209 protein-coding genes, 1 tRNA gene and 3 pseudogenes (2 of these 213 running past the window's edge) are annotated in these 230,686 nt (G+C 69.7%); 81 read left to right on the top strand and 132 right to left on the bottom strand.

Annotated elements, in window-relative coordinates; genetic code table 11:
* Positions 1–825: the 3' portion of a DUF7847 domain-containing protein gene (locus tag OG609_RS31105; RefSeq protein WP_327275868.1), read on the top strand. It extends 279 nt beyond the left edge of the window; 825 of the gene's 1,104 nt are visible here — the last part of the coding sequence; its start codon lies beyond the left edge, outside the window; the stop codon is at positions 823–825.
* 6 nt (positions 826–831) lie between these two features.
* On the opposite strand, the gene OG609_RS31100 is transcribed toward OG609_RS31105, so the two are convergent.
* The 10 genes from OG609_RS31100 to OG609_RS31055 form a co-directional block, all read right to left on the bottom strand.
* Positions 832–1,197: a VOC family protein gene (locus OG609_RS31100; RefSeq protein ID WP_327275867.1), complete on the bottom strand. Its 366-nt coding sequence runs from the start codon at positions 1,195–1,197 to the stop codon at positions 832–834.
* Positions 1,198–1,261: 64 nt separating this feature from the next.
* Positions 1,262–2,656, bottom strand: coding sequence for a DUF3616 domain-containing protein (locus tag OG609_RS31095; RefSeq protein WP_327275866.1), 1,395 nt, complete (start codon positions 2,654–2,656; stop codon positions 1,262–1,264).
* Positions 2,657–2,797: 141 nt separating this feature from the next.
* Positions 2,798–3,151 (bottom strand): metal-sulfur cluster assembly factor, encoded by a 354-nt coding sequence (locus OG609_RS31090; protein ID WP_093899505.1) that lies wholly within the window; start codon positions 3,149–3,151, stop codon positions 2,798–2,800.
* Positions 3,148–3,603 (bottom strand): Fe-S cluster assembly sulfur transfer protein SufU, encoded by a 456-nt coding sequence (gene sufU / locus OG609_RS31085; protein WP_323135909.1) that lies wholly within the window; start codon positions 3,601–3,603, stop codon positions 3,148–3,150. Before sufU ends, OG609_RS31090 begins: the two co-directional genes overlap by 4 nt.
* Before the next feature lie 26 nt (positions 3,604–3,629).
* Positions 3,630–4,886 carry a cysteine desulfurase gene (locus OG609_RS31080; RefSeq protein WP_093539688.1) on the bottom strand — a complete coding sequence of 419 codons (1,257 nt, stop codon included), beginning with the start codon at positions 4,884–4,886 and terminating at the stop codon, positions 3,630–3,632.
* A complete protein-coding gene (gene sufC / locus OG609_RS31075) occupies positions 4,883–5,647 on the bottom strand; it encodes a Fe-S cluster assembly ATPase SufC (RefSeq protein ID WP_327275865.1) in 765 nt (254 codons plus the stop codon). Before sufC ends, OG609_RS31080 begins: the two co-directional genes overlap by 4 nt.
* Positions 5,648–5,654: 7 nt before the next feature.
* A complete protein-coding gene (locus tag OG609_RS31070) occupies positions 5,655–5,972 on the bottom strand; it encodes a bifunctional 3-phenylpropionate/cinnamic acid dioxygenase ferredoxin subunit (RefSeq protein WP_093899509.1) in 318 nt (105 codons plus the stop codon).
* Complete coding sequence (sufD, locus tag OG609_RS31065; RefSeq protein WP_327275864.1) at positions 5,972–7,153, bottom strand: Fe-S cluster assembly protein SufD; 1,182 nt, start codon at positions 7,151–7,153, stop codon at positions 5,972–5,974. Before sufD ends, OG609_RS31070 begins: the two co-directional genes overlap by 1 nt.
* Positions 7,154–7,212: 59 nt before the next feature.
* The gene (gene sufB, locus OG609_RS31060) at positions 7,213–8,634 is read right to left on the bottom strand and encodes a Fe-S cluster assembly protein SufB (RefSeq protein WP_093899511.1); all 1,422 of its coding nucleotides are present in this window, start codon (positions 8,632–8,634) and stop codon (positions 7,213–7,215) included.
* Positions 8,631–9,371: a helix-turn-helix transcriptional regulator gene (locus OG609_RS31055; protein ID WP_327275863.1), complete on the bottom strand. Its 741-nt coding sequence runs from the start codon at positions 9,369–9,371 to the stop codon at positions 8,631–8,633. The genes sufB and OG609_RS31055 overlap by 4 nt, the downstream gene beginning before the upstream one ends.
* 136 nt (positions 9,372–9,507) lie before the next feature.
* On the opposite strand from OG609_RS31055, the gene OG609_RS31050 reads away from it, so the two are divergent.
* The 3 genes from OG609_RS31050 to OG609_RS31040 all read left to right on the top strand — a co-directional run bounded on the left by OG609_RS31050 (position 9,508) and on the right by OG609_RS31040 (position 12,288).
* Positions 9,508–10,434 carry an ABC transporter ATP-binding protein gene (locus OG609_RS31050; RefSeq protein WP_327275862.1) on the top strand — a complete coding sequence of 309 codons (927 nt, stop codon included), beginning with the start codon at positions 9,508–9,510 and terminating at the stop codon, positions 10,432–10,434.
* Positions 10,431–11,198: an ABC transporter permease gene (locus OG609_RS31045; RefSeq protein WP_327275861.1), complete on the top strand. Its 768-nt coding sequence runs from the start codon at positions 10,431–10,433 to the stop codon at positions 11,196–11,198. The genes OG609_RS31050 and OG609_RS31045 overlap by 4 nt, the downstream gene beginning before the upstream one ends.
* Positions 11,199–11,274: 76 nt before the next feature.
* Positions 11,275–12,288 carry a COX15/CtaA family protein gene (locus OG609_RS31040; RefSeq protein WP_327275860.1) on the top strand — a complete coding sequence of 338 codons (1,014 nt, stop codon included), beginning with the start codon at positions 11,275–11,277 and terminating at the stop codon, positions 12,286–12,288.
* 106 nt (positions 12,289–12,394) lie between these two features.
* Here the strand turns inward: OG609_RS31040 and OG609_RS31035 are convergent, their stop codons facing one another.
* Together OG609_RS31035 and OG609_RS31030 are read right to left on the bottom strand one after the other, a co-directional pair.
* Positions 12,395–12,751: a hypothetical protein gene (locus OG609_RS31035; RefSeq protein ID WP_327275859.1), complete on the bottom strand. Its 357-nt coding sequence runs from the start codon at positions 12,749–12,751 to the stop codon at positions 12,395–12,397.
* A gap of 98 nt (positions 12,752–12,849) precedes the next feature.
* On the bottom strand, positions 12,850–13,803 hold the full coding sequence (locus OG609_RS31030; protein WP_327275858.1) for a heme o synthase: 954 nt from the start codon (positions 13,801–13,803) through the stop codon (positions 12,850–12,852).
* A gap of 445 nt (positions 13,804–14,248) precedes the next feature.
* Here OG609_RS31030 and tkt point away from each other — a divergent pair, with 445 nt between their 5' ends.
* The 6 genes from tkt (at position 14,249) to OG609_RS31000 (ending at position 21,269) form a co-directional block, all read left to right on the top strand.
* On the top strand, positions 14,249–16,351 hold the full coding sequence (gene tkt, locus OG609_RS31025) for a transketolase (RefSeq protein WP_327275857.1): 2,103 nt from the start codon (positions 14,249–14,251) through the stop codon (positions 16,349–16,351).
* A gap of 34 nt (positions 16,352–16,385) precedes the next feature.
* The gene (gene tal, locus OG609_RS31020; RefSeq protein WP_189277150.1) at positions 16,386–17,504 is read left to right on the top strand and encodes a transaldolase; all 1,119 of its coding nucleotides are present in this window, start codon (positions 16,386–16,388) and stop codon (positions 17,502–17,504) included.
* 5 nt (positions 17,505–17,509) lie between these two features.
* Positions 17,510–19,042: a glucose-6-phosphate dehydrogenase gene (zwf, locus tag OG609_RS31015; RefSeq protein WP_327275856.1), complete on the top strand. Its 1,533-nt coding sequence runs from the start codon at positions 17,510–17,512 to the stop codon at positions 19,040–19,042.
* Positions 19,039–20,052 (top strand): glucose-6-phosphate dehydrogenase assembly protein OpcA, encoded by a 1,014-nt coding sequence (opcA, locus tag OG609_RS31010; protein WP_327275855.1) that lies wholly within the window; start codon positions 19,039–19,041, stop codon positions 20,050–20,052. Before zwf ends, opcA begins: the two co-directional genes overlap by 4 nt.
* Positions 20,049–20,831, top strand: coding sequence for a 6-phosphogluconolactonase (gene pgl, locus OG609_RS31005; protein ID WP_327275854.1), 783 nt, complete (start codon positions 20,049–20,051; stop codon positions 20,829–20,831). The genes opcA and pgl overlap by 4 nt, the downstream gene beginning before the upstream one ends.
* Positions 20,832–20,909: 78 nt before the next feature.
* Positions 20,910–21,269: a VOC family protein gene (locus tag OG609_RS31000; RefSeq protein WP_327275853.1), complete on the top strand. Its 360-nt coding sequence runs from the start codon at positions 20,910–20,912 to the stop codon at positions 21,267–21,269.
* Here the strand turns inward: OG609_RS31000 and OG609_RS30995 are convergent.
* The 14 genes from OG609_RS30995 to OG609_RS30930 form a co-directional block, all read right to left on the bottom strand.
* Complete coding sequence (locus OG609_RS30995) at positions 21,247–22,851, bottom strand: PH domain-containing protein (RefSeq protein WP_327275852.1); 1,605 nt, start codon at positions 22,849–22,851, stop codon at positions 21,247–21,249. The genes OG609_RS31000 and OG609_RS30995 overlap by 23 nt on opposite strands.
* On the bottom strand, positions 22,848–23,351 hold the full coding sequence (locus tag OG609_RS30990; RefSeq protein WP_327275851.1) for a PH domain-containing protein: 504 nt from the start codon (positions 23,349–23,351) through the stop codon (positions 22,848–22,850). Before OG609_RS30990 ends, OG609_RS30995 begins: the two co-directional genes overlap by 4 nt.
* A 4-nt stretch (positions 23,352–23,355) precedes the next feature.
* Complete coding sequence (gene pgi, locus OG609_RS30985) at positions 23,356–25,032, bottom strand: glucose-6-phosphate isomerase (protein ID WP_327275850.1); 1,677 nt, start codon at positions 25,030–25,032, stop codon at positions 23,356–23,358.
* A 155-nt stretch (positions 25,033–25,187) separates the two neighbouring features.
* Positions 25,188–25,523 carry an RNA polymerase-binding protein RbpA gene (locus OG609_RS30980; RefSeq protein WP_072483070.1) on the bottom strand — a complete coding sequence of 112 codons (336 nt, stop codon included), beginning with the start codon at positions 25,521–25,523 and terminating at the stop codon, positions 25,188–25,190.
* 108 nt (positions 25,524–25,631) lie between these two features.
* Positions 25,632–25,868, bottom strand: a complete 237-nt coding sequence (gene secG, locus OG609_RS30975) for a preprotein translocase subunit SecG (protein WP_093899524.1) — start codon at positions 25,866–25,868, stop codon at positions 25,632–25,634.
* 114 nt (positions 25,869–25,982) lie between these two features.
* A complete protein-coding gene (gene tpiA, locus OG609_RS30970) occupies positions 25,983–26,759 on the bottom strand; it encodes a triose-phosphate isomerase (RefSeq protein WP_327275849.1) in 777 nt (258 codons plus the stop codon).
* A 6-nt stretch (positions 26,760–26,765) separates the two neighbouring features.
* Positions 26,766–27,977, bottom strand: coding sequence for a phosphoglycerate kinase (locus OG609_RS30965; protein WP_327275848.1), 1,212 nt, complete (start codon positions 27,975–27,977; stop codon positions 26,766–26,768).
* A gap of 109 nt (positions 27,978–28,086) precedes the next feature.
* Positions 28,087–29,094 carry a type I glyceraldehyde-3-phosphate dehydrogenase gene (gap, locus tag OG609_RS30960; RefSeq protein WP_327275847.1) on the bottom strand — a complete coding sequence of 336 codons (1,008 nt, stop codon included), beginning with the start codon at positions 29,092–29,094 and terminating at the stop codon, positions 28,087–28,089.
* 261 nt (positions 29,095–29,355) lie between these two features.
* The gene (gene whiA / locus OG609_RS30955; protein WP_030919772.1) at positions 29,356–30,345 is read right to left on the bottom strand and encodes a DNA-binding protein WhiA; all 990 of its coding nucleotides are present in this window, start codon (positions 30,343–30,345) and stop codon (positions 29,356–29,358) included.
* The gene (locus OG609_RS30950; protein WP_327275846.1) at positions 30,336–31,370 is read right to left on the bottom strand and encodes a gluconeogenesis factor YvcK family protein; all 1,035 of its coding nucleotides are present in this window, start codon (positions 31,368–31,370) and stop codon (positions 30,336–30,338) included. The genes whiA and OG609_RS30950 overlap by 10 nt, the downstream gene beginning before the upstream one ends.
* Entirely contained in the window at positions 31,367–32,338 is a 972-nt protein-coding gene (gene rapZ / locus OG609_RS30945) for an RNase adapter RapZ (protein WP_093899529.1), read from the bottom strand. Before rapZ ends, OG609_RS30950 begins: the two co-directional genes overlap by 4 nt.
* Entirely contained in the window at positions 32,335–34,446 is a 2,112-nt protein-coding gene (gene uvrC / locus OG609_RS30940) for an excinuclease ABC subunit UvrC (protein WP_327275845.1), read from the bottom strand. Before uvrC ends, rapZ begins: the two co-directional genes overlap by 4 nt.
* A 119-nt stretch (positions 34,447–34,565) precedes the next feature.
* Positions 34,566–35,453, bottom strand: coding sequence for a hypothetical protein (locus OG609_RS30935; RefSeq protein WP_442818017.1), 888 nt, complete (start codon positions 35,451–35,453; stop codon positions 34,566–34,568).
* Positions 35,454–35,457: 4 nt separating this feature from the next.
* Positions 35,458–36,096 (bottom strand): papain-like cysteine protease family protein, encoded by a 639-nt coding sequence (locus OG609_RS30930; protein WP_327275844.1) that lies wholly within the window; start codon positions 36,094–36,096, stop codon positions 35,458–35,460.
* A 229-nt stretch (positions 36,097–36,325) separates the two neighbouring features.
* Between OG609_RS30930 and OG609_RS30925 the strand changes: the two genes are divergently transcribed.
* Positions 36,326–37,252, top strand: a complete 927-nt coding sequence (locus tag OG609_RS30925) for a hypothetical protein (protein ID WP_327278243.1) — start codon at positions 36,326–36,328, stop codon at positions 37,250–37,252.
* 19 nt (positions 37,253–37,271) lie between these two features.
* On the opposite strand, the gene OG609_RS30920 is transcribed toward OG609_RS30925, so the two are convergent.
* On the bottom strand, positions 37,272–37,700 hold the full coding sequence (locus tag OG609_RS30920; protein ID WP_327275843.1) for a Rieske (2Fe-2S) protein: 429 nt from the start codon (positions 37,698–37,700) through the stop codon (positions 37,272–37,274).
* Positions 37,701–38,118: 418 nt separating this feature from the next.
* Positions 38,119–41,178, bottom strand: a complete 3,060-nt coding sequence (gene uvrA / locus OG609_RS30915; RefSeq protein WP_327275842.1) for an excinuclease ABC subunit UvrA — start codon at positions 41,176–41,178, stop codon at positions 38,119–38,121.
* 176 nt (positions 41,179–41,354) lie between these two features.
* Between uvrA and OG609_RS30910 the strand changes: the two genes are divergently transcribed.
* Together OG609_RS30910 and OG609_RS30905 are read left to right on the top strand one after the other, a co-directional pair.
* Positions 41,355–42,044, top strand: a complete 690-nt coding sequence (locus OG609_RS30910) for a maleylpyruvate isomerase family mycothiol-dependent enzyme (RefSeq protein ID WP_327275841.1) — start codon at positions 41,355–41,357, stop codon at positions 42,042–42,044.
* Positions 42,045–42,054: 10 nt separating this feature from the next.
* Positions 42,055–42,711, top strand: coding sequence for an MBL fold metallo-hydrolase (locus OG609_RS30905; protein WP_327275840.1), 657 nt, complete (start codon positions 42,055–42,057; stop codon positions 42,709–42,711).
* 123 nt (positions 42,712–42,834) lie between these two features.
* Here the strand turns inward: OG609_RS30905 and OG609_RS30900 are convergent, their stop codons facing one another.
* From OG609_RS30900 to OG609_RS30880, 5 genes are all read right to left on the bottom strand, one after another.
* Positions 42,835–43,839 (bottom strand): TerC family protein, encoded by a 1,005-nt coding sequence (locus tag OG609_RS30900; RefSeq protein WP_327275839.1) that lies wholly within the window; start codon positions 43,837–43,839, stop codon positions 42,835–42,837.
* Between the two features lie 264 nt (positions 43,840–44,103).
* A complete protein-coding gene (locus OG609_RS30895) occupies positions 44,104–46,056 on the bottom strand; it encodes a TerD family protein (RefSeq protein WP_327275838.1) in 1,953 nt (650 codons plus the stop codon).
* A 133-nt stretch (positions 46,057–46,189) separates the two neighbouring features.
* Positions 46,190–46,768, bottom strand: a complete 579-nt coding sequence (locus OG609_RS30890) for a TerD family protein (RefSeq protein WP_327275837.1) — start codon at positions 46,766–46,768, stop codon at positions 46,190–46,192.
* Between the two features lie 131 nt (positions 46,769–46,899).
* Positions 46,900–49,020, bottom strand: coding sequence for an excinuclease ABC subunit UvrB (uvrB, locus tag OG609_RS30885; RefSeq protein ID WP_327275836.1), 2,121 nt, complete (start codon positions 49,018–49,020; stop codon positions 46,900–46,902).
* Between the two features lie 62 nt (positions 49,021–49,082).
* Positions 49,083–49,970, bottom strand: coding sequence for an MHYT domain-containing protein (locus OG609_RS30880; protein ID WP_327275835.1), 888 nt, complete (start codon positions 49,968–49,970; stop codon positions 49,083–49,085).
* A 215-nt stretch (positions 49,971–50,185) separates the two neighbouring features.
* On the opposite strand from OG609_RS30880, the gene OG609_RS30875 reads away from it, so the two are divergent.
* From OG609_RS30875 to OG609_RS30865, 3 genes are all read left to right on the top strand, one after another.
* A complete protein-coding gene (locus tag OG609_RS30875; RefSeq protein ID WP_327275834.1) occupies positions 50,186–51,136 on the top strand; it encodes a glycerophosphodiester phosphodiesterase in 951 nt (316 codons plus the stop codon).
* Between the two features lie 60 nt (positions 51,137–51,196).
* Positions 51,197–51,739, top strand: coding sequence for a methylated-DNA--[protein]-cysteine S-methyltransferase (locus OG609_RS30870; protein ID WP_327275833.1), 543 nt, complete (start codon positions 51,197–51,199; stop codon positions 51,737–51,739).
* A gap of 108 nt (positions 51,740–51,847) precedes the next feature.
* Positions 51,848–53,203, top strand: coding sequence for an MFS transporter (locus OG609_RS30865; RefSeq protein WP_327275832.1), 1,356 nt, complete (start codon positions 51,848–51,850; stop codon positions 53,201–53,203).
* Positions 53,204–53,207: 4 nt separating this feature from the next.
* Here the strand turns inward: OG609_RS30865 and OG609_RS30860 are convergent, their stop codons facing one another.
* Complete coding sequence (locus OG609_RS30860) at positions 53,208–53,570, bottom strand: cupin domain-containing protein (RefSeq protein WP_327275831.1); 363 nt, start codon at positions 53,568–53,570, stop codon at positions 53,208–53,210.
* Positions 53,571–53,703: 133 nt separating this feature from the next.
* Here OG609_RS30860 and OG609_RS30855 point away from each other — a divergent pair, with 133 nt between their 5' ends.
* Together OG609_RS30855 and OG609_RS30850 are read left to right on the top strand one after the other, a co-directional pair.
* Positions 53,704–54,765 carry a pseudouridine-5'-phosphate glycosidase gene (locus OG609_RS30855; protein WP_327275830.1) on the top strand — a complete coding sequence of 354 codons (1,062 nt, stop codon included), beginning with the start codon at positions 53,704–53,706 and terminating at the stop codon, positions 54,763–54,765.
* The gene (locus OG609_RS30850) at positions 54,762–55,658 is read left to right on the top strand and encodes a carbohydrate kinase family protein (RefSeq protein ID WP_327275829.1); all 897 of its coding nucleotides are present in this window, start codon (positions 54,762–54,764) and stop codon (positions 55,656–55,658) included. Before OG609_RS30855 ends, OG609_RS30850 begins: the two co-directional genes overlap by 4 nt.
* Before the next feature lie 18 nt (positions 55,659–55,676).
* Here OG609_RS30850 and OG609_RS30845 read toward each other — a convergent pair whose 3' ends face one another.
* From OG609_RS30845 to OG609_RS30835, 3 genes are all read right to left on the bottom strand, one after another.
* Entirely contained in the window at positions 55,677–56,336 is a 660-nt protein-coding gene (locus tag OG609_RS30845; RefSeq protein WP_327275828.1) for a uridine kinase, read from the bottom strand.
* A 144-nt stretch (positions 56,337–56,480) separates the two neighbouring features.
* The gene (locus tag OG609_RS30840; protein WP_385650514.1) at positions 56,481–56,921 is read right to left on the bottom strand and encodes a cupin domain-containing protein; all 441 of its coding nucleotides are present in this window, start codon (positions 56,919–56,921) and stop codon (positions 56,481–56,483) included.
* A 177-nt stretch (positions 56,922–57,098) separates the two neighbouring features.
* The gene (locus OG609_RS30835) at positions 57,099–57,767 is read right to left on the bottom strand and encodes a winged helix-turn-helix transcriptional regulator (protein ID WP_327275826.1); all 669 of its coding nucleotides are present in this window, start codon (positions 57,765–57,767) and stop codon (positions 57,099–57,101) included.
* An 86-nt stretch (positions 57,768–57,853) separates the two neighbouring features.
* On the opposite strand from OG609_RS30835, the gene OG609_RS30830 reads away from it, so the two are divergent.
* Complete coding sequence (locus tag OG609_RS30830) at positions 57,854–59,065, top strand: pyridoxal phosphate-dependent aminotransferase (RefSeq protein WP_327275825.1); 1,212 nt, start codon at positions 57,854–57,856, stop codon at positions 59,063–59,065.
* A gap of 13 nt (positions 59,066–59,078) precedes the next feature.
* The gene (locus OG609_RS30825) at positions 59,079–59,696 is read left to right on the top strand and encodes a peptidase (RefSeq protein WP_327278242.1); all 618 of its coding nucleotides are present in this window, start codon (positions 59,079–59,081) and stop codon (positions 59,694–59,696) included.
* 318 nt (positions 59,697–60,014) lie between these two features.
* Here OG609_RS30825 and OG609_RS30820 read toward each other — a convergent pair.
* The 3 genes and pseudogenes from OG609_RS30820 to OG609_RS30810 form a co-directional block, all read right to left on the bottom strand.
* Positions 60,015–60,100, bottom strand: a pseudogene (locus OG609_RS30820).
* 32 nt (positions 60,101–60,132) lie between these two features.
* Entirely contained in the window at positions 60,133–60,864 is a 732-nt protein-coding gene (locus tag OG609_RS30815; RefSeq protein WP_327275824.1) for a DUF7873 family protein, read from the bottom strand.
* Between the two features lie 69 nt (positions 60,865–60,933).
* The gene (locus OG609_RS30810; RefSeq protein WP_385650474.1) at positions 60,934–61,452 is read right to left on the bottom strand and encodes a Rid family hydrolase; all 519 of its coding nucleotides are present in this window, start codon (positions 61,450–61,452) and stop codon (positions 60,934–60,936) included.
* A gap of 108 nt (positions 61,453–61,560) precedes the next feature.
* On the opposite strand from OG609_RS30810, the gene OG609_RS30805 reads away from it, so the two are divergent.
* A complete protein-coding gene (locus OG609_RS30805) occupies positions 61,561–62,076 on the top strand; it encodes a DUF3574 domain-containing protein (protein WP_382898669.1) in 516 nt (171 codons plus the stop codon).
* A gap of 34 nt (positions 62,077–62,110) precedes the next feature.
* Here the strand turns inward: OG609_RS30805 and OG609_RS30800 are convergent, their stop codons facing one another.
* Positions 62,111–62,632, bottom strand: coding sequence for an HXXEE domain-containing protein (locus tag OG609_RS30800; RefSeq protein WP_385650512.1), 522 nt, complete (start codon positions 62,630–62,632; stop codon positions 62,111–62,113).
* Positions 62,633–62,740: 108 nt separating this feature from the next.
* Here OG609_RS30800 and OG609_RS30795 point away from each other — a divergent pair, with 108 nt between their 5' ends.
* Entirely contained in the window at positions 62,741–63,319 is a 579-nt protein-coding gene (locus tag OG609_RS30795; RefSeq protein ID WP_327275822.1) for a TetR/AcrR family transcriptional regulator, read from the top strand.
* 81 nt (positions 63,320–63,400) lie between these two features.
* Entirely contained in the window at positions 63,401–63,709 is a 309-nt protein-coding gene (locus OG609_RS30790; RefSeq protein ID WP_327275821.1) for a hypothetical protein, read from the top strand.
* A gap of 34 nt (positions 63,710–63,743) precedes the next feature.
* Here the strand turns inward: OG609_RS30790 and OG609_RS30785 are convergent, their stop codons facing one another.
* The 3 genes from OG609_RS30785 to OG609_RS30775 form a co-directional block, all read right to left on the bottom strand.
* Positions 63,744–65,060, bottom strand: a complete 1,317-nt coding sequence (locus OG609_RS30785; RefSeq protein WP_327275820.1) for an SWIM zinc finger family protein — start codon at positions 65,058–65,060, stop codon at positions 63,744–63,746.
* Positions 65,057–68,005 (bottom strand): DEAD/DEAH box helicase, encoded by a 2,949-nt coding sequence (locus tag OG609_RS30780; RefSeq protein ID WP_327275819.1) that lies wholly within the window; start codon positions 68,003–68,005, stop codon positions 65,057–65,059. Before OG609_RS30780 ends, OG609_RS30785 begins: the two co-directional genes overlap by 4 nt.
* A 190-nt stretch (positions 68,006–68,195) precedes the next feature.
* Complete coding sequence (locus OG609_RS30775; RefSeq protein ID WP_327275818.1) at positions 68,196–69,131, bottom strand: slipin family protein; 936 nt, start codon at positions 69,129–69,131, stop codon at positions 68,196–68,198.
* Positions 69,132–69,393: 262 nt separating this feature from the next.
* On the opposite strand from OG609_RS30775, the gene OG609_RS30770 reads away from it, so the two are divergent.
* A complete protein-coding gene (locus OG609_RS30770) occupies positions 69,394–69,741 on the top strand; it encodes a hypothetical protein (protein ID WP_327275817.1) in 348 nt (115 codons plus the stop codon).
* Here OG609_RS30770 and OG609_RS30765 read toward each other — a convergent pair.
* From OG609_RS30765 to OG609_RS30750, 4 genes are all read right to left on the bottom strand, one after another.
* Positions 69,725–69,949: a hypothetical protein gene (locus tag OG609_RS30765; RefSeq protein ID WP_327275816.1), complete on the bottom strand. Its 225-nt coding sequence runs from the start codon at positions 69,947–69,949 to the stop codon at positions 69,725–69,727. The two genes, OG609_RS30770 and OG609_RS30765, sit on opposite strands and share 17 nt — an antisense overlap.
* A gap of 5 nt (positions 69,950–69,954) precedes the next feature.
* Positions 69,955–70,410, bottom strand: a complete 456-nt coding sequence (locus tag OG609_RS30760; protein WP_327275815.1) for a DoxX family protein — start codon at positions 70,408–70,410, stop codon at positions 69,955–69,957.
* A gap of 110 nt (positions 70,411–70,520) precedes the next feature.
* Complete coding sequence (locus tag OG609_RS30755) at positions 70,521–71,216, bottom strand: class I SAM-dependent methyltransferase (RefSeq protein ID WP_327275814.1); 696 nt, start codon at positions 71,214–71,216, stop codon at positions 70,521–70,523.
* Between the two features lie 129 nt (positions 71,217–71,345).
* The gene (locus OG609_RS30750) at positions 71,346–72,464 is read right to left on the bottom strand and encodes an ADP-ribosylglycohydrolase family protein (RefSeq protein WP_327275813.1); all 1,119 of its coding nucleotides are present in this window, start codon (positions 72,462–72,464) and stop codon (positions 71,346–71,348) included.
* A 103-nt stretch (positions 72,465–72,567) separates the two neighbouring features.
* Here OG609_RS30750 and OG609_RS30745 point away from each other — a divergent pair, with 103 nt between their 5' ends.
* Positions 72,568–72,825: a DUF6343 family protein gene (locus OG609_RS30745; protein ID WP_382898645.1), complete on the top strand. Its 258-nt coding sequence runs from the start codon at positions 72,568–72,570 to the stop codon at positions 72,823–72,825.
* 99 nt (positions 72,826–72,924) lie between these two features.
* Here the strand turns inward: OG609_RS30745 and OG609_RS30740 are convergent, their stop codons facing one another.
* The 4 genes and pseudogenes from OG609_RS30740 to OG609_RS30725 all read right to left on the bottom strand — a co-directional run.
* Positions 72,925–73,293 (bottom strand): tetratricopeptide repeat protein, encoded by a 369-nt coding sequence (locus OG609_RS30740; RefSeq protein ID WP_327275811.1) that lies wholly within the window; start codon positions 73,291–73,293, stop codon positions 72,925–72,927.
* Between the two features lie 68 nt (positions 73,294–73,361).
* Positions 73,362–73,964: a dephospho-CoA kinase gene (coaE, locus tag OG609_RS30735; protein ID WP_327275810.1), complete on the bottom strand. Its 603-nt coding sequence runs from the start codon at positions 73,962–73,964 to the stop codon at positions 73,362–73,364.
* 39 nt (positions 73,965–74,003) lie between these two features.
* Positions 74,004–74,942, bottom strand: coding sequence for a PAC2 family protein (locus OG609_RS30730; RefSeq protein ID WP_327275809.1), 939 nt, complete (start codon positions 74,940–74,942; stop codon positions 74,004–74,006).
* Positions 74,943–75,252: 310 nt separating this feature from the next.
* Positions 75,253–75,849, bottom strand: a pseudogene (locus OG609_RS30725) (flavin monoamine oxidase family protein); the annotation flags it as partial.
* Between the two features lie 243 nt (positions 75,850–76,092).
* On the opposite strand from OG609_RS30725, the gene OG609_RS30720 reads away from it, so the two are divergent.
* Positions 76,093–77,061 carry a right-handed parallel beta-helix repeat-containing protein gene (locus OG609_RS30720; RefSeq protein ID WP_327275808.1) on the top strand — a complete coding sequence of 323 codons (969 nt, stop codon included), beginning with the start codon at positions 76,093–76,095 and terminating at the stop codon, positions 77,059–77,061.
* A gap of 93 nt (positions 77,062–77,154) precedes the next feature.
* Here the strand turns inward: OG609_RS30720 and rpsA are convergent, their stop codons facing one another.
* On the bottom strand, positions 77,155–78,666 hold the full coding sequence (gene rpsA, locus OG609_RS30715; RefSeq protein ID WP_114243973.1) for a 30S ribosomal protein S1: 1,512 nt from the start codon (positions 78,664–78,666) through the stop codon (positions 77,155–77,157).
* Between the two features lie 398 nt (positions 78,667–79,064).
* Between rpsA and OG609_RS30710 the strand changes: the two genes are divergently transcribed.
* Complete coding sequence (locus OG609_RS30710; RefSeq protein WP_327275807.1) at positions 79,065–79,889, top strand: class I SAM-dependent methyltransferase; 825 nt, start codon at positions 79,065–79,067, stop codon at positions 79,887–79,889.
* A 73-nt stretch (positions 79,890–79,962) separates the two neighbouring features.
* Entirely contained in the window at positions 79,963–82,461 is a 2,499-nt protein-coding gene (hrpB, locus tag OG609_RS30705) for an ATP-dependent helicase HrpB (RefSeq protein ID WP_327275806.1), read from the top strand.
* On the opposite strand, the gene OG609_RS30700 is transcribed toward hrpB, so the two are convergent.
* From OG609_RS30700 to OG609_RS30685, 4 genes and pseudogenes are all read right to left on the bottom strand, one after another.
* The gene (locus tag OG609_RS30700; RefSeq protein WP_327275805.1) at positions 82,448–83,458 is read right to left on the bottom strand and encodes a DUF3068 domain-containing protein; all 1,011 of its coding nucleotides are present in this window, start codon (positions 83,456–83,458) and stop codon (positions 82,448–82,450) included. The two genes, hrpB and OG609_RS30700, sit on opposite strands and share 14 nt — an antisense overlap.
* A gap of 34 nt (positions 83,459–83,492) precedes the next feature.
* Positions 83,493–83,630: an SPW_0924 family protein gene (locus OG609_RS30695; protein ID WP_107451335.1), complete on the bottom strand. Its 138-nt coding sequence runs from the start codon at positions 83,628–83,630 to the stop codon at positions 83,493–83,495.
* A gap of 119 nt (positions 83,631–83,749) precedes the next feature.
* Positions 83,750–84,690: pseudogene (locus OG609_RS30690) on the bottom strand (RNA-guided endonuclease InsQ/TnpB family protein); the annotation flags it as partial.
* Between the two features lie 105 nt (positions 84,691–84,795).
* Complete coding sequence (locus OG609_RS30685; protein WP_327275804.1) at positions 84,796–86,460, bottom strand: lytic transglycosylase domain-containing protein; 1,665 nt, start codon at positions 86,458–86,460, stop codon at positions 84,796–84,798.
* A 186-nt stretch (positions 86,461–86,646) separates the two neighbouring features.
* Between OG609_RS30685 and OG609_RS30680 the strand changes: the two genes are divergently transcribed.
* A complete protein-coding gene (locus OG609_RS30680; protein ID WP_327275803.1) occupies positions 86,647–87,486 on the top strand; it encodes a DUF4184 family protein in 840 nt (279 codons plus the stop codon).
* A 53-nt stretch (positions 87,487–87,539) separates the two neighbouring features.
* On the opposite strand, the gene polA is transcribed toward OG609_RS30680, so the two are convergent.
* Entirely contained in the window at positions 87,540–90,251 is a 2,712-nt protein-coding gene (gene polA / locus OG609_RS30675; protein ID WP_327275802.1) for a DNA polymerase I, read from the bottom strand.
* 158 nt (positions 90,252–90,409) lie between these two features.
* Here polA and OG609_RS30670 point away from each other — a divergent pair, with 158 nt between their 5' ends.
* From OG609_RS30670 to OG609_RS30640, 7 genes are all read left to right on the top strand, one after another.
* The gene (locus OG609_RS30670) at positions 90,410–92,701 is read left to right on the top strand and encodes an FdhF/YdeP family oxidoreductase (RefSeq protein ID WP_327275801.1); all 2,292 of its coding nucleotides are present in this window, start codon (positions 90,410–90,412) and stop codon (positions 92,699–92,701) included.
* 101 nt (positions 92,702–92,802) lie between these two features.
* Positions 92,803–93,273, top strand: a complete 471-nt coding sequence (locus tag OG609_RS30665; RefSeq protein WP_327275800.1) for a PaaI family thioesterase — start codon at positions 92,803–92,805, stop codon at positions 93,271–93,273.
* A gap of 669 nt (positions 93,274–93,942) precedes the next feature.
* Positions 93,943–95,151, top strand: a complete 1,209-nt coding sequence (locus OG609_RS30660) for a branched-chain amino acid ABC transporter substrate-binding protein (RefSeq protein ID WP_327278239.1) — start codon at positions 93,943–93,945, stop codon at positions 95,149–95,151.
* 110 nt (positions 95,152–95,261) lie between these two features.
* Positions 95,262–96,191, top strand: coding sequence for a branched-chain amino acid ABC transporter permease (locus OG609_RS30655; RefSeq protein WP_037699258.1), 930 nt, complete (start codon positions 95,262–95,264; stop codon positions 96,189–96,191).
* 5 nt (positions 96,192–96,196) lie between these two features.
* On the top strand, positions 96,197–97,993 hold the full coding sequence (locus tag OG609_RS30650; protein ID WP_327275799.1) for a branched-chain amino acid ABC transporter permease: 1,797 nt from the start codon (positions 96,197–96,199) through the stop codon (positions 97,991–97,993).
* A 5-nt stretch (positions 97,994–97,998) separates the two neighbouring features.
* Positions 97,999–98,922 carry an ABC transporter ATP-binding protein gene (locus tag OG609_RS30645; protein ID WP_327278238.1) on the top strand — a complete coding sequence of 308 codons (924 nt, stop codon included), beginning with the start codon at positions 97,999–98,001 and terminating at the stop codon, positions 98,920–98,922.
* Positions 98,919–99,635 carry an ABC transporter ATP-binding protein gene (locus OG609_RS30640; protein WP_327275798.1) on the top strand — a complete coding sequence of 239 codons (717 nt, stop codon included), beginning with the start codon at positions 98,919–98,921 and terminating at the stop codon, positions 99,633–99,635. Before OG609_RS30645 ends, OG609_RS30640 begins: the two co-directional genes overlap by 4 nt.
* A 74-nt stretch (positions 99,636–99,709) precedes the next feature.
* Here OG609_RS30640 and OG609_RS30635 read toward each other — a convergent pair whose 3' ends face one another.
* The gene (locus OG609_RS30635; protein ID WP_093896073.1) at positions 99,710–100,372 is read right to left on the bottom strand and encodes an ANTAR domain-containing response regulator; all 663 of its coding nucleotides are present in this window, start codon (positions 100,370–100,372) and stop codon (positions 99,710–99,712) included.
* Positions 100,373–100,474: 102 nt separating this feature from the next.
* Between OG609_RS30635 and OG609_RS30630 the strand changes: the two genes are divergently transcribed.
* Positions 100,475–100,547 (top strand) — tRNA-Leu (locus OG609_RS30630).
* Between the two features lie 111 nt (positions 100,548–100,658).
* A complete protein-coding gene (locus OG609_RS30625; RefSeq protein WP_327278237.1) occupies positions 100,659–101,438 on the top strand; it encodes a helix-turn-helix domain-containing protein in 780 nt (259 codons plus the stop codon).
* A gap of 8 nt (positions 101,439–101,446) precedes the next feature.
* On the opposite strand, the gene pyk is transcribed toward OG609_RS30625, so the two are convergent.
* Both pyk and OG609_RS30615 read right to left on the bottom strand, forming a co-directional pair.
* Positions 101,447–102,880 carry a pyruvate kinase gene (pyk, locus tag OG609_RS30620; protein ID WP_327275797.1) on the bottom strand — a complete coding sequence of 478 codons (1,434 nt, stop codon included), beginning with the start codon at positions 102,878–102,880 and terminating at the stop codon, positions 101,447–101,449.
* Between the two features lie 125 nt (positions 102,881–103,005).
* A complete protein-coding gene (locus OG609_RS30615) occupies positions 103,006–103,710 on the bottom strand; it encodes an SIMPL domain-containing protein (RefSeq protein ID WP_327275796.1) in 705 nt (234 codons plus the stop codon).
* A gap of 167 nt (positions 103,711–103,877) precedes the next feature.
* Between OG609_RS30615 and OG609_RS30610 the strand changes: the two genes are divergently transcribed.
* A complete protein-coding gene (locus OG609_RS30610; RefSeq protein ID WP_327275795.1) occupies positions 103,878–105,689 on the top strand; it encodes a bifunctional metallophosphatase/5'-nucleotidase in 1,812 nt (603 codons plus the stop codon).
* A gap of 98 nt (positions 105,690–105,787) precedes the next feature.
* Here the strand turns inward: OG609_RS30610 and OG609_RS30605 are convergent, their stop codons facing one another.
* The 3 genes from OG609_RS30605 to pepN all read right to left on the bottom strand — a co-directional run bounded on the left by OG609_RS30605 (position 105,788) and on the right by pepN (position 111,334).
* Positions 105,788–107,206 (bottom strand): lysine N(6)-hydroxylase/L-ornithine N(5)-oxygenase family protein, encoded by a 1,419-nt coding sequence (locus OG609_RS30605; RefSeq protein ID WP_327275794.1) that lies wholly within the window; start codon positions 107,204–107,206, stop codon positions 105,788–105,790.
* Positions 107,203–108,600, bottom strand: a complete 1,398-nt coding sequence (locus OG609_RS30600) for a pyridoxal phosphate-dependent decarboxylase family protein (RefSeq protein ID WP_327275793.1) — start codon at positions 108,598–108,600, stop codon at positions 107,203–107,205. Before OG609_RS30600 ends, OG609_RS30605 begins: the two co-directional genes overlap by 4 nt.
* A 229-nt stretch (positions 108,601–108,829) precedes the next feature.
* On the bottom strand, positions 108,830–111,334 hold the full coding sequence (gene pepN / locus OG609_RS30595; protein ID WP_327275792.1) for an aminopeptidase N: 2,505 nt from the start codon (positions 111,332–111,334) through the stop codon (positions 108,830–108,832).
* 152 nt (positions 111,335–111,486) lie between these two features.
* On the opposite strand from pepN, the gene OG609_RS30590 reads away from it, so the two are divergent.
* Positions 111,487–112,023: a MarR family winged helix-turn-helix transcriptional regulator gene (locus OG609_RS30590; protein WP_266362137.1), complete on the top strand. Its 537-nt coding sequence runs from the start codon at positions 111,487–111,489 to the stop codon at positions 112,021–112,023.
* Between the two features lie 350 nt (positions 112,024–112,373).
* Complete coding sequence (locus OG609_RS30585) at positions 112,374–112,796, top strand: hypothetical protein (RefSeq protein WP_327275791.1); 423 nt, start codon at positions 112,374–112,376, stop codon at positions 112,794–112,796.
* 126 nt (positions 112,797–112,922) lie between these two features.
* Here the strand turns inward: OG609_RS30585 and OG609_RS30580 are convergent, their stop codons facing one another.
* Positions 112,923–113,450 (bottom strand): hypothetical protein, encoded by a 528-nt coding sequence (locus OG609_RS30580; protein WP_327275790.1) that lies wholly within the window; start codon positions 113,448–113,450, stop codon positions 112,923–112,925.
* 296 nt (positions 113,451–113,746) lie between these two features.
* Between OG609_RS30580 and OG609_RS30575 the strand changes: the two genes are divergently transcribed.
* From OG609_RS30575 to OG609_RS30565, 3 genes are all read left to right on the top strand, one after another.
* On the top strand, positions 113,747–114,583 hold the full coding sequence (locus tag OG609_RS30575; RefSeq protein WP_327275789.1) for an alpha/beta fold hydrolase: 837 nt from the start codon (positions 113,747–113,749) through the stop codon (positions 114,581–114,583).
* On the top strand, positions 114,576–115,130 hold the full coding sequence (locus OG609_RS30570; RefSeq protein ID WP_327275788.1) for a TetR/AcrR family transcriptional regulator: 555 nt from the start codon (positions 114,576–114,578) through the stop codon (positions 115,128–115,130). The genes OG609_RS30575 and OG609_RS30570 overlap by 8 nt, the downstream gene beginning before the upstream one ends.
* Positions 115,131–115,226: 96 nt before the next feature.
* Positions 115,227–116,045, top strand: coding sequence for a hypothetical protein (locus tag OG609_RS30565; RefSeq protein ID WP_327275787.1), 819 nt, complete (start codon positions 115,227–115,229; stop codon positions 116,043–116,045).
* Here the strand turns inward: OG609_RS30565 and OG609_RS30560 are convergent.
* From OG609_RS30560 to OG609_RS30550, 3 genes are all read right to left on the bottom strand, one after another.
* Positions 116,039–116,317, bottom strand: a complete 279-nt coding sequence (locus tag OG609_RS30560) for a hypothetical protein (RefSeq protein WP_327275786.1) — start codon at positions 116,315–116,317, stop codon at positions 116,039–116,041. The genes OG609_RS30565 and OG609_RS30560 overlap by 7 nt on opposite strands.
* An 85-nt stretch (positions 116,318–116,402) precedes the next feature.
* Positions 116,403–116,741 carry a chorismate mutase gene (locus tag OG609_RS30555; protein ID WP_327275785.1) on the bottom strand — a complete coding sequence of 113 codons (339 nt, stop codon included), beginning with the start codon at positions 116,739–116,741 and terminating at the stop codon, positions 116,403–116,405.
* Between the two features lie 123 nt (positions 116,742–116,864).
* The gene (locus OG609_RS30550; protein ID WP_327275784.1) at positions 116,865–117,758 is read right to left on the bottom strand and encodes a helix-turn-helix domain-containing protein; all 894 of its coding nucleotides are present in this window, start codon (positions 117,756–117,758) and stop codon (positions 116,865–116,867) included.
* Between the two features lie 226 nt (positions 117,759–117,984).
* On the opposite strand from OG609_RS30550, the gene OG609_RS30545 reads away from it, so the two are divergent.
* Complete coding sequence (locus OG609_RS30545; RefSeq protein WP_327275783.1) at positions 117,985–119,799, top strand: glycoside hydrolase family 35 protein; 1,815 nt, start codon at positions 117,985–117,987, stop codon at positions 119,797–119,799.
* Between the two features lie 31 nt (positions 119,800–119,830).
* On the opposite strand, the gene OG609_RS30540 is transcribed toward OG609_RS30545, so the two are convergent.
* A complete protein-coding gene (locus OG609_RS30540; protein WP_327275782.1) occupies positions 119,831–120,607 on the bottom strand; it encodes a S1 family peptidase in 777 nt (258 codons plus the stop codon).
* A gap of 224 nt (positions 120,608–120,831) precedes the next feature.
* Between OG609_RS30540 and OG609_RS30535 the strand changes: the two genes are divergently transcribed.
* A complete protein-coding gene (locus tag OG609_RS30535; protein WP_327275781.1) occupies positions 120,832–121,758 on the top strand; it encodes a hypothetical protein in 927 nt (308 codons plus the stop codon).
* Between the two features lie 96 nt (positions 121,759–121,854).
* Here the strand turns inward: OG609_RS30535 and OG609_RS30530 are convergent, their stop codons facing one another.
* A complete protein-coding gene (locus OG609_RS30530) occupies positions 121,855–122,844 on the bottom strand; it encodes an SDR family oxidoreductase (RefSeq protein ID WP_327275780.1) in 990 nt (329 codons plus the stop codon).
* An 86-nt stretch (positions 122,845–122,930) separates the two neighbouring features.
* On the opposite strand from OG609_RS30530, the gene OG609_RS30525 reads away from it, so the two are divergent.
* From OG609_RS30525 to OG609_RS30510, 4 genes are read left to right on the top strand one after another with little or no spacing between them, the layout of a single operon-like run.
* A complete protein-coding gene (locus OG609_RS30525; protein WP_327275779.1) occupies positions 122,931–123,674 on the top strand; it encodes an enoyl-CoA hydratase family protein in 744 nt (247 codons plus the stop codon).
* A 3-nt stretch (positions 123,675–123,677) separates the two neighbouring features.
* Complete coding sequence (locus OG609_RS30520; RefSeq protein WP_327275778.1) at positions 123,678–124,592, top strand: CoA transferase subunit A; 915 nt, start codon at positions 123,678–123,680, stop codon at positions 124,590–124,592.
* The gene (locus OG609_RS30515; RefSeq protein WP_327275777.1) at positions 124,589–125,329 is read left to right on the top strand and encodes a CoA-transferase subunit beta; all 741 of its coding nucleotides are present in this window, start codon (positions 124,589–124,591) and stop codon (positions 125,327–125,329) included. The genes OG609_RS30520 and OG609_RS30515 overlap by 4 nt, the downstream gene beginning before the upstream one ends.
* The gene (locus OG609_RS30510; protein WP_327275776.1) at positions 125,329–126,393 is read left to right on the top strand and encodes an NAD(P)H-dependent flavin oxidoreductase; all 1,065 of its coding nucleotides are present in this window, start codon (positions 125,329–125,331) and stop codon (positions 126,391–126,393) included. The genes OG609_RS30515 and OG609_RS30510 overlap by 1 nt, the downstream gene beginning before the upstream one ends.
* A gap of 50 nt (positions 126,394–126,443) precedes the next feature.
* On the opposite strand, the gene OG609_RS30505 is transcribed toward OG609_RS30510, so the two are convergent.
* The 5 genes from OG609_RS30505 to OG609_RS30485 form a co-directional block, all read right to left on the bottom strand.
* A complete protein-coding gene (locus OG609_RS30505) occupies positions 126,444–128,120 on the bottom strand; it encodes a DEAD/DEAH box helicase (RefSeq protein ID WP_327275775.1) in 1,677 nt (558 codons plus the stop codon).
* Between the two features lie 177 nt (positions 128,121–128,297).
* Positions 128,298–128,501: a cold-shock protein gene (locus OG609_RS30500; RefSeq protein ID WP_003969786.1), complete on the bottom strand. Its 204-nt coding sequence runs from the start codon at positions 128,499–128,501 to the stop codon at positions 128,298–128,300.
* A gap of 319 nt (positions 128,502–128,820) precedes the next feature.
* Complete coding sequence (locus OG609_RS30495) at positions 128,821–129,978, bottom strand: acetyl-CoA C-acetyltransferase (RefSeq protein WP_327275774.1); 1,158 nt, start codon at positions 129,976–129,978, stop codon at positions 128,821–128,823.
* Between the two features lie 31 nt (positions 129,979–130,009).
* The gene (locus tag OG609_RS30490) at positions 130,010–130,621 is read right to left on the bottom strand and encodes a TetR/AcrR family transcriptional regulator (protein WP_327275773.1); all 612 of its coding nucleotides are present in this window, start codon (positions 130,619–130,621) and stop codon (positions 130,010–130,012) included.
* 30 nt (positions 130,622–130,651) lie between these two features.
* On the bottom strand, positions 130,652–131,434 hold the full coding sequence (locus OG609_RS30485) for an SDR family oxidoreductase (protein WP_327275772.1): 783 nt from the start codon (positions 131,432–131,434) through the stop codon (positions 130,652–130,654).
* A 93-nt stretch (positions 131,435–131,527) separates the two neighbouring features.
* Between OG609_RS30485 and OG609_RS30480 the strand changes: the two genes are divergently transcribed.
* From OG609_RS30480 to OG609_RS30470, 3 genes are read left to right on the top strand one after another with little or no spacing between them, the layout of a single operon-like run.
* Positions 131,528–132,409: an enoyl-CoA hydratase gene (locus tag OG609_RS30480; RefSeq protein ID WP_327275771.1), complete on the top strand. Its 882-nt coding sequence runs from the start codon at positions 131,528–131,530 to the stop codon at positions 132,407–132,409.
* Positions 132,409–133,554 (top strand): acyl-CoA dehydrogenase family protein, encoded by a 1,146-nt coding sequence (locus OG609_RS30475; RefSeq protein WP_327275770.1) that lies wholly within the window; start codon positions 132,409–132,411, stop codon positions 133,552–133,554. Before OG609_RS30480 ends, OG609_RS30475 begins: the two co-directional genes overlap by 1 nt.
* Positions 133,554–134,591 (top strand): acyl-CoA dehydrogenase family protein, encoded by a 1,038-nt coding sequence (locus OG609_RS30470; protein ID WP_327275769.1) that lies wholly within the window; start codon positions 133,554–133,556, stop codon positions 134,589–134,591. The genes OG609_RS30475 and OG609_RS30470 overlap by 1 nt, the downstream gene beginning before the upstream one ends.
* Here the strand turns inward: OG609_RS30470 and OG609_RS30465 are convergent.
* The 3 genes from OG609_RS30465 to OG609_RS30455 form a co-directional block, all read right to left on the bottom strand.
* Positions 134,571–135,077: a pyridoxamine 5'-phosphate oxidase family protein gene (locus tag OG609_RS30465; RefSeq protein WP_327275768.1), complete on the bottom strand. Its 507-nt coding sequence runs from the start codon at positions 135,075–135,077 to the stop codon at positions 134,571–134,573. The two genes, OG609_RS30470 and OG609_RS30465, sit on opposite strands and share 21 nt — an antisense overlap.
* Before the next feature lie 144 nt (positions 135,078–135,221).
* Positions 135,222–135,812: a HutD/Ves family protein gene (locus OG609_RS30460; protein WP_327275767.1), complete on the bottom strand. Its 591-nt coding sequence runs from the start codon at positions 135,810–135,812 to the stop codon at positions 135,222–135,224.
* Positions 135,809–136,552, bottom strand: coding sequence for a vWA domain-containing protein (locus OG609_RS30455; protein ID WP_327275766.1), 744 nt, complete (start codon positions 136,550–136,552; stop codon positions 135,809–135,811). Before OG609_RS30455 ends, OG609_RS30460 begins: the two co-directional genes overlap by 4 nt.
* 138 nt (positions 136,553–136,690) lie before the next feature.
* Between OG609_RS30455 and OG609_RS30450 the strand changes: the two genes are divergently transcribed.
* On the top strand, positions 136,691–137,614 hold the full coding sequence (locus OG609_RS30450) for a rhomboid family intramembrane serine protease (RefSeq protein ID WP_327275765.1): 924 nt from the start codon (positions 136,691–136,693) through the stop codon (positions 137,612–137,614).
* A 117-nt stretch (positions 137,615–137,731) separates the two neighbouring features.
* Here OG609_RS30450 and OG609_RS30445 read toward each other — a convergent pair whose 3' ends face one another.
* From OG609_RS30445 to OG609_RS30435, 3 genes are all read right to left on the bottom strand, one after another.
* A complete protein-coding gene (locus OG609_RS30445) occupies positions 137,732–139,192 on the bottom strand; it encodes a glutamate synthase subunit beta (RefSeq protein WP_327275764.1) in 1,461 nt (486 codons plus the stop codon).
* The gene (gene gltB / locus OG609_RS30440) at positions 139,185–143,753 is read right to left on the bottom strand and encodes a glutamate synthase large subunit (protein WP_327275763.1); all 4,569 of its coding nucleotides are present in this window, start codon (positions 143,751–143,753) and stop codon (positions 139,185–139,187) included. The genes OG609_RS30445 and gltB overlap by 8 nt, the downstream gene beginning before the upstream one ends.
* A gap of 631 nt (positions 143,754–144,384) precedes the next feature.
* Positions 144,385–145,119 (bottom strand): VIT1/CCC1 transporter family protein, encoded by a 735-nt coding sequence (locus tag OG609_RS30435; protein ID WP_327275762.1) that lies wholly within the window; start codon positions 145,117–145,119, stop codon positions 144,385–144,387.
* Positions 145,120–145,383: 264 nt separating this feature from the next.
* Between OG609_RS30435 and OG609_RS30430 the strand changes: the two genes are divergently transcribed.
* The 7 genes from OG609_RS30430 to OG609_RS30400 are packed head-to-tail and all read left to right on the top strand — an operon-like array spanning position 145,384 to position 153,269.
* A complete protein-coding gene (locus OG609_RS30430; RefSeq protein WP_327275761.1) occupies positions 145,384–146,586 on the top strand; it encodes an ADP-ribosylglycohydrolase family protein in 1,203 nt (400 codons plus the stop codon).
* Positions 146,586–147,875, top strand: a complete 1,290-nt coding sequence (locus OG609_RS30425; RefSeq protein WP_327275760.1) for an ADP-ribosylglycohydrolase family protein — start codon at positions 146,586–146,588, stop codon at positions 147,873–147,875. The genes OG609_RS30430 and OG609_RS30425 overlap by 1 nt, the downstream gene beginning before the upstream one ends.
* Positions 147,820–149,007, top strand: coding sequence for an ADP-ribosylglycohydrolase family protein (locus tag OG609_RS30420; RefSeq protein WP_327275759.1), 1,188 nt, complete (start codon positions 147,820–147,822; stop codon positions 149,005–149,007). Before OG609_RS30425 ends, OG609_RS30420 begins: the two co-directional genes overlap by 56 nt.
* On the top strand, positions 149,004–150,377 hold the full coding sequence (locus OG609_RS30415; RefSeq protein WP_327275758.1) for an ADP-ribosylglycohydrolase family protein: 1,374 nt from the start codon (positions 149,004–149,006) through the stop codon (positions 150,375–150,377). The genes OG609_RS30420 and OG609_RS30415 overlap by 4 nt, the downstream gene beginning before the upstream one ends.
* Positions 150,374–151,258, top strand: a complete 885-nt coding sequence (gene rbsK, locus OG609_RS30410; RefSeq protein WP_327275757.1) for a ribokinase — start codon at positions 150,374–150,376, stop codon at positions 151,256–151,258. The genes OG609_RS30415 and rbsK overlap by 4 nt, the downstream gene beginning before the upstream one ends.
* Positions 151,255–152,454 carry a CaiB/BaiF CoA transferase family protein gene (locus OG609_RS30405; protein WP_327275756.1) on the top strand — a complete coding sequence of 400 codons (1,200 nt, stop codon included), beginning with the start codon at positions 151,255–151,257 and terminating at the stop codon, positions 152,452–152,454. Before rbsK ends, OG609_RS30405 begins: the two co-directional genes overlap by 4 nt.
* Positions 152,451–153,269: an HpcH/HpaI aldolase/citrate lyase family protein gene (locus OG609_RS30400; protein WP_327275755.1), complete on the top strand. Its 819-nt coding sequence runs from the start codon at positions 152,451–152,453 to the stop codon at positions 153,267–153,269. Before OG609_RS30405 ends, OG609_RS30400 begins: the two co-directional genes overlap by 4 nt.
* 296 nt (positions 153,270–153,565) lie before the next feature.
* On the opposite strand, the gene lgt is transcribed toward OG609_RS30400, so the two are convergent.
* The 11 genes from lgt to hisI form a co-directional block, all read right to left on the bottom strand.
* The gene (gene lgt / locus OG609_RS30395) at positions 153,566–154,537 is read right to left on the bottom strand and encodes a prolipoprotein diacylglyceryl transferase (protein WP_327275754.1); all 972 of its coding nucleotides are present in this window, start codon (positions 154,535–154,537) and stop codon (positions 153,566–153,568) included.
* A gap of 99 nt (positions 154,538–154,636) precedes the next feature.
* Complete coding sequence (locus tag OG609_RS30390; protein WP_327275753.1) at positions 154,637–155,473, bottom strand: DsbA family protein; 837 nt, start codon at positions 155,471–155,473, stop codon at positions 154,637–154,639.
* 75 nt (positions 155,474–155,548) lie between these two features.
* Positions 155,549–156,361, bottom strand: a complete 813-nt coding sequence (trpA, locus tag OG609_RS30385) for a tryptophan synthase subunit alpha (RefSeq protein ID WP_093895626.1) — start codon at positions 156,359–156,361, stop codon at positions 155,549–155,551.
* Positions 156,358–157,638, bottom strand: coding sequence for a tryptophan synthase subunit beta (gene trpB / locus OG609_RS30380; protein WP_327275752.1), 1,281 nt, complete (start codon positions 157,636–157,638; stop codon positions 156,358–156,360). Before trpB ends, trpA begins: the two co-directional genes overlap by 4 nt.
* A gap of 136 nt (positions 157,639–157,774) precedes the next feature.
* Positions 157,775–157,990: a tryptophan biosynthesis modulator TrpM gene (trpM, locus tag OG609_RS30375; RefSeq protein ID WP_327275751.1), complete on the bottom strand. Its 216-nt coding sequence runs from the start codon at positions 157,988–157,990 to the stop codon at positions 157,775–157,777.
* An 8-nt stretch (positions 157,991–157,998) separates the two neighbouring features.
* On the bottom strand, positions 157,999–158,808 hold the full coding sequence (gene trpC, locus OG609_RS30370) for an indole-3-glycerol phosphate synthase TrpC (RefSeq protein ID WP_093894906.1): 810 nt from the start codon (positions 158,806–158,808) through the stop codon (positions 157,999–158,001).
* Between the two features lie 115 nt (positions 158,809–158,923).
* A complete protein-coding gene (locus OG609_RS30365) occupies positions 158,924–159,391 on the bottom strand; it encodes a DUF2752 domain-containing protein (RefSeq protein WP_327275750.1) in 468 nt (155 codons plus the stop codon).
* Between the two features lie 151 nt (positions 159,392–159,542).
* Positions 159,543–159,791 carry an HGxxPAAW family protein gene (locus OG609_RS30360; RefSeq protein WP_327275749.1) on the bottom strand — a complete coding sequence of 83 codons (249 nt, stop codon included), beginning with the start codon at positions 159,789–159,791 and terminating at the stop codon, positions 159,543–159,545.
* A gap of 128 nt (positions 159,792–159,919) precedes the next feature.
* Positions 159,920–160,579: a TIGR02234 family membrane protein gene (locus OG609_RS30355; protein ID WP_327275748.1), complete on the bottom strand. Its 660-nt coding sequence runs from the start codon at positions 160,577–160,579 to the stop codon at positions 159,920–159,922.
* Positions 160,580–160,593: 14 nt separating this feature from the next.
* On the bottom strand, positions 160,594–162,087 hold the full coding sequence (locus OG609_RS30350) for an anthranilate synthase component I (RefSeq protein ID WP_327275747.1): 1,494 nt from the start codon (positions 162,085–162,087) through the stop codon (positions 160,594–160,596).
* An 11-nt stretch (positions 162,088–162,098) separates the two neighbouring features.
* On the bottom strand, positions 162,099–162,482 hold the full coding sequence (gene hisI, locus OG609_RS30345) for a phosphoribosyl-AMP cyclohydrolase (protein ID WP_093894911.1): 384 nt from the start codon (positions 162,480–162,482) through the stop codon (positions 162,099–162,101).
* Positions 162,483–162,566: 84 nt separating this feature from the next.
* Between hisI and OG609_RS30340 the strand changes: the two genes are divergently transcribed.
* A complete protein-coding gene (locus OG609_RS30340; protein WP_327275746.1) occupies positions 162,567–163,199 on the top strand; it encodes a TIGR03085 family metal-binding protein in 633 nt (210 codons plus the stop codon).
* A gap of 16 nt (positions 163,200–163,215) precedes the next feature.
* Here OG609_RS30340 and OG609_RS30335 read toward each other — a convergent pair whose 3' ends face one another.
* From OG609_RS30335 to hisD, 10 genes are all read right to left on the bottom strand, one after another.
* A complete protein-coding gene (locus OG609_RS30335; RefSeq protein WP_327275745.1) occupies positions 163,216–164,460 on the bottom strand; it encodes an MFS transporter in 1,245 nt (414 codons plus the stop codon).
* Between the two features lie 27 nt (positions 164,461–164,487).
* Positions 164,488–165,075 carry a helix-turn-helix domain-containing protein gene (locus OG609_RS30330; protein WP_327275744.1) on the bottom strand — a complete coding sequence of 196 codons (588 nt, stop codon included), beginning with the start codon at positions 165,073–165,075 and terminating at the stop codon, positions 164,488–164,490.
* Between the two features lie 172 nt (positions 165,076–165,247).
* Complete coding sequence (hisF, locus tag OG609_RS30325) at positions 165,248–166,003, bottom strand: imidazole glycerol phosphate synthase subunit HisF (protein WP_327275743.1); 756 nt, start codon at positions 166,001–166,003, stop codon at positions 165,248–165,250.
* Positions 166,000–166,398 carry a RidA family protein gene (locus tag OG609_RS30320; protein WP_327275742.1) on the bottom strand — a complete coding sequence of 133 codons (399 nt, stop codon included), beginning with the start codon at positions 166,396–166,398 and terminating at the stop codon, positions 166,000–166,002. Before OG609_RS30320 ends, hisF begins: the two co-directional genes overlap by 4 nt.
* On the bottom strand, positions 166,395–167,120 hold the full coding sequence (gene priA / locus OG609_RS30315) for a bifunctional 1-(5-phosphoribosyl)-5-((5-phosphoribosylamino)methylideneamino)imidazole-4-carboxamide isomerase/phosphoribosylanthranilate isomerase PriA (RefSeq protein ID WP_093894916.1): 726 nt from the start codon (positions 167,118–167,120) through the stop codon (positions 166,395–166,397). Before priA ends, OG609_RS30320 begins: the two co-directional genes overlap by 4 nt.
* Positions 167,120–167,776: an imidazole glycerol phosphate synthase subunit HisH gene (gene hisH / locus OG609_RS30310; protein WP_327275741.1), complete on the bottom strand. Its 657-nt coding sequence runs from the start codon at positions 167,774–167,776 to the stop codon at positions 167,120–167,122. The genes priA and hisH overlap by 1 nt, the downstream gene beginning before the upstream one ends.
* A 10-nt stretch (positions 167,777–167,786) precedes the next feature.
* Positions 167,787–167,954: a hypothetical protein gene (locus OG609_RS30305; protein ID WP_176740053.1), complete on the bottom strand. Its 168-nt coding sequence runs from the start codon at positions 167,952–167,954 to the stop codon at positions 167,787–167,789.
* A complete protein-coding gene (hisB, locus tag OG609_RS30300; protein ID WP_093894918.1) occupies positions 167,951–168,553 on the bottom strand; it encodes an imidazoleglycerol-phosphate dehydratase HisB in 603 nt (200 codons plus the stop codon). The genes OG609_RS30305 and hisB overlap by 4 nt, the downstream gene beginning before the upstream one ends.
* Entirely contained in the window at positions 168,550–169,671 is a 1,122-nt protein-coding gene (locus OG609_RS30295; protein ID WP_327275740.1) for a histidinol-phosphate transaminase, read from the bottom strand. Before OG609_RS30295 ends, hisB begins: the two co-directional genes overlap by 4 nt.
* Positions 169,668–170,990 carry a histidinol dehydrogenase gene (hisD, locus tag OG609_RS30290; protein WP_327275739.1) on the bottom strand — a complete coding sequence of 441 codons (1,323 nt, stop codon included), beginning with the start codon at positions 170,988–170,990 and terminating at the stop codon, positions 169,668–169,670. Before hisD ends, OG609_RS30295 begins: the two co-directional genes overlap by 4 nt.
* A gap of 139 nt (positions 170,991–171,129) precedes the next feature.
* Here hisD and OG609_RS30285 point away from each other — a divergent pair, with 139 nt between their 5' ends.
* The 4 genes from OG609_RS30285 (at position 171,130) to ybaK (ending at position 175,315) form a co-directional block, all read left to right on the top strand.
* Entirely contained in the window at positions 171,130–172,731 is a 1,602-nt protein-coding gene (locus OG609_RS30285) for an oxidoreductase (protein WP_327275738.1), read from the top strand.
* A gap of 268 nt (positions 172,732–172,999) precedes the next feature.
* Positions 173,000–174,037: a hypothetical protein gene (locus OG609_RS30280; RefSeq protein ID WP_327275737.1), complete on the top strand. Its 1,038-nt coding sequence runs from the start codon at positions 173,000–173,002 to the stop codon at positions 174,035–174,037.
* A gap of 5 nt (positions 174,038–174,042) precedes the next feature.
* Positions 174,043–174,786 carry an LON peptidase substrate-binding domain-containing protein gene (locus OG609_RS30275; protein ID WP_327275736.1) on the top strand — a complete coding sequence of 248 codons (744 nt, stop codon included), beginning with the start codon at positions 174,043–174,045 and terminating at the stop codon, positions 174,784–174,786.
* Positions 174,787–174,814: 28 nt separating this feature from the next.
* Positions 174,815–175,315: a Cys-tRNA(Pro) deacylase gene (gene ybaK, locus OG609_RS30270; protein WP_327275735.1), complete on the top strand. Its 501-nt coding sequence runs from the start codon at positions 174,815–174,817 to the stop codon at positions 175,313–175,315.
* Between the two features lie 163 nt (positions 175,316–175,478).
* On the opposite strand, the gene OG609_RS30265 is transcribed toward ybaK, so the two are convergent.
* The 4 genes from OG609_RS30265 to OG609_RS30250 all read right to left on the bottom strand — a co-directional run bounded on the left by OG609_RS30265 (position 175,479) and on the right by OG609_RS30250 (position 179,588).
* Complete coding sequence (locus OG609_RS30265) at positions 175,479–176,225, bottom strand: ABC transporter permease (RefSeq protein ID WP_327275734.1); 747 nt, start codon at positions 176,223–176,225, stop codon at positions 175,479–175,481.
* 34 nt (positions 176,226–176,259) lie between these two features.
* Entirely contained in the window at positions 176,260–177,147 is an 888-nt protein-coding gene (locus OG609_RS30260; RefSeq protein WP_327275733.1) for an ABC transporter permease, read from the bottom strand.
* Positions 177,148–177,175: 28 nt separating this feature from the next.
* Entirely contained in the window at positions 177,176–178,150 is a 975-nt protein-coding gene (locus OG609_RS30255) for an ABC transporter ATP-binding protein (RefSeq protein ID WP_327278236.1), read from the bottom strand.
* Between the two features lie 154 nt (positions 178,151–178,304).
* Positions 178,305–179,588, bottom strand: a complete 1,284-nt coding sequence (locus OG609_RS30250) for an NYN domain-containing protein (RefSeq protein WP_327275732.1) — start codon at positions 179,586–179,588, stop codon at positions 178,305–178,307.
* A gap of 224 nt (positions 179,589–179,812) precedes the next feature.
* Here OG609_RS30250 and OG609_RS30245 point away from each other — a divergent pair, with 224 nt between their 5' ends.
* Positions 179,813–180,007: a hypothetical protein gene (locus OG609_RS30245; protein ID WP_327275731.1), complete on the top strand. Its 195-nt coding sequence runs from the start codon at positions 179,813–179,815 to the stop codon at positions 180,005–180,007.
* A 101-nt stretch (positions 180,008–180,108) separates the two neighbouring features.
* Here the strand turns inward: OG609_RS30245 and dnaE are convergent, their stop codons facing one another.
* Positions 180,109–183,651 carry a DNA polymerase III subunit alpha gene (dnaE, locus tag OG609_RS30240; protein WP_327275730.1) on the bottom strand — a complete coding sequence of 1,181 codons (3,543 nt, stop codon included), beginning with the start codon at positions 183,649–183,651 and terminating at the stop codon, positions 180,109–180,111.
* Between the two features lie 496 nt (positions 183,652–184,147).
* Here dnaE and OG609_RS30235 point away from each other — a divergent pair, with 496 nt between their 5' ends.
* The 5 genes from OG609_RS30235 (at position 184,148) to OG609_RS30215 (ending at position 190,190) form a co-directional block, all read left to right on the top strand.
* A complete protein-coding gene (locus OG609_RS30235; protein ID WP_327275729.1) occupies positions 184,148–185,476 on the top strand; it encodes a DUF2252 domain-containing protein in 1,329 nt (442 codons plus the stop codon).
* A gap of 65 nt (positions 185,477–185,541) precedes the next feature.
* Positions 185,542–186,264 carry a hypothetical protein gene (locus OG609_RS30230; protein WP_327275728.1) on the top strand — a complete coding sequence of 241 codons (723 nt, stop codon included), beginning with the start codon at positions 185,542–185,544 and terminating at the stop codon, positions 186,262–186,264.
* Positions 186,265–186,312: 48 nt separating this feature from the next.
* The gene (locus tag OG609_RS30225; protein ID WP_327275727.1) at positions 186,313–187,128 is read left to right on the top strand and encodes a DsbA family protein; all 816 of its coding nucleotides are present in this window, start codon (positions 186,313–186,315) and stop codon (positions 187,126–187,128) included.
* 92 nt (positions 187,129–187,220) lie between these two features.
* Positions 187,221–188,882, top strand: a complete 1,662-nt coding sequence (locus OG609_RS30220) for an alkaline phosphatase D family protein (protein WP_327275726.1) — start codon at positions 187,221–187,223, stop codon at positions 188,880–188,882.
* Between the two features lie 285 nt (positions 188,883–189,167).
* Positions 189,168–190,190 carry a zinc metalloprotease gene (locus OG609_RS30215; protein WP_327275725.1) on the top strand — a complete coding sequence of 341 codons (1,023 nt, stop codon included), beginning with the start codon at positions 189,168–189,170 and terminating at the stop codon, positions 190,188–190,190.
* Between the two features lie 46 nt (positions 190,191–190,236).
* On the opposite strand, the gene OG609_RS30210 is transcribed toward OG609_RS30215, so the two are convergent.
* Positions 190,237–190,815 (bottom strand): dienelactone hydrolase family protein, encoded by a 579-nt coding sequence (locus OG609_RS30210; RefSeq protein WP_327278235.1) that lies wholly within the window; start codon positions 190,813–190,815, stop codon positions 190,237–190,239.
* Between the two features lie 37 nt (positions 190,816–190,852).
* Between OG609_RS30210 and OG609_RS30205 the strand changes: the two genes are divergently transcribed.
* Positions 190,853–191,977: a mechanosensitive ion channel family protein gene (locus OG609_RS30205; RefSeq protein ID WP_327278234.1), complete on the top strand. Its 1,125-nt coding sequence runs from the start codon at positions 190,853–190,855 to the stop codon at positions 191,975–191,977.
* An 18-nt stretch (positions 191,978–191,995) separates the two neighbouring features.
* Here OG609_RS30205 and OG609_RS30200 read toward each other — a convergent pair whose 3' ends face one another.
* Positions 191,996–193,582, bottom strand: a complete 1,587-nt coding sequence (locus OG609_RS30200) for a Na+/H+ antiporter (protein WP_327275724.1) — start codon at positions 193,580–193,582, stop codon at positions 191,996–191,998.
* A 241-nt stretch (positions 193,583–193,823) separates the two neighbouring features.
* On the opposite strand from OG609_RS30200, the gene OG609_RS46330 reads away from it, so the two are divergent.
* Positions 193,824–196,292, top strand: a complete 2,469-nt coding sequence (locus OG609_RS46330) for a glycosyl hydrolase family 95 catalytic domain-containing protein (protein ID WP_442818016.1) — start codon at positions 193,824–193,826, stop codon at positions 196,290–196,292.
* On the opposite strand, the gene OG609_RS30190 is transcribed toward OG609_RS46330, so the two are convergent.
* From OG609_RS30190 to OG609_RS30175, 4 genes are read right to left on the bottom strand one after another with little or no spacing between them, the layout of a single operon-like run.
* The gene (locus tag OG609_RS30190) at positions 196,208–196,687 is read right to left on the bottom strand and encodes a GNAT family N-acetyltransferase (protein ID WP_327275723.1); all 480 of its coding nucleotides are present in this window, start codon (positions 196,685–196,687) and stop codon (positions 196,208–196,210) included. The two genes, OG609_RS46330 and OG609_RS30190, sit on opposite strands and share 85 nt — an antisense overlap.
* The gene (locus OG609_RS30185; protein ID WP_327275722.1) at positions 196,684–197,625 is read right to left on the bottom strand and encodes an RluA family pseudouridine synthase; all 942 of its coding nucleotides are present in this window, start codon (positions 197,623–197,625) and stop codon (positions 196,684–196,686) included. Before OG609_RS30185 ends, OG609_RS30190 begins: the two co-directional genes overlap by 4 nt.
* Before the next feature lie 23 nt (positions 197,626–197,648).
* Entirely contained in the window at positions 197,649–198,239 is a 591-nt protein-coding gene (gene lspA, locus OG609_RS30180) for a signal peptidase II (RefSeq protein WP_327275721.1), read from the bottom strand.
* A gap of 58 nt (positions 198,240–198,297) precedes the next feature.
* On the bottom strand, positions 198,298–199,113 hold the full coding sequence (locus tag OG609_RS30175; protein ID WP_327275720.1) for a TraR/DksA family transcriptional regulator: 816 nt from the start codon (positions 199,111–199,113) through the stop codon (positions 198,298–198,300).
* Positions 199,114–199,654: 541 nt separating this feature from the next.
* Here OG609_RS30175 and ileS point away from each other — a divergent pair.
* Positions 199,655–202,804 (top strand): isoleucine--tRNA ligase, encoded by a 3,150-nt coding sequence (gene ileS / locus OG609_RS30170; protein WP_327275719.1) that lies wholly within the window; start codon positions 199,655–199,657, stop codon positions 202,802–202,804.
* 337 nt (positions 202,805–203,141) lie between these two features.
* Here the strand turns inward: ileS and OG609_RS30165 are convergent, their stop codons facing one another.
* The 16 genes from OG609_RS30165 to rsmH all read right to left on the bottom strand — a co-directional run bounded on the left by OG609_RS30165 (position 203,142) and on the right by rsmH (position 221,142).
* Complete coding sequence (locus OG609_RS30165; RefSeq protein ID WP_266361984.1) at positions 203,142–204,284, bottom strand: DivIVA domain-containing protein; 1,143 nt, start codon at positions 204,282–204,284, stop codon at positions 203,142–203,144.
* Positions 204,285–204,333: 49 nt separating this feature from the next.
* The gene (locus OG609_RS30160; protein ID WP_072483208.1) at positions 204,334–204,618 is read right to left on the bottom strand and encodes a YggT family protein; all 285 of its coding nucleotides are present in this window, start codon (positions 204,616–204,618) and stop codon (positions 204,334–204,336) included.
* 70 nt (positions 204,619–204,688) lie between these two features.
* Positions 204,689–205,306, bottom strand: a complete 618-nt coding sequence (locus tag OG609_RS30155) for a cell division protein SepF (RefSeq protein ID WP_327278232.1) — start codon at positions 205,304–205,306, stop codon at positions 204,689–204,691.
* 126 nt (positions 205,307–205,432) lie between these two features.
* Complete coding sequence (locus OG609_RS30150; protein ID WP_327275718.1) at positions 205,433–206,152, bottom strand: YggS family pyridoxal phosphate-dependent enzyme; 720 nt, start codon at positions 206,150–206,152, stop codon at positions 205,433–205,435.
* A gap of 6 nt (positions 206,153–206,158) precedes the next feature.
* Positions 206,159–206,917, bottom strand: a complete 759-nt coding sequence (pgeF, locus tag OG609_RS30145) for a peptidoglycan editing factor PgeF (RefSeq protein WP_385656151.1) — start codon at positions 206,915–206,917, stop codon at positions 206,159–206,161.
* Positions 206,914–208,128: a cell division protein FtsZ gene (ftsZ, locus tag OG609_RS30140; protein ID WP_327275716.1), complete on the bottom strand. Its 1,215-nt coding sequence runs from the start codon at positions 208,126–208,128 to the stop codon at positions 206,914–206,916. Before ftsZ ends, pgeF begins: the two co-directional genes overlap by 4 nt.
* Positions 208,129–208,405: 277 nt before the next feature.
* Positions 208,406–209,200, bottom strand: a complete 795-nt coding sequence (locus OG609_RS30135) for a cell division protein FtsQ/DivIB (RefSeq protein WP_327275715.1) — start codon at positions 209,198–209,200, stop codon at positions 208,406–208,408.
* A gap of 51 nt (positions 209,201–209,251) precedes the next feature.
* Positions 209,252–210,346 (bottom strand): undecaprenyldiphospho-muramoylpentapeptide beta-N-acetylglucosaminyltransferase, encoded by a 1,095-nt coding sequence (gene murG / locus OG609_RS30130; RefSeq protein ID WP_326765088.1) that lies wholly within the window; start codon positions 210,344–210,346, stop codon positions 209,252–209,254.
* A gap of 6 nt (positions 210,347–210,352) precedes the next feature.
* On the bottom strand, positions 210,353–211,795 hold the full coding sequence (gene ftsW, locus OG609_RS30125) for a putative lipid II flippase FtsW (RefSeq protein ID WP_327275714.1): 1,443 nt from the start codon (positions 211,793–211,795) through the stop codon (positions 210,353–210,355).
* A 112-nt stretch (positions 211,796–211,907) separates the two neighbouring features.
* The gene (murD, locus tag OG609_RS30120) at positions 211,908–213,335 is read right to left on the bottom strand and encodes a UDP-N-acetylmuramoyl-L-alanine--D-glutamate ligase (RefSeq protein WP_327278231.1); all 1,428 of its coding nucleotides are present in this window, start codon (positions 213,333–213,335) and stop codon (positions 211,908–211,910) included.
* A complete protein-coding gene (gene mraY / locus OG609_RS30115) occupies positions 213,332–214,402 on the bottom strand; it encodes a phospho-N-acetylmuramoyl-pentapeptide-transferase (protein WP_327275713.1) in 1,071 nt (356 codons plus the stop codon). Before mraY ends, murD begins: the two co-directional genes overlap by 4 nt.
* The gene (locus tag OG609_RS30110) at positions 214,399–215,805 is read right to left on the bottom strand and encodes a UDP-N-acetylmuramoyl-tripeptide--D-alanyl-D-alanine ligase (protein WP_327275712.1); all 1,407 of its coding nucleotides are present in this window, start codon (positions 215,803–215,805) and stop codon (positions 214,399–214,401) included. Before OG609_RS30110 ends, mraY begins: the two co-directional genes overlap by 4 nt.
* A gap of 4 nt (positions 215,806–215,809) precedes the next feature.
* Positions 215,810–217,537, bottom strand: a complete 1,728-nt coding sequence (locus tag OG609_RS30105; protein WP_327275711.1) for a UDP-N-acetylmuramoyl-L-alanyl-D-glutamate--2,6-diaminopimelate ligase — start codon at positions 217,535–217,537, stop codon at positions 215,810–215,812.
* 18 nt (positions 217,538–217,555) lie between these two features.
* Entirely contained in the window at positions 217,556–219,538 is a 1,983-nt protein-coding gene (locus OG609_RS30100) for a peptidoglycan D,D-transpeptidase FtsI family protein (protein ID WP_327275710.1), read from the bottom strand.
* Positions 219,539–219,542: 4 nt separating this feature from the next.
* On the bottom strand, positions 219,543–220,127 hold the full coding sequence (locus OG609_RS30095) for an FtsB family cell division protein (RefSeq protein WP_327275709.1): 585 nt from the start codon (positions 220,125–220,127) through the stop codon (positions 219,543–219,545).
* Between the two features lie 49 nt (positions 220,128–220,176).
* On the bottom strand, positions 220,177–221,142 hold the full coding sequence (gene rsmH, locus OG609_RS30090) for a 16S rRNA (cytosine(1402)-N(4))-methyltransferase RsmH (RefSeq protein ID WP_327275708.1): 966 nt from the start codon (positions 221,140–221,142) through the stop codon (positions 220,177–220,179).
* Between the two features lie 381 nt (positions 221,143–221,523).
* Between rsmH and OG609_RS30085 the strand changes: the two genes are divergently transcribed.
* The 4 genes from OG609_RS30085 (at position 221,524) to OG609_RS30070 (ending at position 227,192) form a co-directional block, all read left to right on the top strand.
* Entirely contained in the window at positions 221,524–222,087 is a 564-nt protein-coding gene (locus OG609_RS30085; RefSeq protein ID WP_327275707.1) for a beta-class carbonic anhydrase, read from the top strand.
* 244 nt (positions 222,088–222,331) lie between these two features.
* Entirely contained in the window at positions 222,332–223,381 is a 1,050-nt protein-coding gene (locus OG609_RS30080; RefSeq protein ID WP_327275706.1) for an AAA family ATPase, read from the top strand.
* A complete protein-coding gene (locus OG609_RS30075) occupies positions 223,381–224,772 on the top strand; it encodes a DUF58 domain-containing protein (RefSeq protein WP_327275705.1) in 1,392 nt (463 codons plus the stop codon). The genes OG609_RS30080 and OG609_RS30075 overlap by 1 nt, the downstream gene beginning before the upstream one ends.
* Complete coding sequence (locus tag OG609_RS30070; RefSeq protein ID WP_327275704.1) at positions 224,769–227,192, top strand: transglutaminase TgpA family protein; 2,424 nt, start codon at positions 224,769–224,771, stop codon at positions 227,190–227,192. Before OG609_RS30075 ends, OG609_RS30070 begins: the two co-directional genes overlap by 4 nt.
* A gap of 371 nt (positions 227,193–227,563) precedes the next feature.
* On the opposite strand, the gene OG609_RS30065 is transcribed toward OG609_RS30070, so the two are convergent.
* The 3 genes from OG609_RS30065 to OG609_RS30055 all read right to left on the bottom strand — a co-directional run bounded on the left by OG609_RS30065 (position 227,564) and on the right by OG609_RS30055 (position 229,640).
* Positions 227,564–227,956 carry a DUF3040 domain-containing protein gene (locus OG609_RS30065; protein WP_327275703.1) on the bottom strand — a complete coding sequence of 131 codons (393 nt, stop codon included), beginning with the start codon at positions 227,954–227,956 and terminating at the stop codon, positions 227,564–227,566.
* Between the two features lie 295 nt (positions 227,957–228,251).
* Positions 228,252–229,010: a class I SAM-dependent methyltransferase gene (locus tag OG609_RS30060; RefSeq protein ID WP_327275702.1), complete on the bottom strand. Its 759-nt coding sequence runs from the start codon at positions 229,008–229,010 to the stop codon at positions 228,252–228,254.
* Positions 229,011–229,112: 102 nt separating this feature from the next.
* The gene (locus OG609_RS30055) at positions 229,113–229,640 is read right to left on the bottom strand and encodes an SAV_6107 family HEPN domain-containing protein (protein ID WP_327275701.1); all 528 of its coding nucleotides are present in this window, start codon (positions 229,638–229,640) and stop codon (positions 229,113–229,115) included.
* Positions 229,641–229,805: 165 nt separating this feature from the next.
* Here OG609_RS30055 and OG609_RS30050 point away from each other — a divergent pair, with 165 nt between their 5' ends.
* Positions 229,806–230,594 (top strand): ATP-binding cassette domain-containing protein, encoded by a 789-nt coding sequence (locus OG609_RS30050; protein ID WP_327275700.1) that lies wholly within the window; start codon positions 229,806–229,808, stop codon positions 230,592–230,594.
* A protein-coding gene (locus tag OG609_RS30045) for a YhgE/Pip domain-containing protein (RefSeq protein ID WP_327275699.1) crosses the window boundary here: on the top strand, positions 230,566–230,686 show its beginning. Its footprint extends 1,967 nt past the window's final position; the window shows 121 of its 2,088 coding nt (coding positions 1–121); it begins with the start codon at positions 230,566–230,568; its stop codon lies beyond the right edge, outside the window. The genes OG609_RS30050 and OG609_RS30045 overlap by 29 nt, the downstream gene beginning before the upstream one ends.

Here is a 230,686-nt window from a genome sequence, read left to right as displayed (position 1 = left end):
GTCATCTCGCTCAGCGCCGAACAGGAGCCGTCGTCGAAGGACCTCACACCGGTACTGATCGCCCTCGGCGCCTTCTGGCTGGTCGCCATGGTCGCACTCACGATCAGCACAGCCATGATGTACGCGGCCGTTCCCGCGGTCCTGCAGGAGGCCGTACTGGGCAGGCCGACGACCTTCTCCGTCATCTGGCGCCGGGCCTGGGCCCGCATCCCGGCGTTGATCGGAACGGTGATCCTGACGGCCCTGATCGTGGTGATCCCGGTGGTGCTGGCGATGATCGGCTTCCTCGCCCTCATGATCGGCGCGATCGCACTGACGGACGGGCCCGGCGCCGCGGTGTGGGCCTCGCTCGGCTTCCTGGGCGCCCTGGCCACCGCACCTCTGGCAGCCTGGCTCTGGGTGAAATTCAGCCTGGCCCCCTCGGCCGTGGTCTTCGAGGGGCAGCGCCCTGTGGCCGCACTGCGCCGCTCGTCGCAGCTGGTGCGCGGCGACTGGTGGCGGATCTGCGGGATCAGCCTGCTGGCCTTCGCCATGGCGGCGGCGGCGAACTACATCATCCAGATCCCGTTCTCGTTCCTCGGCATGTTCTCCGGGATGATCGGGGGCGCGACCCTGGACGACGACCCGAACCCCGCGTCGATCGTCTTCGCGATGAGCGGCTATGTGGTGATCCTCTTGCTGGGACAGCTGATCGGTCAGCTCGTCTCGGCGACGTTCCCGCAGCTGGTGACCGGACTCCTCTACGTCGACCGGCGCATGCGTACGGAGAACCTGGGCCCGGTCCTCGCCGAGGCGGCAGCCGTACCGCCGCAGTACGGCCCCTAGGGCCCCTCAGTCGATGAGCGAGTTCTTCGGGGTGAGCACACAGAACTCGTTCCCCTCGGGATCCGCCAGCAGCACCCAGCTCACATCCGCGCCCTGCCCGATCTCGACCCGCCGCGCCCCGAGCCCGATGATGCGCTCGACCTCGACGGCCTGGTCATCGGGGGCGAGGTCGATGTGCAGCCGGTTCTTGACCGTCTTCTTCTCCGGCACGGGGACGAAGGTGATACCGGGAACCGCGGACTTGTCGGCGCCGATGACGATTTCGTCGTCGGCCTCGAAGAGCACCTTCCAGTCGAGCACTTGGCACCAGAAGCGGGCGAGCGACGGAAGATCGTGGGTGTCGACGACGATGCTGTAAAAGGAAACGGCCATGTCCGCCAGTCTGCCTGGCGGGCATGGCCGTTCGCCACATCAATGCGCGAAGCCACCCGTTGCGTCAGCCGCCGACGGTGAACCAGACGGCCCGGGACTTCTTCCACTCGGCGTGGTCGAGGTCCTTCGCCTCCGTGCCGTCCCCGTACAGATCGGCCGATCCCGCGTCCGTGATCAGCTGCGCCCGGGCGCCCGGAACCGTCAGGTCCGGAACGTCGACGACGGCCTCCCAGCCGCCCGGGTCGGCGGTCGGCAGATCGGCCCGCTTGACCGGCGCGTGTGCGGCGACACCGTCCCATGTGTAGAGGGCGTACGGGTCGGAGTTGTCGTCGGCCGCCCAGGAACCTGCCACGATCAGATACTGATCGGCGTCGTTCTTGCGGATGTCCCGGATGCTGAGCCCGCCGAGGTCCAGCTCGATCGGCGTACCGATGACCGCCTTCGCCCCGCTGCCGGCCACCTTGTCGAAGTTGGTGACAGGCACGATCAGGGCCTTGCCCCCTTCCTTCGGCGGCACGAGAGGTGCCCGGAAGCCGAGGTACGCGGTGGTCGTCGAGCCGGGCGCGAACTCCAGGCCCTCGATGTTGAACCCGTCGATCTGCTTGGGCGCTTCACCGTCCGCCGTACCCGCGGCGAAGCCGTACCGGTTGCCGTTCGCCCTGTCCCAGGCGACGAGGTCGTTCCGGAGCTTCCTGTACGAGCCGCCGACCGTCAGCCGGGTGGCGGCGCCCGACCCGGTCACCGTCGTGGTGAAGACGGTGTTGCGGTCGGACTTGTACTCGCCGTCCTTGTTGTTGCCGAGCGAACCGGTCCAGTAAATGGTGTTCCCGACCCGGGCCGCGCCCTCGATGTCGATCTCCTTGTCCGTCCCGAGCGCCGAGCCGACGTCCCAGCTCCGCACGGGCGCACCGGATGCCGAACGGCTGTACAGCCGCAGCGTGTTGGACTCGTCGTCGGCCACGACCGCGTACCCGCCGCCGACATCGACGGCGGCCGAGGCGTCCGAGGACCCGGTGAGGTAGCGCGTATCCGCGGAGTTCTGCACGGCGGCGGACGCTGCGTAGTGCAGCGTCTTGGTGGCGGTCTTGCCGCCGAGCCCGGTGACCTTGATCGTGAGGTCCGTGTAGCCGCGCGCGTGCGCGGCGACCGTGAGCTGCCGGGTGGCGCCGGTCCCCGTCACGGTCACATCACCGGTTCCGGCGACGGACGGCTTGGAGCTGGCGGACGCCACCACACCGAGCGCGGTGACATCGGCGCCGCTCTGCGCGACGCTGACGGTGACCACGGGATCACCGGTCGCACCGACCGCTCCGGAGAGGTAGGAGACCGAGAGCCCGATCGTCGGCGTTCCGTAACTCGCAGCGTGAGCGCGGGTGTTGACCCCCAAAGCGGCCAGCACGAGAACACCGCCCGCGGCGGCGGCCGCCCGGCGGTTCTGGAGCGAAAGCTGATGCAGCACAGCGTGCCTCTCGTCGGCGTGATGTCGAGGAGAAGGTTGCGGTTCCCGCGCCAACGGCGGAGACACATCATGCGTACAGCAGACGAACAACGCCGAACGACCCCCGACAGAAGCCGGGGGCCGTTCGGCGGTGCGGATGGCTCAGACGTTGAAGCCGAGCGCGCGCAGCTGCTCGCGCCCGTCGTCCGTGATCTTGTCCGGGCCCCACGGCGGCATCCAGACCCAGTTGATCCGCAGCTCGCTGACGATGCCGTCGGTCGCGGACTTCGCCTGGTCCTCGATGACATCGGTCAGCGGGCAGGCCGCGGACGTCAGGGTCATGTCGAGGGTGGCGATGTTGGCGTCATCGATGTGGATGCCGTAGATCAGGCCCAGGTTGACGACGTCGATGCCCAGCTCGGGGTCGACGACGTCGTAGAGGGCCTCGCGGACCTCCTCCTCGGAGGCCGGCTTGGTCGTCAGGCCCTCGTCGGGTGTCACCGTGTTCTCGCTCATGCCGTCTTCCCTTCGGACAGCGCTTTCGCCGTCGCGTCCTTCCACGCCATCCAGCTCAGTAGCGCGCACTTGACCCGGGCCGGGTACTTCGAGACACCGGCGAACGCGACCGCGTCCTCCAGTACCTCCTCCATCGCGTCGTCCGGCTCCAGCTGGCCCTTCGACTGCATCAGTTCCAGGAAGGTCTCCTGGATCTTCTGCGCCTCGCCCAGCTCCTTGCCGACCAACAGCTCGTTCAGCACGGATGCGCTGGCCTGGCTGATGGAGCAGCCCTGGCCCTCGTACGACACATCGGCGATGGTCTCGCCGTCGTACTTCACCCGGAGAGTGATCTCGTCGCCGCACGTCGGGTTGACGTGGTGCACCTCGGCGTCGCCGTCCCGCAGGCCGCGCCCGTGGGGGTGCTTGTAGTGGTCCAGGATCACTTCCTGGTACATGGAATCAAGCTTCACCAGTCAACCCTCAGCCGCTGTGCCTATTAACCGAAAAAGTTCCGTACGTGTTCCAGACCGTCCACCAGGGCGTCGACCTCGGCGGGCGTGGAGTACAGATAGAACGACGCTCGCGTCGTCGCAGGAATTCCGTACCGCAGGCAGACCGGCCGTGCGCAGTGGTGTCCGACCCGGACCGCGATGCCCTGCTCGTCGAGTACCTGGCCCACGTCGTGGGGGTGGATGTCGCCGAGCGTGAAGGAGATCGTGGCGCCGCGGTCCTCGGCCGTAGCAGGACCGATGATCCTGAGGTCCGGGACCTCCAGGAGCCGCTTCACCGCGTACTCGGTGATCGCGTGCTCGTGCCGGTAGATCTTCTCCATGCCGATCGCCGAGAGGTAGTCCACGGCCGCGCCGAGGCCGACGGCCTGGGCGATCGGGGGCGTACCGGCCTCGAACTTGTGCGGCGCGGGGGCGTACGTCGACGAGTGCATCGACACGGTCTCGATCATCTCGCCGCCACCGAGGAACGGCGGCAGGTCCTCCAGGAGCTCCTGCCGTCCCCAGAGCACGCCGATGCCGGTCGGGCCGACCATCTTGTGACCGGTGAAGGCCACGAAGTCCGCCTGCAGCGCCTGCACGTCGAGCACCATGTGCGGGGCGGCCTGCGAGGCGTCGATGCAGACCAGCGCGCCGACCTGCTGGGCACGGCGGATGATCTTCTCGACCGGGTTGATCGTGCCCATGATGTTCGAGACCAGGGTGAAGGAGACGATCTTCGTCTTCTCCGTGATGATCTCGTCGATGTTGGACAGGTCGAGGCGGCCGTCGTCGGTGATGCCGAACCACTTCAGCTTCGCGCCGGTGCGCTGCGAGAGCAGCTGCCACGGCACGATGTTGGAGTGGTGCTCCATCTCCGTGGTGACGATCTCGGTGTCGTGGTCCACCCGGTAGGGCTCATCGGCCCAGCCGAGCATGTTGGCCACGAGGTTGAGCGACTCGGAGGCGTTCTTGGTGAAGATCACCTCGTTGCGGCTGGGCGCGTTGATGAACGCGGCGACCTTGTCACGGGCGCCTTCGTACAGCGCCGTGGCCTCCTCCGCGATCGTGTACACACCGCGGTGCACATTGGCGTTGTGCCGCTCGTAGTACTCGTTGAGGGCGTCGAGCACCTGGCGCGGCTTCTGCGAGGTCGCCGCACTGTCCAGGTAAACGATCTTCTTCCCGTCGTGGACCGTACGATCCAGCAGGGGGAAGTCCTTGCGGATCGCCTCGGTGTCGAGGAGGCCCGGCAGCTGTGTCACGCGGAAGCGCCACCCTTCACATATGCCTCGTAGCCCTCGTTCTCCAGCTTGTCGGCGAGCTCGGCGCCGCCGGACTCGGCAATGCGGCCGTTGGCGAAGACGTGCACGAAGTCGGGCTTGATGTAGCGGAGGATCCGCGTGTAGTGCGTGATCAGCAGGGTGCCGACCTCGCCGGTCTCGCGGACCCGGTTGACACCCTCGGAGACGATGCGCAGGGCGTCGACGTCCAGACCGGAGTCGGTCTCGTCGAGGATCGCGACCTTCGGCTTGAGGAGCTCCAGCTGAAGGATCTCGTGGCGCTTCTTCTCACCGCCGGAGAAGCCCTCGTTGACGTTGCGCTCGGCGAACGCCGGGTCCATCTGGAGCTGGGACATCGTCTCCTTGACCTCCTTCACCCAGGTACGCAGCTTGGGCGCCTCGCCGCGGACGGCGGTGGCGGAGGTACGCAGGAAGTTGGAGACCGAGACACCGGGGATCTCGACCGGGTACTGCATCGCGAGGAACAGACCGGCGCGGGCGCGCTCGTCGACGGTCATCTCCAGGACGTCCTCGCCGTCCAGGGTCACCGAACCACTGGTGATCGTGTACTTGGGGTGACCTGCGAGGGAGTACGCGAGGGTGGACTTGCCGGACCCGTTGGGGCCCATGATGGCGTGCGTCTCGCCCTGCTTCACGATCAGGTCGACGCCCTTGAGGATCTCCTTCGTGGCGTTGTCGGCCTCGACGGAGACGTGCAGGTCGCGGATTTCAAGCGTTGCCATGGGTGACTCAGGACTCCTGGGTGACGGAGACGAGCACATCGTCCCCTTCGATCTTGACGGGGTATACGGGGACGGGGCGCGTCGCGGGAAGGCCGGACGGCTTGCCGGTGCGGAGGTCGAAGCTGGAGCCGTGCAGCCAGCACTCGATCATGCAGTCCTCGACCTCTCCCTCGGACAGTGAGACGTTCGCGTGCGAGCAGATGTCGTTGATCGCGAACACCTCGCCCTCGGTGCGCACGACGGACACCGGGATGCCGTCGAGCTCCACCCGCTTCGGGGTGTCGTCCTCCAGCTCACTCAGCGCACAGGCTTTGACGAAGGCCATCAGACGGAAGCCTTCAGCTCGGTCTCGATCTTGTCGAGCAGCCGCGCCTCGACGTCCGGCAGACCGATCTGCTGGACGAGCTCGGCGAAGAAGCCGCGCACGACGAGCCGACGGGCCTCCTCGGCCGGGATGCCGCGGGACATCAGGTAGAAGAGCTGCTCGTCGTCGAAACGGCCGGTCGCGGAGGCGTGACCGGCGCCGACGATCTCGCCGGTCTCGATCTCCAGGTTCGGCACCGAGTCGACCCGCGCGCCGTCCGTGAGGACGAGGTTGCGGTTCATCTCGTAGGTGTCGGTGCCCTCGGCCCTGGCCTGGATGAGTACGTCACCGATCCACACCGCGTGTGCGCCGTCGCCCTGGAGCGCGCCCTTGTAGGCGGCGTTGGACTTGCAGTGCGGGGTGTTGTGGTCGACCAGGAGGCGGTGCTCCTGGTGCTGGCCCTTGTCGGTGAAGTACAGACCGAAGAGCTCGGCCTCACCGCCGGTGCCCGCGTAGCTGACGCGCGGGTGGAGACGGACGAGGTCACCGCCGAAGGTGACGACGATCGACTTGAACGAGGCGTCCCGGCCGACCAGCGCATTGTGCTGGCCGACGTGGACAGCGGTCTCGTCCCAGTCCTGCACGGAGACGACGGTGAGCTTCGCGCCGTCACCGAGGACGTAGTCCACGTTGGCGGCGAGCACCGCGTCACCGGTGTGGTCGATGACGACGACGGCCTCGGCGAAGGCACCCAGCTCGATGACCTGGTGGCCGTAGGCCACGCCGCCCTCGCCGTGCACCGCGATGCGGATCGGCTCGGTGAGCACGGCCTCCTTGGCGACCGTGACGACGGACGCCTGCTCGAAGGACGTGTACGCCTGGGCGGCGACACGGTCCACCGGGGTGCCGGCCTTCCCGAGCCGGGAATCGTCGCGGCCGACGGTCTCGATCGTGACGCCCTCGGGAGCCTCGATCGCGACCTTCACACCGCCACCGGTGGCGATGGCCGTGCCGTCGTGCAGCCCGCGCAGCCGCTCCAGCGGCGTGAACCGCCACTCCTCCTCACGGCCGTGCGGCACCGGGAAGTCCGCGACGTCGAAGGACGGGGGCGCGCTCATGCGCGTGGCGACGGTCGACTCGGCGGCCACCGCGATGGACCCGGTGGTGGTGGACCCCGCCGGAATGTTCTGAGCCTCAGCCATGGCTGTCGTAGTGCTCGCTTTCTCTGTCAAAAGTCGGGGGATTCGGTCGTCAGGCTGCGCTAGCCGACCGAACCCTCCATCTGCAGCTCGATCAGCCGGTTGAGCTCGAGGGCGTACTCCATCGGCAGCTCCTTCGCGATCGGCTCGACGAAGCCGCGCACGATCATCGCCATCGCCTCGAACTCCGTCAGACCACGGCTCATCAGGTAGAAGAGCTGGTCCTCGGAGACCTTGGAGACGGTCGCCTCGTGCCCCATCGACACGTCGTCCTCGCGGACGTCGACGTACGGATAGGTGTCGGAGCGCGAGATCGTGTCGACCAGCAGCGCGTCACAGAGGACGTTGGACTTCGCGCCCGGCGCGCCCTCGCCGATCTCGATCAGGCCGCGGTAGGAGGTACGGCCGCCGCCTCGCGCCACCGACTTGGAGACGATGTTGGAGGAGGTGTTCGGCGCCATGTGGACCATCTTGGCGCCGGCGTCCTGGTGCTGGCCCTCGCCCGCGAAGGCAATGGACAGGGTCTCGCCCTTGGCGTGCTCGCCCATCAGGTACACGGCCGGGTACTTCATGGTGACCTTGGAGCCGATGTTGCCGTCGACCCACTCCATGGTCGCGCCCTCGTACGCCACGGCGCGCTTGGTGACCAGGTTGTAGACGTTGTTCGACCAGTTCTGGATCGTCGTGTAGCGGCAGCGGCCGCCCTTCTTCACGATGATCTCGACGACCGCGGAGTGCAGCGAGTCCGAGGAGTAGATCGGCGCGGTGCAGCCCTCGACGTAGTGGACGTAGGCGTCCTCGTCGACGATGATCAGCGTCCGCTCGAACTGGCCCATGTTCTCCGTGTTGATACGGAAGTAGGCCTGCAGCGGGATGTCGACGCGGACACCCTTGGGCACGTAGATGAACGAGCCACCGGACCACACGGCCGAGTTCAGCGAGGCGAACTTGTTGTCGCCGACCGGGATGACGGTGCCGAAGTACTCCTTGAAGAGCTCCGGGTGCTCCTTCAGCGCGGTGTCGGTGTCGAGGAAGATGACGCCCTGCTCCTCCAGGTCCTCACGGATCTGGTGGTAGACGACCTCGGACTCGTACTGCGCGGCGACGCCGGCGACCAGGCGCTGCTTCTCCGCCTCCGGGATGCCGAGCTTGTCGTAGGTGTTCTTGATGTCCTCGGGCAGGTCCTCCCAGGACTCCGCCTGCTTCTCCGTGGACCGCACGAAGTACTTGATGTTGTCGAAGTCGATGCCCGACAGGTCGGAGCCCCAGTTCGGCATCGGCTTCTTGTCGAACAGCCTCAGGCCCTTGAGGCGCAGCTTCAGCATCCACTCGGGCTCGTTCTTCTTCGCCGAGATGTCGCGGACGACATCCTCGGAGAGCCCGCGCTTGGCTGCGGCGCCTGCCGCGTCGGAGTCGGCCCAGCCGAATTCGTACGTACCCAGACCCTCGAGCTCAGGGTGGGCAGTCTCTGTAGGGAGCGTCATGCGGGGTTCCTCCCGGCCGTGCTTGCAGATGCTGAATTGGTGGTCTGTGGTGCTGAGTGGCCGCTGCGCGGAATGTACGTCGTACACACACCGTCACCGTGGGCGATGGTGGCCAGACGCTGCACATGCGTCCCGAGGAGGCTGGAGAAGAACTCCGTCTCCGCCTCGCACAGCTGCGGATACTGCTCGGCGACATGAGCGACCGGGCAGTGGTGCTGGCACAGCTGCTCGCCCCGCTGCGGGCCGGGCGCGCTACGCGCCGTAGCAGCGTACCCGTCGGCGGACAAGGCCTTGGCCAGCGCCTCGGTGCGCGCCTCGGGGTCCGCGGCCTCGACCGCCGTGCGGTACGCCTCGGACTGGGCAGCGATCCTGGCCCGGGCGAAAGCGACGACCGCTTCATCGCCCGAGGTCTCGGCGATCCAGCGCAGCGCGTCCGCGGCAAGCTTGTCGTAGGACTGGTCGAAGGCGTCCCGCCCGCAGTCGGTGAGGGCGAACACCTTGGCCGGGCGGCCACGGGTCCGCGCCCCGTACACCCGCTGTTCGCGGGCTTCGACGACGCCGTCGGAGACGAGGGCGTCGAGATGGCGGCGGACGGCGGCCTGGGTGAGCCCGACGCGCTTCGCCAGCTCGGCGACGGTGGACGGGCCGTGGTCCAGGATGGAGCGCGCGACCCGGTTGCGCGTCGAGCGCTCCCCGGTCGCGAGTTCCTCCTGCGGAGCCTCGCCAACGTATTTCACAACGCCATTGTTGCGTAATTCATCGAGCCCTGACAACCACGGTCCGAAACGATCTACGGTGCCGTTCATCACTTAGGGTTACCTAATTCGGCCCCGGGACACGGCGCACTTCCGCCCCTGCCTAGACTTACCGGCCATGAAGAGCGAGTCCGCCGTGCAGGTCCGTGGCCTGGTAAAGCGGTACGGCACCAAGACCGCGGTGGACGGCCTCGACCTGTGTGTACGCACCGGCGCGGTCACCGCCGTCCTCGGCCCCAACGGCGCCGGCAAGACCACCACCATAGAAACTTGCGAGGGCTACCGCCGCCCGGATGACGGGACGGTACGGGTCCTCGGCCTCGACCCGGTCACCGACGCCGCGAAGCTCCGCCCCCGGATCGGCGTGATGCTCCAGTCGGGCGGCGTCTACTCCGGTGCACGCGCCGACGAGATGCTCCGCCACATGGCGAAACTCCACGCCGATCCGCTGAATGTCGACGCCCTGATCGAGCGCCTCGGCCTCGGCAGCTGCGGCCGCACGACCTACCGCCGGCTCTCCGGCGGCCAGCAGCAGCGGCTCGCCCTCGCAATGGCCGTCGTCGGCCGCCCCGAACTGGTCTTCCTGGACGAGCCGACCGCCGGCCTCGACCCGCAGGCCCGCCGCTCCACCTGGGATCTCGTACGGGAATTGCGGGCCGACGGCGTGTCGGTCGTCCTCACCACGCACTTCATGGACGAGGCCGAGGAGCTCGCCGACGACGTCGCCGTCATCGACGCGGGCCAGGTCATCGCCCAGGGCAGCCCCGAGGCGCTCTGCCGCGGCGGCGCCGAGAACACCCTGCGCTTCACCGGCCGCCCCGGTCTCGACCTCGGCTCCCTCCTGAAGGCACTGCCCGACGGCACGGAAGCGGCCGAGCTCACTTCCGGCACGTACCGCATCACCGGCGACGTCGGCCCGCAGTTGCTGGCCACCGTCACCTCCTGGTGCGCGCAGCACGGAGTGATGCCGTCCGGCATCTCCGTGGAGCGCCGCACGCTGGAGGACGTCTTCCTGGAACTGACCGGCAAGGAGCTGCGCGCATGAGCGCCGGTACGTACACCCCGCAGGCGGGCGCCGCCCCGCTGTCCCGCATGATCACCGCGCAGACCGCGCTGGAGACGCGGATGCTGCTGCGCAACGGCGAGCAGCTGCTGCTGACCGTGATCATCCCGACGCTGCTGCTGGTGCTGTTCAGCGCGGTCGACATCGTGGACACGGGGGCGGGCAAGGCCGTCGACTTCCTGACGCCGGGCATTCTCGCGCTCGCCGTGATGTCCACGGCCTTCACGGGCCAGGCCATCGCCACCGGTTTCGAGCGGCGGTACGGGGTGCTCAAGCGGCTCGGTGCCTCGCCGCTGCCCCGCTGGGCGCTGATGACCGCCAAGACGCTTGCGGTACTGGTCACCGAGGTGCTGCAGGTGGTCCTGCTCACGGTGATCGCGTTCGCGCTCGGCTGGTCGCCGCACGGCAACCCCTTCGCCGTCCTGATGCTCCTCGTACTCGGCACCGCGGCCTTCTCCGGACTCGGGCTGCTGATGGCCGGGACGCTGAAGGCGGAGGCGACGCTCGCCGCGGCCAATCTGGTCTTTCTGCTGCTGTTGGTCGGCGGCGGGGTGATCGTGCCGCTGGACAAGTTCCCGGACGCGGTGCAGTCGGTGCTGGGGCTGCTGCCGATCGCGGCGCTGTCGGACGGACTGCGGGATGTGCTCCAGCACGGCGCGTCGATGCCGTGGAGCGACCTCGGCATCCTCATGGTGTGGGCAGTGCTCGGGCTGGGCGCGGCGGCGAAGTTCTTCCGCTGGGAGTGAGCCGGCGGACGCGCTCCGTCGACGTTTCGGGGTAACTCGTCCCCCTCGTGAAAGTTTGCACAAGCCGCCGCCTACGATGGTGCGCGTGCCCAAGCTGACCCGAGCCGAAGTCGCTCAAGCCGCGCGGAACCCGCTCCTCTACATCGCCGAGCGATGGACTCCGCCCCCCCGCACGGTCCGCCGTGCGGCCATGTCGGCCGTCGTCATGGCCGTGATCATCGTCGTGACCGGCGGCGCCGTACGACTGACGGGCTCCGGCCTCGGCTGCCCGACCTGGCCCAAGTGCACCGACGAGAGCCTCACGGCGACGAGCGCGATGGGCTTCCACGGCGCCATCGAGTTCGGCAACCGGATGCTGACGTACGTCCTGTGCGCGGCCGTCGGGTGGGCGATCATCGCCGCCCGGTCCGCGAAGCCCTGGCGGCACAGCCTCACCCGGCTCGGCTGGGTGCAGTTCTGGGTGGTCATGGGCAACGCGGTGCTCGGCGGCATCGTGGTGCTGGTCGGCCTCAACCCGTACACCGTCGCCGCGCACTTCCTGCTCTCCACGGCGCTGCTCACCGTCGCGATGGTGACCTGGCAGCGGGTCCGTGAGGGCGACACGGCGCCCCGGCCGCTGGTGGGCAAGGCGGTGTCCCAGCTGACCTGGCTGCTCGCGGTCGTGGCGGGGCTGCTGATCGCGGTCGGCACGGTCGTCACGGGCGCCGGACGGCACGCGGGTGACTCCAGCGACGTCCACCGCATTCCGATCGACTGGAAGATGATCACGCAGCTGCACGCCGATCTGGCCTGGGCCGTGGTGGCGCTGACCGTCGCTCTCTGGTTCGTACTGAAGGCCGTGGACGCGCCGATCGGCCCGCTGCACCGCACCCGCGATCTCTTCCTGGTGCTGCTGGGGCAGGGCGTGATCGGTTACGTCCAGTACTTCACGGACACCCCGGAGATCCTCGTCGGCCTGCACATGTTCGGCTCGTGCCTGGTGTGGATCGCGGTCGTGCGGGTGCTGCTGTCGCTGCGTGAGCGGCCGGTGGCCGTCGCCACGGTGCCCGGCCTCGCTGCCGAGCAGCCGGAGCCCGCCGCGGCGGGCTGAGCGCGGGAGAGCCCCGGGCGCCCGATGGCCGCCCTCATACGTCGATCGCCGGACTGGCCCGCATTCACAGGCCAGTCCGGCGATCGACGTATGAGGGTCCGTTCGGTCAGGCCTTGTTGGAGGGGCCGCCCAGCTGAATGCCGGCCATCCGCGTCCACTCGTACGGGCCGGTGTGGACCTTCGCGGCGAACTCCCCGTCGAAGGACTCGTGCATCGTGATCCCGGCCTTCCGAGTGGCGCTCTCGGCGATCGCGTACGACGGGGCGACCAGATCGCCCCAGCCGCCGTCCTCGCCCACGAGAACGATGCGGGCGCCCATCTGCCCGATGTAGGCGAGCTGTCCCTCCGCACCGCCGTGTGCCTTGGAGAAGGCGCCGATCTGCTTGGCGAGCTTCGCCGCCCTGCGCTCCGCGCGGGCCGCCTGCTTGCCGCTCTCCACCTGGGTCTCTGCCGTCTCTGCCATGCTCAAGATGCTACCGACGGGTAGATCAACGTGCGACGGGCGGGGCACGTGGCATGGACCACGTACCCCGCCCGTCGGCAGGAATCGATGAAGCGGGACTACCTCAGGAAGGGGTCGACCGCCACGGCTACGAAGAGCAGCGAGACATAGGTGATCGACCAGTGGAACAGCCGCATCTCCTTGAGCTTGGCCCCGGACACCCCGGCCTTCGCCCGGTTCTGCAGACCGTGCGCCTCCCAGAGCCAGAACCCGCCGGTCAGCAGCGCCACCGCCGTGTAGAACCAGCCGGTGTAGCCGAGCGGGGTGAGCAGCAGCGAGACCGCCACCATCACCCAGCTGTAGATGACGATCTGGCGGGCCACCACCCGGTTGGAGGCGATGACCGGGAGCATCGGGACGCCGACCCGGGCGTAGTCGTCCTTCACCTTCATCGACAGCGGCCAGTAGTGCGGCGGCGTCCAGAAGAAGATGACGGCGAAGAGGATGACCGCGGCCCAGGACATCGAGTCGGTCACGGCGGACCAGCCGATGAGGACCGGCATGCAGCCCGCGATGCCACCCCAGACGATGTTCTGCGAGGTGCGGCGCTTCAGCAGCATCGTGTAGACCACGACGTAGAACAGCAGCGCACCGAGTGCGAGCGCGGCCGACAGCCAGTTGACGAGCAGTCCGAACCAGACCGTGGAGATCACCGCGAGGGCGATACCGAAGGCCAGGCACTCACGCGGGCTCACCATTCCGGTGACCAGCGGACGCTGCGACGTACGGTCCATCAACGCGTCGATGTCGCGGTCGATGTACATGTTCAGTGCATTGGCACCGCCCGCGGAGAGATATCCCCCGATGGTGGTGGTGAGAACGAGCCACAGATCGGGTACACCCTGAGCGGCCAGGAACATCACCGGAACAGTGGTGATCAGCAACAGCTCGATGATCCGGGGCTTGGTCAACGCCACGAATGCCTTGACACGGGCCCCGAACGGGCGATGGCCCCCTGGGCTGGGAGTCAAGGCGACCCCTGCGGGTCGGGACTCGACGGCCGTCACGCACACCCCTGACAGAGAAATCCCAGCAAGCTCCGGGCGTGAAGGCCCAGTAAAGACTTGCGCGAACCAGACCACTGTAGACGTTGGGGACAGGCCGCCCTTCGCGGGGGTGGCTCGTGTTGAAGTGGCGCAGAAGTAAGGGGACACGCTCATCGGAGTGGCCTATAAGGGGTCTCGCTCATCGGGGCGGCTCAGAGGCGGAGAGAAACGCTCATCGGAGGGCCCGGACGCAGCCGAACGCGCTCATCAAAGGGGCCCAGAAGTAGGGGCACGCGCTCATCGGAGTAGCGCATAAGTGAGCCGTTGCGCTCATACGGGAGGCGAACTCCGCGGGCCGCCTGCACCCTGGAAAGCAGCCGGAAAATGCTCGTTCCGACGGGGGTAGGCTCGACAACGCCCGGTGCGGTCACAGTCACCGGTTTACAACAGTGGAGAGGAGCCCTGACTCAGGGTGAGCACCAAGCCGACCACCACAGACCTCCAGTGGACCGAATTGGACCAGCGGGCCGTGGACACTGTCCGCGTCCTTGCCGCCGACGCCGTACAGAAGGTCGGAAACGGCCACCCGGGCACGGCGATGAGCCTGGCTCCCGCCGCGTACACCCTCTTCCAGAAGGTGATGCGGCACGACCCCGCCGACGCGGAGTGGACCGGTCGCGACCGGTTCGTGCTCTCCGCGGGTCACAGCAGCCTGACCCTCTACATCCAGCTCTACCTGGCCGGCTACGGCCTGGAGCTCGATGACCTCAAGGCTTTCCGTACCTGGGGCTCGAAGACCCCCGGTCACCCGGAGTACGGCCACACCACCGGCGTCGAGACGACCACGGGCCCGCTGGGCCAGGGCGTCGCCAACGCGGTGGGCATGGCCATGGCCGCCCGCTACGAGCGCGGCCTGTTCGACCCGGAGGCGGCCCCCGGCACCTCCCCGTTCGACCACATGGTCTGGGTCGTCGCCGGCGACGGCTGCCTCCAGGAGGGCATCTCCGCGGAGGCGTCCTCGCTGGCCGGGCACCAGAAGCTCGGCAACCTGGTCCTGCTGTGGGACGACAACCACATCTCCATCGAGGGCGACACGGAGACCGCGGTCTCCGAGGACACCCTGAAGCGGTACGAGGCGTACGGCTGGCACGTCCAGCGCGTCGACCAGCTGCCCAGCGGCGACCTGGACCCGGCGGGTCTGTACAAGGCGCTGCAGGCCGCCAAGGCCGAGACCGAGCGCCCGTCGTTCATCGCGGCCCGCTCGATCATCGCCTGGCCCGCCCCGAACGCGCAGAACACCGAGGCCTCGCACGGATCTGCGCTCGGTGACGAAGAGGTCGCCGCGACGAAGAAGGTCCTCGGCTTCGACCCGGAGAAGTCCTTCGAGGTCTCCGACGAGGTCATCTCCCACACCCGTGAGGCGCTGGACCGCGGCCGCGAGGCCAAGGCCGAGTGGGAGAAGGCGCTCGCCGCCTGGCGCACCGCCAACCCGGAGCGCGCCGCCGAGTTCGACCGGATCTCCGCGGGCGAGCTGCCCACGGGCTGGGAGGACAGGCTTCCGGTCTTCGAGCCGGGCAAGAGCGTCGCCACCCGCGCCGCCTCCGGCAAGGTGCTCCAGCAGCTCGGCGAGGTCATCCCCGAGCTCTGGGGCGGCTCCGCCGACCTCGCGGGCTCGAACAACACCACGATCGACAAGACGTCGTCGTTCCTCCCGACGGGCAACCCGCTGCCCGGCGCGGACCCGTACGGCCGCACGATCCACTTCGGTATCCGCGAGCACGCCATGGCCGCGGCCATGAACGGCATCGCGCTGCACGGCAACACCCGCATCTACGGCGGCACCTTCCTGGTCTTCTCCGACTACATGCGCAACGCCGTGCGCCTGTCCGCGCTGATGCACCTGCCGGTGACCTACGTGTGGACGCACGACTCGATCGGTCTCGGCGAGGACGGCCCGACCCACCAGCCGGTGGAGCACCTGGCCTCGCTGCGCGCCATCCCGGGCCTGAACATCGTCCGCCCGGCCGACGCCAACGAGACCTCCATCGCCTGGCGCGAGATCCTGCGCCGCTACACCAAGGTGTTCGGCAAGGGAGCCCCGCACGGTCTGGCGCTGACCCGCCAGGGCGTGCCGACGTACGAGGCGAACGAGGACGCGGCCAAGGGCGGCTACGTGCTCTTCGAGGCCGAAGGGCCCGAAGGGCAGAACGCGGCGCCTCAGGTCCTTCTGATCGGTACGGGCTCCGAGGTGCACCTCGCCGTCGAGGCGCGCGAGGAGCTGCAGGCCGCCGGCATCCCGACCCGGGTGGTCTCGATGCCGTCGGTCGAGTGGTTCGAGGAGCAGGACCAGGCTTACAAGGACAGTGTTCTGCCGCCGTCCGTGAAGGCCCGGGTCGCGGTCGAGGCCGGTATCGGTCTGACCTGGCACCGGTACGTCGGAGACGCCGGCCGGATCGTCTCGCTGGAGCACTTCGGCGCCTCGGCCGACGCCAAGGTCCTCTTCCGCGAGTTCGGTTTCACGGGCGAGCACGTCGCCGCCGCCGCGCGGGAATCTCTCGCCGCCGCCGCACGCTGACGCCGTTATACGACTAGTAGGAGATGCAATTCTCATGACAGACGCACTCAAGCGCCTCTCCGACGAGGGCGTGGCGATCTGGCTCGATGACCTGTCGCGCAAGCGGATCACCTCGGGCAACCTTGCCGAGCTGATCGACCAGCAGCACATCGTGGGCGTCACCACCAACCCGTCGATCTTCCAGAAGGCGATCTCGCACGGCGACGGTTACGAGCAGCAGCTCACCGACCTCGCCACCCGCAAGGTCACCGTCGACGAGGCCATCCGCATGATCACGACGGCCGATGTACGGGACGCTGCGGACATCCTGCGTCCTGTCTTCGACGCCACGGACGGCCAGGACGGCCGTGTCTCCATCGAGGTCGACCCGCGCCTGGCCCACCACACCGATGCCACCGTCGCCGAGGCCAAGCAGCTGGCCTGGCTGGTGGACCGGCCCAACACGCTCATCAAGATCCCGGCGACGAAGGCCGGTCTCCCGGCGATCACCGAGGTCATCGGCAAGGGCATCAGCGTCAATGTCACGCTGATCTTCTCGCTGGAGCGCTACCGCGAGGTCATGGACGCCTACCTGGCGGGCCTGGAGAAAGCGAAGGCCGCGGGCCTGGACCTCTCCAAGATCTACTCGGTGGCTTCGTTCTTCGTGTCCCGCGTGGACTCCGAGATCGACAAGCGGCTCGACGCGGTCGGCACCCCGGAGGCCAAGGCGCTCAAGGGCAAGGCAGCTCTCGCCAACGCCCGGCTCGCCTACCAGGCGTTCGAGGAGGTCTTCTCGTCGGACCGCTGGGCGGCCCTGGACAAGGCGCAGGCCAACAAGCAGCGTCCGCTGTGGGCCTCGACCGGTGTCAAGGACCCCGCGTACAAGGACACCCTGTACGTCGACGACCTGGTCGCCCCCGGCACGGTGAACACCATGCCCGAGGCCACCCTGGACGCCACGGCGGACCACGGGCAGATCACGGGCAACACCATCGCCGGCACCTACGAGCAGGCCCGTGCCGAGCTCGACGCCGTCGCGAAGCTCGGGATCTCCTACGACGACGTCGTCCAGCTCCTTGAGGACGAGGGCGTCGAGAAGTTCGAGGCGTCCTGGATCGACCTGCTCAACTCGACCGAGGCGGAGCTCAAGCGCCTCGCCCCTTCGGAGGGCTGACCACCTTGTCTGGTGTTCCCGGAGCCAACCCGCTTCGTGACCCCCAGGACCGACGGCTCCCGCGCATCGCGGGACCGTCGGGCCTGGTGATCTTTGGCGTCACGGGCGATTTGTCCCGTAAAAAGCTGATGCCCGCCGTCTACGACCTGGCCAACCGCGGCCTGTTGCCGCCGGGCTTCTCCCTCATCGGTTTCGCGCGCCGCGAGTGGCACGACGAGGACTTCGCACAAGAGGTCCACGACGCCGTCAAGCAGCACGCCCGTACGCCGTTCCGCGAAGAGGTCTGGCAGCAGCTCATCCAGGGGATGCGCTTCGTCCAGGGCAACTTCGACGACGACGAGGCCTTCGAGACACTGAAGGCCACGATCCAGGAGCTCGACAAGGAACAGGGCACGGGAGGCAACTTCGCCTTCTACCTGTCCGTGCCGCCGAAGTTCTTCCCCAAGGTCGTCCAGCAGCTCAAGAAGCACGGGCTCGCCGACCAGAAGGAGGGCTCCTGGCGGCGTGCCGTCATCGAGAAGCCCTTCGGCCACGACCTGAAGAGCGCGCAGGAGCTCAACCAGATCGTGCACGACGTCTTCCCGCCCAACGAGGTCTTCCGGATCGACCACTACCTGGGTAAGGAGACGGTCCAGAACATCCTGGCGCTGCGGTTCGCCAACACGATGTTCGAGCCGATCTGGAACCGGAGTTACGTCGACCACGTCCAGATCACGATGGCCGAGGACATCGGCATCGGCGGCCGGGCCGGCTACTACGACGGCATCGGCGCCGCTCGTGACGTCATCCAGAACCACCTGCTCCAGCTGCTGGCGCTGACCGCGATGGAGGAGCCCGGCTCCTTCCACCCGAAGGCCCTGGTCGCCGAGAAGCTCAAGGTGCTCACGGCGGTGGAGCTGCCGGAGGACCTCGGCAAGCACACCGTGCGCGGTCAGTACGCACACGCCTGGCAGGGCGGCGAGGAAGTCCCCGGCTACCTCGAAGAGGACGGCATCGACCCCAAGTCGAAGACCGACACCTACGCCGCGATCAAGCTGACGATCAACAACCGCCGCTGGGCGGGCGTGCCGTTCTACCTCCGTACCGGCAAGCGGCTCGGCCGCCGGGTCACGGAGATCGCGGTCGTGTTCAAGCGCGCCCCATATCTCCCCTTCGAGTCCGGCGCCACCAAGGAGCTGGGCGGCAACGCCCTGGTCATCCGGGTCCAGCCGGACGAGGGCGTGACCGTGCGGTTCGGCTCCAAGGTGCCGGGCACCTCGATGGAGGTCCGGGACGTCACGATGGACTTCGCGTACGGCGAGTCCTTCACGGAGTCCAGCCCGGAGGCGTACGAGCGGCTCATCCTCGATGTGCTGCTCGGCGACGCCAACCTCTTCCCGCGGCACCAGGAGGTCGAACTCTCCTGGAACATCCTCGACCCGATCGAGGAGTACTGGGACAAGCACGGCAAGCCCGCGCAGTACCCGGCGGGCACCTGGGGCCCGGCCGAGGCGGACGAGATGCTTGCACGAGACGGACGGAGCTGGCGCCGGCCATGAAGATCGATCTCACGGAAACCACTTCCAGCAAGATCAACCAGGCGCTGGTGTCGGCCCGCCGTGCCATCGGCACCCCGGCCATCGGCATGGTGCTGACCCTGGTCATCGTCACCGACGAGGAGAACGCGTACGACGCCCTCAAGTCGGCCGGCGACGCCTCGCGTGAACACCCCTCGCGGATCATCGCGGTGATCAAGCGGGTCAGCCGCTCGCCGCGCAGCCGCCGGGACGCCCGGCTCGACGCCGAGGTGCGGGTCGGCTCCGACGCGGGAACCGGCGAGACCGTCGTCCTGCGTCTCCACGGCGAGCTGGCCAACCACGCCCAGTCGGTGGTCCTGCCGCTGTTGCTGCCGGATGCCCCGGTCGTGGTCTGGTGGCCCGAGGACGCCCCCGACGATCCGGCGAAGGACCCGCTGGGCGCACTCGCCCAGCGCCGGATCACGGATGCGTACTCGGCGGAGAACCCGGGTGCCGAACTCGCGGTGCGCGCCCGGTCGTACACCCCGGGCGATACCGATCTGTCCTGGACCCGCATCACGCCGTGGCGCTCGATGCTGGCGGCCGCGCTCGACCAGCAGCAGGTCGAAGTCGTCTCGGCGACGGTCGAGGGCGAGTCGGAGAACCCGAGCTGCGAGCTGCTCGCCATGTGGCTCGCGGACCGGCTCAAGGTTCCGGTGGAGCGCACCCTGTCCGACGGCCCCGGTCTGACGGCCGTGCGGATGCAGACCAAGAACGGCGTCATCGTCCTGGACCGGCCGGACGGTTCGCTGGCCACGCTCTCGATGCAGGGCCAGCCGGACCGTGCGGTGGCGCTCAAGCGGCGGGACACCGCCGAGCTCCTCGCCGAGGAGTTGCGGCGCCTGGACCCGGACAACACCTACGAGACGACGGTGAAGTTCGGCGTGGAGAAGCTCGGCGGACCGGCGGAGCCGAAGCCGGCCGAGCCCGCCCCCGCTGCCGCCCCTGCCGCCGCGAAGAAGACAGCGGCCAAGAAGGCGGCGGCGAAGTGAGTGCCCCTCAGCTTGTCGTGCACCGCGACAAGGAGCTGATGGCCCAGGCCGCCGCGGCCCGGCTGATCACGAAGATCGTCGACGCCCAGGCCGCGCGCGGTCACGCCTCGGTGGTGCTCACCGGCGGGCGCAACGGCAACGGCCTGCTGGCCGCACTTGCCGACGCGCCCGCCAGGGACGCGATCGACTGGTCGCGGCTCGACCTGTGGTGGGGCGACGAACGCTTCCTGCCGGAGGGCGATCCGGAGCGCAATATCACGCAGGCCCGCGAGGCCCTGCTGGCCTCGGTGCCGCTGACCCCGTCCCGGGTGCACGCAATGCCCGCTTCGGACGGCCCCTGCGGCAACGACGCCGACGCGGCAGCGGCCGCGTACGCCGGTGAACTGGCCGCGGCGGCCGGTCCGGAGGACCACGGTCCGGTGCCGACGTTCGATGTGCTGATGCTGGGCGTCGGCCCGGACACGCATGTCGCGTCGCTCTTCCCGGAGCTGCCCGCGGTACGGGAGACCGAGCGCACCGTCGTCGGCGTGCACGGCGCTCCCAAGCCGCCGCCCATCCGCATCTCGCTCACGCTGCCCGCGATCCGGGCGGCGCGCGAGGTGTGGCTGCTCGCCGCGGGCGAGGACAAGGCGGAGGCCGCGGAGATCGCGCTCTCGGGTGCCGGGGAGATCCAGGCCCCGGCAGCCGGTGCGTACGGACGCAGCCGCACTCTGTGGCTGCTGGACGCGGCGGCGGCCTCGCGGCTGCCGCGCGCGCTGTATCCGCCGGCCTCTCCCTGAATGGTCGTCAGTACCGTTGCATGCAGGCCCGGTTGGCTCTTCGGAGCGGCCGGGCCTGTGGCGTGAAAGGCTCGGCCCATGGTGCGTATCGGAACCGTGGTGATGGGTGCGTCGGACGTACGGCGCGCGGCGGCCTTCTGGAAGGCGGCGCTCGGCTATGTGGAGCGCGAGCCCTTGCAGGACGACTGGGTGGTGCTGGTCCCGGCCGATGGACACGGTGTCGGGCTGTGCCTGGGGCGGAGCGGTACACCGGTGCAGGAGGTCCCCCGGGTCCATCTCGACCTGTACACCGAGGAGCAGGACGCCGAGGTGGACCGGCTGGTCGCACTCGGCGCGGCGCGGACCGACTGGGAACTGTACCCGGACGACCCGGATTTCGTGGTGCTCGCCGACACCGAGGGCAACAGGTTCTGCGTCATCGACACGACGCACGGCTGACCGTCGCAGTCACCGGGCCGGCGGGGGTGCGCTCCAGGAAGGGCTCCAGCAGGCCGGGGACGGCCTCGGACGCGAAGTCGAGGCCCTCGCTCGCATCCGCGTCGTACGCCGTGTACGCGCCCGCTCCGGCGGCCGTCGTCGCGGTGAGGCTCAGCACCCCGGACCGCCGCTGGAAGTACGTCTGCTTGACCGTCCAGCCGATGACACCGGCCCGTTCCAGCGCGGCGGTCGAGCGCCGGACCGTGCCGGACCGGACCACCAGGTAGTCGCCGCTGATGGCGTGTCCCAGGCCGCGGTACGCGTCCCGGGCAAGGAACACCCCGACGGGCAGTCCCACGACGGCGCAGACGAACGCGATCCAGAGCAGGACGGGTGTCAGCAGCACACCCAGGAGGGCCAGGACGAGTCCGGGGGCGGCGGTGGCCCAGAACGCCCGGCGCAGCCGGCGGCCGCGGGCCGCGAGGGGGTGCTTGGTCAGCGGGGCGCCGGTCGGGGACGTGCTCTCGCGCAGGACGTCGGCGGCGACCGTGTCGGCGACGGGCCGGGGCGCGGCGGGCAGCAGGGTGTTGTGGTCGCCGTGCTGCTCCTCGTCGTCCTTGGCCAGTCCGGTGGTGATCGCGTCGACCCGGGCTGCGCCGAACAGCCGGATGCCGAGCGGTTCGACGAGGTCGACGCCGCGCAGCCGCCGCTCCTCGATGGAGACGGACCGGGAGGTCAGCAGGCCGCGCCGGATGCGCAGCGTGCCGCCGGGTTCGCGCTCCAGCCGGTAGCTCCACCACATCTCGACCCACAGGCCGAGCGCGCCGACGACACCGGCGGCCACCGCGGCGACGGCGAGGATCACGATCATGGCGAGCAATGAGGTGTCCCGGAACCGGTCGCCGATCCAGTCGATCACCTGTCCCTGGGCCCCGAACCAGTCGCTGACCTGCATCACCGCGCCGGCCGCCGCACCGCCGAGCGCGGGGGCGACGAAGGAGGCCGGTGCGTAGCGGATCCAGCGCGGGTCGAGGGCGGCGAGCTCGCCCTCGCGATGGGTGCCCGGGGTGCCGGTGGCTGCACGTTCCAGCAGCTCGAGGCGGAGCCGTTCGCCCTCGGACCTGGGGACCGGGTCGAGCTCCAGGGTGGATTCGTTGCCGGAGTGCTCTCCGGTGCCGATGCGGACGGTGACCAGGCCGAGGACCCGTTGCAGCAGATGGGCGGTGAGGTCGACGCTGCGGATGCGTGTCCGGGCCAGTGAGCGCTTCTTGACCAGCAGCAGCCCGGTGTGGAGCTCGACCCGTTCGGCACCGATGCGGTAGCGGGTGCGGCGCCACCGTACGTAGTCGCCGGCCGCGGCGCAGCCGATCAGCACGATCGCACCGGCCAGCACCCAGGCAACCGCGGGCCCGACCCCGAACCGTCCGGAGAGGCCGAGCGTGGTGGGCACGGCCGCACCTGCCACCACCCCGGTCGTGACGAGTGCGCTGACGAGGACCGTACGCCGGTCCAGCCGCCGCCAGTCGGCACCGGTGGCCGCCTCGGGACCGGTGACGCCGCCCTCGCCCTCGGCGTCCGGGGCGACGGCCGCCTCGGAGCTCATGTGGCGTCCCCGGGGGTTTCCTGGGTGATCCGGGTCAGCCGCTCGGCCAGCTCGGCCGCCAGTTCGTGGCCCAGTCCCTCGATCCGCAGAGCGCCCTTGGACGATGCCGTGGTCACAGTGACCGTGGCGAGCCGGTAGAGCTGTTCGAGCGGGCCGCGCACGGTGTCCACGGTCTGGATCCGGGACATCGGGGCGATCCGCCACTCCTGCCTCAGAACGCCGGTTCTGACGTACACCGCCTCGTCGGTGACCTCCCAGCGATGGGTACGGAACCACCAGAGGGGGAAGAGGACGGCGCAGCCGATGCCGAGGACCGCGAGGATCGCGGCGGGCAGCAGCAGCCAGAACCGGGCTGGCTCGATGAACGCTCCCAGCACGGCCAGCACGACCACCGGCGCCGCGGTCAGCAGCAGCCACTGGGCCCGCCACCAGCCGACGGCCCTCGGGTCCAGTGTGTTGTTCGGCGGCCTCAGCCGCACCGTCCGCTCCCCCGTGGTCATCGGCTCAGCGCCCCCTGCGGGCGCGGTACGCCTGGACGAGCGCGGCGGTCGAGCTGTCCAGCTGCTCGTCCCCCTCCGCCGCGGCGGCGGCCGATGTCGACGTCCCGGTCAGCACCGGCTCGATCTTCTTGGCGAGGACCTTGCCGAGTTCGACGCCCCACTGGTCGAAGGAGTCGATGTTCCAGATGGCCCCCTGGACGAAGACCTTGTGCTCGTACAGCGCGATCAGCTGGCCGAGGACGGACGGCGTCAGCCTGTCGGCCAGGATCGTCGTCGTCGGGTGGTTGCCCCGGAAGGTCTTGTGCGGCACCAACTCCTCGGCGACGCCCTCGGCGCGGACCTCGTCCGGCGTCTTGCCGAAGGCAAGCGCCTGGGTCTGGGCGAAGAAGTTGGCCATCAGCAGATCGTGCTGGGCGACCAGACCGGGCAGCAGGTCGGCGACCGGCTCGGCGAAGCCGATGAAGTCGGCCGGGATGACCTTGGTGCCCTGGTGGATCAGCTGGTAATAGGCGTGCTGCCCATTGGTACCGGGGGTGCCCCAGACGACCGGTCCGGTCTGCCAGTCGACCGGATTGCCGTCCCGGTCCACGGACTTGCCGTTGGACTCCATGTCCAGCTGCTGCAAGTACGCGGTGAACTTGGACAGATAGTGGCTGTAGGGCAGTACGGCATGCGACTGTGCGTCGAAGAAGGCGCCGTACCAGACGCCCAACATGCCCAGCAGCAGCGGGACGTTGTCCTCGGCGGGGGCGGTGCGGAAGTGCTCGTCGACGAGGTGGAAGCCGTCGAGCATCTCACGGAACCGGTCCGGGCCGATGGCGATCATCAGCGAGAGTCCGATGGCGGAGTCGTACGAGTAGCGGCCGCCGACCCAGTCCCAGAACTCGAACATGTTGGCGGTGTCGATGCCGAAGTCCGCGACCTTCTCGGCGTTCGTGGACAGCGCCACGAAGTGCTTGGCGACGGCGTCCTGATCGGCCTTCAGCCCGGTCAGCAGCCAGTTTCGGGCAGAGGTGGCGTTGGTGATGGTCTCGATCGTGGTGAAGGTCTTCGACGCGATGACGAAGAGCGTCTCGGCCGGGTCGAGATCGCGCACGGCCTCGTGGAGGTCGGCGCCGTCGACGTTCGACACGAAGCGCACGGTGAGCGAGCGGTCCGTGAAGGAGCGCAGCACCTCGTACGCCATGGCGGGGCCGAGGTCGGAGCCGCCGATGCCGATGTTGACGATGTTTTTGATGCGCTTGCCGGTGTGACCGGTCCACTCCCCCGACCTGATGCGGTCGGAGAAGGCCGCCATCTTGTCGAGTACGGCGTGCACGGCGGGCACCACGTTCTCGCCGTCGACCTCGATCACCGCATCGCGCGGGGCACGCAGCGCGGTGTGCAGGACGGCGCGGCCCTCGGTGGTGTTGATCTTCTCGCCGCGGAACATCGCGTCCCGCAGCTCAGCCACGCCGGTGGCCACGGCGAGCTCGCGGAGCAGTCGGAGCGTCTCGTCGGTGACCAGGTGCTTGGAGTAGTCGACATACAGATCGCCGACCCGGAGGGTGTATCCGGTGCCGCGCTCCGGGTCGTCCGCAAAGAGCTGCCGCAGATGTGTCGCCCCGAGCTGCTCGCGGTGCTTGCCCAGAGCGGTCCACTCGGGCGTCTGGTTGAGCCTGGTTCGGCTTGGAGTATTCATCCCGGATATCAGCCCACTTCTTCTCGTGCCTGCAGATGCCCCGCTGCCCTTCCAACTTAATTGATCAGAGGGGTTGACGAGGCAATGGCGAGCTGCGGCACGGCGAAAGCAGTCCGGCCGGACACCCCGTGAGGTGTCCGGCCGGTGAACAACAACTAGATCTCACCCCGGAGTTTTGCCAGGGCCTCGGCGAGGATGGCCTCGCCGTCCGCATCGCTGCGCCGCTCACGTACGTACGCGAGGTGCGTCTTGTACGGTTCGGTGCGCGGCGGGTCAGGCGGGCTGTCCCGGTCCTGGCCGGCCGGGAAACCACAGCGCGGGCAGTCCCAAGTCTCCGGTACCTGCGCGTCACTGGCGAAGCTCGGCTGCGTCTCGTGCCCGTTCGAGCACCAGAAGGAGATGCGGAGGCGCGGCGCGGACTCGCCCCGCTCGGCCTCCCCCATCGGCCCCGCTCCGACCCGGCTTCCCCGGATCGCGTTGCCACTTGCCACGGTCGTAACTCCCTGCGTGATGGTGCTCGAAGATGCCCCAGTCTACGTAAGGCCCAACGCGCGTCCAGTGAAAGGAGTTACACCCTCACCGGAATCGCGTACGACGGGTCAGCTGTCCAGCTTGATCAGCAGACCAAGCACGACAATGCACGCGAACCAGGCCAGACCGATGAACACGGTGATCCGGTCGAGGTTCCGCTCGGCGACCGAGGAGCCGCCCACGGACGACTGCATACCGCCACCGAACATGTCGGAGAGGCCGCCGCCCTTGCCCTTGTGCATCAGCACCAGCAGCATCAGCAGCAGGCTGAAGACGATCAGGGCGATCTCGAACGCCAAAATCACGGCTGGTCCCTACTTTCCGGAATTCTCTGGACTGCATGTGCGAACAGCGGGGGCCGGGAGGCTACACCCTCCTCGGCCCCCGCAAGGGTACGACGGATCCGCGCTACCGCATACTCACTGGTCGCGGAAGCGGACGATCTTGACGAACTCGTCGGCGTCCAGTGCGGCCCCGCCGATCAGCGCGCCGTCCACATCGGGCTTCGACATGATCTCGGCGACGTTCCCGGACTTCACCGAGCCTCCGTACTGAATACGGACCGTGTCGGCCAGTTCCTGCGAGTACAGCTCGGCGAGGCGGCTGCGGATCGCCCCGCAGACCTCCTGGGCGTCGCCGGCGCCGCAGACCTTGCCGGTCCCGATCGCCCAGACCGGCTCGTACGCGATCACGATCGACTCGGCCAGCTCGGCGGGGACGTCCTTGAGACCACCGTCGACCTGCGCGAGCGTGTGTGCGACGTGATTGCCCGCCTCACGGACCTCCAGTTCCTCGCCGACGCAGAGGATCGGGGTCAGGCCGTGCTTGAAAGCGGCCTTCACCTTGGTGTTGCAGATCTCGTCGGTCTCGCCGTGGTACTGGCGGCGCTCGCTGTGGCCGACGGTGACATAGGTGCACTTCAGCTTGGCGAGCATCGGGCCGGAGATCTCACCGGTGTACGCGCCGGAGTCGTGCGCCGAGATGTCCTGGGCGCCGTACTTGATCTTCAGCTTGTCGCCGTCCACCAGGGTCTGCACGGAGCGCAGGTCGGTGAAGGGCGGCAGGACGGCGACCTCGACGGCGTCGTAGTCCTTGTCGGCCAGGGCGAAGGCGAGCTTCTGGACGTGTGCGATGGCCTCGAGGTGGTTGAGGTTCATCTTCCAGTTGCCCGCCATCAGCGGGGTACGGGTGTTCATGAAAAGTCAGTCCTCCAGTGCGGCGAGGCCGGGAAGCGTCTTGCCCTCGAGGTATTCGAGGCTGGCACCGCCACCGGTCGAGATGTGTCCGAATGCGTTCTCGTCGAAGCCCAGGATGCGGACGGCCGCGGCGGAGTCGCCACCGCCGACGACACTGAAGCCCTCGGAGTCGACGAGGGCCTGGGCGACGGCCCGGGTGCCCTCGGCGTAATCGGGGTGCTCGAAGACGCCCATCGGGCCGTTCCAGAAGACGGTGACGGCGTCGGCGAGCTTCGAGGCATACAGCTTGTTGGTCTCGGGGCCGTTGTCCAGGCCCATGAAACCGGCCGGGATGGCGTCCGCGGGCACGGTGCGGTGCTCGGTCGGAGCCTTGGTCCTGAGGTCCGGGAACTGCTCGGAGACCACGACGTCGACGGGGAGCACGAACTCCACGCCCTTGTCCTCGGCGCGCTTGAGGTACTCCAGCACCGCCGGGATCTGGTCCTCCTGGAGGAGGGAGCTGCCGACCTCGTGGCCCTGGGCCTTGAGGAAGGTGTACGCCATACCGCCGCCGATGAGGATGCGGTCGGCTCGCTCCAGCAGGTGGTCGATGACGCCGAGCTTGTCGGAGACCTTGGAGCCGCCGAGCACGACGGCGTACGGGCGCTCGACGTTCTCGGTGAGCTTCTTCAGGACGCCGACCTCGGTGGCGATCAGGTCGCCGGCGGCGTGCGGCAGCCGGGCCGGGAGGTCGAAGACCGAGGCGTGCTTGCGGTGGACGGCCCCGAAGCCGTCGCCCACGTACACATCGGCGAGCTCGGCGAGCTGGTCGGCGAACGCGCCGCGCTCGGCGTCGTCCTTCGACGTCTCACCGGGGTTGAAGCGGAGGTTCTCGATGACGGCGACCCGGCCGTCGGTGAGCGCGGCGACCGTGGCGCGGGCGGACTCGCCGACCGTGTCGGTCGCGAAGGCCACATCGGCGCCGAGGAGCTCACCGAGACGGGCCGCGGCGGGCGCCAGGGAGAAGGCGGGGTCCGGGGCGCCCTTGGGGCGGCCCAGATGCGAGGCGACGATGACCCGCGCACCGGCCGCGGCCAGCTTCTCCACGGTCGGCTGGACGGCACGGATACGGCCGTCGTCGGTGATGGTGGTGCCGCTCAACGGCACGTTGAGGTCGGCGCGGACGAATACGCGCTTGCCGGTGACCCCTTCGGCGAGAAGTTCGTCGATCGTCTTCATCTTGCTGGACTCCTTGGGATGACGAGAGAGCATGCAACGGGGCTCGAACGGCGCTGCGTTGCGCTGTTCGAGCCCCGTGCTCACATCGAGGTGCCTGCCGATTCGGCGGTCAGAGCTGGCTGCCGACGAAGACGGTCAGGTCGACGAGGCGGTTGGAGTAGCCCCACTCGTTGTCGTACCAGCCGATGACCTTGACCTGCGTGCCCTCTGCCATGGTCAGCAGGGAGTCGAAGGTGCAGGAGGCCGGGTCCGAGACGATGTCCGAGGACACGATCGGGTCCTGCGTGTAGGCCAGCTTGCCCTTGAGCGGGCCTTCCTCGGCGGCCTTCTGGAACGCGGCGTTGACCTCGTCGCGGGTCACCTCTCGCTCCAGCGTGATGACCAGGTCGGTGACCGAACCGGTCGGGACCGGGACGCGCATCGCCATGCCGTCGAGCTTGCCCTTGAGCTGCGGGAGCACCAGAGCGGTGGCCTTGGCGGCACCGGTCGTGGTCGGGATGATGTTCTCCGCGGCGGCGCGGGCGCGACGCAGGTCGGAGTGCGGGAAGTCCAGGATGCGCTGGTCGTTCGTGTACGCGTGGACCGTCGTCATGAGGCCCTTGACGATGCCGAAGTTCTCGTCCAGAACCTTGGCCATCGGCGCGACACAGTTGGTGGTGCAGGAGGCGTTGGAGATGACGTGGTGGTTGGCCGCGTCGTACTTCTCCTCGTTGACACCCATCACGATGGTGATGTCCTCGTTCTTGGCCGGGGCCGAGATGAGGACCTTCTTGGCGCCACCCGCGATGTGCTTCTCGGCGTCGGCCTTCTTGGTGAAGATGCCGGTCGACTCGATGACGATGTCGACGCCCAGCTCACCCCAGGGGATGTCGGCCGGATTGCGCTCGGAGAGCACCTTGATGGTGTGGCCATCGACGGTGATGCTGTCGGCGGTGTGGCTGACCTCGGCCTTGAGACGGCCCAGGATCGTGTCGTACTTCAGAAGGTGCGCCGTGGTCGCGGTGTCACCCAGGTCGTTGACAGCCACGATCTCGATGTCCGCACCCTGCTCCAGCAGCGCGCGGAAGTAGTTACGACCGATGCGGCCAAAGCCGTTGATGCCTACGCGGATCGTCACGAACCGATCTCCTCGTTAGGTACGCGGGGTTTCCACCCCGGCGAGTTGTATGAGATGTCCCCGACCGCCTCCGACCCTACCTCTCCGACGGCCCCGGGGTGACATCGAGCAGGGCCGTAGGAACCGCCGAGGCCCGTACTCCTCGGGCAGGAGTACGGGCCTTCGGATACTCGGCCGTACCGGCAGCCATGATTACGGAGCGTCAACGTTCCTGGGAATGCCGCGCGTTCTGTATCCGGCCGACTTCATGGCCGTCGCGGGTCAGCCCACCAGGCCGTCGGCGAGCTCCTCGCTGAGGGTGGATTCCGTGCCCGGGATACCCAGATCCTGGGCCCGCTTGTCGGCCATCGCCAGCAGCCGTCGGATCCGGCCGGCGACCGCGTCCTTGGTCAGCGGCGGGTCGGCGAGCGCGCCCAACTCCTCCAAGGAGGCCTGCTTGTGCTCCATGCGCAGCCGTCCGGCCGCCGCGAGGTGCTCGGGCACCTCCTCGCCCAGGATCTCCAGCGCGCGCCCCACCCGGGCGCCCGCGGCGACCGCGGCCCGCGCGGAACGGCGCAGGTTGGCGTCGTCGAAGTTGGCGAGCCGGTTCGCGGTGGCGCGGACCTCGCGGCGCATCCGCCGCTCCTCCCAGGCCAGCACCGACTCATGGGCGCCGAGCCGGGTGAGCAGGGCGCCGATCGCGTCGCCGTCACGGACGACGACCCGGTCCACCCCGCGCACCTCGCGGGCCTTCGCCGCGATGGAGAGCCTGCGGGCCGCGCCGACCAGCGCGAGCGCCGCCTCCGGGCCCGGGCAGGTCACCTCCAGCGAGGAGGAGCGGCCCGGCTCGGTGAGCGAGCCATGTGCCAGGAAGGCCCCGCGCCAGGCGGCCTCGGCATCGCAGGTGGCCCCCGAGACCACCTGCGGGGGCAGGCCGCGGATGGGACGGCCGCGGCCGTCCACCAGGCCGGTCTGGCGGGCCAGCTGATCGCCGCCCGCCACCACCCGTACGACATAGCGGGAGCCACGCCGCAGCCCGCCGGGAGCCATCACGATCAGTTCCGAGCTGTGCCCGAAGATCTCAAGAATGTCCCGCTTCAGCCGGCGCGCCGCCATTGCGGTGTCCAGCTCCGCCTCGATCACAATCCGGCCGCTCACCAGGTGCAGCCCACCTGCGAACCGAAGAATCGCCGAGACTTCTGCCTTCCTGCAGCAGGTCCGGGTCACGGGAAGCCGAGAGATTTCGTCCTTCACCGCCGGCGTCATCGCCATGGGCCGATCCTTCCATGCATCCGAAAAATACGGTCGTACGCGGCGGCCAACAGCTCCGGATCATGAATCGGAACGCCGTCGGGTGAGGCCACCGGCGCCAGCTCGACCGCGGCGCCGAGCCACTTGGCGGCGTCGGCGAGGGACTCGCGATCGGGCACGGCGGCTTCGTCGGCCAGCACCACGTCCATGGCGAGTTTAGGGGCGTGTCGTCCCAAAACCTCCAAATGACGCTGCGGAGAGAAGCCATCAGTTTCGCCGGGTTGCGGTGCGAGGTTGAGCGAGAGGACCTTGCGGGCCTTGGTCTCGATCAGCGCGTCGAGCAGTTCCGGGACGAGCAGATGCGGGATCACGGAGGAGAACCAGGACCCCGGGCCGAGCACCACCCAGTCCGCGTCGAGGACCGCCGCGACAGCCTCGGGAACGGCCGGCGGGTCGTTCGGAACGAGGTGGACGGACTGCACCTCGCCCGGGGTGAGCGCCACGGTGGCCTGGCCCCGCACCGTGTCCACGTCATCCGGGCGGGCCGGGTCGTGTCCCCGTACGAGCGCCTGGAGCTCCAGCGGCACGGCGGACATGGGCAGCACCCGGCCGTGCGCCCCGAGGAGCTTGCCGACCAGGTCCAGGGCCTGGACGTGGTCGCCGAGCTGCTCCCACAGAGCGACGATCAGCAGATTGCCGACCGCGTGCTCGTGCAGATCGCCCTTGGACTGGAAGCGGTGCTGGATGACCTGGGCCCAGGTCTGGCCCCAGTCGTCGTCACCGCACAGGGCCGCGAGCGCCTTGCGCAGGTCGCCGGGGGGCAGGACGCCGAGCTCCTCGCGGAGCCGGCCGCTGGAGCCGCCGTCGTCGGCGACGGTGACCACGGCCGTGAGATCGCCGGTGATCCGGCGGAGCGCCGCGAGCGACGCGGACAGGCCCATGCCCCCGCCGAGGGCGACGACCTTGGGCTGCGCGCTGCGCTTGCGGCCGGAGATCGCAGAGGTGGCTCTGCGCAGCCGGCGCAGGCGCAGATTACGGCTGGTCACTCGCGCCCCATGTCCCGGTGGACGAGGACGGTCTCGATGCCTTCGGTCGCGAGCCTGGCCGCGAGCTTCTCGGACATGGCGACCGAGCGGTGCTTGCCGCCCGTGCAGCCGACGGCGATCGTCACATAGCGCTTGCCCTCGCGGCGGTACCCGGCGGCGATGAGCTGGAGCAGCTCCGTGTACTGGTTGAGGAATTCCTTGGCGCCGGGTTGGTCGAAGACGTAGGCGGAGACCTCTTCGTTGAGTCCGGTGAACGGGCGCAGCTCGGGGACCCAGTGCGGGTTGGGCAGGAAGCGGCAGTCGACCACCAGGTCGGCGTCGACCGGCAGGCCGTACTTGAAGCCGAACGACATCACCGTGGCGCGCAGCTCCGGCTCCTCGTCGCCGGCGAACTGGGCGTCCATCTTGGCGCGCAGTTCGTGCACATTGAGGCTGGAGGTGTCGATCACCAGGTCGGCGTCGCCGCGCAGCTCGCGCAGCAGGTCGCGCTCGGCGGCGATGCCGTCGACGATCCGGCCGTCGCCCTGGAGGGGGTGCGGGCGGCGGACCGACTCGAAGCGCCGGACCAGCGCGTCGTCGGAGGACTCCAGGAAGACGATGCGCCGGGTGACGTGCTTTGCCTCCAGGTCCGCGAGGGACTCGCGGAGGTTGTCGAAGAAGCGGCGGCCCCGCACGTCGACGACGACGGCGATCCGGGCCACGTTGCCCTGAGAGCGGGCGCCGAGCTCGACCATGGTGGGGATCAGGGCGGGCGGCAGGTTGTCGACGACGAACCAGCCGAGGTCCTCCAGACACTTGGCCGCGGTGCTGCGCCCGGCGCCCGACATCCCCGAGATGATCACCAGCTCGGGAATGGCCGCGTTCCCGTCACCCGTCTCGATCGTGGTGCCCGTACTCACGTGTCCTGCTCCGTCTGCTCGGTCGGTGCTGTTGTGCTCGACTTCATGTTCGTGTTCGTGCTCAGTCATGTCGTGCTGCCCCCGTCGTCATCTTCAATGATCTCTCCTGTCGCCGTGTTCACGGCGGGCGTGGCCGGGGCAGCCGAGGCCAGGGCGACAGCCACCGATTCCGCAGTCCTGCGGCCTATCCCCGGAACCTCGCAGATCTCGTCGATTGTCGCCTGCTTCAGCTTCTTCACGGAGCCGAAATGCTTGATCAGCGCCTGTTTCCGGGTCTCGCCGAGGCCGGCGACGGCATCCAGGGGGCTGGAACGGATGCGCTTGGCCCGCTTGGCGCGCTGATACGTGATCGCGAAGCGGTGGGCCTCGTCACGGACACGCTGGAGGAGATAGAGGCCCTCACTGGAGCGGGGCAGGACGACGGGGTCGTCGTCCTCGGGCAGCCAGACCTCTTCGAGGCGCTTGGCAAGGCCGCAGACGGCGATGTCGTCGATCCCGAGCTCGTCGAGGGCGCGCTTGGCGGCGGCGACCTGCGGCTGGCCGCCGTCGACCACGACGAGCTGCGGCGGATAGGCGAACCGCTTGGGACGGCCGTCGTCCTCACGGGGCTCGGCGTCCGGATCGGGGGTGGTGTCCGGGACGGAGGTGGTGCCTGCGCCGGGGACGGTGTCCACGCCGACGACCGGGGCGGCCGGGCCGGTCAGGGCCGCCGGGGCGGTTTGCGGGGCCGGGACGGGGCCGGTCGGCGCGGGGGTCTCCTCCCACTCCCCCGTCCGCTCCTTCTCCTGGAGATACCGCTTGAAGCGGCGGCCGATCACCTCATGCATCGACCGGACGTCGTCCTGGCCCTCGAAGCCCTTGATCTGGAAGCGGCGGTACTCGCTCTTTCGGGCAAGACCGTCCTCGAAGACGACCATGGAGGCGACCACGTCGTCGCCCTGGAGATGCGAGATGTCGAAGCACTCGATGCGCAGCGGAGCCGTGTCGAGGCCGAGCGCCTCGGCGATCTCCTCCAGGGCGCGGGAGCGGGTCGTCAGGTCGGAGGCGCGCTTGGTCTTGTGCAGCCCCAGTGCCTGCTGGGCGTTGCGCTGAACCGTCGCCATCAGGTCCTTCTTGTCGCCGCGCTGCGGGATCCGCAGGCTGACGTGGGATCCCCTGCGGTCGGCGAGCCACTGGGAGACCGCGTCGGGGTCCTCGGGGAGGGCCGGGACGAGGACCTCCTTGGGAACGGAGTCGCCCGTCTCCTCGCCGTACAGCTGCTGCAGGGCGTGCTCGACCAGGCCCGAGGTGTCTACGTTCTCGACCTTGTCGGTGACCCAGCCGCGCTGACCGCGCACCCGGCCGCCGCGCACATGGAAGATCTGGACGGCGGCTTCGAGCTCGTCCTCGGCGACCGCGATCAGGTCGGCGTCGGTGGCGTCGGCGAGGACGACGGCGCTCTTCTCCATGGCCCGTTTGAGGGCCTCCACGTCGTCGCGGAGCCGGGCCGCCCGCTCGTACTCCATCTCTTCGGCCGCCGCCATCATGTCCTTCTCCAGGCGGCGGATGTACGTGCCGGTGCGGCCGGCCATGAAGTCGCAGAAGTCGCCCGCCAGTTCGCGGTGTTCCTCGGGGGTGACCCGGCCGACGCAGGGGGCCGAGCACTTGCCGATGTAGCCGAGGAGGCACGGGCGGCCGGTCCTGGCGGCGTTCTTGAAGACTCCGGCGGAACACGTACGCACCGGAAAGACCCGGAGCATCAGGTCGACCGTCTCGCGGATCGCCCAGGCGTGCCCGTACGGACCGAAGTAGCGCACGCCCTTCTTCTTGGCTCCGCGCATGACCTGGACGCGCGGGAATTCCTCGTTGAGCGTGACCGCGAGATACGGATAGCTCTTGTCGTCGCGGTACTTGACGTTGAACCGGGGGTCGAACTCCTTGATCCAGGAGTACTCCAGCTGGAGCGCCTCGACCTCCGTGGAGACGACGGTCCACTCCACCGAGGCTGCCGTAGTGACCATCGTGCGCGTACGCGGGTGGAGCGCGGCCAGGTCCTGGAAGTAATTGGCCAGGCGCTGGCGCAGGTTCTTGGCCTTTCCGACGTAGATCACCCGGCGGTGTTCGTCGCGGAATTTGTAGACCCCCGGAGAGTCGGGGATCTGTCCCGGCTTGGGGCGGTAGCTGGAGGGGTCTGCCATGTGTCCCACCCTACTTGCGGGCAGTGACAGTGCGGCCTGCTCGGCAGTGGTGCCGTGCCCCGGGGCGCGGGTTGAGGGAGCGCGCCCCGGAGCACGGGGTCAGCGGGTGCCGTTGCCGGTCACGGGGTTTCCCGGTGGCGGCGGCGGTTGCGCAGTGCCGTGATGCCGCCGAGGGCGAGCACGGCGAGGGCACCCGCTCCGGCGGCGGCCGACGTGGCGGTCAGGGCCGTGTCGGAAGCCGTGCTCGCGGCAGCCACCCGGTGGGTTCCGCCGGCGCCTTCCCGGGGGCCGGAAGCAGTTGCGGACGGTGCGTATCCCCCCGCCTTGCCGGAGCGGCCGTAACCGGAGCCGGGGAGCTTGTCGCCGTAGGCCTCCCGTACCCGGGCGCGGTAGGCGGCCAGTGTGGTGCCGCGGGCGCCGACCGCACGGACCGCGTCCTGGTCCAGCGGGAGCACCTCGGCCCCCTTCTGGACGTACCAGGCGTCGATCTGCGGCTCGCGGAAGACCGTCCCGCCGGGGAGCTTGTGGGCGCCCGCGGCGGCGTACCGTGTCTCGTCGTCGCCGGTGGCGATGTTCACCACCTGCCAGCCGCCGTCCTTCCCTTCCTTCCCTTCCTTCGGAAGGGTCCACAGGGACGCCTTCTGGCCGTCCGAGGAGACGGCCGTGGTGGCGAGGTAGTCCAGCCTGGCGACGGGCGCTCCCGGTTTCCCCGCGACGAAGTCCGGGTCGAGGGTGCGTACGGGGACGGCGGCGCCCTCGATACGCGGCGCGGCCGCCGACCTTGTGATCTTGCCTTCGCGGGCGAAGAACCGGGACAGGGTGTCCAGGGTCGCGGGATCGGTGGCTACTCGACGGGCGGCGGTCAGGGCGGCCGGATCGGCTGCGGGGCCGGTGGCGGCGGCCGCCTGCGGGGCCGTGACAGTGAGCAGGGCGGCGCCTGTCAGAACGCCCGTGGCGGCCAGGGCGGCAGCTGCGGACCGTGCGGTGCGTGCGGTCTTGGAGATCACGCCGTCACGCTCCGATCCGGTACAGCGAGTGGGTCCAGGAGAACTCGTTGTTGCTCACGTACCAGGCATGCGAGGCCCAGTTGTAACGGTTGCTGGAGGGCCATGGATCGCCCCAGTAGACCCAGCTGTTCGCGTCGTCGTACCCGTACAGGACATGCATGTGGCCACCGCCGGCCGACCACTGGATGCGGGTCTCGACGGGGCGTCCTGCGACGATCTCGGCCTGGACGGTGGGGTAGCGGAGCCAGCCGGTGACGTACGAACCGGGGTTGATGCCGGCCCAGTCGAGACCGTCCTGGACGTTGCCGAGCGAGGCCTGCGAGTTGGGGCACTCGTAGCCCTGGGAGCGGCCGAAGGCGGCGTTGCAGAACTGGTTCTGCGAGTAGGTGCGGCCGAACCAGGTGGCGATGGTGTTGCCGGCTGCCGCCCAGCACCAGTTGGTCTTCTGCTGGGCCTGCATGGTGATGTTCAGGCGCTGGGTGGCGGCGATGCTGCTGTCGGCGGCAGCGGTGCCTTGTACCGCCGAGGCACTCGTGGTGGGGATCTGCGCTGCTGAGGCGGTCGCCGTCGGTAAGACGAGCAGTACGGCGGCTAGGACGGCCGTGATCGGGAGTCGTCCCGGTCGGATACTTCGGTTGCGCATTGCGTTCCTCCCAATGCAGGGGGTGTGTGATCGCAGGAGCGCGTCCGGACGCTGTTCGAGGAGCATCAACCGTTGTCGGGGACGGGTCAACACGCTTCAATGCGGGGGAACATCGCGGTGTGAACGGCGTGGCGAATACGTGAACGGATCTCCCCCGGCCACCTGCGGCACCGCCCCCGCCGACGCGGTCTCCCCATCCCGCGTCGTGAACGTTCACCTGGAGGACCTCATGCAGCACACCGAGGCCGAGCTGGCGCAGGTGCTGCACACCGGCCCGTTCCATCTGGCGCTGCGCACCGCACTCGCGGTGCGGGGGCTGCCGCTCCAGCGGGTGCAGCACCATCTCGCACACCGCGGGATCAAGGTCGGTGTGACCAGCCTGAGTTACTGGCAGCAGGGGGCCAGGCGCCCGCAGCGCACCGAGTCGTTGCGGGCGGTGAGAGCGCTGGAGGAGGTGCTGCAACTGCCGGGGAACTCGCTGCTCCGCCTTTTGGAGACCGGGAACGGCCGTGTGGACGCCGACCGTCCGGCCGCACGCTCGTACCGTTCCCTGATGGAGGCGTCCGGCGCGGTGGAGCGGTTGCTCGCCACGATGGGGTCACCGATGGACGGCGGGCTGCACACCGTGGGGCATCACGAGCGGATACGGATCGGGCCCGGCCGGGAACTGCGGCAACGGGAATCGCAGCATGTGGTGCGCGCGCACCGGGACGACATCGACCGCTATCTCGCCGTCTACCGGGGCGATCCGGGCTGCGATCCGGCGCGGGTGGAGGTGGCGGCCCGGGAGAACTGCCGGACGGGGCGGGTCCGCTGGGACCGGGAGACGGGAGTGCTCGTCGCGGAGCTGCTCTTCGACACCCGGCTGAGGGCGGGTGACACATACCTCTTCGGCTACGGCTTCGACGATGCCACGGGAGGGCCGTGCGGCGAGTACGTGCGCGGCTTCAGTTTCGGCGGCGGACAGTACGTGCTGCAGGTGGGCTTCGACGAGGCCGCGCTGCCGGTCCGGTGCCGGAGCTTCTCCCAGGTCTCGGCGGGGGCGCCGCGCGGCGCCCGTGCGGATCTCACGCTCGCCGGCCGGCACCGGACCGTTCACCTGGTGGAGCAGGGGGTACGGCCCGGCCTGGTCGGCATCGACTGGGACTGGGAGTGACTCCGTCCCCGGCAGGGCGTCAGGCCTCGGGGCCCGCGACGAGCTTTCCGCCCTCGATCCTGACCGGGACCGAGGGCAGCGGCGCAGTCGCCGGGCCGTGCATGGCCTTGCCGGTCGTCGTATCGAAGCGGCTGCCGTGGCAGGGGCAGTTCCCCACGTTGTCCTCGACCTTGTCCAGCAGGCAGCCCGCGTGGGTGCACTGGGCGCTGAACGCCTTGTACTGGCCCTTGGCCGGGCACGTGACGATGACCCGCTGGTCGCGGTAGAGCTTGGATCCGCCGACCGGAATCTCTTCCGCCGCGCCGAGCTGGACGGGGGCGGTCGGCGTCGGCGTCTCGGCATGGCCGAGCTTCGATTCGGTCGAGCAGGCGGCCACTCCCAGCCCGGCAGCGCCGGCGAGAGCGGCACCCTTCAGCACGGTACGGCGGGCGGCGGGCTGGCCGGGCATGCGGTCTCCACTGGTCAGGGGTCAGGGTGCAGAGGGGGTTACCGGGGGCAGCTGAGGCCCCGGAAACACCAGGGGTACCCGGGGGGCATCAGAGCCATCGGTGACAGAACCGACGATACCGGCGGAGATCGGGGGGTCGGTGGCCGGGCCACCCAAGTCCGGTTGTCCCTGGTCAAGAGGCCAGTGCCGGTTGGACAGGAGGAACGTGGGCGTAGGGGCAGGGGCGCGCGGGCGGACCGGGCCGCTCCAGGGACGAGTGGGCGGACCGGGGTACCTGGGAACGTGCGGGCGCGGGGTGGGGGCGGCGCAGGCCTCAGCGGCTCCGATGGGCGCGCAGCCGTACCGGAGCCTGCGGCGAGGGCGCGCCGTACCGACAGAAGCGGCGGCCTCCGCTTTCCGGGGGCCGCCGCTTCGGCGCTCAGACCTTGCGCGCGCGGGTCGCCTTCTTCGCCGCAGGCTTCTTCGCCTCAGCAGGCTTGGCGGTCTCGGCCGTGGCGGACTTGGCGGCCCGGCCCGCACTCGTCCTGGCCGTGGCCGTCGTCCTGACCGGGGCCGACTTCGCGGCGACCGCCTTCTTCGTGGCCACCTTCCGCACGGGCTTACGTGCCGCGGGCACCGAGGCTTCGCTCACCCGATCCGGGTCCAGGATGCCCTGGAGGAACTTGCCGGTGTGGCTGGCCGGAACCCCGGCGACCTGCTCCGGGGTTCCCTCGGCGATGACCAGACCGCCCCCGTTGCCCCCTTCGGGGCCCATGTCGATGACCCAGTCCGCGGTCTTGACCACATCGAGGTTGTGCTCGATGACGATCACCGAGTTGCCCTTGTCGACCAGCCCGGAGAGCACCTTGATGAGTTTGCTGATGTCCTCGAAGTGCAGACCCGTGGTCGGCTCGTCCAGGACGTAGACCGTGCGGCCGGTGGAGCGCTTCTGCAGCTCGCTCGCGAGCTTCACACGCTGTGCCTCGCCGCCGGAGAGCGTGGGCGCGGACTGGCCGAGCCTGACGTATCCGAGGCCTACCTCATGGAGCGTGCGGAGGTGACGGGCGATCGTCGGGACGGCCTCGAAGAACTCCAGGCCCTCCTCGATCGGCATGTCCAGCACCTCGGCGATGGACTTTCCCTTGTAGTGGACCTCCAGGGTCTCCCGGTTGTAGCGCGCTCCGTGGCAGACCTCGCACGGGACGTACACATCCGGCAGGAAGTTCATCTCGATCTTGATCGTGCCGTCGCCGGAGCAGTTCTCGCAGCGGCCGCCCTTGACGTTGAAGGAGAAGCGGCCCGGCAGATAGCCGCGCACCTTCGCCTCCATCGTCTCCGCGAACAGCTTGCGGACATGGTCGAAGACGCCGGTGTACGTGGCCGGGTTGGACCGGGGCGTACGGCCGATGGGTGACTGGTCGACGTGCACCACCTTGTCGACCTGGTCGTCCCCGTCGACCCGGGTGTGGCGGCCGGGCACCGACTTGGCGCCGTTCAGCTCGCGTGCCAGGTGGGTGTAGAGGATGTCATTGACCAGTGTCGACTTTCCGGAGCCCGAGACACCCGTGACGGCCGTGAGCACACCGAGCGGGAAGGAGACGTCGATGTCCTGGAGGTTGTTCTCCCGGGCACCGTGCACCGTGAGCCTGCGTGACGGGTCGACGGGGCGTCGGATGTCGGGCATCGCGATCGACTTCTTGCCGGTCAGATACTGGCCGGTGATCGACTCACCGTTGCCCAGCAGCTCCTTGAGCGATCCGGAGTGGACCACCTTGCCGCCGTGCTCACCGGCGCCGGGGCCGATGTCGACGACCCAGTCGGCGACCTTGATGGTGTCCTCGTCGTGCTCGACCACGATCAGCGTGTTGCCCATGTCGCGGAGCCGGACCAGGGTCTCGATCAGCCGGTGGTTGTCCCGCTGGTGCAGACCGATGGACGGCTCGTCCAGCACGTACAGCACGCCGACCAGGCCGGAGCCGATCTGTGTGGCGAGCCGGATGCGCTGGGCCTCGCCGCCGGACAGAGTGCCTGCCGCGCGGTTCAGCGAGAGGTAGTCGAGGCCGACGTCGACCAGGAACCTCAGCCGCTCGTTGACCTCCTTCAGTACCCGTTCGGCGATCTTCTTGTCGCGGGCGTTCAGCTTCATCCGGCCGAGGAATTCGGCGCACTCGCTGATCGACATCGCGGAGACCTCGGCAATGGACTTCTCCATCACCGTGACCGCGAGGACGATCGGCTTGAGTCTGGTGCCCTCACAGGTCGGGCAGGGCACCTCTCGCATATAGCCCTCGAAGCGCTCCCGGCTGGAGTCGCTCTCGGCCTCGGAGTGCCGCCGCTTGACGAACTGGACCGCGCCCTCGAAGGCGGGGGTGGTGTAGGCGCGCTCGCGGCCGTAGCGGTTGCGGTAGCGGACCTCGGTCTGGATCTTGTGGCCGTGGAGCAGGGCCTTCTTGGCGCGCTGCGGCAGCCCGGCCCACGGGATGTCCGTACGGAATCCGAGGGCTGCGGCGAGCGCGCCGATCAGCCGCCCGAAGTACTCCTTGGTGTGGCCGTGCGACCAGGGGTGGATCGCGCCCTCGTCGAGCGACCTCTCCTCGTCGGGGACGATCAGCTCGGGGTCGACCTCCATCCGCGTACCGATACCCGTGCAGTCGGGGCAGGCGCCGAAGGGCGAGTTGAAGGAGAAGGAGCGCGGCTCCAGCTCCTCGAAAGAGAGGTCGTCGTACGGGCAGTAGAGGTGCTCGGAGTACATCCGCTCACGCTCGGGGTCGTCCTCGGGGAGGTCGACGAAGTCGAGCACGACCATGCCGCCGGAGAGCCCGAGCGCGGTCTCGACCGAGTCGGTCAGCCTGCGCTTGGCGCTGTCCTTCACCGTGAGGCGGTCGATGACCACCTCGATGGTGTGCTTCTCCTGCTTCTTCAGCTTGGGCGGCTCGGAGAGCTGGATGGTCTCGCCGTCGACCCGGGCCCTGCTGTAGCCCTTGGTCTGCAGATCGGCGAAGAGGTCGACGAACTCGCCCTTGCGCTCACGCACCAGCGGCGAGAGCACCTGGAAACGGCTGCCCTCGGGAAGACCGAGCACCTTGTCGACGATGGCCTGCGGCGACTGGCGCGAGATGGGACGGCCGCACTCGGGGCAGTGCGGCTTGCCGATCCGGGCGAAGAGCAGCCGGAGGTAGTCGTAGACCTCCGTGATGGTGCCGACCGTCGAGCGCGGGTTGCGCGAGGTCGACTTCTGGTCGATGGAGACGGCGGGCGAGAGGCCCTCGATGAAGTCGACGTCCGGCTTGTCCATCTGGCCGAGGAACTGGCGGGCGTACGAGGAGAGCGACTCCACGTAGCGTCGCTGTCCCTCGGCGAAAATCGTGTCGAACGCGAGAGACGACTTGCCCGACCCGGAAAGCCCGGTGAAGACGATGAGGGAGTCGCGGGGGAGGTCGAGCGAGACGTTCTTGAGGTTGTGCTCGCGAGCGCCACGGACGATGAGACGGTCGGCCACGCCGGTCCGCACCTTTCTAGAGAGAAGTGGGGGAACTGAGCCCCTGTCCCAGGGTATGGGGGGGCGCCACAGCGATGTACGAAGCTTTCGACTCCGAGCGTATAGCACGCGCATTCGATTTACGGACGGCCGCAGACTCCTTCACCCGAATGAGTGGCGGGGCTAGGCTCAGCCTCATGATTGATCATGCGCACGACCTGGACGCCGTACGTGAAGCGACCGATCGGCTGCTCAGCGCCACCAGGAAATTGGACGACTCCGCACTCGCCGAGCCGTCGCGATTGCCGGGCTGGAGCCGCGGCCATGTCGTTGCGCACCTCTCTCGTAACGCCGACGCGCTCGTAAATGTTCTCCAGGGCCGGCCGATGTACGCAGACAGCGAAACCCGCGACCGCGACATCGAGCGCGACGCAACCCGGCCAAAGGCCGAGCAGCTGGCCGACCTGGTCGAGAGCGCGGCCCGTTTCGTGGCCGCCGCATCGGCCCCGGCCGACTGGTCCCGCACGGTCACGATGCGCAACGGCGTGACCGACTCGGCCTCCAGGATCCCCTTCCGCCGCCGCATCGAGGTCGAGCTGCACCATGTCGACCTGGGCATCGGCTACGAGCTGGAGGATCTCCCGGACGAGTTCGTCACACGGGAGATCGACTTCCTCGCCGAGCGGTTCGACGGGCACCCCGATGTCATGTCCACGGATGCGGCCGACGACAAGGGCCGGACCTGGACGACGGGCGGCGGCGCGGAAGGCGGTCCTGTCACGGTCCGCGGTACGGCCCCCGAGCTGCTCGGCTGGCTCTGCGGACGCCGTGACGGCTCGGCACTGACCGTCGAAGGCGGCCCCCTTCCCGCGCTGCCCCCGCTATAGGCTGAGACGTATGACGTACAGCGGAACGGTCAAGGTCGGCGGGCGTGCGGATGTACACGAGTTGACGGATCTGATGATCTCCAAGGTCGCCGTCGGCCCGATGAACAACAACGCCTATCTGCTGCGCTGCCGGGCCACCGGCGAGCAGCTCCTGATCGACGCGGCCAACGAGGCCGGGACCCTGCTGCAGCTGATCGGCGACGACGGCATCACCTCCGTCGTCACCACCCATCGGCACGGCGACCACTGGCAGGCGCTCGGCGAGGTGGTGGCGGCCACCGGCGCGCGTACGTACGCCGGGCGGTACGACGCCGAGGGCATCCCGGTCCCGACCGATGTCCTGGTCGACGACAACGGCACGATCCAGGTGGGCCGGGTCGCCCTGACCGCCCGTCACCTCGTCGGTCACACCCCGGGCTCCATCGCGCTGATCTACGACGACCCGCACGGCGCCCCGCACCTGTTCACCGGGGACTGCCTCTTCCCGGGCGGGGTCGGCAATACGCACAAGGATCCCGAGGCCTTCGCGAGCCTGCTCCACGATGTGAAGACCAAGCTCTTCGACCAGTTGCCCGACGAGACCTGGGTCTATCCGGGCCACGGTCACGACACCACCCTCGGCGACGAGCGTCCGCAGCTGCCGCAGTGGCGCGCCCGCGGCTGGTGACGGCAGCCGCAGGGGCGCTCTCCACCCGTACAAACACCGGCCGGGGCGGGCAACGGACAGTTGCTCGCCCCGGCCGGTGCCGGTTCCTGCCCGGCCGGACGGCCGCCGGGCCGTCCGCCGCGGTCAGGCGTCGATGCTGGAACCCTTGTCCGCGGCCTTGTCCGCTTCCGCGGCCGCCTCGGCCCGCTCCTGCTTCTTATTGGCGATGAGACTGGTGATCGTGGTGATCACCAGCACGCCGCAGATGACGCCGAGCGAGACCGGGATGGAGATCTCGGGGACGTGCACTCCGGACTCGTGCAGTGCGTGCAGCACCAGCTTCACGCCGATGAAGCCGAGGATGACCGAGAGGCCGTAGCTGAGGTGGACCAGCTTCTTCAGCAGCCCGCCGATCAGGAAGTACAGCTGCCGCAGCCCCATCAGGGCGAAGGCGTTGGCGGTGAAGACGATGTACGGATCCTGGGTCAGGCCGAAGATCGCGGGGATGGAATCCAGGGCGAACAGCACATCGGTGGTGCCGATGGCGAGCATGACGACCATCAGCGGCGTCAGGACGCGCTTGCCGTTGTTACGGATGAAGAGCTTGGTGCCGTGGTACCGGTCGGCGACCCCGAAGCGGCGCTCGATCGTCTTGAGGAGTCGGTTCTCCTCGAACTCCTCCTCTTCCTCGCCGGCCCGCGCCTCCTGGATGAGCTTCCAGGCGGTGTAGATCAGGAACGCGCCGAAGATGTAGAAGACCCACGAGAAGTTGGCGATGACGGCGGCACCGGCAGCGATGAAGATCGCTCGCAGCACCAGCGCGATCAGCACACCGACGAGCAGCACCCGTTGCTGGAGGTGGGAGGGGACCGAGAACTTCGCCATGATCAGGACGAAGACGAAGAGGTTGTCGACACTGAGCGACTTCTCGGTGATGAAGCCGGCGAAGAACTCGCCCGACGCCTGGCTCTCACCGAAGACCAGCAGGCCGAGTCCGAAGAGCGCGGCCAGCGCGATCCAGATGATCGTCCAGATTCCGGCTTCCTTGGTCGTCACGTCATGGGGTTTGCGCCCGATGAAGAAGTCGACGGCAATAAGGGCTGACAGACCAAGAATGGTCAGCACCCAGAGGGTCCATGAAACGTCCACTGCGCCTCCGGCAGTTCGCTACGGCTACTGATCAGCGTCGTCGCTGCCGGAGGTCTCTTCCACCCGGGCGCACGGGCTGCGCACCACGGGCCGGCGCCCCGGGACCGGTCACAGTCCGTACTGACGGGCACGCCGCGTATGGGAGTACTCCCCTCCGCCCAAAGAACAGTACAGGGAACACCAAGGAAAGGTAAAGAGGAGGGTAAAGATCTTCCAAAAGGGCAGGTCAGGGGCGTTGATACGTAGTCGCCTCCGCTCCAGGGCTCAGGGGCGCCGGGGGTGGCGGGCCGCGGCCACCCTGGCGAGCACCTGCTCAAGGACCCGACTGCCAGGCGGCATCCTCAGCGGCTCGTACGTCCAGGCGTGGCCCACCCAGGGATCGGCCAGGTGGTCGTCGGCGACCGGGGTGATCCTGAGCAGCGAGCGCCACAGCGGGTCGAGCACCGGCCCGTACGCGCCGGCGTCCTCGCGGTCCGCGACCATCAGCAGATGGACGCCGACCGAGGGCCCCTCGTCTGCGAGGTAGCGCAGCTGGGTGACGGCCCGGTCGTCGAAGCCGTGCGGGAAGTCGTTGACGATCAGCAGCTGTTCGCCTGTGTCGAGGTCCGGCGGAAGCGAATCGGCGGCGCCGGCCCGGATCGCCATCTGCACCAGGTCGACACGCCGGGTGAGTTGTGCGAGGACCGAGGCCACTCCCCCGGCTCCGGCGGCGGACGGCCCCGCGAGGGCCCCGGAATCGACCAGAGGGGCGAGCGCTCCGGCCGCCGAGCCCGCGGGGTCGATGACATGGACGGAGAACTCGTCGGCCGGATAGACGGCCAGCAGCCGGGCCGCGTGCGCGACCGCGTTCTCCATGGCCAGGCGGCGCAGTTGGGCGGTGTCCATCAGGGCTGCGGCCTCGGAGGCCGTACGGCCGCTGTCGACCCAGATCCCGCGCTCCAGAGGGAGCCGGACCAGTAGCGGGATTCGCAGGTCGGGGCTCTCGGGCAGATGGAGGTCGCCGATGCGCAGCGCCATCGGGATCTCCATCGGGACGCGGTAGGCGTGCCAGACGGGGTTGTCCCATCCCGCGTACGCGGCGGGGAGCGCGGGTTCCACGACGGCGGACTCGGCGGCGAGCTGGGCGAGGTCGCGATCGAGGACCTCGCGGGCCCGGGCGGTCAGCTCGTCGCGCTTGGTACGGGCCTGTTCGCGGGCCCGGTCGCCGGCGCCGCCGATCCGGTTTCGCGGGTCGGACAGGGTCCGGTCGAGCTCCTGGTCCATGCGGGACTCTGCGAAGTCGACGGCGCTGCGGTACGCGGCGGTGGTGCGGGCCAGGTCCTCGAACATGCCCCATATCTGGTTGTAGAGGCGCTCCTCCATGGACCAGCCGGTCGCGTCCCCGGCGACGGGCCGGGCGGCGTGGCCCGGCTCGGCGGGCGGGGCGGTGGGAGGGGGTGGCGGGGGTGCGGATGCCTGGCGGCGCGGGTGGGCGTAGTTGATGGGGCCGCCCGTCGTGGCCGCGGACGGCGGGGTGGTGGGCTCGGCAAGCGGCTCGGGGGGCTGGGTGGCCGTCGGCGGTGCGACGGGAGGTCGGCGGCCGTCCGAGGGCGGTACGGGGCCCGTGCCGTGACCGACCCGGTCACCGTCCGGGGTGCGCGGCGGGGGCGGTGCGACCGAGCGGGCCATCGCGCGGGCGACGGCGTCCTGGATCGAGTGGGCCAGCTCGGCCGCCTGCGTCAGGCCCTGGTCGGCGAGCATGGCGGCGAGGCCGCCCGCGTAACCCTGACCGACGGCGCGGACCTTCCAGGCACCCTGGCGGCGGTAGAGCTCCAGGGCTGCGACGGCGGACTCGCTGTCCAGGCCGGTGAGGGTGAAGGTGGCGATCTCGCTGCCTTCGAGCCCGGTGACGGCGACGAACGGTGAGGCGACCGCGCCGAACCGGACCGGTCCGCCGACGCCTGTGGGCAGGGCCAGCAGCACGGTGACCCGGTGCACCGAAGCCGGCAGGGCGTCGAGGTCCACGGCGAGCCGGTGTTCGGCGGCGGCCTGTCCGGACACCTCGAGCCCGGGCAGCTGTGGCGATCCCGGGTGGGCGACCCACTCGGTGCCGTGCACGGTGCCGTCCTCGTCGCCGAGCGTGGCACCGGCCACGACGGGTGTGCCGGCCGATACCCGGATCTCCAGACGGGTCTGGGGCAAGGTGTGGTTCTGCCCCCGGACCAGCTCGGCCGTCATTGCCCTGTCCCCTCGATGAGTTGCCGCTGCGTGGTGCGGTGTCGTGCGGTGCGGCGCGATGTGGTGCAGCTCCCGGCGGCCGATGCCTCCGGGAGCTGCGCGTACCGATGTCGACCGGCTGGTCCGGCCGTGCCTACAGGTGCGGCAGGATCGCCGGCATCAGGTCCTGGAAGGTGCGGCCGTTGGCCGGGTTGCCGAGGGCGGTCATCTGCCACCCGTTCCCCGAACGGTGCACCTTCGCCATGATCTGGGCCGTGTACTGCCCGCCGCCGTCCAGCGTGTAGCGGGCGAGCTCCTGGCCGTTGGTCTCGTCGACGATGCGGCAGAAGGCGTTCTGCACCTCCTGGAACGTCTGGCCGGTGAAGGAGTTCACCGTGAAGACGATCTGGTCGATGTGGACCGGCACCCGCTGCAGATCGACGAGGATCGCCTCGTCGTCGCCGCCCGAACCGGCGCCGCCGACCAGGTTGTCCCCAGTGTGCTGGACCGAGCCGTCGTCACTGACGAGGTGACGGAAGAAGACCACGTCGACCGGCTGCTTGTCGGCGAACAGCACCGCCGAAGCATCGAGGTCGATCTCCCTCGTACGTGAACCGAACAGACCGCGGCGCGGCGCCGCCTGCCAGCCGAGCCCCATCCGCACCGCGGTCAGGGTCCCCCCGTCGCTCTTCTGCAGGCTGATGGCCTGACCCTTGGTCATATTGACCGTCACGCGCTGTCCCCTCTCCGCTTGCCCCGCCACCGTCCGTGCGCGGTTTTCCAGCACCCTACGCAGTCACACCGAGCGTGTGGCCGCTTGGGGCGTTTTTGTGTCGGTCCTGCAACACACCAGGCGCGACGGGGTCAGGCGAGGCCCGCCTCCCGCATCTGACGCAACTCCTTCTTCAACTCACCGACCTCGTCACGCAGTCGGGCCGCCACCTCGAACTGCAGGTCAGCGGCGGCTGCCCGCATCCGGTCGGTCATCTCCTCGATGATTCCGGCCAGTTCGGTGGCGGGCCGGTCGGTGACCACCGCGCCGTTGCCCCCGGCCTTCTTGGAGCCTGCCGTCTTGACGCCCAGCGTGGGAACGGGAGCCTTGGCACCCTTCGTCTGGCGGTAGCCGGTGCCGAGCAGCTGCTCGGTGTCGACCTCCTCGCGGGCGATCGTCGCAACGATGTCGTTGATCTTCTTGCGCAGCGGCTGCGGGTCGAGGCCGCGCTCGGTGTTGTAGGCGATCTGCTTCTCGCGACGCCGATTGGTCTCGTCGATGGCCTGCGCCATCGCCGGGGTGATCTTGTCCGCGTACATATGGACCTGCCCCGACACGTTACGGGCGGCGCGCCCGATGGTCTGGATCAGGGACGTCCCCGAGCGCAGAAAGCCCTGCTTGTCCGCGTCGAGGATGGCGACCAGCGACACCTCGGGCAGGTCGAGGCCCTCGCGCAGGAGGTTGATGCCGACCAGTACGTCGTACTCACCGGAGCGCAGCTCACGCAGCAGCTCGATGCGGCGCAGGGTGTCGACGTCGCTGTGCAGATAGCGGACCTGGATGCCGAGCTCCAGGAAGTAGTCGGTGAGGTCCTCGGCCATCTTCTTGGTGAGGGTGGTGACCAGGACCCGCTCGTCCTTCTCGGCGCGCGTGCGGATCTCGTGCACCAGGTCGTCGATCTGGCCCTCGGTGGGCTTGACGACGACCTCCGGGTCGACGAGGCCGGTGGGGCGGATGATCTGCTCCACGAAGCCGTCGCCCCTGGAGAGCTCGTACTTCCCGGGTGTGGCGGAGAGATAGACGGTCTGGTTGATCCGGTTCAGGAACTCCTCCCACTTCAGCGGGCGGTTGTCGAGCGCGGAGGGGAGCCGGAATCCGTGGTCGACGAGGGTTCGCTTGCGGGAGGCGTCGCCCTCGTACATGGCGCCGATCTGCGGCACGGTGACATGCGACTCGTCGAGGACGAGGAGGAAGTCCTCGGGAAAGTAGTCGAGGAGGGTGTTGGGGGCGGTGCCGGGTGAGCGGCCGTCGAAGTGCATCGAGTAGTTCTCGACGCCGGAGCAGGTGCCGATCTGCCGGAGCATCTCGATGTCGTACGTGGTGCGCATCCGCAGCCGCTGGGCCTCCAGCATCTTGCCCTGCTTCTCCAGCTCGGCGAGGCGCTGTTCCAGCTCCTGCTCGATGCCGTTGACCGCCTTCTCCATGCGCTCGGGGCCTGCGACGTAGTGGCTGGCCGGGAAGACGTGGAGGGACTGGTCCTCGCTGATGACCTCGCCGGTGAGCGGGTGAAGGGTGGAGAGCGCCTCGATCTCGTCGCCGAACATCTCGATTCGGACGGCGAGCTCCTCGTAGACCGGGAAGATCTCGATGGTGTCGCCGCGGACGCGGAAGGTGCCGCGGGTGAACGCCAGGTCGTTGCGGCTGTACTGGATCTCGACGAAGCGGCGCAGCAGCTGGTCGCGGTCGATCTCGTCGCCGACCTTGAGCTGGACCATCCGGTCCACGTACTCCTGGGGCGTACCGAGGCCGTAGATGCAGGAGACGGAGGCGACCACGACGACATCGCGCCGGGTGAGCAGCGAATTCGTCGCGGAGTGGCGCAGCCGCTCGACCTCCTCGTTGATCGAGGAGTCCTTCTCGATGTAGGTGTCCGACTGCGGGACGTACGCCTCGGGCTGGTAGTAGTCGTAGTAGGAGACGAAGTACTCGACGGCGTTGTTGGGCAGCAGCTCGCGGAACTCGTTCGCCAGCTGGGCCGCGAGGGTTTTGTTCGGCGCCATCACGAGGGTGGGGCGCTGCAGTTTCTCGATCATCCAGGCGGTGGTCGCCGACTTGCCGGTGCCGGTCGCGCCGAGCAGGACGACATCCTTCTCATCCGCACGGATGCGCCGCTCCAGCTCGGCGATGGCCGCGGGCTGGTCGCCGCTGGGCTGGAAGGGACTGACGACCTCGAAAGGCGCCACCGAACGTTCGATCTTCGAAACGGGCCGCATGCAACCACCGTACGACCCACCACTGACAACCGGGCCGGGTCAGCCGCAGTGCCGGGCCGAGGTCACCATTCTCCCGGCGGCGCGGGATCGTGCGGCCGCGAGTGGAACGACGCCGGGTCGGCATGTGTTCCGAACCGCGGGACCTGCCGCTGGGCCGGGATTCCAAGGGGCCGTCCGGCCCCGTTCATGGCCCTGGGGTCGTCCCAGTCCGGGGTGCCCATCACCATCAGGGGGTCGAACATCACGACCACCGCGGCAAGGAGCAGGAAGCAGCCCGGGCCGATCAGCAGTGGCAGGAGAGGGGCGGTCCGCCCGTCGGCCGAGGCCGGGTCGGCGAGGGCGCCGGGGTGCAGATGGACGTTCAGCGCGGCCATGCCCGTGTAGTGCATGCCGCTCACCGCGACGCCCATCACGACGCTGGCGCCGAGGCTGGGCAGGAAACCATGGATGGAGACGGCCGCCCAGAGTGCGGTCGTGGCGGCCACCACGGCTATGACGACGGAGAGGGCCACGGTGATCGTTTCGTACTCGAACTGTCCCTCAAGACGCATTCCGGCCATGCCCAAGTAGTGCATGGTGGCCACACCCAGCCCGGTGATGGTGCCGCCCGTCACCATTGCCATACGGGTGGCGCCCCGGTACCCGACGATGAAGATGCCGATGGCGACCATGCCGATCGCGACGGCGAGGCTGGCGAAGGTGATCGGCTTGTCGTAGCTGATGGTCACCCCTTCGACGGAGAAGCCGATCATCGCGATGAAGTGCATCGTCCAGATGCCGGAACCTATGGAGGTCGCGCCGAGGGCCAGCCAGCCGGCTTTGAAGGAACGCTCGGTGCGCAGCGAACGGGTCGTGCAGCGCAGCCCGAGGGCCGCACCGAGGCAGGCCATGAGGAAGGCCGCGACTGGCGTCACCGCTCCGTAGCTGAAACCGTCGATCGTGCCCTGCATGCTCGTACGCCCTTCGCGGAAGCCCGGGTTCGGGGGTGACCCTAAGACGCGAGGCCCGGCAGACAAACAGAAGAGCAGCATTTTATCGACATGGAAATCGGCCCGTGACCCGGTCTCAAGAGCGGCGTTCACGTTGTGGCCATCCTTCGCCTGTCCCTCGTTGGGGGGCGGCTGCCACTCTCGGCCCGTCCGTAACTCTGACGCAAGGAGTACACGTGTACGCACGCACCGCAACCGCCGCCGTCGCTGCCGCCGCCCTCGTGGGTGCCGGCGCGTTGCTGATGTCGACCGCCGATACGCAGACCACGGGCAGGGGCACGGCCGCGACCGGGCACACGAGCACAAGCACGAGCATCCGGACCGTGAGCGCCCGGACCGCTGACGCGAAGCCGGGCGCCCCCCTCGTCATCGCCCACCGGGGCGCTTCGGCCTATGCGCCGGAGAACACCCTGGCCGCCGTCGACAAGGCCGACGCACTCGGCTTCGACTGGGTGGAGAACGACGTCCAGTTCACCAAGGACGGTGTGCTGGTGGTCGTGCACGACACCGACCTGAAGCGGACCACCGACGTCGAGGAGGTCTTCCCGGACCGTGCCCCGTGGGCGGTCAAGGACTTCACGGCCGCCGAGATCGCCCGGCTGGACGCGGGCAGCTGGTTCGGTCCGCAGTTCGCCGGAACCCGGGTGCCCACCCTCAAGCAGTACCTGGACCGGATCGAGCGAAACCACCAGAAGCTGCTGCTGGAGATCAAGAGCCCGGAGATCTACCCGGGCATCGAGAAGGAGACCCTGCGGGTACTGAGCCGGAAGGGGTGGCTCGACCGCAACCACGTCAAGAACAGGCTCGTCATCCAGAGCTTCGGCGCGGACAGTGTGAAGAAGGTGCACCAGCAGCGTCCGGACGTCACGACCGGCTTCCTCGGCACCCCCGCAGTGGCCGATCTGCCCTCGTACGCAGCGTTCACCGACCAGATCAACCCCTCGTACACGTCGATCTCCGCCGACTACGTGACGGCGGTGCATGCGCTGAAGGGCGCACACGGCAAGAAGCTCCGGGTCAACACCTGGACGGTCAACGACGCGGCGACCGCGGCGAAGACGGCGGGCTTCGGCGTCGACGGGATCATCACCAACACCCCCGATGTGGTGCGCAAGGCCACAAGCTGACAGCTCGGCCGCCCCCGTATTCGCGGCCCGTTGTCAGTGGCCGGTCGTACGGTGGTTCCCATGAACAGCAACGGGGTTGTCGAGTGGGCCGTCGTCGAGAGCGACATCGGCCCGCTGCTGCTTGCCGCGACCGACGCGGGACTGGTGAGCGTGGTCTTCCACGCCGGTCCCGAGGTGCGGGAGAAGGCGGTCGGGCAGTTGCGGTCGCGACTCGGTGCGGAGCCGGTGGAGAATCCCGGCTCCGCACGGCTCGCCGAGCCGATACGTCAGCTCGCGGCGTATTTCGCGGGCTCGTTGAGGGAGTTCTCGCTCGACCTGGACTGGTCGCTGACCTCCGGCTTCAACCGCCAGGTGCTCCGCGAGCTGGCGGCCGGGGTGCCGTACGGGGCGGTCGTCGGATACGGGGACCTCGCCGAGTGTGTGGGGCAGCCGGGGGCGGCTCAGGCGGTCGGGGCTGCCATGGGGGCCAATCCGCTGCCGGTGGTGGTGCCATGCCATCGGGTGGTGGAGAGCGACGGCGGACTCGGCGGGTTCGGCGGTGGCCTCGAAACCAAGCGGAAGCTGCTGGCTCTGGAGGGCGTGCTGCCCCAGCCGCTGTTCTGAGTCGGTCGCGGAGACCGACTCCCCGCGCCGGGGCACCGGGTCCGTGCGCGGTCCGTGTCCGGACGGAACCCGGTTTCGTACCTGGGAACGGGCTGGCACACTGCGCCAGTGACCAACACCCCCGATGCACCTGACACCCTCACCGGGCCCGGCCACCCCGCCGGCCGGGTGACCGCGGCCGAGCTGCCCGGATTGCGGCGCAGAACGTCCGCGGTGCTCATAGCCAGCCAGATACTCGGCGGCCTCGGCGTCCCCATCGGTATCGCCCTGGCCCCAGTCCTGGCCACGGAGGTGAGCGGCTCCGAGGCGCTGTCCGGTCTGGCCCCGACCGCGTCGGTGACGGGTACCGCGCTGCTCTCGCTGCCGCTGGCCGCGCTGATGACCTCGCGCGGCCGACGCCCCGGTCTCGTCCTGGCGTATCTGATCGGCGCGCTCGGCGCGGGGCTCGTGGTGCTGGCCACCGTCGTGGAGAGCTTCCCGCTGCTGCTGCTCGGCATGGCCGGGTTCGGTGCCGGTTCCTCGGCCAACCTGCAGGCCCGGTTCGCCGCCGCGGACCTGGTCGAGCCCGACCGGCGCGGCCGGGCGATCTCCACTGTCATCTGGGCCACGACGATTGGTTCGGTTCTGGGGCCGAACATCGCGGCCCCGGTGGGGCATGTCTTCCGCGGCACCGCGATATCGGAGAAGGCGGGCCCATTCTTCTTCGCGGCCGGGATCTTCCTGCTGGCCGCCGTGGTGGTCGGGGTGCTGCTGCGACCGGACCCGCTGCTCACCGCGCGGGCGCTGGCGCCGCAGGACAACGAGTCCCCCGCAGGCCGTTCGCTGCGTGCCGGTGTCGCAGCGGTCCGGGCGTCCGCGATGGCCCGACTGGCGCTGGTGACGGTGGCCGTCTCGCACACCGCGATGGTCTCGATCATGGTGATGACCCCGGTCGATCTGGGCCATCACGGCGCCGGACTCCAGCTGATCGGCCTGGTCATCAGCGGGCACATCGCGGGTATGTACGCGTTCTCCCCGGTGATGGGCTGGCTGTCGGACCGGTTCGGCCGACTCGCCGTGATCGGTCTGGCGGTCGGGCTGCTCTCCTGCGCCGCACTACTGGCCGGCACCGCGGGCTCCAGCCACGGTCAGACGGCGGCAGGCCTGTTCATGCTCGGGCTCGGCTGGTCGGCCGGGCTGGTCGCCGGTTCGGCGCTGCTCACCGACTCCGTACCGCAGCCCGCCCGCGCCGCCGTGCAGGGTCTGTCGGACCTGACCATGAACACGGCGGCGGGCATCGGCGGTGCGATCGCCGGAGTGATCGTCGCCCGGGCGAGCTACGGCTGGCTGAACGCGGTCGGAGCATGTCTGCTGCTGCCGATGGCGGCACTGGCACTGCGCCGGGCGCTCGCCCGGCCGGCCGCGCCCGTTGCGCCCGACGCAGCCGGCACACCTGCACCCGCGACACCCACTTCCGACCTCTGAGGTTTCAGAGGCTGATGTGGTAGGCCTTGCGCAATGTCTCGTGCACGGTCCACGTCGTTCGGTCGCCCTCGCGCAGCACGCAGGCGTCACCCGGCCCGACCTCCAGCGTCGCCCCGCCCTCGACCACCACGGTCGCGCGCCCGCTGACGACCACGAACAGTTCGTTGGCCTCCGTGTCGGTGACCACGCCCGGCGTGATCTGCCAGATCCCGCGCAGCTGCTTGCCGTCGGGCGACTCCCAGAGCACCTTGCCGGTCACCGCGGGCTCGCCCGAGACGATCTGTGCGGGGTCGAGCGGTTCCGGTTCGAGCTCGGCGTCCGGAATGTGTACGGCGAACGAGGCAGGAGTTTGATCAAGTGTGGTCATGGCCGGTCACCCTAGCGACCGCTTCGGGGCGACTCGACACCAGGACCGGGAGAACATGCGGAGGGGACGGGTGATTCGGTCGGCGTCCCGGCCGCACGTTTGAGGTCGACGCGCTCGCGACAGGGATGTGGACATGTCACTGAATGCGTCGCACAGCGCACACTCCTACACCCCCGTCTTCTCCACCGAGGTAGAGGCGGCCCTCGCCACGCATCACCCCGTCGTGGCTCTGGAGTCGACGATCATCGCCCACGGTCTGCCACGCCCCCGCAATCTGCAGGTCGCCGAGGAACTCGAAGGGCTCGTACGTTCCGCGGGCGCCGTTCCCGCCACGATCGCCGTACTGGACGGACAGGCCCACATCGGTCTGGACAAGGCCCAGTTGGAGCGGGTCGCCGCGGACCCGGCGATACGGAAGCTGGGGCACCGGGACCTCGCACCGGCCCTGGCGACGGGCGCGAGCGGGGCGACGACCGTGTCCGCGACGGCGTCCCTGGCCGCACACGCGGGCCTGCGCGTCTTCGCGACCGGCGGCCTCGGCGGCGTACACAGGGAGTGGACCCGGACCCAGGACGAGTCCGCGGACCTCCGGCTCCTCGCGCGGACCGGCATCACCGTGGTGTGCGCGGGGGTGAAGTCGATCCTGGACGTCCCCGCCACGCTGCAGCGCCTGGAGACGCTCGGCGTCGGAGTGCTCGGTTACGGCACCGACCGCTTCCCCGGCTTCTACCTGAACAGCTCGGGCGAACCGGTCGACTGGACGGTGCGGACGCCCGAGGAGGTCGCGGAGGTGATGCGGGCCCAGGACGCGCTCGGCGGCCCCGGTTCCGCGCTGATCGTCGCCAACCCCGTATCCGTGGAAGACCAGTTGGATCCCGCACTCCACGACCGCGTGCTGGCCGAGGCCCTTTCCGCATGCCGGGAGCGCGGCATCGTGGGCCAGGCCGTCACTCCGTTCCTGCTGGACCGGCTGGTGCGGAAGACCGGAGGCGCTTCACTGGAGGCCAATCTGGCGGCCGTACGCGGAAACGTATCGCTTGCCGCGCGGATCTCCGGCGCCTGGGCCGCCGCACAGGACACCGGAGCGCACCAGAACACGCAGGACACCGGAGCGCACCGGAGCACACCGGACACAGCAGCGCACCCGAATGCGCAGGACACGACATCGCACCGGAACCCGGCGGCCGGCCGATGACCGACGGCGGCCTTCTCGTCGTCGGTGACGTGGTCACGGATGTCGTGGCCCGGCACGGAACGGCGCTGATCCACGGCACGGACACCTCGGCCCGGATCCGCACCGTCCCCGGCGGCGCGGGGGCCAACGTCGCCTGCTGGGCGACACGTTCGGGCTGTCGCGACGTACGGCTGCTGGCCCGGGTCGGCGCCGACAGTGCGGCCTGGCACCGGGAGGCGCTGCAGCGGGCAGGGGTACGTTGCCTGCTGGCCGTGGACGACGACGTACCGACCGCCACTGTCGTCGCCCTCGTCGATTCCGCCGCCGAGCGCACCTTCCTCACCGACAGCGGTGCCGCGCTCCGTCTCTCCCCCGACGACTGGTCACCATCGATGCTCGACGGCATCGCCCATCTCCATCTCTCCGGGTACCTTCTCTTCGCCGCGACGAGCCGGGCGACGGCCCTGCTCGCTCTGCGGGAGGCCCGGCGACGGCAGATCCCGGTGAGCGTCGACCCGGCTTCGGCCGGCTTTCTCGCCGCGCTGGGCGTCGACCGGTTCCTGACAGCCGTGGAGGGCGCGGATCTGCTGCTGCCCAATGCGGACGAGGCCCGGCTGCTCACTGGACTCCCCGAACCAGCGGACGCCGCAGCCAAGTTGAGCCTTCAGGTACCTCGGGTGGTCGTCACGCTCGGCGAGGGCGGAGCTCTGCTGGCCGTCGCGGGCGCGGTGACCCGGCGCATCCCGGCGGTCCAGGTGCGGGGCGCCGTGGACTCGACCGGCGCAGGCGATGCGTTCACCGGCGGCTTTCTCGCGGCACACCTGTCGGGAGCGGACGACGCCTCGGCCGTGGAAGCAGGCTGCCGGTCGGCGGCGGAAGCGGTCACCGCCGTGGGGGGCCGCCCCGGTCCATGACACACCCGGCCCCGTGAATCAGCCCGGCCTGCTACCCGCCTTGCCCCACCCGGTCCAGGCGGGGTGCAGCGGATCGTCGGCCCGTACGACCGCATCCGCGCGGTCGCCGGGCGCCACCTCGTCCTCGTACCGCGCGAAAGCAGGCAGGGTCCAACGCTCGCTCCCCTCGGTACGTCGCCGCAGTGCGCCCGGCGACAACCGCAGATGGACACTCAGGTCGAACGGGAACCAGTGCCCCAGCAACAACGGGCCGTGCACCACCAGCACACCGCCCTCGGGAAGGAGTTGATACGGACTTCGAGTGGCCCGGTCCGTCTCCGGATCCCAGAGATCGGGCAGCACCCGCCCGCTCCCGCCCGCCTCCAGCGGCCCGAACACCTCGCGCCACAGCGCGCCCGTATCGAACCAGCTGTCGTAGTACGAGTCGGGGTCCTCCTTGCCGTACTCGTACCGAAGACTCGCCGGCCGAAGGAACCCCTGGGTGGACACGATGAGCACCGCACGCCCCCGGACCCGCAGCGCCTGTGCGACTCGCCCGGCCAACTCCCCGGTACGGGCCGCCGGCGCACCGTCGACGGCGACCTTCAGCCAGGGGCCGGCGCCAACCGGCTTCAGACCGTCGGCGTGCACGGCGACGGCCTCGGCCAGCCGCTCCCAGGTGATCGCTTCAAATCGCACGCATCCATCATCGCCCCGGCCTCGCGCGTCGACGTCGGCCGTCCCGCCGGCGAGGTTCTTCCTCGTCGGTCCCCGCCAGGTGGTTCTCGGCCAGGCGCACCACGCGGTCGGCGAGCGGACGCGGCGGTGGGCGGGCGTCGTTCGCTACTTCTTCGCGTCGCAGTCCACCGCGTCGGCGTCGTCGGAGAGCGCACTGCCCTCCGGCAGCAGATAGGTCACCCAGAGCACGACGGGCTCGGTCCCCAGGTTGCGTCCGATGTGGCGGTGAGCGGATCCGGACGGCTCGATGAAGGACGAGCCCGCGGGCGTCACCTCGACCGAGCAGTCGTCCAGAGTGCGCGTCAGCGTCCCGGACTTGACGACGGCGATCAGCTGACCGCCATGGGTGTGCCAGCCGGTGGAGCCGCCCGGCTCGACGGTGATGGTCCGGAAGGTCACATCGGTGCGGCCGTTCGGGGTCTTCACCTTCAGCTTTCCCGCCGATGTGCCCTTCGCGACCACCGTGCCGCTCACACCGCTGCCGGGTGTGGCGACGGCCGCCGACGGCACGAAGCCGAGCGCGGCCACGCAGCCGCATATGACCAGGGCCTTGGCGAGTCGCCCCTGCCGTACCCGCCCCCGGCTCCCCTGCTGTCTACCGACCTTCACGCGTGACTCCTCTGCCTCAGCATCCCGGAAGCGTCCTGGACATCCCGAACCGGACATCCCAAATGCCCCCACGCTACCCGCGAGTTGAGCTGCGGAACCCTCTCGGCCCGGCGGTCACTCGCCGCGAAGTTCGGCGGCGAGCGGCCCGTCGCCCGACACCTCGATACGTCCGTCCTTGACGGCCTCGGCGAACGTCAGCTCACCCTGCCCGAGCGCCAGGCAGACCTCGACGTCGAGCGCGATACGGGCATCGGCCTGGGCCGCAGGACCGTCCCCGTACACAGCCGCACCGGCCATCGCAGCACCGGCGCGCAGATGGAACTCACCCTCTTTCAGATGGACTTCGACGACTCCGGCATGTGTCAGCCCGTCCAGCGAGCGCAACAGCGGAAGTGCGAACCAGTGCGCCCGTACCGCATCGGTGGGCCGCCGCTCGGTGAGCGCGGGCGCACCCCACTCGGCGAGCGCGGCAAGTACGGGCAGCAGCCCGTGGCCTCGCTCCGTCAGTTCGTACACCGAGGCCGCGGCGGGTGGCGGAAGACGGCGGCGGGTGACCAGGCCGCCCTGTTCCATGTCCTTGAGCCGGGAGGCGAGGACATCCGTACTGACGCCCGGCAGGTCGGCGTGGAGGTCGGTGTAGCGGCGGGGGCCCGCAAGCAGTTCACGGACGATCAGCAGGGTCCACCGGTCTCCCACGGAATCGAGGGAGCGTGCGGTGGCGCAGAACTGGTCGTAACTCCGGCGGCGAGCCGAGCGTGTTGCGGACTGTTGCTGACGTGGCATGCGACGCAGTCTAGACATGTTGTTGGACTTTCCAAGCCCAAGCTTGGTAAAACCAAGTATCGCAATCAGGTCGGGGAGGCCACCGCATGGAATTCCGGCAGTCCAGCAAGCTCGACGAGGTCTGTTACGAGATCCGGGGCCCGGTCATCGAGCACGCCAACGCACTGGAGGAGGCGGGTCACAGCGTGCTCCGCCTCAACACCGGCAATCCCGCGCTCTTCGGTTTCGAGGCGCCGGAGGAGATCGTCCAGGACATGATCCGGATGCTTCCGCAGGCCCACGGCTACAGCGATTCGCGCGGCATCCTGTCCGCCCGCCGGGCGGTGGCGCAGCGCTACCAGGCCATGGGTCTGACGGATGTCGGGGTCGACGACATCTTCCTCGGCAACGGCGTCTCCGAGCTGATCTCCATGGCCGTCCAGGCACTGCTGGAGGACGGTGACGAGGTGCTGATCCCGTCCCCCGACTATCCGCTGTGGACCGCGGTGGTGACCCTCGCGGGCGGCAAGGCCGTGCACTACACCTGCGACGAGGCCTCGGACTGGAACCCGGACCTCGCGGACATGGCGTCGAAGATCACCGACCGGACCAAGGCCGTCGTGATCATCAACCCGAACAACCCGACCGGCGCCGTCTATCCGCGCGAGGTCCTCGAAGGCATCCTCGATCTGGCGCGCAGGCACGGCCTGATGGTCCTCGCCGACGAGATCTACGACCAGATCCTCTACGACGACGCCGAGCACCACAGCGTGGCGGTCCTCGCCCCCGATCTGGTCTGCCTCACCTTCAGCGGTCTGTCGAAGACGTACCGGGTGGCGGGGTTCCGCTCCGGCTGGATGGTGGTATCCGGCCCGCAGCAGCACGCCCGCAACTATCTGGATGGGCTGACCACTCTTGCCTCGATGCGCCTGTGCCCCAACGCACCCGCGCAGTACGCCATCCAGGCGGCGCTCGGTGGCCGGCAGTCCATCCGGGAACTGGTCGCGCCCGGCGGCAGACTGTACGAGCAGCGCAACCGGGCCTGGGAGAAGCTGAACGAGATTCCCGGCGTGTCGTGCGTGAAGCCGAAGGGCGCGCTGTACGCGTTCCCCCGCATCGATCCGAAGGTGCATCCGATCGTCGACGACGAGAAGTTCGTTCTGGATCTGCTGCTGCGGGAGAAGATCCAGGTCGTGCAGGGCACCGGCTTCAACTGGCCGCGGCCCGACCACTTCCGGATCCTGACACTCCCGTACGCTGACGATCTCGACGCGGCGATCAGCCGCATCGGCCGCTTCCTGACCGGATACCGCCAGTGATCGGATGCCCCTGGTGACCTGCCCTGCCTGCCGCGTTCCCGTCCTCACCCAGTTCGCCTCGTTCGAGCTTGTCGGCCCGATCGTGGAGAGCGGACTCGATCCGGCCACCGACCCGGCCTGGGCGGAGTCGGGCGCGGCATCACCGGCCGAGTATGCGCGCTGGGCAGGTCATCTGTGCGGTATGACCTGCCTGCGCATGGCGCTCGGCACCGGGGCCCCGTCCCTGTTCGCGCTGCGCGACGGGGCGCTCAAGTACGGCGCGTACACGGAGGATGCGGAGGGCGTGATCCGGGGCCTGATCTACGCCCCGTTCGCAGAGTACGTACGCGAGGTGCACGGCGTGGACGCCACGGTCCACCGCCATCTCTCGCCGCAGGAGATCCTCGGTCTGCTGGACGACGGCCGGACGGTCATGGCCTCGGTGCACTACGGCATCCGCCATCCGCGACGGCCCGCTCCGGGGCGGGGCGGGCATCTGGTGCTGCTGACGTCTCGTACGGCCGACGGCACCGGCGTCCACTTCCACAACCCGTCCGGCACGACGGCCGGCACGCGTGCCGCGGAGCTACCGCTCCCCGACTTCGAGCGCTTCTTCGCGGGACGCGGGGTGTCACTGCCCGCGGGCATGTGACAGGACGTCCCCGGAAGCGGGAGCGGGCCCGGGGGCGTAGCCGGCCCCCGAGCCCTGAAGATGCCACCCATTCGGCACGCCGACACTTTTAAGGACCCGTGTCAGGTTTATGTCGTCGCGTCCTGCCTTTAGACGACCGCAGATCGAAGCTCTGCGGGCCGGAGTCGAACCGGCATCTCGACGCCCATGGGCATGGGCCCGATTGATTCGGCGATCGGTGGCGAATGCTGAGTCTGGAGCAAGAGTCTGAGATTGATCGCGGTCTGCCTCTGCCATTTGGGCTACCCCGGCCCGTCCGTGTGCGCAGAACGCACAGAATGCCGGGAGGAGGACTCGAACCTCCACTGGAACCGCGTCGTCACGACAAGCTTCAGTTTCAGCTTGCGCTCCTCGCGCACCCCGGCCGAAGTGCTCCGGCCGGGGAATCCATGGTCGGTTACCCGAAGAGGTAACCGAATACCGCATCACCCACCCGCTGGTCGGTGACGTCCACGCCGTTGGCCTCCTCGCGGGCGAACTTCACGGCCTGCTGGAGCTTCTCGACCCGGTCCAGCAGTTCGTTGACCCGCCGTGCGGGGAGAGCTCCGGAGAACTTCACCGTCGTCCAGTACCCGATCGGAATGTCCTCGTAGTACACCTCGACCTGCGCCGGGTGCTTATCAGTGGCCTCCGCCTTCACATGGTTGCGGGGCACCTTCTTCGTACGAAGAGTCCTCACCGGCTCGGTCTTCCAGGAGTCCGTCGACGGGTCCTGTGTCCATGCCTCGGAGGCGTCGAGCACCGGAAGCTTGCGAACAAAGGTGTTGATGTCCGTCAGCTGCTTCTCCAGGAAGAGCAGATACGACACCGGCACCTCGCTCACGAGTACCCGTCCGTCGACCTTCACATCCGCGCGGGCCGAACAGTTCGCCCAGTCCTTCGTGGCGGTCACATCGAAGAGCCGGGTCAGGGTCGTCGCGGTCTCCCGCAGCACGTCCTCGGCCTTGATCTGCACCAGGGTCGACTCGGGCGGCAGCTGCTCGCCCTCCTCGTCCTTCGGCTGATACGTCCGCGAGATCCCGGCCAGCAGACCGGTCTTCTGAAGGCCGTGGTGCGCCGCCGTCAGGTCCTGGTGAGCCTTGGACTTGACGCCCTTCTCCACTGCGATGATCTGATTGAGTTTCGCCACGTCGGGGAAGCTAGCAGCGCCGAGCAGCGCGGAGCCAGAGGTTTTCGCGGTGCCGGCCGTCCCAACCGGTCACCGGGGTCCGGGCGCGTGGGTCGCACGCTCAGCCGGCAGTGCCGCGGCGAGGTCGACCTCGATCAACTGTCCGGGGAAGCCGAGCCGCGTGCTCGCGGTGGTGAACGCGGGCCCGATGACCGAGCCGGTGAGCCGGCGCCAGGCGGCTCCCAGTTCCGTGACGTCGTCGCTGACCACGTAGACGACCGACCGGACGACCCGGGAGGGCTCGGCGCCCACGGCCGCCAGGGCGAGTAGGGCATTGGCCGCCATCTGATCGATCTGGGCATCGAAGTCGCCCGGACCCACCAGCACGCCGCGGCGGTCGAGCGGACACTGCCCGGCCAGGAACGCGGTCCGGCCCGCCTCCACCACAGTGATGTGGTGATAGCCGGGCGGGGGGTGCAGCTGGTCCGGATTGATCCGGCTGATCGCCTCAGTCGTGCGGATGAGCCTGACAGCCCGGGCCACGGGGCGCAGCGGGGTTTCGCGGACCCGCGGGCCGACCCGTACGGGTGGTTTCCGGCGGATGCCCATGTCCTGCCGCCGTCCGGCGGGGGCCGCTTGCCACAGTGAGCCGCGCGCATCCGCGCCGCAGGCCCACGCAGACTCCGCCCTCACAGGCTCCGAACGAAGGTCCTCGCCGTGCCTCGCTTCCCCCATCTCACCAGCACGAAGGGTCTTACCGGCCCGAAGCAGCACACCGCACTCACCGCGACCGCCGCCGCCCTGGCCGTACTGGCCGTGGGCACGCCCGTCGCGTACGCCACACTCGGCGACGATGCCCCCTCCGCCTCACAGTCGGCGACATCGGCCGGCGCCGCGCGCGGGAAGGCCTACATCGAGACCCGGTTGTTCTTCGGCACCGAACGTCCCGACGGCAGGCCGGATGTGACCGATCACCAGTTCTTGGCGTTCATCGACGAGGAGGTCACGCCCCGCTTCCCGAACGGGCTGACCATCCAGGACGGCCGGGGGCAGTGGCGGGATTCCCACGGGGTGATCGAGCGGGAGCGCAGTTACGAACTGACCCTGCTCTACCCGGCGTCCGAGGCACGCGTACGCGACGTCCAGATCGAGCGGATCCGGAACGCCTACGAGAAGGCGTACGCCCAGGACTCGGTGGCCCGGATCGAGGAGCGCACGACCGCCGACTTCTGACACCGCCCGTCACCCTGGCGCGCCGCTCCCCCGATCACGTTGCCGTGCGGGCCCCGCGCCCTTGCGGCCGATTGAGCCGGCGCGCCAGCCCGTGCACTCCCGCGATGGCCACCGGGAGGAGCGCCAGCGTCGCTGCCGCTGTGCCGGCGCCGCCGCTCCCGATACCGGCCGCCTTCAGCCGCCGCACGGCCCAGAGCGAGTACGGGATGACAACGGCCGGCGCCGTGGCGACCCCCGGCGTGTAGCCGCGGTACGCCAGCGACTGCGCCATGTGGACGGCGCCGTGCAGCCCGAATCCAACCAGTACGGTCCGGAAGAACGGGCTGCGGCCACCCGTGCGCGCCCCGTCCGCCGACGCTGCCGCCACGACCCCGCCCATAAGGCCGATGGCGACATTGACATCCCGCTGCGAGAGTTCCATCCGCGCCCATACCTGCTCGGGCACCTTCGGGAATCGCTCCTGGAGCCGCGGTCGGGCGGACCGCGCCCAGCCGGCCATGGTGGCCAGCTCCTCCAGATCGTTGGCCACCCAGGCGGCGAGCAGCCCCCAGGTCACCGCCTTGGAAACCGTTGCCTCCGCCACTCCTGGCCCCCATACGTAGCAGTACGATGACCACACGATACAGAACAACGCAACGTTGCGTTGCTTTTCCCTGGAGTGTTCATGCCCGATCCGACCGTGAATCGCCGCCCGGGCAAGGGCCCTCGTGCCGCCGAAGCGATCTTCGACACCACGCTGCGCCATCTCGCGGAACGCGGCTACACCCGTCTCACCATCGAGGCCGTCGCCCAGGACTCCGGGGTCAACAAGACGACGATCTACCGCTGGTGGCCCTCGAAACCGGCGCTGTTGCGGGCGGCCATGCTCCATGCCCAGGTCCTCGACATCGACATCCCCGATACGGGCAGCCTCCGCGGTGATCTGATCGCACTCGCCGAACAGATCACCGGCCTGCTCACCGACGGGCGTACGGAACCGGTCGCACGCGCCATGACCTCTGGTACCGGCCTGCCGGACGACGAACTCGCCGCCCTCACCCGCGACTTCTTCGCCGATCGATTCTCCCGCGAGCAGCCGGTCTTCGCCCGCGCCACCGCCCGTGGTGAACTTCCCGAGAACGCCGACCCGATGCTGCTGCTGGACCTGATCGCGGGGGCGGTCTGGATGCGGGTGCTGCTCCGCCGCGAACCGGTGCCGCCGGACTTCGCCCGCGATGTCGTCGATGCCGTGTTGCCTCGCTGAGGGCGGCCCCGGGGCGGTCGGGTACTGTGCCGCGGCCGGGTACCGAGACCAGCCACATGCGCGGAACAGGGAGCGATCCGCATGGGTGCGCCGATACGCCACTACACAGCCATGACGCCGGATGGCGAGGTGTTCACGGTCAATGTGGAGCGGGATTTCCGGTACGACCCGTACCGTGACTTCCTGGTCTGTGCGCACTGCGGCTGGTCGCCGTCGCTCCTGACCATGGAGAAGATCATCGACATGGCCGGGGAACACCTGGCGTCGGCGCACGGCGCCGACCGGGGACTGTCCCAGCGGGAGAACGAGTCGCTCCGGAAAGCGCGGCTGATCGTGCTGCCGATCGTTGTCGTGCTGCTGATCGGTCTCTTCGTCTATCTGCGGAGTTGAGAGGCTGAGGGCCGGTCCGGGGCCGGCCGGGGGGTCAGCCGCCGCTGAGTTCCATGAGTGTGCCCACCGGGTCGGAGTCCGGGGTGGCGCGGGGCCACCAGTCGTCCTCGCCCGGCTCGGATTCGTAGCCGTACCAACGGCCGTCGTGGCCGAAGCGGAGCTGAAGTGTGCCGCTGGGGTGCGTGAGGTGGTTGCGCCAGGGGTGGAAGCGGGGGAAGTCGGCGGCTGCGAGCGCGGGGCGGGCGCGGTCGAAGGGGCCGGCCGGAGGATCCCAGGGTGTTTCGAGGACGGCCAGTCCTTCGGCGCCGCCCTGGCGCCAGGCCGCGACGGCTCGGGCCAGGTCGGTGGGGGTGCGGCCGGTGGCGTACGCCAGCTCGCGGTAGAGGGCGCGGGTGGTTGCCGTGAGTCCGGCGGTGGGACGGGACGCGGCCAGCCGTACCGCGTCCTGCCAGGAGGTGAGGCCGGCGAGCGGGTCCAGGCCGGTGGTGAGGAGCGTGTGTGCACGGGCCACCGCATCCGTGGCGAGATGGTCGAGGGCGAGCGGGTCGCGGGCGCCGGGCAGGCTCGGGTACGAGGGCGGCTGCCCGGGATGCGGCAGGACCGGGAGCGGGGCAGGGAGGGGCGGGAGGTAGCGGTCGGCGAGGGCTTCGCGGGCCGGTACGGACGGGGTGTCAGGGGCCGTGGGGCGTTCCCGGGCGGAGTGTGCGGCGTTGCGACGGCCCAGCTCTTCGAGGAGTTCGCGCTCGCCCCTGCCGCGCAGCAGCAGAAGGACGAACGGGTCGGCATCCAGGAGACGGGCCATCTGATAGCAGAGGGCGGCCACATGTTTGCAGGGCCAGCCGTGGTCGGGACAGGAGCAGCCGGGGTCGAGATCGCCCGCGGCGGGCAGCAGTCCGACACCGGCCTCGGCCGCCGTGTCGACCAGCGAGTGCGGCATCTCCTTGGCGAGCAGCGCGGCAAGGTGACCGGGGCGGGCGGCGACCGCGTCCAGGAACACGTCCCAGTCGGCGTCGGTGAGCGACCGCAGACGCAGCTCGGCGCGGTAGGGGCGGGGGCGGCTGCCGTGAACGTAGGCGACGACCCGTCCGGGGGTGACGGTGATGGCTGCGACCTTGCCGCTGTCGGCGTACGTACGGCCGCGGGAGAGCCGTCCCTCGTCCATCGACAGGGACTCCAGGGCGGCCACCCAGGCGCGGCCCCACCAACTGTCCGCGAAGGGTTCGTCGCCGTCGGACGGGCGGGGCGGCACGGCCTCGAAGGTACGCCGCAGATCGTCGGGGCCGGGGCGCGAGCGTGCGACGGGACGGGGCTCGGGGCGGGCGTACGAGTGGGGCCGGGGACGGGGGCTCATGACAGCCTCCGGAGCGAGACAAGATCGGCCAGGTCACGATCGCTGAGCTCGGTCAGCGCTGTCTCACCGGCGCCGAGGACCGCGTCGGCCAGGACCCGCTTGGCCCGCAGCAGCTCGTCGATCCGGTCCTCGACCGTGCCTTCCGCGATCAGCCGGTGGACCTGCACGGGTTGCGTCTGGCCGATGCGGTACGCCCGGTCCGTGGCCTGTTCCTCGACGGCCGGGTTCCACCAGCGGTCGTAGTGGATGACGTGGGCGGCCCTGGTGAGATTCAGTCCGGTGCCCGCTGCCTTGAGGGAGAGCAGGAAGACCGGGACCTCGCCGGACTGGAAGCGGTCCACCATCCGTTCCCGCTCGGCCACCGGCGTACCGCCGTGCAGGAGTTGAGAGGGGATGGCGCGCGAGGCGAGGTGGGCGGAGAGGAGCCGGGCCATCGTCACGTACTGGGTGAAGATGAGGACGGAGCCGTCCTCGGCGAGGATCGTGTCGAGGAGCTCGTCGAGCAGGGCGAGCTTTCCCGAACGGCCGACGAGGCGGGTCGGTTCTTCCTTCAGATACTGCGCGGGGTGGTTGCAGATCTGCTTGAGCGAGGCCAGCAGCTTCATGATCAGACCGCGGCGGGCGATGCCTTCCGAGGCTTCGATGAACGCCATCGTCTCGCGGACCGTCGCCTCGTAGAGCGTGGCCTGCTCGCGGGTGAGGAAGACGGGGTGGTCGGTCTCCGTCTTGGGCGGCAGCTCGGGGGCGATGCCCGGGTCCGACTTCTTCCGGCGCAGGAGAAAGGGCCGGACCAGCCGGGAAAGCCGCTCGACCGCTTCGTCGTTGGCGAGCCCGGCAGCCGTCCCGGTGTTCTCGACGATACGGGCGTGCCGGGCCCGGAACGCCTTGAGGGGGCCCAGCAGTCCGGGGGTGGTCCAGTCGAGCAGGGCCCACAGCTCGGAGAGGTTGTTCTCCACGGGGGTGCCGGTGAGGGCGACTCTGGCCGGGGCCGGGATGGTGCGCAGCGCCTTCGCCGTGGAGGAGTGCGGGTTCTTCACGTGCTGGGCCTCGTCGGCGACGATCAGTCCCCAGCTGTGGCCGGCGAGTTGCGCCGCGCTCGAACGCATCGTGCCGTAGGTGGTCAGGACGAAGCCGCCGTCGGGTTCGGCCAGTGTGCGGTCGGTGCCGTGGAAGCGGCGGACGGGCATGCCGGGGGCGAAGCGGTTGATCTCCCGGTGCCAGTTGCCCAGGAGGGAGGCGGGGCAGATCACCAGGGTGGGCGCGGGGTGGGCGCGGTGCAGGTGGAGGGCGATGAGGGTGATCGTCTTGCCCAGGCCCATGTCGTCGGCGAGGCAGCCGCCGAGGCCGAGTGAGGTCATCCGGTCCAGCCAGGCGAGGCCGCGCAGTTGGTAGTCGCGGAGCGTGGCGTCCAGGCCGGGCGGCGGGGCGATAGCGGTGTCGTCGGCGGTGATGCGGGTACGGAGTGCGGCCAGCGCTCCGACGGGCACCGCTTCGACCTGTTCGCCGTCGACCTCGGCGCTACCGGTCAGAGCGACGGCAAGGGCGTCGACCGGATCGAGCAGGCCGAGCTCCCGCTTGCGCGCCTTGCGTACGAGCACCGGGTCGACGACAACCCACTGGTCCCGCAGGCGCACCACCGGCCGGTGCGCTTCCGCGAGAACGTCCATCTCCGCCTCGGTGAGCTGCTCGTCGCCCAGCGACAACTGCCAGTTGAAGGCGAAGAGCTGCTCGGCGTCGAAGAACGAGGTGCCGTCGGTGGCCGAGCCGGGGGCGGGTCGGACGACGGCGGCGGCGGTGAGGGAACGGACGAGCTCCCTGGGCCAGTGGACGCTCACCCCGGCCGCCGCCAGCCGGGCTCCGGCGTCGCTCAGCAGCTCGTACAGCTCGTCCTCTTCGAGTGCGAGCACGTCGGGCACGGGCTGGTCCAGCAACCGCTCCAGCGGTGCCCAGACGCGGGCGGCGCGGCGCAGTGCGAGCACGGCGTCGATCCTGGCCCGCGGGCCGAACGGCTCCCCCACCCCGCCGTGCCACAGTGCGGCGACGTCGACCACATAGGTCGGGTCGGCCAGGCTGTGCACCTGGGTGATGGCCGCGGCGGCGTGCCGCGCGGCGCCGGGGCGGCCATCCGCGGCCGTACCGGAGGTCCCGTTGTCGTCGGAGGCGTCGCTGTCGTCGGGGCTGTCGTACGTATCAGCGATGTCGAAGAGTTCGTATGCCGACAGATCGAGACGCAGCGACACCCGTACACCCGCATCGAGACCGGCCGCGACCTCGACGGCCCAGTCACGGGCTCCTGGCAGATGCTGGGCCTCACGGGCTGCAAAGGCCGCGCCCATCGCGTACGCCGCAGCGGGTGTACGGGGCAATGCATCGGCAACCGCATCGAGGAACGCCCCGAGCAGCCACTCCGGGTCGGGGACTTGAAGTGGTGTGCGGTCCGGGAGCGGCACCGCGTGCCCCTCGACCGGCATGGCGGCTGCGATCGCCCGGAGATGGGCGATGTCCTCGGCGTCGCGAGGTCCGGCCCGCCAGGCGTCGTGGTCGTCGCCCGTCAGGCCGGGGAGCAGCCTGCCTCGCGCCACCAGGTTGAGCGCCTGGAGTGCGGCGGCACCCCAGCAGCGGGTGGCGGGGTGGGCGGACTGCTGGTGCCGGGCGCGGGCCAGCAGCGGCAGGGCATCGGTCACGGGCATCAGGACGGCGGGCACCGTACGCCGACGGACGCCGTCCTGTTGTCCATGCCGACGGACGACGGTGATCTCTGCGGCAATCGGACCGGGTGCCCGATCTTCGGAGTCCGCGGAGCCACCCGGCTCCGGGAGGGGGCCGCCATCAGGATCCCAGAAGGCGACGCGCCCGTCCCTCGGCAACGATGCGGGCAGGAAGACAGCGGCACAGCTCAGGAGGCGGGCAGCGGACGCGTCCAGCTGATGTTGTGCCGTGCTCATCGGTCCCCTCCCGTCCCGCCCTGATCCTCTTGATCGTCTTGATCCTTATGACTCCTGCGAGTCTAGGCGGGGGGTCTGACAACCGGTCGCGCACCTGCATTCCAGCAGGTCAGATGGATGCAGGTCTTGATACGGCCTTACCGGCAGGCCCACCCGACCGGCCCGGGGGCGGGGAACGGTGCGGTTCGGCTCAGTGCCTGGCGAGCGGCTTCGGACGAGGGGGCCGCGCGGGCGCCGTGGCCGCAGAAACAGCGGGAGCGGAAGCCGGAGGAGGCGCGGGCGCCACCGACGGCTGCGGCTGCGCCTGTGCGGGCTGCTGCGGCGGCCTCACGGCCTGCTGCGGCTGCATCATCTGCTGCTGCGCCGGCTGCTGCGCCCGCTCCAGGAAGCGGAGCAGCTCCACCGGGAACGGGAGCACCAGCGTGGAGTTCTTCTCCGCCGCGACCGCAACCACCGTCTGCAGCAGGCGCAGCTGGAGCGCGGCCGGCTGGGAGGACATCTCCTTCGCCGCCTCGGCAAGTTTCTTCGAGGCCTGAAGCTCGGCGTCCGCGTTGATGACGCGGGCTCGCCGCTCACGGTCGGCCTCGGCCTGACGGGCCATGGAGCGTTTCATCGTCTCCGGCAGCGAAACGTCCTTGATCTCCACCCGGTCGATCTGCACACCCCACCCGACCGCTGGGCTGTCGATCATCAGCTCAAGGCCCTGATTCAGCTTCTCGCGGTTGGACAGCAGATCATCCAGATCACTCTTGCCGATGATCGACCGCAGTGAGGTCTGTGCCATCTGCGACACCGCGAACCGGTAGTCCTCCACCTGGATCACGGCACTCGCCGCATCGACCACCTTGAAGTAGATGACCGCGTCCACCCGGACCGTGACGTTGTCCCGGGTGATTCCGTCCTGCGCGGGCACCGGCATCGTCACGATCTGCATATTGACCTTGCGCAGCCGCTCGATGCCGGGAAGCACCATGGTGAATCCGGGCCCACGCACATCGTTACGAAGCCTGCCGAGCCTCAGTACGACGCCCCGCTCGTACTGCTTGACGACCTTGGCCGCCGCCGCCATGTACAGCGCACCCGCCGAGGCCGCCCCGACTATTGCGATTACGAGCTCCTGGACCATGACGGCCCCCTGAACGCCGGAAACATCTGAAACACAGAAATCGATCGATCGCTATTACCACGATATGCCCAATATCAACCGATATGAACATAGATCGAGGCTCACCCCATACCACTGTCGCCCAGCCGGCCGCGCACCGGATGCCGGGCCACCGGGAAGCGGGCAAGGTGACCAGCGTCAGCACGCTCTCCGTGGCGCATGCGGTGCTGTGGCGTACGCCGTGCTGACGGATGAGCCGGACGAGACAGACGAGGACCCGCCCATGCCCGAGATCGATCACCGACGCCGCCGTCTCGGCATCGCAGCCGGGACCGTGCTCCTGACCCTCACCGTCGCAGGCTGCTCCGGCCTCGGCCGGACCGCGGTCGGACCGATCAGCTACACGACCGAGCGGGACGCCGTGATCATGGTGAACAGCCCTTCGGTGAAAGGCTGCCACCCGCTTGCTCCCGCTGGCGCCAAGGAAGTGAGCAATGGCACCCTGATCGACATCATTCTGTACCGCACGCCCAACTGCACCGGTCCGGGTACGACGTACCTCGCGACCACGCTCAGCGACGTCAACGGGGCCGGCGCCCTGCCGTGGCGCAGTTTCAGCACGGTCCACTGACGGGCCGCACACAGGGCGTAAAGCCGCTGAAGGGTGTCCGCCGGCGCTCGGTGCCGAAGTTGATGGGGCCGATCTCGGCGGCCTGGATCACCGGGCCACCGATGCCGGGTATCCCGCTGATCGTGTTGTGCACATCGCCCGCGCGCCCGCCATCGCCCGCGGGTGCCGCTCGGTGCAGGGCTGCCGACGTGGACGAGAACCGCTCCATGGCCGCTATGCACGCCTGCGGACGAGCGCGACCAGATCCGCCGTACGGCCCCGCCGCTCCCGGGCAATCAGGACGAGCAGCACGATGAGCAGCGCCGGCATGATCGCGTTCACCCGGTCGAGCAGCGTCAGTTGGACGATGGAGGCGCCGGCCATCAGTCCGCAGAAGGCCATGGCCGCCACTCCTGCCAGGACCGGGATCAACAGGGCAATGGCCCCCGCCATCTCCAGCCCTCCGATGGCGTACATCGCGGCGTGGTTCCAGCCCATCCGGTCGAAGGACTCGATCGCCGTCTCATGGGCGATCAGCTTGGCGAACGCACTGAACCCGAAGAACAGGGCAAGAACGACGCGTGCGGCGGTCAGTGCAACGGCCCCGCGGCTGCGACCGCCGGCTCGGGTGTCGCAAGAGGTGGCAAGGGCGGCAGCGGGGGTGGTCCGGACCGGCGTGTACTCGGACATCTGGGTCTCCTCGGGAAAGCTTCGCACGGTGTTGCCTACGAAGAGGTAGACCGCTCCGCGGTCCGGAACTCATCGCTTCCCGGACCGCGGATCTCCTTCGCTCCGAGGAGCTACTTCGGCAGGGCTCGCACCCAGATGCCGTCATCCGTGAGATACCGGTCGACGGTCAGACCCGCCGCCTCCAGGTAACCCTCGAACTGCTCCTTCGACAGCTCCCGCGACAAGAACATCTGGGTCCATCTCGCATCGTCGAAGAGGTACTCGGCATGCACCGAGTCCACCCCGTCCCCCACCGGCTCGGCCGAGACGATCCGTACGGTGCAGCCGCCCGGATCGACCCGTTCCCGCGGCAGGTTGGTGTGGTAGTCGGCGCCCTCGCGCTGGATGATTACGACCCCACCGTCCTTGACGTGGCTCCGGCAGGCACGCAGCATCCCGTCACGCACCCGGTGCTCGCTCGTGTGCACCAGGAACGACGCCAGCATCACCACGTCGAACGTCTCGTCACCGAGGTCCAGCGACTCGATGGGGCTCTGTACGGTGCGGGCGCCGCGGATGTGCTCCAGCATCTGTGCCGACTCGTCCACGGCGGTGACGTCGAAGCCCCGCTCGATCAGCGGATGGGTCACCCGGCCCGCCCCGCAGCCCAGTTCCAGAATGCTTGCCCCGGCGGGTACGGCCGCCGCGACCACCTCCGGTTCATCGCCGACGGACAGCCGTCTGTACAGTTCGACCGCACAGCCGTCCGGCGTGATCGCGCCGGGGCCCGTCCCTGAATATCCCTCACGCACCAGTCGTCCGCTCATGTACAGCCGAACGAACCGCCACTGATGGTCGTTCCTGCCACGCAGTCCTCCCGGCACACCGGGCGACAGGCAACCAGGACGGCGGTGACGCGCTGACAGGTCGTCGGCGCGCAATGTACGGGCCGGCCGTCAGTACACCGGGTAGCGGTCGGCCGGCCACACGACCGCGTGCTCGAACTCCACGCACAGATCGTCGGCCACCTCGGTGATCGCCGCTCGCCCTTCGGTCGCCACCAGCCAGGACGGCGGAAGGTGTACGTCCCCGTGGCGCGCGCCGAGCAGATTGCCGCAGACCGCACCGGTGGAGTCGCTGTCGCCCGAGTGGTTGACCGAGAGCAGCAGCGACTGGGCCACCTGATCGGCGCCCGGCAGCACGAGGGCGCAGTACACGGCGATGGCAAGGGCCTCCTCGGCGACCCATCCCGCGCCGAGCTTCTCCACCTTCTCGGCGCTCGGCTCGCCCTCGGCTGCCAGGTCGACGGCCGCGCGCAGCGCCGCCGTCGTCTCCTCGTGCCCCGGGTGGCGGCCCAGCAGTTCCATGGCCTGCAGCACCGCACCGGCCATCGAGTCGCCCTCCAGAAGATGGGCGACGATCGCGGCGAATGCCCCGGCCGCGTACGCACCGGTCGGGTGGCCGTGGGTGATCTGCGCGCACCAGTAGGCAAGCCGGAAGCCCACCTGGGCGTCCTCCCCCACCAGCCCGAAGGGGGCGGACCGCATCACCGTGCCGCACCCCTTGGACCCGGTGTTGACGGGACCGGGCTCACCGAGCCGCCCCGTCGGCTCGGGGACATGGCCGGTCGCGAGCCCCGTCAGACAGGCGTTCCCGGGGGCCCGGCGCGCGTACAGCCAGGGCTGCTGCCTGAGCCAGCCGGTCCGTACCGGGTTGTCGCCGCCGCGGGCCGGCGGAGCGGGGTGGTTCTGGGTGTCCAGCCAGCGCAGATAGGCGTTCCGCACGATCCCGATCTCGGCGCCGCCGATGCCCTTCGACCTCGCCCGGGAATGGGCCCTGATCAGCCCTTCTGCTGTGAACAGGGTCATCTGCGTATCGTCCGTGACACGTCCGACGGCCCCCTCCTCGTCCGCGAGAAGTCCTTGCACACCGTGTTCACCGTGCGCGCGGCGGATACCGGCGAGCGAAAGGAACTCCACCGGATTCCCCAGGGCGTCCCCGATCGCCCCGCCCAGCAGACAGCCCCGGGCCCTCGCCCTGCGACCGGTACGGTCCCCCCACGATGTGCCGTTCACGCACGATCCCCTCAATCCGATCCGACGTCGCCATGTCCCAAAGCACCGTCGCGGGTCCATCCTGGTAGGAGAGGCGATCGCCATGCGTACCGGTAATGAACCGATGACTGCACGCAGTCCTCTGCGACTGCGGCTCTGCCTGAGTCTATGGGGGCTGGCCTGGGCCGTCTTCGGCCTGGCTGCGTTCACGCTGACCGACCGCCCGGGCTGGGCCGCGGCCTGTGGTCTGCTGCTCCTGCTGGTCCTCGTGGACATCGCGGTGATCGTCCACCACATCCACCAGGGCCCGCACTATCAGCCGGGCCGCAATATCCCGCCGTACGAACCCGACCACGGCGGACGCGGCAGGTACGGGCACTGACCGGACGCGCCGGGGCCGGGACGAGCCGCGGCGCACGCCCGGACCCGGCGGTGGGCGTCAGCCCTCCGTACGGAGCGATCAGTCCTCGGTGCGGAGCGGTCAGCCCTCCGTACGGAAGCGGGCCGCCTTCAGATACTCCGGGTTCGGGTCGAGTGCGGCGGCCAGCCGGAAGTGGCGTGTGGCCCGGTCGGAGCGGCCGGAGCGCTCGAAGGTGCGGGCGAGCGCGAAGTGCGCGAAGGCGTTGTCCGGTTCGCGCTCCAGGACGAGTTCGAATTCGAGCTCGGCAGGGCGCAGTTGGGCGGCGGCAAAGAAGGCGCGGGCCCGCAGCAGCCGGGCGGCGGTGCTCTCCGGATGGGACGCGATCACCGAGTCCAGGAGCTTGACCGCGCCCCGGGGGTCGTGCGCCGCCAACAGGTGTTCGGCCGCGCGAAAGTCGATGACGTTGGTTTCCGGAGTCCTCTCGGGCACGATCGCATCCTTCCCTTCGCTACCGCGTTCTCAACGTCCGGCCACTGTCCGGTATTCCGTTACGGAAATCAGCCGGCCACGGCACGCTGGGTCAGCTCCGACCAGACCTTGCGGACCTGCGGTTCCAGTTCCTCCAGCGGTCCGTCGTTGTCGACGATCAGATCGGCCACGGCACGCCGCTGTTCCCGGGTCGCCTGCGCGGCCATGCGGGCGCGGGCCTCGGACTCGGTCATGCCGCGCAGCCGTACGAGCCGGTCGAGCTGGGTCTCGGGACTGGCGTCCACGACGACGACCAGGTCGTAGAGCGGGACGAGGCCGTTCTCCGTGAGGAGGGGGACGTCATGGACGACGACCGAGTCGGGGCCCGCTGCCCGCTCCAGCTCGGCGGAGCGGGCGCCTACCAGCGGGTGGACGATCGCGTTGAGGGTGGCGAGCCGGTCGGCGTCGGAGAAGACGATCGAGCCGAGCTTCGGGCGGTCCAGGGTGCCTTCGGCGGTGAGGATGCCGGCACCGAACGCGTCGACGACGGCCGCGAGACCGGGGGTCCCCGGCTCCACGACCTCCCGGGCGATCCGGTCCGCGTCGATCAGCACGGCTCCGTATCCGACGAGCAGCCGTGACACTTCGCTCTTGCCGGCGCCGATCCCACCGGTCAGGCCCACTTTCAGCATGCCGGGCAGCCTAGTACGAGGGGTGACGTGCGCGGCCGGTCAGGCGTCCCCCTCGCGCTCCGCGAGGAATCGCTCGAATTCGAGACCGATCTCGTCGGCGGACGGCAGGTCGACCGGCTCGGCGACCAGGTTGCCCCGGGTCTCGGAGCCCGCGACCGCGTCGTACTGGTGCTCAAGGCCCTGCACGAGCGAGACGAGTTCCTCGTCGCCCTGGTCGATCTGCCGGTCGATCTCCGTCTGGGTGCGGTGAGCCTCCGTGCGCAGTGCATGGGCGACGGTCGGCAGGACCAGGCCGGTCGCGGCCGTGATCGACTCCAGGGCGGTGAGCGCCGCGTCCGGGTAGGCGGAGCGGGCGACGTAGTGCGGCACATGGGCGGCGACACCGAGGACGTCGTGTCCGGCCTCCATCAACCGGTACTCCACCAGTGCCTCGGCGGAGCCGGGCACCTGCGCCTCGTCGAACGGGCTGCGGTGGCCGGGCATGAGGTCCGTGCGGTTGCCGTGCGGGGTGATGCCGACGGGGCGGGTGTGCGGTACGCCCATCGGGATGCCGTGGAAGTTCACCGCGAGGCGGACACCGAGGCGTTCGACGATCTGCTCGACGGCGGCGGCGAAGCGCTCCCATTCCACGTCCGGCTCGGGCCCGGAAAGCAGCAGGAAGGGTGCTCCGGTGGCGTCCTGGACGACCCGCACGTCAAGCGTCGGGGTCTCGTAGGCCGCCCAGCGGTCTCGCCGGAAGGTCAGCAGCGGGCGCCGTGCGCGGTAGTCGACGAGCCTGTCGTGGTCGAAGCTGGCAACGACCTGGTGCGGCAGCGTTTCGAGCAGACCGTCGACGATCTGCTCACCGGTCTCACCCGCGTCGATGTACCCGTCGAAGTGATAGAGCATGACCAGGCCGGCCGACTCCTGGGCGAGCGCCATGTCGACGACGGCCAGTCCCTTCGGCTCCCATTCGTACAAACTCTGCGGATCAGGCACGGTTACCGCTCCTCCTCGTGTTCTTGGAGAAGAACGCCCGGCGGAGCACGGGCATTCCCGGACCGTGCCCCTTCACCCGGCGTTTCATGCCAGAACTCGGACCGACCGGCAAATGGGGGGTGGGAGAAGGAACGGGGCTGGGTGCGTGCGGCTGCAAGGCGGAGGATGGAGGCGACGCGGAGCGTTGTTGACTGACGACAACGCCGCAGGTGTGCGTGGACAGCCCCGCGGCGCCACCCCCCATTTGCCGGTCGGTCTTATGCGAGAACGCGGGTGTGCGGCGCCGTCACCGCCTTCCGCGCGGACGTGACTCCTCACCGGGGGTGCCGGCGGCCACGGGGTCGATGCGGTAGCCGCGCCGGGGACTGCCGGTGTGAGCGAGGGAGCCACCGATGTCACCGAAGTCCTTGAGGAACTCCAGGAGTCGCTCCTGGTCCTCCGCGGTGATCCGACGGTCGAGCGCCCCCATGTCATGGGCCTTGGAAAGGAGTTCGGCAACAGAGCCGTACACGTCGGCCTTGGCGGTGCGGTAGCGCACCGGGGCCTTCATGCCGGCCTTCTCGTTGAAGGTATGGGCATTGACGTTCACGTTGGTGAACACCTCGATGGGGACGCCGAGTTCGCGACAGTGGTCGAGGGTGACCACCCACTGTGGGATCAGGGCGGGTCCCGCGTTCATGTACTGCCTGTCACTGAAGTGCGCGGTCTGCTGGTTGCCGTAGGTGTCGGTGGTGGAATCGCCGCCGCGCACGGTGAAGTTGCGGCCGCCCGTACGGCTCCGGGCCTCCAGGACCGTACAGTCGTAGCCCGCCTTGCCCAGTTCGTACGCGGTGGTGAGTCCGACGATTCCACCGGTGCGGCAGCTCGCGCCCGCCACCACAGGCGAGTTGCGCGAAGTGCGCGTCATGTCCCGGCTCCCCTTCGGATCTCGAGTTGCCGGGATCCTGGCAAGGGCGCGTTACGGGCCGTCAGTTACTCGTGCATCCCGCACGTTTCTCTCCGTTCACCCCACTCGACACCGCCACGGACAATGGTCCAGACCTTGACATGGCCACACCTCACCCTTACCGTCACTGGGCAGCACGTTCAGGGACTCGCCCCACATTCATGTACGAGAACTCTTGAACTTCTTCGACGGGAAGGCACCCCCATGCGTACCCGCACGCTGCTCCCCGCCCTGCTGGCCACCGCGCTCGCCACCGGCGGCCTCGCCCTCACCTCCACCACCACCGCGCACGCGCACGCGGCGACGGTCATTGATGTGAGCACCGCCGCCCAGCTCAAGTCCGCCCTCACCGCCGCGGTCCCCGGCGACACGATCCACCTTGCCGACGGCACCTACACCGGCAACTTCAAGGCGGCCGTCCCCGGCACCGCCTCCACGCGGATCACCCTCACCGGCTCCGCCAAGGCAGTCCTCACGGCCGGCGGCGGTTACGGACTCCACCTCAACGGCGCCTCCTACTGGACCGTCCAGGGCATCACCGTCACCGGCGGCCAGAAGGGCATCATGGCCGACACCGCCACCGGGGTCGTGATCGATTCGGTGACCGTGCACGATCTGGACATGGAGGGCGTCCACTTCCGCAGGTCCAGCAAGAACGGCGTCATCAAGAACTCACGGATCTACGACACCGGGCACGACGGCCGCGGCATGGGCGAGGGCGTCTACGTCGGCACGGCGGGCGATCTCACCGACAGGAGCGACCAGGTCCGGATCCTGAACAACACGATCGGACCGGGGGTCGGCGGCGAGAACGTCGACATCAAGGAGGGCACCACCGGGGCGCAGATCACCGGCAACACCTTCGACGGCAGCGGGCTGACCGGCGCCAACTACGACGACTCCTGGGTCGACGTGAAGGGCAACGACGTCCTGGTCGAGGGCAACAAGGGCTCTCGTACGACCAACAACGGCTACGAGACCCACACCCAGCAGAGCGGCTGGGGCTGCGGCACCGTTTTCCGCAACAACACCTCGGACCTGACCGGCTCCACGGGCGACAAGCAGATCGCGTTCAACGTGGCCAACTACAGCGCGAGCTGCCCGACCACCGTCTACAGCAGCAACACGGTGACCGGCGGCAAGGGCCTGACCAACATCACTGTCACTCCATAACCGCGCCGCGGATACGAGTGAGGCCCGCTCCCCGAAGGGAGCGGGCCTCACTTTCAGCTACTGCAGCCGATCACCGGCCGGAGGGGCAGAGCGTCAGCTCTGGCCGCCCGCCAGCTTCTCGCGCAGGGCAGCCAGGGCCTCGTCCGACGCCAGGGCGCCGGAGTTGTCCGCGGACTCCGAGGAGTACGAGCCGCCACCGCTGCCGCCGGAGGCAGCCGGGGCGCCACCGGCCGGGGCAGCAGCGCCCTCGGCAGCAGCGGCCTCGTCGGCCTCGCGGGACTTGATGACCTGGGCCTGGTGCTGCTCGAAGCGCGCCTGCGCCTCGGCGTACTGCGTCTCCCACACCTCGCGCTGAGCCTCGAAGCCCTCGAGCCAGTCGTTGGTCTCGGGGTCGAAGCCCTCGGGGTAGATGTAGTTGCCCTGGTCGTCGTAGGACGCGGCCATGCCGTACAGGGTCGGGTCGAACTCGACCGAAGCCGGGTCGGCACCGAAGGCCTCGTTGGCCTGCTTCAGCGAGAGGCTGATGCGACGACGCTCGAGGTCGATGTCGATGACCTTGACGAAGATCTCGTCGTTGACCTGGACGACCTGCTCCGGGATCTCCACGTGGCGCTCGGCCAGCTCGGAGATGTGGACCAGACCCTCGATGCCCTCGTCGACACGCACGAACGCACCGAACGGAACGAGCTTGGTGACCTTACCGGGAACGACCTGCCCGATCTGGTGTGTACGGGCGAACTGCTGCCACGGGTCTTCCTGCGTCGCCTTGAGAGACAGCGAGACGCGCTCGCGGTCCATGTCGACGTCGAGGACCTCGACGGTGACTTCCTGGCCGACCTCGACAACCTCGGAGGGGTGGTCGATGTGCTTCCAGGAGAGCTCGGAGACGTGCACGAGACCGTCGACGCCACCGAGGTCCACGAACGCACCGAAGTTGACGATCGAGGAGACGACGCCGGAGCGGACCTGGCCCTTCTGCAGGGTCGTGAGGAAGGTCTGACGGACCTCGCTCTGGGTCTGCTCCAGCCAGGCACGGCGGGACAGGACCACGTTGTTGCGGTTCTTGTCCAGCTCGATGATCTTCGCCTCGAGCTCCTTGCCCACGTAGGGCTGAAGGTCGCGGACACGACGCATCTCGACGAGCGAGGCCGGCAGGAAGCCGCGGAGGCCGATGTCGAGGATGAGACCACCCTTGACGACCTCGATGACGGTACCGGTGACGATGCCGTCTTCTTCCTTGATCTTCTCGATGGTGCCCCAGGCACGCTCGTACTGAGCGCGCTTCTTCGAGAGGATCAGGCGGCCTTCCTTGTCCTCCTTCTGGAGAACCAGGGCCTCGATCTCGTCACCGACCTTGACGACCTCGTTCGGGTCGACGTCGTGCTTGATCGAGAGCTCGCGGCTCGGGATGACGCCTTCGGTCTTGTAACCGATGTCGAGGAGAACCTCGTCCCGGTCAACCTTGACGATGACACCGTCAACGATGTCGCCGTCGTTGAAGTACTTGATCGTCTCGTCGATCGCCGCGAGGAACGCGTCCGCGTCGCCGATGTCGTTGACCGCAACCTGCGGAGTGGTGGCGGTGGTCTCGGTGCTGCTCGTCATGTGGGAAAGGGCTCCGGTACGGACAGTGAGTCGTAGGTACTGCTACGCCGGGAGCCCGTATCACCTCTGCAGAAGCCGGACAGCTCGGGAAGCACCGGACCCGCCGAACGGGAAGCGCCTCGTGAACCGAGGGGACATGCAACAGATGCGAGCGCGGCCTGCTAGGTCTGAGGCGCGCAGGCTCGCAGCGCAACTTGTAGCATACGGGGGCAGCCGGGCACGGTCAATGCGCGAAGGCGCACACCGGGGGCACAACGCCCCATATCCGGCACAATTCGTGTTCTCCGAGGCCACATCGGCCCCGGGAGATAATCGTGGGTACGGAGCCGTGCTCACGGGTGCCCCTGGGTGCGTACCGCGTGCGGCGGGGGTGAAGGCAAACTACAACGACGGACACGATGAGCCAAGAGATCTACGCGGCCGAACCCGAAGCGACTCGCCGCAGCGCGTCGGAGGCCGAGAGCAGCCGGGCAAGTCGCGGCTGGTGGGACCGGAACGCCGACGAGTACCAGAGCGACCACGGCGCCTTCCTCGGCGACGACCGTTTCGTCTGGGGTCCGGAGGGGCTCGACGAGGCCGAGGCCGGTCTGCTCGGCCCCGCCGAGTCGCTGGAGGGCCTCGACATCCTGGAGATCGGTGCGGGCGCGGCGCAATGCTCGCGCTGGCTGGCCTCCAAGGGCGCCCGCCCGGTGGCCCTGGACCTCTCGCACCGGCAGCTGCAGCACGCGCTGCGGATCGGCGGCAGCGATGTGCCGGCGGTCCGGCTGGTGGAGGCGGATGCCGGGGTGCTGCCGTTCCGGGACGGCTCCTTCGACCTGGCGTGCTCCGCCTACGGCGCGGTGCCGTTCGTCGCCGATCCCGTGCAGGTGTTCCGCGAGGTGCACCGGGTGCTGCGCCCCGGGGGCCGCTGGGTCTTCTCTGTGACGCATCCGGTCCGCTGGGCGTTCCCGGACGAGCCGGGTCCCGAGGGGCTCTCCGTCGCGTCCTCGTACTTCGACCGCACTCCCTATGTCGAGCAGGACGAGCAGGGCAATGCCGTGTACGTCGAGCACCACCGGACGCTGGGCGACCGGGTGCGGGACGTGGTGGCCGGCGGATTCCGGCTGACCGATCTCGTCGAACCGGAGTGGCCCGCCTGGAACAAGCAGGAGTGGGGCGGCTGGTCCCCGTTGCGTGGCAGTCTGATCCCGGGGACGGCGATCTTCGTCTGCGTACGGGACTGACGGGACTGATACGGAGGTCCTGGGACCGGTCTCGGGGTACGGGAGCCCCGGTGTCTCGTACGAGACTGGGAGCGTGATCCGTACCGACGCCCTGGACCAGTTGCCCGTACGCACCGCTGTGCCCGCCCTGGAGCGGGCCCTCGACGACCGCGGTGTCGCGGTGCTGTGCGCACCGCCCGGCACCGGCAAGACGACCCTCGTACCGCTGGTCCTGGCCGGTCTGACCGGGGGTGGCCCGGTGCGCAGGGTGGTGGTCGCCGAGCCGCGGCGCATCGCGGCGCGAGCGGCGGCGCGCCGGATGGCGTGGCTCGTCGGTGAGCAGGCCGGCGGGCGGGTGGGCTTCACGGTCCGCGGGGAGCGGGTGGTGGGGCCCCACACCGTGGTGGAGGTGGTGACCACCGGGGTGCTGCTCCAGCGGCTGCAGCGCGACCAGGAGCTGGCCGGGGTCGATGCGGTGATCATCGACGAGTGTCATGAGCGGCATCTGGACGCGGACACGGTCGCCGCGTTCCTTCTCGATGTGCGGGAGGCGATCCGGCCCGATCTGCGGCTGGTCGCCGCGTCCGCGACGACGGACGCGGAGGGCTGGGCACAGCTGCTGGGCGACGCTCCGGTGGTGGAGGCGCAGGGTGTTTCGCATCCGGTGGAGGTGGTCTGGGCCCCGCCCGCCGGGCCGGTGCGGCCGCCGCACGGGATGCGGGTCGATCCGGCGCTGCTGACGCATGTCGCCTCGACGGTGCGCCGGGCGCTCGCCGAACGGGAGGGCGATGTGCTTTGTTTCCTGCCCGGTGTCGGCGAGATCGGGCGGGTGGCGGGGCAGCTGGCGGGGGTGGCCGCCGAGGTGCTCCAGGTACACGGGCGGGCTCCGGCGGCGGTGCAGGACGCTGTGCTGGCCGGGGCGTCCGACAGTCGGCGGGTGGTGCTGGCGACCTCGGTGGCGGAGTCGTCCCTGACGGTGCCCGGGGTGCGGGTCGTGGTCGACTCGGGGCTGGCCAGGGAGCCGCGTACCGATCACGCGCGGGGGCTGAGCGCGCTGACGACGGTACGGGCGTCGCAGGCGGCGGGGCGGCAGCGGGCGGGCCGGGCCGGGCGTGAGGCGCCGGGAGCGGTGTACCGGTGCTGGGAGCAGGCGGAGGACGGGCGGCTGGCGCGGTTCCCGTCCCCCGAGATCAAGGTCGCGGATCTGGCGGCGTTCGCGTTGCAGGCAGCGTGCTGGGGCGATCCGGACGCGTCGGGGCTGGCGCTGCTCGATCCGCCGCCCGCGGGTGCGATGGGCGCGGCACGCGAGGTGCTGACGGCAGTCGGCGCGGTGGACGCCGACGGGCGGGTGACCGACCGGGGCGTACGGATGTCGCGGCTCGGCCTGCATCCGCGGCTGGCGCGGGCCCTGCTGGACGGCGCTGCCGAGGTGGGCGGCCGCCGGGCGGCCGAGGTGGTGGCGCTGCTGAGCGAGGAGCCGCCGCGCGAATACGGGGATGATCTGGCGGCGGCGCTGCGTACCGCCCGGCGGGGCGGGGACGGCTATGCGGCGCGTTGGCGGCAGGAGGTCCGGCGGCTGTCCTCGTCGGTCAAGGACGTGGGTGGGGGTTCCGGTCCGGACGATGGAACCGTCGGTCTGGTGGCCGCGCTGGCGTTCCCGGAGCGGGTGGCGCGGGCCCGGGGCGAGGGGGCGTTCCTGATGGTGTCGGGTACGGGTGCGGAGCTGCGGGACGGGTCGGGGCTGCGCAGCGCGCCGTGGCTGGCGGTCGCGGTCGCCGACCGGCCCGCGCACTCCGCGTCCGCGCAGGTGCGGATCGCCGCCGTCGTCGACGAGGACACGGCGCGGAGGGCCGCCGGACATCTGCGCTTCGCGGGCGAGGAGGTCCGCTGGGCCGGCGGCGATGTGGTGGCCCGCAGGGTGGAGCGGCTGGGTGCCGTCGAGCTGTCGGTGCGCCCGCTGAAGAATCCGGCGCCCGAGCTGGTGCGCGAGGCGCTGATCGAGGGTCTGCGGCGCGAAGGGCTCGGGCTGCTGCGCTGGACGCGTGAGACCGAGCAGTTGCGGGAGCGGCTCGCCTTTCTGCACCGGACGTTGGGCGCGCCCTGGCCGGACGTGTCGGACGGTGCGCTGCTGGACCGTACCGAGGAGTGGCTGGAGCCCGAGTTGTCACGCGCGCGGCGGCGCTCCGGTCTCGCGCAGGTCGACGCGGGGCAGGCGTTGCGGCGGCTGCTGCCGTGGGCGACCGGTGAGGCGGCCCGGCTGGACGAGCTGGCACCGGAGCGGATCGAGGTGCCGAGCGGCTCCCGTATCAGGGTGGAGTACGGCGGGGCGCAGCCCGTGCTCGCGGTGAAGCTCCAGGAGCTGTTCGGCCTGCAGGAGACCCCGAGGGTGGCCGGGGTGCCGGTGCTCGTCCATCTGCTCTCCCCCGCCGGCCGCCCCGCGGCCGTCACCGCGGATCTGGCGTCGTTCTGGCGGGACGGCTACCGGGCCGTGCGGGCGGAGCTGCGCGGCCGCTATCCGAAGCATCCGTGGCCACAGGACCCCACGACGGTGGAGGCGACCCGGTTCACGAAGGCGCGGCTCAGGCGGGAGTAGGTTCCGGGTCCGGGTCGGGTGCCGGTGCCCCGTCGGGCAGTTCGCCGTCCGGACGCCGGGAGCGCGCCTCCAGCCACAGGGCGAGCGCGAGCAGGCCTGCGCCGAGGACGACGAAGCCCCAGGGCAGGTACGAGGTGAGCAGCAGGACCAGCACGCGCTGGGACTTGACCAGGGCAACGATCGAATCCACGTAGTCCTCGCGCATCTTCACATGCCCGGCGAACGCGGTGACGGTGTCCTGGGACATGCCCATCGCCTTGGCGTTGCGCAGCTCCTCCTTGTGGATCTCCTCGCCGTTGACGGGCGCTCCGGTGACCGGGTCGACCCAGAACATCCGCTTGGTGGTGTACCAGCGGGTCATGCCCGTCTTGGCGACCTGCTCCGCGGTGACGCCCTTGATGGGCATCTTCTTCGGCATCGGGACCTTGGTCCAGGGGATGGTCTGCTCGAAGTAGTAGACGTCCATGCCGTGGAAGGTGCGGGTGCCCCTGTAGTGGATGGGCGAGCTCGTGCGGGTCTGGGCGTCGAAGTACTCGTAGTCGCGCTTCTGGGTGAGGAAGGGCCACTTGAACTCGATGCCCTCGCGCCTGACCGGGTCGCCGTCGACCATTTCGCCGGTGGCGTGGACGGGGGCCTGGCTGTGGGCGTCGAAGATGTAGCGCTCGGGGATCTCGGAGACCATCTTGCCGTTCGGGTCGGCGACGTAGCTGAGGGAGTCCCAGACGACGACGTCGCGGCCTGCGCTGCGCTCGATCTTCTCGGACTCCTCCACATTGCCCTTGAGGGTCTGCACGATGGTGACCTTGGGGACCTGCTTGACCTTCATGTTGTCGTTGTAGTCGAGGAGGGTGGCGGGCTTCGCCTCCAGCACCGTCTCCTGGTACTGGCTGGGCGGGATCTTCGCCAGCCTCGGGAAGGCGTACCAGCGCAGCAGTGGCGACATGGCGGCGAAGAAGACGGCGAAGGCCAGGAGTACGAGGCTGGCTCTGCGGCGCATGGTGGTGCCCTCCCTCAGCTACTTCTTCCGGTGGCTAGTTCTTGGGGCCCGGGACGGTGGTCAGCAGGGGTTTGGGCGAGGTCTCTCCGGGCGGGGCGCCGATCGTGGTGATGGTGAAGACGAGCGCGAGGGCTGCGGCCAGCCCGATGGCGGCGGCGACGAGGGCACGCATGCCGGTCCTCCCGAAGAGTACGGATCTGATGGATCGTCAGGGTTGGGGCACCGTAGCAATGCGGGCGCGAGATGAGAACACTTGAAGTGCTCTCCCGGCTGAGGCCGGGAGATTCCTGCTTACCTTGCGGCAGCGGGCTTGACGCGCTTCGCACGCCTGACGACTGTCCTCCCGGCAGCCGGGATGAGCGCGAGGTCCATCCGGTACAGGTGCAAGACGTTCCGGGCTGCGTTGTGGTCGGCGTTGCCCGACCAGCCGCAGTCGGGGTTCTTGCACACGAACACGGCCTGGCTCTCCCGGTTGCCGGGCGTGGTGTAGCCGCACGCCGAGCAGCGTTGGGAGGTGCCGGGGGCGGGGACCTTGTGCAGGGTGCCGCCGAGCCGGGCGGTCTTGTACGTCAGCATGGTGACCGTGCGACCCCATGCCTCTTTGCTGATGGAGCGGTTCAGCCCGGACTTCTGGGCAACGTTCTTCCCTGGCTCCTCGATGGTTCCCCTGGCCGACTTGACCATGTTCGTGATGGTGAGTGCTTCGACCACGACGGTGCCGTATGTGCGGGCGATGGCGGTGGTCGTCTGGTGCTGCCGGTCCAGGGCCCCGCGCTTGGGTTTCGCGCGGAGTCCTGCGATCTGGTCGTAGGTGCGGTGCAGCCGGCGGCTGGTGCGCTCGCCGGGCTTGCGGTGCTGCTTGCGCTGCGCGGCGCGCCGCTCCAGGTGCAGAAGCCTGGCCTTCTCCTTCTTTGGCAGCCATTCGCCGTGCTCGTACGTCTCGCCGTCCGAGAGGGTGATGGGCACGGTGACGCCCACGTCGATGCCGGCTTCCGGCCCCTGGTGGGGCTCGGGCTTGACCTCAACGCTCTGGACACGGAAGGCGATGTGCCAGCCGAGCGCGCGTCCTTGACCAGCCGTGCCCCGGTGATCCGGTTCTCCGCGCCTGCGTGCTTGCCCACGGGCAGGTCCTTGGTCCACCGGAACCGGAGCCGGCCCACCTTGGGAATGTTGGCCATGCCCCAGCGGCGGTGCACGCGCACGATGTTCTGGTCCCGGCCCTGAGGGACGTCACCCCTGCCCTGGAGGGCGGAGCACTGGCCAAGATCAGAGGCAGAACAGCCCCTCTGCCGGGTGGTGGCGGAGGGGCTGTCGTGAGTGACGTGCGGCCGGGCGGGTCAGGCTGCGGGGGCCTGCGGAGCCTCGACCTTGAGCTCGATGACGACCGTGGCGCCGCCCTCGGTGGTGAGGCGCAGCTTGTACGTGCCCGCGGTGCCGTCGGCGTAGATCTTCGGGAGCTTCAGGATGCCGTCGGCGTCGGTCTTGAGGTCCGTGAGGGTACGGACCGTCTTGCCGTCCGCGTCCTTGAAGTACGGGCCCTTGTCGTTCTCCACCGGCTCCGCGGCTTCGGTGATCATGGTTGCGGTGACGGCGACACCGGCGGCGACCGCGCCCTTGTAGGTGGCCTTGACCTCGACGGCGTCGGCGAACTCGGCGCCGGGCGCGGCGGTCAGTGCCTTCTCGTCGGTCCTGGCGACCGCGTCGGCCTGCCGGGCGGTGACGGTCGCGGTGTAGCTGACGGCGGGCAGCGAGCGGCCGGTGGCGACGGCCCGCACCGTGAACTGCCCCGTCTTCTCGCCCGCCTGCAGCACCGGGGCGGTGACCGTGCCGTCGGCTCCGGTGAGGAGCGTGACCGCTTTCTTCCCGCCGGCGAAGGTGGCGTCCGTGTCACCGGCGATGGTGAACGTCACGGACGCCTTGGCGAGCGAACCGCCGAGCTTGTTCGTGGCCCGCACCTTGATCCGCTCGGCGAACGCGTCGCCCGCAGTCGCGGTGAGCGTGCCGGTGCCGGCGTTCTCCACACGTGCGACGGTCTGGGACGGCGAGGGCGTGGGTGGGGTGGGCTTCGGACTGGTCGGAGTGGAGCCGCCCGGCTTCGGCGGCTTCGGCTTCGAGCTCGGAGGCGGGGTCGGGGACGGCGAGGCGCCGGGGGTGCCGGGGTTCGGGCTCGGGTCAGTTCCGCCGCCGAGGTCGGGCGGGACCGTGCCGGTGCCGTCGGGGATCTCGTGGGTGCCGCGCTTGTAGTAGTCGAACCAGGAGCGGACCGTACGGAGATAGGCGTCCGAGTGGTTGTAGCTCAGCACCGCCCGGTCGAGATCCGCGGCTATGGACAGATCGCGGGAGCCGGCGCAGAGATAGCGTCCGGCGGCGAGCGCCGCGTCGTAGATGTTGTTGGGGTCCTTGCGGCCGTCTCCGTTGCCGTCCTGGCCCCAGGTCGCCCAGGTGGACGGGATGAACTGCATCGGGCCGACGGCACGGTCGTGCGTCGAATCCCCGTCGTACGCCCCGTTGTCGGTGTCCTTGATCATGGCGAAGCCCCGGCCGTCGAGGACCGGGCCGAGGATCGGGGAGAACGTGGTTCCGTTCGCATCGACCCTGCCGCCGCGGGCCTGGCCGGACTCGACCTTGCCGATCGCAGCGAGCAGCTGCCACGGCAGCCGACAGGCGGCGTCGCTGCCGGCGACGGTCTCTTCGGCCTTCTTGTACGCGGCCAGGATCGAAGCCGGTATGCCGGATTCCGCACTGCCGGTGATGGGCAGATCAGTGGCGGTTCCCGGCTTGTTGGGCGTTTTCAGCGGCGGCAGGTCCGTGTAGTACGGCGAGTTGCCGGTGGCCGCGGTGTCGTCGGGCGAAGGTGTCGTTCCGGCGGACTGCTGATCGCCACTCCCTGTGGCCAGCGTTGCGCCAGGGGCCCCTGAGGCGGAGAGCGCCGCCACGGCGACTGCGGCCACAGCGGTCGTGGTCGCCCCCTTGCGAAGTCGGCGACCGAATTGCGCTGCCATACGTCTGGCCCCTCCCCTTCGACGGCTGTCCGCGCTCCCCAGCGCCAGGACTCAGGCGACCCTACGGCAACTTGTGCCGCCGGAACACCGTGCACTGACCGGTTCTTACCTGTTTTTCACGTTCCGGACAGCAAGTTGTACGGCGGTCGTCGGGCAGGTGACGGCGGCTCACGCATACTTGCCGCCATGCCGTTCACACTCAGTCATGCCGCGGCCGTGCTACCGGGGATGCGGCGGGACGGAACGGCGCGCGGGCCGCTCCTCGCCTCTGCCCTCGTCGCGGGTTCGTTCGCCCCCGACATGACGTACTACGCGGACACCGCGATCCCGGGCGCCATGGAATTCGGGCGGATCACCCACTCGGTGTGGGGCGTGTTCACGGTCGATGTGCTGATCACCGCGGCCGTGGTGGCGCTGTGGCTACTGCTGCGCGAACCGTCGGTGGCACTGCTGCCGAGGGCCTGGCAGGGACGGGTGCATGCGTTCGTGCGAGGGCAGCGGCGCGGATCCGGCCCAGGGGCGTGGGGTGTCCGGGACGGTGCGTGGTTCGTGCTGTCGGCGGTCATCGGGTCCGCCACTCATGTCGTCTGGGACGCCTTCACCCATCACGACCGGTGGGGTGTGCGGTTGATGCCGGTGCTCGACGGGAGCGTCGGCGGGTTCCCCGTGTTCCAGATGGTGCAGTACGGCAGTTCGGCGGTGGCACTGGCCGTGCTCGCCTGGTTCACGGCTTCGGGGCTGCGGCGGACCGGGGCGCGCCCGGTCCCGCCGTCCGTGCCGGTGCTGGGCCGTCGGGGGCGGTGGTCGGCGGGGGCGTTGCTGAGCGTCTGCGTCCTGCTCGGCGTCGTGCACCGGTGCGCCCGCTGGTATGCCTACTTCGGGCACATCGACACCCCGCTGGACATCATCCCGACCGCCTGCTTCGGCGCCGGGGCGGGACTGGCGGTGGGTCTGGTGCTGTACGGGGCGTGGATACGGCTGCGGCGCTCGCACGCTTGCGTACCCTCGGTCGCCGGACGGGCCTAATTCCTCCGGGGGGTGTCTGAACAAACCCCCGGGGCCCGTCCGGCGCCGCCACGTCAGTGCGCTGCGGACTCCCAGTCCGTACCGACACCCACCGATACATCCAGCGGGGCGCGCAACTGCACGGCCGTGGACATCTCGTGGCGGAGGATCTCCTCCACCTGTGCCCGCTCGCCCTCGGCGATCTCCAGGACGATTTCGTCGTGGACCTGGAGCAGCATCCGGGACTTCAGCTTCGCCTCGGTCAGCGCCCGGTCGACCTGCAGCATGGCGACCTTGACGATGTCCGCGGCCGTGCCCTGAATCGGTGCGTTGAGCGCCATGCGCTCGGCCATCTCGCGGCGCTGGCGGTTGTCGCTGTTGAGGTCGGGGAGGTAGCGGCGACGACCGAAGACCGTCTCCGTGTAGCCGGTGGCCCTGGCCTCCTCCACCACGCGGTGCAGATAGTCACGCACTCCGCCGAACCGCTCGAAGTAGGTGTCCATCAGGCCGCGCGCCTCGCCCGCCTCGATGTTCAGCTGCTGGGATAGGCCGAACGCGGAGAGCCCGTACGCGAGTCCGTAACTCATGGCCTTGATCTTGCGGCGCATCTCCGGGTCGACGGCCGACTTGCCGACGCCGAAGACCTGCGAGGCGACCGTCGTGTGCAGGTCCTCGCCGGAGGTGAACGCCTCGATCAGACCCGCGTCCTCGGAGAGGTGGGCCATCACGCGCAGTTCGATCTGGCTGTAGTCGGCCGTCATCAGCGTTTCGAAGCCCTCGCCGACGACGAAGCCCCGGCGGATGGCCCGGCCCTCGTCCGTACGGACCGGGATGTTCTGCAGGTTCGGGTCGGTGGAGGAAAGCCGGCCGGTCGCCGCCACCGTCTGGTTGAACGTGGTGTGGATACGGCCGTCCGCCGCGATCGTCTTGATCAGGCCCTCGACGGTGACCCGCAGCTTCGCCTGCTCGCGGTGGCGCAGCATGATGACCGGCAGCTCGTGCTCGGTCTGTGCGGCGAGCCAGGCCAGGGCGTCGGCGTCCGTCGTGTACCCGGTCTTCGTCTTCTTCGTCTTGGGCAGGCCCAGCTCGCCGAAGAGGACTTCCTGGAGCTGCTTGGGCGAACCGAGGTTGAACTCGCGGCCGACCGCGGCGTGCGCCTCCTTCACCGCCTGCTGCACCGCACCGGCGAACTGCTGCTCCATGCCTTCCAGATGGGCCCGGTCGGCGGCGATGCCGTGCCGCTCCAGACGGGCAAGCAGGGCGGACGTCGGCAGCTCCATGCCGTGCAGCAGATCGGTCGCGCCGACCTCTGCCAGCCGGGTGGTGAACGCATCGCCCAGATCCAGGACCGCGCGGGCCTGCGTCATCAGGGCGTCGGCCTCGGCCCGGTCGTCCGCGCCGAAGGCCAGCTGGCCGTCGGACGCCGCCGCGGGGGCCAGCTCCCTGCCCAGATATTCCACCGCCAGCGCGTCCAGCGCGAAGGAGCGGCGGCCGGGCTTGACCAGATAGGCGGCCAGCGCGGTGTCCATCGTGACGCCGTCGACCTGCCAGCCGTGCTCGGGGAAGACCCGCATGGCGCTCTTCGCGTTGTGCATGACCTTCGGCCGCCGCGCGTCGGCGATCCAGGCGGCGAACGCCTGCTCGTCGCCCTCGTCGAGCTCCGCGGGATCGAACCAGGCCGCCGCCCCGTCGGCCGCGGCGAGCGCGATCTCGGTGACCGTGCCGCTGCCCACCGCCCAGGTGTCGACGGTGGCGACGCCGAGCGGCTGCCCACCGTGCTCGGCGAGCCAGGGCGCCAGCTCGCCCGCGCCCAGCACCGCACCGTCCAGCTCGATGCCCGCGGCGGGCGCCGGGGTCTCGTCCTCGGCCGCGCCCGGGTCGACGGCCAGCAGCCGCTCACGCAGGCTCGGGTTACGGATCTCCAGGACGTCCAGCACGCCCGTCACCGCGGTGCGGTCGTACGGTGCGCGCGCCAGGTCCTGCGGGGCCTTCGGCAGCTCCACGTCGCGGACCATCTCGGTCAGTCTGCGATTGAGCCGCACCGCGTCCAGGTGGTCCCGGAAATTCTGCCCGGCCTTGCCCTTGACCTCCTCGGCGCGCTCCACCAGCTCGTCGAACGAACCGAACTGGTTGATCCACTTCGCCGCGGTCTTCTCACCCACACCGGGGATGCCCGGAAGGTTGTCCGACGGGTCACCGCGCAGCGCCGCGAAGTCCGGGTACTGCTGCGGCGTGAGCCCGTACTTCTCCTCGACCTTGGCCGGGGTGAAGCGCGTCAGCTCCGAGACGCCCTTCGTCGGGTACAGCACGGTGACGTTGTCCGTGATCAGCTGGAACGAATCCCGGTCACCCGTGACGATCAGCACCTCGAAGCCGGCCGCCTCGGCCTGCGTGGCCAGTGTGGCGATGACGTCGTCCGCCTCGAAGCCGTCGACCGCGAAACGGTCGGCGTGCATCGCGTCGAGCAGCTCACCGATCAGCTCGACCTGGCCCCTGAACTCGTCCGGGGTCTTCGAGCGGTTCGCCTTGTACTCGGGAAACTCCTCCGAGCGCCAGGTCTTGCGGGAGACGTCGAACGCCACCGCGAAATGCGTCGGCGCCTCGTCACGCAGCGTGTTCGCCAGCATGGACGCGAAGCCGTACACCGCGTTCGTCGGCTGCCCCGACCCTGTCGTGAAATTCTCCGCAGGCAGCGCAAAGAACGCCCGGTACGCCAGGGAGTGCCCGTCCATCAGGAGCAGGCGCGGTCGGTTGTCTGCCGTCTTCTTCGATGCCGTCTCAGCCACGCCCCCGATCCTGCCACGGACCACTGACAATCCCGACCGGGCATGGCTCGCCGGACGCTCTGTCGGTGCCTCGTGACAGGATCGAAGGCGGAACACGTACCGCATCACTGCGTACAGCGCACAGCGCAGGTTCGCAGTTGCTCAAAGGGGAGCACGAAATGGCCACGAAGCCGCCCACCGGTGACCCGGTCCAGGATGCGCCACGGGTCGAGCCGGCGCAGCGCGCCGCCGCCGGACTGCCGGCCGTCGCGCACAGCCTGCTCATCGCCCAGCAGCAGATGGGCGTGCGGCGCACCGCGCAGACCCTCCTCAAGGTCAACCAGAAGAACGGCTTCGACTGCCCCGGCTGCGCCTGGCCCGAGAGCGACAAGCGACACACGGCGGAGTTCTGCGAGAACGGCGCCAAGGCCGTCGCCGAGGAGGCCACGCTGCGCCGTGTCACCCCCGAGTTCTTCGCCGCGCACCCGGTCGCCGATCTCGCCTCGCGCAGCGGGTACTGGCTGGGCCAGCAGGGGCGGATCACCCAGCCGATGTACCTCCCCGAGGGCGCCGAGCGGTACGAGGCGGTGACCTGGGAGCGCGCCTTCGGCATCATCGCCGAGGAGTTGGGCGCGCTCGCCTCCCCCGACGAGGCGCTCTTCTACACCTCGGGGCGTACCAGCAACGAGGCGGCGTTCCTGCTCCAGCTGCTCGCCCGCGAGTTCGGCACGAACAACCTCCCCGACTGCTCCAACATGTGCCACGAGTCCTCCGGCTCGGCGCTGACGGAGACCATCGGCATCGGCAAGGGCAGCGTCTCGCTGGAGGACCTCCACCAGGCGGACCTGATCATCGTCGCCGGGCAGAATCCAGGCACGAACCATCCCCGGATGCTCTCCGCCCTGGAGAAGGCCAAGTCCGCGGGCGCGAAGATCATTTCGGTGAACCCGCTGCCCGAGGCCGGCCTGGCGCGGTTCAAGAACCCGCAGACCCCGCTGGGCATGATCAAGGGCGCCGCGCTCAACGATCTCTTCCTGCAGATCCGTATCGGCGGCGACCAGGCCCTCTTCCGGCTCCTCAACAAGATGATCCTTCAGACCGAGGGCGCCGTCGACGAAGCCTTCGTACGGGACCACACCCATGGTTACGAGGAGTTCGTGGCCGCGGCCCGCCGAGCCGACTGGGAACAGACCCTCGCCGCCACCGGCCTCGACCGCGGCGCCATCGAAGAGGCCCTCGCGATGGTCCTCGCCTCGAAGCGCACCATCGTCTGCTGGGCCATGGGCCTCACCCAGCACAAGCACTCCGTACCGACCATCCGCGAAGTCGTCAACTTCCTTCTGTTGCGCGGCAACATCGGCCGCCCCGGCGCCGGAGTCTGTCCCGTCCGCGGCCACTCCAACGTCCAGGGCGACCGCACCATGGGCATCTTCGAACGGCCGGCACCCGAATTCCTCGACGCGCTCGACAAGGAATTCTCGATCACCTCACCGCGCCACCACGGCTACGACGTCGTCCGCTCCATCCAGGCCCTGCGCGACGGCGATGCCAAGGTCTTCTTCGCCATGGGCGGCAACTTCGTCGCGGCCACTCCCGACACGGAGGTCACCGAGGCGGCGATGCGCCGCGCCCGCCTCACCGTCCACGTCTCCACCAAGCTCAACCGCTCGCACGCCGTGACCGGCACCCGCGCGCTGATCCTGCCGACGCTGGGCCGTACCGACAAGGACGTCCAGGCGAGCGGCAAGCAGTTCGTCACGGTCGAGGACTCCATGAGCATGGTCCACGCCTCGCGCGGCAACCTCACCCCGGCGAGCCCGCATCTGCTCTCCGAGCCCGCCATCGTCGCCCGCCTCGCCCGCGCCGTCCTCGGCCCCGGATCGGCCACCCCCTGGGAGGAGTTCGAGAAGGACTACGCGACGATCCGCGACCGCATCTCCCGCGTCGTCCCCGGCTTCGAGAACTTCAACGCCCGCGTCGCACACCCCGGCGGTTTCACCCTCCCGCACGCCCCACGCGACGAGCGTCGTTTCCCCACCGCGACCGGCAGGGCCAACTTCACCGCCGCACCCGTCGAGTACCCCGAGCTCCCCGAAGGCAGGCTGCTGCTGCAGACCCTGCGCTCGCACGACCAGTACAACACCACGGTCTACGGCCTCGACGACCGCTACCGCGGTATCAAGGGCGGCCGCCGCGTCGTCCTGGTCAACCCCGACGACGCCCGCACCCTCGGCCTGGCCGACGGTGCGTACACCGACCTCGTCAGCGAATGGAAGGACGGGGTGGAGCGCCGCGCCCCCGGCTTCCGCATCGTGCACTACCCGACTGCCCGGGGCTGCGCCGCCGCCTACTACCCGGAGACCAATGTGCTGGTCCCCCTCGGCTCCACCGCCGACACCAGCAACACCCCCGCAAGCAAGTCCGTCGTCGTGCGTTTCGAGAACATCCAGGAGCGGACCGTCCCGAGGTAGCCCGTACCCACAACCCACTAAGCGTTCGCTCAGTCGTCTGATAAGAACGATGCACACAGCAATAAAGCTATGAACCACGCAGACGATCGGAGCCGGACCCCATGGGCGAGCACACCGCACCCAAGTTCCCCCAGGAGATCATCGACGAGTACGCCGCACTCGGCGTCGACCTGCCCGCACTCTTCTCCGCCGGCCACCTCGGCGAGCGGATGGGCGTCACGATCGTCGAAGCCTCCGCGGACCGCGTCGTCGGCACCATGCCCGTCGAGGGCAACACCCAGCCGTACGGACTGCTCCACGGCGGCGCCTCCGCCGTCCTCGCCGAAACCCTCGGCTCGGTCGGCTCCATGCTCCACGGCGGCGTCACCAAGCTCGCTGTCGGTGTCGACCTGAACTGCACCCATCACCGAGGGGTACGGAGCGGACTCGTCACGGGCGTCGCCACCCCCGTACACCGCGGCCGCTCCACCGCCACGTACGAGATCGTCATCACCGATGAGCACGACAAGCGGGTCTGCACCGCCCGCCTCACCTGCATGCTCCGCAACGCACCGCAGAACGACGCCGCCTGACCGACCGAAACGCACCGCACGACACCCCCGACACCACTGCCCGGCCGGACCGCATTCCGGCCGGGCAGCGCCATTCCCACCCACAACCACCCATACTCAAGGCATCATTGAGCAACCGAACCGGCCAACACCCTTGACCGCAAAGCTGGTTGTATGACCAACTCAGCACCCCAGCCACACCCGACACGCACCCCGCGCACACCACACCGCGTCGACCACATCGACCTCGATGTAACACTGCGTAACAAGTACGCAATGCGCAACGTCTCCGCGCAGCACTCGGAACCCGGCCCCACAGACGCCGGGCGACTCGTCATGCCCTCATAACGTCCACTTCACCCCTCGACACGCGACAGCAGCAAGATCAGCTCAAGCCCCTTAGCAGAGCTGCGCGTTCTCACGATGCGGTCATTTCACCGACCGGCAAAAAGCCGTACATGTCCGCACAGCCACCTCAAGCCTTGCTCAAGGGCATAACAAGACAGTCACATCCTGCGGCGGACCCATCCCGGACCCCCACACCTGCGCCTAGAGTCACCGCCAGTCACCGCGCCGCCGGGCGCGTCTGCAGCACGGCCCTGTACCAACCAGTACGGCCCGGCGAACGACACGGCACCTCAAGCAGAGGAGGCCGCGCCAGGGAAAGGACCTTTCGTGCGACACCGTTCTTTGCTCATCCTCACCACAGTGCTCACCACAGGAGCACTGACACTCACCGCCTGCGGGTCGCGCGACGACAGCAAGAAGAGCAGCAGCGGCGACACCCAGACCGTCGTCATCGGCGTCGACGCGCCCATCACCGGCGACCTGTCCGCCCTCGGCCTCGGCATCAAGAACTCCGCGGACCTCGCCGCCAAGACGGCGAACAAGGAAAAGACCGTCCCCGGCATCAAGTTCGAGGTCAAGCCGCTCGACGACCAGGCACAGCCCTCCGTCGGCCAGCAGAACGCCCAGAAGTTCATCGACGACGACACCGTCGTCGGCGTCGTCGGCCCGCTGAACTCCGGCGTCTCCCAGTCGATGCAGAAGCCGCTCAACGACGCCAGCCTCACCCAGGTCTCCCCCGCCAACACGGGCACCGAACTCACCCAGGGCGAGAACTGGAAGACCGGCGACAAGAAGCGCCCCTACAAGACCTACTTCCGCACCGCCACCACGGACCAGATCCAGGGCGCCTTCGCAGCGAAGTACCTCTTCAACGACGCGAAGATCAAGCAGGTCTACCTCATCGACGACCAGAAGCCGTACGGCGCCGGTCTCGCCGCCTCCTTCAAGGCGACCTTCACCACCCTCGGCGGCAAGATCGTCGGCTCCGACCACGTCAACCCCGACGACCGCGACTTCAACGCCGTCGTCACCAAGGTCAAGAAGTCCGGCGCCAAGGCCGTCTACTACGGCGGCGAGTACCCCGCCGGCGCACCCCTGAGCCAGCAGCTCAAGGACAGCGTCCAGATCCCCCTCATGGGCGGCGACGGCATGTACAGCGCCGACTTCATCAAGCTCAACAAGAAGGCCCAGGGCGACATCGCCACCTCCGTCGGCAAGCCCGTCGAGGAACTCGACTCCGCCAAGAAGTTCATCGCGGACTACAAGACGGCCGGATACAAGGACGCCTACGAGGCCTACGGCGGCGGCACCTACGACGCCACCTGGGCAATCATCGAGGCCGTCAAGCTCGCCGTCTCCGAGAACAACGGCAAGCTCCCCGACAACGCCCGCGTCAAGGTCCTCGACGCCATGAGCAAGGTCAAGTTCGACGGCGTCACCGGCCCCGTCTCCTTCGACGAGTACGGCGACACCACCAACACCATGATGACCGCCTACCAGGTCGACGGCGGCAAGTGGACCTCCAAGCTCAGCGAGGCCTACAAGCCCTGACCCCCAGCCGTGCCCTCCCGGACACGCACTGACTGACACCAGACCGCGCGGGAGCGCTACCAGCGCTCCCGCGCGGTGCCATATCCGAACCACTCCACGGAGGCCCTGCGGTGAACGAACTGCCGCAACAGCTGGCCAATGGACTCATCCTCGGCGCGATGTACGGTCTCATCGCGATCGGCTACACGATGGTCTACGGAATCATCCAGCTCATCAACTTCGCCCACGGCGAGATCTTCATGATCGGAGGCTTCGGAGCTCTCACCGTGTACCTCTGGATGCCGGCCGGCGTCTCCCTCCTCGCAATCATCCCACTCATGATCATCGGCGGCGTCATATGCTCCGTCGCCGTCAGCACAGCCGCCGAACGCTTCGCCTACCGGCCCCTGCGGGGCGCCCCCCGACTGGCCCCGCTGATCACCGCGATCGGACTCTCCCTCGCACTCCAGCAGGCCATCTGGAAGTGGTACCCCGACGCCAAGAAAGATCGCTCCTTCCCCCAGTTCAAGGGCGAAGCGATCGACATCTTCGGCGCCCACATCCAACGCGGTGACCTCTTCGTCCTCATCACGGCACCCATCTGCATGCTCGCCCTCGGGCTCTTCGTCTCCAAGACCCGCTCCGGCCGCGGCATGCAGGCCACCAGCCAGGACCCCGACACCGCAAAACTCATGGGCATCAACACCGACCGCATCATCGTCATGGCCTTCGCCATCGGTGCCGCGTTCGCCGCCGTCGCCGCCGTCGCCTACGGGCTCAAAAACGGCCAGATCGGCTTCAAAATGGGCTTCATCATGGGCCTCAAGGCCTTCACCGCAGCCGTACTCGGCGGCATCGGCAACATCTACGGCGCCATGCTCGGCGGCGTCGTACTCGGCATCGCCGAATCCCTCGCCACCGGCTACATGAGCAACGTCCCCGGCATGGAACTCTTCGGCGGCGGCGCCTGGAAGGACGTATGGGCCTTCGTCCTCCTCATCATCGTCCTGCTGCTCCGCCCCCAGGGCCTGCTCGGCGAACGCGTCGCGGATCGGGCGTGATACCGATGACCACCAACCACACCACCGCACCCGGGGCCGCCCCCTTCCTCGCGATCCCCGCAGCCGCGGCCCGCATCGCCACCCTCGCAGGCGCCGCCGTCGCACTCGCCGGCACCTTCCTCGCCTGGACCTGGACCAGCGAATTCCCCGGCGACCTCACCGTCACCGGCTACCCCGGCGGCCTCCAGGTCCTCACCCTCATCAGCGCCGCACTCACCCTGCTCTTCGCGCTGTCCGGATACGGCATCCGAGGCCTCGGCTGGCTCACCCCCGGCGGCACCAACAGCCCCGTCCGCCTCCTGGCGCTCGGCACCTTCGGCACCACCGGCTACACCATCGGCGCCATCGCGTACGACCTCGGCGGCGTCGTCAACCTGGAACCCGGCGCCTGGGTCAGCGGCATCGGCGCACTCATCGCCGCCGTCGCCGCACTCGGACTCCCCGGCGACCAGCAGCTCCCCAGCACCACAGCGGCCGGCGCCTGGCAACGCTTCCGCAACAGCCTCAGCGCCCCGCCGGCCCGCCGCGCCAAGACCCTCCCCGCCTGGGCCGAAATCCTCACCATCGCCGTAGCCTTCGGCATCGGCCTCCAGGTCTTCGCCTACGGCATCGACACCGACTACGCCGAACTCTTCATCGGCTTCCTCATCACCGTCGGCTTCGCCTTCACCGCACTCCACCGCGCCGGACTCGTCTCCCGCCTCACCACACTGACCACGAAGCACCGCAACATCACCCTCGCCGCCGCCCTCGTCGCAGCCGTCTGCTTCCCGTTCACACAGCAGAAGGAGGAATACGCGCTCATCGGCGCCAACATCCTCATCTTCGCGACCGTGGCACTCGGCCTCAACGTCGTCGTCGGCCTCGCCGGCCTCCTCGACCTCGGATACGTCGCCTTCCTCGGCGTCGGCGCCTACGCCGCCGCCCTGGTCTCCGGCTCCACCATGTCGGCCATCGGCGTCGAATTCCCCTTCTGGGCCGCCGTCCTCACCGGCGCCGCCGCCTCGCTCGTCTTCGGCGTCCTCATCGGCGCCCCCACCCTGCGACTACGCGGCGACTACCTGGCCATCGTCACCCTCGGCTTCGGTGAAATCTTCCGCCTCACCGTGAACAACCTCAACGGAAACAGCGGACCCGACCTCACCAACGGCTCCCAGGGCATCCCGAGCATCCCCGACCTCAACTTCTTCGGATTCGACTTCGGGCTCAAGCACGACATCCTCGGCTTCAACCTCGGCAGGTCCGCCAACTACTACCTGCTGATGCTCGTCTTCACCGCCGTCGTCGTCCTCGTCTTCCGCCGCTCCGGAGAATCCCGCATCGGCCGCGCCTGGGTCGCCATCCGCGAGGACGAGACCGCAGCCACCGCCATGGGCATCAACGCCTTCCGGCTCAAACTGCTGGCCTTCGCCCTCGGCGCCACCCTCGCCGGCCTCGCCGGAACCGTCCAGGCACACGTCAACTACACCGTGACACCCGAGCAGTACCAGTTCGCCGGCTCCGTACCGCCCAACTCCGCATTCCTCCTCGCCGCCGTCATCCTCGGCGGCATGGGAACCCTCAGCGGCCCCCTCGTCGGCGCCGCACTGCTCTACCTCATCCCGGCCAAGCTGCAGTTCATGCAGGACTACCAGCTCTTCCTCTTCGGCGTCGCGCTCATCCTCCTGATGCGCCTGCGCCCCGAAGGCCTGGTCGCCGACCGCAGGAAGCAGCTCGAATTCCACGAGACCGACCAGCTCGACGTACCGGAGCCACGGCAGTCCGAAGAGACCGGCGCCGGCATCGCCAAGGCGGGGGCGTGACCACCATGACCACCACCACGAAAACCGCCACCACCGTCCTCGACGCAAGCGGCGTCACCATGCGCTTCGGCGGCCTCACCGCCGTACGCAACGTCGACCTCACCGTCAACGCGGGCGAGATCGTCGGCCTCATCGGCCCCAACGGCGCCGGTAAGACCACCTTCTTCAACTGCCTCACCGGCCTGTACGTCCCCACCGAGGGCAAGGTCAGCTACAAGGGCACCGTCCTGCCGCCCAAGCCCCACCTCGTCACCCAGGCAGGCATCGCCCGCACCTTCCAGAACATCCGGCTCTTCGCCAACATGACCGTCCTGGAAAACGTCCTCGTCGGACGCCACACCAGAACCAAGGAAGGCCTCTGGTCCGCCCTCCTGCGGCTCCCCGGCTTCACCAAGGCCGAACACGCCAGCCGCGAACGAGCAATGCAGCTCCTGGAGTTCATCGGCCTCCAGGACAAGGCCGACCACCTCGCGCGCAACCTCCCCTACGGAGACCAGCGCAAGCTGGAAATCGCCCGCGCACTGGCCAGCGACCCCGGACTCCTGCTCCTCGACGAGCCCACCGCCGGCATGAACCCGCAGGAAACCCGCGTCACCGAAGAACTCATCTTCGCCATCCGCGACCAGGGCATCGCCGTCCTCGTCATCGAGCACGACATGCGGTTCATCTTCAACCTCTGCGACCGCGTCGCCGTCCTCGTCCAGGGCGAGAAACTCGTCGAAGGCACCTCCGACGTCGTCCAGAGCGACGAACGCGTCGTCGCCGCCTACCTCGGCACCCCCTTCGAAGGCGCCCCCGGCGCCGAAGAAGTCGCCGAAGTCGAAGCCGCCGAAGCAGGCGCCACCAAGACGGCCGACAGCACCGCCGACACCACCGGCACCGCTGACGCCACCGACACCACCAGCACCGAGGAGGAGGACACCCGATGACCGCACTGCTAGAGGTCGAGGACCTCCGCGTCGCCTACGGCAAGATCGAAGCCGTCAAGGGCATCTCCTTCACCGTCGAAGCCGGCCAGGTCGTCACCCTCATCGGCACCAACGGTGCGGGCAAGACCACCACCCTGCGCACCCTCTCCGGGCTCCTCAAGCCCGTCGGCGGCAGCATCCTCTTCGACGGCAAACCGCTCAACAACATCCCGGCCCACAAGATCGTCTCCCTCGGCCTCGCCCACTCCCCCGAGGGACGACACATCTTCCCCCGGCTGACGATCACCGAGAACCTCCAGCTCGGCGCCTACCTCCGCAACGACAAGGCAGGCATCGAAAAGGACATCCAGCGCGCCTACGACCTCTTCCCCATCCTCGGGGAACGCCGCAAGCAGGCCGCCGGAACCCTCTCGGGCGGCGAACAGCAGATGCTCGCCATGGGCAGGGCCCTGATGTGCCAGCCCAAGCTCCTGATGCTCGACGAACCCTCCATGGGCCTCTCCCCGATCATGATGCAGAAGATCGTGGAGACCATCGTCGAACTCAAGGCACAGGGCACCACCATCCTGCTCGTCGAGCAGAACGCCCAGGCCGCGCTCTCCCTCGCCGACCACGGCCACGTCATGGAGGTCGGCAAGATCGTCCTCTCCGGCACCGGCGCGGACCTCCTCCACGACGAGTCCGTCCGCAAGGCCTACCTCGGCGAGGACTGAACCCCGCCCGACCGAACGAGTAAGGCCCGCACCCCGATCGATCCGGGGTACGGGCCTCTCTCAAGTACGCGTACCTACTGGTCGCCGTCCTTCGCCGCCCTCTTCTTCTCCTCGGCATCCTCGATCAACGCCTCGGCAAGCTGCTGCATCGACAGCCGCCGGTCCATCGACGTCTTCTGGATCCACCGGAACGCGGCCGGCTCCGACAGACCGTAATCCGTCTGCAGAATGCTCTTCGCCCGATCCACCAACTTCCGCGTCTCCAGCCGCTGCGCGAGGTCGGCGACCTCACCCTCCAACGCCTTCAGCTCCGCGAACCGCGACACCGCCATCTCAATGGCCGGCACCACATCGCTCTTGCTGAACGGCTTCACGAGATACGCCATCGCCCCGGCGTCCCGCGCCCGCTCGACGAGATCGCGCTGCGAGAACGCGGTGAGCATCAGGACCGGCGCGATGGACTCCTCGGCGATCTTCTCCGCGGCGGAGATCCCGTCCAGGATCGGCATCTTCACATCGAGGATGACCAGGTCCGGCCGGTGCTCCCGGGCGAGCTCGACGGCCTTCTGCCCGTCCCCGGCCTCACCGACGACCGCGTAGCCCTCTTCCTCCAGCATCTCTTTGAGGTCGAGACGGATGAGCGCCTCGTCCTCGGCGATGACGACGCGGGTCGTCAGCGGCGGAACGTGCGACTTGTCGTCGTCGGCGACGGGCTGGGGCGACTCGGGGGCGGTCACTGGAGGCTCCTTGTTCAAGACAGGGGTACTGCTGCCAAGAGCCTACCTAGTTACGGTATGTTTGAGGCACGGAGGTCCTTCGGGTTCCTTCGTTTCGAAGGGGCCCCGGTAGCCCAGCGGTAGAGGCCATGGATTCAAAACCCATACAGCGTCGGTTCGAATCCGACTCGGGGCACTCCCCCTTCGATTCCAAGGTTAAGACGCCTGTTTGCGATCTTCATCCTTGTCGGTGAACGCGCCTTCGATTCCGGCGCACGCCAGCGAAGGTCGCACAAGACTCCACTCCATGGAACAGCACAATCCATCGATACGTGACGAAGCGCTCACCCTCTTGCGGAGTGGCTCCACCAATCGAGCGGTTGCAGAACTCCTCAACGTTCCTCGTGGAACAATCGGCTGGTGGCTGCACCAAGACCGCAAGAGCCGCGGCGTGCAATATGAGCAGCCCACCGACTGCCCTGCATGTACGGGTCGGAGCATCGATCGCGCTGCGTACGCGTATCTACTGGGGCTCTACCTCGGCGACGGCCACATCGTCTCCAAGCCCAAGCAGCACCACCTGTCGATCTTCTGCGGCGACACATGGCCCGGCCTGATCGAAGAAGCAGAATCGGCAATGCGCAGGGTGATGCCCATGCCACGCACCGGACGCCGCCAGAGAAACGGCTGCGTCGAGGTCAAGTCCTATACAAAGCACTGGACATGCGTATTCCCACAACACGGCCCCGGCAGGAAGCACGAGCGCCCCATCATCCTCGAACCCTGGCAGCAGGAAATCGTCGACGCCCACCCCTGGGACTTCATCCGCGGACTCATCCACTCCGACGGCTGCCGGAACATGAACTGGACGACTCGGATGGTCGGTGGCGTGCGGAAGCGGTACGAGTATCCGCGGTACTGGTTCACGAACGTCTCGGACGACATCCGGCAGCTCTACACCGACACCCTCGACAAGCTCGGCATCGAGTGGACGCACTGCACCCGTGCAGGCAAGGGGTACAACATCTCCGTCGCCCGACGGGCGTCCGTCGCTCTCATGGACGCCCACGTCGGGCCGAAGTACTGACGACCGATCTACTTCGGACTGTCGTCCTCACCGATGTGGTGCACCCGGACCAGGTTCGTCGAGCCCGGGACTCCCGGCGGGGAGCCGGCCGTGATGACCACGATGTCGCCCTTCTCGCAGCGGCCGATCTTCAGCAGTTCCTCGTCGACCTGGGCCACCATCGCATCCGTCGATTCCACGTGCGGGCCGAGGAAGGTCTCGACGCCCCAGGTCAGGTTCAGCTGGGAGCGGGTGGCCGGGTCCGGGGTGAAGGCCAGGAGCGGGATGGGTGAGCGGTAGCGGGAGAGGCGCCTGACCGTGTCGCCGCTCTGGGTGAAGGCGACCAGGAACTTGGCTCCGAGGAAGTCGCCCATCTCGGCCGCCGCGCGGGCCACCGCGCCGCCCTGGGTGCGGGGCTTGTTGCGGTCGTTCAGGGGCGGGAGGCCCTTGGCGAGGATGTCCTCCTCGGCGGCTTCGACGATGCGGGACATCGTGCGGACCGTCTCGATGGGGTACTTGCCCACGCTGGTCTCGCCGGAGAGCATCACCGCGTCCGTGCCGTCGATGACCGCGTTGGCGACGTCGGAGGCTTCGGCGCGGGTGGGGCGGGAGTTGTCGATCATCGAGTCGAGCATCTGGGTGGCGACGATGACCGGCTTTGCGTTGCGTTTGGCGAGTTTGATCGCGCGCTTCTGGACGATCGGCACCTGTTCCAGCGGCATTTCGACGCCGAGGTCGCCGCGGGCGACCATGATGCCGTCGAAGGCGGCGACGATGCCGTCGATGTTCTCGACGGCCTGGGGCTTCTCCACCTTGGCGATGACGGGGAGGCGGCGGCCCTCCTCGTCCATGATGCGGTGGACGTCCTCGATGTCGCGGCCGCTGCGTACGAAGGAGAGAGCGATGATGTCGGCGCCGGTGCGCAGGGCCCAGCGGAGGTCTTCGATGTCCTTTTCGGAGAGTGCGGGGACGGAGACGGCGACGCCGGGGAGGTTGAGGCCTTTGTGGTCGGAGACCATGCCGCCCTCGATGACGGTGGTGTGTACGCGGGGGCCGTCCACTTCGGTGACTTCGAGGGTGACGCGGCCGTCGTCGACGAGGATGTGTTCGCCGGTGGTGACGTCGGTGGCGAGGCCGTCGTAGGTGGTGCCGCAGGTGTGGCGGTCGCCTTCCATGGGTTCGACGGTGATGGTGAAGCTGTCGCCGCGTTCAAGGAGTACGGGGCCTTCGCGGAAGCGTCCGAGGCGGATCTTCGGGCCTTGAAGGTCGGCGAGGATCCCGACGCTGTGTCCGCTCTCGTCGGAGGCCTTGCGTACACGGTGGTATCGCTCTTCGTGTTCGGTGTAGGTGCCGTGGCTGAGGTTGAGGCGGGCGATGTCCATTCCCGCTTCGACCAGTGCCTTGATCTGGTCGTATGTGTCGGTGGCGGGGCCCAGGGTACAGACGATTTTTGCTCGGCGCATGGTTTGAGCCTAGACCTTACCTACGGGTAGTTAATTGGCCCCGCATGACGACCCAACAACCTTTGGGTGAAGGGTTATTGACAAGTGTTGAATTGTGCGCCGGGGTGCTCGGATGAGCGTTCTCTTTATAGTTTTGGCGGTGACATGGTGAAGCGGGCGTTCACCTGGGCGTAGACCGTCTGGCGTTGTGGTTCCAGGTCGAGGGCCGGGGCGGGTTCGGCGGCTGCCCCGCCGTATGCCGCGCGTCCCCGGATGCCTCCGGGTGCGACGGGCATGGCCATGGCCGGGGCGGCGTTCTCCGCGCCGAGGTCGGCGAGTTCGACCAGGGCGGTGAGGTGGGCGCCGAGGGCGTCGGCGTATTCGCGGGCGCGTTGGACGGCTTCGCGTACGGCCTGGCGGCGGGCGTTCGCGTGGGCGGGTGAGTCGGGGCGCAGGGCCCACCAGGGGCCGTTGACGCGTGTCATGTCGAGGTCGGCGACGCGGGTGGTGAATTCGCCCAGTGCGGTGAAGTCGTTGAGGACGGCGCTGACGTGGACGCGGCCGTGGTAGGCGCGGATTTTTTCGTCGCGGCCGCGTTGGGTGAGTTCGGGGGTGATGGAGAATGCGCCGGTTTCGAGTTTTTCGACTGCTTGTCCGTAGGACCGTGCGAGTTCGAGGACGTGGTTGTTGCGTCGGGTGAGGTCTTCGAGGGCTGCGCGGCGGTCTTTTCCGCGGGCGCTGACGGTGATGCCGATGTGGGCGGTCTCGGGGTCGACTTCGAGGCGGGCTTCGCCTCGGACGGCGACGCGGGGGTGGTCGGGGGTGCCGTAGGGCGGTGGGGTGTCGGTCATGGGTCCACTCTCGCATCCGGGTACGACAGCGGGTGGTCATCAGATCGAAACCCGCAAGGGGTGTTGCCGGGTGTGGCTCGTGGGTCATTATCTACGCGCGTTGTGCACTGCGAGAACTGAGCTGTACGAGAACTGAGCTGTATGAGAACTGAGATGTGGGAGACGAAATGCCGCTGAACCGTAGGACGTTCCTGGGCACATCGGCGGCCGCCGGTGCCGGTGTGGCGATCGCTGGTGGTTCCGCCGTTCCCGCCGCGGCCCACGGTCATGGCGAGGGGCACGGCCACGGGCGTCCGCCGAAGCGGTACTCGTTCACCGTGATGGGCACCACCGATCTGCACGGGAACGTCTTCAACTGGGACTACTTCACCGACAAGGAGTTCGACGACAAGGCCCACAACGACGTCGGTCTGGCGAAGATCTCGACGCTGGTGGACCAGGTGCGCCGGGAGAAGGGCCGCCACAACACCCTGATGATCGATGCGGGTGACACGATCCAGGGCACCCAGTTGTCGTACTACTACGCCAAGATCGATCCGATCACGGCGAAGCGCGGCCCGGTGCACCCGATGGCGCAGGCGATGAACGCGATCGGCTATGACGCCGCGGCGCTCGGCAATCACGAGTTCAACTACGGCATCCCGGTGCTGCGGAAGTTCGAGGAGCAGTGCGACTTCCCGCTGCTGGGTGCGAACGCGCTGGACGCGAAGACGTTGCGGCCGGCGTTCGCCCCGTACGTGATCAAGAAGATGCGTACTCCGCACGGTCCGGATGTGAAGGTCGCGATCCTGGGTCTGACCAACCCGGGTATCGCCATCTGGGACAAGGCGAATGTCGGCGGGAAGATGGTGTTCCCCGGCCTGGAGGAGCAGGCGGCGAAGTTCGTGCCGCGGCTGCGTTCCATGGGTGCGGATGTCGTGATCGTTTCGGCGCACTCGGGCACCAGTGGTACGTCGTCGTACGGTGATCAGGTCCCGTATGTCGAGAATGCGGCGGGTCTGGTGGCCGAGCAGGTTCCGGGTATCGACGCGATCCTGGTCGGGCATGCGCATCTGGAGATTCCCGAGTATTTCGTGGAGAACAAGCAGACCGGCAAGAAGGTGGTGCTCTCGGAGCCGTTGAAGTGGGGGCAGCGGCTGACGCTGTTCGACTTCGATCTGGTGTGGGAGAAGGGCCGCTGGGTGGTGGAGAAGGCGGGTTCGCAGGTGTTGAACTCCAACACCGTGGCCGAGGATCCGGAGATCACGAAGCTGCTCATGGACGAGCACGAGAAGGTTGTGGCGTACGTCAATCAGGTCATCGGTACGTCCACGGCGGCGATGACGACGGCGGAGGCAGCGTGGAAGGACGAGCCGATCATTGATCTGATCAATGTCGTCCAGGCGGAGACGGTGAAGGCGGCGCTGGCGGGTGGTGAGTACGCGGCGCTTCCCGTCCTCTCGCAGGCGTCCTGTTTCTCGCGTACGGCGCAGATCCCGGCGGGGAATGTGACGATCAAGGACGCGGCGGGTCTGTACCCGTTCGAGAACACCCTTGAGGCGCGGCTGCTGACCGGTGCGCAGATCAGGGATTATCTGGAGTTCTCGGCCCGGTACTACGTGCAGACGGCGGCCGGTGCTCCGGTGGACACGGCGAAGCTGACGAACGCGGACAACACTCCGGACTACAACTACGACGCGGTGTCGGGTCTGACGTACGAGATCGATATTGCGAAGCCGAATGGTTCGCGGATCGTGAATCTGTCGTTCGAGGGCAAGCCGATCGATCCGGCGGCTCGGTTCGTGCTGGCGGTGAACAACTATCGGGCGAGCGGTGGTGGCAATTTCCCGCATGTGCCGGGTGCCAAGCAGTTGTGGGCGAACTCGGAGGAGATCCGTAACACGATCATCGCGTGGGTGCAGGCGAAGGGTTCGGTGGATGGTGCGCGGTTCGCTTCGGTGGACTGGCGTCTGACGCGGGACGGTACGCCGGTGTTCTAGGCGGTCGCCCCTGGGGGTGTACTGGTGTGGGTCGGCGGCCGTCTTCTCCTTGTGGAGGGGGCGGCCGCCTTCTGTCTGTGTGTGTGGGGGGGCGGGTGTCAGTTGCCTTGGACGAGGGGGATGAGGTCGGGGTTCTGGGTGGGGACGGGTGGGGTCTGGGGGGTGAGGCCGAAGGTGGTGAAGGCGGTGCGTTCCGGGAGGGGGTAGGCGTTGGTGTCGGTGAGGTTGTTGAGGATGGTGGCGCTGCGCCAGGCGGCGAGTCCGAGGTCGGGGGCGCCGACGCCGTGGGTGTGGCGTTCGGCGTTCTGTACGTAGACGTTGCCGGTGACGGTGGGGTCGAGGACGAGGCGGAACCGGTCGTCGATGCGGGGGCGTGCGGAGGTGTCGCGGCGCATGTAGGGGTCGAGGCCGGTGAGGATGCGGTCGAGGGAGCGTTCGCGGTAGCCGGTGGCGAGGATGACGGCGTCGGTGGTGAGGCGGGATCGGGTGTTCTGCTGGGTGTGTTCGAGGTGGAGTTCGATGCGGGTGTTGGCGACGCGTCCTGCGGTGCGTACGGAGACTCCGGGGGTGAGGGTGGCGTCGGGCCAGCCGCCGTGGAGGGTTCGGCGGTAGAGCTCGTCGTGGATGGCGGCGATGGTGTCGGCGTCGATGCCTTTGTGGAGCTGCCATTGGTGGGGGACGAGTTCGTCGCGTACGGATTCGGGCAGGGCGTGGAAGTAGCGGCTGTAGTCGGGGGTGAAGTGTTCCAGGCCGAGTTTGGAGTACTCCATGGGTGCGAAGGCCTGGGTGCGGGCGAGCCAGTGGAGTTTTTCGTGGCCTGTGGGGCGGGCGCGCAGGAGGTCGAGGAAGATTTCGGCGCCGGACTGTCCGGATCCGATGACGGTGATGTGTTCGGCGTTCAGGAGTGTTTCGCGGTGGTGGAGGTAGTCGGCGGAGTGGATGACGGGGAGGGATTCGGCTTCGGTGAGGGGTTTGAGGGGGTCGGGGATGTAGGGCTCGGTGCCGATTCCGAGGGCGATGTGGCGGGTGTGTGTGCGGCCGAGTGCTTCGGCTTCGCCGTCGGTGTCGAGTTGGGTGAAGTCGACTTCGAAGAGGCTGCGTTCGTTGTTCCAGCGGACGGCGTCGACCTGGTGGCTGAAGTGGAGGCCGAGGAGTTGGTCGCTGACCCAGCGGCAGTAGGCGTCGTATTCGGCGCGTTGGATGTGGAAGCGCTCGGCGAAGTAGAAGGGGAAGAGCCGGTCGCGGTTGCGCAGGTAGTTGAGGAAGGTCCAGGGGCTTGCGGGGTCGGCGAGGGTGACGAGGTCGGCGAGGAAGGGGACTTGGAGGCTGGCTCCGTCGATGAGGAGGCCGGGGTGCCAGTGGAAGGCGGGGCGTTGTTCGTAGAAGGCGGTGGTGAGGGGGTGGGGGTTGCCGGGGATGCCGTGGGCGAGTGCGGCGAGGGAGAGGTTGAAGGGGCCGATGCCGATGCCGACGAGGTCGTGTGGCTGGTCGGTCTCGGGGGTGGGCAGGTCGGTCATCGGGGGGTGTTGCCTTCCGCGAGGTCGTTGGCGAGGTGGTTGACGAGGTCGAGGAGTGTGCGGAGGTCGTCGGGGGTGGTGTGGGGGTTGAGGAGGGTGGCTTTGAGCCAGAGGCGGTTGTCTGTGTGGGCGCGGCCGAGTACGGCGTGGCCTCGGGTGAGGAGGGTGCGGCGGATGGTGGCGACGGTGTTGTCGTCGGCGTCGGTGGGGCGGAAGAGGACGGTGCTGATGGTGGGGCGGTCGTAGAGGTCGAGGGTGGGGGTTTTGGCGATGAGGTCGGCGAGGTGGTGGGCGGCGGCGATGGTGTGGTCGATGAGGTCGGCGAGTCCGGTGCGGCCGAGGGCTTTGAGGGTGACGGCGATCTTGAGGGCGTCGGGGCGGCGTGTGGTGCGCAGGGAGCGGCCGAGGAGGTCGGGGAGGCCGGCTTCGGTGTCGTCGTCGGCGTTGAGGTAGGAGGCGCGGTGGTGGAGTACGTCGAGGTGGGTGCGGTCGGGGGTGGCGAGGATTCCTGCGGGTGCGGGTTGCCAGCCGAGTTTGTGCAGGTCGAGGGTGACGCTGTGGGCGCGGTCGAGGCCGTGGACCTTGCCTCGGTGGGTGGGGCTGAAGAGGAGGGGTCCGCCGTAGGCGGCGTCGATGTGGAGTTCGGCGCCGTGGGTGGTGCAGAGGTCGGCGATGTCGGCGAGTGGGTCGATCTGGCCGGTGTCGGTGGTGCCTGCGGTGGCGGTGACGAGCAGGGGGCGGTGGAGTTCGGTGAGGGCTTCGTCGAGTGCGGCGAGGTCCATGACGCCTGTGGGGGCGGGGATGACGACGGGTGCGGGGAGGCCGAGGAGCCAGGCGGCGCGGGTGATGCTGTGGTGGGCGTTTGTGGCGCAGATGGTCTGTACGGGGCCGTTGCGTTCGCGGGCGAGGAGCAGGGCGAGTTGGTTGGCTTCGGTGCCGCCGGTGGTGATGAGTGCGTCGGGTGAGGGTTGGTGGGGGTAGATCTCGGTGGCGAGTGCGGCGGTGATGTCGGCTTCGAGGGCGGAGGCTGCGGGGGCCTGGTCCCAGGAGTCCATGGAGGGGTTGAGGGCGGAGGCGGCGAGGTCTGCGGCGGCGGCGAGGGCGAGGGGTGGGGTGTGGAGGTGGGCGGCGCAGAGTGGGTCTGCGGGGTCTGCGGCGCCTTCGGCGAGGGCGCTGATGAGGGTGTGCAGTGCGTCGTGGGGGCCGGTGCCGTGGTCGGGGATGACGGGGTGGGTGGCGGTGCGCATCCGGGGGGTGACGGCGTCGGGTCCGCCTGTGGGGAGGGGGCCGTCGCGGCGGTGGGCGCCGTCGTGCAGTGCGGTGAGGACGGTGTCGATGAGGGGGCGCAGGGCGGCGGGGCCGGTGGTCGAGCCGGCGAGGGGTGGGGTGGGCATGGTTGCGGGGCCCTTCGGGTGCGCATGGGTGGACATGCCAGCTTGTCCGGGTTTTCGGGGGCGCGGCCGCTGAGCTCGGTGATCTGAACTCGAAAGGGGGATGTGGGTTGGGTGGAGGGGTGTTGTCGGGGGTTTCGGTGATATGGGTGTGGCGTCGGATATGGGTGTGCCCGGCGCCTCCCTGTGTGGTGGGGGTGGCGCCGGGCACGGGTGGTGCCGACCGTTTGGGTCAGTGGGTGTCGCGTACGGCGAGGGCGCGGCGCAGGTCGTCGATCTGGTCGATGAGCTTGCGGCGCAGGGCCGGGATGAGGTCCTTGTCGTTCAGGGCCTGTTCGCCGAGGTGGAGGCTGTCGGCGTCGACGGCGTAGGCGGGGAAGGCGTAGCGGCCGGCGGCTTCGGCGATGGCGGGGCCGCGGCGGGCGGCGAGCCGGGTCGCCTCGGGGTAGTAGCGGGGCACGTAGTCCCGTACGAGGTCGGCTTGTTCGGGCTGCCAGAAGCCTTGGGCGGTGGCGGTGAAGAGGTAGTTGGAGAGGCTGTCGTCGTTGAACAGGGTGTGCCAGGCGGCGGCCTTGGCCTCGGGGGTGGGGAGGGCTGCCCGGCAGCGGGCGGCGCCTTCCTGTCCGGTGGCGCTGGGGTCCTGTTCGAGTTCGGCGGCGATGGCGGTTTCGTCGGCGGCGCCGAGGACGGCGAGGCGGGTGAGGATGCGCCAGCGCAGTTCGGGGTCGAGTTCGGGTCCGCCGGGGACGGTGCCGTTGGTGAGCCAGTCCTGGATGGTGTCGGGCTGGGTGGCGGCGTCGATGAGGTGGCGTACGGCGACGAGGCGCAGGCCGGGGTTGTGGCCGTCCTCGGTGCGGCGGATGAGGTCGCGGCAGAGGGAGGTGAGGGTGGCGAGGGCGGCGGGGCGGTTCTCGGGGGCGAGGTAGCGGCCGGCGATCTGGGTGTCGGCGAAGGCGAGTACGCCTTGGGCGAGGGCGAGGTCGGTCTCGTGCGGGAGGTGTGCGCGGGCCGCTTCGAGGTAGGTGGTGGGGGCGAGTTCGCCGTCGCGGACCAGGTCGCGGGCGGTGTTCCAGACGACGGCGCGGGTCAGTGCGTCGGGGATGCCGGACAGGTCGCGTACGACGGTGTCCCAGGACTTGGTGTCGAGGCGGACCTTGGCGTAGCTGAGGTCGCTGTCGTTGAGGACGACGAGGGCGGGGCGTCGGCCGGGCAGCGCCTTGACCGTGTCGTTCTGGGGGACGTCCATCTCGAACCGGTCGCGCAGGACGAGGCGGTCGGGGCCGGGGTGGGCGTCCGGGGCGTGGTCGTATGCGCCGACGGCGATGCGGTGGGGGCGGCTGCCGTCGTGGTCGACGGTGAGGGACCACATGCCGTCGGACTCCTCGACCCGGGGGGTGAGGGTGTCGACTCCGGTGGTGCGCAGCCAGGCGTCGGCCCAGGCGTGGACGTCGCGGTCGGTGGCCGATGCGAGGTTGTCGATGAAGTCGGCGAGGGTGGCGTTGGCGAACTTGTGGCGGGCGAAGTGGGTGTTGATGCCGGCCAGGAAGTCCTTCTCGCCGAGCCAGGCGACGAGTTGGCGCAGGGCGGATGCGCCCTTGGCGTAGGAGATGCCGTCGAAGTTGAGCATCGCGGACGCGGTGTCGGGGACGGCTGCGGGGTCGGGGGCGACGGGGTGGGTGGAGGGGCGCTGGTCGGCGTCGTATCCCCAGCCCTTGCGGGCGACGCCGAAGTCGACCCAGGTGTCGGTGAAGCGGGTGGCTTCGGCGAGGGTCTGGTAGCCCATGTACTCGGCGAAGGACTCGTTGAGCCAGATGTCGTCCCACCAGGCGAGGGTGACGAGGTCGCCGAACCACATGTGGGCCATCTCGTGGGCGATGACCATGCCGCGGGTCTGGCGTTCGGTGTCGGTGACGGCGGAGCGGTAGATGAACTCGTCGCGGAAGGTGACGAGTCCGGGGTTCTCCATGGCGCCCGCGTTGAACTCGGGGACGAATGCCTGGTCGTAGGAGTCGAAGGGGTAGGGCTCGTCGAACTTCTCGTGGAAGCGGTCGAAGCAGGCGCGGGTGATGTCGAGGATCTCGTCGGCGTCCGCGTCGAGGTACGGGGCGAGTGAGCGGCGGCAGTGGATACCGAAGGGCAGTCCGGCGTGTTCGGTGGTCACGGAGTGCCAGGGGCCTGCGGCGACGGCGACGAGGTAGGTGGAGATCAGCGGGGTGGCCGCCAGGGTCCACCGGCCGTCGCCGCGGTGCTCTGCGACGCCGTTGCCGAGGACGGTCCAGCCTTCGGGGGCGGTGACGGTGAGCTCGAAGACGGATTTGAGGTCGGGCTGGTCGAACGCGGCGAAGACGCGCTGGACGTCCTCCATGAACAGTTGGGTGTAGAGGTACGTCTCGCCGTCGGTCGGGTCGGTGAAGCGGTGCATGCCTTCGCCGGTGCGGGAGTAGCGCATGGTGGCGTCGATGCGCAGTTCGTGTGCGCCGGCGGTGAGCGCGGTGAGCGGGAAGCGGTTCTCGGTGAGGTCGGCGGGGTCGAGGGGCTGTCCGTCGAGGCTGATCGAGCGCAGCGTGGCGGGCTTGAGTTCGACGAACGTGTCTCCGGCCGCGGCTGCGGTGAACTGGATGACGGTGCGGGAGTCGAAGGTCTCCTCCCCTCCGGTCAGATCGAGGTCGATCGTGTACCGGTGTACGTCGAGGAACTGGGCTCGGGTCTGCGCTTCGTCGCGCGTCAGTACGGACATGCACCCATGCTGCCGTACGGCCCGGGCGGGGCGCAGGCGGGTTCTCCCAGGGCTGATCGAGGGCTCGGCGGGAAGCTGGGCGGGCAGGATCGGTGGGCCTTTCAGGGCTAAGATTCTTACCCGTTGTGTTCCTGTACGGAGGAGTGCCCGGAATGGCGAAGAACGCAGCTTCCGCTTCCGCGACGCGGCAGGACGCGGTGGCGTCGATCGTCGAGGACTGGCGGCGGGAGCGGCCGGATCTGGATACGGCTCCGCTGGAGGTGTTCGGCCGGCTGCACCGGGCGTTCCTGCGGTACAGCGCGGCGATCTCCCGGCCGGTGGAGCGCAAGGGCCTGTCGATGGCCGGGTTCGATGTGCTGACGGCGCTGCGCAGGGCGGGGGCGCCGTTCCGTCGTACGGCGGGTGAGCTGGCCGATTCCGGTTTGATCAGTTCGGCGGGGGTCACGCTGCGGATCGACCGTCTGGAGAAGGACGGGCTGATCCTGCGGGAGCGTGATCCTCAGGACCGTCGGGTGGTGCACTCGCGGCTCACGGACGAAGGTCTGTCGACGATCGACGAGCTGTTCGCGGAGCACTTGGACAATGAGCGGCGGATGCTGGCGGGGCTGACTCCCGCGGAGTGCCGGCAGCTGGCCCGGTTGCTGGAGAAGCTGGAGCGGTCGGTGCTGGCGGCGGAGGAGGACGCGTAGGCGTCCCTGATCGCCGGACGGGCGGGAAATCGGGCCCGTCCGGCGACGGAGGACGTCTGTTCGGCACTGGTGGGCGCGGTGGTGGCGGGCACCTTCGTGGAGGAGACGGCGAACCGCCCGCCGGAGGAGATCTCGCCGTGAGGGGCGCCCACCCTCGTCATTCCCGGTCACCGCGGCACGTCCGGTACTCGCCGTCGGGCGCCACGACATGCGGGTCGGGGAGACACCTCAGGCAGCCAAGCCGTCAATCAGGGACCATGCTCATGGACCGCCTCCAAGCCGCGTGATCGTGACCGCGGCGCCGCCTATTTCGGTGGAGGCACGACGGAAGTGGCTGTCACAGTGCTCGCATGGATCTCCCTCCCGACGCCGTGCTCGTCTTCGACCGGGACGAAGACCTGAACGTCTTCGAGTCCTTCGTGCACGCCACGAACTACCTGGAGGCGATCGATGTGTCGGAGGGCGAGTACACGGCGGCCTACACCCCTGACGGTCGAGTGCTGGCGCTCACCGCCCCTGAAGCGTGGGAGGGACCGGTCGTTCTGACCAGAACCGACGGAGTTGACCTGGCCGATCTGGAGCGGAGAGTGGCCCGCTACTGGCAACTCCACCAGGCAGGTCAGCCGCCGTGTGACCCACTGCAGACAGCGCGTTTCCTGATCGACAGGGACAACCAGCCCCACAGGGGGTGGCTGAAGCTTTTCACCGCCCTGCTGAGTCGCAACTTCGGTAATGGGCCGACGTCACTGCCGCACGATCGCTCCGCCGAGTGACGCGGCGCCGGACGATGAGCGGCGCGGATACGGCGACGGGCGCCAGGAAGTGCTCGGCCTTGCGTGCGTGGTGGCGGTGCAGGCGTCGGCAGGCGCCATGACAGGTTGGGCTGCACCTCACCTCGCTCATTCTCCGACTCCGCGCGTCCGAGCCACGAGGGCACCCCAGCGTCGCCTTCGGGGTGGGAGGGGAGCAAGGGCCGTCGACGAGACACCCAGCGCGTCCAGCCGGGAAAGGAGTGCTGCCTCCTGCTCCTGGGTGACGGCAATGCACAGAGAGGTTCCCGTGTCGTTCGCGCTGAAGATCGAGCAGTTGCCTTGCCAGCCTTCGGCGTTGATCGTGTAGGGAACAAGGTCCTCGAGCACTTCGAACTGTTTGTCGTCGCGCACGTCGATGCCGATGCCCATCCCGAGGTCGTGCCGCTGGGAGCGAGCGCCGCTCGCGACCTCCTCATGGGCGAGGGACAGCGCGCGTTCACAGGAGTTCAGTACGGCGGGCGGCCAGGCTTCGTCGCTGTAGGCGTCGAGGTGGGCTGTGTCGATGTCGGAGCGCAGGACACGGAGCGCCTCGCGGTGCACATGCTCGATGTCTGCGGGAGTCAATCCGTCTGCGAGTACGAACTTGCGGCGTGGGCTGCCCTGTTGGTTGATCACGTGCAAGACCTTTCCATCTCGAGTACGCCTCCGCCTCGGCAAGAACGAGCGGCAACGTGATCATTGTCAGACACGGCCTGGCGTCCTTGGGAAGAGTCGAGGAACGTGCGCTCCCGCGTAGCGCTTGCCGCCTGAAGGCCGGGGCGCGCAGCTGATGCCCTCCGAGCTCGCCCATCGGTGTACAGCGGCGGCGCTCCCGCGCAGAGGTGAGGTCCCGCTCCCTTGGAACGAGGGTTGACACCATCGGCTAATCACATTAGCTTGATGGCTATATTCATTAGCCCCGGAGGGTGGACGTGACCGAGTTCTTGACTATCGACAGCGGACAGCTCGCGTACGAGGTGACGGGCGAGGGCCCGCTGGTCGTGCTGGCCCACGGCATGGGTGACAACAGGGCGGCCTACCGAGATGTGGCCTCCCGGCTCGCGACGGCCGGATTGCGGGTCGCCAGCATGGACCAGCGCGGCCACGGTGAGTCCAGCACCGGCTGGGCGTCCTACACCCGCACCGACGCAGCGGCCGACATCCTCGCCCTGATCAGGCACCTGGGCGGCCCCGCTGTCGTCGTGGGCCACTCCTTCGCCGGCGGCGCCGCCACCATCGCCGCGGCCCAGGAGCCCGAACTGGTCAGCGCCATCGTCGAGATCAGCCCGTTCACCCGCGCACAGAAGATCAGCCCGAGTGCTCTGATGTCCCACACCCGCTACCGCAAGGGCATGGGCCTGCTCATGGGCGCCGGCCTGCTGCGCAGCGTCGGGCTGTGGAAGCGCTACCTCGACCATGCCTACCCGGGAGTCAAGCCCGCCGGTTACGCCGGCCATGTCGCCGCCCTCGACGCCGACCTGCGCCGGCCCGGCCGGATGGCCGTCGTCAGCAAGATGGGCATGTCCGCGCCCACGGACGCCGGTGCCTGTCTCGACGCCATCCAGTGCCCTGCCCTGGTCATCGAGGGCACACTCGACCCCGACTGGGTCGACCCCAGGGCCGAGGGAGCGGGCATCGTGGCCGAGATGCCCGCAGGGCTCGGTAGGCTCGAGATGATCGAGGGAGCCGGTCACTACCCGCACGTCCAGTTCCCGGACGAAGTCGCTACCGCCGTCCTGGCCTTCCTCAAGGTCGGCGCGCGTGGCTAGGGCAGCGCTCACCACGGATGCCGTCGTCGATGTCGCGCTGCTGATCATCGATGAGAGAGGCCCCGCCGCCCTGACCTTGTCGGCGGTGGCCGGCCGGGCAGGCGTCGCTACCCCGTCCCTCTACAAGCACGTGCGCAATCTGGCAGAGCTGCGCGACCTCATGTCGGCGCGGATCATGAACGAGATCGCGGACCAGGTCGGTGAGGCCGTGCTGGGCCGCTCCGCCGACGAGGCGATCCGCGCGCTCATGATGGCCTGGCGGCACTACGTGCTGCGGCACCCCCACCGATACTCGGCGCTGATCCAGACGCCCGAGCCGCGCACGGCCGAGGCGGGGACGCGACTGATCAACATCATGCTCGCCACTTTCCGTGCGTATGGAATGGCAGACTCCGCAGCGATCCACGCAGCCCGCTGCCTGCGCGCGGCCGTCCACGGCTTCGCGGTTCTGGAGGCCGAGGGCGCGTTCGGGCTCCCGGAGAAGCTGGACGAGAGCTACGACCTGCTGATCCACATGATGATCACAGGTCTGCACGCACCTCATTGATCAGGCCATGATGAGAGACCTCTGACCAAACGCATCACAGAGCCGCATCATCAACGACAGCCGAGCTCGGCGGGGACATTGGGGCAGATGGGTCATATGAGGCAAGCAGTGTCCAAAGCGGTGCGTGGGGCTTCGGGGACGGGCGCGGACGTCGCACGGCGGCGGGCCGTGGGGGTCGTGCCATGGGGCGTGGCGGCGGGTGCGGTTGCCTGGTGTCTCGCGGGGAGCCGGCGCGCCGCGCACATGGAGAACTACCCCTGGAATGTCTGGACTCCGATCGGTTACGGCGCGGTCAAGGGCGTGTTCCTGGGGCTGCTGGCCGGCTGGTGTGCCGTGCTGAGCCTCCGAATCGGCCGTGCGGCCTGCCGGAAGGAGGACGGCGGGGTGCCGCGTTTCGCGGGGCTGGTCTTCGGCGGCGGGCTGCTGGGCGGGCTGGTGCCCGGGTCGGTCCGGGACTTCATGGGTGCGCCGCAGCCGCGGACCCTGTACTACTTCGACGGGCCGAGGCCCGAATCGGAGTGGTACTGGCGGCCGTTGCTGTCCGAATGGCTGACCTACACGGTGCTGCCGGCACTGGGCTGCGCGGTGCTTCTGACGGCGGGTGCTCTGGTGTCCGCCCGGTCCTCGCGCCGCGAAAGCGTCGGCTGGGCGGTGCCCGCGCTGGTGGGAGCGGGACTGCTGCTCCTCCCCCACTACGCGGCCGCCGGGCTGCCCACGCCGCAGGGCAACGGGCACCATGTCAACGAGTCGGCCTCGGCCGGGCTCGTGGTCCTGGCCACGGGACTCGGTCTGCTGGTAAGTGCCTGGGTGGCGTGGTCGAGGCGCAGGCGGTCGGCCGGGCGGTCCGGCCCGTATCCATCGCACCGGGCGGGCGAACCGCCCTCGGTTCGAGGCGAGCCGCCCTCAGCTCATTGAGAAGACAAGAAGTGGAGAGCGACTGCCGCCAGTCCCCACACTCCCCCGGCCGCCAAGCCGATCCCGATCAGTCTCTGGTGGGCGAAGGAACGGGAGAACCTTCCATCCTCCCTGCCGCCCATCCACTCGTGCCACTGCCGCGGAATGCCCCGGAAGTCCGCCGCGACGAACACGCCGACACCGATCAGGAGGAGGCAGAGGGAGGCCGTCACCCAGGCGGGCGGCGGTTCCCGTCCGGCCACTGCGGCGACGCCTTGCGCAAGCAGACCCATGCGTACCGTCCCCCCGACCACCGGGAGCGCCCCCGGTGGTCACAGCCTCGGCTGTCGGTCCGCAGGATTCAAGCCCTGCCCCCGTTCACGACCCGGCGCCGGTCTTCCCGTTCGTCGCCGACTCCTCCGCGATCCGTTCATGGTGGCGGATGACCTCCGCCACGATGAAGTTCAGCAGCTTCTCCGCGAAGGCCGGATCCAGATGCGCGCTCTCCGCCAGCTGCCTCAGCCGGGCGATCTGCCGGCTCTCGCGGGCCGGGTCGGCCGGGGGGAGCTGGTGGGCGGCCTTGAGGTGGCCGACCTGCTGGGTGCACTTGAAGCGCTCGGCGAGCATATGGACAACAGCGGCGTCAATGTTGTCGATGCTCTCGCGCAGCCGGTTCAGTTCCGCGCTCACGGACTCGTCGATGTCCCTCGTGGTCATGGTCAGCGAGCTTACGACCTCGCCCGCGATTGCCAGCGGCGTCGCGGTGTCCGGGACCTCCGCCTTGGATTCGAAGGCCCCGGACGCCGCTCCTTCTCCCCCTGCCAATCGTGGGCGAGGTCGTTAGACGGCCGGGCCCAGGGGGGTGATCGTCGGTGGGTGCTCCGGGTCCGGGACCTGGTCGCTCCAGCCGCCCGGGACGCTGCGGCCCTGCTGATCGCGGAACCGGACCGGGGCGGTGCCGACCCGGCGGGCGAAGAGGCGGGAGAAGTACGCCGGGTCGTCGTAGCCGACGCGTCGGGCGACCGCGGCGACCGGCAGGTCGGTGGCGGCGAGGAGCTCCTTGGCGCGGCCGAGCCGGATGCCGAGGAGGTAGTCCTTCGGGCTGCAGCCCGCGCCCCGCCGTACCGCCGTGCGCAGTTCGGCGGGTGTCATGCCGTGCCGGGCCGCGTGCTCTGCGACGGAGAGCGGCTGGAAGGCGTCTCGGGCGAGGGCCTGCAGGACCGGGTCGCCGTCGGGGCTGACATCGGCGCGGGCCCGGCGCAGGGCGACGAGGAGTTCATGCACGGCGGCGCCGGTCTCGACCTCCAGCAGCGGGTTGCCGCGACGTGCCGCGCGCACCATCCGCCCCACCGCTGCGCGGGGGCCCGCCGTGTCGGCGAGCGGGACGAGCGGGCGGTCGGGCTCGATGTAGCCGAGCTCGGTGTACGTGGCGGTGGCGGGGCCGGTGAAGTCGACGAAACTCTCGTCCCAGCCGCTGCCGGGATCGGCGCCGTAGTGGTGCGGGGTGCCGGGGGTCAGCCAGATCAGGCTGGGTGCGACGACGGGCACCCGGCGGCCGTCGGCTCCGATGAACCAGCCGCTGCCGGAGTTGATGACGACGGCCACATGGTGGTCCAGGGTGCGCGGGCCGACCGTCGGCAGGGCGCCGTGCTGCAGCCCCACGCCCAGGCAGACGAGGCCCAGCCGGTGGTGGAGCGGGCTGGGAGTGAAGAAGCGCATCCAGGTGTGGTACATCGGCCTTCCTTCCTCCCCCTTTTCTTTGCATTGGTCCGAACATTTCGCGTCCGAACAATTGTGTCCAAACAGCAGTGATCTTTGTCCATGGACCGGCCGCACGCCAGGGGGCGAAGGTTGGTTGCAACATTCCTCCCGGGTTCGCCCGCTCCGTGGTGCGTGCCGTCGTGCGACCCCTGGGCGGCGCGGCCCCGGGGGACCGCACGCACAGGAGAGTACGAGCACGATGGCTGACTTCACCGTGGGGGACGACCACTTCCGGCTCGACGGGAAGCCCGTACGGCTGCTGTCGGGGGCCCTGCACTATTTCCGGGTCCATGAGGCGCAGTGGGACCACCGGCTGTCGATGCTGCGCGCCATGGGTCTCAACTGTGTCGAGACATATGTGCCGTGGAATCTCCATGAGCCGCAGCCCGGTCGCTTCCGGGACGTGGCGGCGCTGGGCAGGTTCCTGGACGCGGCGCAGCGGGCCGGACTGTGGGCGATCGTCCGCCCGGGACCGTACATCTGTGCCGAGTGGGAGAACGGCGGTCTGCCGGCCTGGGTGACGGGGCGGTTCGGGCGACGGGTGCGGACCCGTGACGAGGAGTATCTGGGTGCCGTGGAGCGGTGGTTCACGGCGCTGCTGCCGCAGGTGGTGCAGCGGCAGATCGGACGCGGCGGCCCGGTGATCATGGTTCAGGCGGAGAACGAGTACGGGAGCTACGGCACCGATCGGGTCTATCTGCAACGGGTGGCCGGGATGCTGCGGGAGCGCGGGGTGACCGTGCCGCTGTTCACCTCCGACGGGCCGGAGGACCACATGCTCACCGGCGGCTCCGTGCCGGGGCTGCTCGCCACGGTGAACTTCGGGTCGGGTGCGCGGGAGGCCTTCGAGGTGCTGCGCCGCCATCAGCCGAAGGGGCCGCTGATGTGCATGGAGTTCTGGTGCGGGTGGTTCGAGCACTGGGGTGCCGCGCCGGCGGTACGGGATCCGGCGGAGGCGGCAAAGGCCCTGCGGGAGATTCTGGAGTGCGGGGCGTCGGTGAATGTCTACATGGCGCACGGGGGGACGAACTTTGCGGGCTGGGCGGGGGCGAACCGCTCGGGTCCGGTGCAGGACCAGGATCTTCAGCCGACGGTGACGTCATACGACTACGATGCGCCGATCGACGAGTACGGGCGGCCGACGGAGAAGTTCTGGCTGTTCCGGAAGGTCCTGGCGGAGTTCGCGGACGGTCCGCTTCCGGAGCTGCCGCCGGAGCCGGTCGGGCCCCCGGCACCGGTGCGGGCGGAGCTGACCGAGTGGGCACCCCTGTCGGTGGTCCTGGAGGTGCTGGGCGACCCGGAACGGGCAGAGTCCGGTGTTCCGCCGACGTTCGAGGAACTGGGCGTGGACCGGGGCCTGGTGCGGTACGAGGTCACCGTTCCGGGATTGCGACGCCCCTATGCGCTGGGTGTCTCCGGGCTCCGGGACCGTGCGGTGGTGTATGTGAACGGCGTCCGGCAAGGTGTGCTGAGCGGCGAGAGCACCACCCTCGACGAGCCGGTGGCCGGGCCCGCGGAGGTCGAGCTGTGGGTGGAGTCACTGGGCCGGGTCAATTACGGGCCGCGGCTGGGCGAGCCGAAAGGCATCACGGGCGGCGTCCGGCACGAACGGCAGTATCTGCACGGGGTACGGGCGCGGGGGCTGCGGCTGGCCGCTTTCGAGGAACCGGGTGCGGTGGACGCGGTGCCTTTCGGCGGGGTCGCCGAGAGGGGCCGTGCCGGGCTGTACCGGGGTTCTTTCGAGTCGGCGGATTCGGGACTCGCGGGCCCTCCGGATCACGCGGGGCTCGAACTGCCGGGCTGGACGCGCGGGTTCGTGTGGGTGAACGGTTTCTGTCTGGGACGGTACTGGTCGGCGGGTCCGCAGCGGACGCTGTATGTGCCGGGTCCCGTGCTGCGGGAGGGCGTCAACGAGGTGTGGGTGCTGGAGGTGGAGGGCGCCGGGGATCCGTGGGTGGAGCTGGGTCCGGGTGTGCCCGTCCGGACGGGCACACCCGGGGGTGCTCAGAGCTGATGCGGTGGGGCCGGTCGGGCCGGTCGGGCCGTCAGAGCGTGGCCGCCGCGGAGGCGATGTTGGCGGCGAACGTCGAGACCTCGCTGTACACACCCGGGTAACCGGGCTCGGCGCAGCCCTGGCCCCAGCTGACGATGCCCACCTGGATCCAGGCTCCGGCGTTGTCCTTGCGGAACATGGGGCCGCCGGAGTCGCCCTGGCAGGTGTCCACGCCGCCCGTGTCGATCAGCCCGGCGCAGATCTCGTCGCCGGGGACGAGGTCGCTGCCGTACGCGCCCTGGCAGTCGGCGTCGGAGACGAACGGCACGGCTGCCTTCAGCAGATACCGCTGCTGGCTTCCACCCTCGGTGGCGGCGCCCCAGCCTGCGATGGTGAAGGTGCCGTTGTTGTACGTGGTGTTGGTGGCGATCTTCAGGGTGGGCAGGTCGATGGGCTTGGCGAGCTTGATCAGTGCCCAGTCCTTGCCCATGCCGTTGTAACCGGGGGCCTGGAGGACCTTGGTGGACTTGACCTTGATCGCACTGGACGACTGGAGGTCGACGACGCCCGCGGTGGCGGTGATGGAGGTGTTGTTGCCCGAACCGCCCACACAGTGCGCGGCGGTGAGGACGATGTCCTTGGCATAGAGAGCGCCGCCGCAGCCCATCGACAGCCGGACCATGAACGGGAATTCACCCTGGGCGGCGCGGGTTCCGCCGACGACCGGGGTGGGGGCCGCGGACGCTCCGGCGGGCTGGAGGCTGACGGCCGCGAGGACCACGGCGGCTATGACGGAGCATCTCTTCACGGCGCGCAGAAGCTGCTTCAACGGACTGCCTTCTTTCGTGGGGGGTTCTTGTGGGGGGTACGTGCCCTCGCCCGGGGTCCTGGCCACGGGCAGCAGAGCCCGTTGGTCATGCCCCCGACAAGGACATGATTCGGATTATCGGGAAATGATCACGGGCCTCACAAGGTTCACTTTTCGGCCAAGATCACTCACGTCGCTGCGGCTACAGTGGAGGCCGGTCGATCGTCGCGGACGGGGGCGGGGGCGTGACGGACAGCAGCCGGGAACACGGCCGGGGCGGCGGAAGTCCGGTCGTCCACGGCTTCCCTCATCTCGACACCGTCCGGTCCGCGATCACGGCGCTGTACCGGAGGCTGTCGTACGACGGTGTCCGCGGTTACGCCACGAGCCTCGCCCCCGCCGACGCCGCTTTCTCCGACCAGGACGATCTGTACCTCGGCGCCCAGCGGGTGGCGCGGGCCATGGTCCAGCATCTGCACCTGCCGGAGGCCCGCATGATCGTCGGCTTCCGGGAGATGGAACACGCCGCCGGTGTCGAACTCGCCGCGGGACCGGAGTACTTCATCGAACTCAACGACCGCTTCCGCACCCATCGCAGGGACATCGGCGCCGCGCTCTCGCACGAGGTCATGCATGTGCTGCTGCACCGCCTCGGCCTGGAGTTCCCCGGTACGCGCGACAACGAGATCCTCACCGACACCGCGACGACGTATCTGGGCGCGGGCTGGCTGCTGCTGGACGCCTTCCGTGAGGACGCCGTCTCCAGCCAGAAGCTCGGCTATCTCACCCCGGAGGAGTTCGGATACGTCCTCGCCAAGCGGGCGTTCGCCTTCGACGAGGATCCCTCCCCGTGGTTCACGAGTCCGCAGGCGTACACGGCGTACACGAAGGGGCGCACCCAGGCCCTCCACGACACCCGGCAGCCGCCCCTCGCGGCGGCCGGCTGGGCGGGCCGGCGCCGCTACGCCAAGGACCGGCGGTACGCCCAGCACCATCCGGGTGCGGGAGCGGCCCCGGGTCCCGACGCCCCGTACACCTTCGACAACGGCCCGCAAGGCCTCCGGGTCTCCTTCGCCTGCCCCACCTGCCACCAGCGCATCCGCGTTCCGGTACGCGGCCGGGTACGGGCCCGGTGCGGGTTGTGCCGGACGGTCCTGGACTGCAGCACCTGAAGCAACCGCGGCTGCGGGAAGGGGCGGGCCGGGAAAGCCCGCCGCAGGCGCCCGCATCCGAACCCCCGCACCTCGAACACCGGAGAGAGTGAATAGTCAGCCTCGCCGACGGCTGGATTTCGCCCCGTACACCGGCTGCGCCGGCTCTGCCTCCGACAGCAGCTTCCGTGCCGCTTCCCCCGCCTCCGCCGGCGCCCACCGCGCCCGCCGGTCCGCGGTGGGACCGGGGCGCCAGCCCTCCATAACCGTGATCCGGCCGGCCTCCGCCTCGAAGACCCGCCCGGTCACCCCGTCACTCGCGGCCGAGCCGAGCCACACCACCAGCGGGGACACGTTCTCGGGGGCCATCGCGTCGAACTCCCCCTCCCCCGGCGCCGCCATCGTCTCCGCGAACGTCTGCTCGGTCATCCGGGTCCGTGCCGCCGGGGCGATCGCGTTGACCTGGACCCCGTACCGTCCCATCTCCGCGGCCGCGACGAGCGTCAGGCCCACGATGCCCGCCTTCGCAGCGGAGTAATTGCCCTGTCCGACGCTCCCGAGCAGCCCCGCACCGGAGCTTGTGTTGACCACCCGGGCCACCGGGGCGCGGCCGGCCTTCGCCTCGGCCCGCCAGTGCGCGGCGGCATGCTTCAGTGGCAGGAAGTGGCCTTTCAGATGGACCCGCATCACCGCGTCCCAGTCGTCCTCGTCCAGATTCACCAGCATCCGGTCGCGCAGAAATCCGGCGTTGTTGACCAGCGTGTCCAGTCGCCCGAAGGTCTCCAGCGCGGCAGTGATCAGCGACGCCGCCCCCTCCGTCGTGGCGATGTCGCCCCCGTGGGCGACCGCTTCGCCGCCTGCCGCCACGATCTCGTCGACCACCTGCCGGGCCGGACCGGCCGAGCCCCCGTCGCCGTCCGGGCCGACACCGAGATCGTTGACCACGACCTTCGCCCCCTCGGCGGCGAAGGCGAGCGCGTGGGCACGGCCGAGCCCGCGCCCGGCACCCGTCACGATCACGACGCGTCCGTCGCACAGTCCACCGACGCTTCCTCCGTCGTTCCCCCCTTCGCTTCCCCTGTCCCGTCCGTCGCTGCTTGCGGTCATCACACATCTCCTTGTTGGCGATGCGGGGGCAGGCTGCTACCTTCCACACCTAACAAATGTTTGGTGGAAAGGTAGCTGATTCGCCCATGGGTGTCTCCACCGCAAGTCCCGGCAAGGGCATCTCCCTCGTCACGGTCGACTACCCGCCCGTCAACGCGCTCCCCGTACAGGGCTGGTACGACCTCGCCGACGCCCTCCGGGCCGCGGGCCGCGATCCCGAGGTCCGCTGTGTCGTGCTGGCCGCCGCCGGGCGTGGATTCAACGCGGGCGTCGACATCAAGGAGATGCAGCGCGACACCGGTCACGCCGCCCTGATCGGCGCCAACCGCGGCTGCTACGAGGCGTTTTCGGCCGTGTACGAGTGCGAGGTCCCGGTCGTCGCCGCGGTGAACGACTTCTGCCTCGGTGGCGGCATCGGCCTCGTCGGCAACGCGGACGCGATCGTGGCGAGCGACGATGCGACATTCGGCCTGCCCGAGCTGGACCGGGGCGCGCTCGGGGCCGCAACCCATCTCGCCCGGCTCGTGCCGCAGCATCTGATGCGCGCGTTGTACTACACCTCGCGCACCGCCACCGCCGCAGAACTGCACGCCCACGGCTCGGTCTGGAAGGTTGTGCCGCGCGATGAACTCCTGGATGCAGCAATGGAGTTGGCGGGCGAGATCGCCCGTAAGGACGGGTATCTGATCCGGCTGGCGAAGGCCGCGATCAACGGCATCGACCCGGTGGACGTACGCCGCAGCTACCGCTTCGAGCAGGGCTTCACCTTCGAGGCCAATCTCAGCGGTGTCGCCGACCGCGTCCGCGACACCTTCGGCAAGGAGGTATGACGCATGACCATGACCGGAATCGGTACCGACAGAACCGACAGAACCGACAGAACCGACAAGACCATGACAGCGCAGGACGTCGTCTCCCGGCTCAGCAGCGGGATGACGATCGGCATCGGCGGCTGGGGCTCCCGCCGAAAGCCGATGGCACTGGTCCGGGCGCTGCTCCGCTCCCCGATCACCGACCTCACCGTGGTCTCGTACGGCGGCCCCGACGTCGGCCTGCTCGCCGCCGCCGGCAAGATCCGCAAACTGGTCGCCGCCTTCGCCACACTCGACTCGATCCCGCTCGAACCCCACTTCAGGGCGGCCCGCCAGCGCGGCGCGTTCGAGCTGATGGAGGTCGACGAGGCCATGTTCATGTGGGGGCTGCACGCCGCCGCGAACCGGCTGCCGTTCCTCCCCGTCCGCGCCGGTATCGGTTCGGACGTGATGCGGGTCAACCCGGGCCTGCGTACGGTCACATCGCCGTACGCGGACGGCGAGGAGTTCGTCGCGATGCCCGCCCTGCGGATGGACGCGGCGCTGGTCCACATGAACCGAGCCGACCGGTTCGGCAACGGCCAGTACCTCGGCCCGGACCCGTACTTCGACGACCTGTTCTGCGAGGCCGCCGACAAAGCGTACGTCTCCTGCGAACGCCTGGTGGAAACTGCCGAGTTGACCGAGAAGGCGGCCCCGCAGACCCTCCTCGTCAAGCGGCACTCCGTCACCGGCGTCGTCGAGACCCCGAACGGCGCGCACTTCACCTCCTGCGCCCCCGACCGCCCGCGCGACGAGGCGTTCCAGAAGGCGTACGCGACCGCGGCCGCCGACCCCGACGCCTGGGCGGCCTTCAGCGACCGCTTCCTGCCCGCACAGGGCGACGAGAAGAGCTATCAGTCGGCCGTCCAGGCCTGGCACGAGGAGCAGAAGTGAGCAACCGGACCGTGACCCGGGCCGAGTACTGCGTGATCGCCTGCGCCGATGCCTGGCGCGACAACGGGGAGGTGCTCGCCAGCCCTATGGGACTCGTCCCGTCCGTCGGCGCCCGGCTCGCCAGACGCACCTTCTCGCCCGATCTGCTGCTCACCGACGGCGAGGCGCTGATCGTCGGCCCGGACGGCACGACGGAGGGCTGGCTGCCGTACCGCCAACACCTCACCATGGTCACGGGCGGCAGGCGTCACGTGATGATGGGAGCGAGCCAGATCGACCGGTTCGGCAACCAGAACATCTCCTGCATCGGCGACTGGGAACAGCCCACCCGCCAGCTCCTCGGCGTACGCGGCGCCCCGGTCAACACCCTGAACCACCCGGTCAGTTACTGGGTGCCCAAGCACTCCCCCCGGGTCTTCGTCGAGCGCGTCGACATGATCTGCGGGGTCGGTCACGACAGTGCCGCGGCAGCCGGTCCGTCGGCGACCCGCTACCACCGCATCCCGCGCGTCGTCACCGATCTCGGCGTCCTCGACTTCGCGACCCCGGACCGCTCGATGCGCCTCGCCTCGCTGCACCCCGGCGTCACCGCCGACGAGGTCCGCGAGGCCACCGGCTTCGCGCTCACGATCGCGGACGACATCCCCTGCACCCGGGAGCCGACCGCCGAGGAGCTGGGCCTGATCCGCGAGGTCATCGACCCGAAGGGCACCCGGAACCGCGAGGTCGGGGTCTGATGCGGACCGCGCTCACGGATCTTGCCGGCGTCCGCCACCCCATAGTCCAGACCGGCATGGGCTGGGTCGCGGGCCCCCGCCTGGTCTCCGCCACGGCCCGCGCGGGCGCGCTCGGCATCCTGGCCTCCGCGACGATGACCGCGGAGCAGCTGCGGGCAGCGGTACGGGAGGTCAAGTCCCGTACGGACGAGCCGTTCGGCGTCAATCTGCGCGCCGACGCCGGTGATGCGCGCGAGCGGGTACGGATCATCGTCGACGAAGGCGTGAAGGTGGCGTCCTTCGCGCTCGCCCCTTCGAAGGAGCTCATCGCCGAGCTGAAGGACGCGGGCGTGGTCGTGATCCCGTCGATAGGTGCCCGGCGCCATGCCGAGAAGGTCGCGGCGTGGGGCGCGGACGCGGTGATCGTGCAGGGCGGCGAGGGCGGCGGCCACACCGGTGATGTGGCAACCACCGTGCTGCTGCCCCAGGTTGTCGATGCGGTGGACATCCCGGTGATCGCGGCGGGTGGCTTCCACGACGGCCGGGGCCTGGTCGCTGCGCTGGCGTACGGGGCGGCGGGCATCGCGATGGGCACGCGGTTCCTGCTGACGTCGGACTCGACCGTGCCGGACGCGGTGAAGGCCCGCTATCTGGCGGCGGGCGTCAAGGACGTAACGGTCACCACGGCGGTGGACGGGCTCCCGCACCGGATGCTGCGTACGGAGATGGTCGCCGCGCTGGAGAACGCGGGCCGGATCCGGGCGTTGGCCCAGGCGGTGCGCCGGGCGGCGGGGTTCAAGCGGATCTCCGGGACCAGCTGGTCCCGGATGGTGCGCGACGGTCTCGCGATGAAGCACGGCAAGGACCTGTCCTGGAGCCAGGTCCTGCTGGCCGCCAACACCCCGATGCTCCTGAAGGCGTCCATGGTCGACGGCCGCACGGATCTGGGTGTGATGGCATCGGGCCAGGTGGCGGGCCTGATCGAGGATCTGCCCAGCTGTGCGGAGCTGGTGGAGCGGGTGATGGAGGAGGCCTGCGCGGCGCTGGGCGCGGTGTCGGGCGCCGTGGGCCCGTCCGGCGACTGAGGACGAAGCGGTGACCGGACAAATCCGGTCACCGCACGTCATCCGTACCGCTACGCGGCCCTGCGGCCACGCCCCGCCGCCGCACCACCGCGTCCGGCCCCGGACCCGGAACGCCCGGCCCCGGCACCGCGTGCCTCGCCACGGCCACCACCGGCACCGGCACCGGCGCCACGAGCCGAGCCGCCCGCACCGCCGCCGCGGGCGGAGGAAGCCCCCGTACCCCGGCCTTCACCACCGCCGCCCTGCCCGGCACCACCGCGCCGGCCCCGGCCGCGGCTGCCCGAGCGGAAGCCCGCGCCACCGGCCGCGGCCCCGCCCGACCGCGTGCGCGGCTTCGGCGGGGTCGGCTGGGGGACCTCGATGACGATCGCGACGCCGGACGGCTCACGGGCCCCGGTGATCCGGGTGAGTTCCTCGTCGCTGGACTTGATCCGGGTGGTCCGCGGAGCGATGCCCGCGTCGGCCATCAGCCGGGTCATCTCCCGCTTCTCCTCGGGCAGCACCAGGGTGACGACGCTGCCGGACTCCCCGGCACGCGCCGTGCGCCCGCCGCGGTGGAGGTAGTCCTTGTGATCGGTCGGCGGGTCCACGTTCACGACCAGGTCGAGGTCGTCGACATGAATGCCGCGCGCCGCCACATTCGTCGCGACGAGCGCGGTGACCTGGCCGTTCTTGAACTGGTCCAGCGTCCGGTTGCGCTGCGGCTGCGAACGCCCGCCGTGCAGGGCGGCAGCCCGTACACCGCTGGCGAGCAGCCGCTTGGCGAAGCGGTCGGCGGCACGCTTGGTGTCCACGAACATGATCACCCGGCCGTCGCGGGCAGCGATCCTGGTGGCGACGGCCTTCTTGTCGGTCTCGTCGGCCACGTGCAGCACATGGTGCTCCATGGTGGTGACCGCGCCCGCGGACGGGTCGACCGAGTGCACGACCGGGTCGGTCAGGAACATCTTGACCAGCCGGTCGATGTTCTTGTCCAGGGTCGCGGAGAAGAGCATCCGCTGACCGTCCGGCTCGACCTGCTTGAGCAGCGCGACGACCTGCGGCATGAAGCCCATGTCCGCCATCTGGTCGGCCTCGTCGAGGACGGTGATGGCGACCTGGTCGAGGCGGCAGTCGCCGCGCTCGATGAGGTCCTTCAGCCGTCCGGGCGTGGCGACGAGCACCTCGGCGCCGCGGCGCAGCGTGCCGGACTGTTTGCTGATCGACATGCCGCCGACGACGGTGGCCAGGCGCAGGTTCACGGACGTCGCGTACGGCGTCAGCGCGTCGGTGACCTGCTGGGCGAGCTCACGGGTCGGGACGAGCACCAGGGCGAGCGGGGCGCGCGGCTCGGCGCGCCGCCCGCCGGTGCGGGCCAGCAACGCGAGGCCGAAGGCGAGGGTCTTGCCGGAGCCGGTGCGGCCGCGGCCGAGGATGTCCCGGCCGGCGAGCGAGTTCGGCAGGGTGGCGCCCTGGATCGGGAACGGATCGGTGACGCCCTGCGCGGCAAGGGTTTTCAGCAGGGCTGCGGGCATGTCCAGCTCGGCGAACGCCTCGACGGCGGGCAGTGCGGGGGTCATGGTTTCGGGCAGGGCGAATTCGCCCTGCGGCGGCGTGGCCCTGCGACGGGGCGACGCCTTGCCGGATCCCTTGCCGGAACCCTTAGCGGTTGCCTTTGCCGGGGCCGTGCCGCGCCCCCTCGACGGGCGGTTGCGGGCGGGGCGGTCCTGGCGTTCGGAGCGGGTCATACGGAATTGCCCTCCTGGGGGATTCCTGAGGATTCCTAGGGATTCCTGGGAACTGCGTGGGACTACTGGGGGAGCGCTGCGGGACGGCGCGCTTCTTCGCCACGTCCCGGGGACAGCACAAGCCGGGACCCGCACCTTCACGGTGCGGGCCCCGGCTGCGAGGTACGCGTCCGGCAATTAGGCCGGGACGATGTTCTCCGCCTGCGGGCCCTTCTGGCCCTGCGTGACGTCGAAGGAGACCTTCTGGCCCTCCTGGAGCTCACGGAAGCCCGAGGTGGCGATGTTGGAGTAGTGGGCGAAGACGTCGGCGCCGCCGCCGTCCTGCTCGATGAAGCCGAAGCCCTTTTCCGAGTTGAACCACTTCACGGTTCCAGTAGCCATGTCATTCTCCTAAAAGAGGTGCAGTGCCGGAAATCCGCACTTTACGAATTCCAAGTCGCCGCATTGAGCCCCATCCGGAGAAAGCCGGAAAACAATAATGCGCCTGAGGAAGCATTCCCGTCAGGCGCACATAAAGTTCATGGGTACCAAAACTGCAACTCGGCAACCGTAGCACGTTCTGCCGACCGGCGGTGGAACACGCCGCGCCGCCGGCCGGCGGATTTTTTGCCCGGGCCCTTGGGGTAACTGGCCCGGAGCGAGCTCGGAACTCTGCCGAAACTTGTTCCCGGAGCCCTGCCGGAAGGGTTCGGTGACCTGGTCAGAGCCGCTCGATGATGGTCACGTTCGCCTGGCCGCCGCCCTCGCACATGGTCTGCAGCCCGTAGCGGCCGCCGGTGCGCTCCAGCTCGTGCAGCAGCGTCGTCATCAATTTTGTACCGGTTGCGCCGAGCGGGTGACCCAGGGCGATCGCGCCGCCGTTGACGTTGACCTTGTCCGGGTCGGCTCCGGTTTCTTTCAGCCAGGCCAGGACGACCGGGGCGAATGCCTCGTTGATCTCGACCAGGTCGATGTCGTCGATGGTCATTCCGCTCTTCTTGAGCGCGTGCGCGGTGGCCGGGATCGGCGCCGAAAGCATGCGGATCGGATCCTCGCCGCGCACCGACAGGTGGTGGATGCGGGCGCGCGGGGTGAGACCGTGCTCGGCCACGGCGCGCTCGGACGCGATGAGCATGGCGGCGGCCCCGTCGGAGACCTGCGAGGAACAGGCGGCGGTGATCGTGCCGCCGTCCAGGACCGGCTTGAGGGCCGCCATCTTCTCCAGGGTGGTGTCGCGGCGCGGCCCCTCGTCGGTGGTGATGTCGCCGTAGGCGACGGTCTCGCGCGCGAAGCGGCCCTCGTCGATGGCGCGGATCGCACGCCGGTGGGAGCGGAGGGCGAACTCCTCCATGTCCTGGCGGCTGATGTCCCACTTCTCGGCGATCAGCTGGGCACCGTGGAACTGGTTGACCGGTGCGTCGCCGTACCGGGCGCGCCAGCCCTCGCTGCCCGCGTACGGGCCGTCCGTCAGGCCGAGGGGCTCGGCGGCCTGACGGGAGGCGAAGGCGATCGGGATCTGCGTCATGTTCTGCGTGCCGCCCGCGACGACGAGGTCCTGGGTGCCGGACAGGACGCCCTGGGCGGCGAAGTGCACGGCCTGCTGGGAGGAGCCGCACTGCCGGTCGACGGTGACGCCGGGGACCTCCTCGGGCAGTCCGGCCGCCAGCCAGCAGGTGCGGGCGATGTCACCGGCCTGCGGTCCGACGGTGTCGAGGCAGCCGAAGACCACGTCCTCGACGGCCGCCGGGTCGATTCCGGTCCGCTCGACGAGGGCCTTGATGACATGGGCGCCGAGGTCGGCGGGGTGGACCGAGCCGAGTCCTCCCCTGCGCCGGCCGACCGGAGTGCGTACCGCTTCGACGATGTATGCCTCGGCCATGACTTCTGCTCCTCGGTGAGCTCGGGTGGGGTCAGGTGTCGAGGGCGATGCCGTCCAGAACCATCGAGAGGTACTGGCGGGCGATCTCCTCGGGGCTGTGCTGTCCGCCCGGCCGGTACCAGGACGCCGCGACCCAGACGGTGTCGCGGACGAAGCGGTAGGTGAGGCGGATGTCGAGGTCGGCGCGGAAGGTCTTGTCGGCGACGCCGCGTTCCAGCGTGCCGAGCCAGGCCTTCTCGAACTTCTGCTGGGAGTCGACGAGGTACTGGAAGCGCGGCTGGGTGGCCAGGTGCCTGGACTCCTTCTGGTAGATGGCGACGGCGGCGCGGTGCCGGTCGATCTCCCGGAAGGACTCGGTGACGAGGGCCTCGATGGTCTCCCGGGGTCCGAGCCCGGCGGCGAGCACCGCGTCGTACCCGTCCCAGAGTTCGGTGAGGAAGGTCGAGAGGATCTCGTCGATCATCGATTCCTTGGAATCGAAGTGGTAGTAGAGGCTGCCCGCGAGCATCCCGGCCGCGTCCGCGATTCTGCGGACGGTGGTGGCGTTGTATCCCTGCGCGGCGAACACCTCGGCGGCGGTGGCGAGCAGTTCGCGGCGACGCTCGGGCGAGGGGGTCACCTGGGGCTTCTTCTTGGTAGGCACCCGCCCATTCTCCGCCCGGCCGTCCTCCCGTCAGGCATGCCGGTTACTGACGGAGACGACCTCGCCCGTCATGTAGGAGGAGTAGCCGCTGGCGAGGAAGACGATGACGTTGGCGATCTCCCACGGCTCGGCGTAGCGGCCGAACGCCTCCTTCTCGGTCAGTTCGTCGAGGAGTTCGGCGGAGGTGACCTTCACCAGATGCGGGTGCATGGCGAGGCTGGGGGCGACGGCGTTGACGCGTACGCCGTACTCGGCGGCCTCGATCGCGGCGCACCGGGTGAGCGCCATGACGCCCGCCTTGGCGGCGGCGTAGTGGGCCTGGCCGCTCTGGGCCCGCCAGCCGACGACAGAGGCGTTGTTGACGACGATGCCGCCGCGGCCCGCCGCCTTGAGCGAGCGCAGGGCGGCCCGGGTACAGCGGAAGGTGCCGTTCAGGGTGACGTCGAGGACCTTGGTCCACTGTTCGTCGGTCATCTCGGTGAGTTCGGCGGTGCCGCCGAGGCCGGCGTTGTTGACGACGATGTCGAGGCCGCCGTGGGTCTGTTCGGCGAGCGCGAAGAGCGCCTGGACCTGGGTCTCGTCGGTGACGTCGCAGGGCAGTGACGCGACATGGTCCGCGCCGAACTCCTCGGCGAGCGCCTGCTCGGTCTCCTGCAGCCGACGGGCGTGCGCGTCGCCGATGACGATGCGGGCGCCCTCCTCAAGGAATTTACGGGCGGTGGCGCCGCCGATTCCGGCGCCCGCGGCTGCGGTGACGACGGCGCTGCGGCCGGCCAGCAGGCCGTGTCCGGGTACGTACTGCGGTGCGCTCACGCCCGCGCCTCCTCGGTCTCGGCCCGCGGATCCTCGACGGTCCTCGCGCTCGTACGTTAACCTACCAAACACTTGTTAGGGAAGGATGAGCCGATGCTCGATGCCCACGACACATCTGCCGGTGACACCGGTGACCTCCAGTCCGATCCCGTGCTGTACGAGCGCCGGGGCCCGGTCGCGTACGTGACGCTGAACCGCCCGCGTTACCGCAACGCCCAGAACTCGGCGATGACCTACGCCCTGGACGCCGCGTTCTACCGGGCCGCCGAGGACTCCGAGGTCAAGGTGGTCGTGCTGGCGGGCGCCGGGGAGCACTTCTCTGCGGGCCATGACATCGGCACGCCCGGGCGCGATGCGCATCTGCCCTTCGAGCGCAGGGCAGGTCTGTGGTGGGACCACTCCGACAAGACCGGCGCGGAGAGCCGCTTCGCCCGCGAGTCGGAGGTCTATCTCGGCATGTGCAGGCGCTGGCGCGAGCTGCCGAAGCCGGTCATCGCCTCCGTCCAGGGCGCGTGTGTGGCCGGCGGGCTGATGCTCGCCTGGATCTGCGATCTGATCGTGGCGAGCGAGGACGCCTTCTTCGCCGATCCGGTGGTGCGGATGGGCATCCCGGGCGTCGAGTACTTCGCACACCCCTGGGTGATGCCGCCCCGGATCGCGAAGGAGTTCCTGTTCACCGGCGACCGGATGAGCGCCCGCCGGGCGCACGAGGTCGGCATGGTGAACAAGGTGGTGGAGCGCGGCGAACTCGCCGGGCGTACCCATGAATTGGCATTGCGGATCGCCGGGATGCCGCGTCTGGGGCTGGCCCTCACCAAGCGTGCGGTCAACCAGGCCGAGGACCTTCAGGGGCTGCACACCGGCATGGACTCGGTCTTCGGGCTGCACCATCTCGCCCATGCGCACAACGCGGAGACGGCGGCGGACCCGCTCGGCGGCATGGACATCGCCTCGATGAAGAAGGCGGGTGCGTGATGGATCTGTCGTACACGGCCGAGGAGGAGGAGTTCCGGGCCGAGGCGCGGCAGTGGCTGCGGGCCAACGTACCCGCCGAGCCGCTGCCGTCCCTGGAGACCGCCGAGGGCTTCACCGCGCACCGGGAGTGGGAGGCGCGGCTGTACGCGGACCGCTGGTCGGTCGTCTCCTGGCCAGCCGAGTACGGCGGCCGGGCCGTCGACATCTTCCGGTGGCTGACATTCGAGGAGGAGTACTACGCGGCGGGCGGCCCCGGCCGGGTCTCGCAGAACGGCATCAGCCTTCTCGCCCCGACGCTCTTCGACCACGCCACGAAGGAGCAGCGGGCCCGGGTCCTGCCGTCGGTGGCGAGCGGGGAGGTGATCTGGGCGCAGGCCTGGTCCGAGCCGGAGTCGGGCTCGGACCTGGCGTCACTGCGCTCACGGGCGGTGCGCACGGACGGCGGCTGGCTGCTCTCGGGGCAGAAGACCTGGTCCTCGCGGGCCGCGTTCGCGGACCGGGCGTTCGGCATCTTCCGCACGGATCCCGAGGCCGCGAAGCCGCACCACGGGCTGACGTATCTGATGTTCGACCTGTCGGCGCCGGGGGTTTCGGTCCGGCCGATCGGGCGGCTCGACGGCAAGCCCGCCTTCGCCGAGCTGTTCCTGGACGAGGTGTTCGTACCGGACGAGGACATCATCGGGGAGCCCGGACAGGGCTGGCGTATCGCCATGTCGACAACGGGCAACGAGCGCGGACTGACGCTCCGCTCCCCCGGCCGCTTCCTGGCCGCCGCGGACCGGCTGGCCGGGCTGTGGCGCACTCACGGCGACCCGTCCGACACGGCGCTGCGGGACCGGGTGGCGGACGCGGTGATCGGGGCGCGCGCGTATCAGCTCTTCACCTGCACCAACGCCTCACGCTTCGCGGCGGGGGCCGACATCGGCGCGGAGTCCAGCCTGAACAAGGTGTTCTGGTCCGAGTACGACATCGCTCTGCACGAGACGGCGCTCGATCTGCTGGGCCCGGACGCGGAACTGGCGGAGTCCGAGTGGGCCGAGGGGTACGTCTTCTCCCTCGCGGGCCCCATCTACGCCGGTACGAACGAGATCCAGCGCGACATCATCGCCGAGCGGCTGCTCGGCCTGCCGAAGGGACGGCGCTGATGCGTTTCCTCCTCGACGACGAGCAGCGGGAGTTCGCCCGCTCGCTGGACGCGATGCTGACCGCCTCGGACACCCCTGCGGTGGTACGCGCCTGGGCCGCAGGGAACCACGGACCGGGCAGGGCCCTGTGGGCGCGGCTGGCACAGACGGGGGTGTTCGCCCTGGCGATACCGGAAACGTACGACGGCGTCGGACCGCTACCGGTCGAACTCGCAGCCGCCTTCACCGAGTTGGGGCGGCACGCGGTGCCGGGACCGGTTGTGGAGACGGTCGCGGCCGGGGTGCTGCTGGGGGGTGTGGGCGGCGCGGCGGCCAAGGAGTGGCTGCCGCGGCTGGCGTCCGGTGCGGCATCGGCGACGCTCCGGATGGACGGGTACGGGCCGTATGCGCTGGACGCGGATGCCGTGGACGCGGTGTTCACTGTGACCGGCGACGAGCTGCGGCTCGCCCCCGGGCCCGGCGCGCTCAGCGTGTCGTCCGACCCGGCCCGGCGGCTGTGGCGCCCCGGTCCGGGCGGGGAGCTGCTCGCATCCGGGCCCCGGGTGGCACAGGCCTCGGGGCGGGCCGCTCGGTGGGCGGCGTTCGCCACGGCCGCGCAGGCGCTCGGCACCGGCGAGGCGCTGCTGCGGGCCACGGTCGCGTATGTGAAGCAGCGCACCCAGTTCGGTACGGCGATCGGTTCCTTCCAGGCGGTCAAGCACCGGCTCGCGGACACGCTGATCGGGCTGGAGTTCGCCCGCCCGCTGCTGTACGGGGCGGCGCTCGCGCTCGCCGGGGAGGCGCCGGACGCCGGTGCCGAGGTGGCGGCGGCCAAGGTGACGGCGGGCGAGGCGGGGTACGCGGCGGCGCGGGCGGCACTGCAGTTGCACGGCGCGGTGGGATACACGCAGGAGCTGGATCTGTCGCTGTGGCTGCGGAAGGCGCGACCGCTGCGGGAGGCGTGGGGGACGCCGGGGGCTTGCCGCGCGCGGGTGCTCGCCGACGGGCCGGCCGCGCCTGCCGCCCGGCCCTCCGTGTCAGAGGATTTCGCCCAGTGAGCCGTCGTCGTTGCCCCTTCGGAAGGTGCGCAGCGGGTGACCGGGGCGCCATACCTGGATGACCAGGGTGTCGCCGCCTTCGAGACCGGTGCGTACCACCTCGGTCAGCTCCACCCGGAAGAGATGGAAGGGTTCCGGCGGCTTCACCTCCTCGATGAAGCGGGCCAGCACGACGGGGTCGGTCACCTCCACCGCGCGGCCGGAGAGCCGGACGTCCCCGTCGGCCATCTCGGCGTCCGGTCCGGGGTTGGCCTGCACCGCGAACCGCGGATCGCGGTGCAGGTCCAGCGCCTTGCGCGAGTTCGGCATCATGCCGAGGAACGGCTCACCCAGCCGGAAATCCACTTCGAGGCCGGTCACGCGCGGCGATCCGTCCTTGCGCAGGGTCGCCAGGACGTGGTGCTTGTACTGCCCGAAACGGGCCTGAACGGCGTCGGCGAAGGCCGGCTGTGCCGACTGGAACTCTTTCCAGGAACTCGATGTCATGGGGCCATGAAAGCCTGGAATCCCGACATCTTCTGTCCGGATTCCCGGCCCGTGTCCGTTGAGAAATTGTTCGGCATCGCGCGCGTAGCGACGCCACTGGCAGAGCCTCCCACCGGGTTGCCGAGCAGCGATTGCCCACGGTCCCTACCGGGCGGGACCGGCCGGCGGCGCGCTGCCGGCCGACAGGGTGACCACCAGCGCCCACCCCAGCGTCCGCAGCACTCCCGGCGATTCACCCTGCGCCAACAACGCGTCGTAGCGGTCGAGTTCGATGTCCTGGCCGTCGACCACCGCACCGTCCTCCAGCGCGACGGCCAGAACCGCCCCGCCCTCGGGCACCGACAGCCGGACGGTGCCGCGTACCACCGCGACCTCCGCGCTCGTACGTTCCCTGCGGTACATCACATTGAAGTTCACGACCGGGCCACCGAGCAGCCGGCCCTCCGTCTCCAGGTCACCGGGGAAGTCATGCGGCCAGTACTGCTCGTCGACGATGTGGTGCTCGCCGCCCACCATGAGGTCCATCCCGGCGCCCTCGACCACGGTCAGTGTGCGGTCGACCCCGGGGAACGAGGAGAACGGCCCGTCCCGGGACACATCGGCGAGGCTGACGCGCCAGTCGAAGGCGTCCAGCGGCGCGCCCTCGGGGGACGCCGCGATCTCGCGGGTGACTCCCCCGCCGTTCTTCCAGGGCGTGGCCGTGCGGTCGGCCGCCCGCAGCACCCGGGCCGTCACTTGACGATCCCCTGTGCCCGGGCCGCAGCCAGCCACTGCGGGAATTCGGCGACCAGCCGGTCGTACAGTTCGGCGTCCGGGACCTTGCGCGGGTCGAGTCCGGCGTGGAAGAAGCCCGCGTTGTCTATGGGGCGCTTGGCGGGTACGGCCAGTTCATCGAGCTTGTGCAGGAAGTCGAACTGCGTACTCTGCTTGTTACCGAAGCCGATGAACTGCCAGAACAGTGGCAGTTTCGCCGCCTTGCACAGATAGCGTTCCGCCGCGTGCTTGCTGATCGGACCGCCGTCCGTCTGGAAGACGACGAGCGCGGGGGCGGTCGAGCCGCTGTCGATGTAGTGGTCGATGACGGCGTCCATGGCCAGGTGGTAGCTGGTCTTCCCCATGTGCCCCAGGCCCGCCACGATCGCGTCGACCCGGCCGCGGTGGTTGTCCAGGGCTATGTCGGTGACGGCGTCGACATCGGTGGAGAAGAAGACGACCGGTACGCGGCCGTCGTCGTCCAGATGTGCCGAGAGACCCAGCACCCGGTCCGCCAGGGCCTGGACGCTGCCGTCCTTGTAGTACTCCTTCATGGAGCCGGAGTAGTCGAGCACCAGATATACCGCTGCGCGCTCCCCGCCCAAGCCGTGCTTCGTCAGCGGGACGGAAGCACTCTTGTAGAGGCTGACCAGCGCGGGTGCGGTCTCCTCGATCTTGCGGAGGCTGATGGCCGGATCTGTTGCGGCGGACGAGCCGGCCATGCGGATTCTCCGATCCTCGACGTGTCAGAACCCTGAGCGTAAGGCACCCGGATATACCCGGGGCGGCGGTGTTCGCTATCTTGATCGCCGCCGTCCCCACCGGCCGCTCGTGTCCGCCCACCCGTGAAGGAGCCTGCCGTGGAGGCCGCGGTCACCACCTGCTATCGCCATCCGTCGTACGAGACGTATGTGAGCTGCACCCGCTGTGAACGATTCATCTGCCCCGACTGCATGCGTGAGGCCGCTGTCGGTCACCACTGCGTGGAGTGCGTGAAGGAGGGGCAGCGTTCTGTCCGGCAGGCGCGCACGGTGTTCGGCGGTGCGGTGTCCAGGACCGCGGTGCCGCTCGTCACGTATGTGCTGATGGGCCTGAACATCCTGGCGTATCTGGGCGAGTTGGTCCGCCCGGGGATCGTCGACCGGTTCGCGATGCTCGGTGCGGGGCTGAACGGCCCGGACGGAGGCCAGTACGTCTACGAGGCCGGGGGCTTCCCCGGCTTCGATGTGATCGGCGTGGTGGACGGCGAGTGGTACCGGCTGCTGACCGGGGCCTTCCTGCATCTCCCGCCGGGCGGGTCGTCCTTCGGCTCGCTGCCGTTCGGAGTACTGCACATCCTCTTCAACATGTACGCGCTGTGGAATCTGGGCCGGGTCGTCGAGGAGCAGCTGGGCCGGGCCCGCTACCTCGCGCTGTATCTGCTGTCCGCGCTGGGCGGTTCGGTCCTCGTGTATCTGATCGCGCCGTTCGACGGCACAGTGGGTGCCTCGGGTGCGATCTTCGGTCTCGGTGCGGCGTTCTACGTCATCAACCGGCGCCTCGGACGCGATATGCAGGCGGTGAACCGGTTCATGGCCGGATTCCTGATCTGGATGCTGATCTCGGCCGGATTCACCTCGTGGCAGGGCCACTTGGGCGGGCTGCTGACGGGCGGCATCGTCACGGTCGCGTACGCGTACGCACCGGCGGAACGGCGTACGACGATCCAGGCCGCCGCGGGTGTGGTGCTGCTCGCCGTGCTGGTGCTGCTGGTGGTGCTCAAGACGTCCGCACTGACGGGGTGAGCCTGCGCCCGTCCCCGGAACGCGCCACGGCGCCTGCCGAGATCGTCCGGTCGGGGACGGGCAGGCGCCGCGTTCAGTTCCGTACGCCTTTGTACGGGACGTCTATGTGTGCCGTGATCAGACCATCAGAGCACGGTCCGTCGGGCGGATCGGGGCCGGCAGTGCGCTGGCTCCGGTCAGGAAGCGGTCCACACCGCGTGCCGCGGAGCGGCCCTCGGCGATGGCCCACACGATGAGGGACTGGCCGCGGCCCGCGTCACCGGCGACGAAGACTCCGTCGACGTTGGTGGCGTAGTCCGCGTCGCGCGCGACATTGCCACGCTCGTCGAGCGTCACACCGAACTGCTGGACGAGGCCGTTGGACTGGTCGGTGCCGGTGAAACCCATGGCGAGCGTGACCAGCTGCGCCGGGATCCGCCGCTCGGTGCCGGGCTTCTGCTCCAGCTTGCCGTCCTTGAACTCCACCTCGACCAGATGCAGGGCCTGGACGTTGCCGTCCTCGTCGCCCTCGAAGTGGGTGGTGGAGACGGAGTAGACCCTCTCGCCGCCCTCCTCGTGCGCGGAGGTGACCTTGTAGAGCATCGGGAAGGTCGGCCAGGGCTGGTTGACGTTCCGGTCCTCGCCCGGCCGCGGCATGATCTCCAGCTGGGTGACGGAGAGCGCGCCCTGGCGGTGGGCGGTGCCGACGCAGTCGGCGCCGGTGTCGCCTCCGCCGATGACGACGACGTGCTTGCCCTCGGCGGTGATCGGGGAGACCGTCAGGTCGCCCTCCTGCACCTTGTTGGCGAGCGGCAGGTACTCCATGGCGAAGTGCACGCCGTTCAGCTCACGGCCCGGGACGGACAGATCGCGGGAGACGGTGGCACCGGCGGCGATGACGACCGCGTCGTACCGGCGGCGGAGCTTGGCGGCTTCGATGTCCTTGCCGATCTCCACCTCCGTACGGAACTTGGTGCCTTCCGCGCGCATCTGCTCGATGCGGCGGTTGATGTGCGACTTCTCCATCTTGAACTCGGGGATGCCGTACCGGAGAAGACCTCCGATGCGGTCCGCGCGCTCGAAGACGGCGACCGTGTGGCCGGCCCGGGTCAGCTGCTGAGCCGCGGCGAGACCCGCCGGGCCCGAGCCGATGACGGCGACGGTCTTGCCGGAGAGCCGCTCGGGCGGCTGCGGGGTTACGTCGCCGCTGTCCCACGCCTTGTCGATGATGGAGACTTCGACGTTCTTGATGGTGACGGCCGGCTGGTTGATGCCGAGCACACACGCCGACTCGCACGGGGCCGGGCAGAGCCGCCCGGTGAACTCCGGGAAGTTGTTCGTGGCGTGCAGGCGCTCGGACGCCGCAGTCCAGTCCTCGCGGTAGGCGTAGTCGTTCCACTCGGGGATGAGGTTTCCGAGCGGGCAGCCGTTGTGGCAGAACGGAATGCCGCAGTCCATGCAGCGGCCGGCCTGCTTGCTGATGATCGGGAGCAGCGAGCCCGGAACGTAGACCTCGTTCCAGTCCTTGACGCGCTCGCCGACGGGGCGGGTCTCGGCGACCTCACGCCCGGTGGTCAGGAAGCCCTTGGGGTCAGCCATTGGTCGCCGCCTCCATCATCTTCTCGGTGGTCTCCTGTTCGGAGAGACCGGCGAGCTCAGCGGCGTCCTTGGCGGCGAGCACTGCCTTGTAGGTGGACGGGATGATCTTGCTGAAGCGGGCCACCGCGGTGTCCCACTCGGCAAGCAGCTTCTCGGCGACCGTGGAACCGGTCTCCTCCTGGTGGCGGCGCACCACATCGTGCAGCCACTGCTTGTCGGTGTCGGAGAGTGCCTCGATCGCGTCGAGGTTGCCGACGTTGACGTTGTCGCGGTCCAGGTCGATGACGTACGCGACACCGCCCGACATACCCGCGGCGAAGTTGCGTCCGGTCTCGCCGAGTACGACGGCGTGACCGCCGGTCATGTACTCGCAGCCGTGGTCGCCCACGCCTTCCGAGACGACCGTCGCGCCGGAGTTGCGTACGCAGAACCGCTCGCCGGTCCGGCCGCGGAGGAACAGCTCGCCGCCGGTGGCGCCGTAGGCGATGGTGTTGCCCGCGATGGTGGAGTACTCGGCGAGGTGGTCTGCGCCACGGTCCGGGCGGACGATGACGCGGCCGCCGGAGAGGCCCTTGCCGACGTAGTCGTTGGCGTCGCCTTCCAGGCGCAGCGTCACACCGCTCGGCAGGAACGCGCCGAACGACTGGCCGGCGGAGCCGGTGAAGGTGACGTCGATGGTGTCCTCGGGCAGGCCCGCACCGCCGAACTTCTTCGTCACCTCGTGGCCGAGCATGGTGCCGACGGTCCGGTTGATGTTCCGGATCGCGATCTGGGCCCGGACCGGCTGGGCGTCCTCGGCGCTCTCCGCGTTCAGGGCGTCGGCGGCGAGCTTGATCAGCTCGTTGTCGAGGGCCTTGGCGAGACCGTGGTCCTGCTCGATCTGCTGGTGGCGGACCGCACCCTCGGGCAGCTCCGGGACGTAGAACAGGGGCTCCAGGTCGAGGCCCTGCGCCTTCCAGTGCGTGATCGCACGGTCGGTGTCGAGCAGCTCGGCGTGGCCGACGGCCTCTTCGATCGTACGGAAGCCCAGCTCGGCGAGGATCTCGCGGACTTCCTGGGCGATGAACTCGAAGAAGTTGACGACGTACTCGGCCTTGCCGGCGAACCGACTCCGCAGGACCGGGTTCTGGGTGGCGATGCCGACCGGGCAGGTGTCCAGGTGACAGACGCGCATCATGACGCAGCCGGAGACGACGAGCGGCGCGGTCGCGAAACCGAACTCCTCGGCGCCCAGCAGCGCGGCGATGACGACGTCGCGGCCGGTCTTCAGCTGGCCGTCGGTCTGCACGACGATGCGGTCGCGCAGGCCGTTGAGCAGCAGGGTCTGCTGGGTCTCGGCGAGGCCGAGCTCCCAGGGGCCGCCCGCGTGCTTCAGCGAGGTGAGCGGGGAGGCGCCCGTTCCGCCGTCGTGGCCGGAGATCAGGACGACATCGGCGTGCGCCTTGGAGACACCCGCGGCGACCGTGCCGACACCGACCTCGGAGACCAGCTTCACGTGGATGCGGGCCGCCGGGTTGGCGTTCTTGAGGTCGTGGATCAGCTGAGCCAGGTCCTCGATGGAGTAGATGTCGTGGTGCGGCGGCGGCGAGATCAGACCGACGCCCGGGGTGGAGTGCCGGGTCTTGGCGACCCACGGGTAGACCTTGTGGCCGGGCAGCTGGCCGCCCTCTCCGGGCTTGGCGCCCTGCGCCATCTTGATCTGGATGTCGTCCGCGTTGACCAGGTACTCGCTGGTCACACCGAAGCGGCCGGAGGCGACCTGCTTGATGGACGAGCGGCGTGCCGGGTCGTAGAGCCGGTCGGCGTCCTCGCCGCCTTCACCTGTGTTGGACTTGCCGCCCAGCTGGTTCATGGCGATGGCGAGGGTCTCGTGCGCCTCGCGGGAGATCGAGCCGTACGACATGGCGCCGGTGGAGAAGCGCTTGACGATGTCGGAGACGGACTCGACCTCGTCGACCGGGATCGCCTCTCGGTCGCTCTTGAAGCCGAACAGACCACGCAGCGTCATCAGCCGCTCGGACTGCTCGTTCACCCGGTCCGTGTACTTCTTGAAGATGTCGTAGCGCTTGTTGCGCGTGGCGTGCTGGAGGCGGAAGACCGTCTCCGGGTCGAACAGGTGCGGCTCGCCCTCGCGGCGCCACTGGTACTCGCCGCCGATCTCCAGCGCGCGGTGCGAGGCGGAGATGCCGGAGGCGGGGTAGCCCTTGGCGTGCCGGGCGGCGACTTCCTTGGCGACGACGTCGAGTCCGGCGCCGCCGATCTTGGTCGCGGTGCCGTTGAAGTACTTCGACACGAAGGCCTCGTCGAGGCCGACGGCCTCGAAGACCTGGGCGCCGCGGTAGGAGGCGACGGTTGAGATGCCCATCTTGGACATGACCTTCAGGACGCCCTTGCCGAGCGCGTAGATCAGGTTCCGGATGGCCTTCTCGGGCTCGATGCCCTCGATGAACGTACCGGCGCGGACCAGGTCCTCGACGGACTCCATCGCCAGGTACGGGTTGACCGCGGCGGCGCCGTAACCGATCAGCAGCGCGACGTGGTGGACCTCGCGGACGTCTCCGGCCTCGACCAGCAGACCCACCTGGGTGCGCTGCTTGGTGCGGATGAGGTGGTGGTGGACGGCCGAGGTGAGCAGCAGCGACGGGATCGGCGCGTGCTCGGCGTCGGAGTGCCGGTCGGACAGGACGACCAGGCGGGCGCCGTCCTCTATGGCGGCGTCGACCTCGGTGCAGATCTGCTCGATCCGCGCCGCGAGGGCATCGCCGCCACCGCCGACCCGGTAGAGACCGGAGAGCGTGGCGGCCTTCATGCCCGGCATGTCGCCGTCGGCATTGATGTGTATCAGCTTGGCCAGCTCGTCGTTGTCGATCACCGGGAACGGCAGCGTGACGCTGCGGCACGACGCGGCGGTCGGCTCCAGCAGGTTGCCCTGCGGGCCGAGCGTGGAGCGCAGCGAGGTGACGAGCTCCTCGCGGATGGCGTCCAGCGGCGGGTTGGTAACCTGCGCGAACAGCTGGGTGAAGTAGTCGAAGAGCAGCCGCGGACGCTCGGAGAGGGCGGCGATCGGCGAGTCCGTACCCATGGAGCCGAGCGGCTCGCCGGCGGTGCGGGCCATCGGCGCGAGGATGACGCGGAGCTCTTCCTCGGTGTAGCCGAAGGTCTGCTGGCGGCGGGTGACGGAGGCGTGCGTGTGCACGATGTGCTCCCGCTCGGGGAGGTCCTCCAGCTCGATCTCGCCGGCCTCCAGCCAGTCCTGGTACGGCTGCTCGGCGGCGAGGGCGGCCTTGATCTCGTCGTCCTCGATGATGCGGCCCTCGGCCGTGTCGACGAGGAACATCCTGCCGGGCTGGAGGCGGCCCTTGCGGACGACCTTCGCGGGGTCGATGTCCAGGACACCGACCTCGGAGGAGAGCACGACGAGGCCGTCGTCGGTGACCCAGTAGCGGCCGGGGCGCAGACCGTTGCGGTCCAGGACCGCGCCGACCTGGGTGCCGTCGGTGAAGGTGACGCAGGCCGGGCCGTCCCAGGGCTCCATCATCGTGGAGTGGTACTGGTAGAAGGCGCGCCGGGCTGTATCCATGGCGTTCATCGACTCGGGGCTCTCCCACGCCTCGGGGACCATCATCAGCACCGAGTGCGGCAGCGAGCGGCCGCCGAGGTGGAGCAGTTCCAGGACCTCGTCGAAGGAGGCGGAGTCGGAGGCGTCCGGGGTGCAGACGGGGAAGATCCGGTCCAGCTGCTCCGTACCGAAGAGGCTCGACGCGAGCTGGGACTCGCGGGCCTTCATCCAGTTGCGGTTGCCCTTGACCGTGTTGATCTCGCCGTTGTGCGCGACGAAGCGGTACGGGTGGGCGAGCGGCCAGCTCGGGAAGGTGTTCGTGGAGAAGCGCGAGTGCACCAGTGCGACGGCGGTGGCGAAGCGGCGGTCGGAGAGGTCCGGGAAGAACGGCTCCAGCTGCCCGGTGGTGAGCATGCCCTTGTAGACGATCGTGCGGGCGGAGAGCGAGGGGAAGTACACCCCGGCCTCCCGCTCGGCGCGCTTGCGCAGTACGAAGGCCTTGCGGTCGAGCGCGATGCCGGTGCTCTCGCCGTCCGCGACGAAGAGCTGGCGGAACTCGGGCATGGTGGCGCGGGCGCCGCTGCCGAGGAGGTCGGGGCTGACCGGGACCTCACGCCAGCCGAGGACCTTCAGGCCCTCCTCGGCGGCGATCTTCTCGAGCTTCTGGACGGCCTCGGTGGAGTCGTCCGCGGGCAGGAAGGCGATTCCGACGGCGTAGGCACCGGCCTCGGGGAGGTCGAAGGCGACCTCGTCGCGGAGGAAGGCGTCCGGGACCTGGAGGAGGATTCCGGCGCCGTCGCCGGAGTCGGGCTCGGATCCGGTGGCACCGCGGTGTTCGAGGTTGCGCAGTACGGTCAGCGCCTGCTCGACCAGCTCATGGCTGGCCACACCGGTCAGAGTGGCCACGAACCCGACGCCGCAGGCGTCGTGCTCGTTACGGGGGTCGTACATCCCCTGCTGGGCGGGGCGACCGTCCATGGGCGACCAGGCGTCGGTACGCATCGGCTCTCCCGTCGTCGTCGTGGCATATGCAGTGCCGAGGGACGACGTTGGCCCTCTGCGAAATTTGGTGCAGATTACATGATGGGGCGCTTCTCAAGAAGCGGATAGCTCGTTCCAACATGCGGACACCGAGTGAGGCGGTGAGGGTGGGTCGCAGTCGGAGAATCGGCGCCCGGGGAGACCGCAGAGAGCAGGCGTCGTTGCCTGCGGTGTCTACGGCTCATGCCCGGCGGTAAAGGAAACGAAACCGCCAGGTAACGGCTAACTATGCACAGCCTTGTATAGGGACTCATTTTACGCCGGGTGAAGCCGTCCGCCCAGGGGTGGACGCCAAGACGTACGTCACACGAATGGCGGACGCGTTACGGAAATAGGACCGACCGGCAAATGGGGGCGGGAGAAGGAGCGGGGCTGGGTGCGTACACCTGAAAGGCGGAGGAGGGAGGCAACGCGGAGCGTTGTCGACTGACGACAACGCCGGAGGGGCCCCTGGCCCTTAAGTCCTTGGGAGAGCGCGTGCCCAGCCCCGCGACGCCGCCCCCATCCGCCGATCGGCCCAAAGCCCGTCCGGCATCTGGAGGACAAAGCCTTCAGCCGGACGGGCCCGATGTCACGCTCTTGCCCAGGAGCCCTAGCTTCCGGCGGCCACACCGAACAGCGTGCCCAGACCGTAGGTGATCGCCGCCGCGGCCCCGCCCAGCACCAGCTGACGCAGCCCGCTGTACAGCCAGCCGCGCGCCGTCACCCTGGCCACCACCGCACCGCAGGCGAACAGCCCGACCAGCGCGAGCAGCACGGCCGGCCACAGCGCACTCGCACCGAGCAGGAACGGCAGTACGGGCAGCAGGGCCCCCAGCGCGAACGCGCCGAACGACGAAACGGCGGCGACGAGCGGCGAGGGCAGATCGCCCGGGTCGATGCCGAGCTCCTCGCGGGCGTGGATCTCCAGGGCCTGCTCCGGGTCGCGCGACAGCTGCCGTGCGACCTCGCGGGCGAGCCCGGGCTCGACGCCACGGGACTCGTAGAGCTCGGCGAGCTCCCGCTCCTCGTCCTTGGGATGCTTGCGCAACTCGCGCCGCTCGACGTCGAGTTCGGCCTCGACGAGCTCGCGCTGCGAGGCGACGGAGGTGTATTCGCCCGCCGCCATGGAGAACGCACCGGCGGCCAGGCCCGCCAGACCGGTGATCACAATCGTCTGCTGGGAGGCGGCACCGCCCGCGACGCCGGTCATCAGCGCGAGGTTGGAGACCAGCCCGTCCATGGCGCCGAACACCGCCGGGCGCAGCCAGCCGCCGTTCACATCGCGGTGACTGTGGTTGTCGCGGTGCGCCTCGTGCAGTACGGCGTCGGTCTCGATGATGGACACAGCTCTCCCCTTCTCCGGCAGCGGGTTTCACGCGCTCCGCCCCCGCTCAACACCATCGAAAGTACGCACGAAAAAGGCCCCCCGCCAGCAAGGCAGGCCGTACTTACCTGCCCCTGTGACCAGGTAAGTACGGCCTGCCTTACTGCCTCTGAGCCGTCATCCGACTGGCCCTTTTGTTGCGATTATCGGCCTCTGTCGGGGCTCCGCGTGGCACAGATCGAGCAGGTACGAGAACTGGCTCGGTGTGAGCGAAGGGTCGACGCGATGGAGTTGATTGCAGGAAATCCGGCAGAGCCGCGGACGGGCGGTACGGAGGCGGCGGTACGGGGCGGCACGGACCGGGGCGAGGTGTCGCGGAAAAACCTGGGCGACCGGGCCCGGGGCTCCCTGCTCGGTCTCGCGGTCGGTGACGCGCTGGGCGCACCGGCGGAGAATCTGCGGCCGTCCGAGATCCGTCGTCGCTGGGGCCGGATCGAGGGCTTCGTGAGCGACGACCCCGCGGGTACGGACGACACGGAGTACGCGATCTTCTCCGGGCTGCTGCTCGCCCGGCACGGTTCGGCGCTGACCGTCACCCATGTGGAGCGGGCCTGGCATCTGTGGATCGCCGACCTGGACGAGGGGCCGTTCCGCGGCGCCGGGTTCAGTGAGCGGGGCACGCTGGAGAATCTGCGCCGGGGCCTCGCCGCCCCGATCTCCGCCCAGCACCGGCATGCCTGGAGCGACGGCCTGGCGATGCGGGCGGCGCCGTTCGGTGTCTTCGCGGCGGGCCGGCCGGACGAGGCGGCGCGGCTGGTCGCGGTGGACGGGCGGGTCAGCCATGACGGGGAGGGCATCTACGGCGGCCAGGCGGTGGCGGCCGGGGTGTCCGCTGCGATGGTGGGTGCGGGGGTCGCGTCGGTGATCGCCGCCGCGCTGTCCGTCGTTCCCATGGACTCCTGGACAGCGCGCTCGCTGCGGCGCGCGGTGGCGGCCGCACAGCGCACGTACCCCGACCGGCTCACCAGGGAACGCGCGGTGCGCTCCGCGGTTGTCGTCGGCGGCTATCCGTGGACGGACCTGGCGCCCGAGGCGGTCGGCCTGGCCTTCGGCGCGTTCGCGGCGGCGCGCGGCGACTTCCGTACGGCGGTGCTGACCGCGGTCAACATGGGCCGCGACGCGGATACGACGGCCGCGGTGGCGGGGGCCCTGGCCGGCGCCCTGCACGGGGCGTCCGCGATTCCGCGGCACTGGGGGGAGGCGATCGGCCCGGTCCGGGGCAGCTGCCTGCCGTCGATGCGGGGCTACCACGTCCTGGACATCGCGGAGTTGCTCACCCCGGACGACGCGGACGAGGTGTACCAGGGCGCGCGGAACGACGCCGGTGCGCCGGAGGGCGACCCGGCGCGGGACACCGGCACCGGGTACGCGCCGCCCGGCGCCCCGTCCACCGCCGCCCCCACCACGGGCGGAACGGTGGTGGAGTGATGACCACCGCGCGCGGCACTCAGGAGGGCCCCCACCGGGACGCCCCGCACGACGCCCCCCGCACCGCCGCCTCCCGTATCCGTGCCCGTCCCGCCCCCGGGCACAGGGCCCGGATCGAGGGGCTGTTGCTCGGGCTCGCCTCCGGGGACGCCGCCGGGTGGCCGGCCGCGCGGCACCGGGCCGCCAGGATGCCCGAGTGGACCCGGCGCCTCACCCGGGAGCTCGACACCTTCGCCGAGCAGAACGCCACGACCACGCTGCCCGTACCCATCGCGCTCAACCAGCCGCCCGAACCCCTGCGCCTCGGGCCCTCCGACGACGCCGAATGGGCAGCGTTCGCCGCCGGGACCGTGCTCACCTCGGCGGCCGGTCCGCTGCACGGGCTGTCCCCCGAACGCCGGATGCGGGCCGCCATCGACGTCGCCTGGAACGCTCTGGCGGCCGAGGTCGCCGCGGCTGCCGCCCGTGCCCCCGAGGTCGAGTCCGCGGTGCTCCCCCTGCGCGCCCGGATCTCGGTGCGGGCCGGGCTCGGCAATCTCGCCGCCGGGTTGCGCCCACCCGCCACCGGGCACGACAATCCGCACTACTTCGACGACGCGGCCTGCGTACGGGCCGCCGTGCTCGCCGTCGCCCATCCCGCAAACCCCGCCGCAGCCGCCGACCTCGCCGAGTTCGACGCCCGCTACACCCAGGACGGCGACGGTGTGCACGGTGCCCGCGCGATGGCGGCCGCGATCGCCGAGGCCCTGGGCGGTGCGGACGTGGACACCGCGGTGAACGCCGCGCTCGCCCAGCTCCCCGACGGCACGGAGATCGCCCGCAACGCCGCCCACGCCGTCCGGATCGCCCGCGACTTCGTCGGCGAGGCGGCCGGCGCGTTCGCCCTCGTACCGGTGCTGGAGCATCAGATCGTGGACCACGTCTACAGCTACGGGATCGCCGCCGCCGAGACCGTCCCGGTCGCCCTCGCCCTGGCCACCGCAGCCCGCGGCCAGATCGCCCAGGCCATTCCCGCGGCGGCATGCCTGTCACGGGTGGCCGACTCGGCGCCCGCGCTGGCCGGCGCTCTGACCGGCGCGCTCGGCGGCATCGGCACCCTCCCGGACGGCTGGCGCGAGGCCTGCCGCACCCTGGCGGGGTGTGCGTTGCCCCGACTCGCGGGGACCGATCTCATCGAACTCGCCGGGCTGCTGGCAGACACGGAACCGAAGCCTGCGGGTGGACAATTCGGACATGACATCCACGACGCCCATGCGGTCCGAGGCGAAGACCACGGCACTCACACTTGATGAACGGATCACGGGAGCGCTCGTCGGCGCCGCGGTCGGCGACGCGCTCGGCGGTCCGGTCGAGGGCCGGTCCCCCGAGCAGATCGTGGCACGCCACGGCGGGCGGATCAGCGGCGTCGTCGGCCCGTGGGACGGCGACGACTGGCGTACCGCCCGCCCCATCGCCCCGTACCACAAGGGCGACGGACACGTCACCGACGACACCTTGATGACCCATGCGCTGGTGCGGGTGTACTGCGCCGTGCGCGACCATCTCGACGCGTACGCGGTCGCCGACCATCTCGTGCCGGAGCTGATCTCCACCCCCCGCTGGATCCCGGAGCTGGAGGCCGACGCGCTGCCGCTCCAGCGGATCTTCCTCGCCGAGAAGTGGATCGTCGCGCGGCTGCACTACGGGCACGTCGATCCGCGCGAGGCGGGCTCCGGAAACATCGTCAACTGCGGTGCGGCGATGTACATGGCGCCGGTCGGGCTGGTCAACGCCGCCCACCCGCAGGCCGCGTACGCCGAGGCGCTGGATGTCGCCGGTGCCCATCAGTCCTCGTACGGCAGGGAGGCGGCCGGAGTCCTCGCGGCGGCCGTCGCCGCCGCCTGCGCCCCGGACGCGACGCCCGCCACCGTCGTCGACACCTGTCTGTCGCTCGCCAAGGACGGGACGCGTGCCGCCATCGAGGCGGTGTGCGAAGTGGCCGTACGGCACCGCGACTTCGAGTCGGCGCTGACCCCACTGCGTACCGCCGTCGCACCCTTCGACACCGTCGGCCCCGACTACCGCGCCCCGTCCCTCGGCGCCCGCCGGCCGTCCCGCCTGCACTCCATCGAGGAGCTCCCGATCGCGCTCGGCATGCTTCTGGTCGCGGACGGCGACTACCGGCACGCGGTCCTCGGCTCGGTCAACTACGGCCGGGACTGCGACTCGATCGCCACGATGAGCGGCGCGATCGCGGGCGCGCTCCACGGTGAGCGGGCGATCCCTGCCACCTGGGTGAAAACGGTCGCCGAGGCCAGCCGGCTCGATCTGCACGCCCCCGCGCGCACCCTGGCCGACGTCTCCCGCGACGTGTTCGTACGGGACACGGCCCGGCGCCGCGCACACGAGTCGGCGTTCGCCGCACTGGTGGGTACGCCATGAAGGTACGGGTGACGTGGGTGCAGCCCGAGGACCTGGTCGGGCATGAGCTGCGCCAGGCGGCCGAGGACGGACGGGACGCGCGGGCCATCGCGCGCCGGTGGTACGAGGCGGGCGGCGCCCCCGCCCCGGAGCGCGCGGGCGCATCGACCCCTGCGGCCCCCGAGCTGCGCGCACTCGCCGAACGGCTGCTCGACGAACTCGCCCTGCTGGAATCACCGTTGGAGGCTGATGAGCCGACGGAGCTGATGGCGATCCGGGCCGCCTGCCCGGACTGGCCGGTCCCCCGCGCGGACCCGCCGCCGGTGAGTCAGGACCGCCTGCACGCCGCCTGGCTGGGCCGGGCCGCCGGCTGTCTGCTCGGCAAACCGGTCGAGAAACTGCCGCTCGCCGGCATCCGCGCACTGGCGCGCGCCACCGACAACTGGCCGCTGGCCACCTGGTTCACCGCCAAGGGGCTGCCCGCCGAACTGGCCGCCACCTACCCCTGGAACCGTCGCTCCGCACCTACCTCCCTGGCCGAGAACATCGACGGCATGCCGGAGGACGACGACCTCAACTACCCCCTGCTGACTGTGTTGTTGCTCCAGCGGTACGGCCCGTCCTTCACCACCTGCGATCTCGCCCGGCTCTGGCTCGACGAACTCCCGGCCGGCCGGACGTTCACCGCCGAGCGGGTCGCGTACCGCAACCTGCTCGACGGGATCGAGCCCCCGCACACCGCCAGGTACCGCAACCCGTTCCGGGAGTGGATCGGTGCGCAGATCCGGGCCGATGTGCACGGCTGGACGCATCCGGGCGACCCGTCGGCCGCGGCGGAGCAGGCGCACCGGGACGCGGTCCTCACCCACACCGCCAACGGGGTGTACGGGGCGATGTTCACCGCCGCGGCGCTCGCCGAGGCGGCCGGAGGCGGGAGTGATGCGCACGGTTGTCTGGCCGCCGGGCTGCGTGTGGTCCCGCCCCGTTCACGATTCGCGCACGCGGTGCGTTTCGGTGTCGGAGCGGCCCGCGGCGAGAGCTGCTTCGACGCGGTGGCCGACCGGCTGCACGCCGAGTACGGCAGCTACCACTGGGTCCATGTGCTGCCCAATGCCGCACTGCTCGCCGCCGCCCTCACGCACGCCGACGGCGACTTCTCCGGCTCCATCTGCCGTGCCGTGTCGGGTGGTTGGGATACCGACTCGAACGGTGCGACTGCCGGTTCACTCGCCGGCCTGCTGGCCGGGAGCCCCGACGCGCTGCCCGACCGCTGGACCACCCCGCTGAAGAACCGCCTCGCCACGTCCGTCCCCGGCTTCGACTCCATCGGCTTCGACGCACTCGCCGGACAGACCCACCGGCTCACCCACAAGGAGGCACTCCACCCATGACCGGCATCGCGGTGCTCGGCAGCACCAATATGGACCTTGTCGCATACGTCGCACGGGCTCCGGAGCGCGGAGAGACCGTCACCGGACGGGAGCTGCGCACCATCCCCGGCGGCAAGGGCGCCAACCAGGCCGTCGCCGCCGCCCGTGCGGGCGGCGAGGTGATGATGATCGGCGCGGTCGGCGACGACGAGTACGGCACCCTGCTGCGGTCCAACCTGGAGCACGCAGGCGTCGACACCGATCTGCTGCACACCGCGGACGGCCCCAGCGGCACCGCGCACATCGTCGTCGACGACATGGGCTCCAACTCCATCGTGGTGATCCCCGGCGCCAACGGCACCGTCACCGCTCTCGGCCCCGGTGAAACGGCCGCCATCGCCGGAGCCGATCTGCTGCTCCTCCAGCTGGAGCTGCCGCTGCCCGCCGTGATGGAGGGCGCGCGGGTGGCCCACGCCCAGGGCGTACGGACCATCCTCACCCCCTCCCCCGTACAGCCCCTGCCTTCCGAACTCCTCGACTGCATCGATCTGCTGATCCCCAACGAGCCCGAGGCGGCCGAGCTCACCGGTTCCGCGGATCCCCATGCCGCAGCGCAGATCCTGCTCAGCCAGGTCCCGGCGGTCGTCGTCACACTCGGCTCGAAGGGCTGCCTCTACGCGGCCCGGGGCAGCGAACCCATCCTCTTCCCCGCCCCCGAGGTCACCGCCGTCGACACCACCGGGGCCGGGGACACCTTCGTCGGCACGCTCGCCGTGGCCCTCGGTGAGGGACGGCCCGTACCGGAGTCACTGGCCTGGTCGTCGTCCGCCGCCGCGCTCTGCGTACAGAGGCCGGGCGCCTCGACCTCCATGCCGTACCGCAGCGAGATCGACGCCGCATGAACGCGACTGCGCAGGCACCTCTGACCGGACTGCGGGTCATCGACCTCGCCACGCTCTTCGCAGGCCCCCTCTCCGCCACCATGCTCGGCGACTTCGGCGCCGAGGTGATCAAGGTCGAGCATCCGCGCAAGCCCGATCCCTCGCGCGGGCACGGCCCCACGAAGGACGGCGTCGGCCTGTGGTGGAAGCTGCTCGGCCGCAACAAGCGCAATCTGACCCTCGATCTGTCCAGCCCCGGCGGGCGCGACATCCTGCTCCGGCTGGCCGCCGGGAGCGATGTGATCATCGAGAACTTCCGGCCCGGAACGCTGGAGCGCTGGGGCCTCGGCTGGGCGGAACTGCACGCCGTCAACCCGCGGCTGGTGCTGGCCAGGGTCACCGGCTTCGGCCAGTTCGGCCCGTACGCGCACCGCCCCGGTTTCGGCACACTGGCCGAGGCGATGAGCGGATTCGCCGCGATCACCGGGGAACCGGACGGGCCGCCCACACTGCCGCCGTTCGGGCTCGCCGACTCGATCGCGGCGCTGGCCACCGCGTACGCCGTGATGGCCGCACTCGCCGGACGCGACAGGACCGGGGAGGGGCAGATCGTCGACATGGCGATCATCGAGCCGATCCTGACAGTGCTCGGCCCGCAGCCGGTCTGGTACGACCAGCTCGGCTACGTACAACCGCGCACCGGCAACCGCTCCCGGAACAACGCCCCGCGCAATACGTACCGCACATCGGACGGCCACTGGGTGGCCGTCTCCACGTCCGCGCAGTCGATCGCCGAACGGGTCATGCATCTGGTCGGCCGGGCCGAGCTGATCGACGAACCCTGGTTCGGCTCCGGCACCACCCGCGCCGAGCACTCCGACGAGCTCGACGAGGCGGTCGGCAACTGGATCGCCCGGCACACCCGTGAGGACGCGCTCTCCGCGTTCGAGAAGGCGGAGGCGGCGATCGCGCCCATCCACGACATCCGGGACGTGATGGAGGATCCGCAGTACCGGGCCCTGGACTCCATCACCGAGGTCGACGACCCGGAGCTGGGGCCGCTGCGGATGCAGAACGTCCTGTTCCGTCTCTCGGGGACACCGGGCGCGATCCGCTGGGCGGGCCGGCCGCACGGTGCGGACACCGACGAGATCCTCACCGGGCTGGGTCTGTCGGGCCCGGAGATCGCCGCGCTGCGGGCGGAGCACGTCCTGTGACGGCGACGGTCCCCCTCACCTTGCTGTACGTCCCCGGGGACCGGCCCGAGGTGGTGCGCAAGGCGCGCGACTCGGGAGCGGATGTGGTGATCGTCGATCTGGAGGACGCGGTCGCGCCGGACCGTAAGGAGTACGCACGGTCCGCCACCGCCGAGCTCCTGTCCGAGGCGATCGAGGAGGCGGCAGTGCCGATCCATGTCCGGGTCCACACCGAGGCGGACATCCTCGCCCTGGCCGGGCTGCCGGGCCTCGCCGAACTCCGGCTGCCGAAGATCACTCATGCGGCGTCCGTCCATCACATCGCGGCTGTGGCACCGGGGGTCGCGCTCTGTCCGCTGCTGGAATCGGCGCTCGGCATCGAGCACGCGTACACGGTCGCCGCCTCCCATCCCCAGGTCCGCTCCATCGCGCTGGGCGAGGCGGACCTCCGGGCCGATCTGGGGGTACGGGAGGACGCCGGACTCGACTGGTCGCGCAGCCGGGTCGTGGTCGCCGCCCGCGCGGCCGGGCTCGCGCCACCCACCCAGTCGGTGTTCCCGGACGTACGGGATCTGGACGGCCTCTGGGCGTCCTGCGCGCATGGCCGCGCGCTGGGTTTCCTGGGCCGGGCGGCGATCCATCCCCGCCAGCTCCCGGTCATCGAGCAGGCGTTCCGCCCGACGGCACAGGAGGTCGAGGCGGCGAAGGAGATCGTGGCGGCGGCCGCGACGGACGAGGGCGCGCTGGCTCTCCCCGACGGCCGGTTCGTCGACGCGGCGGTAGTGGCATCGGCCCGCCGTACGCTGGCGCTGGCACGGAGGTGGATCGACGGGTGAGGTACTGGACGGGGTCCGGCGCGGGCCCCACGCGCCTGACGGTTCCGTCCTCGATCGTCGGACGGGCTCGACTTTGCCCACCCGGCGTTTCGAACACGGGCGCGGGTTTGATCCATCCGCCCGGAGATGGCGAACACCGACGGCACGAGGCCGCAATCAAGCCCGTCGAGGGGCCCCTCCCATGCCCCTTGAGGCCATGGGGAAGATTGAGGACACGCGGTCGGCCGCAGGGCGGCGTAAAGCGTGGGGGCCCCGAACCAGAAGGTTCGGGGCCCCCACCTGCAAGCGCACACGGCTCAGCCGTTCTTCGCCGCCTCCGCGGTGCCGTTCTTCTCCGGCGCCTGCGCGGCACTGTCCTCGGTGTGCCCGGCGCCACCGTCCGCGTCCGCATCAGGCGCAACGGCACCGTCCGCGTCACCCGCGACGTCACCGCCCTCCGCACCCTCGGCGTCCACCGCGTTCGGTTCCACGATCTCCTCGCGCCCCGGCCGCACCTTCGCCGAGATCACCATGTACAGCACCGCCAGCACGAACACGATCCCCGCGGTCCACACATTGAGCCGTACGCCCAGGATGTGGTGGGCCTCGTCGACCCGCATGTACTCGATCCAGCCCCGCCCCGCGCAGTACGCGGCGACGTAAAGCGCGAACGCCCGGCCGTGTCCGAGCCTGAAGCGCCGGTCCGCCCAGATCACCAGCAGGGCGACGCCGATGCACCACAGCGACTCGTACAGGAACGTCGGGTGGTACGTACCGGCGACCCGGTTGGGGCCCTCGCTGATCTTCAGCGCCCACGGCACATCGGTCGGCTTGCCGTAGAGCTCCTGGTTGAACCAGTTGCCCCAGCGGCCGCAGGCCTGGGCCAGGGCGATACCGGGGGCGAGCGCGTCGGCCCAGGCCGGCAGCGGAATCCCGCGGCGGCGGCAGCCGATCCAGGCACCGACGGCGCCGAGCGCGATCGCACCCCAGATGCCGAGGCCGCCCTGCCAGATCTTGAAGGCGTCGACCCAGTCCTCACCGTCGCTGAAGTACAGCTGGTAGTCGGTGATGACGTGGTAGAGCCGGCCGCCGACAAGACCGAAGGGCACGGCCCAGACGGCGATGTCGGCGACGGTGCCGGCTCTGCCGCCCCGGGCGATCCAGCGCTTGTTGCCGAACCAGACGGCGACGAAGACACCGATGATGATGCAGAACGCGTAGCCGCGGAGCGGGATCGGGCCGAGCTCGATCACGCCGGTCGACGGGCTGGGAATGTAAGCAAGGTCCATGGCAGGGTCGACGCTACCTTGCCGGGTGGGGCGTACGGCAACCCACCCGGCAACGTGTGGGTAACGGGCAGGTCATCTGTTCCCCCTGTCGGACACCGCTCAGGAGCCCGACGGTGCCGGGGTGGCCGTGCCCGGCTTCTTGCCCTTGTTGACCTTGTTGGCCTCGGCGACCCACTTCTTCAGGTTGGCCGCGGTGATCGGTTCGTTCCCCTTCTTCGGGAAGATCGACTCACCGTTGAGCAGCGCGGTCGGCGTGCCCTCGAATCCGCCCTTCAGGAACGCCGTGTTGGACTTCTGGACCCAGCTGTCGTGCTTGCCGTCCTCCACGCAACCGCGGAAGGCGGCGGTGTCGAGTCCGGGGACCTTCCCGGAGAGCTCGATCAGCTTGGCGTTGTCGGCGAAGGCGTCGACGGACTCCTGCGGCTGATTGCGGTAGAGGACGTCGTGATACGCGGAGAACTTGCCGGCGTCCTGTGCGCAGGCCGCGGCGTTGGCCGCCCGCAGCGACCCTCTGCCGCCGAGATTGCCGTCGATGATCGTGGCGAGGTGGTACTCGACCTTGATCTGTCCGGTGCTCCCCAACTGGTGGATGGTGTCCCGGAACGCGTTCTCGAACTGGGCGCAGACCGGGCAGCGGAAGTCTTCCCAGATGGTGAGTGTGGACGGGGCGTCGTCCGCGCCGACCTGGATGGCCAGGCTGTCCTTGCCGGTCGCACCGGACGGCGCGACGGCGGGGCCCGCCGTCTTGCTCTTGCTGCTGTTGCCGCCCGTGTTCGCGGCGATCACGCCCACGACGGCGGCCAGCGCCAGCACACCCACCAGGCCGGCGCCGACGATCAGCATGCGCCTGCGGCGCTCGCGCGCCTTCTGGCGTTCCCGCTGCTGGACGAGCCGGTCTCGCGCGGCCCTTTTTCCCTGTTCGTTCTTCTCGCTCACACCCGCAGCAACGACCCGGGGAGGCACGTGCGTGCCTCCCCGGGTCCAGGTCCACCCATTCGGATTACACCCGTTTCAGCGCTTTCGAACGCCTTCGGCGAGTTCGCCCGCCAGGGAGCGGACCGCGGCCAGGCCCGCCTCCTCGTCGGGGGCGTCGAGCATGCCCTTGACGAAGGCCGAGCCGACGATCACCCCGTCGGCGAAGCCCGCGACCTCGGCGGCCTGTCGGGCGTTGGAGACGCCGAGTCCGACGCAGACCGGGAGGGACGTGGTGGCGCGGGTGCGCGCGACCAGGTCCTGGGCCTGCTCGCCGACGGACTCGCGGGTGCCTGTGACACCCATCAGCGAGGCCGCGTACACGAAGCCGGAGCCCACCGCGGTGATGGTGGCGAGACGCTCGTCCTTGCTGCTGGGCGCGACGACGAAGACGGTCGCCAGACCGTGCTTGTCAGCGTGTTCGCGCCACAGTTCGGACTCCTGGACCGGCAGGTCGGGCAGGATGCACCCGGCGCCGCCCGCCTCGGCGAGCTCGGCCGTGAAGCGCTCGACGCCGTACCGGTCGATCGGGTTCCAGTACGTCATGACGAGGATCGGGACACCGGTCGCCTCGTACGCCTCGCGGACCGTGCGCATCACGTCGGCGATCTTCACGCCGCCGCGCAGGGCGATGTCGTCGGCGGTCTGGATGACCGGGCCGTCCAGCACCGGGTCGCTGTGCGGCAGCCCCACCTCGACGATGTCCGCACCACCCGCCACGACCGCCTTCACGGCGGCGATCGCGCCGTCGACGGTCGGGAAGCCGGCCGGGAGGTACGCGATGAGTGCGGCCCTGTTCTCCGCCTTCGCCTGTGCGAGGGACGAACTCAACAACTCCACATTGCCGCTCACTTGGTGACCTCCTCTTCCCCGTCGGCCACGTCGGCCTCGACGACCCCGTCGGTCGCGTCGTACAGCCCGAAGTAGCGGGCTGCCGTGTCCATGTCCTTGTCGCCGCGGCCGGACAGATTGACCACGAGCAGTCCGTCCTTGCCGAGCTCCTTCCCGACCTCCAGGGCTCCGGCCAGCGCATGGGCGCTCTCGATGGCCGGAATGATCCCTTCGGTACGGGAGAGGAGGCGCAGCGACTGCATGGCGGCGTCGTCGGTGACCGCGCGGTACTCGCCGCGGCCGATGTCCTTGAGGTACGCGTGCTCCGGGCCGATGCCCGGGTAGTCGAGGCCGGCCGAGATGGAGTACGGCTCGGTGATCTGGCCCTCGTCGTCCTGGAGGACGTAACTGCGCGAGCCGTGCAGGATGCCGGGCTCGCCCGCGGTCAGGGTCGCCGCGTGCTCGCCGGTCTCCACCCCGTGTCCGGCGGGCTCGCAGCCGATCAGCCGGACGTGCGCGTCCGGGATGAAGGCGTGGAAGAGCCCGATGGCGTTGGAGCCGCCGCCGACACAGGCGATGGCGGCGTCCGGCAGCCGGCCGGTCCGCTCCAGCATCTGGCGGCGGGCCTCGACACCGATGACGCGGTGGAAGTCGCGGACCATGACGGGGAAGGGGTGCGGTCCGGCGACGGTGCCGAAGAGGTAGTGCGTGTGGTCCACATTGGCGACCCAGTCGCGGAACGCCTCGTTGATGGCGTCCTTCAGGGTCCTGGAGCCGGACCTCACGGCGATGACCTCGGCGCCGAGCATCCGCATCCGCGCCACGTTCAGCGCCTGCCGCTCGGTGTCGATCTCACCCATGTAGATGGTGCATTCCAGGCCGAAGAGCGCGCAGGCGGTCGCGGTGGCTACGCCGTGCTGGCCGGCGCCGGTCTCGGCGATGATGCGGGTCTTGCCCATGCGCCTGGTGAGCAGCGCCTGCCCCAGCACATTGTTGATCTTGTGCGAGCCGGTGTGGTTCAGGTCCTCGCGCTTGAGGAAGATCCGGGCGCCACCCGCGTGCTCGGCGAAGCGCGGGACCTCGGTCAGCGCGCTGGGGCGGCCGGTGTAGTTGACCATGAGCTCGTTGAGCTCGGCGGCGAAGGCCGGATCGGCCTTGGCCTTGTCGTACTCGACGGCGACCTCGTCCACGGCGGCGACGAGCGCCTCCGGGATGAACTTGCCGCCGAACGCACCGAAGTACCCCTCGGCGCTGGGGATCAGACCCTCCGGGTCCGGAATGAAGAAGTCAGATGACATCCGACGTGCTCCTCGACATTGCAATGGGTGGGTTCACCGTATGCGCCGTGAGCGGAGCGCCGCCGCGACCGGGAGCGGTCGGGCAGTGCGGTCGTACGTACGGCAGGAGTGGTGCAGGTACGTCGGCCGGGGCTCGCTACAGCGCGGACCCCGTGCGCCATCGCATGCCGTTGACCTGGCCGGGCTCGTCGCCGATCACGTACCGCACGCGCCTGCCGTGCACGCGCCGGGCGGGGGCGCGGCAGCCGCGGGGGCGGCAGCCGCGCGCCAGCGGCGCGTGCGGGAGCCGGGCCGTCATTCCGGCGGGGCGCAGGCCCGGCCGGATACGGGGCGCGGGACGGTCGGCGGACATGGCTGCGGTCAGCTCCGTCCGTGCCGGAGCGCCGGGTGGGCACCGGCGGCGACCAGGTCGGCGACGGCGGCCCGCGGGTCGCGGCCGGTGACCAGGGATTCGCCCACGAGCACCGCGTCGGCGCCCGCGTTGGCGTACGCGATCAGGTCGTGCGGGCCACGGACGCCGGACTCGGCGACCTTGACGATGTGGTTCGGGATCTCGGGGGCGACGCGCTCGAAGGTGGAGCGGTCGACCTTGAGGTCCTTCAGGTTGCGCGCGTTGACACCGATGATCTTCGCTCCGGCGTCCACGGCTCGTTCCGCCTCCTCCTCGTCGTGCGCCTCGACCAGCGGCGTCAGGCCGATGGACTCGGCGCGCTCGATCAGGGAGACCAGGGCCTCCTGGTCGAGGGCGGCGACGATCAGCAGGGCGAGGTCGGCGCCGTAGGCGCGGGCCTCCCAGAGCTGGTACGAGGTGACGATGAAGTCCTTGCGCAGGATCGGGATGTCGACCTTGGCGCGAACGGCCTCCAGGTCGGCGAGGGAACCGCCGAAGCGGCGTTCCTCGGTGAGGACCGAGATGACGGACGCGCCGCCCGCCTCGTAGTCCGCGGCGAGCGCGGCCGGGTCGGCGATCGCGGCAAGTGCCCCCTTGGAGGGGCTTGAGCGCTTGACCTCGCAGATGACGGTCACGCCCTCGCCGCGCAGGGCGGCGACTCCGTCCTTGGCGGCAGGAGCGCGCGCCGCGCGTTCCTTCAGCTCGTCGAGGCTGACACGCGCCTGCCGCTCTGCGAGGTCGGCGCGTACGCCATCGATGATCTCGTCGAGCACACTCACGCGAGCGGCCCCCTTCCGGGACGGTGATGAGGGAACAGGATCAGCCATGTCAATGCTATCCGCAGGAGGCCGAAGGGCCCGAATCCAGTCGTCGAATGTCCCATTACCTGGGCATTCAAGGTGCCAACACCGATCCGAACGGCAGATTCCGGACGATCGAGAAGATCAGCAGCACGGCCCCGATCCCCCACCAGACGACGGGCTTCGCGGCGATGCTCATGGGCCTGCCCCGGGAGGCGCGGGCCATCCAGACCACCCAGAGGACGGCGAAGATCCCATAGCCGACGACGGCGAGCGCATTGGAGCCGAGGGCAGCGGCGATGTCGCCGTTCGCGACGGCGTGGGCACTGCGCAGCCCGCCGCAGCCCGGGCAGTACAGGCCGGTGAACCGGAGCAGTGGGCAGACCGGGTAGTGGCCCGGCTGATTGGGATCGACGGCACCGACGTAGCCGAACGCCCCGATGACGGCGGCCATGACTCCCACCGGGGTGGCGAGCCGCCGGAAACGCGAGACGGGGGCAGGGGCCGGAGGGAAGACCGGCGGGGACGGCTGCGGGTCGGGCATCAGTGGATGTCCGGACATCGGCGGGTGGCATGGGGCGGGCCGGGAGCCCGGCGCCGACGGTGCGGCGGCTGGAGTAGGCGATGCGTCCACTCGGTGATTGTCCCCGCTGATGCGGAAAGGCGCAGCCCGGGCCGGGCTGCGCCTCGCATTCGTACGGGTGCGGCGTGCGTCAGGAGATCTGGGCCTGCCCGGCGCGAGCCCTGGCCTGGGCCATCTCCTCCGACTCCTTCGGCATGCCGAGGCCCGCGGCCTTCATCGCGAGGCCGACGATCCCGCCGAGGAGGATGACGGCGATACCGGCCCAGAAGCCGATCGGGTTGGCCGCGACCATGAAGACGCCTGCGGCGCAGAAGCCGATGAAGGAGATGATGACACCGGTCCAGGCGGCCGGGGTGTGTCCGTGGCTGCTGCCCGCCATGAGTTGCTCCTTGTTGGTGATGCGCTGTTGGTATCGCTGTACGCAAAGCTGGTGCCGCTGTTGGTGCCGCTGTGCAGAAAGCTCGGCTTCATTGTCCCGTACGTGCGTGTACGACGTGAGCTGGGGGGTCATGCCTCGCGCGTCGGGTCCTCGCCGCGGTCCAGGGCCTTCCACAGGTCCTCGGGCCGGTCCGGGTCCGGGGCGGTGCGGGCAGCCTTGCGGGGGCGGGGGGTGCCGTCCCGTTCGTACCGTCCCGACATGGTGGGCCAGAGCTTCCCGTACCGCAGGGCGAGCAGCCCGGCGAGCAGGATCAGCAGGCCGCCGGCTGCGGTGACGTAGGGCCACGCGGTGTGGCTGAGGGCTTCGATGGTCGCCGAGGCGTCGCCGGTGGTCTGCGCGGCCTTCTCGTCGAGCGCCGAGCTGTCGGAGGCACCGAGGTAGGCGCTCAGTCCGGCACCGAGGCCGCTGAGGGCGAGGAGCCCGGCGACGATCAGCCGCGCGCCGCTGCGGACGGCGAAGACGGCGACGAGGGCGGCCAGACCGACTATGGCGAGGGCCGCCGGCAGGCCGGTGACGTCCTGGCCGTCGGCGGTCAGCGGCAGGGAGCCGCCACCGACGGCCGCCCGGCCCTCGGCCCACGTCTGGCCGGAGGCGAGCAGGACGACGGTGGCGCCGGCCGCCCCGAGGAGCAGGCCGGCGGCCAGGCTGCGGCGACTTCCCGCGACGTCGGACGCGGTGACGGCTCGGGCACGGGGCTGGGGTACGGGGACGGCACTCACGTACTCCACTATCCCTTACCGCCTCATGCTCCGTGGAGCCGGTTGGCCGTATGCACCGCGCGGAGCACCGCGGCGGCCTTGTTGCGGCACTCGGTGTCCTCGGCGACCGGGTCGGAGTCGGCGACGACACCTGCTCCGGCCTGGACATATGCCGTGCCGTCGCGGAGCAGGGCGGTCCGGATCGCGATGGCGGTATCGGAGTCCCCGGCGAAGTCGAGGTAGCCGACGCAGCCTCCGTACAGCCCGCGGCGGGTCGGTTCGAGCTCCTCGATGATCTGCATCGCGCGGGGCTTGGGAGCGCCGGAGAGGGTGCCCGCGGGGAAGCACGCGGTGAGGACGTCGAAGGCGGAGCGGCCCTCGGCGACGCGGCCGGTGACGGTGGAGACGATGTGCATCACGTGCGAGTACCGCTCGATCGACATGAAGTCGACGACTTCGACGCTGCCGGGTTCACAGACCCGCCCCAGGTCGTTGCGGCCGAGGTCGACGAGCATCAGATGCTCGGCGCGTTCCTTCGGGTCGGCGAGGAGTTCGTCGGCGAGCGCCTGGTCCTCCTGCGGGGTGGCGCCGCGGTGCCTGGTACCGGCGATCGGGTGGACCATGGCCCGTCCGTCCTCGACCTTGACGAGGGCTTCCGGGCTGGAGCCCGCGACGTCGAAGCCGTCGAAGCGGAAGAGGTACATGTACGGCGACGGGTTGGTGGCGCGCAGCACCCGGTAGACGTCCAACGCGCTTGCCGTGCACGGGGTTTCGAAGCGCTGGGAGGGGACGACCTGGAAGGCCTCACCGGCCCTGATGCGTTCCTTCACGTCCTCGACGGCGTCCTGGTACGCCTTGCCGCCCCACAGCGCGGTGTACGGGGGGAGCTCGGACGGCGGGAGGGCGGCGGGGGCGTTCTCGACGGGGCGCGAGAGATCCTGCTCCATGGCGTCGAGACGGGCGACGGCGTCCGCGTACGCCTCGTCGGCGCCGGTCGCGAGGTCGTTGTGGTTGATCGCGTTGGCGATCAGCAGGACGCTGCCGTCCCAGTGGTCGAGTACGGCCAGGTCCGAGGTGAGCAGCATGGTCAGCTCGGGAACGTGGAGGTCGTCCTCGACGCTGTCGCCGATCTTCTCCAGGCGGCGCACGATGTCGTAACCCAGATAGCCGACCATGCCGCCGGTGAACGGGGGCAGCCGGTCGTGGACGACCAGGTCGTGGGGGGTGTGCAGGGTCTCAATGGTGGCGCGCAGGGCCTGCAGCGGGTCGCCGTCCACGGGGACGCCGACGGGCGGGGTGCCCAGCCAGTGGGCCTGTCCGTCGCGGGCGGTGAGGGTGGCGGCGCTGCGTACCCCGATGAAGGAGTAGCGCGACCAGGTGCGGCCGTTCTCCGCGGATTCGAGGAGGAAGGTGCCGGTGCGCTCGCCCGCGAGTTTGCGGTAGAGCCCGACCGGGGTGTCGCCGTCCGCGAGGAGCCGGCGGCTGACGGGGATGACGCGCCGGTCGACGGCCAGCTTGCGGAAGGTATCGAGATCCATGACGGCTGACCCTACTGAGCGAGCGGGAGGACGTCTGCGTCGAAGCAGGTGCGGTCGCCGGTGTGGCAGGCGGCACCCGTCTGGTCGACCTTGACGAGGACGGTGTCGGCGTCGCAGTCGAGGGCGACGGACTTGACCTGCTGGATGTGGCCCGAGGTGTCGCCCTTGACCCAGTACTCCTGACGGCTGCGGGACCAGTAGGTGCAGCGGCCGGTGGTGAGGGTGCGGTGCAGGGCCTCGTCGTCCATCCAGCCGAGCATCAGCACCTCACCGGTGTCGTACTGCTGGGCGATCGCCGGGACGAGGCCGTCGGCACCGCGCTTGAGGCGGGCGGCGATGGCCGGGTCGAGGTTGCCGGACGGCGGCGGAGTGCTGGGCGTGGGCGCGCTGGTCATGCGCCCATTGTGCCGTGGTCGCGGGAGCGGTTCTGTGCAATGTCCACTGGGCGGACCGCGTGCGGCGGTCGTACGCTGGCGAGCATGTCGACCCATGCGAAGCGTGAACGACTTCTGCTCGCCGACCTGTTGGAGGCGGCGGGACCGGAAGCCCCGACCCTGTGCCACGGCTGGACGACCCGGGACCTGGCCGCCCATGTGGTGGTCCGCGAGCGCCGGCCGGACGCGGCGGGCGGGGTGGTGCTGGGCGTGCTGAAGAACCGCCTCGAACGGGTGCAGGCGGAGTACGCGGCGAAGCCGTACGAGGAGCTGATCCAGCTGATCCGTACCGGACCACCGCGGATGTCCCCGTTCGGCCTGAAGCAGATCGACGAGGCCGCCAACACCGTCGAGTTCTACGTCCACGCCGAGGATGTGCGCCGGGCCCAGCCGGACTGGTCGCGGCGGGGGCTGGACCCGGTCTTCGCCGATGTGCTCTGGTCGCGCGCCGAGAAGACGGCCCGGCTGCTGGGCCGCAGATCCCCGGTGGGGCTGGTGCTGCGCCGCCCGGACGGCCAGACGGCGGTGGCGCACAAGGGCACCCCGGTGGTGACGGTCACCGGCGAGCCGGGCGAGCTGCTGCTCTTCGTGTTCGGCCGGCAGGACGCGGCAACGGTGGACCTCGAGGGCGACAAGGAGGCGGTGGCCCGGCTGCACACGGCGGAGCTGGGGATGTAGGGCGTACAGGGACGGGTCAGCGCGGGAGTTCCGCGCGGCGCAGCCGGGTGAAGGCCAGACCGGCCGCCGCCCCTGCCGCGCACACCGCGGCGCTGGTGACGAAGACCGGGCCCGTCCCCCAGGCGGCAACGGCGGCTCCCGTGACCGGGTAGCTGAGCGGGGCGATCGCGTGGGTGAAGAGCGTCGAGACCGAGGTGACCCGGCCCAGGTAGGCGGGGTCGGTGACGGTCTGGGTCAGGGCGCCGCACAGCGCGCCCCCGAGGCCCCCGAAGAGTCCGACGCAGACGGCGACGGCGGCGGCGAGGCCCACCGAGGGGGCGTAGGCCAAGACCCCGATGGCCACCGCACCCACGAGCACGGTCAGGCACATCACCAGCCCGGCCCGTGGAACCCGGCCGCGCACGGCGAGCAGCAGGGCCGACGCGCCGGCGCCGATGCCGAACGCGGCGACGATCCAGCCCATGCCGGACGCGCCCCAGCCGCGCTCGCGGACGAGCAGGATCAGTCCGAGGTTGAGCGGGCCCGCGAAGCCCAGTTCGCTGAGGGCGACGGCGAGCATCAGCGGTCCGAGCACCGGGTGACGGCGGATGTGGCGCAGCCCGTCGGCCAGGTCGTGCCAGGCGGTGCCGGACGGTTCGGCGGCTTCCCGGGCGGGCAGTGGGCTGATCCGCAGGGACAGGAGCAGCGGCAGTGATACGGCGAAGAGCACCCCGGCCGCGGCGAACGCGAGCCTCGGGCCGCCGACGGCCACCGCGACGCCGCCGAGCGGAGCGCCGACGACATTGGCGGTACGGGCGGCGAGTCCGCGCAGCCCCTGGACTCGGGCCAGCTGTCCTGCGGCGGTGATCCGGGGCGGCAGCGCGCCGACGGCGGGCAGGAAGAGGGCGTCGACCACACCGAAGACGAGCGCGACGGCGATCAGCATCCACACGGCGGGCGAGGTGAGCAGCAGCGCGCCCGCCAGGCCCAGCACGACCAGGCAGCGGGCGGCGTCGCTGCCGATGACGACGCGGCGCGGTCCGATCCGGTCGGCGAGCACTCCCCCGCCGAGCATCAGTAAGGCCCTGGGTATGGAACCGACGGCGAGGACGAGTCCGGTCTGGGTGGCGCTGCCGGTGCGGGCGGCGGCCCAGGCGAGCGCCATGTAGTAGACGCTGTCGCCGATCATCGAAGCGGTGTAGGCGCCGAGCCAGCGCAGGACGTTGCCGTCGCGGTGGGCGGGGCGTTCGGGAGCTTCCGTGGCCGTGGCGGTGACAGTCATGAAGGTCGTCCTCTCGGGGGTGCCGGCTCAGATGCGGAACGGGAATCCGTACAGGTGCATGGCGACGTTCTCGCGCCCCTCCGTGTCGCCCGCCTCGTCGCGGGCACGGCCGAGCTCCTCGTACCGGTCGATCACCTGGTGCACCTCACGGCTGAGCGCGGCGAGCTCCTCGGCAGTGAGCCGGGCCAGGTACTCGGAGCCGGAGGCGGCGCTGCGCCACTCCTGTGGCCAGCTCTGGGCCGAATCGATGTAGCGGCGGTACAGCTCGACGTGCTGGTCGAACGAGAGCCGGCCAACAGCGGCGTGGGTGGCGACCTTCTCGGGTGCGTCGCTGAAGTCCTCCTCGTGGAAGGTCAGCCCCTTCGAGGCGGGCTGCCACCAGCGCTCGCGGCCGTCCTTGCCCTGCTGCTCGGCCTCCTCGATCAGACCGTGGTCGGCGAGCTTGCGCAGGTGGTAACTGACCAGCGAGACCTGCTCGTCGACCCGCTCGGCGAGCTGGGAGGCGGTGGCCTTACGGGTGATGTAGAGCGCCCGGTAGAGCTTCATCCGCAGCGGGTGCCCGAACGCCTTCAGGGTCCCCAGATCCGAGATCCGGCGCGATTCATTGCTTGCCATGCCCTCCACCGTAGACAGGAAGGAAAACTTGCGCAATCTTTATTGCGCAATAAAAGTTGCGGGTTTTGCAGTGCGCTGCCGCGACCGGAGAAGCGACGCGACCGCCCTCGGAACGCCGATCGCCGGGTGGAGCCGAAAAACGGCTCCACCCGGCGATCGATGAGTGCTGCGGTCAGCGGACCGGGTGTCCGGCCTCCCTGAGCGCGCCCTTGACCTCGGAGATCCGCAGATCACCGAAGTGGAAGACGGACGCGGCGAGCACCGCGTCGGCGCCCGCCGCGATGGCCGGCGCGAAGTCCGCGAGCCGGCCCGCGCCTCCGGAGGCGATGACGGGGACGGTCACGTGCTCCCGTACCGCCGCGATCATCTCGGTGTCGTAGCCGTCCTTGGTGCCGTCCGCATCCATCGAGTTGAGCAGGATCTCGCCCGCGCCCAGCTCGGCGGCCCGGTGCGCCCATTCGATGGCGTCCAGGCCGGTGCCCCTGCGGCCGCCGTGCGTGGTGACCTCGAAGGTGCCCGCGGGCGTGCGCCGGGCGTCCACGGAGAGCACCAGGACCTGGCGGCCGAAGCGCTCGGCGATCTCCCGGATGAGGTCCGGGCGGGCGATGGCCGCGGTGTTGACGCCGACCTTGTCCGCACCGGCCCGCAGCAGCTTGTCGACATCGTCGGCGGTACGGACGCCGCCGCCGACCGTGAGCGGGATGAAGACCTGCTCGGCGGTGCGGCGCACCACGTCGTAGGTGGTCTCCCGGTCGCCGCTGGACGCGGTGATGTCCAGGAAGGTCAGCTCGTCGGCGCCCTCGGCGTCGTACAGCTTCGCCATCTCGACGGGGTCGCCCGCGTCGCGCAGGTTCTGGAAGTTGACGCCCTTGACGACCCGGCCGTTGTCGACGTCCAGGCACGGAATGACGCGTACCGCGAGAGTCACCGCGCACCTGCCCGGTAGGCCTCGACCTCGACCTCGACGACCAGGCTCGGGTCCACGAAACCGGACACGATGATCATCGACGCGGCGGGGCGGACGTCGTCGAAGAGCTCCTTGTGGGCGCGGCCGACCTCGTCCACGTCCCGGGCGTGCGTGATGTACATCCGGGTGCGGACGACGTCCTCACGGCCCAGACCGAGCTGCTTCAGCGCGTCGAAGGCGACCTTGAAGGAGGTGACGGTCTGCTCGTACGGGCCGCCCGCGGAGATCTGCCCGTTCTCCACCGACGTGCAGCCGGCGACCAGGACGAGGCCGTTCGGCAGCTCGACCGCGCGGGAGTAGCCGAATTTGTCCTCCCAGGGGGCGCCGGAGGAGATGCGGTTGACGGAGTCGCTCATCCGGAGACCACCTGCAGCGCTTCTTCGAGGGTGAACGCCTTCGCGTACAGCGCCTTGCCGACGATCGCGCCCTCGACGCCGTCCGGGACGAGCGAGGAGATGGCCCGCAGGTCGTCGAGCGAGGAGACGCCGCCCGAGGCGACGACGGGCTTGTCCGTGGCGGCGCAGACGTTCTTCAGGAGTTCCAGGTTGGGGCCCTGGAGCGTGCCGTCCTTGGCGATGTCGGTGACGACGTAGCGGGCGCAGCCCTCGGAGTCGAGGCGGGCGAGCGTCTCGTAGAGGTCGCCGCCGTCGCGGGTCCAGCCGCGGCCGCGCAGTGTCGTGCCGCGGACGTCGAGGCCGACGGCGATCTTGTCACCGTGTTCGGCGATGACCTTGGCGACCCACTGAGGGGTCTCCAGGGCGGCGGTGCCGAGGTTGACCCGGGTGCAGCCGGTGGCGAGGGCCGCGGCGAGCGAGGCGTCGTCGCGGATGCCGCCGGAGAGCTCGACCTTGATGTCCATGGAGCGGGCGACCTCGGCGATCTGCGCCCGGTTGTCACCGGTGCCGAACGCGGCGTCCAGGTCGACCAGATGCAGCCATTCGGCGCCCGCCTGCTGCCAGGCGAGGGCGGCCTGCAGGGGGTCACCGTAGGAGGTCTCGGAGCCGGACTCGCCGTGGACCAGGCGGACGGCCTGGCCGTCGCGGACATCGACGGCGGGGAGGAGTTCAAGCTTCGGCATTACAGCGTCTCAATCCAGTTGGTCAGCAGCTGGGCGCCGGCATCGCCGGACTTCTCGGGGTGGAACTGGGTGGCCCACAGGGCGCCGTTCTCCACGGCCGCGACGAACGGCTCGCCGTGGGTGGCCCAGGTGACCCGGGGTGCGCGGATCTTGGCGTTGGTGACCTCCAGGCTCCAGTCGTGCACGGCGTAGGAATGCACGAAGTAGAACCGGGCCTCGGGGTCGAGACCTGCGAAGAGCTGGGAGTCCTCGGGGGACCGCACGGTGTTCCAGCCCATGTGCGGGACGATCGGGGCCTTCAGCGGGGCGACGGTGCCGGGCCATTCGTCCAGCCCCTCCGTCTCCACACCGTGCTCGATGCCGCGCTCGAAGAGGATCTGCATACCGACGCAGATGCCCATGACGGGGCGGCCGCCGGAGAGCCTGCGGTCGATGATCCATTCACCGCGGGCCTTCTTCAGCCCATCCATGCAGGCGGAGAACGCACCGACGCCGGGCACCAGCAGCCCGTCGGCGTTCATCGCCTTCTCGTAGTCGCGGGTGATCTCGACATCCGCGCCGACATGGGCGAGGGCCCGCTCGGCGGACCGGACATTGCCGAAGCCGTAGTCGAAGACGACGACCTTCTTCTTGTCGCTCTTCTTCTTGTCGCTCACAAGTCGTACCTCAGTCCCAGAGTCCCTGGATCCGCATGACGCCTGCTACCAGGCACATCACGGACGCGAGCCCGAGCAGGACGATGACGCCCTTGGGCATCTTCTGCTTCGAGAAGGAGTAGACCCCGCCGGCCAGGAACAGGCCTACCAGGATCAGGATGGTGTTGAGGCCGGTCACAGCGCGCCCTTCGTGGAAGGAAGAATTCCGGCAGCGCGCGGGTCGTGCTCACTGGCGTAGCGCAGGGCGCGGGCGAGCGCCTTGAACTGGCACTCCACGATGTGGTGGGCATTGCGCCCGTACGGCACGTGGACGTGCAGGGCGATCTGCGCCTGGGCGACGAAGGACTCCAGTATGTGCCGGGTCATCGTCGTGTCGTACTCGCCGATCATGGGCGCCATGTTCTCGGGCTCGGTGTGCACGAGGTACGGGCGTCCGGACAGGTCGACGGTGACCTGGGCCAGCGACTCGTCCAGCGGGACGGTGCAGTTTCCGAAACGGTAGATGCCGACCTTGTCGCCGAGGGCCTGCTTGAACGCGGCGCCCAGGGCGAGGGCGGTGTCCTCGATGGTGTGGTGCGAGTCGATGTGCAGGTCACCGTCGGTCTTGACCGTGAGGTCGAAGAGTCCGTGCCGGCCGAGCTGGTCGAGCATGTGGTCGTAGAAGCCGACCCCGGTCGACACCTCTACCTTGCCGGTGCCGTCGAGGTTGATCTCGACGAGTACCGAGGTTTCCTTGGTGGTGCGTTCGACTCTTCCTACGCGGGCCGCGCGAGTCATGCGTCGTGCTCCTTCTTCAGTTCGCGTACCGCATCGAGGAACGCGTCGTTCTCTGCCGGGGTGCCCGCGGAGACCCGCAGCCATCCCGGTACGCCGTTGTCCCGGACCAGGACGCCCCGGTCGAGGATCTGCTGCCAGGCGGTGTGGCTGTCGGCGAAGCGGCCGAACTGGACGAAGTTGGCGTCCGAGTCGGTGACGTCGTAGCCGAGAGCGCGCAGCCGGGTGACGATCCGGTCGCGCTCGCTCTTGAGCTGCGCGACGTATCCCAGCAGCGTATCCGTGTGCTCCAGGGCGGCGAGCGCGGTGGCCTGGGTGACGGAGGACAGGTGGTATGGCAGGCGCACCAGCTGGACCGCGTCGACGACGGCCGGGTCGGCGGCGAGGTAGCCGAGGCGCAGACCGGCGGCGCCGAACGCCTTCGACATGGTGCGCGAGAGCACCATGTTCGGCCGGCCCTCGATCAGCGGGAGCAGCGAGGCGTGGTGGCTGAACTCGCCGTACGCCTCGTCGACGACGACCATCGACGGCTTGGCCGCCTGGGCGGCCTCGTACAGCGCGAGTACGGTCTCGGCGTCGACGGCGGTGCCGGTGGGGTTGTTGGGCGAGGTGATGAAGACGACGTCGGGCCGGTGCTCGGCGATGGTCTTCCGGGCGGCCTCGACGTCGATGGTGAAGTCCTCGTTGCGCGGTCCGGAGATCCAGCCGGTGCCGGTGGAGCGGGCGATGAGGGCGTGCATGGAGTACGAGGGCTCGAAGCCGATCGCGGTGCGCCCCGGGCCGCCGAAGGTCTGCAGCAATTGCTGGAGCACTTCGTTGGAGCCGTTGGCCGCCCAGACGTTGGCGAGGGCGACCTCGTGCCCGGCGGTGCGGCTGAGGTAGCGGGCCAGCTCCGTACGGAGCTCCACGGCGTCCCGGTCGGGGTAGCGGTTGAGGTCGCGGGCGGCCTCGCGGACGCGCTCGGCGATCCGGTCGACAAGCGCCTCGGGCAGCGGGTACGGGTTCTCGTTGGTGTTCAGCCGCACGGGTACGTCGAGCTGCGGCGCCCCGTACGGGGACTTGCCGCGCAGTTCGTCGCGGATCGGGAGATCGTCGATGCGGGTGGTGTTGCTGTGCGTCACTGCTGTGGAACCTCTCCGCCGAACCTGGCCTTGAGCGCGGCGCCGTGGGCGGGGAGGTCCTCCGCCTCGGCGAGGGTCACGACATGGTGGGTGACCTCGGCGAGCGCATCGCGCGTGTAGTCGACGATGTGGATGCCGCGCAGGAAGGACTGCACGGACAGGCCCGAGGAGTGACAGGCGCAGCCACCGGTCGGCAGGACGTGGTTGGAGCCCGCGCAGTAGTCGCCGAGCGAGACCGGGGCCCATGGGCCGACGAAGATCGCCCCGGCGTTGCGGACCCGGTCGGCGAGCGCGGCGGCGTCGGCGGTCTGGATCTCCAGGTGCTCGGCGGCGTACGCGTCGACGACCTTGAGGCCGTCCTCCAGGTCGTTGACCAGGACGATCGCGGACTGGCGGCCGGCCAGTGCGGGCTCGATCCGGTCGGTGATGTGCTTCGTCGCGGCGACCTGCGGCTTCAGCTCGGCCTCGGTGGCTGCGGCCAGTTCCTCGGAGTCGGTGACGAGGACGGCGGCGGCCATCGGGTCGTGTTCGGCCTGGCTGATCAGGTCGGCGGCGACGTGCACCGGGTCGGCGGTGGAGTCGGCGAGGATCGCGATCTCGGTGGGGCCCGCCTCGGCGTCGATGCCGATCCGGCCCTTGAGGAGGCGCTTGGCGGCGGCGACATAGATGTTGCCGGGGCCGGTGACGAGGTTCACCGGAAGACATTCGGCCGTTCCGTACGCGAACATCGCGACGGCCTGGGCGCCGCCGGCCGCGTACACCTCGTCGACGCCGAGCAGGGCGCAGGCGGCGAGGATCGTCGGGTGCGGCAGACCGTCGAAGTCCTTCTGCGGCGGGGATGCCACGGCGATGCCCTCGACACCCGCCTCCTGGGCCGGTACGACGTTCATGACGACGGAGGACGGGTAGACGGAGCGCCCGCCCGGTACGTACAGCCCGACGCGCTCGACCGGCACCCACTTCTCGGTGACGGTGCCGCCGGGGACGACCTGGGTGGTGTGCGTGGTGCGGCGCTGCTCACGGTGGACGAGGCGGGCACGGCGGATCGATTCCTCGAGGGCGGCCCGTACGGCGGGGTCGAGCCGCTCCAGCGCCTCGGCGATCGCCTCGGCCGGAACGCGGATCGAGTCGATCCGTACGCCGTCGAACTTCTCCCCCCACTCGATCACTGCCGCCGAGCCACGATGACGTACGTCCTCGCAGATGGGCCGCACCGTCTCCAGGGCGGCTTCCACGTCGAACTCGGCACGGGGCAGCAGGTCGCGCAGGGCTCCACCCTCGGGGAGGACATCGCCGCGCAGATCGATTCGAGAGATCACACCGCAATTCTCGCAGACCGCCTCCGGCGTCCGGTCGCCCGTATCACTGGCTGATACATCTCCCGGGTGTCACTGCTGACCAATAGCGTTCACGTCGTCACCCAGAGGGAAGAACAGCTCCGAGCGGAAGGGGCACCCCGTGACCGAACCGCACGACGGCGATTTTCCGGACGGTCTCAGCGCGGCCGAGCTGGGCATGTGGCAGGCCTTCCGGAACGGCAGCACCTACGATCTGCGCGCCCGCGACCCCGCGCGGGACGATCCGTTCGCGCCGCGCGCCTGGGGGCCGGAGCGCAGTGTGAACGGGCGCGTCGTCGCCCGGCTGCTGCTGTCCGGGCCACCACCGCGGCCCGGCCGGGTCGCCGCGCTGAAGCTCCGGGGTGTACGGATCACCGGGACGCTGGATCTCGCGGGCGGGCGCGTCGCGCCGTACGTCGAGCTGACCGGCTGCCGCTTCGAGAGTGAGGTGGTGCTGCCCGAATGCCATTTCACGACGTTGCGGATGGTCGGCTGCGCGATGCCGCGGCTGGAGGCGGCCCGGTTGCGCACCGAGGGCGATCTGCATCTGCCGCGCTGCCGCATCAAGCGCGGGATCAGGCTCACCGACGCACAGATCGGCACCGATCTGCTGATCAACCAGATCGAGATCGGCCCCGACCGCAACGGGCGGGCCCTGGCCGGTGACGGGCTGGCGGTCGCCCAGGACCTGCAGGCGGAAATGGTCGAGGCGCGCGGCGAGCTGAGCCTGCGCGGGGCGAAGGTCGGCGGTTCGCTGAGTCTGCGCGGCAGCCGGCTGCGGGGCAGGGAGGGGCGGCGCGCGCTGAACGCCCCTCAGCTGACCGTGGAGCGGACGCTGTACATGAGCGAGGCGTGGGTGAGCATCGACACCGGGAACCAGGGCACCACTCCCCCGTACGGCATCGTCATGGCGCCGACCCCGGCGCGCGGTACGCGTTCGCAGATCTTCGAGTGCCGCGGCGGGGTGCGCCTGGACGACGGACGGTTCGGCGACGCGGTCGATCTGCACAAGGCACGGTTCGTTCTGGCCAGGCACGAGGAGCTGTCGCTGCGCCGGATCGTCGCCCCGGAGCTGCGTTTCAACGCGGAACGGCCGGAGGAGGGCCGGGTCGTTCTGAACGGCGCGAAGGTCGTCACGCTGATCGATGTGTCGACCAGTTGGCCGGGGCCCGGCGGTCTGGCGATGGGCGGTTTCGTGTACGAGAACCTCGTCCCGTACGGGCACTTCCCGCTCTCCCGGCGCCTGGAGTGGGTGGCGGCGGCAACCCCGGAGTACGTACCGGAGCCGTACGAACGCCTCGCCACGGTGCTGCGCAACTGCGGGGAGGACGCGGACGCCCGCGAGGTGCTGCTGGCCAAGCAGCGGCGGCGCCGCGAGACGCTGCCGCCCGCCGCGAAGCTCTGGGGCTTCCTCCAGGACTGGACGGTGGCGTACGGCTACCGGCCGGGGCGGGCCGCGGTGTGGATGGCGGTGCTGTGGGCGGCGGGTGCGCTGGCCTTCGCCCAGCACGTCCCGGCGGCGATCAAACAGGATGAGCATCCGCAGTGGAATCCGGCGCTGTACGCACTGGATCTGCTGGTACCGGTCATCAATCTCGGCCAGGACGGTTACTGGCGGATGGAGGGCGGCTGGCAGTGGGCGGCGGCCGTGCTCGTCCTGCTGGGTTGGATACTGGCCACGACGGTCGCGGCGGGCGCCTCACGGCTGCTGCGCCGGGGCTGACCGGAATCCGGCCACGGCCGGCCGGACGACCGACCGTCCGACCGGCCGAAGCCCTTCTGCGCAGCGGCCGTCGCGGTGGCCGGAGGCCGTGGTCGAACGATCCGTCGAACCACGGCCGAAGTGTCGGAGACCGATGGCCGGATCGGTGGAAACAAGCCAGATTCCCCGCTTTCCTTTACCTTATATTGACCCAGCTCGATACAACCCATCCACTCGGCACCAAAGCTTCACAGCGCCCCCCTGGCGCCGTCCCGACCAGCGCTTTTCAATGGTCCGCACCATGCCATTCCTTCGCGCTCTGCTCCGTACCGCGCGCACGATCCGGCGCTCCCCCCAGGGGTCCGCCGGACTGCCCGCGGACGATGTGGTGCTGCTCGACGCCCCCGACGAACGGCTCTCCCCGGCGCTTGTCGCCGCCGCCCTCGGGGAGTACGAACCGGCCGCGAAACTCCTCGCCACCACCCGGGACGGCGCCGAGTGGGAGAACCGTGACCGCTACCTCAGCCGGCTCGCCACGTTCGCCCGCAACCGCGACGGATGGCTGACCGACTGGCTCGCCGCCGCACCGCACGACCCGGACGCGCTGCTCGTCAAGGCGGAGCTGGCGGTCCGCCGGGCCTGGGAGTCGCCCGTCCGGGCAGAGCAGCTGCGCGAGGTGGGACCGCTGATCACCGCGGCGGCCGAGAGCGACCCCCGCGACCCGGTGCCGTGGCGGCTCGCGCTCGACCATGCGCGCGGCACCCATGCCACACACACCACGTTCGAAGCGCTGTGGGAGCAGGCGATCCAGCGCTCCTCGCACCACTACGGCTGCCATGTCGCGGCGCTGCGGTACCTCTCCGCCGCGTGGTACGGCTCGCACCGCGAGTGCTTCGACTTCGCCGAGCGGGCCGCCGAGGACTCACTGCCCAGCTCGCTGGTGCAGGCGCTGCCGCTGCGGGCCGCCTTCGCCCTGCTGATCGAGGGGCCGGACCTACGGACCACCTCGGTACAGGAGGAACGGATCGACGCGGCAGCCAATCTGGCGATCACGCTGTCCGCCTCGTTCGCGCCCGGCGATCCCTGGCCCGCCGAGGTCCGCAACCTGCTGGCGTACGTGCTGGTCGCGCGGGGCCGCTGGAGCGAGGCGCTGGAACAGTTCCGGCAGATCGGACTCCATGCGGCGTCGTTCCCGTGGTCGTCGGTCTCCGACGATCCGCTCGGCCGGTTCCTCGACGCGAGGGACGAGGCGCGGCTCCGGGTGGCCTGTGCGATGCCCTTGTCGGGCCGGGCCGATCGTGGTCGGCCCCGCGGCCATTACGCTTGACCGTTGTGACCACCGCTCGCCTGCCTCTGTTCCCGCTGAACGCGGTGCTGTTTCCCGGCCTCGTGCTGCCGCTGAACGTCTTCGAAGAGCGTTATCGCGCCATGATGCGCGAGCTGCTGAAGACCGACGCCGACGAACCCCGCCGCTTCGCCGTGGTCGCGATCCGCGACGGCCGCGAGGTCGCCCCGACGGCCGCCGGAATGCCGGAGGCGGTGAGCACCCCCGCCGAGCGCGGTCCCGCGGACGGCTTCGGCCCCGATCCGATCCAGACTTTCCACCGGGTCGGCTGCATCGCCGACGCGGCGAAGATCCGGGAACGGCCGGACGGCAGCTTCGAGGTCCTCGCGACCGGCACCACCCGGGTCAAGCTGCTCTCCGTCGACGCGAGCGGCCCCTATCTGACGGCCGAACTCGAAGAGCTGGACGAGGAACCCGGCGAGGAGGCCGGCGCACTCGCCGAGGGCGTCCTGCGGGCCTTCCGCAACTACCAGAAGCGACTGGCCGGGGCGAGCGAACGCTCCCTGACGACGGGTGCGGACCTGCCCGACGACCCCTCCGTCGTCTCCTACCTGGTCGCGGCGGCGGCCGTATTCGACATCCCGTGCAAGCAGCGGCTGCTCCAGGCACCCGACACCGCGACCCGACTGCGCGAGGAACTGACACTGCTGCGCTCCGAGACCGCCGTCATCCGACATCTGCCGTCCCTGCCCGCGGTGGACCTGACGCGTGCCCCGACCCACCCCAACTGACTGACGACCGACCCGAGGACCCTCCCCCGTGGCGAAGAAGCCGAAGAAGCAGCAGTCCGGCGGCACCCCGGCAACGGTCGCATTGACCGCGGCCGGCACGGCGTTCACCGTCCACGCCTACGACCACGACCCGGCGTCGGCCTCCTACGGCGAGGAGGCGGCCGAGGCACTGGGCGTCTCCTCCGACCGGGTCTTCAAGACCCTGGTCGCGGACGTCGACGGCACACTCACCGTGGCGGTCGTCCCGGTGGCCGGCTCCCTGGACCTCAAGGCCCTGGCCTCCGCGGTGGGCGGCAAACGAGCCGCGATGGCCGACCCGACAGCCGCAGAACGCACCACCGGCTACGTACGGGGCGGCATCTCCCCCCTGGGCCAGCGGAAGCGGCTGCGTACGGTGCTGGACGCGTCGGCACAGTCCCACGAAACAATCTGCGTCTCGGCGGGCCGCCGCGGCCTGGAGGTCGAACTCTCCCCCACGGATCTGGCGTCCCTGACGGGGGCGGTGTTCGCGGAGATCGGCCGGGGGTAGCCCCCCTGGGCGCCTTTCAGCCCGGCGCTTGAGGGTACTTCCGGCCCGCCCGGCGCTTGAGGACCGGGGTCCGGGCGGAGCCCCGGTTCGGGAAGGGGCGGGCAGAGGACAAGCCCCGCGCAGCGGCCTACCCCGTACCGGCACCCCGCACCCCGTACCCCGCCTAGGACTCAGCCGGCGGCACAGGCGGCACACCCCCGCCCGCGGACGACGGCCCCGCCCCCGGCACAGATCCACCCGCGGCCCACCCCGGGAACACACCCCACTCCGGCTCCGGATCCCGTGGCCCGAACAACGCCGTCAACCCGAGATGAACCGCCATCGCCCCCAGCGGCCACGCCAGCAACGCCCCCTTCGCCCGCAGCTTGAGCGGCGCATCGAAGACCACGCCCTTGCCGACCGCCCGCGCGTGTGCGACCACGTCCTGGTTCGGCCCGAGCCACACTCCCAGCCGCCAGGCCAGCAGCGAACCGAGCAGCCCGCCCAGCGCGAGCCCCACCACCAGGGCGATTCCGCCACGCCGCTGGAACAAGAAGACCAGCGCCGCGGAGAGAGCGCCGAAGGCCAGTGCCAGCAGCACGAACGTACCGTCTGCGCCGATCGCCTCCTCGCCCTCGCTGTCGCTGAGGTAGACGGCCGTGTTGTCGGAGATCAGCGGAACCCGCGGGGCCAGCCACAGCCAGAGGAGTCCGAGCCCGATGCCCGCAGCGGTCACGAGAACGGTGACCACAGCGGCCCGCAGCAGATCCGACCGGAGATCCCGCTCCTCCTGCGCCTCCAGCAGGCTGCCGGAATCGGAGCCACCCGGGCCGCCGGGACGACCGGGCCCACCCTGACCACCCCATTTCGGCGGGGTCTGCCAGGGGTCGTTGGACGAGGGCTGGTTGGGCGGTGTCAGAGGTGCGGTCACCTTGACATCGTGCCAGGCGTCCCTGTGCCGCGCCTCACCGGACCGCTGCCCTGCGGTACGCCCAGGTGGCCGCAGCCAGCGAGAGGACGCCGACGACGGCGCAGACCGCGAGATCCAGTGCGACGACCGCCCAGTCGGGGTGGGTGTCGAAGGACCGGGAGAGCGCCTCGACACCGTACGTGGAGGGCAGCAGATCGCGGGCCCAGCCGATAGGCCCGGGCAGCCGGTCGGCCGGCAGGACGCCGAGCAGCAACGCCGCCGACATGCCCAGCTGCCCGAGCAGCGTGGCCAGCTCCTGCCGGGGCGCGAGCAGCCCCATCGCGGCACCGAGCCCGGAGAGCGCCGCCCCGGAGAGCGGGATGACGGCGACGAGCACCCACAGATGCGTCAGCGGCAGTCCGAACAGCACGCTCCCCGCCACGGCCGTGACGATCGTGCCGGGCACGGTGAACGAGGCGTACGCCCCGGCCGCACCGAGCACCACAGCGGCAGGCGGCACCGGCAGGGTGGCGTAGTGGTCGAGTCCGCCGCCGGCCCGCAGCTGCCCGAAGTACTGGGCGAGCAGGTTGAGCGCGACGAAGGCCACCACGAGGACGCTGGATCCGGCGACAACGGCGCGCGCCTCGGAGCCGCCGTCGACGACCCCGCGCATCAGCACCATGATCCCGACGGACTGGAAGGTCGCGACGAAGAGCAGCGGGATACGGGCGACCCTGGCCCTGGACAGCTGGGCACGGTAGACGGCCGCGAGCGAGGGGAACAGCCGGGCCCGTGGCGCGAGCGGCGCGGGAGCTGCCCCCTCCTGGCCGTCGCGGCCGGCACGGCCGTCATCGGCGGTCCGGACGGGTCCGGTCACCGCCTGCGCGGGAACGATGCTCGTCACCTGGCGCTGCTCCTGTTCGCTCGCTGCCCGGCCACGCATGCGCATCCGGTCCCCCCGCCCGCCGCGGTCATGACTTCACCAGCCCCTTGGTCGCGTCCCCGCCGAGCGCGAGATAGACGTCCTCCAGGCTGGGCGTCGCCAGCGTGAAGTCGTCGAGTGCGGCAAAGGCCGCGCCGCCGGTCACGGCGGCGACCGCCGCCCGTGCCTCGTCGGGACCGAGCCGCAGCACCCAGCGCCGCCCGGACTCCTGGGCCGAGCCGCGCAGCGCGGCCACTTCGGGCACGTCCAGGGGCGCCCGTTCGCGCCACACCAGCTCGACCCGGACTTCGCCGGCGACACGTTCCTTGAGCCCGGTCGGCGTGTCGCAGGCGATGACCTTGCCGCGTTCGATCACGGCGACCCGGTCGAGAACCGTCTCGGCCTCGATGACGTTGTGGGTGACGAGCAGCACCGTCGTGCCGCGTTCGGCCCGGCGCCGGTCGACGGCGGCCCAGACGGCGCGCCTCGCGACGGGGTCCATGCCGGTCGTCGGCTCGTCCAGCACCAGCACCGGCCGCTCGCCGACCAACGCGGCCGCGAAGCAGGCGAGCCGCCGCTGTCCGCCGGAGAGCTTCTTCAGGGGGCGTCCCGCGATCTCGGTGAGGCCGAGTTCGTCGAGTACGTCGTCGCGCTCGGCGCGGGCGTCCCGCACCGCGAGGCCGCGCAGCCGTCCGGTGGTCTCGGCGGCGAGCGAGACGGTCAGCTCGTCGAGGGCGGTGGACTCCTGCCCGAGGTATCCGATCAGCCGGGAGGCCCGCTCGGGATGGCGTACGAGATCGTGGCCCAGCACGGTGACGCTGCCGGAGTCGGGCCTCATCAGCCCGGTGAGCTGCCGCACCAGGGTGGACTTTCCGGCGCCGTTGGGGCCGAGGAGGCCGAAGATCTCGCCGCGCCGCACATCCAGGCTGATCCCGTCGGTGGCGCGCACCTCGGGTGTAGCGGGTGCACCCCGGCGGCCGCGGGCGGCGGGATAGGTCTTGACCAGACCACGCACCGCGCACACGGTCCCGGTCGCCGTCTGCGCCTGTGCTGTGCCCGTACTCACGAGGTACGAGAGTACGGGGTCGGATGCCCCGTATTGCGCCCGGGGCCATGCCGGTCGGACGTCGACGCCGCAATCGCGGGCCGGGTTGACCGCCCGCGTGACCGTTGTGCCGTCAGTCGCCGGACGGGCTCGTCCGCTCCACCGCCGGGGCGTGTTCCGCCGCGGCCCGTACATCGATCTCCCGCCAGAATCCGGCCCGGATCGCGTAGCGGTCGTGCTCGTCGATCTGGTCGTCCTTGTGGGCGAGCAGGCCGAACCGTGCCGCGTACCGCAGCAGTTCGCCGTCGATGCGGTGCGGGATGCGCGGATACATGGTCGACAGCTTCTGCAGATGGGCGGTCTCCGGCAGCCGCTCCATCCAGCGCCGGGCGAAGACCTGGCCCACCTCGAAGGGGTCGCCGCCCACGGTGGTGATGTCCTCCTCCCGGTCCGCCCAGCGCTGCTCGGCACTGGTGAGCTGGGCCAGCGTCGGGAGGGACGCGGTTTCGGCGGGCTCGCCCAGCGGTCCGCCGCGCTCCATCCAGCCCTTGTCGGAGGACCAGCGCAGCGTGGCGTTGGCGGGCGACGGCTGGGTGGGCTGGGGGCCGGGGCCGGGGCCGGGGCCGCGCAGGCTGCCCGCCAGGTCCTTGGGTGTGGGGACTCCCCTTCCACCGTGGCCGGGCCGGTCGGCGGTGGAGCTTTCCTCGGGCGGCGGCACCTCACCGTTGCGGGCGGCCGCAGCCTGGGCCTCCGATGCCCGCTCGGCGGAGGCCGCGAGGGCCGCCTCGGGCAGCGGCGCGGAGAGGATCGCAGCGATCTCCGGTCGGGGGGCGGGCGGCGGGGCGCAGACGCCGCCGGTCTCCTTGGCCTGTACGGCCTGGGTGATCCAGGCCCGGTCGAGCACCCTTCGTTCGTCGGCCTCGGCGACCAGGTCCTCGGACTGGTTGTAGTCGCCGTCGGCGGCCTGGACGGCCCACAGATGGACGGCGACGCCGTGTTCCTTGGCGGACATCAGGCCGGGCAGCAGATCGCCGTCACCGGTCACCAGCACCACGTCGGAGCAGGCCCGGTTCCTGGCCAGTTCGGTGAGCTCGGCGTGCATCGCGGCGTCGACGCCCTTCTGTGCCCAACGCCCGTCACTGCGGGTGAGAGCGCCGAGCCGGACGGTCACCCGTGGCATCACTCGAAGTCTGCGGTGCTCGGGCTGCGGTACGCGGTCGGGGGCGCCGTCGAACCAGTAGATCCGCAGCAGCGGCTGCTGCGTATCCGCCTCTGCCAGCTCGCGCAGGCCCCGGATGAGGGCCGCGTGGTCGACGGTGATGCGGGAACGGGCGGGCTCCCCGGCCAGCAGGCTCGCGGCCGCACCCAGCAAGTAGCCGGCGTCCACCAGGACGACGCAACGGTCCACGCGTTCCACCCTCTTCCAGAAGCTCGGGTGTGGTCTTTGCCAAGGGTTTCCTTCGAGTCTGCCCGACCGTGCAGGGGTTGACGGCCGGAACTCGATCATCGGCGTGGCGGATTCGGAAAACGGCGCATGATACCCCCTCACTACGCACGGTAATGATCCAACATGCATGCTTTAACCCGCTATGTGAATCTGAACGCGGTCCTGGCCCCGAGAGTCCCCGTAGGAGGAACACCATGGCCAAGAACAAGAACCGCAAGCAGAGCAGCCAGCAGAACCGCCAGCAGAACCGCGCGTCGTCCCGCCCGGAGCGCGGTGCGGAAGAGCCCAAGTCGACTGCTTACGAGTCGCAGATACAGCCTCAGTCGCAAGCCCAGGGCAGCCCTGCTGATGTCGCCCGTAAGCACCAGCGGCGCTTCGGTCACAACTGACCGGGCAGATCTCCGGTCCCGGCCGCAGGCCGGGTGGCCGAGAGGGGCGCTCCCGCTTCCGCGGGGCGCCCCTCCCTCTCGTGCGTCGGCCGTGAACCGGCTCAGCCGGCCAGGCAGGACGGCCCGAGCAGCACCTTCAGGTCGCCGAAGAGCGCCGGGTCGGGCTTCACCCGGTGCCGGTCGAGCCGGAGCACCGTGGTCTTACGGGGGCCCTGGAGCTTGATCCGCACCTCGGTGTCGCCCCGGTGGTTGCTGAGGACCTCGCCGAGGCGGCTGACCATCGGCGGGGTGATCTTGACCGTGGGGATGGTCAGGACCACGGGGGCGTTGGTGCCGGCCGACGAGATGTCGGGGACCTGCATCTCCATGGCGACGAGCCGGGGCACGTCCTCCCGCTTGTCGAGACGTCCCTTGACGAAGACGACGGTGTCCTCGACGAGCTGGGTGGAGACCAGTTGGTAGGTGGCGGGGAAGAACATGCACTCGATGGATCCGGCCAGGTCCTCGACGGTGGCGATGGCCCAGGCGTTGCCCTGCTTGGTCATCTTGCGCTGCAGACCGGAGATGATGCCTCCGACGGTGACGATGGCACCGTCGGAGTGCTCCCCGCCGGTCAGCTGGGAGATCGAGGAGTCGGCCTTGTCGGACAGCACGTGCTCCAGGCCGAAGAGCGGGTGGTCGGAGACGTACAGGCCGAGCATCTCGCGCTCCTGGGCCAGCAGGTAGGACTTCTCCCACTCGATGTCGGAGAACTCCACGTCGAGCCCGAAGCCAGGCTCGTCGCTCTCCTCCTCGCCCATGCCGCCGAAGAGGTCGAACTGGCCCTCGGCCTCCTTGCGCTTGACCTGCACCACGTTGTCGATCATCGGCTCGTGGTGGGCGACCAGGCCCTTGCGGGTGTGGCCCATCTCGTCGAAGGCGCCGGCCTTGATCAGCGATTCGACGGTGCGCTTGTTGCAGACGACCGCTTCGACCTTGTCGAGGAAGTCGGGGAAGGAGCTGTACTTCCCCTTCGCCTTGCGGCACCGGATGATCGAGTCGACGACGTTCTGACCCACGTTCCGGACGGCCGTGAGGCCGAAGAGGATCACCTCGTCGCCCTGCGCGGCGAAGTTCGACAGCGACTCGTTCACATTGGGCGGCAGCACCTTGATGCCCATACGACGGCACTCGTTGAGATAGACCGCCGACTTGTCCTTGTCGTCCTTGACCGAGGTCAGCAGCGCCGCCATGTACTCGGCGGGGAAGTTCGCCTTCAGGTACGCGGTCCAGTAGGTGACCAGACCGTACGCGGAGGAGTGCGCCTTGTTGAACGCGTATCCGGCGAACGGGACCAGAACGTCCCACAGCGCCTTGATCGCGGCGTCGGAGAAGCCCTTCTCCTTGGCCCCCGCCTCGAAGAGGACGAAGTTCTTCGCCAGTTCCTCGGGCTTCTTCTTGCCCATCACGCGGCGCAGGATGTCGGCTTCGCCGAGCGAGTACCCGGCGACGATCTGGGCGGCCTTCTGCACCTGCTCCTGGTACACGATCAGGCCGTAGGTGAGGCCGAGGACCTCCTTGAGGGGCTCCTCCAGCTCCGGGTGGATCGGGGTGATCTCCTGCCGGCCGTTCTTGCGCTCGGCGTAGTTCGTGTGCGAGTTCATGCCCATCGGGCCCGGCCGGTACAGGGCCGAGACGGCGGAAATGTCCTCGAAGTTGTCGGGCTGCATCTGGCGCAGCAGGGAACGCATCGGACCGCCGTCGAACTGGAACACGCCGAGCGTGTCGCCGCGGCAGAGCATTTCGTACGTCTTCGGGTCGTCCAGCGGGAGGCCGAGCAGGTCCAGCTTGACGCCCTTGTTGCTCTCCACCATCTTGACGGCGTCGTCCATGATGGTCAGGTTCCTGAGGCCCAGGAAGTCCATCTTCAGCAGGCCGAGCGACTCGCACTGCGGGTAGTCCCACTGCGTGATGGTGACGCCGTCGGTGTGCCGCACCCAGATCGGGGCGTGGTCGACGATGGGCTCGCTGGACATGATGACGCCTGCGGCATGCACGCCCATCTGCCGGACCAGGCCCTCGACGCCCTTCGCGGTGTCGATGACCTTCTTCACGTCCGGCTCGTTCTCGTACATCCCCCGGATCTCACCCGCCTCGCTGTAGCGCGGGTGCTTGGGGTCGGTGATGCCGTTGAGGTCGATGCCCTTGCCGAGGACGTCGGCGGGCATGGCCTTGGTGAGCCGGTCGCCCATCGCGTACGGGTAGCCGAGGACGCGGGCGGAGTCCTTGATGGCGTTCTTCGCCTTGATCTTGCCGTACGTGCCGATCATGGCGACCTTGTCGGCGCCGTACTTCTCCGTCACGTACCTGATCACTTCGACGCGCCGACGCTCGTCGAAGTCGATGTCGACATCGGGCATGGAGACACGCTCGGGGTTGAGGAACCGCTCGAAGATCAGTCCGTGCTCGATCGGGTCGAGGTCGGTGATGCCCATCGCGTACGCCACGATCGAACCGGCCGCGGAACCACGACCGGGGCCGACCGCGATGCCGTTGTTCTTCGCCCACATGATGAAGTCGGCGACCACGAGGAAGTAGCCCGGGAACCCCATCTGGATGATGATGTCCATCTCGTACTCGACCTGCTTCTGCCGGTCGTCGGGGACACCGCCCGGGAAGCGGCGCTCCATCCCGCGCCGCACTTCCTCCTGGAACCAGGTGATCTCCGTGAACCCGTCCGGGATGTCGAACTTCGGCATCAGGTCGCGCTTCTCGAACATGCCGCCGGTGTCGATCTGCTGCGCGACCAGCAGCGTGTTGGCGCACCCCTCCTGCCAGGCGTCGGAGGAGTCGACGGCGTACATCTCGTCGGTCGTCTTGAGGTAGTAGCCGGTGCCGTCGAAGCGGAAGCGGTCCGGGTCGGAGAGGTTCTTGCCGGTCTGGATGCAGAGCAGCGCGTCGTGCGCGGTGGCCTCGTGCGCGTAGGTGTAGTGCGAGTCGTTGGTCACCAGCGGCGGGATGTTCAGCTTCTTGCCGATTTCGAGGAGCCCGTCACGGACCCGGCGCTCGATCTCGATGCCGTGGTCCATCAGCTCCAGGAAGTACTTGCCCTCGCCGAAGATGTCCTTGTAGTCGGAGGCCGCCTGGACCGCCTCGTCGAACTGGCCGAGCCGCAGTCGCGTCTGCACCTCGCCCGAGGGGCAGCCGGTGGAGGCGATCAGGCCCTCGGACCACTGGGCGATGGTCTCCTTGTCCATACGGGGCCACTTCTGCAGCCAGCCCTCGGCGTACGCGTCCGAGGAGAGCCGGAAGAGGTTGTGCAGACCGGTGCTGTTCGACGCCCAGATCGTCTTGTGGGTGTACCCACCCGAACCCGAGACGTCGTCGCGCTTCTGGTGCGGCTGGCCCCACTGGATCTTCCGCTTGTGCTTGCGTGACTCCGGAGCGACGTACGCCTCGATCCCGATGATCGGCGTCACGCCCGCCTTCTGCGCCGAGTGGAAGAAGTCGTAGGCACCGTGCAGGTTGCCGTGGTCCGTCATCGCGATGTGCGACATGCCCATTTCATTGCAGGCAGCGAACATGTCCTTGAGCCGCGCGGCACCGTCCAGCAGCGAGTACTGGGTGTGGACGTGAAGGTGCGTAAAGGGCGGCTTCGACGACACGGTTTGTGGCCTCCGGGCGAGCAGGGCGGGTGAGGGGGACAGCGTGGAAGTCTACGTCGCGACACCGATACTCCGCGGCCTGTCACTCCGACCGCGCACCGTCGAAAACGATGAGGTTGCCGAGATCACAGACGCGGCGGTCAGCGGCCTCCACCCTCGCACGTGGGCGTGGCGGCGAGCTGACCACCGCACGAACCCGGCAGCCGACCAGGTAACTTCCACGCTCCTCGGGGGGCACACATTCCAGGCGTCCCACATCGACTGTGCGGCCGCGCACATTTCCCACTTACCGGGTTTGTGAGGCTGTCGCTCGCAATGCACCTGTTCATAACTATTGCGAAGGTCGGACCATCCGAGATGGAATCACCCGCACGTCACCCGAGTCAGTGACTGTGGCCGCGCTTTCCTGCTCCGGGCACTGATGCGGCGCCTCCGGCGTTCTCAGCAGGAGGGCAGACAGGAAGGCCCTGTCATCAACGAAGGAAGCAGGCCGGCAATGCGCAGCACTTTCGACGTCTCGGACGCTGAGCGCGAGGAGCAGATCCTTGCGGTCTTCGAGACTGCCTTCGGAGAGCTCCTGGCCGCAGACCCGACAGCCTTCCGGGTCAAGTTCCGCAAGATGGCCGCATCACCGTTCGCGTTCTACAGGGGCACGGCCTGCCTGTATTACGCCGATCTCAGCTCGACGAGAAACGCGGACCCCTATCTGGACGAGCGAACCAGCAGGGTGTGGGTGCACGGCGATCTGCACGCTGAGAACTTCGGCACGTACATGGATTCCAATGGCCGCCTGATCTTCAATGTGAACGACTTCGATGAAGCCTTCGTAGCCCCCTTCACCTGGGACCTCAAGCGGTTCGCCGCCTCCGTCGCGCTGATCGGGTACGCGAAGGCGCTGGGCGACGACCAGATCACCGAACTGGTCCGGATCTACGCGGCGGCCTACCGTGAGCGGATCCACGCACTGGCGACGGGCGCGAAGAACGACGAGGTACCGCCCTTCACGCTGGACACGGCACAGGGCCCGCTGCTGGAGGCGCTGCGCGACGCCCGGTCGCTGACCCGGTTCTCGCTGCTGGACTCGATGACGGAGATCCGGGACTTCGAGCGCCGGTTCGCGGCGGGCGGCGGCTCGATCGACCTGGACGCGGCGACGCGCTACAAGGTGCTGGCCGCCTTCGACGGCTATCTGGAGACGCTGCCGGAGTCGAGCCTGACCCGCCCCGACTCCTACCGGGTGAAGGATGTCGTCGGCCGTCGTGGCATCGGCATCGGTTCGGCCGGGCTGCCCTCGTACAACATCCTTCTGGAGGGCAACAGCGACGCCCTGGAGAACGATGTGGTGATCTACCTCAAGCAGGCGCAGACCCCCGCGGTCTCCCGGCACATCACCGACGCGGCCGTGCGCGAGTACTTCCAGCACGAGGGCCACCGCACGGTCATCTCGCAGCGCGCCCTGCAGGCGCACGCCGACCCGTGGCTCGGCTGGACCGAGCTGGACGGGGCCGGACAACTGGTCGCCGAGGTGTCTCCGTACGCGGTCGATCTGGACTGGTCCGACATCGACGAGCCGGAGGAGATCGCCGCGGTCGTCGCCGACCTCGGCCGGGCGACGGCGACGATGCACTCCGCGGCGGACGACGAGAGCGGCCACTCGCTGGTGCCGTTCTCCACCGAGCGGGCGATCGACGCGGCGATCGCGGCGGACGAGGAGGGCTTCGCCGGACTGCTGGTGGACTTCGCGCACGGCTATGGTGCCCGGGCCCGTGCCGACCACCAGATCTTTGTGGATCTTTTCCGCAACGGCCGCATCCCGGGGCTGTAGGGCTCCGCACGCAACCGGGCCCCTTCAGGGGTCGCTTACAGGTTCGCATGCGACACTCCTCGACGATGGACATATCCGGGACGCAGCTCAGAGTCGTTCGCGCGGCGCTTTTCACAGCGCTCGTCGTGACGCTCTCGACTGCGTCCCATGTGCTGCTCTCCCAGGTCTCACTGCCGCTGACCGTCGTCGCCCTGCTGGCCGGCGCGGTCTTCGCCGTGGCGTACGCGCTGGCCGGCCGGGAGCGCGGCTTCGGGGCGATCGCCGGACTGCTGGTCCCGCTGGAACTGGCCGCCGACACCGTCTTCACCACCGGTCAGCACGTCTGCTACGGCGCAGCAGGCGGCCCCATCGCGGGGCCGCTGCGCTCGGTCGGCGTCGATGTGCTGTGCGGCGGCGGTGACATCGGTGCCCGCGCGCCCCAGGTCGGTGACGTCGGCACCCCGCTCACCTCGGTGACCGGCGGCGGACACACGGCCGCCGCGCTGCTGGCCTCCCCTGGCCCGGCGGTGCCGTGGCTGCTGCTCGCCGCCCATGTGACGGTCGGTCTGCTCGCCGCGGCCTGGCTGCGGCGCGGCGAGTCCGCGCTCGTCGGACTGCTGGGCGCGGTCGCCGTCCTGGCGTTCCGGCCGCTGCTGATCGCGGTCGCCGTGGTGGGTACGGCCCGCTGCTCCGTACGCCGCAGGGTGCGCCCCGCCGGACTCGGCCCGCACCTGCTCGCACATGCCCGTCTGCTCGTGCACTCCGTGGGACGGAGGGGACCGCCGCGCTCGGCCTGCGCCATCGCCTGAGCACGCACACCCCTGACGACGCATCACCCACACCATGGAGAAAAGAACATGAGCAACCGCAACAGCCAGGCCAACAAGGCGGCGGCCCGTGAGCGTCTGCGCGCCGAGCGCGAGCGCCAGGCCAAGAAGGACAAGGTCCGCAGGCAGATCGTCGTCGGCGTCTCCGTCGTCGGTGTGCTGGCGATCGTGGGCGCGGGCACCTGGGGCGTCATGCAGCTGAACAAGCCGTCCCACTGGGAGGCGGCTGCGGACGCGAAGAACGTGACCGCGCCCAAGAACACCTCGGGCGACAACGGCACGACCGTCGTCATCGGCAAGTCGACCGCCAAGAAGACCCTGGAGCTGTACGAGGACTCGCGCTGCCCGATCTGCGCCACGTTCGAGCAGTCCGTCGGCGAGACGGTGCACAAGGACGTCGACGCCGGGAAGTACAAGATCAAGTACGTCGGTGCCACGTTCATCGACAACGCCAGCAACGGCGAAGGCTCGAAGAACGCGCTGAGCTCGCTCGGCGCCGCGCTCAATGTCAGCCCGCAGGCGTTCCTCGACTACAAGTTCGCGCTCTACTCCGCGAAGTACCACCCGGAAGAGACCGACGACAAGTTCAAGGACGACGCGTACCTGATCAAGATCGCTGACACCGTCGACGCCCTGAAGGGCAACCAGGCGTTCCAGAAGGACGTCAAGGACGGTACGTACGACAACTGGGCGATGAAGATGTCCGAGGCGTTCGAGAAGAGCGGTGTGCAGGGCACTCCGACGCTGAAGATGGACGGCAAGCCGCTCACGGGCTCGGACGGCAAGAACGCACCGATGACCGCGGCCGAGTTCAACACAGCGATCACCGCCGCCCTGAAGGGCTAGCGGCAAACTCCCGACAGCGGCTCTCCGACGGGCAGGCGAACTTCCCTCGTTCGCCTGCCCGTTCGCTTTACCGGTCAGTAGGGTTCTCCTCCGTGACCAGTCGACACCTTTCTTCGCCGATATCCGCCCCCAGCCGCCGCACGGTCGTCAAGGCCGCTGCCGCCACGGCCGTCGCCGCCCCCGTGCTGGGCGCCGCCACCACCGCGCGTGCCGCGGACGGGCCCGCCTTCCTGCACGGTGTCGCCTCCGGCGACCCCCTCCCCGACGGCATACTCCTGTGGACCCGCGTCACCCCGGCCCCGGACGCCGTGCCCGGCTCAGGCCGTGGCGCCGATACGGCGGTGCGCTGGGAGGTCGCCGAGGACGAGGGGTTCGCCCGGGTCGTCGCCCGGGGCGCGACCGTCGCGAAGGCCGCTTCCGACCACACCGTCAAGGCCGATGTGCGGGGGCTGAGCCCGGCCACCGCCTACTGGTTCCGCTTCTCGGCGGGCGACGGTACGGGAACCTTCTCGCCGACGGGCCGCACCCGTACCGCGCCGACGGCCGGAGCTGCCACGCCCGGTGTGCGCTTCGGGGTGGTGTCGTGCGCCAACTGGGAGTCCGGGTTCTTCTCCCCGTACCGGCATCTGGCCGCCCGCGCCGATCTCGACGCGGTGCTGCATCTCGGCGACTACATCTACGAGTACGCGTCGGGCAGTTACCCGGACGCCAAGTACGTCGTACGGCCGCACGAGCCGAAGCACGAGATCCTGACCCTCGCCGACTACCGCACCCGGCACGGCAACTACAAGACGGACACCGACCTCCAGGCCCTGCACGCCACCCACCCGGTGATCGCGATCTGGGACGACCACGAGTTCGCCAACGACGCCTGGTCGGGCGGGGCCGAAAACCACACGCCGGGCACGGAGGGCTCCTGGGCCGACCGGGCCGCGGGCGCCAAGCAGGCGTACTTCGAGTGGATGCCGGTCCGCGCCTCCACCGAGGGCACCGTCTACCGGCGGCTGCGGTTCGGCAACCTGGCCGATCTGCACCTCCTCGATCTGCGCACCTTCCGCTCCCAGCAGTCGACGATCGGCAACGGCTCGGTCGACGACCCGGATCGCACGATCACCGGCCGGGCGCAGCTGGACTGGCTGAAGTCGGGCCTGGCCGGCTCGGACGCCACCTGGAAGCTGGTCGGTACGTCGGTGATGATCTCGCCGGTCGCGTTCGGTTCCGTACCCGCGCATCTGCTGGAGCCGCTGGCCGAGTTGCTGGGGCTGCCCACGGAGGGTCTTGCCGTCAATGTCGACCAGTGGGACGGCTACACGGACGACCGCAAGGAGCTGATCACACATCTGCGGGACCGGTCGATCACCAACACGGTCTTCCTGACCGGCGACATCCACATGGCATGGGCCAATGACGTACCGGTGAAGGCGGCGACGTATCCGCTCTCGGCGTCGGCCGCCACCGAGTTCGTGGTGACATCGGTGACCTCGGACAATCTCGACGACATCCTGCATGTCGCGCCGCAGACCGTCTCGGCGGTCGCGAGCGCGGCGATCAAGGCCGCCAACCGCCATGTGAAGTGGGTGGACATGGACTCGCACGGCTACGGCGTCCTCGATGTGACCGCCGAGCGCTCACAGATGGACTACTTCGTGGTCTCCGACAAGACGAAACGGGACGCGACCTCCGCCTGGACGCGTTCGTACCGGACGCTCAGTGGGACGCAGAAGGTCGAGCGCGTGGACCGCCCGGTGCACTGAGAGTCCATTTTCAGCCACTGCGATCCATGTTGACAGCGCATTACATCGCTACGGCGGGTGGCGTGTCTCCCAGCCCCAATGGGGACACACCACCCGCCGGGGTAACGCGGGACGTTACGTCCGCGTCTCAAACTCTGGAACGCACAGAATTATTTCTCCCCGTTTCCCTGGTTTGCCCCATGATTGATTGGGCCTGATCGATTCTCCTCAAGATCTGACATGCGCACGTAATCTCCCGGCGGCGGGTGAGGAAATCCCTCCCCCACACATCCGCGAGGAGTCCCTGTGCGCGCTCTTGCCCGTATATCGCCGCGTATACGTAACCGTGCGATCGGCACCGCCGTCCTGGCCGGAACCCTGGCCCTGGCACCGCTCTCCGCGTCCTCCGGCTCCGCCGTCGCGAAGTCGTCCACCTCCTCGGCATCCGCCGCGTCAGCCGTATCCGCCGCATCCGCCGAGAAGTGCGCGAGCGAGGCGAGCACCTCCGCCACCGCACGCGAGGCCCGCCCCTCGGGCACCAAGCACGCCGCGGACCCCAACGAACTCACCGCGGCCCAGGCCAAGGCCATGGACGCCCAGCTGAAGGAGAGACTCGCGGACCGCCGGCTCAGCGGCTCCACGCTCGCCGCGGGCGCCACCATCCCGGTGTACTTCCACGTGGTGCACTCCGGAACGACCGGCAAGCTCAGCGCGTCCGCCATCAGCAGCCAGATCAGCGTCCTGAACGCCGCCTACAGCGGCCAGGGCAGCGGCAACACCAACTCCGGCTTCCAGTTCTCACTGGCCGGCACGGACTACACGGACAACAGCTCCTGGTACAACGGCGTCTCGCCGGGCTCCTCCGCCGAGAAGGCCATGAAGTCGACGCTGCGCAAGGGCGGCGCGAACGCGCTCAACCTCTACACCGCCAACCTCGGCGGCGGCCTGCTGGGCTGGGCCACCTTCCCCAGCTCCTACAAGTCCAACCCGTCGGACGACGGCGTCGTCATGCTCGACGCCTCGCTGCCCGGCGGCTCCGCCACCAACTACAACGAGGGCGACACCGCCACCCACGAGGTCGGCCACTGGATGGGGCTCTACCACACCTTCCAGGGCGGCTGTAACGGCAACGGCGACTACGTGGCCGACACTCCGGCCGAGGCGAGCCCCGCGTACGCCTGCCCGACCGGGCGCGACACCTGCACCAACAAGACAGGGGTCGACCCGATCCACAACTTCATGGACTACACGTACGACTCCTGCATGACCCAGTTCACCCCGGGCCAGGTGCAGCGGATGAGCGACAGCTGGATCGCCTACCGGGGCTGATCCGCCCAGTCCGTCCGAAGGGCCCCGCACGGGGCCCTTCGCGCGGTCACAGCGTGGCGAGGAAGCCGAGTGCGACCTTCCAGGCCAGCTCGGCCGAGGCCGCGTCGTGGTCCGGCAGTTCGGGATCCGTGAAGAGATGACCCGCGCCCGGATAGCGGTAGACCTCGACATCGGCACCGGTCCGCTGCATCTGCAGATACCAGGAGTTCAGCCAGTCGTGCGTCTCGAACGGGTCCGGGTCCGCGACATGCAGCTGTACGGGCAGCTCGTCCACCGAGGCGTTCTCGGCGATGTCCGAGGTGCCGTGGAACATGAGCAGACCGCGCGCCTTCTCGTCGCCGAGCGCCAGGGTCTGCGCGGTGGAGGCGCCGAAGGAGAATCCGGCGTACACCAGACCCCGGTCCGAGTAGGGTGCGGCGGCCAGCACGGCCCGCCTGAGCAGTTCGTCCTTGCCCACCTCCTCCTTGAAGGCCAGGCCCTCCTCGACGGTCTCGAAGGTGTGCCCCTCGAAGAGATCGGGCACCTGCACCTCGTGCCCGGCGGCGCGCAGCCGTGCGGCGGCCGCGTGCACCGCCGGGCGCAGACCGTACGTCGAGTGGAAAAGCATGATGTTCATGAGGCCCATGGTGCCAGTTACGGTCGGAAGCATGGAGAACGACGGGATGGAGAGCGTGCTGCGTCCGCTGGTCGTCGTCGGCGGCTCGGTCGTGATCACGCTGCTGGTCGGCTGGCTGGTCGATCTGCTGCTCAGACGGGCCGACCGCCGGCACCACGAGACACCGCTGTGGGGTCTGCTGCGGCGCTGCCGGATCCCGCTGCAGCTGACGCTGTGCACTGCGCTGCTGTGGGGCACGTACACCCACACCCGGCTCGATCTCGTCAAGGAGCACGGGGCTGGGATCGGCCAGGTCCTGACTCTGGTGCTGATCGGGACGTCGGCCTGGCTGGTGGTGCGGATCGCGGCGGCCGTCGTCGACTCCGTCTACGCCCGGTACGCGGCGAGCACCCGCGATCCGGCGCGGGTGCGGCGGGTCCGTACGCAGGTGACGCTGATCCAGCGGGTGGTCACCGCGATCGTGGCGACCGTCGCCGTCGGCGCGATGCTGCTGACGTTCCCGGCGATGCGGACCTTCGGCACCTCGATGCTGGCCTCGGCCGGTGTCCTCGGCATCGTCGCGGGCATCGCGGCCCAGTCGACGCTCGGCAATCTCTTCGCGGGGCTGCAGATCGCCTTCGGCGACATGGTGCGGATCGGCGACACGGTGGTGGTGGACGGCGAATGGGGCACGATCGAGGAGATCACGCTGACCTTCCTCGCGGTACGGACCTGGGACGAGCGGCGGATCACGATGCCGGTCTCGTACTTCACCAGCAAACCGTTCGAGAACTGGTCGCGCGGCGGCGCCCAGATGACCGGCTCGGTCTTCTTCCACCTCGACCACTCGGCCCCGGTCGCGGCGATGCGCGACCGGCTGCGGGACATCCTGGGCGAGTGCGCCGCCTGGGACGGCCGCAACTGGTCCCTGGCGGTCACGGACACCACACCGTCGACGATCCAGGTCCGCGCGGTGGTCACGGCCAAGGACGCGGACGACATCTGGACGGTGCGCTGCGCCGTGCGGGAGCAGCTCATCGGATGGCTGCGCGACCACCATCCGTACGCACTGCCGAGGATCGCGACGGCGCCCGCGACGCTTGCGCCGGGCGACGAATGGCCCAACTCGCCCCACCCTACGGACGAGAAGCCGACGGGCTGGGACAAGTCCCCCCGCACGGGACGCGGCTGACCGGACGCGGGCGCCGGGTCACCGCAGGCTGCGTACGTCCAGCTGCCGCAGCACCCGGTCGACGACCTCCGGGTCCGTGCCCGCCTCGTTGCGGGCCGAGAGCACCGCGTGGCGAGCGGCCGACATCATTTCGCGCTGGACACGGCTGATCGCCTTGAAGCGTTCGGCGCGCTTCGCGTACGCCTCGCGGCGCTCGTCGTCGACCATGTCGGGGCTGATCCGGGCCCCCACGTCGTACGCCAGCCGCTGCAGCCGCTCCGCGACCTCCTCCGGGAACTCCTCGACCTCCCGGATCTCCTTGAGCCGCTGCTTCGCGGCCTTCGCGGCGCGGATCGCGAGGTCCTTCTCCAGAGCCTCCTCGGCGTCCGTGTCCGCCCGGACCCGTAGCTTGCGGACCAGCCACGGCAGGGTGAGTCCCTGGACGACAAGCGTGGCCATGATCACGGCGAAGGCGATGAAGACGATCTCGTCACGGCCCGGAAACGGCTTCCCGTCGTCCGTCTTCAGCGGAATCGCGAGCGCCAGCGCGACCGAGGCCACTCCGCGCATCCCGGCCCACCACATGACGACGGTCTCCCGCCAGCTGGTCGGGATCTCCTCGCTGACGTCGCGCCGGGTGTGCAGCCGCTTGGCGAGCCAGGTCGCGGGCAGCAGATACAGCAGCCGTACGCCGACGACGACCGCCACGATGGCCAGCCCCCAGCCGAGCATCTGGAGCTCGCGACCGCCGGCCGTGCCGAAGACGTTGTGCAGTTCGAGACCGATCAGCCCGAACGCGACCCCGGTGACGAGAGTGTCGACGATCTCCCAGAAGGAACGGCCGGTGAGCCGGCCGAGGACGTCGTCGGCGTCGGCGGTGTGCTCCGCGAGGAAGAGCGCGGTGGTCAGGACGGCGAGCACACCCGACCCCATCAGCTCCTCCGCGAGCACGTAACTCACGAACGGCACCAGCAGGGTGAGGCCGACCTGGAGCGTGGCATCGCCGAGCAGGCCCATGAGCTTGATGGTGAGCCAGCCGAGCACGAGACCCACCACCACGGCGACGACCGCGGAGAGGATCAGCAGCCCGAACGCCTCCGGCAGCGAGAACGTGCCGCTCACCGCGGCGGCGATCGCCACGTGGTACAGCACGATCGCGGTCACATCGTTGAACAGCCCCTCGCCCTCCAGGATGGAGACGAGTCTGCGCGGCAGCCCGACCGAGCCCGCGACGGCCGTCGCCGCGACCGGGTCGGGCGGGGCGACGAGCGCGCCGAGCGCCACGGCGGCGGCGATGGGCAGTCCGGGGACGATCGCGTTGGCGACCGCGGCGACGGCGGCCGTCGTGATGAAGACCAGCGCCACGGCCAGCAGAAAGATCGGTCGTTTATTGGCGGCGAACTGCCGCCAGGAGGTTCGCTGCACGGAGGCGTAGAGCAGCGGCGGCAGCAGCGCGGGAAGAATGATCTCGGGCGGAATGTTCACATTCGGCACGAAGCTGAGGAACGCCATGCCGACTCCGGCGAGCGTCATCAGCACCGGCGCGGGCAGTCCGAGACGCTCCCCCAGTGGCACCGTGACCACGGCTCCGAGCAACAGCAGGAGGAGCAGAGCCATTTGGTCCACGAGGTGCCTTCCGGAACACGGTGAGCCGGCCTCTCTGACCGGCCGATCTGGACTTCAAGCCTGCCACGCAAGGCCCGAATTCCAGACAACACCCCCTCTGCACCGCCTCCCTGAGCGACCATTCCTCCGATGTTTATGCCGTCAGCCCCCTTCCGCACGCTCCCCCGGGCGGGCAGTATGCGGCGTGCGTCATTCAGGGACGAGAACCCTCACCGCATACATGACTGGCAGGAGAAACCACGTGACCGCGTTCTCCCGAAGGCATTTCGTCGGCGCCGCCGCTGCCGGAACATCCGCGCTCTGGCTCGCCGGCTCCCGTACCGCATGGGCCGCAGCCGCCCCCGCACCGGCGGTCCACCCGGACACCGACATATACGAGAAGACCGTCCGCGACGCCGCCATGACCTGGCGCACGCTCCCCACCGGCTGGCAGCAGGCCCCCTTCCTCGCCAACGGCTGCCTCGGCGCCCAGCTGTACGCGGGAAAGGCCGCCAACACTCTGAAGCTGATGCTCAGCCACAGCCAGGTGCAGGACCAGCGCGGCCAGTGGCGCGGCGGCATCGGCTTCTCCCGCCTTCCCATCGGGTACTTCACCCTGACCCTCGCCGGGGAGATCACCGCCGTCGACTGGACCCTGGATCTGTACGACGCCGAGCTGCGCGGCACCGTCACCACCACGCGCGGCTCCCTGGGGTTCTCCGCCCTCGTGCAGAACGACACCAGCGCCCTGCTGATCTCCACCAGACCCACCCCCGGCGAGGAGACCGCCGCCTGGTCCTTCCAGTGGCTGCCCGCCGCCACCACCCGCAGCAGCGGCAAGCCCGAGGACTACACGGCCAACCCGGACCCACGGGTCGGCGACGGCTTCGTCGAGCAGCCGCTGCTCGCGGGCGGCGGCTGGACCACCGCCTGGCGCGAGCAGCGCGAGGGCACCGGCCGGCTGCTCGCCGCACACCTCGTGTACCGCTTCCCCGGCCAGGTGTCCGAGACCACGACCGCCGCGCTGAGGGCCGTGGACCGCACCCTCGCCGCCGACCCCGACCGGTTGGTGGACCGTCACCGCACCTGGTGGCACGCGTACTACCGGCGCAGCTTCCTCTCCGTACCGGACAAGCGGCTGCAGAGCTTCTATCTCACCCAGCTCTACAAGCTCGCCGCATCGACCAGGGCCGAGGGTCCGACGATCTCCGAATGGGGCCCGTGGTTCCCCGAGGTAGGCAACAACTGGACCGCGGTCTGGTGGAACCTCAACGTCCAGATCGGCATGGCACCCATCCACGGCTCCAACCACCCCGAACTCGACTCGGTGACGGGTGCCTTCCGCCGCTTCGAGCACAACCTCCCGGCCTCCGTCCCCGTCGACTTCCGCGACGGCGAGAGCTACGCGCTGGGCCACCCTTCCGACTGGCAGCTGCGCGCAGGCGATACGTACGACGTCGGCGCCCCGGGCTCGGACCACGTCTCCGACAACTTCGGCAATCTCACCTGGGCCCTGCACAACGTCTGGCAGTCCTACCGGCACTCGATGGACCTGTCCGTCCTGCGCGATGTGGTGTATCCGATCCTCGCGAAGGCCATCAACTTCTACGCGCACTTCCTGCACGAGGGCCCGGACGGCAGGCTGCATCTGCTGGAGACCCGCTCCCCCGAGTACGCCAACGCCGAGGACTGCACCTACGACCTCTCGCTCGTCCGCTGGGGTGTGCGCACCCTGATCGCGTCGGCGAAGCTGCTGCGCAACAACGATCCGCGGCTGAAGCGCTGGCAGGACATCGGCCAAAGGCTCACCCCGTACGCCGAGGACCCGGCGGCCGGCGTCATGATCGGCAAGGACGTCCCGCTCGCCGACTCGCACCGGCATCACTCGCATCTGCTCTGGCTCTACCCGCTGCGCGAACGGAACTGGGACCGGGCCGGGGACCGCGATGTGATGCAGCGCTCCATGGACCACTGGGTCTCCATGCAGCAGCTGTGGCACGGCTACAGCTACGCCCACCGCCTCGTCCATGTACTCGGTGATGGACGAGCCGGAGAAGGCCCTCGACTTCCTGACCTTCTTCACCGATCTGAAGGTGGTCGCGGACGGCCAGATGACCGTCAACACGATGTACCGGGAGGGCAAGAACCTCGCCCTGGAGAGCCCGCTGTCCGCCGCCCAGTCGATGCTCGACATGGTGGTGCAGGGCCACGAGGGGGTGGTGAAGGTCTTCCCGTCCGTCTCGGACCGCTGGGCGGACGCGTCGATCGCTTCACTGCGCACCCAGGGCGCCTTCCTGGTGGACGCGGACCGCTCCGGCGGTGCCACGCGCTGGGTACGGGTACACAGCGAGGCGGGCGCCCCGCTGACCCTGGACCACTCCATCGCGGGCCGGATCGACGTACGGGACGCGCGCGGGCGCCCGCTGTACTGGCGGGAGACCGGACCGGGCCGGATCACGGTCGCCCTGCCACGCGGTGGCACGGCGGTGGTCACTCCGCACGGCGCACGCCACCCGGGGACGGGACCGCGCGATGTGCCGTCGAACGGGGCGTGGACGCGCTGGGGCCTGCCGGGCTGACCCGGACGGATGCGGGGTGCCGCTCGCTCCGTACGGCCGGGGGCGGCACCCGGCACTCGTTCGCTTGCTACAGAGCTCGGCGCATCGCCCGGTGGGCGATGCCGGCGTCCGGGAATTCGGGGCCGTACGCCAGATACCCGAGCCGCTCGTAGAAGCCGAGCGCACGGGTCTGGGCGTGCAGATCGACGGCGGCCAGACCGAGCTCACGGGCCGCGTCCTCGATGGCCCGGACCAGCGCCACGCCGACGCCGAGACCGCGCGCCTCCTTGGTCACCGCCAGCCGGCCGAGCGAGCCCACGGTGAGGTCGCCGCCGGTCTTGGCGAGGGCCGCCGCACCGTGCAGCAGCCGCCCGGTACCGAGCGCGGAACCGTCCGCCGCGACGGCGATCACATGCACCGCGTCGGCGTCGTAGGCGTCGTACTCGATCTCCTCGGGCACGTTCTGCTCGCCGACGAAGACCTCCTTGCGGACCTGGAAACAGGCGGCGCGGTCCCGCTCGTCGACGACGGTACGGGTGGTGTACGGGGCAGCAGGCACGCCGGTCATTCGCTCTCCGCCGCGATCTTGTCCAGGGCCTGCTGGAGGTCGTCCGGGTAGTTGCTGGAGAACTCCACCCACCTGCCGTCGGACGGGTGCTCGAAGCCGAGCCGGACGGCGTGCAGCCACTGCCTCGTCAGACCGAGGCGCTTGGCCATCGTCGGGTCGGCGCCGTAGGTGAGGTCACCGACGCAGGGGTGGCGGTGGGCCGACATGTGCACCCGGATCTGGTGCGTACGGCCCGTCTCCAGCTTGATGTCCAGGAGGCTGGCGGCGCGGTACGCCTCGATGAGGTCGTAGTGCGTCACGGAGGGCTTGCCCTCGGCCGTGACGGCCCACTTGTAGTCGAGGTTGGGGTGGCGCCCGATGGGGGCGTCGATGGTGCCGCTCATCGGGTCCGGGTGGCCCTGCACGAGCGCGTGGTACTTCTTCTCGACGACCCGGTCGCGGAACTGGGCCTTCAGCAGGGTGTAGGCCCGCTCGGACTTGGCCACGACCATCAGGCCGGAGGTGCCGACGTCGAGGCGGTGGACGATGCCCTGGCGCTCGGCGGCGCCGGACGTCGAGATCCGGTACCCGGCCGCGGCGAGACCGCCGATGACGGTCGTACCGGTCCAGCCGGGGCTCGGGTGGGCGGCGACCCCGACCGGCTTCACGATCACGACGATGTCGTCGTCGTCGTGCACGATCTCCATGCCTTCGACGAGCTCGGCGACGATCTGTACCGGAGCGGGTGCCTGCGGCATCTCCACTTCCAGCCAGGCGCCGCCCCGTACCCGCTCGGACTTCCCGACCACCGCGCCGTCCACCTGCACCTTCCCGGCAGCGGCCAGGTCGGCGGCCCTGGTGCGGGAGAAACCGAACATCCGGGAAATGGCGGCGTCGACACGCTCGCCCTCCAGGCCGTCGGGTACGGGCAGGGTGCGGACCTCGGGATACGTACTCACCTGTCGAGTATGCCTTGCGCCCGCTAGTCCTTGTGCACGGTGCCGTCGGGGTCCAGGCCCTTGAAGGAAAGGATCACGATCAGGATGCCGCCGCAGACGATCGCGGAGTCGGCGAGGTTGAAGACGGCGAAGTGTGCGGGGGCGATGAAGTCCACCACCGCGCCCTGGAAGGTGCCGGGAGCGCGGAAGATGCGGTCGGTGAGGTTGCCGAGCGCACCGCCGAGCAGCAGGCCGAGTGCGATGGCCCACGGCAGGCTGTAGAGCTTGCGGGCCAGGCGGGCGATCACGACGATGACGGTCGCCGCGATGAAGGTGAAGATGATCGTGAAGGCCTCACCGATGCCGAACGCGGCGCCCGCGTTACGGATCGCATCGAGCTTCAGCCAGTCGCCGAGGATCTCGACCGGCGGGTGGTGTTCCAGCTTCGCGACCACGATCATCTTGCTGATCAGGTCGAGCAGATAGGCGAAGACGGCCACGGCGAAGAGCACCATGATCTTCCGCTTTCCCCTGCTCGGGACCGTCTCCTCGACCCCGCTCTCGGCCACGTCCCCTTCGGTCCCCTCAGCATCGGGGATGTCCGGCGTACCGATGATGCGCTCCGCCTCTGCCACGTAAGTCCCTCAACCTAGGTTCCTGACTGAGGACGAGGGTACGACACACGGCCACGGATCAACCGCGGCGCTCCTGCTTCTGTTTGTCCTCGACGCAGAGCGTGGCGCGTGGGAACGCCTGCATCCGCGCCTTGCCGATCGGATTGCCGCAGACCTCGCACAGTCCGTACGTCCCGGCGTCGAGCCTGGCCAGGGCCCGCTCGGTCTGGTCCAGCATCTCCTGGGCGTTGGCGGCGAGCGACATCTCGTGCTCGCGAGTGATGTTCTTGGTGCCGGTGTCCGCCTCGTCGTCACCCGCCCCGTCGCCGGAGTCGCGCATCAGCCCGGCGAGTGCGGCACTCGCGGCCTCCAGCTCACTGCGCAGCCGCATGATCTCGCTGCTCAGCACGGCCCGTGCCTCTTCGACCTCTTCCAACGTCCAGGGGTCCTCACCCGGCCGGACCGCCAGCTCGCCGGGGACTGTCGTGGCGACTCCCCGGGCCGGGGGCACGGGCGCCGCACCCTTGCCGGCCGTGCGGGTCCGGGCCGCGCTCTTCTTGGCTACCACCGTGTGGGCTCCCGTCTGCTCGGCGGCCTCGGCCGCCACCGTGGCCGCCGCAGCGGCTTTCTTCGAAGCCTTCTTGGCCGCGCTCTTCTTCGCAGGTGCCTTCTTGGCCTGCGCCGCGTGCTCGACGGGCGCCGCCCGCTTCCGGGCTGCGGTCTTCTTCGCAGCCGCCTTCTTCACGGCCGCCGCCGTCGGGCCGGCCTCGGGGACGGGCTCCGCATCCGCCTGCGAACCGCCCTGCGCACCCGCCTCTCCGCTCGTCCTCCCGGCCGCCGCACCCGTGGATCTCGCTGACGCCGACTTCTTTGCGGCGGTCTTCTTCGCCACCATGGCCGCGGCCCCTTCACATATTGTGATCTTGCACGCGAATCGTGCTGGGACGATAAATCGACCCCAGCCCCGCGGCAACGGGGCACGCCGCCGAATCGCCCCTCCCCGTGTCCGGATACCGACGCGCCTGAATCCGTTGTGCCCAGCTCCCCGCCGGGTAATCCGCCTCCCGGCCCCCCACCCGGACTCCGTACGTCCGCGTCTGCCCATTCGGGTCACGCCCCGCCGCACGGGTTAAACCGGTCGGCCGTCGCCCGTACGGGCCCGTACACTGGCCTCAGCGAGAGGCGTGGATGGGACGAGTAGCGTCGTACGCAGCCAGGAGCGACCCGGGGACGGTGCGAGCCCGGGGGCGAGCGCGTCGTGAAGATCACCCGGAGCCGTCGGAAGAAAGCCGCAAGGCGAGTAGAACCGGCATCGCGACCCCAATGAGGGGGTCACGGGTGCATACCCGGGGCCAAGGAGGGTGGTACCGCGGGAGTCGATGAGGCTCTCGTCCCTCCGACGGAAGTGGAAAACGTCCGCCGGAGGAAGTCCGCCCATGACATCGCCGCAGTACCACCAGGTACCCGCCCAGGTCGACCTGCCCGCGCTGGAGCACGCCGTGCTCGATTTCTGGCGCGAGAGCAAGGTCTTCGCCAAGAGCCTCGAACAGTCCGAGGGCCGCCCCGAGTGGGTCTTCTACGAGGGCCCGCCCACCGCCAACGGTATGCCCGGCGCCCACCACATCGAGGCCCGCGTCTTCAAGGACGTCTTCCCCCGCTTCCGCACCATGCAGGGCTACCACGTCGGCCGCAAGGCCGGCTGGGACTGCCACGGACTGCCGGTCGAGCTCGCGGTCGAGAAGGAGCTGGGCTTCAACGGCAAGAAGGACATCGAGGCGTACGGCATCGCCGAGTTCAACGCCAGGTGCCGCGAGTCCGTGACCCGTCACACCGACGCGTTCACCGAGCTCACGACCCGGATGGGCTACTGGGTCGACCTCGACGACGCCTATCGCACGATGGACCCCGAGTACGTCGAGTCGGTGTGGTGGTCGCTGAAGGAGATCTTCAACAAGGGCCTGCTGGTCCAGGACCACCGCGTCGCCCCCTGGTGCCCCCGCTGCGGCACCGGCCTCTCGGACCACGAGCTGGCGCAGGGTTACGAGACCGTGGTCGACCCGTCGGTCTTCGTACGCTTCCCGCTCACCTCCGGCCCGCTGGCCGGCGATGCCTCGCTCCTCGTCTGGACGACCACCCCCTGGACCCTGGTCTCCAACACCGCCGTCGCCGCGCACCCCGACGTCACCTACGTCGTCGCGACCAACGGCGAGGAGAAGCTCGTCGTCGCGCAGCCGCTCGTCGAGAAGGCGCTGGGCGAGGGCTGGGAGACCACCGGTCAGACCTTCACCGGCCGCGAGATGGAGCGCTGGACGTACGAGCGGCCGTTCACCCTCGTGGACTTCCCGGCCGAGGCGCATTACATCGTCAACGCCGAGTACGTGACGACCGAGGACGGTACGGGTCTGGTCCACCAGTCCCCCGCCTTCGGCGCCGACGACCTCGTCGTCTGCAAGGCGTACGGCCTCCCGGTCGTGAACCCGGTCCGCCCCGACGGCACCTTCGAGGAGGACCTGCCGCTGGTCGGCGGCGTCTTCTTCAAGAAGGCCGACGAGGCGCTCACCGAGGACCTGGCCTCCCGCGGCAAGCTCTTCCGGCACGTCCCGTACGAGCACAGCTACCCGCACTGCTGGCGCTGCCACACCGCGCTGCTCTACTACGCGCAGCCGTCCTGGTACATCCGTACGACCGCCATCAAGGGCCGGCTCCTCGAAGAGAACGAGAAGACGAACTGGTTCCCGGACTCGGTCAAGCACGGCCGCTTCGGTGACTGGCTCAACAACAACGTCGACTGGGCACTGTCCCGCAACCGCTACTGGGGCACCCCGCTGCCGATCTGGCGCTGCGAGGACAGCCACCTCACCTGCGTCGGCTCGCGCGCCGAGCTGAGCGAGCTCACCGGCGCCGATCTCTCCGGTCTCGACCCGCACCGCCCGTTCATCGACGAGATCACGTTCACGTGCTCGCACGAGAACTGCCAGCTGGAGGCGTACCGCGTCCCCGAGGTCATCGACGCCTGGTACGACTCGGGCTCGATGCCGTTCGCGCAGTGGGGCTACCCGTACAGGAACAAGGAGATCTTCGAGAGCCGCTACCCGGCGCAGTTCATCTCGGAGGCCATCGACCAGACCCGTGGCTGGTTCTACACGCTGATGGCGGTCGGCACGCTGGTCTTCGACAAGTCGTCGTACGAGAACGTGGTCTGCCTGGGCCACATCCTCGCCGAGGACGGCCGCAAGATGTCCAAGCACCTCGGGAACATCCTGCAGCCGATCCCCCTCATGGATCAGCACGGCGCGGACGCGGTGCGCTGGTTCATGGCGGCGGGCGGCTCCCCGTGGGCGGCGCGCCGCGTCGGCCACAACACGATCCAGGAGGTCGTCCGCAAGACCCTCCTGACGTACTGGAACACGGTCGCCTTCCAGGCCCTGTACGCCCGTACGTCGAACTGGGCGCCGACCGCGGCCGACCCCGCCCCCGCGGACCGCACGGTCCTGGACCGCTGGCTGCTGAGCGAGCTGAACGCGCTGGTGGACCAGGTCACGCAGGCTCTGGAGGGTTACGACACCCAGCGCGCCGGCAAGCTCCTGTCCGCGTTCGTCGACGATCTGTCCAACTGGTACGTACGCCGCTCGCGCCGCCGCTTCTGGCAGGGCGACAAGGCGGCCCTGCGCACCCTGCACGAGGTCATCGAAACGGTGACCCGGCTGATGGCCCCGCTCACCCCGTTCATCACCGAGCGGGTCTGGCAGGACCTGGTGGCTCCGGTCACCCCGGACGCCCCCGAGTCGGTCCACCTCTCCACCTGGCCCAAGGCGGACCTCGCGGCGATCGACCCGACGCTCTCCACCCAGATGGCGCTGGTGCGCCGCCTGGTCGAGCTGGGCCGGGCCACCCGTGCCGAGTCGGGAGTCAAGACCCGTCAGCCGCTGTCCAGGGCCCTGGTCGCGGCGGCGGGCTTCGAGTCCCTCTCCCCCGAGCTGCACGCCCAGATCACGGAGGAGCTGAACGTCTCCTCGCTGGCCTCCCTCTCCGAAGTCGGCGGTTCGCTGGTCGACACCACCGCGAAGGCGAACTTCCGTGCGCTCGGCAAGCGGTTCGGCAAGGGCGTCCAGGCGGTCGCCAAGGCCGTCGCGAACGCCGACGCGGCAGCCCTCTCGCTGGCCCTGCGCGAGGGCACGGCGTCGGTCGAGGTGGACGGCGAGACGGTCACTCTCTCCCCCGACGAGGTGATCATCACCGAGACGCCGCGCGAGGGCTGGTCGGTGGCGTCCGACTCGGGTGCGACGGTCGCCCTGGACCTGGAGATCACCCCGGAACTGCGACGCGCGGGCCTCGCCCGTGACGCGATCCGCCTCATCCAGGAGGCCCGCAAGAACAGCGGCCTGGACGTCGCGGACCGCATCGCCGTCCGCTGGACATCCACCTCCCCCGCCACGGTGGAAGCCCTGACCGAGCACGCGGCCCTGATCGCGGACGAGGTTCTGGCGCTGGACTACGCCCAGGGCGAGGCGGACGAGGCATACGGCGCCCCGTTCGAGGACGAGGGCCTGTCCCTGACGTTCCGCCTCCGCAAGACGGAGCAGTAGCCCAAGCCCATCGGAGGCCCGCCCGGAACAAGTGCTCCGGGCGGGCCTCCGGCGTTCTCCCCCACCCGCCCCTTCCCGTAACCGGGGGCTCCGCCCCCCAACTCCCGTTCCTCAATTGCCGGAGGGGCTTGATCGTGCCGGGCGCGACGTGAGATTCAGCCTCGTCGGCATTTGAGGCGTGGGGTCTGGGGCGGAGCCCCCGGTTCGGGAAGGGACGGGTCGAGGAACAGGCCCGCCGCACCCCCACCAACAGCAAAAGGGCCGGGCCCCGGGGAGAAAACCCCGGGGCCCGGCCCTCAGCCTGCCGACGGCTACGCGCTCACCGCGCGTACCCGGCTCAGTTGTCGTCCTCGTCGATCAGGAACCCGCGCATCGGCGAAGGAGCCTGCTGCATCGGCTGCGGCGCCTGCGGCCGCACCGGCGCCATCGGCTGGGTCATCGCCGGCGACATCTGCTGCTGGCCACCGTACGAGGGCCCACCGCTCATGGACGGGTTGCCGCCCATCTGCTGGTTGCCGTGACCGCCGTGGTTGCCGCCCATGGTGTGACCCATGGCACCCGCACCGGCCGGAGCCAGCGAGGGCGACGGCGGCAGCGAAGCGGTCGCCGGGGTCCGCGGCGGGGCCAGCGAGTCGTCGGCCTGGGTCTCCAGCTGACGCAGCTGGCTCTCCAGGTAGGACTTCAGCCGGGTCCGGTACTCGCGCTCGAAGCCACGCAGGTCCTCGACCTTGCGCTCCAGCGTCGCGCGGGCCGACTCCAGCGAGCCCATCGCCACGCGGTGCTTCTCCTGCGCGTCCCGCTCCAGCGCATCCGCCTTGGCACGCGCGTCCCGCTCCAGGCCCTCGGCACGGCTGCGCGCCTCACCGACGATCTTGTTGGCCTCGGAACGGGCCTCCGCGATCGCCTGGTCGGCGGTCTGCTGTGCGAGCGAGAGGACACGGGCAGCGCTGTCGCCACCGGGGCCCTGACCGGGCTGCTGCATCTGCGGCGGCTGCTGCATCTGCTGCATCTGCTGCTGCGGGGCGTGACCGCCCATGGGGCCGCCCATCGGGCCACCCATGGGACCGCCCTGCATCGGGCCGGGGCCGTGCGGGCCCTGCGGGCCGGGGCCGTGCTGGCCCTGGGGACCAGGACCGTGACCGCTGGGACCGGCGGGCAGCTGCGGAGCACCACCGGGCAGCTGGGGCGGACCCATCTGCGGGGGCTGCTGCTGGACCGGCGGACCCGATATGGCGGCGGGCACAGGTGCCCCGGGCCGGTCCTGCGGCTCCGGCTTACGCATCCCCTGCTGCTGGTTCTGCGCGGCGGCACGCGTGGCGGCGGCCAGCTTGGCGCGCAGGTCCTCGTTCTCACGGAGCAGGCGGGTCAGCTCGGACTCGACCTCGTCGAGGAAGGCATCGACCTCGTCCTCGTCATAGCCTTCTCGGAGACGGACGGTCGTGAACTGCTTGTTCCGCACGTCCTCGGGGGTCAGCGGCATCTCTTCTTCACCTCTACGTAGTCGTCGGCAGTCGGCAAGACCGTATCGCTCACAGCCTGATCACGATGCTGATCAGGATGTAGACGATGATCATCAGAACGAAGAAGGACAGGTCGAGTGCCACGCCCCCGAGACGCAGCGGCGGGATGAACCGCCGCAGAAGCTTGAGCGGTGGATCCGTGACAGTGTAGGTGGCCTCAAGTATGACCACCATCGGCTTGCCGGGCTGCCATGAACGTGCGAACTGGAAGACGTAGTCCATGACCAGCCGGAAGATCAGCACGATGAGGAAACACATCAACGCGATATAGACAACCTGCAGTGCGACGCCCATTTCGCGCTTCCCTCTCCCCTGACTCTCGTAGCTCCGGCCTTACGGCCGGGTCGTTCCCGGTGTCGTGTTCTCAGCTCTGGTTGAAGAATCCGCCCTCAGCAATGCGGGCCTTGTCCTCCGCCGTGACATCGACGTTAGCAGGCGACAACAGGAACACCTTCTGCGTCACGCGCTCAATGCTGCCATGGAGACCGAAGACGAGTCCTGCGGCAAAGTCGACAAGTCGCTTTGCGTCCGTATCGTCCATCTCCGTGAGATTCATGATCACCGGAGTGCCCTCACGGAAGTGTTCCCCGATGGTACGGGCCTCGTTGTAGGTCCTGGGGTGCAGCGTGGTGATGCGGTAGGGCTCCCGCTCGGACACAACCTTGGGCATGATCACCGGTGCGTTCTTCTCCATGTTCGGGCGTTCAGGTGTGATGGATGCCACGGGGGCGATTCGGGCGGGTCGCTCCCTCTCCGCCGGAATCTGAACCGGCTCCCGCTGCGCGGGAGGCTGCACCACTCGTACCGGTTCGCCCCTTTCCCGGTCCCGCTCCACCTGATGCGCGGGCTGGTGCCGCCGCCGGTCGCGCTCGGGCTCCGGCTCGGGTTCGAATTCGTCGTCGGGGTCGAACCCCGGACCGTCGTACCCATCGTCCTCCACGAGGCCGAGGTAGACCGCCATCTTGCGCATCGCGCCGGCCATGCTCTGAGTCCTCCGCTCTGTGGTGGATCGGCATCTGTCACCAAGTGCCCCGCGATCCACTGAGGCCTGCCCGCCAAAGGCGGGAATGACCATATTTTCTGCTGTGGTCCGACTTGCTTGGCGACGTTACCCGAGCCTCGGTCGGACTCCGAGTACCGCCGTACCGACGCGCACATGTGTCGCTCCGGCCGCAACCGCTTCCTCGAGGTCCGAGCTCATCCCTGCAGAGACCATGTTCGCAGCCGGATGGTTCCCGCGCAGGCGGGATGAGAATTCCATCAGCCGGTCGAAGGCGGCGCGTTGCCGTCCCGCGTACGGTCCGGCGAGCGGCGCGACGGTCATCAGACCACCGAGCCGCAGTCCGGGCGCGGCTTCGACCGCGGCGGCCAACTCCTCGATCCCGTCCGACGCGACGCCGCCCCGGTCGCCCCGCTCGCCGCTCTCCGCGTCGAGTGCGACCTGGATGAGGCAGCCGAGTTCACGCCCCTCACGCACGGCCGCCGACGAGAGAGCCGTGACCAGTTTGATCCGATCTACCGACTGCACGACATCGGCATAACTAGCTACAGAACGAACCTTGTTCGTCTGCAATTGACCGACAAAGTGCCATGTGAGCGACAGATCCGCACATTCGGCTGCCTTGGGTGCCGCGTCCTGGTCACGATTCTCTGCGACATGACGCACACCGAGTTCATGCAGAATCCGCACATCGCTCGCGGGGTAGGTCTTGGTGACCACGATGAGGGTCACTTCTTCCGGTTTGCGGCCGGCGGCGATACAGGCGGAAGCAATGCGTTCCTGCACCCGTGCCAGATTTTCGGCGAGTTGAGTCTTACGGTCCGTCATGCCCTATCAGTCCAACCAGACATATCCGGCGAGCCGCCCGGTGGTGCGGTCGCGGCGGTACGAGAAGTGGTCGCCCGATTCGAGGGTGCAGACCGCAGATGCCTGCCGGTCCCGGACCCCGAGGGCTTCGAGCTGGGCGTGGACCCCGGCGGTGACATCCACAGCCGGGGTGCCCCAGCTGGTCTCGGACCATGAGGCCGGGACACTCTCTGCGACCTCTGCACGCATCCGGGACGGGACTTCGTAGCACCGTCCGCAGACCGCCGGTCCGGTGCGGGCGATGATCCGGGAAGGCTCGGCGCCGAGCCCGATCATGGCCTCGACCGCGGCGGGGACGACTCCGGCGACCAGACCGGGACGGCCCGCGTGCGCTGCCGCCGCGATCCCGGCGACCGGGTCGGCGAGCAGTACGGGGGTGCAGTCGGCGGTGAGCACGGCGAGCGGGAGTCCGCGCCGTGCGGTCACCACCGCGTCCACCGCGGGGATTTCCGAAGCGTCTCCCCACGGGCCGTCGACGACCGCGACATCCCGCCCGTGCACCTGGTTCATCCAGACGACCTGCGCCGGGTCCAGACCGAGGGCCCGCGCGGCGCGCTCCCGATTGGCCAGAACGGCGGCGGGGTCGTCTCCGACCGCGCCGCCGAGGTTGAGCTCCTCGTACGGAGCGGCGCTCACCCCGCCCCACCTGTCGGTGAAGGCGAAGTGCGCGCGACCCCCCGAGGGTACTGAAGACACTGCGGGCACTGCGTGGTGCGGACCTATCACTTCAAGAAGTCCGGAACATCCAGCTCTTCGGCCTGGGAATCCTGGTAGGGACGGGCCGGCGGGATGTGCGGCGGAGCGACCGGCGGCAGATGGCTCTCGCCGACCGCCGAAACGGGCTCGGCCTGGACCGGGGGCTCCTCCCGCGTGGGCACGGAGCCCAGTCCGCCGGTCTGGCGCACGGGCTCGGCACTGCGGACCGGCGGGGCCGGCTCCTCACGCTTGGTGGCGTTCGCGCCCAGGACGTTCTCGCGACGGGCCGGCGGCTGTCCGCCATCGAAGCCCGCTGCGATCACAGTGACGCGTACTTCGTCGCCCAGTGCGTCATCGATGACCGCACCGAAGATGATGTTCGCCTCGGGGTGCGCCGCCTCGCTCACCAGCTGGGCCGCCTCGTTGATCTCGAAGAGACCGAGGTCGCTGCCGCCGGAGATGGAGAGCAGGACACCGCGGGCGCCGTCGATGGACGCCTCCAGGAGCGGCGAGGAGATCGCCATCTCCGCGGCGGCCACCGCGCGGTCGTCGCCGCGGGCGGAACCGATGCCCATGAGTGCCGATCCGGCCTCGGACATGACCGACTTGACGTCGGCGAAGTCGAGGTTGATCAGACCCGGGGTCGTGATGAGGTCGGTGATGCCCTGGACACCCGAGAGCAGTACCTGGTCGGCCGACTTGAACGCGTCGAGCACGCTGACCTGACGGTCCGAGATGGACAGCAGTCGGTCATTGGGAATGACGATGAGGGTGTCGACCTCTTCGCGGAGCTCGGCGATGCCGTCCTCCGCCTGGTTCGCGCGTCGACGGCCCTCGAAGGTGAACGGGCGGGTGACCACGCCGATCGTCAGGGCGCCGAGCGAGCGCGCGATGTTGGCCACGACGGGTGCGCCGCCGGTGCCGGTGCCGCCACCCTCTCCGGCGGTGACGAAGACCATGTCGGCCCCCTTGAGGACCTCCTCGATCTCCTCACGGTGGTCCTCTGCCGCCTTGCGACCGACGGCCGGGTTGGCCCCGGCGCCGAGGCCGCGGGTGAGTTCGCGGCCGACGTCGAGCTTGACGTCGGCGTCGCTCATCAACAGGGCTTGCGCATCAGTGTTGATCGCGATGAACTCGACGCCCTTGAGACCGACCTCGATCATTCGGTTGATGGCATTGACACCACCGCCGCCGACACCGATGACCTTGATGACTGCGAGGTAGTTCTGCGGTGCTGCCACGTCGAAGGCCTCTCGCCTCGAGTTACGTGTCGTCGCTTTGCGGTAGTACCGCCGCGACGACGGATGCCGATTGGGGCGGTCCGAAACGCCGACCCAAACCCTAACGTTGAAGTTTAGGGTTACCAGTGTGTCTGCTTCATGGACTCTTCCGAACAGGACACTAAGTCGACAAGTGGCGCACGTTCAACGAACACGCCGAACCTCCCGTTTTTCTTTTCACCCTATGTGATCACCCGTAGCGCTGACCAACCAGGGTGCTGGCCAGGCCAAATGTGCGTCAACTGCCCGATGCCGCAGGGGCGGTGGGTGCACTCACGTCGAAGTGTCCCGCTTTGGGCGCGACTTTCATGAGAGCGGTGAGGACTCTTGCCTTCACCGGACCTTCTTCACCGCTGCCCCAGACCACCGTGCGACCCCGGGTGAGTTCCAGAGAGATCGAGTCGTACGAGGTGACCCGTACGACCTTGGTGTCCTTGGCGACACCGGCCGGAAGTTCACCCGCGACCCGGACCGCTTCCCGCACCAGCCGGGCGCTGCCGAAGCGGCGCAGACTCGCGGACTGACCAGGCGTCAATTCCAGCAGCGGTACATGTCCGGGCGACTTGTCCACCGTTGCGAAGCGCACGCCTTTCGCGTCCACTTCAATGAACTTTGCACCCTTTTTCACCAGCAGGACCGGCTGTCGTTCGATCACCTTAAGTCCGATTCCGTGCGGCCATGACCGTACGACATCCACCGAGTCGATACGAGGCAACTTCCGGCGCAACCGGTCGGCGACGGCGTCGGTGTCCACGGAGATCAGCGGAGCCCCGATCGGTACCGCCGCCGCGGCTTCCACCTCGGCCGGTGTCAGTACGTCGACACCGGTGGTCCTGACCTGTTCGGCCCGGAGCCAGGAGGAGCCGTAGAGCGCCCAGACTGCGCCGGAGGCGAGCAGCAGCACGAGCACACCGATCACGATCAGCTGTCTGCGGCTGGGCGGTCTGCGCCCTTCGGTGCGCGGACGCGGCGGGCGGGCCGGGGAGTTCTCCTGCTGCGCTGCACCGCGCTGGGCGGTCGTCGGTCCGGCCACGCTCGCTCCTTACGCCGGGTCCGGGGGCCACCGCTCCCGGACCCGTCCGCCTCACGCGCCTCGGCGTGCGGCAATCGCCTCGTACACCATGCCGACGAGCAGGTCGTCGGCGTCCCGGCGGCCGAACTCGGCGGCGGCGCGGGACATCTCGTACAGCCGGTGCGGATCCGCAAGCACCGGAAGGACGTTGCCCTGCACCCACTCGGGGGTCAGCGCCGCGTCGTCCACCAGCAGACCGCCGCCGGCGTTGACCACCGGCTGGGCATTGAGCCGCTGTTCGCCGTTGCCGATGGGCAGCGGTACGTAGGCGGCGGGGAGCCCGACGGCGGAGAGTTCGGCGACGGTCATCGCACCCGCGCGGCAGAGCATCATGTCAGCCGCCGCGTACGCGAGATCCATCCGGTCCACGTACGGTACCGGGATGTAGGGCGGCATCCCGGGCATGTTGTCGACGCGCGGCAATTCGTTCTTCGGGCCGACCACGTGCAGGATCTGGATCCCGGAGCGCTGCAGCAGCGGGGCGACCCGCTGGACCACTTCGTTGAGGTGGCGGGCGCCCTGCGAGCCGCCGGAGACCAGCAGCGTCGGCAGGTTGGGATCGAGACCGAAGGCGGCACGCGCCTCGGGGCGGACCCGGGCCCGGTCCAGGGTGGCGATGGTCCGGCGGAGCGGGATGCCGATGTAGCGGGCACCACGCAGCTTGCTGTCGGGGGTGGAGACGGCCACCCCATGGGCGTACCGCGAGCCGATCTTGTTGGCCAGGCCCGGCCGGGCGTTGGCCTCGTGGACGACGATCGGCACACCGGCCCGCTTGGCGGCGAGATAGCCGGGCAGGGCGACGTAGCCGCCGAAGCCGACCACGCAGTCCGCCTTGGTGCGTTCCAGGACCTGCTCGGCGGCCTTGATGGTGCCGCGCAGCCGTCCCGGGACGGTGATCAGTTCCGGGGTGGGCTTGCGCGGCAGCGGCACGGCCGGGATCAGGGCGAGCTCGTACCCCCGCTCGGGTACGAGCCTGGTCTCGAGTCCGCGCTCCGTGCCGAGGGCAGTGATTCCCACGGTCGGGTCCTGCCTGCGCAGGGCGTCCGCGAGGGCAAGCGCGGGCTCGATGTGGCCGGCGGTCCCCCCACCGGCGAGTACGACATGCACCGAAATTCACCGCTCTCCGGACGGACGCTTCTTGACGCGCCGTCTCATCGTCTTCCATCTCACCCCGGGCCTCCGCATGGCCAGGGCCGCCTTCGCCGCGGGATCCTCTCGCGCGAACGCGATCAGCAGCCCGACGGCGAACATGGTCGGCAGCAGGGCCGATCCTCCGTAGGAGAACAGCGGGAGCGGGACACCGGCGATCGGCAGCAGGCCGAGCACCGCACCAATGTTGATCACGGCCTGCACCGTGATCCAGGTGGTCACACCTCCCGCGGCGTACCTCACGAAGGGGTCCTCCGTGCGTCCGGCCACGCGGATACCCGCATAGCCTAGAGCCGCGAAGAGGGCGAGTACCGACAGCGTCCCCGCCAACCCCAGTTCCTCCCCGGTGATGGCGAAGATGAAGTCGGTGTGCGGTTCGGGCAGTTGGCCCCATTTTTCCACACTTGCACCGAGCCCGGAACCGAACCATCCACCGGACGCCAGAGCATAGATGCCGTGCACGGCCTGCCAGCAGGAGTCCCCCGGGCCGGGTTCGCTGGCGCCGATGCAGGCGAGCCTGGACATCCGGTTCGGGCTGGTCTTGATCAGTACGAAGGCGATCAGTCCGGCGAAGGCGAGCACCCCGGCGAAGAGCCGGGTGGGTGCCCCGGCCAGCCAGAGCAGCCCGAACAGGATCGCCGTGAGAATGATCGCAGTGCCCATGTCGCCACCGAGCATGATCAGCCCGAGGAGCATGAAGGCGACCGGGACGAGCGGAACGAGCATGTGCTTCCACTGCGTGAGCAGCCGTTTGTCCTGTTTACGGGCGAGCAGGTCCGCGCCCCACAGGACCAGGGCGAGCTTCCCGAACTCGCTGGGCTGGAGCTGGAAGGGGCCGCCCAGATAGAGCCAGTTCCGGTTGCCGTTGACCGACATCCCTATCCCCGGCACCTGGACCAGCACCATCAGGAAGACGGTTCCCATGAGCAGCGGATATGCGAACGCCCGGTGCAGTCTGGCGGGCATCCGGGCAGCGAGCGCCATCAGTCCGGCGCCGATGACGGCGGCGAGGAACTGTTTGCGGAAGAAGTAGGTGCCGGGTTTGTCCAGCTCCAGAGCCTTGATCATCGAGGCGGAGTAGACCATCACCAGGCCGAGCACGGTAATCAGCAGGCCGGCGCCCAGGATCAGGTAGTACGCGGTCAGAGGGCGGTCCCAGGCCCGGCGTGCCTGCTCGTACATCCGCCGCACACCGCCGCGGGGGGACCGGGGGCCGCCGGAACGCCCCTTGGAGCGTGGCGCCGAGGGGCGCCGGGAGCCGGCGACCGACCGGACCCGCAGGGCGGGGCCGAGGGGCGCCGGGGAGCCCGCACCCACGAGCAGGGGCGGGGCGAGCGCCCGGCTGATCGCCGCGGTGGCCCGTGAGCGGTCCCCACGGGGCGCGGCGGAGCTCTCTTCGGCCGGCATTGTCGCTGTCCCCTCCACTGCTCGTGCCCGGGGCTGCTGCCGAGGGCCGGGGCCCGTGGCGCGGCCGCCCCATCCGGTCGTCCGGGACAGTACGGCGCGGGGGCCGGGCCCGTCAGTCGCTCTCGGCGGCGAGTGCGCGCACCGCGTCCGCGAACGCCTCGCCCCGCTTGTTGTAATTGACGAACATATCCATCGAGGCGCAGGCCGGGGCCATCAGTACGGTGTCCCCCGGACGGGCGAGCCGTGCCGCCTCGCGGACCGCCTCGGACATCGCCCCAGTGTCGGTCCGGTCGAGGTCGACCACCGGGACCTCGGGGGCGTGTCGCGCGAGGGCTTCGCGGATCAGGGCCCGGTCGCGGCCGATCAGTACGACGCCCCGCAGCCGCCCGGCTGCCCCGGTCACCAGCTCGTCGAAGGTGGCTCCCTTGGCGAGGCCGCCGGCGATCCAGACGATCGGGTCGTAGGCCGCGAGGGAGGCCTCGGCAGCATGGGTGTTGGTGGCCTTGGAATCGTCGATGTACGCGACCCCGGCGACGTCCGCGACATGCTCGATGCGGTGCGGGTCGGGGCGGAAGGCCCGCAGTCCGTCCCGTACGGCCGCGGGCTCGACACCGAAGGCGCGGGCCAGGGCCGCGGCCGCCAGGGCGTTGGCGATGTTGTGCGGGGCCGACGGGTTGACGTCGGTTACCTCGGCGAGCTCCTGGGCCTGCTTCTGCCGGTTGGCCACGAAGGCGCGGTCGACGAGGATGCCGTCGACGACGCCCAGCTGGGACGGGCCCGGTGCGGCCAGAGTGAAGCCGATGGCGCGGCAGCCCTCTTCGACGTCGGCCTCGCGGACGAGGTCCTCGGTCGCCTTCTCGGCCGCGTTGTAGACGCAGGCGATGCGGTTGCCCTCGTAGATCCGGCCCTTGTCCGCGACATACGCCTCCATGGAGCCGTGCCAGTCGAGGTGGTCGGGGGCCAGGTTGAGGACTGCCGCGGAGTGGGCGCGCAGCGAGGGCGCCCAGTGCAGCTGGTAGCTGGACAGTTCGACGGCGAGTACGTCGTACTCCTCGTCGCCGAGGACGGCGTCGAGGAGGGAGACGCCGATGTTGCCGACGGCGGCGGTGCGCAGCCCGGCCGCCTCCAGGATCGAGGCGAGCATCCGTACGGTCGTGGTCTTGCCGTTGGTGCCGGTGACCGCGAGCCAGGGTGCTGGTTCTCTGCCGTCCCGACCGCGCAGCCGCCAGGCGAGTTCGACGTCGCCCCAGACCGGGACGCCCGCCTCGGCGGCTGCGGTGAAGAGCGGCTTGTCGGGCTTCCAGCCGGGGGTGGTGACGATGAGCTCGGTGGACTCGGGCAGGGTCGCCCCGTCGCCGAGGCGCACGGTGATGCCCTGCGCCTCCAGCTCCGCGGCCTGCGCACGGGAATGCTCGTCGTCCCCGTCGTTGACCACCGTGACGACGGCCCCGAGGCCGTGCAGCACCTTGGCCGCAGGGATTCCGGAGACTCCGAGTCCCGCGACGGTGACGCGCTTGCCCTGCCAGTCCTGGTTGCTCACTTCTCGGCTGCCCATCCTGCGTAGAAGAGACCGAGTCCGACGATCACGCACATGCCCTGGATGATCCAGAAGCGGACCACGACAAGGACTTCGGACCACCCCTTGAGTTCGAAGTGGTGCTGGAGCGGCGCCATCCGGAAGACCCGCTTACCGGTCATCTTGAAGGAGCCGACCTGGATGACCACGGACATGGTGATCATCACGAAGAGGCCGCCGAGGATGGCCATCAGGAACTCCGTGCGGGAGCAGATCGCCAGGCCGGCGAGCGCGCCGCCGAGAGCGAGCGAGCCGGTGTCACCCATGAAGATCTTGGCGGGCGAGGTGTTCCACCACAGGAAGCCGAAGCAGGCACCCATCAGGGCGGAGGCGACGACGGCCAGGTCCAGCGGATCTCGTACCTGGAAGCAGGCGTTGGGGTTGGTCAGGGTGTCCGCGTTGGCGCAGGACTCCTGGAACTGCCACAGCCCGATGAAGGTGTACGCGCCGAAGACCATCACCGACGCACCGGTGGCCAGGCCGTCCAGGCCGTCCGTCAGGTTCACGCCGTTGGACATGGCGAGGATCATGAACAGGGCCCAGACGACGAACAGCACCGGGCCGATCGACCAGCCGAAGTCCGCGACGAACGACAGCCGGTCGGAGGCCGGGGTGTTGCCGCGGGAGTCGGCGAACTGGAGCGAGAGCACCGCGAAGGCGATACCGACGATCAGCTGGCCGGCCATCTTCGCCTTGGCCCGCAGGCCGAGCGAACGCTGCTTGACGATCTTGATGTAGTCGTCGAGGAAGCCGACGAGACCCATGCCGGTCATCAGGAAGAGCACCAGCACACCGGAGTAGCGCATCTCCTCGCCGGTGATCACCTTCGCCAGGACGTACGCGATGATCGTCGCCAGGATGAAGGCAATACCGCCCATGGTGGGCGTGCCCTTCTTGGAGCCGTGGGTGCGCGGGCCGTCGTCCCGGATGAACTGCCCGTATCCCTTGCGGGCGAGCAGCTTGATCAGCAGCGGAGTTCCGACCAGGGTCAGGAAGAGCCCGATGGCCCCCGCGAAGAGGATCTGCCTCATCGGCCGGCGACCTCGCCCTCGGTCGAGTTCTCCAGCAGTGCCTGGGCGACCTTCTCCAGGCCGGCCGACCGGGACGCCTTCACCAGCACGACGTCTCCCGAGCGCAGTTCACTGCGCAACAGGTCGACGGCAGCCTGTGCGTCGGACACATGCACCGACTCCTCACCCCACGAACCCTCGTTGTATGCGCCCAGTTGCAGCCAGGAGGCTTCTCTGCCCCCGACCGCGACGAGCTTGCTGACGTTGAGCCGGACGGCGAGCCGCCCGACCGCGTCGTGCTCGGCGAGCGAGGCGTCGCCGAGCTCGGCCATGGGGCCGAGCACCGCCCACGTACGCCGGCCCTTCCCCATGGCGGCCAGCGCGCGCAGCGCTGCTCTCATGGATTCGGGGTTCGCGTTGTAGGCGTCATTGACGAACGTCACGCCGTCCGGACGCTCGGTGACCTCCATGCGCCAGCGGGAGAGGGTGCCCGCCTCGGAGAGCCCTTCGGCGATCTCGTCTGCGGACAGGCCCAACTCATGGGCGACGGCGGCCGCGGCGAGCGCGTTCGACACGTGGTGCTCACCGTACAGGCGCATGGTCACGTCGCTGCACCCGGTGGGTGTGTGGAGCTTGAAAGCGGGGCGCCCGTCGTCGGTGAGACGGACATTCTCTCCCCGTACGTCCGCATCCGCGGCTTCACCGAAGAGCAGCACCCGGGCTTTCGTACGGGAGGTCATGGCGCGCACGAGCGGGTCGTCGGCGTTGAGTACGGCGAGGCCGTCCTCGGGCAGGGCCTCGACCATCTCGCCCTTCGCCTTGGCGATCTGCTCGCGGCCGCCGAACTCGCCGATGTGGGCCGTGCCGACGTTGAGGACGAGGCCGATCCGGGGCGGGACGAGGCCGGCGAGGTAACAGATGTCACCGATGTAACGTGCACCCATTTCGAGGACGAGGTGCTGGGTGTCCTCGGTGGCACGCAGTGCGGTGAGCGGCAGGCCGATCTCGTTGTTGAGGTTGCCCTCCGGGTAGACGGTGGGCCCCTTGCGTTCGAGGAGCTGGGCGATGAGGTCCTTGGTGGAGGTCTTGCCCGCGGAGCCGGTGAGGGCGACGACGGTGGTACCGAGGCGGCCGACAACGGCGCGGGCGAGCGCGCCGAGCGCGGCCACGACGTCGTCGACGACGATCGCCGGAACACCGACGGGGCGGGCGGCCAGCACGGCTGCCGCGCCCGCCTCGACGGCGCCCTGCGCGAAGTCGTGGCCGTCGACCCGCTCGCCGGCGAAGGCGACGAACAGGCTGCCTTGCTTCACCTCTCGGGAGTCCATGACGACAGGCCCGCTGACGGTCGCTGCCGGATCCGGTATGTCGTACGACTGCCCGCCGACGATTTCGACGATCTCGGCGAGGGAAAGGGCGATCACTTGGTCATCCCTGACTGTTGTTCTCGTGGGTGTGGGCGCGGTGGGCGGCGCTCTTGGTGCTGCTCTGCCCCAGGGACCGCTCGATGGCCGCGCGCAGGACCACGCGGTCGTCGAAGGGGCGTACCACGCCATGGATGTCCTGGCCCTGCTCGTGGCCCTTGCCGGCGATCAGCACCGTGTCACCGGGCTCGGCGCGGGCGATCACGGCTGCGATGGCGGCGGCCCGGTCGGCGTCGACCAGGACGTCGCCCCGCTCGTGGACGGGCACCTCGGCGGCGCCCGCGAGCATTGCGGCGAGGATTCCGAGGGGGTCCTCGGATCGGGGGTTGTCGGAGGTCAGTACTGCGGTGTCGGCGAGGCGGGCCGCGGCGGCGCCCATCGGGCCGCGCTTGGTGGTGTCGCGGTCGCCGCCGCAGCCGAGGACGATGTGCAGCCTGCCCTCGGTGACCTTCCGCAGGGAGCGCAGCACGGATTCGACGGCGTCGGTCTTGTGCGCGTAGTCGACGACCGCGAGGTACGGCTGTCCGGCGTCGACGCGTTCCAGGCGGCCGGGGACGCCCGGAACGGCGGCGACACCGTCGGCTGCGGTCTGCGGGTCGAGGCCCGCGACGGCGAGCGTGACGATCGCGGCGAGGGTGTTGGCAACGTTGAACGGGCCGGGCAGCGGGGCCCTGGCGGCGATCCGCTCGTCCTTGGGGCCGACGACGGTGAAGGTGGAGCCCAGCGGCCCGACTTCGACGTCCTCGGCGCGCCAGTCGGCGTCCGGGTGGCCCTCGGCGGAGAAGGTGACGACCGGAACGGACGCCTCGGTGACCAGCCTGCGGCCGTACTCGTCATCGAAGTTGACGACGCCCTGCCGGCTGCGCAGCGGGGTGAAGAGCTGCGCCTTGGCCTGGAAGTAGTCCTCCATTCCGGAGTGGAACTCCATGTGCTCCGGGCTGAGGTTGTTGAAGACCGCGACGTCGAAGACGCAGCCGTCGACCCGGCCGAGCACCAGGGCGTGGCTGGAAACCTCCATGGTCACCGAGTCGACGCCGCGTTCGCGCATGACGGCGAACAGCGCCTGCAGGTCGGTGGCTTCGGGGGTGGTGCGCTCGGACTTGATGCGCTCGTCGCCGATCCGCGTCTCCACGGTGCCGATCAGCCCGGTGGCACGCCCGGCACCCTGGAAGCCGCCCTCGATGAGGTAGGCGGTGGTGGTCTTGCCGGAGGTTCCGGTGATGCCGATCTGGAGGAGCTCGGCGCCGGGCCGTCCGTAGATCTCGGCAGCGAGTTCGCCCATCCGGCCGCGCGGGTCCTCGGTGACCAGCACCGGCAGTCCGGTGGCGGCGGCGCGCTCGGCGCCGGCCGGGTCGGTGAGGATCGCCGCCGCGCCGAGGCCGGCAGCCTGGGCCGCGAAGTCGGCGCCGTGGAAGCGGGCGCCCGGCAGGGCCGCGTACACATCACCGGGGCGGACCGCCCGCGAGTCGTGGGTGATGCCGGTGACCTCGCCGGTTCCCGGCGGTTCGACTCCCAGCCGGGCTGCCAGCTCGCCGAGGGGTGTCGGCCTGAGCCGATCCGGGCGGGGCGCTCCCGGGTAATTCACAGGGGCGTCCTTCTGGGTGGTTTGGAACTGATCAGCGTGGGGCACGGCGGTGAGCGTACCGGGCCCACCCGGCCTCTCGCGAAGTGAGGGGGCGGGGCTCTGGTGGTTCCCGTTCCGGTTCCCGGGATCGGGGGTGATGGTTGTCACTGGCTGGTTTCCCCGTGTTCACTCGCCGGGATTGAAGGACACCGGCAGCCGGGCTGACTTGCTGCCGGACGGTGGGGTCTGGAGGGTCTTGAGTGCGAACTCCATGACCTTCTTGTAGATCGGTCCGCAGATCTGACCGCCGAAGTAGCTGCCCTTGGTCGGGTTCTGAATCGCGCAGTAGACGGTGATCTGCGGGTTGTCGGCGGGTGCGAAGCCCGCGAAGGACGCCGTGTAGCCGTGGTAGCCGCCGCGTACCGGATCGACTCGGTTGGCCGTACCGGTCTTGCCCGCCACCCGGTAGCCCGGGATCTTGGCCTTCGTCCCCGTGCCTTCCTCGTCACCGACCACCGACTCCAGCATGGCGGCGAGCGACTTGGCTGTCTTCTCGCTGACCACCCGGGTCCGTTCGGGAGCGGCGGCGGCCTTGAAGTTGCCGTCGGGACCCTTGGTGCCACGTACCAGCGTGGGCGCGACGCGCATCCCGCCGTTGGCGATCGTCGAGTAGATGGAGGCGGCCTGCATGGCGTTGAGCGAGAGGCCCTGGCCGAACGGGATCGTGTACTGCTGCGAGGTCGACCAGTCCTCGGGCTTGGCGAGGATGCCGGGGGTCTCGCCCGGGTAGTCGAGACCGGTCGGCGAGCCGATCCCGAATTTGCGCAGGTAGGAGTAGAGGACCTTGTTGGCCTCGGCCTGGGTCTTGCCGAGTTCCCCGGTGGCCAGGATCGTGCCGATGTTGCTCGACTTGGCGAGTACGCCGTTGAGCGTCAGGTACCAGGTGGGGTGGTCGATGTCGTCCTTGAAGAGCCGGTCGCCGCGGTGCAGCCGGTTGGGGACGGTGACATGGGTGCCGGGGGTGGCGGCCCCCTCCTCCAGCACTGCGGCCATGGACATGACCTTGCTGGTGGAGCCCGGCTCGTACACGTCCTGAAGCGCCGCGTTGCCCAGCGACGCCGCGTCGGCCTGCGAGAGGTCGTTGGGGTCGAAGCCGGGCGCGTTGGCCATGGCGAGGACCTCGCCGGTCCTGGTGTTCTGCACGATCACATAGCCGCGGTCCGCCTTGGACTTCTTCACCTGGTCGGTGATGGCCTGCTGGGCGGCCCACTGGATGTCGCGGTCGATGGTCAGCTCGATGTCGGCCCCGGCGACGGCCGGGACCTCCTTGGTACCCGCGGTGGGTACCCGCCGACCGCCGGACTGGGCGTACTTGATCTTGCCGTCCTCGCCCGCGAGCTCCTTGTCCAGCTGCGATTCGAGGCCGCCTGCGCCCTTGCCGTCGGTATTGACATAGCCCAGTATCCCGGCGGCGAGCCCTCCGTTCGGGTAGACCCGCTTGGTCGTCGACTCCTGGAAGACCCCGGCCAGCACATTGGCTCCGGCACCGCCGGCCGCCTTGTCCTTCGCGGCCTTCTCGGCGAAGACGGACTTGAGGTCCTTGATCTGATTCCAGACCTGCGGGGTCTGACGGCGGGCCAGGACGGTGTAGCGGCCCTTCTTGGACAGCTTCTCGGTCAGTTCGGAGGCGTCGGCGCCGAGGATCGGGGCGAGGAGCGCCGCTGCCTGCTGGGGCGCGTCGGGGGCCTTGCTGATTTCCGGCGTGAACATCGACGGGTCGGCGGTGATGTCGTACGCGTCGACGCTGGTGGCCAGCGCGATACCGCTGCGGTCGGTGATCTCGCCGCGCTCGGCGGAGATCGTGTAGCTGAGGTAGCGGTTCTCCTTGGCCTTGGCCGCGTATGCGTTGGCATCGACGGCCTGGACCTGGAGGAGCCGGACGACGAACGTCAGCATGACGAGCGTCAGGGCGAGACTGACCAGGCGTAGCCGGGGACGCGGGCTGCCGAGGCGGAGGGGGCGCGCGGGCCGGTTGCGAGGCGCGCGGGCGCGCGGCGCCGGGGACGACGGGCGGCGGGCTGCGGGCCGGGGGCGTCCCTGGCCGCCTGCGACGCCGCGGGGGCGCGCAGGGCCGGGGACCCGGCGGCGCGGTGGTTCCTTGGAAGGCACTGCGTCACCTGCCGGGGCTCGTCGAGGGCTGGTTTGCCGGGGCACGCGGCCCGGCGGGCGGGGCCGCGGAGGTGCTGGGCTTCACGGCGGCGCCCGAAGGGGTGGCCGACATCGAGGGAGAGGGCGAGCCGGCGGCCGGGGTCGAGGCGGCGGACGGTGCGGTCGCGGGGGGCGCCTGGGGGGTTCTGGGCTTCTGCGGGGGCGTTGCGGGGGTCGGCTCGGCGCTGGTCTCGGCGGCTACGCCGCGGACCTTACCGTCCGGATCGAGGAAGGCGGGGCTGCCGCCGGGCACCATGCCCAGCTTGCGGGCGCGCCGCTCCAGGGCGTCCGGCTCGGAGTAGCTGTCGACGTCGCGCTGGAGGGCCTGCTGCTCGTCCGTGAGCTCGGTAGTCCGTTTCTTCAGCTCGCTCAGCCTGAACGATCCTTCGTTGAGGGCCGAGTTGAGGACCAGAAGCGTGATGAGCCCGCCGCCGAGGAGCAGCACGACCAGCAGGACGAAGGGGGTACGGGCCGCTTTGCTGGGCCCGGACGGCATCAGCCGGGCGAGCCGCGCTGCCCGCCCCTTCAACTGCCCGGCCGGTCTGCTCACCACGCTGCCCCGGGCGTCGCCGGTGTCCGGGTTCCCGGACGCCGGACGCTCATCGTTCCTCCTCGCGGATCCGCTGAGCGCCGCGCAGCCTGGCGGGGGCGGCGCGCCGGTTCTCGGCGACCTCCTCCTCCGTGGGCAGCTCCGCGCCGCGGGTCAGCAGTTTCAGCCGGGGCTGATAGCGCTCGGGCACGACCGGCAGTCCGGGCGGCGCCGTGGTGGCGGCGCCCGCCGCGAAGACCTGCTTGACCAGCCGGTCCTCCAGCGAGTGGTACGAGAGGACGGCGATACGGCCGCCGACTGCGAGGCTCTGCACGGCGGCCGGAATGGCCCGCTCCAGGACGGTGAGCTCGCCGTTGACCTCGATGCGCAGTGCCTGGAAGGTGCGCTTGGCAGGGTTGCCGCCGGTGCGCTTGGCGGCCTGCGGCAGCGAGTCACGGATCAGCTCGACGAGCCGGGCGCTGTTGCTGAACGGCTCCTTCTCGCGCTCGCGCACGATCGCGGAGACGATCCGCTTGGCCTGCTTCTCCTCGCCGTACGCCCGCAGGATCCGTACCAGTTCGCCCGGCGGATACGTGTTGAGCACCTCGGCCGCGCCGATGCCGGTCGTCTGGTCCATGCGCATGTCGAGCGGGGCGTCCTGGGCGTACGCGAATCCGCGGTCGGCCTCGTCCAGCTGCATGGAGGAGACACCGAGGTCGAACAGGATGCCCTGGACCTTGGGGATGCCGAGCCTGGCGAGCACCTCGGGCAGTTCGTCGTAGACCGCGTGCACCAGGGTGGCCCGGTCTCCGTACGGGGCGAGCCGCTCGCCGGAGAGCCGCAGCGCCTCCTTGTCACGGTCCAGCGCGATCAACCGTGCGGAGGGGAAGGCGGAGAGCAGCGCCTCGCTGTGTCCGCCGAGGCCGAGGGTGCAGTCGACCACCACGGGCTGCGGCGGGCCGGGCGCTTCCAGAGCCGGGGCCAACAGGTCCAGGCACCGCTGGAGCATCACCGGGACGTGTCGGGTCTGGCTCATGCGCCCTCTCAGGCTCAGGTCCCGTGCGGCTGCACGTACGGCCTGGTCCCCGCCCGCTCGGAAGGGGAGGTCGGCCGGCGCCGGGGAAGGGGCGTCGGTCGACCGGCGAGCGGGAGAGGGCCGGACCGTACGCACGCCGCACACACGGGGGAAATCTACGGAATGTGCAGGGTGATCGGTAACTTCCCGTCACTTTAGTCCACCCTGCCATTCGATCGATTCCCGATCAATCAACCGGGCAGCGCGTCGCCCTGCCCGCCGTTCACTCGGCCGAATGAACAGCTGTGAGGCTTGTGGGTTACCTCACAACAAGCCTCGTTGACGTTCTTTGTCCCTTCCCACAGCACGACGGGGCCAGGAGTGAGAGCTAACGTCATATCCATGTCGACTTCCGCGCACTCCCCCGTCGAGCCTTCCGTGCCCGCTGCCGACCAGGCCCGCACCGGGAGCACAGTCACCGACCGCCTCGTCGAGGCGAACGTCCGGTATGCCGCCGAATTCAACGACCCGGGCATGGACGCCAAGCCGGTGCTGCGCGTCGCCGTGGTCGCCTGCATGGACGCCCGGCTCGACCTGCACGACGCACTCGGTCTGTCGCTCGGCGACTGCCACACCATCCGCAACGCGGGCGGCGTGGTCACCGATGACGTGATCCGTTCGCTGACCATCAGCCAGCGGGCTCTCGGCACCCGCAGCGTCATACTCATTCATCACACGAATTGCGGCCTGGAATCGATCACCGAGGAGTTCCGCCAAGAGCTGGAGGTGGAGGTCGGTCAGCGTCCGGTCTGGGCGGTCGAGGCATACAAGGACGCCGACCAGGACGTACGGCAGTCGATGCAGCGCGTGCGCACCTCGCCGTTCCTGCTGCACACCGACGACGTCCGCGGCTTCGTCTTCGATGTGACCAGCGGCTTGCTGCGCGAGATCCTTCCCGTCTCCTGACCGCACGGACGGGTGTTCGTCGGGAACCGATAACCCCACCGACCCCGACATATCGCCCCCACTTGTCCACAGGCGAGTGACACGAAGCGGTAACGGCAACAAGAATGCGCATGTGGCATCCCGCCGGACGTTTCCGGAGGGGTGTCCGTGTTTCGGGGTGGGCCGGGCCGCTGCATGCGCGTCGGCCCGTGAATGGGGTATCCCCTGCTCCTGGTGAGCGTGGGGCAGGGCCGAGGAGGGCCGGGTGACGACCTATGACGATCGAGCGAGCCTCACAGATCTGACCACGACTGCGGAGCGGGTGCGCAGGTCGGTGGAGAGCGTGATCGAGGGCAAGCCTGAGGTCGTACGGCTTTCGCTGACCGTGCTGCTGGCGGAGGGGCATCTCCTCATCGAGGATGTCCCCGGGGTCGGGAAGACGATGCTGGCCAAGGCACTGGCGCGGTCCATCGACTGCTCGGTGCGGCGCATTCAGTTCACACCGGACCTGCTGCCTTCGGACATCACCGGTGTGTCCATCTTCGACCAGCAGCGGCGCGACTTCGAGTTCAAACCGGGCGCGATCTTCGCCCAGATCGTGATCGGCGACGAGATCAACCGGGCCTCGCCGAAGACCCAGTCGGCACTGCTGGAGTCGATGGAGGAGCGCCAGGTCACCATCGACGGGCACACGTACGAGCTGCCCGACCCGTTCATGGTGGTGGCCACCCAGAACCCGGTGGAGATGGAGGGCACCTATCCGCTGCCCGAAGCCCAGCGCGACCGGTTCATGGCCCGGGTGTCGATCGGCTATCCGAGTGCGGACGCCGAGCTGCAGATGCTCGATGTGCACGGCGGGACCTCGCCGCTCGATGATCTGCAGCCGGTGGCGCACGCACACGACATCGTGAAGCTGATCGACGCGGTACGGACGGTCCATGTGGCCGACGCCGTGCGGCGGTACGCGGTGCAGCTCGTCGGGGCCACCCGCAGCCATCCCGATCTCCGGCTCGGCGCCTCGCCGCGAGCCACGCTGCATCTGCTGCGCGCGGCGAAGGCCTCCGCGGCACTGAGCGGCCGGGACTACTGCCTGCCGGACGATGTGCAGGCGCTGGCGGTCGCGGTGCTCGCGCACCGGCTGCTGCCCACGGCACAGGCCCAGCTGAACCGTCGTACCGCCGAGCAGGTCGTGCTGGAGATCCTGCAGCAGACACCGGTACCCACCGCCGGCGGCGGCGCCGCCCAGGTGCAGCCCCAGCACCAGCCGGGCCGTCCGGTGTACAGCCGGCAGCAGCCCGGCGTACGGCGGGTGTGATGACCTCCGGGGGGCCGGCCGCGATGGACGACGGCGACGGCAAGGGCGGTCTGCGGGCCGCTCTGAGCGGGCTGACCACGCGCGGGCGGTCCTTCCTCGCGGCCGGTATCGCCGCGGCGATCTGCGCGTATGTGCTGGGACAGGCGGATCTGCTGCGGGTCGGGCTGCTGCTCGCCGCGCTGCCACTTGTCTGTGTCGTGGTGCTCGTCCGCACCCGATACCGGGTCGCCGGCACCCGGCGGCTCTCGCCGTCCCGGGTGCCGGCGGGCACGGAGGCGCGGGTCCATCTGAGGATGGAGAACGTGTCGCGGCTGCCGACCGGGCTGCTGATGCTGCAGGACCGGGTGCCCTATGTGCTCGGGCCGCGGCCCCGGTTCGTGCTGGACCGGGTGGAGGCGGGCGGCCGTCGCGAGGTCTCCTACCGGGTGCGGTCGGATCTGCGCGGGCGCTATCCGCTGGGTCCGCTGCAGCTGCGGCTGCGCGATCCGTTCGGGATGTGCGAGCTGACTCGTTCGTTCAGCGCGTACGACACCCTCGTCGTCATTCCGCGGACCGAGCCGCTGCCGCCGGTACGGCTGGCGGGCGAGGCCTCCGGGTACGGCGAGGGACGGCAGCGTTCGCTCGCGCTGGCCGGTGACGACGACGTGATTCCGCGCGGCTACCGGCACGGCGACGATCTGCGCCGGGTCCACTGGCGCTCCACCGCGCGCTACGGCGAGCTGATGGTGCGCCGCGAGGAGCAGCCGCAGCGGGCCAGGTGCACGGTGCTGCTGGATACCCGGCGGATCGCCTATCAGGGGACGGGGCCCGACTCCGCCTTCGAGTGGGCGGTGTCCGGTGCGGCGTCCGCGCTGGTGCACATGCTGGAGCGCGGCTTCGCGGTCCGGCTGCTGACCGACGACGGGAACGCGGTTCCGGGCGAGGGCGAAGGAGGCTTCGCCGGATCGACGCAGAATTCCGCCGACTCCGCGGGGCTGATGATGGACACTCTGGCGGTGGTCGATCACTCCGACGGGGGCGGTCTGTCACGTGCGTACGACGTGCTGCGCGGCGGCAACGAAGGGCTGCTGATCGCGTTCTTCGGTGATCTGGACGAGGATCAGGCGGCGGTGGCGGCCCGGATGCGGCAGCGCAGCGGCGGCGCCGTCGCGTTCGTACTGGACAGCACGGCCTGGGCGCAGGGCGCCGCCGCGCCCGCGGGGGCGGACACGGCGTTCGAACGGCGGCTGCGGCTGCTGCGCGAATCGGGCTGGACGGCGGTGGCGGTGGCGCCGGGGACCGGTCTTGCCCGGTATTGGCAGCAGGCGGGACACCAGGGCCTGGCGACGCAGTCCGCTGCCGTCGGCGGCACCACAGGTGGCACGACAGGTTTCTCCGGGGGATGGTCATGAGCGGTCGTGGTCGGCTGACGCTGTGCGCTTTCGCGGCGACGCTGATGGCGGCGGGCTCGATGCTGCCGCTGGTCGAGCCCGCCGGGTGGATCCTGCAGGCCGCGTTTCTGCTGGCGGTCCAGAGCGGGATGGGCGCGCTCGCCCGCCGGGTGCCCATGCCCCGGATGCTGATCGTCGCGGCGCAGACACTGGTCACGCTGGTTCTGCTGACGGTGGCGTTCGCCAGGACTCAGGCTTTGGCCGGTGTCCTGCCGGGTCCGCAGGCCGTCCAGCGGCTCGCGGATCTGCTGACGTCCGGCGCCGAGGATGTCGGGAGGTACGCCGCTCCGGCGCCCGTGACGGACGGCATCCGGCTGATGCTGATCGGCGGTGTGCTGCTGGTCGGCCTGGCCGTGGACGCCCTCGCTGTGACGTTCCGCAGCGCGGCCCCGGCCGGTCTGCCGCTCCTTGCGCTGTACTCGGTGGCCGCGGGACTTTCCGAGGGCGGAGCGGACTGGCTCTGGTTCCTGCTCGCGGCCGGTGGCTATCTGCTGCTTCTGCTGGCCGAGGGCCGGGACCGGCTCTCCCAGTGGGGGCGGGTCTTCAGCGGCGCGACCAGCCCCCCTGGCGGTCCGGCGGTCGGTACGGCGTTCTCCGACGGCCGCCCGACGGCCCCGGTCCGCACCGGACGCCGCATCGGTGCGCTCGCGCTGGGGATCTCACTGGTCGTACCGGCGGCGCTGCCCGCGCTCGACAGCGGTCTGCTGGCCGGTACGGGCGGCACGAACGGCAAGGGGAGCGGCGGAGGCACCATCTCCGCGGTCAACCCCCTGGTCTCGCTGCAGAACAATCTGAACCAGCCGGAGAACCGGGAGGTGATGTCCTACCGCACCAACTCCGGTGACCCGCAGGGCTTCTATCTGCGGATCCTGGCCCTGGATCAGTTCAACGGAAGCGAGTGGCGGCCCTCCACGCGCCGTCTGAAGGATGTGCCGAAGCGGCTCCCGACCCCGGAGGGCCTCGGCCCGGACGTCTTGGCCACCGAGATCAGGTCGAACATCTCCGCGTCCCGTTCCTACCAGCAGACCTATCTGCCGCTCCCCTACCCCGCGACCGAGGTCAGGATCGGCGGGCGCTGGCGGTACGAGCCGATGGGACGGACGCTCGTCGGTGACCGCGGGGAGACGACCCGCGGTGCGCAGTACCAGGTCTCCAGTCTCATGGTCCAGCCGACCGCCGAGCAGCTCGCCGCGGCAGGCACCGCGCCGGCCGCTCTGCAGCGCGAGTACACCAGCGTTCCCGACTCCCTGCCGAAGGTGGTCAGGCAGACCGCGGACAGGGTGACGAAGGGCGCCGCCAACAACTACGAGCGGGCGGTGAAGCTGCAGGACTTCTTCGCCTCGGACGGCGGCTTCACCTATGACACCTCGGTGAACTCGGGCACCGGGAGCGCGGCGATCGGCCGGTTCCTGAAGGACAAGCGGGGCTTCTGCGTCCACTTCTCGTTCACGATGGCCGCGATGGCGCGGACGCTGGGCATTCCGGCCCGGGTCGCGGTGGGCTTCACTCCCGGCACTGCGCAGCCGAACGGTTCGGTGTCCGTGGGGCTGCGCGATGCTCATGCCTGGCCAGAGCTGTATTTCGAGGGCATCGGGTGGACCCGTTTCGAACCGACCCCGACGCGGGGCACCGCCCCGTCCTACACCCAGTCGGACGCCCCCGCCGGCGGCACGTCCGACCCGGCCCTGCCCGAGAAGGGCGCCTCGGCCGCTCCTACGGTCGCGCCGTCCGTCTCGGACAGCTGCCCGGCCCAGATGCGCAAGCAGGGCGAGTGCGGCAGCTCGATGGCGCCGGGGGTAGCGGCTCCGACGGATTCCGGGACGCCGACAGGCACCGTCCTCGGTCTGGCCCTGGCCGCCGTGGTGATCCTGGCGCTGCCGTTGCTGCCAATGCTCTGGCGGGTTCGGGCGCGCAGGCGCCGGCTGAGTTTCTCCGCCGGGCGTACGCCGGCTGATGCGACGGCCAGAACACTGGCGGCCTGGCGGGAGATCATCGACACGGCGTGGGACCACGGCATCGAGCCGGATGACTCCCGGACCCCGCGCAGGACGGCGGCCCGGGTGGTGCGGCTGGGGCAGCTCGGCCCCGATAAGGCCGCCGCGGTGCACCGGGTGGCGGGGGCGGTGGAGCAGGTGCTCTACGCCCCCGAGCCCCGGTCGGGTACCGGGCTCGCCGAGGACGTGGAGACGGTGCGGGCCGGACTGCGGGCGTCGGCCGGGCGGTTCGCCCGGATCCGCGCGGTCGCGGCACCACACTCAGCCATTCGGGTGATCTGGGCGGCCTCGGATCGCTGGGCGGCGTTCACCGGCAGGTGCGCGGCGCGGTGGGGCCGGGACCGGTGGGCTGGTTGGCTGCGACGGCCTTCCCGCCAGCAGGGGTGACGGGGGCCGGCCTGCGACCCGTCTCTGTCACACCGGCAGGGGCGACGGTGGGCCTGGCCTGCGGCCCCCTGTCCTCAATCGCCGGACGGACCGGTAGGCGCCCCGGGCCGCCCGACAGCCTTTCGCCCCCGGCAGCGGACGGGCTTGAAGCTTCCTGGAGCCCGTCCCTGACAGTCCCTTGCCCTGAATGGCCGGACAGGTTCGGAGCTTCCTCACACTGCACCGGATGAAGTGCGCCCTCAAATGCCGGGCAGGCTCGATTTTCGAGCCTGCCCGGCATTTGAGCGCCGCGGCGGGCGACGCCGACCCCGGCACATGTGAGGGGCGACCGCATAAATGCGGCCGCCCCTCACCCAAGATTGCCCGAGACCCTATTGGCCCTGCTCGTCACGGCGACGCTGCCACCGCTGCTCGATCCGATTCATCACGGTCCGGCGTTGCCTGGGCTGACGGCGCTCGCCGCCGCCTCCGGCTGCCTGTCGCTCGCCCGGCTTGGGCGCTTTGCGCCAACCTGTGACCGCAAGGACCGCGCAGCCGAGCATGACGAGAAACCCCACCACGCTGATCCAGATCTGCTGGGCGACCATTCCGGCCATGAGGAGCGCGATACCCACCAGGAAGCCTGCGACCGCCTGGTAGACCCGTCGCCGGGTGTACGTACGCAGCCCGCTTCCCTCGAGCGCTGTCGCGAACTTGGGATCTTCGGCGTACAGCGCTCGCTCCATTTGCTCGAGCATTCGCTGCTCGTGCTCCGAGAGCGGCACGGAGTCCTCCTCGTCGTCGGCCGCGGGGGGCGGCCGGTATGCGGCCCTTCCAGGATAGGCAGGGATTCGCCCCCGTGAAACCCGCCCTCTTTGCCAATCAGCCAGTCCGGGCCGCCATGACGGCTCAGCTGCTGAGGCGTTGATTCCCCAACCTCCGATCCGTCATGCCGGATGGTGTCCCCCGATCATACGTGGCGAAGCCCCCGATCGGGGGTCCTGGGGCGTACTCCATCTGCGGCTGCGTCCCTGATCAGCCGCGCTACAGCTGAGCTACCACCGGTCGGTGGCCGCGCGCTCAGGCGCGCTTCGTGCCCAGGACGTGCAGCTGCGTCGCGACGGAGTGGAAGGCGGGCAGTTCGGCCGCGGCCGCCTCCAGCTTGAGCAGGGCCTCCATGGCACCGGGCTCGGTGTCCACCAGGACGCCCGGTACGAGGTCGGCGAAGACCCGTACGCCGTGGACCGCGCCGACCTCGACGTCCGCCGCGGAGACCAGCTCGGTGAGTTGTTCCGCGGTGTAGCGCCGGGGCACCGGGTCCCCGTCGCCCCAGCGGCCCGCCGGGTCGCTGAGCGCGTGCCGCGCCTCGGTGAAGTGACCGGCGAGCGCCCGGGCCAGGACCGCACCACCGAGCCCGGCTGCGAGCAGGCTGAGCGCACCGGACGGGCGGAGCGCCTCGACCGCGTTGCGCACACCCTCGGCGGGGTCGTCCACGTACTCCAGGACTCCATGGCACAGCACCGCGTCGTAACCATCGCGCTCCACCACCTCGAACAGGCCGTGGATGTCGCCCTGAACCCCGCGGACCCGGTCGGCGACCCCGGCCTCGGCGGCTCGGCGCTCCAGGGCGAAGAGCGCGTTGGGGCTGGGGTCGACGACGGTGACCCGGTGACCGAGACGGGCGACCGGCACCGCGAAGTTGCCGGTGCCGCCGCCGGTGTCCAGGACATCCAGGGCGTCCCTGCCGGTCGCCTTGACCTGGCGGTCGAGGGCGTCCTTCAGGACCTCCCAGACCACGGCGGTACGGAGGGAGGCGCGGGGGCGCAGCTGGTCCGACACGGCAGATGACTCCTCGGCACGGTGCCGCCGCTGACGGCGGAGCGTGAACAGTGCAGGTGGTACAGGTGCTGTCCACCCTATTGCCTCGCGCCCCCGTCGCCGTCATCCTGCGTCGGGCCGCTCCCTCCGGGCCTGTGGGAGCACCGGTTGAAGCGCCAGCAGTCGCTCGACCAGGCGCAGGAACATCGCCGCGTCACGGAGCAGATCGTCGGCATCGCGCCGGCTGGCCGCGCCCGGTATACCGGCTTCCGCTCGGGCCCTGCGACGGGCGCCGGAGGCGAACAGTGCGCTCCATTCGGTCAGCTCGGGGGCTATTTCCGGGAGAACCTCCCAGGCGCTGCGGATCCGCTCCCGGCGCCTCCGGGAAGTCTCGGGGCGGCCCCGCACGGCGAGCACGGCGGCAGCGGTGCGCAGCGCGGCAAGGTGGGCGGTGGCATACCGCTCGTTCGGAACATCGAGAACGGCGGCCTCGTCGAGGCCGGTGCGGGCCTGGGTGAGCAGATCGAGGGCGGCGGGCGGCGCCGTGGTGCGGCGCACAACGGGATGGACATCGTTTGCCGGACCGGTCAGTGAGGGGGCAGGGCCGTCTGCGCGGCGCCGGGGTGCGGCTGCTGCGGACGAGTGGGCCATGACGAAACCTCCTGTCTCGTGTAACGGCTCCGTGGCCGTATGTATCCATCGTGAGGGGCGCCACTGACAATCGGGCTCGCCTATCCCCTGACCTGCCCCTTTGCTTCGATCGCGAGTTCGGGATACTTTTTAGACTGACCAGTCAGTTCAAAACGGGGAGGGTCTGTGGACAGCCCGCACGGGGCAGCTGTCACCGCCGAGGATTTCGGGCTCAAGGGACCACGTGGCTGGGCCTTCCGGGGTGTAGGCATCAAGGCCGGGCCCGGCTCACTCGTGGCGATCGAGGGCCCGTCCGGCTCCGGCCGCACCTGCCTGCTGCTCGCCCTCGCCGGCCGGATGCGCCCCACCGAGGGCCGGGCGGAGATCGGCGGACTGCGCCTGCCGCGCCAGATGGCCGCCGTACGCCGCATCAGCACACTGGGCCCGGTGCCCGGGGTCAGCGAGCTCGACCCGGCCTTCACCGTCGCCGAGCACCTGCGGGAGCGGGCCCTGCTGCAGCGCCGCTTCGACGGTTCACTGCGCGCTCTGCTGCGTCCGCGCGCCGAGCGCATCGCCGCCGCGCAGGAACGGGTCGACGCGGCGCTGGACGCCGCCGGACTCGACCCCGCCGCCCTGCCCAAGGCCGAGCGGACCTCGGTACGGGATCTGGAACGGCTGGAGGCGCTGCGGCTGTCCATCGCCCTCGCGCTGATCGGCCGGCCCCGGCTGCTCGCGGTGGACGACACCGATCTCAAGCTCTCCGACGCCGAACGGGCCCAGGCCTGGGAGCTGTTGCGGTCCATCGCCGACAGCGGGACGACCGTGCTCGCCGTGTGCAGCCAGGCACCCGAGGGCGCCATCGCCGTACGTACCGACACCACGGCCGCACCTGTGGACGCGCAGGACACCGCAACCGAGGAAACCACGACCGAGGAGGGACCGGCCGATGCGTTCGCCGAGACTGGCCGCGCTTGAGCTGAAGCGTTTCGGCAGGGGAAAGCTGCCGGTCGCCGCACTGATCGCGCTCCTGCTGCTGCCGCTGCTCTACGGCGCCCTGTACCTGTGCT

The organism is Streptomyces sp. NBC_01224 (assembly GCF_036002945.1).
Taxonomy (GTDB): Bacteria; Actinomycetota; Actinomycetes; order Streptomycetales; family Streptomycetaceae; genus Streptomyces.
The sequence above is the reverse complement of the archived record's forward strand: the minus strand, read 5'-3'. Positions and strand labels throughout refer to the sequence as shown.

Excerpts from the sequence above, each read along its gene's own strand:
- OG609_RS31000 (WP_327275853.1), top strand. The coding sequence starts at position 20,910 with ATGGTGCGTATCGGAACCGTGGTGATGGGTGCGTCGGACGTACGGCGC.
- OG609_RS30550 (WP_327275784.1), bottom strand. The coding sequence starts at position 117,758 with ATGTACCACACCTGGATGCGCTTCTTCACTCCCAGCCCGCTCCACCAC.
- priA (WP_093894916.1), bottom strand. The coding sequence starts at position 167,120 with ATGCCGAAGCTTGAACTCCTCCCCGCCGTCGATGTCCGCGACGGCCAG.
- OG609_RS30780 (WP_327275819.1), bottom strand. The coding sequence starts at position 68,005 with ATGAGCACGGCACAACATCAGCTGGACGCGTCCGCTGCCCGCCTCCTG.
- uvrB (WP_327275836.1), bottom strand. The coding sequence starts at position 49,020 with ATGCGGCCCGTTTCGAAGATCGAACGTTCGGTGGCGCCTTTCGAGGTC.
- OG609_RS30920 (WP_327275843.1), bottom strand. The coding sequence starts at position 37,700 with ATGCCCGGCCAGCCCGCCGCCCGCCGTACCGTGCTGAAGGGTGCCGCT.
- OG609_RS30765 (WP_327275816.1), bottom strand. The coding sequence starts at position 69,949 with ATGGAGCGGTTCTCGTCCACGTCGGCAGCCCTGCACCGAGCGGCACCC.
- ftsW (WP_327275714.1), bottom strand. The coding sequence starts at position 211,795 with ATGCCGGCCGAAGAGAGCTCCGCCGCGCCCCGTGGGGACCGCTCACGG.
- OG609_RS30895 (WP_327275838.1), bottom strand. The coding sequence starts at position 46,056 with ATGACGGCCGAGCTGGTCCGGGGGCAGAACCACACCTTGCCCCAGACC.
- rsmH (WP_327275708.1), bottom strand. The coding sequence starts at position 221,142 with ATGAGCCAGACCCGACACGTCCCGGTGATGCTCCAGCGGTGCCTGGAC.
- OG609_RS30860 (WP_327275831.1), bottom strand. The coding sequence starts at position 53,570 with ATGACCACACTTGATCAAACTCCTGCCTCGTTCGCCGTACACATTCCG.
- OG609_RS30775 (WP_327275818.1), bottom strand. The coding sequence starts at position 69,131 with ATGGTCCAGGAGCTCGTAATCGCAATAGTCGGGGCGGCCTCGGCGGGT.
- pgi (WP_327275850.1), bottom strand. The coding sequence starts at position 25,032 with ATGAATACTCCAAGCCGAACCAGGCTCAACCAGACGCCCGAGTGGACC.
- OG609_RS30795 (WP_327275822.1), top strand. The coding sequence starts at position 62,741 with ATGCCCGATCCGACCGTGAATCGCCGCCCGGGCAAGGGCCCTCGTGCC.
- whiA (WP_030919772.1), bottom strand. The coding sequence starts at position 30,345 with ATGGCGATGACGCCGGCGGTGAAGGACGAAATCTCTCGGCTTCCCGTG.
- sufB (WP_093899511.1), bottom strand. The coding sequence starts at position 8,634 with ATGACGCTCCCTACAGAGACTGCCCACCCTGAGCTCGAGGGTCTGGGT.
- OG609_RS30165 (WP_266361984.1), bottom strand. The coding sequence starts at position 204,284 with ATGCCGCTGACCCCCGAGGACGTGCGGAACAAGCAGTTCACGACCGTC.
- OG609_RS30075 (WP_327275705.1), top strand. The coding sequence starts at position 223,381 with ATGACCTCCGGGGGGCCGGCCGCGATGGACGACGGCGACGGCAAGGGC.
- OG609_RS30585 (WP_327275791.1), top strand. The coding sequence starts at position 112,374 with ATGGATCTCCCTCCCGACGCCGTGCTCGTCTTCGACCGGGACGAAGAC.
- OG609_RS30480 (WP_327275771.1), top strand. The coding sequence starts at position 131,528 with ATGCTCGATGCCCACGACACATCTGCCGGTGACACCGGTGACCTCCAG.
- OG609_RS30720 (WP_327275808.1), top strand. The coding sequence starts at position 76,093 with ATGCGTACCCGCACGCTGCTCCCCGCCCTGCTGGCCACCGCGCTCGCC.
- OG609_RS30665 (WP_327275800.1), top strand. The coding sequence starts at position 92,803 with ATGGGCGAGCACACCGCACCCAAGTTCCCCCAGGAGATCATCGACGAG.
- OG609_RS30685 (WP_327275804.1), bottom strand. The coding sequence starts at position 86,460 with ATGGCAGCGCAATTCGGTCGCCGACTTCGCAAGGGGGCGACCACGACC.
- OG609_RS30755 (WP_327275814.1), bottom strand. The coding sequence starts at position 71,216 with ATGAGCGGACGACTGGTGCGTGAGGGATATTCAGGGACGGGCCCCGGC.
- OG609_RS30085 (WP_327275707.1), top strand. The coding sequence starts at position 221,524 with ATGTCGACTTCCGCGCACTCCCCCGTCGAGCCTTCCGTGCCCGCTGCC.
- OG609_RS30600 (WP_327275793.1), bottom strand. The coding sequence starts at position 108,600 with ATGCCCACCCCACCCCTCGCCGGCTCGACCACCGGCCCCGCCGCCCTG.
- OG609_RS31035 (WP_327275859.1), bottom strand. The coding sequence starts at position 12,751 with ATGGCAGAGACGGCAGAGACCCAGGTGGAGAGCGGCAAGCAGGCGGCC.
- gltB (WP_327275763.1), bottom strand. The coding sequence starts at position 143,753 with ATGCGTACCGACGCCTGGTCGCCCATGGACGGTCGCCCCGCCCAGCAG.
- OG609_RS30055 (WP_327275701.1), bottom strand. The coding sequence starts at position 229,640 with ATGGCCCACTCGTCCGCAGCAGCCGCACCCCGGCGCCGCGCAGACGGC.
- OG609_RS30205 (WP_327278234.1), top strand. The coding sequence starts at position 190,853 with ATGGAGAGCGTGCTGCGTCCGCTGGTCGTCGTCGGCGGCTCGGTCGTG.
- OG609_RS30625 (WP_327278237.1), top strand. The coding sequence starts at position 100,659 with ATGGAACAGCACAATCCATCGATACGTGACGAAGCGCTCACCCTCTTG.
- OG609_RS30965 (WP_327275848.1), bottom strand. The coding sequence starts at position 27,977 with ATGAAGACGATCGACGAACTTCTCGCCGAAGGGGTCACCGGCAAGCGC.
- OG609_RS30555 (WP_327275785.1), bottom strand. The coding sequence starts at position 116,741 with ATGACCACGAGGGACATCGACGAGTCCGTGAGCGCGGAACTGAACCGG.
- OG609_RS30910 (WP_327275841.1), top strand. The coding sequence starts at position 41,355 with ATGATTGATCATGCGCACGACCTGGACGCCGTACGTGAAGCGACCGAT.
- OG609_RS30160 (WP_072483208.1), bottom strand. The coding sequence starts at position 204,618 with ATGGGCGTCGCACTGCAGGTTGTCTATATCGCGTTGATGTGTTTCCTC.
- OG609_RS30880 (WP_327275835.1), bottom strand. The coding sequence starts at position 49,970 with ATGCAGGGCACGATCGACGGTTTCAGCTACGGAGCGGTGACGCCAGTC.
- OG609_RS30925 (WP_327278243.1), top strand. The coding sequence starts at position 36,326 with ATGCAGCACACCGAGGCCGAGCTGGCGCAGGTGCTGCACACCGGCCCG.
- OG609_RS31045 (WP_327275861.1), top strand. The coding sequence starts at position 10,431 with ATGAGCGCCGGTACGTACACCCCGCAGGCGGGCGCCGCCCCGCTGTCC.
- lgt (WP_327275754.1), bottom strand. The coding sequence starts at position 154,537 with ATGGACCTTGCTTACATTCCCAGCCCGTCGACCGGCGTGATCGAGCTC.
- OG609_RS30470 (WP_327275769.1), top strand. The coding sequence starts at position 133,554 with ATGCGTTTCCTCCTCGACGACGAGCAGCGGGAGTTCGCCCGCTCGCTG.
- hisB (WP_093894918.1), bottom strand. The coding sequence starts at position 168,553 with ATGACTCGCGCGGCCCGCGTAGGAAGAGTCGAACGCACCACCAAGGAA.
- OG609_RS30150 (WP_327275718.1), bottom strand. The coding sequence starts at position 206,152 with ATGACGGACCGTAAGACTCAACTCGCCGAAAATCTGGCACGGGTGCAG.
- OG609_RS30835 (WP_327275826.1), bottom strand. The coding sequence starts at position 57,767 with ATGCCACGTCAGCAACAGTCCGCAACACGCTCGGCTCGCCGCCGGAGT.
- OG609_RS30680 (WP_327275803.1), top strand. The coding sequence starts at position 86,647 with ATGCCGTTCACACTCAGTCATGCCGCGGCCGTGCTACCGGGGATGCGG.
- rpsA (WP_114243973.1), bottom strand. The coding sequence starts at position 78,666 with ATGACGAGCAGCACCGAGACCACCGCCACCACTCCGCAGGTTGCGGTC.
- OG609_RS30430 (WP_327275761.1), top strand. The coding sequence starts at position 145,384 with ATGGAGTTGATTGCAGGAAATCCGGCAGAGCCGCGGACGGGCGGTACG.
- OG609_RS30210 (WP_327278235.1), bottom strand. The coding sequence starts at position 190,815 with ATGGGCCTCATGAACATCATGCTTTTCCACTCGACGTACGGTCTGCGC.
- OG609_RS31100 (WP_327275867.1), bottom strand. The coding sequence starts at position 1,197 with ATGGCCGTTTCCTTTTACAGCATCGTCGTCGACACCCACGATCTTCCG.
- OG609_RS31050 (WP_327275862.1), top strand. The coding sequence starts at position 9,508 with ATGAAGAGCGAGTCCGCCGTGCAGGTCCGTGGCCTGGTAAAGCGGTAC.
- OG609_RS30455 (WP_327275766.1), bottom strand. The coding sequence starts at position 136,552 with ATGGCCGGCTCGTCCGCCGCAACAGATCCGGCCATCAGCCTCCGCAAG.
- OG609_RS30415 (WP_327275758.1), top strand. The coding sequence starts at position 149,004 with ATGAAGGTACGGGTGACGTGGGTGCAGCCCGAGGACCTGGTCGGGCAT.
- OG609_RS30670 (WP_327275801.1), top strand. The coding sequence starts at position 90,410 with ATGGCCACGAAGCCGCCCACCGGTGACCCGGTCCAGGATGCGCCACGG.
- rapZ (WP_093899529.1), bottom strand. The coding sequence starts at position 32,338 with ATGACTGAGCACGAACACGAACATGAAGTCGAGCACAACAGCACCGAC.
- OG609_RS30520 (WP_327275778.1), top strand. The coding sequence starts at position 123,678 with ATGACCATGACCGGAATCGGTACCGACAGAACCGACAGAACCGACAGA.
- OG609_RS30350 (WP_327275747.1), bottom strand. The coding sequence starts at position 162,087 with ATGGATCTCGATACCTTCCGCAAGCTGGCCGTCGACCGGCGCGTCATC.
- OG609_RS31070 (WP_093899509.1), bottom strand. The coding sequence starts at position 5,972 with ATGGCCTTCGTCAAAGCCTGTGCGCTGAGTGAGCTGGAGGACGACACC.
- OG609_RS30330 (WP_327275744.1), bottom strand. The coding sequence starts at position 165,075 with ATGGCAAGCAATGAATCGCGCCGGATCTCGGATCTGGGGACCCTGAAG.
- trpM (WP_327275751.1), bottom strand. The coding sequence starts at position 157,990 with ATGTCCGCCGACCGTCCCGCGCCCCGTATCCGGCCGGGCCTGCGCCCC.
- OG609_RS30425 (WP_327275760.1), top strand. The coding sequence starts at position 146,586 with ATGACCACCGCGCGCGGCACTCAGGAGGGCCCCCACCGGGACGCCCCG.
- OG609_RS30530 (WP_327275780.1), bottom strand. The coding sequence starts at position 122,844 with ATGACCGCAAGCAGCGACGGACGGGACAGGGGAAGCGAAGGGGGGAAC.
- OG609_RS30645 (WP_327278238.1), top strand. The coding sequence starts at position 97,999 with ATGACCACCACCACGAAAACCGCCACCACCGTCCTCGACGCAAGCGGC.
- OG609_RS30995 (WP_327275852.1), bottom strand. The coding sequence starts at position 22,851 with ATGAGCTCCGAGGCGGCCGTCGCCCCGGACGCCGAGGGCGAGGGCGGC.
- pyk (WP_327275797.1), bottom strand. The coding sequence starts at position 102,880 with ATGCGCCGAGCAAAAATCGTCTGTACCCTGGGCCCCGCCACCGACACA.
- OG609_RS30905 (WP_327275840.1), top strand. The coding sequence starts at position 42,055 with ATGACGTACAGCGGAACGGTCAAGGTCGGCGGGCGTGCGGATGTACAC.
- OG609_RS30850 (WP_327275829.1), top strand. The coding sequence starts at position 54,762 with ATGACCGACGGCGGCCTTCTCGTCGTCGGTGACGTGGTCACGGATGTC.
- OG609_RS30175 (WP_327275720.1), bottom strand. The coding sequence starts at position 199,113 with ATGGTGGCGAAGAAGACCGCCGCAAAGAAGTCGGCGTCAGCGAGATCC.
- OG609_RS30335 (WP_327275745.1), bottom strand. The coding sequence starts at position 164,460 with ATGACTGTCACCGCCACGGCCACGGAAGCTCCCGAACGCCCCGCCCAC.
- OG609_RS30855 (WP_327275830.1), top strand. The coding sequence starts at position 53,704 with ATGTCACTGAATGCGTCGCACAGCGCACACTCCTACACCCCCGTCTTC.
- OG609_RS30650 (WP_327275799.1), top strand. The coding sequence starts at position 96,197 with ATGACCACCAACCACACCACCGCACCCGGGGCCGCCCCCTTCCTCGCG.
- OG609_RS30605 (WP_327275794.1), bottom strand. The coding sequence starts at position 107,206 with ATGACCGACCTGCCCACCCCCGAGACCGACCAGCCACACGACCTCGTC.
- OG609_RS30495 (WP_327275774.1), bottom strand. The coding sequence starts at position 129,978 with ATGGCCGAGGCATACATCGTCGAAGCGGTACGCACTCCGGTCGGCCGG.
- OG609_RS30785 (WP_327275820.1), bottom strand. The coding sequence starts at position 65,060 with ATGAGCCCCCGTCCCCGGCCCCACTCGTACGCCCGCCCCGAGCCCCGT.
- OG609_RS30930 (WP_327275844.1), bottom strand. The coding sequence starts at position 36,096 with ATGCGCAACCGAAGTATCCGACCGGGACGACTCCCGATCACGGCCGTC.
- rbsK (WP_327275757.1), top strand. The coding sequence starts at position 150,374 with ATGACCGGCATCGCGGTGCTCGGCAGCACCAATATGGACCTTGTCGCA.
- OG609_RS30695 (WP_107451335.1), bottom strand. The coding sequence starts at position 83,630 with ATGCGTGCCCTCGTCGCCGCCGCCATCGGGCTGGCCGCAGCCCTCGCG.
- OG609_RS30525 (WP_327275779.1), top strand. The coding sequence starts at position 122,931 with ATGGGTGTCTCCACCGCAAGTCCCGGCAAGGGCATCTCCCTCGTCACG.
- trpB (WP_327275752.1), bottom strand. The coding sequence starts at position 157,638 with ATGTCATCTGACTTCTTCATTCCGGACCCGGAGGGTCTGATCCCCAGC.
- OG609_RS30615 (WP_327275796.1), bottom strand. The coding sequence starts at position 103,710 with ATGACCGACACCCCACCGCCCTACGGCACCCCCGACCACCCCCGCGTC.
- OG609_RS30475 (WP_327275770.1), top strand. The coding sequence starts at position 132,409 with ATGGATCTGTCGTACACGGCCGAGGAGGAGGAGTTCCGGGCCGAGGCG.
- OG609_RS30505 (WP_327275775.1), bottom strand. The coding sequence starts at position 128,120 with ATGACCCGCTCCGAACGCCAGGACCGCCCCGCCCGCAACCGCCCGTCG.
- OG609_RS30465 (WP_327275768.1), bottom strand. The coding sequence starts at position 135,077 with ATGACATCGAGTTCCTGGAAAGAGTTCCAGTCGGCACAGCCGGCCTTC.
- OG609_RS30445 (WP_327275764.1), bottom strand. The coding sequence starts at position 139,192 with ATGGCTGACCCCAAGGGCTTCCTGACCACCGGGCGTGAGGTCGCCGAG.
- OG609_RS31090 (WP_093899505.1), bottom strand. The coding sequence starts at position 3,151 with ATGAGCGAGAACACGGTGACACCCGACGAGGGCCTGACGACCAAGCCG.
- OG609_RS30760 (WP_327275815.1), bottom strand. The coding sequence starts at position 70,410 with ATGTCCGAGTACACGCCGGTCCGGACCACCCCCGCTGCCGCCCTTGCC.
- OG609_RS30830 (WP_327275825.1), top strand. The coding sequence starts at position 57,854 with ATGGAATTCCGGCAGTCCAGCAAGCTCGACGAGGTCTGTTACGAGATC.
- OG609_RS30235 (WP_327275729.1), top strand. The coding sequence starts at position 184,148 with ATGCGCAGCACTTTCGACGTCTCGGACGCTGAGCGCGAGGAGCAGATC.
- OG609_RS30360 (WP_327275749.1), bottom strand. The coding sequence starts at position 159,791 with ATGGCGGGCAGCAGCCACGGACACACCCCGGCCGCCTGGACCGGTGTC.
- tpiA (WP_327275849.1), bottom strand. The coding sequence starts at position 26,759 with ATGAACACCCGTACCCCGCTGATGGCGGGCAACTGGAAGATGAACCTC.
- ileS (WP_327275719.1), top strand. The coding sequence starts at position 199,655 with ATGACATCGCCGCAGTACCACCAGGTACCCGCCCAGGTCGACCTGCCC.
- OG609_RS30745 (WP_382898645.1), top strand. The coding sequence starts at position 72,568 with ATGACTGCACGCAGTCCTCTGCGACTGCGGCTCTGCCTGAGTCTATGG.
- OG609_RS30610 (WP_327275795.1), top strand. The coding sequence starts at position 103,878 with ATGCCGCTGAACCGTAGGACGTTCCTGGGCACATCGGCGGCCGCCGGT.
- OG609_RS30700 (WP_327275805.1), bottom strand. The coding sequence starts at position 83,458 with ATGCGCCGCAGAGCCAGCCTCGTACTCCTGGCCTTCGCCGTCTTCTTC.
- OG609_RS30190 (WP_327275723.1), bottom strand. The coding sequence starts at position 196,687 with ATGACCGGCGTGCCTGCTGCCCCGTACACCACCCGTACCGTCGTCGAC.
- OG609_RS30405 (WP_327275756.1), top strand. The coding sequence starts at position 151,255 with ATGAACGCGACTGCGCAGGCACCTCTGACCGGACTGCGGGTCATCGAC.
- OG609_RS30420 (WP_327275759.1), top strand. The coding sequence starts at position 147,820 with ATGACATCCACGACGCCCATGCGGTCCGAGGCGAAGACCACGGCACTC.
- sufD (WP_327275864.1), bottom strand. The coding sequence starts at position 7,153 with ATGGCTGAGGCTCAGAACATTCCGGCGGGGTCCACCACCACCGGGTCC.
- OG609_RS31040 (WP_327275860.1), top strand. The coding sequence starts at position 11,275 with ATGGTGCGCGTGCCCAAGCTGACCCGAGCCGAAGTCGCTCAAGCCGCG.
- uvrC (WP_327275845.1), bottom strand. The coding sequence starts at position 34,446 with ATGGCAGACCCCTCCAGCTACCGCCCCAAGCCGGGACAGATCCCCGAC.
- OG609_RS30560 (WP_327275786.1), bottom strand. The coding sequence starts at position 116,317 with ATGGGTCTGCTTGCGCAAGGCGTCGCCGCAGTGGCCGGACGGGAACCG.
- OG609_RS30230 (WP_327275728.1), top strand. The coding sequence starts at position 185,542 with ATGGACATATCCGGGACGCAGCTCAGAGTCGTTCGCGCGGCGCTTTTC.
- hisI (WP_093894911.1), bottom strand. The coding sequence starts at position 162,482 with ATGACCAGCGCGCCCACGCCCAGCACTCCGCCGCCGTCCGGCAACCTC.
- OG609_RS30320 (WP_327275742.1), bottom strand. The coding sequence starts at position 166,398 with ATGAGCGACTCCGTCAACCGCATCTCCTCCGGCGCCCCCTGGGAGGAC.
- OG609_RS30260 (WP_327275733.1), bottom strand. The coding sequence starts at position 177,147 with ATGCGTGGCCGGGCAGCGAGCGAACAGGAGCAGCGCCAGGTGACGAGC.
- OG609_RS30545 (WP_327275783.1), top strand. The coding sequence starts at position 117,985 with ATGGCTGACTTCACCGTGGGGGACGACCACTTCCGGCTCGACGGGAAG.
- sufC (WP_327275865.1), bottom strand. The coding sequence starts at position 5,647 with ATGGCAACGCTTGAAATCCGCGACCTGCACGTCTCCGTCGAGGCCGAC.
- OG609_RS30510 (WP_327275776.1), top strand. The coding sequence starts at position 125,329 with ATGCGGACCGCGCTCACGGATCTTGCCGGCGTCCGCCACCCCATAGTC.
- OG609_RS30770 (WP_327275817.1), top strand. The coding sequence starts at position 69,394 with ATGCCCGAGATCGATCACCGACGCCGCCGTCTCGGCATCGCAGCCGGG.
- pepN (WP_327275792.1), bottom strand. The coding sequence starts at position 111,334 with ATGTCCGTACTGACGCGCGACGAAGCGCAGACCCGAGCCCAGTTCCTC.
- OG609_RS30225 (WP_327275727.1), top strand. The coding sequence starts at position 186,313 with ATGAGCAACCGCAACAGCCAGGCCAACAAGGCGGCGGCCCGTGAGCGT.
- OG609_RS30340 (WP_327275746.1), top strand. The coding sequence starts at position 162,567 with ATGTCGACCCATGCGAAGCGTGAACGACTTCTGCTCGCCGACCTGTTG.
- tal (WP_189277150.1), top strand. The coding sequence starts at position 16,386 with ATGACAGACGCACTCAAGCGCCTCTCCGACGAGGGCGTGGCGATCTGG.
- OG609_RS30590 (WP_266362137.1), top strand. The coding sequence starts at position 111,487 with ATGGCGAAGAACGCAGCTTCCGCTTCCGCGACGCGGCAGGACGCGGTG.
- OG609_RS30155 (WP_327278232.1), bottom strand. The coding sequence starts at position 205,306 with ATGGCCGGCGCGATGCGCAAGATGGCGGTCTACCTCGGCCTCGTGGAG.
- OG609_RS30710 (WP_327275807.1), top strand. The coding sequence starts at position 79,065 with ATGAGCCAAGAGATCTACGCGGCCGAACCCGAAGCGACTCGCCGCAGC.
- OG609_RS30565 (WP_327275787.1), top strand. The coding sequence starts at position 115,227 with ATGAGGCAAGCAGTGTCCAAAGCGGTGCGTGGGGCTTCGGGGACGGGC.
- OG609_RS30810 (WP_385650474.1), bottom strand. The coding sequence starts at position 61,452 with ATGGGCATCCGCCGGAAACCACCCGTACGGGTCGGCCCGCGGGTCCGC.
- OG609_RS30870 (WP_327275833.1), top strand. The coding sequence starts at position 51,197 with ATGAACAGCAACGGGGTTGTCGAGTGGGCCGTCGTCGAGAGCGACATC.
- OG609_RS30280 (WP_327275737.1), top strand. The coding sequence starts at position 173,000 with ATGGTCCGCACCATGCCATTCCTTCGCGCTCTGCTCCGTACCGCGCGC.
- OG609_RS30990 (WP_327275851.1), bottom strand. The coding sequence starts at position 23,351 with ATGACCACGGGGGAGCGGACGGTGCGGCTGAGGCCGCCGAACAACACA.
- OG609_RS30070 (WP_327275704.1), top strand. The coding sequence starts at position 224,769 with ATGAGCGGTCGTGGTCGGCTGACGCTGTGCGCTTTCGCGGCGACGCTG.
- coaE (WP_327275810.1), bottom strand. The coding sequence starts at position 73,964 with ATGCTGAAAGTGGGCCTGACCGGTGGGATCGGCGCCGGCAAGAGCGAA.
- OG609_RS30365 (WP_327275750.1), bottom strand. The coding sequence starts at position 159,391 with ATGTCCGGACATCCACTGATGCCCGACCCGCAGCCGTCCCCGCCGGTC.
- mraY (WP_327275713.1), bottom strand. The coding sequence starts at position 214,402 with ATGAGGCAGATCCTCTTCGCGGGGGCCATCGGGCTCTTCCTGACCCTG.
- opcA (WP_327275855.1), top strand. The coding sequence starts at position 19,039 with ATGAAGATCGATCTCACGGAAACCACTTCCAGCAAGATCAACCAGGCG.
- OG609_RS30245 (WP_327275731.1), top strand. The coding sequence starts at position 179,813 with ATGGCCAAGAACAAGAACCGCAAGCAGAGCAGCCAGCAGAACCGCCAG.
- OG609_RS30640 (WP_327275798.1), top strand. The coding sequence starts at position 98,919 with ATGACCGCACTGCTAGAGGTCGAGGACCTCCGCGTCGCCTACGGCAAG.
- OG609_RS30790 (WP_327275821.1), top strand. The coding sequence starts at position 63,401 with ATGGGTGCGCCGATACGCCACTACACAGCCATGACGCCGGATGGCGAG.
- OG609_RS30500 (WP_003969786.1), bottom strand. The coding sequence starts at position 128,501 with ATGGCTACTGGAACCGTGAAGTGGTTCAACTCGGAAAAGGGCTTCGGC.